Origin of the sequence: Pseudomonas abieticivorans (genome assembly GCF_023509015.1) — a bacterium.
GTDB classification, from domain to species: domain Bacteria; phylum Pseudomonadota; class Gammaproteobacteria; order Pseudomonadales; family Pseudomonadaceae; genus Aquipseudomonas; species Aquipseudomonas abieticivorans.
The window spans coordinates 861,723-1,088,411 of the sequence record NZ_CP094975.1 but is presented as its reverse complement, the minus strand read 5'-3'; the positions used below and the strand labels follow the sequence as shown (position 1 = coordinate 1,088,411).

Here is a 226,689-nt window from a genome sequence, read left to right as displayed (position 1 = left end):
CCTACTTGAAGGCCGCGGCAAACGTCATATTTTGATAAGGCAACTCCTTGACCCTTGAACTCCAAGCCCAGGCACTGGCATGCGAGCGCGATGGGCGGATGCTCTTCGAAAACCTCGATGTGCACCTGGCCCCTGGCGACATGCTGCAAATCAGCGGCCCCAACGGCAGTGGCAAGACCAGCCTGTTGCGCCTGCTGGCCAGCCTGATGCGGCCGACCGCAGGCACGGTGCTGCTCAATGGCAAGCCCTTGGGCCAGCAGCAGGGTGAGTTGGCCCGCAGCCTGTTGTGGATCGGCCATGCCGCGGGCATCAAGGACGTCCTCAGCGCCGAAGAAAACCTCGCCTGGCTGTGTGCCCTGCACCAGCCAGCCGGGCGCCAGGCCATCTGGCAGGCGTTGGCGGCCGTGGGCCTGCGCGGTTTCGAGGACGTACCCTGTCACACATTGTCTGCCGGCCAACAGCGTCGCGTGGCCCTGGCTCGGCTTTACTTGAACAGCCCGCCCCTGTGGATCCTAGACGAGCCGTTTACCGCTTTGGACAAGCAGGGCGTGGCGCAGTTGGAGCAGCACTTGGCCGCCCATTGCGAGCAGGGCGGCATGGTGGTGCTCACCACCCACCACACCCTGGGGCTGTTGCCCTCAGGCTATCGTGACCTGGACCTGGGGCAGTACGCCGTATGAGTGGGGTATTTGTCTCGTTGTTGCGCCGTGAAGCGCGCTTGCTGGTGCGCAGGCCTGCTGAGCTTGCCAACCCGCTGGTGTTTTTCGCCATCGTGATTGCTTTGTTTCCGCTGGCCGTGGGCCCGGAAAGCGAGTTGTTGAAAACCCTGTCCCCGGGGCTTGTGTGGGTGGCCGCCTTGCTGGCGGTGCTGTTGTCGCTGGACGGGCTGTTTCGCAGTGACTTCGAAGACGGTTCACTGGAACAATGGGTGCTTTCACCGCACCCGCTGCCCCTGCTGGTATTGGCCAAAGTGTTGGCGCACTGGCTGTTTTCCGGCCTGGCACTGGTGCTGTTGGCGCCCTTGCTGGCGTTGATGCTCGGTCTGCCGGCGGCGTGCCTGCCGGTGTTGCTGGCGTCGCTGCTGTTGGGCACGCCGGTGTTGAGTTTGCTGGGAGCGGTGGGCGCAGCCCTTACGGTAGGTTTGAAACGGGGCGGCCTGTTGCTGGCCCTGTTGATTTTGCCTTTGTACATCCCGGTGTTGATCCTGGGCAGTGGCGCCTTGCAGGCGGCGCTCCAGGGTATGCCGGCGACCGGTTTTCTGCTGTGGTTGGGTAGCCTGACCGCCTTGGCGGTAACCCTGACACCCTTTGCAATAGCCGCTGGCCTGAAGATCAGCGTCGGCGAATAATGAGGTCTGGCCCCATGGGGCCAGCAAAAGACCCAGGATGCACCGTGATGAATAGCAGCGTGATGAGCTGGACGTGGTTTCACAAGTTGGGTTCGCCCAAGTGGTTTTATGGTATCAGCGGGCGCTTGCTGCCCTGGCTGAGTATCGCCGCCGCGTTGTTGATCGGCATTGGCGTGGTCTGGGGCCTGGCGTTTGCGCCGCCGGACTACCAGCAGGGCAACAGCTTTCGCATCATCTATATCCACGTGCCGGCGGCCATGCTGGCGCAGTCCTGCTACGTGATGATCGCGCTGGCCGGCGTGGTAGGGCTGGTGTGGAAGATGAAGATCGCCGATGTGGCCGTGCAGTGCGCCGCGCCCATCGGTGCCTGGATGACCGCCGTGGCGCTGGTCACCGGGGCCATCTGGGGCAAACCGACCTGGGGCAGTTGGTGGGTGTGGGATGCACGCCTGACCTCGATGCTGATCCTGTTGTTCCTGTATTTCGGCCTGATTGCCCTGGGCCAGGCCATCAGCAACCGTGAAAGCGCGGCCAAGGCCTGCGCGGTGCTGGCTATCGTCGGGGTCATCAACATCCCGATCATCAAATACTCGGTGGACTGGTGGAACACCCTGCATCAGGGCAACACGTTCAGCTTTACCTCAAGGCCGCAGATGCCCTCTGAGATGTGGCTGCCGCTGCTGTTCACGGGCCTGGGCTTCTACTGTTTCTTCGGCGCCGTGCTGTTGATGCGCATGCGCCTGGAAGTGCTCAAGCGCGAAGCCCGCAGCAGTTGGGTCAAGGCCCAAGTGCTGAGCGAGTTGGAGGGCAAGGCATGAGTTTCGCTTCATTCGGCGATTTCCTCGCCATGGGCCATCACGCCCTGTACGTGTGGACGGCCTACGGCATCTGCCTGAGCGTGCTGGCGATCAACGTCGCCGTGCCCGTGCTGGCCCGCCGCCGTTACCTGCAAGAAGAGGCGCGTCGTTTGCGCCGGGAGAATGGCAAGTGAATCCGCTGCGCAAGAAACGACTGTTGATCATCCTCGGCCTGCTGGCCGGCGTCGCGGTGGCGGTGGGCCTGGCCCTGAGCGCCCTGCAGCAGAACATCAACCTGTTCTACACCCCTACCCAGATCGCTAATGGCGAGGCCCCCAAGGACACCCGCATCCGTGCCGGCGGCATGGTGGAAAAAGGCTCGCTGGTGCGTTCGGCCGACTCGCTGGACGTGCGCTTCGTGGTCACCGATTTCAACAAGGCCGTGACCATCACCTACCGTGGCATCCTCCCGGACCTGTTCCGCGAAGGGCAGGGCATCGTCGCCCTGGGCAAGATCAACCCCGATGGCGTGGTGGTGGCCGATGAAGTGCTGGCCAAACACGACGAGAAATACATGCCGCCTGAAGTGACCAAGGCGCTCAAAGACAGTGGCCAAGCCGGGGTAAGCCAATGAACGCCGCACTGATGGTTCCTGAACTCGGCCACTTGGCGATGATCCTTGCGCTGTGCTTTGCCCTGGTCCAGGCCAGCGTGCCGCTGCTGGGCGCCTGGCGCGGCGACCGCCTGTGGATGAGCCTGGCGCAGCCGGCCGCCTGGGGCCAGTTCGCCTTTTTGTTGTTTGCCTTTGGCAGCCTGACCTACAGCTTCATGACCGACGACTTTTCTGTCGGCTACGTGGCCAACAACTCCAACAGCGCCTTGCCCTGGTACTACAAGTTCAGCGCGGTGTGGGGTGCCCACGAAGGCTCGCTGCTGCTGTGGGCGCTGATCCTCGGTGGCTGGACCTTCGCCGTGTCGATCTTCTCCCGCCAGTTGCCGCAAGTGATGCTGGCGCGGGTGCTGGCGGTGATGGGCATGATCAGCACCGGCTTCCTGCTGTTCTTGATCCTGACCTCCAACCCCTTCGCGCGGATCTTGCCGCAGGTGCCCAGCAACGGCGCCGACCTCAACCCGTTGCTGCAAGACCCTGGCCTGATCATTCACCCGCCCATGCTATACATGGGCTACGTGGGTTTTTCGGTGGCCTTCGCCTTCGCCATCGCCGCCCTGCTGGGCGGGCGGTTGGACGCGGCCTGGGCGCGCTGGTCGCGGCCGTGGACCATCGTTGCCTGGAGCTTCCTGGGCATCGGCATCACCTTGGGTTCGTGGTGGGCGTACTACGAGCTTGGCTGGGGTGGCTGGTGGTTCTGGGACCCGGTCGAAAACGCCTCGTTCATGCCCTGGCTGGTGGGCACCGCGCTGATCCATTCCTTGGCCGTGACCGAGAAGCGCGGCGTGTTCAAAAGCTGGACGGTGTTGTTGGCCATCGCCGCCTTTTCCCTGAGCCTGCTGGGTACCTTCCTGGTGCGCTCCGGGGTGCTGACGTCGGTGCATGCCTTCGCCTCGGACCCTGCGCGCGGCGTGTTCATCCTGATCTTCTTGCTGTTCGTGGTGGGCGGCTCGCTCACCCTGTTCGCCTTGCGCGCCCCGGTGGTCAAGAGCCACGTGGGCTTTAACCTCTGGTCGCGCGAAACCCTGCTGCTGGGCAACAACCTGGTGCTGGTAGTAGCCGCCTCGATGATCTTGCTCGGCACCCTGTACCCGTTGGCGCTGGATGCCATCAGCGGGGCCAAGCTGTCGGTCGGCCCGCCGTATTTCAACGCACTGTTCGTGCCGTTGATGGGCCTGTTGATGGTGGTGATGGCGGTGGGCGTGCTGGTGCGCTGGAAAGACACCCCGGTGCAATGGCTACGCGGCATGCTCACCCCGGTGCTGATCGGTGCTGTGGTGCTGGCGCCCATCGGCGGGCTGTTGATCGATGATTTCGACTGGCAAGTGCTGACCGTGTTTGCCCTGGCCGCCTGGGTGCTGTTGGCCGGGGTGCGGGATATTTTCGACAAGACTCGCCACAAGGGCCTGGCCAAGGGCGTGCGGGCGCTGACGCGCAGCTACTGGGGCATGCAGGTGGCGCACCTGGGCATTGCCGTGTGTGCCATGGGCGTGGTGCTGTCGAGCAGCAACAGCGCCCAGCGCGACCTGCGCATGGCGCCCGGCGAGGCAATGGACCTGGGCGGTTACCACTTCATTTTCGACGGCGCGCAGCATTACCAGGGGCCGAACTTTACCTCCGATCGCGGCACCATTCGCGTCAGCAAAGACGGCCAGGAAGTGACCGTGCTGCACCCAGAAAAACGCCTGTACACGGTGCAGCAGTCGATGATGACCGAAGCTGGCATCGACGCAGGCTTCACCCGTGACCTGTACGTTGCCCTGGGCGAGCCGCTGGACAACGGTGCGTGGGCAGTGCGCGTGCACATCAAGCCGTTTGTGCGCTGGATCTGGTTCGGCGGCCTGCTCACCGGCCTGGGTGGTTTGTTGGCCGCGCTGGACCGGCGTTATCGGGTCAAGGTACGCGCCAAGGTGCGGGATGTGTTGGGCTTGAGTGGAGCGGGTGCATGAAGCGTTGGATTCTGTTGGTGCCACTGGCGCTGTTTCTGCTGGTGGCGGTATTCCTCTATCGCGGGCTGTACCTGGACCCGTCCGAGTTGCCGTCGGCGATGATCGGCAAGCCGTTCCCGGCCTTCAGCCTGCCCGCCGTGCAGGACGGCAAGCCCATGACCCAGGCCGACCTGATCGGCAAGCCCGCGCTGGTCAACGTGTGGGGCACCTGGTGCATTTCCTGCCGGGTCGAGCACCCGGTGCTGACCCAACTGGCCCAGCAGGGCGTGGTCATCTACGGGGTCAATTACAAGGATGACAACGCCGCCGCCCTGAAATGGCTGCAAGACTTCCACAACCCCTATGCCCTCAACATCAACGACGAGCAGGGCAGCCTGGGCCTGAACCTGGGCGTGTACGGCGCCCCGGAAACCTTCCTCATCGATGCCAAGGGCGTAATCCGCTACAAGCACGTGGGCGTGATCGACCAGACGGTGTGGCGTGAGCAACTGGCCGGGCTGTACCAGGGCCTGGTGGATGAGGCGCGGCCATGAAGCGTTGGTTGAGCGCGGCGTGTTTAAGCCTGAGCCTGGTGGGGGTGGCCCATGCGGCCATCGACACCTATCAGTTCAAGGACGACGCCGAACGGGATCGCTACCGTCAACTGACCCAGGAACTGCGCTGCCCCAAGTGCCAGAACCAGGACATCGCCGACTCTAACGCACCGATTGCCGCCGACCTGCGCCGGGAAATCTTCCGCATGCTGGGCGAGGGCAAGAGCAACCCGCAGATCGTCGACTTCATGGTGGACCGCTACGGTGAGTTCGTGCGCTACAAGCCGGCGCTAAGCGCCCGCACCTGGCTGCTGTGGTTCGGCCCCGGCGCCCTGCTGCTGGGCGGGCTGGTGGTGATCGGCGTGATCGTGCGCCGCCGCAAGGGCCAGGCGGCAGATGCCCCGGCCGACCTTTCTACCGATGAGCGTGCGCGCCTCGCCAACTTGCTGGATAAAGACCGCCCATGATTGAATTCTGGCTCGCTGCGGGGTTGCTGTTGCTGGTTGCCCTGAGCTTTCTGCTGATCCCTGTGCTGCGCGGCCGCCGTGCCCAACAGGAAGAAGACCGTACCGCCTTGAACGTCGCGCTGTATCAGGAGCGCATTGCCGAGTTGCAAGGCCAGGTGGAAGAGGGCGTGTTGAACGCCGCCCAACTGGACACTGGCAAGGCCGAAGCGGCTCGTGAACTGCTGGCCGACACCGAGGGTGCCGACGGTGCCCGGGTTTCGCGGTTGGGCAAACCGTTGCCGATAGTGGCCGCCGTGCTGGTGCCGGTCCTGGCCCTGGGCCTTTACCTGCACTACGGCGCGTTGGACAAGGTGGAGCTGACCACCGAGTTTGCCAAGCCGCCCACTTCCATGGCCGACATGACCCAGCGCCTCGAACGTGCCGTGGCGGCCCAACCGGACTCGGCAGAAGGGTTGTTCTTCCTGGGCCGCACCTACATGTCGCAAAACCGCCCGGCAGACGCTGCGCAGTTGTTCGAGCGCACCGTCAAGCTGGCCGGCCGCCAACCCGAAGTGCTCGGCCAGTGGGCCCAGGCGCTGTATTTTGCCGGCGACAAAAAATGGAGCCCGCAGCTGCAGTCGCTGACCGACGAAGCCTTGCAAGGCGATCCCAAGGAGGTCACCAGCCTGGGCCTGCGCGGCATCGCTGCATTCGAGGGTGAGCGCTATCAGGAAGCGGTGGATTATTGGCAGCGTCTGTTGGCGGTATTGCCGGCCGATGACCCGTCGCGCGCGGCACTTGAAGGCGGCATCAAGCGCGCTGCCGACAAGCTGGTGGCCGGTGGTGGCGCGCTTGCGCAAAAGCCCGCCGCGGCTACGGCGCTGATGAAAGTGCGGGTAGCCCTGGGGGCCGACCTCAAGTCCAAGGTGCAGCCGGGCGATAGCGTGTTCGTGTTCGCCCGCGCCGCCAGCGGCCCACCCATGCCGCTAGCGGTAAAGCGCATGACTGTCGCCGACCTTCCGGCGGACGTGCAGCTGGCCGATGCCGACGCCATGATGCCGCAAATGAAACTGTCCAACTTTCCTGAAGTCCAACTGGTTGCGCGCATCTCCCGTGCCGGCCAGCCGACCAAGGGCGAGTGGATCGGCCGCAGCCAGCCACTGGCCAGCAGCACCACTGCGCAGCAAAACCTGACCATCGACAGCCCGGACTCACAACCATGAAAACCTTGGTACGCCTTTCCCTATTGAGCCTGGTGGTGGCCCTGAGCGCCTGTACCAGCCATCGGCCTGCCGCGCCGTCCGGGCCGACCATCGAGCCACTGCCGGTGCCCGTACCGGCCCCGGTGCCAAGCACCAAGCCCAGCGCCCCGGCCACGCCTGCCGCCAAGCCAATGCCGCGCACCTCTGCCAGCTTCGCGCCGCCGCCGGGCGGTGCAAGCCATTGGGACCCGCGGTTAGGGGTGTACGTGCTGGAAACCCAGGAAGATGTGTATTACCGCCAACGTACCTACTACCGTTGGGACGGCGGCTGGAGCTGGTCGACCAGCCCGAACGGGCCTTGGCAATCTACCGACGGCAACGGCGTGCCGCCGGGGTTGGGGCGTTTGCACGCGCAGTAACCGTGCAGGGCCATTTTCGCGGATCAACCCGTCCCTGTAGGGACGGATTTGCCTGCGATCAAGGCGCCGCCATTCAAGCCCGTTTGCGCATGCGCTCCACATACTGATCGCACCCACGCTCAGCCTCTTCCCGGCTGTCATACGGCCCTTCCTGGGTGCGTTCCCGGGTCACGAAAAAGAACAGCCCGTTCTCGCGGGTTACCCGGTCACTTCGAAAGTGGGTGCTGGGGGCTTGATCTTGCGCGCGTTTGCCGAACATTGCTGCTCTCCAGAATGGATTAATCCTTTTGCCATAAAGGTTAGTCCAGCGCGGAGTTGGAGAGGTTCCGCGCCGATCAATGGCAAAAGGCCTAGCCGTTCTTGCCGACCCCCAGCATGTCCTGCGGCCGAACCCACTTATCGAACTCCTCGTCCGTCAGGTAGCCCAGCGAAAGCGCCGCTTCGCGCAGGGTCGTGCCTTCGCCATAGGCTTTCTTGGCGATTTCGGCCGATTTGTCATAGCCAATGTGTGGGTTGAGCGCCGTCACCAGCATCAAACCCCGTTCCAGGTGATCGGCCATTTGCTGGGGATCTGGCACGAGGCCCGCCACGCAGTGCGCCTGGAAGTTGCTGCAGCCGTCTGCAAGCAAAGTGATTGATTGCAGCAGGTTGTGAATAATCACCGGTTTGTACACGTTCAACTGCAAGTGGCCTTGGCTGGCGGCAAAGCCGATGGTCACGTCGTTGCCCAGTACCTGGCAGGCCAGCATGCTCAATGCTTCGCATTGGGTGGGGTTGACCTTGCCGGGCATGATCGAGCTGCCGGGCTCGTTGGCCGGCAACTTGATTTCGGCCAGGCCTGCACGGGGGCCGGAGCCCAGCAGGCGCAAATCGTTGGCCAGTTTCATCAGGGCCACGGCCAGGGTTTTCAAGGCGCCGGCCAGGGTCACCAGGGGCTCATGGCCAGCCAGGGCGGCAAACTTGTTTGGCGCTGTTATAAACGGAAGGCCGGATAACGCTGCCAGTTCAGCGGCGATCGCCTCGGAAAACCCATGGGGTGCATTCAACCCGGTGCCCACCGCCGTGCCGCCCTGGGCCAGCTCGCACACTGCGGGCAGTGCTGCACGGATGGCCCGCTGGGCATAGTCCAGCTGTGCGACATAGGCCGAGACTTCCTGGCCGAAGGTGATGGGCGTGGCGTCCATCATGTGGGTACGGCCCGTCTTGACCAGGTGCGTGTGGCGCGCCGACAGTTCGGCAAGCCCCGCCGACAATTCGGCGATGGCCGGCAGCAATTTGCTCTGCACGGCCTGCGCGGTGGCAATGCTCATGGCGGTGGGGAAGCAATCATTGGAGCTTTGCGAGCGGTTCACGTGATCGTTGGGGTGCACCGGCGATTTGCCGCCGCGGCCCTTGCCGGCCAATTCGTTGGCGCGCCCGGCGATCACCTCGTTGGCGTTCATGTTGCTTTGGGTGCCACTGCCGGTTTGCCATACCACCAGCGGGAATTGGTCATCCAATTGACCGTGCAGCACTTCGTCGGCGGCCTGTTCGATCAGCCGGGCGATGTCGGCAGGCAGGTCGCCGTTGCGGTCATTGACCCGTGCGGCAGCCTTCTTGATCAGCGCCAGGGCATGCAGCACGGGCAGTGGCATGCGTTCGTTACCGATGGCGAAGTTGATCAGGGAGCGCTGCGTCTGGGCGCCCCAATAGGCCTCTTCAGGAACTTCGACCTGCCCGAGGCTGTCAGTTTCAATACGGCTCATGCTGCTCACACTCCTTTATAAAGGTCCGGTTCCGCAGTTTAGGCCGCGTTTGCGTGCGTGGGTTCAACCGGTTTCATGTGCCGTCCGTAGCCCGGGGTTGAGCGAAATGCGTCCTTGGGCGCAGAATGATCGATTCTGGGGTTTTACCTCGCCTGCAAATTAAGGAAACTCGATGACCCGTCTTCGTGCCCTCTGTACCGCGGTTGCTCTGGTTTGCGCCAGCGGCTCGGTGCTCGCCGATACCGCCAGCCATAACGCCAGTGCCGAAAGCTTCCTGATGATGGCGCACGCCGACAAGCTGGGTACCCCTGTCTACATGCAAGTGCAGCAGATGTTCGCCCAGCGCTTCGAGCAAACCAAGGCGCCTGACTCCAAGCGCGCCCTGCTTGAAACCTACCAGGCCAAGGCCAACGCCGCCCTGGACCAGGCCATTGGCTGGCCGAAGCTCAAGCCGGACATGGTCAAGCTGTACACCGACACCTTCACCGAGCAGGAGCTCAAGGACCTGGTCAAGTTCTACCAGTCGCCACTGGGCAAGAAAGTCCTGGAGAAAATGCCGTCCGTGACCCAGCAATCCGCCCAGATCACCCAGCAAAAGCTGGAAAGCGCGGTGCCTGTGGTCAACAAACTGTTGGCTGACATGACCAACGAGCTGGCGCCGGCCAAACCTGCCGCCACCCCAGCTGCGCCGGCCAAAAAGCCGTAAGCGGAGCCGTTCATGCCCATGCAACAACGTATCGAGGGGGCCCTGGTGGCCCTCGCACCCCAGCATTTGCAAGTGCTTGATGAGAGCCACATGCACAGCCGGGGCCTGGAAACGCACTTCAAGGCCATTCTGGTCAGCGAACAATTCGCCGGCCTCAACAGCGTGAAGCGCCATCAAAAGGTCTACGCCACTCTGGGTGAGCTGATGGGGCAGTTCCATGCCCTGGCGCTGCACACCTACACGCCAGAGGAGTGGGTTAAGGTCGGGGCGGCGCCTGCGTCCCCCACCTGTGCCGGCGGTCATTGACCTGCGGCAACAAAAGGCCTGCGGATTTTGCTAAAATCCCGACGCGCCAGCGGATCACTCCGTTGGCGCGTTTTTTTATGAAGTTTATTTAATCCGGTCCGTCCTTTGCGAGGTCGACCACCTGGAGCGTTTTATCCATGACTCAGAAAATCGTCGTGGCGGCACTGTATAAGTTCGTCACCCTTGAAGATTACGTCGCCCTGCGCGAGCCCCTGTTGCAGGCCATGGTCGACAACGACATCAAAGGCACCCTGTTGATCGCCGAAGAAGGCATCAACGGTACCGTCTCTGGTAGCCGCGAAGGCATCGACGGCTTGCTTGCCTGGCTCAAGAACGATGCGCGCATGGACGACATCGACCACAAAGAGTCCTACTGCGACGAGCAGCCGTTCTATCGGACCAAGGTCAAGCTCAAGAAAGAAATCGTCACCCTCGGCGTGCCCGGCGTAGACCCCAGCCGCAAGGTGGGTACCTACGTCGAGCCCCAGGACTGGAACGCGCTGATCAATGATCCCGAGGTGTTGCTGATCGACACCCGTAACGACTACGAAGTGTCCATCGGCACCTTCCAAGGGGCGATCGACCCCAAGACCACCTCGTTTCGCGAGTTCCCGGATTACATCAAGGCCAACTTCAACCCGGCCGTGCACAAAAAGGTCGCGATGTTCTGCACCGGCGGCATCCGTTGCGAAAAAGCCAGCAGCTACATGCTCAGCGAAGGCTACGGCGAGGTATTCCACCTCAAGGGTGGCATTCTCAAGTACCTGGAAGAAGTGCCGCAGGAGCAAAGCAAGTGGCAGGGCGACTGCTTCGTGTTCGACAACCGCGTCACCGTGCGCCATGACCTGAGCGAAGGCGATTACGATCAATGCCACGCTTGCCGCACGCCCATCAGCGTCCAGGACCGCCAATCCGAGCATTACGTGGCCGGCATCAGCTGCCCGCATTGCTGGGACAGCCTGAGCGAGAAAACCCGCAAGAGCGCCATCGACCGCCAAAAACAAATTGAATTGGCCAAGGCACGCAACCAACCGCACCCCATAGGCCATAATTACCGCAAAGCTGCCGAGGTCTAAGCCATGCCCAATGCCGCCCGCCTGATCTACGTGATGGACCCGATGTGCTCCTGGTGCTGGGGGTTTGCACCAGTGGCCAAGGCCTTGATCGAGCAGGCGCGCGCGGCAGGCGTGCAAACCCACTGGGTAGTGGGCGGTTTGCGCACCGGCAGCGGTGCGGCATTGGACCCCACCAAGCGCAGCTACATCCTGGAACACTGGCAGGCGGTCACCGAGGCCACCGGCCAGCCGTTCACGCTGCAAGGGGCTTTGCCCGATGGTTTTGTCTATGACACCGAGCCCGCTTGCCGGGCCGTGGTCGCCGCCCGGGCGCTCGACCCGAGCGCCGTTGGGGCGTTGGTCGAATTGATCCAGAAAGCGTTCTATACCCAAGGCCGCGACGTGACCCAGGTACCGACGCTGGCGGAACTGGCCGAAGCCGCCGGCATCCCCCGTATCGAATTCGCGCAAGCGTTCCACAGCGCTGACGTGGAGCAAGCCACCGCGGCTGATTTCAGTTGGGTGCAGGACCTGGGCATCGCCGGGTTCCCAACGCTGCTTGCCGAGCGCAACGGCCAATTGGCGCTGTTGACCAACGGCTACCAGCCCCTCGACGCGCTGGCCCCCTTGCTGCATCGCTGGCTCGAGCGGGCGGCCCATGCTTGATTTACCCGGCCCCACGGACCTTCAACTGCGCCCGGAGCCGGTACAGCCAGACCGCTTGAGTTGGGCGCACATTCGGCAACTGGCCCTGCGGCACCGCAAATCCCTGTGGGTCGCCAACGGCGTGGCGCTGCTGGCCACCCTGTGCAGCGTGCCGATCCCGTTGCTGCTGCCCTTGCTGGTCGACGAAGTGCTGCTGGGCCATGGCGACACCGCGCTCAAGTTCATGAACCACGTGCTGCCGCCGGGTGCCCAAGTGGCCGCCGGTTACATCGGCCTGATGCTGCTGGTGACCTTCGTCCTGCGCTGCGGTGCGTTGCTGTTCAACGTGGTGCAGGCGCGGCTGTTTGCCGGGCTGGCCAAAGACATCGTCTATCGCCTGCGTATCCGCCTGATCGAGCGGCTCAAGCGCATCTCCCTGAGTGAGTACGAAAGCCTGGGCAGCGGCACCGTGACCACGCATTTGGTCACCGACCTGGACACCCTGGACAAGTTCGTCGGGGAAACCCTGAGCAAGTTCCTGGTGGCCGTGCTGACCCTGGTTGGCACCGCCAGCATTCTGATGTGGATGCATTGGAAGCTGGCATTGCTGATCTTGCTGTTCAACCCTTTGGTGATCTTTGCGACCGTGCAGTTGGGCAAGCGGGTCAAGCACCTCAAAAAGCTGGAAAACGATAGCACCTCACGCTTTACCCAGGCCTTGACCGAAACCCTGGAGGCCATCCAGGAAGTGCGCGCCAGCAATCGCCAGGGCTTTTTTCTCGGGCGTCTGGGCCTGCGTGCCCGCGAGGTGCGCGACTATGCCGTGGCCTCGCAGTGGAAGAGCGATGCCAGCGGGCGTGCCAGTGGCTTGCTGTTTCAATTTGGCATCGACATCTTCCGCGCCGCAGCGATGCTGACCGTGCTGTTCTCCGGCCTGTCCATCGGCCAGATGCTCGCGGTGTTCAGCTACCTGTGGTTCATGATCGGCCCGGTTGAGCAACTGCTCAACCTGCAGTACGCCTATTACGCTGCAGGCGGGGCGTTGACCCGGCTCAATGAACTGCTGGCCCGGGCCGACGAGCCGCAATACCCGGGTGGGGTGGACCCATTCAAGAATCGCGATACCGTGGGCATCCAGGTGCACGACTTGAGTTTCGGCTATGGCGAGGAGCGTGTGCTCGACCAGTTGAACCTGTCCATCGCCCCGGGTGAAAAGGTTGCCATCGTCGGTGCCAGTGGCGGCGGCAAAAGCACCCTGGTGCAACTGTTGTTGGGGCTGTACACCGCCGAGCAGGGCAGCATCCGATTCGGTGGCTCCACCCAACAGGAAATCGGCCTGGACACCTTGCGTGAAAACGTCGCGGTGGTGCTGCAGCACCCGTCGCTGTTCAACGACACCGTGCGCGCCAACCTGTCCATGGGCCGCGAGCGCAGCGACCAGGCCTGCTGGGATGCCTTGGCCATCGCCCAGCTCGACGCCACCATCCGCGCCTTGCCCCAGGGCCTGGACAGCGTGGTCGGGCGCTCGGGCGTAAGGCTATCGGGCGGGCAGCGCCAGCGCCTGGCGATTGCCCGCATGGTGTTGGCCGAGCCCAAGGTGGTGATCCTCGACGAGGCCACTTCGGCGCTCGACGCGGCCACCGAATACAATTTGCATCAAGCGCTTGCGCGTTTTCTGCAGGGGCGAACTACGCTGATCATTGCCCATCGCCTGTCTGCGGTTAAGCAGGCCGATCGGGTGTTGGTGTTCGACGGTGGGCGCATTGCAGAAGACGGGGATCATCAACAACTGATCGCCGACGGGGGCCTTTACGCCAGGCTCTATGGTCATTTGCAGCAGATTTGAATCAACTCTAGCTATCCATTTGGATAGGCCTGTAAAGTGCGGCGCTGAATAAAAAGTCATGCCTGTAAACGGGCACCCTTTGTACTTCTCGAAATTAGCCTAGTCTGTGCTGATGCGAGCAGGTTTTTACGCGGGTGGTTGTCTGGCGCTGCTGATGCAAGGGACCTCATGAAGCAAAATCGGACTCTCGAAACGCCACGGTTATTGGGCATCGTCTGGCCTTTCATCGCCGTCGTCCTGTTCCAGGCATTGCTGGGGTGCATCAGCCTTTATGCCCTGTCGGCCGTGCGTGGTTACGTGGCCGGCGAAAGCCTGTGGTCCAAGGGCCAGAAAGACGCCATTTACTACCTCAGCCAGTACGCCGACAGCCGCGACGAGCGCGCCTTCAAAAAATACATTGAGGTGATCGCCGTGCCGCAAGGCGGGCATGACCTGCGCATTGCCCTGGACCAGCCCGAGCCAGATCTGGTCGCCGCGCGCAAAGGCCTGTTGCAGGGTGGCAACCACCCCGACGACGTCAACAGCATCATCTGGCTGTACCTTAATTTTCGCCACTTCAGTTACCTGGAGCGGGCCATCGAGCGCTGGACGGTCGGTGACGGCTACCTGGTGCAACTCGACTCGGTCGCCCAGCAAATGCATCAAGGCATTTCCAGTGGCAAGGCCAACGCCGAAGACATCGAACGCTGGAAAGCGCAGATCCAGGCGATCAACGACGGTGTCACGCCCGCTGCCAAAGCGTTCAGCGACTCGTTGGGCGAGGGCTCGCGTTTCCTGTTGCGCCTGTTGGTATCGATCAACCTGGGCACCGCACTACTGCTGATCGCCTTGGCACTGTGGCTGACGGCGCGGCTGTTGTCGCAGCGGCATGCGTTCGCCACCGCCCTGCAGGTGGAAAAAGAACGCGCCCAGGTCACCCTGGCGTCGATCGGCGATGGGGTCATTACCACCGACGTCGACGGTGCCATCGCCTACATGAACCCGGCCGCCGAACAGCTCACCCACTGGAATGCCCAGCAGGCCAATGGCTTGCCGCTGGCGGCGTTGTTCAACCTGCTGGATGAAAACGCCGAGAAAGACAGCTTTACCCTGATCGAGCACATCCTGGGCGGTGAGCTCAAGGGCGGCAGCGAGCATGCCAAGCTGATCCAGCGCCTGGACGGCAGCACCGTGTCGGTCACCCTGGTGGGGGCGCCGATCTTCACCGATGGCAAGATCAGCGGCACGGTGCTGGTATTGCACGACATGACCCAAGAGCGCCAGTACATTGCCAACCTGTCCTGGCAGGCCACACATGACGCCTTGACGGGCCTGGCCAACCGTCGCGAGTTCGAATACCGCCTGGAGCTGACCCTGGCCAGCCTGGCCCGGCAACAGGGCCGCCACTCGCTGATGTTCCTGGACCTGGACCAGTTCAAACTGGTCAACGATACCTGCGGGCATGCCGCCGGGGACGAGTTGCTGCGGCATATTTGCACCTTGCTGCAGTCCGGCCTGCGCGAGGGCGACACCCTGGCGCGGCTGGGTGGCGACGAATTTGGCATCCTGCTGGAGAACTGCCCGCCCGAGGTCGCAGAGAAAATCGCCGAAACCCTGCGCCAGACCGTGCAGAACCTGCATTTCGTGTGGAAGGGGCGGCCCTTCGTCACCACCATCAGTATTGGCCTGGTACACATCACCCAGGCCCCGACCACCCTGGAATCGTCACTGCGTGCAGCCGACATGGCCTGCTACATGGCCAAGGAAAAAGGCCGTAACCGCGTGCAGGTGTACCACGCCGACGACACCGAACTGTCCATGCGCTTCGGCGAAATGGCCTGGGTGCAGCGTTTGCACATGGCACTGGAGGAAAACCGCTTTTGCTTGTACGCCCAGGAAATCGCCGCGCTGGGCCGCAGCGATAACCAGGGTGGGCACATCGAGATCCTGCTGCGCCTGCACGATGAAAGCGGCCGGGTGATCCTGCCGGAAAGCTTCATTCCGGCGGCCGAGCGCTACGGCTTGATGACCGCGCTGGACCGCTGGGTGGTGCATAACGTTTTCAAGGTCATCCAACAGTGCATGAACGAAGCCCCCAAGGGGCCACTGGCCATGTGCGCGATCAACTTGTCGGGCATCAGCATCGGCGACGACGAGTTCCTTGGTTACCTGCGCGAGCAGTTCCAGCGCTTTGCCATCGCGCCGCAGTTGATCTGCTTCGAGATCACCGAGACCGCGGCAATTTCCAACCTGGGCAGCGCCATCCGTTTTATCAACGAGCTGAAGAGTTTGGGCTGCAAGTTTTCTTTGGACGACTTCTGCGCCGGTATGTCCTCGTTCGCCTACCTCAAGCACTTGCCGGTGGACTACTTGAAGATCGACGGCAGTTTCGTCAAGGACATGCTCGACGACCCGGTCAACCGCGCCATGGTCGAGGTGATCAACCACATCGGCCATGTGATGGGTAAGCAAACTATCGCCGAATTCGTCGAAACGCCGCTGATCGAGCAGGCTTTGTTGGAAATCGGAGTGGATTACGCACAGGGATATCTGATAGAACGTCCACAGGTGTTCACCTGTGACAGCCTGCAACGTCGCGAAGGTCGCTCACGCCCATTGCTGTTCAAGGCGCCTGGCACCTTTCGTTAAGGGTGCAGGCTTGACTATCACTAATAACAAGGAGTCAGGCAGTGATCGAGGCGTTTACCCGGACCGGTCCGCTCATGGAGCCGACGAGCTACCCAGGCTGGGCCCAGCAATTGCTTCGCGACTGCAGCGAAAGCAAGCGTCGAGTGGTGGAGCATGAGCTGTACCGCAACCTGCGCGATGGCAGCCTGAGCCCCAAAACCATGCGCCAGTACCTGGTGGGTGGTTGGCCGGTGGTGGAGCAGTTTGCCCTGTACATGGCGCAAAACCTGACCAAGACCCGGTTTGCTCGCCACCCAGGCGAAGACATGGCCCGGCGCTGGCTGATGCGTAATATTCGCGTGGAGCTCAACCATGCCGATTATTGGGTGCACTGGTGCAATGCCCACGGCGTGAGCCTGGACGACTTGCAGGCGCAGGATGTGCCGGCAGAGTTGCAGGCCTTGAGCCATTGGTGCTGGCAAACCAGTTCCGCCGACCCGTTGATCATTGCCGTGGCGGCCACCAACTACGCCATCGAAGGCGCCACCGGCGAGTGGTCGGCGTTGGTCTGCTCCACCGGCAAGTATGCCGAGGCGTTCCCGGAAGAGGGGCGCAAGCGGGCGATGAAGTGGTTGCGCATGCATGCCCAGTACGATGATGCGCACCCTTGGGAGGCGCTGGAAATCATCTGCACCCTGGCCGGCAACTCGCCGACCCTGGCCTTGCAGGCCGAACTGCGCCGGGCCATTTGCAAGAGCTACGACTACATGTTCCTGTTTCTGGAGCGCTGCATGGAGCTGGAGCAGGGCCTGCGCAGCAACAGCCGCCCGCGCGCAGTGGTCGCGGCGGCGGCAGCTTCGCAACACTGAGTTACTGGGCGTTGAACGCCTGGCCGTTGATGCCGGTGCTGTCCGGCCCCATCAGGTACAGGTACACCGGCATGATCGCTTCGGGCAGCGGGTTGGTTTCCGGTGCCTCGGCCGGGTAGGCCTGGGCACGCATGCTGGTGCGGGTAGCGCCCGGGTTGATGCTGTTGGCGCGCACCGGGGCCACGCCGTCCAGTTCGTCGGCCAAGGTTTGCATCAGGCCTTCGGTGGCGAACTTCGACACCCCATAGGCACCCCAGTAGGCCCGGCCCTTGCGCCCGACGCTGCTGGAGGTGAACACCACCGACCCGTCCTGGGACAATTTGAGCAGCGGCAGCAGCGTGCTGGTGAGCATGAACATCGCGTTGACGTTGATGTGCATCACGCGCATGAAGTGCTCGCCGGAAAGTTGCTCCAGCGGCGTGCGCGGGCCAATGATCGAGGCGTTGTGCAGCAGGCCGTCGATGCGCCCGAACTCGTTTTCCAGCATGGCCGCCAGTTCATCGTACTGGTGGGGCAGGGCGGTTTCCAGGTTGAACGGAATCACCGCCGGCTGTGGGTGCCCGGCCGCTTCGATCTGGTCATAGACTTCGGTCAGGTTGGCTTCGGTCTTGCCCAGCAGCAATACCGTGGCGCCATGGGCGGCAAAGGTTTTTGCCGCGGCGGCACCGATGCCACGCCCGGCACCAGTGACCAGGATGACCCGGCCGGCGAGCAGGTCGGGGCGAGCGGTGTAGTCGAACATGTTCAGGCCTCGTGGAATTGAGGTGGATTTATTCACGAACCAAGCGCTGCAAAACTATCAGCTCAACACCCGCACAGCGCCGAATCCAGCACCTTGCGCAAATCCAGCGGCTGATCCACCACCACGTCGGCGCCCCAGTTGTTGGGGTTGTCCTCTGGGTGGATATACCCGTAGCGCACCGCCGCCGTGCGGGTGCCCGCGTCGCGGCCCGACTCGATGTCGCGCAGGTCATCGCCCACGAACAGCACGCTGGCCGGGTCCAGGTCGAGCATCTTGCACGCCAGGATCAACGGTTCGGGGTCGGGCTTGCTGTTTTTCACGTGGTCGGGGCAAATCAGCAGCGCCGAGCGCTCGGCCAGGCCCAGTTGCTGCATGATCGGCTCGGCGAAGCGCAGTGGCTTGTTGGTCACCACGCCCCACACCAGGTTGGCCTTCTCGATGTCGTCCAGCAACTCGGCCATGCCCTCGTACAACTTGCTGTGTACCGCGCAGTTGTCCTGGTAGCGGTCCAGGAACTCCAGGCGCAATTCCTCGAACCCAGGCGCTTGGGCAGGCATGGCAAAGGTGGCCGAGACCATCGCCTTGGCGCCCCCGGAGATGACGTCGCGAATCAGTTGCTCATCGATCGCCGGCAGCCCGCGTTCGGCGAGCATGGCCTGGCAGATGGCGACGAAGTCCGGCGCCGTGTCGAGCAGGGTGCCGTCCATGTCGAAAAGAACTGCTCTCAAGCGCATGCTTATTCCTCGCGAAGGGTCTGGATCATGTAGTTGACGTCTACATCGCTGCCCAATTTATAGTGCTTGGTCAGCGGGTTGTAGGTCAGCCCGATGATGTCCTTGACCTGCAGGCCGGCCGAACGGCTCCAGGCGCCCAATTCGGAGGGACGGATGAATTTCTTGAAGTCGTGGGTACCGCGCGGCATCAGCTTGAGGATGTACTCGGCACCGATGATCGCGAACAGGTACGACTTGGGGTTGCGGTTGATGGTGGAGAAGAACACCTGGCCGCCTGGCTTGACCATGCGGTAGCAAGCACGAATGACCGAGGAAGGGTCGGGCACGTGCTCGAGCATTTCCAGGCAGGTGATCACGTCGAACTGCTCGGGCATTTCTTCGGCCAGGGCCTCGGCGGTGATCTGCCGGTACTCGACCTGCACGCCAGATTCCAGTTGGTGCAGTTGGGCGACGGCCAGCGGCGCCTCGCCCATGTCGATCCCGGTCACCGTGGCGCCGCGCTGGGCCATTGCTTCACTGAGGATGCCGCCGCCGCAGCCCACGTCCAGCACCTTTTTGCCGGCGAGCTTGGCGCGCTCATCGATCCAGTTGACGCGCAACGGGTTGATGTCGTGCAGGGGTTTGAACTCGCTCTCGCGGTCCCACCAGCGGTGGGCCAGGGCTTCGAATTTAGCGATTTCAGCGTGGTCGACGTTGCTCATGGGGTGTCCTCTAAGCTTTGCAAATCGGGGTTCTGGCCGGCTGGATGGGCATTGGACCCCCAGCCGGATGGATTATTCGTTCGTGCCGCCAATGCGCTGGCCCCAGGCTTGGGCTCGGGCGATCAGGTCGGCTTCGTTCATGCGGGTCAGGGTGCGGTTGTCGAGCAACTGCTTGCCGGCCACCCACACGTGCTGCACGCAGTCGCGGCCGGTGGCGTAGATCAATTGCGACACCGGGTCGTAGATCGGTTGCTGGGCAAGGCCGGACAGGTCGAAGGCGGTGATGTCGGCCGCCTTGCCCAGTTCCAGTGAGCCGACACAGGCTTCCAGGCCCAGCGCCCGGGCGCCGTTCAAGGTGGCCATGCGCAGGGCGCGATGGGCATCCAGGGCGGTGGCGGAACCGGCCACGGCCTTGGCCAGCAAGGCTGCGGTGCGGGTTTCGCCCAGCAAGTCCAGGTCGTTGTTGCTGGCGGCGCCATCGGTACCCACGGCGACGTTGACCCCGGCCTGCCACAGGCGCTCGACTGGGCAAAAACCACTGGCCAGCTTCAGGTTGGACTCGGGGCAGTGCACCACGCTGGTGTTGGTTTCCACCAGCAACGCCAGGTCGTCGTCGCTGATCTGGGTCATGTGCACGGCCTGGAACCGCGGGCCCAGCAAGCCCAAGCGCGCCAGGCGTTGCAGCGGCCGCTCGGCGGTCTGTTCGACGGCTTGTTGCACCTCGAAGGCGGTTTCGTGCACGTGCATGTGGATGGCCGCATCCAGTTCGTCGGCCAACACGCGGATTTTTTCCAGGTTCTCGTCGCCCACGGTATAAGGGGCGTGCGGGCCGAAGGCGATGGCAATGCGCGGGTGGTGGCGCAAGTCGTTGTACAGCTCAACGCCCTTGTGCAGCGCTTCGTCGGCGTCGCGGGCGCCAGGGATCGGGAAGTCCAGTACCGGCACGGTGATTTGTGCGCGCATGCCGCTTTCGTGCACGCGCTCGGCGGCCGCGTCGGGGTAGAAGTACATGTCCGAGAAACAGGTGATGCCGCCCTTGAGCTGTTCGGCAATGGCCAGGTCCGTGCCGTCGCGCACGAACGCCTCGGTCACCCAGCGCGCTTCGGCCGGCCAGATATGGTTTTCCAGCCAGGTCATCAGCGGCAGATCGTCGGCCAGGCCGCGGAACAGGGTCATCGCGGCATGGCCGTGGGCGTTGATTAGGCCGGGGCTGAGCAAGACGCCTGGCAATTCGCGCACCTCGGTGCACTCAAGGCGCAAGGCAGCCTCGCGTGGGCCGATATAGGCGATGATGCCGTCACGGATGCCCAGCGCGTGCTCCTTGAGTATCACCCCGGCCGGTTCGACAGGCACCAGCCAGGTCGGCAGGAGCAAAAGGTCGAGAGGCGCGGCGCGGTTGGGCATGGCTGGTATCCGGTGCTTTTGAACGGTGATGGCGAAGTATACCCGAGCGTCTTGGCCGGGGGCTCGCTATAATCGACCGCTTTTGATACAGAGTTTGGGGAAGGGCATGCGCGATCGACTGCTGGCGGCGGAAAAAGTAAAAGCCATTGATTGGCGTGATGGCGCCCTGTACCTGCTCGATCAGCGCGCTCTGCCTTTTGAAGAAACCTGGCTGGCCTATACCGATGCCGCTGGCGTGGCACAAGCGATCAAACAGATGGTGGTGCGCGGTGCGCCGGCCATCGGTATCAGCGCGGCCTATGGTTTGGTGTTGGCCGCGCGCAAACGTTTCGCAGCCGGCGGTGACTGGAAGGCGGCGCTGGAGGCCGACTTCAGCGTACTGGCCGGCTCGCGCCCCACGGCCGTCAACCTGTTCTGGGCCTTGAACCGCCTGCGCGAACGCCTGGACCGCCTCAAGCCAGCCGATGACGCGTTGGCAGCCTTGGAGGCAGAAGCCATCGCCATCCATGAAAGCGATCGCGAAGCCAACCTGACCATGGCGCAATTGGGCGTGGACCTGATTCGCAAGCACCAGGGCAACGTGCAGGCCCTGCTGACCCACTGCAACACCGGTGCCTTGGCCACCGGCGGCTTCGGCACGGCGCTGGGGGTGATTCGTGGCGCCTGGCTCGAAGGCATGGTCGAGCGTGTTTACGCCGACGAAACCCGCCCTTGGCTGCAGGGCTCGCGCCTGACGGCCTGGGAGTTGGCCAACGAAGGCATTCCAGTCACCGTCAACGCAGACTCGGCCGCCGCGCACCTGATGAAGACCAAGGGCATCACCTGGGTCATCGTCGGCGCCGACCGCATCACCGCCAACGGCGATGTGGCCAACAAAATCGGCACTTATCAATTGGCCGTCACCGCCATGCACCATGGCGTGCGCTTCATGGTCGTGGCGCCCAGCTCCACCATCGACATGAGCCTGGCCAGCGGCGAAGAGATCCCGATCGAAGAGCGCGACGGCAGTGAATTGCTGGAAATCGGCGGCAAGCGGGTAGGGGCGGATGTTGAGGCCTTCAACCCAGTGTTCGACGTGACCCCTGCCGACCTGATCGATGCGATCGTGACCGAAAAAGGCATCGTGGAGCGCCCCGATACCGCCAAAATGGCATTGTTGATGTGCCGCAAGCGGTTGCACTAACTGTAGGAGCGGATTCACCCGCGAAAAACCCACCGCGCAGGCTCAGGCGTAGCTCGCTCCCTGGAAGTCGACTGTTGTTATTAGATTGGCTCTGACTGTAGCTACCCCAATATCAATAGTTCACTTACCGTCGTCGCTCAATCCTACGGAGTGATGCCCATGCCTGATGCAGCCAATCTCTATCTGTTCGTTGGCGCCGCCATACTCCTGTTGATCGTCCCGGGCCCGAACATGGCTTTTGTGACGAGCCATGCGTTGGCCCATGGTCGACGTGCGGGCTTCGCTGCCGCTCTTGGGATTTCCTTTTCTGACGTGCTAATGACCGCTTTGGTCAGCGCAGGTATTGGCGCAATGGTAATGAGCTGGGCACCAGCATTTGAACTACTGCGCTTAGCCGGGGCGTTTTATCTCATATGGATCGCCTGGCAAGCTTTAAAAACGCCAGCGGTGCCTCAAAACACTCAACCTCAGTTGGCTTCCCTGTGGAAGATCTTCGCTCAAGCCACCCTCAACAGCCTATTGAATCCTAAGGCTCTTTTATTCTTTATGGTATTCCTGCCTCAATTCGTCAGCGCAACAAATGGCGATGTTAGCCTCCAATTAATGTTCCTTGGAACGCTGCTCGCGGTGATCGCGCTCATCTTCCATACCGTACTTGGGATGTGTGCCGGCCAGCTAAGAGGGAAACTGGGCAGCGGCGGGATCTCCACGCGTCTGGGAACTTATGGTTTTGCTGCAGTGATGGCAGCGCTAGCAGCACGCTTGTTGTTTCTTGACCGCCCGCTTTGAAGTAGTGCAGGACTCGGTGCTTGCTTCGCGGATAAATCCGCTCCTACATATGCCTATATTGTCACCTGCACCCTCCTGTAGGAGCGGATTCATCCGCGAAAAACCCACCGCGCAGGGTCAGGCATACCTCAGTGCTTGCTTCGCGGATAAATCCGCTCCTACTTATCCGTATATTGTCACCTGCACCCTCCTGTAGGAGCGGATTCATCTGCGAAAAACCCACCGCGCAGGCTCAGGCATACCTCAGTGCTTGCTTCGCGGATAAATCCGCTCCTACTTATCCGTATATTGTCACCTGCACCCTCCTGTAGGAGCGGATTCATCCGCGAAAAACCCACCGCGCAGGGTCAGGCATACCTCAGTGCTTGCTTCGCGGATAAATCCGCTCCTACTTATCCGTATATTGTCACCTGCACCCTCCTGTAGGAGCGGATTCATCTGCGAAAAACCCACCGCGCAGGGTCAGGCATACCTCAGTGCTTGCTTCGCGGATAAATCCGCTCCTACTTATCCGTATATTGTCACCTGCACCCTCCTGTAGGAGCGGATTCATCCGCGAAAAACCCACCGCGCAGGGTCAGGCATACCTCAGTGCTTGCTTCGCGGATAAATCCGCTCCTACTTATCCCTATATTGTCACCTGCACCCTCCTGTAGGAGCGCATTCATCCGCGAAAAACCACCGCGCAGGGTCAGGCATACCTCGGTGTTTGCTTCGCGGATAAATCCGCTCCTACTTATCCCTATATTGTCACCTGCACCCTCCTGTAGGAGCGGATTCATCCGCGAAAAACCACCGCGCAGGGTCAGGCATACCTCGGTGCTTGCTTCGCGGATAAATCCGCTCCTACTTATCCCTATATTGTCACCTGCACCCCTCCTGTAGGAGCGGATTCATCCGCGAAAAACCCACCGCGCAAGCTCAGGCATACCTCGGTGCTTGCTTCGCGGATAAATCCGCTCCTACTTATCCCTATATTGTCACCTGCACCCCTCCTGTAGGAGCGGATTCATCCGCGAAAAACCCACCGCGCAGGCTCAGGCATACCTCAGTGCTTGCTTCGCGGATAAATCCGCTGCTACAGCCATTTGGCGTCCCATAAGGGGTAATCCCCGATGTGTTTTACCAGCCCGGCACGCAATGGGTTGGCGATGATGTATCTCGCGGCAACTTTAATGTCGTCTTCCTTTCGCAAGGCCCGATCATGGTATCCCTTTTGCCACAATGGTCCGCTGCGGCCCAGGTGGCGGTTGATGCTGTGGCTGGAGTGCGCCTTGATCCGTCGCAGCAAATCGCCCAGGGTGCCTGCCCGCAACTGCACCAGCCAATGCAGGTGGTCTGGCATGATCACCCAGGCATTCGATTCGGCGATGCCGTCGTCGTGTTCGAGCTTTAGCGCCTCGATTAGCCCTCTGGCGGTTTGCCAGTCCCTGAAAATCGCTTCTCGGTGCTGAATTACCGTGGTCACCAGGTGAATGCGGCCATGCTCGGAAAAGCGCCCTTGGCGCAGATTTTTCGCAGTGTATAGAGGCATTCCATTGTCTCCAGTGAGTGGAGGTTGGAATTTATACCTCTCGGGCCGCCTGCAGCGTGACGATGGGTTTCAGTGTGTGTAATTGCCGATTTTTCGCCAAAACCCCCTCAAAGCCCCCACAAGCGCGATCATCCGTCGATTAATGGTTTTGCCAGGCTTTCAGGGGATAGGTCCCTGACGGCGATTGTGGTAATATCCGGCGGTTTCCAGGGTCGCTCGTTGGGGCGGCCTCAATTGCGCAGATCCGTGGTTTAACTCGTTGATTTGTCGTATGTCGCTGCATGGCAAACCGCCTGCGGCGCCGAGCTTCGTTCGTCCCATATGGATGTGACGGGGTTTCACCAGAAAAAGGAATCAGGCTTCTCATGGGCGAACTGGCCAAAGAAATCCTCCCGGTCAATATCGAAGACGAGCTGAAACAGTCCTACCTTGACTACGCGATGAGCGTGATCGTCGGGCGGGCACTGCCGGATGCGCGTGATGGCTTGAAGCCCGTGCATCGCCGTGTTCTGTTCGCAATGAGCGAACTGGGTAACGACTGGAACAAACCGTACAAGAAATCCGCTCGTGTGGTCGGTGACGTGATCGGTAAGTATCACCCGCACGGTGATACCGCGGTGTACGACACCATCGTACGTATGGCCCAGCCTTTCTCGCTGCGCTACCTGCTGGTCGACGGCCAGGGCAACTTCGGTTCGGTGGACGGCGACAACGCCGCGGCCATGCGATACACCGAAGTGCGCATGACCAAGCTGGCCCACGAACTGCTGGCCGACCTGCATAAAGAAACGGTCGACTGGGTGCCCAACTACGACGGCACCGAGCTGATCCCGGCGGTCATGCCCACCCGTATCCCCAACTTGCTGGTCAACGGCTCCAGCGGCATCGCCGTGGGCATGGCCACCAACATTCCGCCGCACAACCTGGGTGAAGTCATCGACGGTTGCCTGGCGCTGATCGACAACGCCGACATCACCATCGATGAGCTGATGCAGTTCATCCCCGGCCCCGACTTCCCGACTGCCGCGATCATCAACGGCCGCGCCGGTATCGTCGAGGCCTACCGCACCGGTCGCGGTCGCATCTACATGCGCGCCCGCTCCACGGTCGAAGACATCGACAAGGTCGGCGGCCGCCAGCAGATCGTGGTCACCGAGCTTCCGTACCAACTGAACAAAGCCCGCTTGATCGAGAAGATCGCGGAGCTGGTCAAAGAGAAGAAGCTGGAAGGCATCACCGAGCTGCGCGACGAGTCCGACAAGGACGGCATGCGCATCGTGATCGAGCTGCGCCGTGGCGAAGTGCCAGAGGTGATCCTCAACAACCTCTACGCCCAGACCCAGATGCAGGCCGTGTTCGGCATCAACGTCGTGGCCCTGATCGACGGCCGCCCACGCATCCTTAACCTCAAGGACCTGCTGGAAGCCTTCGTTCGCCACCGTCGCGAAGTGGTTACCCGCCGTACCGTGTTCGAACTGCGCAAGGCCCGCGAGCGCGGCCACATCCTTGAAGGCCAGGCGGTCGCCCTGTCCAACATCGACCCGGTCATCGCCCTGATCAAGGCTTCGCCAACCCCGTCCGAAGCCCGCGAAGCACTGATCAACATGCCGTGGGAATCCAGCGCCGTGGTGGCGATGGTCGAGCGCGCCGGTGCCGACTCGTGCCGTCCGGAAACCCTGGACCCACAATACGGCCTGCGTGACGGCAAGTACTTCCTGTCGCCGGAACAGGCCCAGGCCATCCTTGAGCTGCGCCTGCACCGCCTGACCGGCCTTGAGCACGAGAAGCTACTGGCCGAGTACCAGGAGATCCTCAACCAGATCGGCGAACTGATCCGCATCCTCAGCAGCGCCGAGCGCCTGATGGAAGTGATCCGCGAAGAGCTGGAACTGATCCGCGCCGAATACGGCGACGTGCGCCGCACCGAGATCCTCGATGCGCGCCTGGACCTGACCCTGGGTGACATGATCCCGGAAGAAGAGCGCGTGGTGACCATCTCCCACGGCGGCTACGCCAAGACCCAGCCGTTGGCTGCCTACCAGGCCCAGCGCCGTGGCGGCAAGGGCAAGTCGGCGACCGGCGTGAAGGACGAGGACTACATCGCCCACTTGCTGGTTGCTAACAGCCACACCACGCTGCTGCTGTTCTCCAGCAAAGGCAAGGTGTACTGGCTCAAGACCTACGAGATCCCGGAAGCCTCGCGTGCCGCCCGTGGTCGCCCGCTGGTCAACCTGCTGCCGCTGGACGATGGCGAGTACATCACCACCATGCTGCCGGTCGAGGAATACACCGAAGGCCACTTCATCTTCATGGCTACCGCCAACGGCACCGTGAAGAAGACCCCGCTGGAATCCTTCAGCCGTCAACGCAGCGTGGGCCTGATCGCCCTTGAGCTGGACGAAGGCGACGTGCTGATCTCGGCCGCCATCACCGATGGCGAGCGCGAAGTGATGCTGTTCTCCGACGGTGGCAAGGTCACGCGCTTCAAGGAATCCGACGTGCGTGCCATGGGCCGTACCGCCCGCGGTGTGCGCGGCATGCGCCTGCCAGAAGGGCAAAAGCTGATTTCCATGCTGATCCCGGAAGAAGGCAGCCAGATCCTCACGGCTTCCGCCCGTGGTTATGGCAAGCGCACCGCCATCAGCGAGTTCCCCGAGTACAAGCGTGGCGGCCAAGGCGTGATCGCCATGGTCAGCAACGACCGCAACGGCCGCCTGGTCGGCGCGGTGCAGGTGCTGGACGGCGAAGAGATCATGTTGATCTCCGATCAGGGCACCCTGGTGCGTACCCGCGTGGGCGAAGTGTCAAGCCTGGGCCGTAACACCCAGGGCGTGACCCTGATCAAGCTGGCCAGCGACGAGACGCTGGTGGGCCTGGAGCGGGTGCAAGAGCCGTCCGAAGTCGAAGGCGAGGAATTGCTGGAAGGCGAAGAGGGTGAGCAAAGCGTTGACGCGGTAGAGGTCGATGGCGATGGCGATGTGGCAGGCGAAGACGAATTGCCGCAGGAGTGATTCAGTAATATTGCGGTGATTGTTTCGCGGATAAATCCGCTCCTACAGGGGCGGATTTGTCCGCGAACACGTACTACCAACACAGAATTCAAGCAGAGCGAGAGTGGATGTGAGCAACCGAGCCTTTAACTTCTGCGCAGGTCCTGCTGCGCTTCCTGAAGCTGTTCTGCAGCGCGCCCAGGCCGAGATGTTGAACTGGCGTGGCAAAGGCCTCTCCGTCATGGAGATGAGCCATCGCAGCGACGACTACATGGCCATTGCCGAAAAGGCCGAGCAAGACCTGCGCGACCTGATGTCGGTGCCGTCCAACTACAAGATCCTCTTCCTGCAAGGCGGCGCCAGCCAGCAGTTTGCCGAGATCCCGCTCAACCTGTTGCCAGAAAACGGCACCGCCGACTATATCGAAACCGGTATCTGGTCGAAGAAGGCCATCGAGGAAGCGCGTCGCTACGGCAGCATCAACGTGGCTGCCAGCGCTAAGCCCTACGACTACCTGGCCATCCCAGGTCAGAACGAGTGGAAGCTGACCGAAGGCGCCGCCTACGTTCACTACGCCTCCAACGAAACCATCGGCGGCCTGGAATTTGACTGGGTACCGCAGACCGGTGACGTTCCGTTGGTGGTCGACATGTCCTCCGACATCCTCTCGCGCCCGTGCGACGTGTCGCAGTTCGGCATGATCTACGCCGGTGCCCAGAAGAACATCGGCCCGAGCGGCCTGGTGGTGGTGATCATCCGCGAAGACCTGCTGGGCCGCGCTCGCAGCAGTTGCCCGACCATGCTCGACTACAAGGTGGCGGCCGACAACGGCTCGATGTACAACACCCCGGCCACCTACTCCTGGTACCTCTCGGGCCTGGTGTTCGAGTGGCTCAAGGAGCAGGGCGGCGTCCAGGCCATGGAAATCCGCAACCGCGCGAAAAAAGACCGTTTGTACGGTTTTATCGACGCCAGCGACTTCTACACCAACCCGATCGCGCACAACGCCCGTTCGTGGATGAACATACCGTTCCGCCTGGCCGACGAGCGCCTGGACAAGGCCTTCCTGGCCGGTGCCGACGCCCGTGGCCTGCTCAACCTCAAAGGCCACCGTTCAGTGGGCGGCATGCGTGCCTCCATCTACAACGCCCTGGGGCTGGACGCGGTTGAAGCGCTGGTGGCCTACATGGCCGAATTCGAGAAGGAAAACGCCTGATGTCCGACCAGGAACTCAAGGCCCTGCGGGTCCGTATCGACGCCCTCGACGAGAAAATCCTCGAGCTGATCAGTGATCGAGCCCGCTGCGCCGAAGAAGTGGCGCGCGTGAAGATGGCATCCCTGGCCGAAGGCGAGGTGCCGGTGTTCTACCGGCCCGAGCGTGAAGCCCAGGTGCTCAAGCGCGTCATGGAGCGCAACAAGGGGCCTTTGAGTAACGAAGAGATGGCGCGGTTGTTCCGCGAAGTCATGTCTTCGTGCCTGGCGCTGGAAAACCCGCTGAAAGTCGCTTACCTGGGCCCTGAAGGCACCTTCACCCAGGCGGCGGCCATGAAGCACTTCGGCCATGCCGTGATCAGCAAGCCGATGGCGGCCATCGACGAAGTGTTTCGTGAAGTGGTGGCAGGGGCGGTGAACTTTGGCGTGGTCCCGGTGGAGAACTCCACCGAGGGCGCGGTCAACCACACCCTGGACAGCTTCCTGGAACACGACATGGTTATCTGCGGCGAAGTCGAGCTGCGTATTCACCATCACTTGCTGATCGGTGAAAACACCAAGACCGACAGCATCACCCGCATCTACTCTCACGCCCAGTCCCTGGCCCAGTGCCGCAAGTGGCTGGACGCGCACTACCCGAACGTGGAACGCATCGCGGTCTCCAGCAACGCCGAAGCCGCCAAGCGCGTGAAGGGCGAGTGGAACTCGGCCGCCATTGCCGGCGACATGGCTGCCAGCCTGTACGACCTGCAGCGCCTGGCCGAAAAGATCGAGGACCGCCCGGACAACTCCACGCGCTTCTTGATCATCGGCAGCCAGGAAGTGCCGCCCACCGGCGACGACAAGACCTCGGTCATCGTCTCCATGAGCAACCGCCCGGGCGCCCTGCACGAGCTGTTGGTGCCGTTCCACGACAATGGCATTGACCTGACCCGTATCGAGACGCGTCCGTCGCGCAGCGGCAAATGGACCTACGTGTTCTTCATCGATTTCGTCGGCCACCACCGCGACCCGCTGGTCAAGGGCGTGCTCGAGAAAATCAGCCAGGAAGCCGTCGCGCTGAAAGTGCTGGGCTCTTACCCCAAAGCGGTGCTTTAAGCTGTGGTTGATGTCATGTCTACGCAATCTGCAGGCCCTATGATCGGCCGTCTCGTGGTAATCGGCCTGGGCCTGATCGGCGGTTCATTCGCCAAGGGTGTACGCGAAAGCGGGCTGTGCCGCGAAGTGGTGGGGATGGACCTGGACCCTCAGTCGCGGCTGCTGGCCGTTGAATTGGGCGTGGTCGATCGCTGTGAGGAAGACCTCGCCCTGGCCTGCCAGGGGGCGGACGTGATCCAGCTGGCCGTGCCGATCCTGGCCATGGAAAGGCTGCTGGGCAAGCTGGCTGCACTCGATTTGGGCACGGCCATTCTCACTGACGTCGGCAGCGCCAAAGGAAACGTAGTGCGCGCGGCACGCCAGGTGTTTGGCAATAATCTTGCACGCTTTGTGCCTGGGCACCCGATTGCCGGGTCCGAGCAAAGCGGGGTCGAGGCCTCTAACGCCGAGTTGTTCCGTCGACACAAAGTCATCCTCACGCCATTGCCGGAAACCGAGCCATCTGCCCTGCAGGTCGTCGATACCCTGTGGCGGGCGCTGGGGGCAGACGTCGAGCACATGCAGATCCAGCGGCATGACGAAGTGCTGGCAGCCACCAGCCATCTGCCGCACCTGCTGGCGTTTGGCCTGGTCGATTCGTTGGCCAAGCGCAACGAAAACCTGGACATCTTCCGCTATGCCGCGGGAGGTTTCCGAGACTTTACCCGGATCGCCGGCAGCGACCCGGTGATGTGGCACGACATCTTCCTGGCCAATCGCGAGGCGGTGTTGCGCACGCTGGATACGTTCCGCAGCGACCTGGACGCCTTGCGCGATGCAGTCGATGCGGGGGATGGCCACCAATTGCTGGGTGTATTCACCCGTGCGCGGGTGGCGCGCGAACATTTTGGCAAGATCCTGGCCCGCCGGGCCTATGTGGAGAAGATGAGCACGAACGACCTGGTTTTCCTGGGCCAACCCGGAGGCAGCCTTAAAGGCCGCGTTCGCGTGCCCGGTGACAAGTCGATTTCCCATCGTTCGATCATGCTTGGCGCCCTGGCCGACGGCACCACCGAAGTGGACGGCTTCCTGGAAGGTGAAGATGCCCTGGCCACCCTGCAGGCATTCCGCGACATGGGCGTGGTCATCGAGGGCCCGCATCACGGCCGCGTGACCATCCATGGCGTCGGCCTGCACGGCTTGAAAGCGCCGCCGGGGCCGATCTACCTGGGTAACTCCGGTACGTCGATGCGCCTGCTGGCAGGGTTGTTGGCCGCACAAACGTTTGACAGCGTACTCACCGGCGATGCCTCGCTGTCCAAGCGCCCGATGAATCGCGTGGCCAACCCGCTGCGCGACATGGGCGCGGTCATCGAAACCGCTGCCGACGGTCGGCCACCGCTGACCATCCGTGGCGGCCAAGCGCTCAAAGGCTTCAACTACACCCTGCCCATGGCCAGCGCCCAGGTCAAATCCTGCCTGCTGCTGGCCGGCTTGTATGCCCAAGGCCGCACCAGCGTCACCGAGCCTGCGCCCACCCGTGACCATACCGAGCGCATGTTGCGTGGGTTCGGCTACCCGGTGAGCGTCACTGGCCCGAGCGCGTCGGTCGAGTCCGGGCACACCTTGCATGCCACCCGAATCGAAGTGCCGGGGGATATCTCCTCGGCGGCCTTCTTCCTGGTGGCGGCCTCGATCGCCGAAGGCTCGGACCTGGTGCTCGAACACGTGGGCATCAACCCGACGCGCACCGGGGTGATCGATATCCTGCGCCTGATGGGCGCTGACATCACCCTGGTCAACCCGCGCGAAGTAGGGGGCGAACCGGTTGCCGATCTGCACGTGCGGGCTGCGGCCCTCAAGGGCATCGACATGCCGTTGGCGCTTGTGCCGCTGGCCATCGACGAATTCCCTGTACTATTCGTCGCTGCGGCCTGCGCGCAAGGCCGTACTATTTTGCGCGGGGCGCAAGAATTGCGGGTCAAGGAATCGGACCGTATCCAGGTCATGGCCGACGGCCTGCTGGCACTGGGTGTGAAATGCGAACCAACGGCAGACGGCATCGTCATCGATGGCGGGCCGATCGCTGGCGGTGAAGTCCATGGCCACGGCGATCACCGTATTGCCATGGCCTTCAGCGTGGCGGCTCTGCGGGCCAGTGCGCCGATTCGCATCCATGACTGCGCCAATGTCGCCACCTCCTTCCCGAACTTCCTGGCCTTGTGCGGCCAGGTCGGGATTCGCGTATCTGAAGAGGGCAAGTCGTGAATGTTGCGCCAGTAATAACTATTGATGGGCCAAGCGGTTCGGGCAAAGGCACCATCGCCGGGATCCTGGCCAAGCAGTTGGGCTGGAACCTGCTGGACTCCGGCGCCCTTTATCGGCTGCTGGCGTTCAATGCCGGCAACCACGGTGTAGACCTGACCAACGAAGAGCTGCTCAAGCAGCTTGCCGCTCATCTGGATGTGCAGTTTATCGCGGCGACCGACGGTCATCCGCAGCGCATCATTCTTGAGGGCGACGACGTCAGCACCGCCATCCGCAACGAGCGGGTCGGTGCCGGCGCTTCGCAGGTTGCCGCGCTGCCTGCGGTGCGCGAGGCCCTGCTGCAGCGCCAGCGCGCGTTCCAAGAGCAGCCGGGCCTGGTGGCCGATGGGCGTGACATGGGTACCGTGGTGTTCCCAGCCGCCCCGCTGAAAATATTCCTCACCGCCAGCGCCGAGGAGCGTGCCCGTCGCCGTTACTTGCAGTTGAAGGCCGCCGGCGATGATGTTAGTCTGTCGAGTCTGCTAGATGAGATACGTGCGCGTGATGAACGCGACACCCAGCGAGCGGTAGCCCCGCTCAAGCCGGCGGCTGACGCCATACAGCTGGATTCCACGGAATTGTCCATCGAGCAGGTGTTGCAACGCATCATGAGCGAGATCGCACTCCGCGATATCGCCGGGTGACCAAGGAGCGCGCAGGGGACCAGTCATAGTCCTGCCTGCTTCTTTTAATTGAACGAACCCGCATTGTCTGGAGTGCGGCTGATGGGCGTTTACTTCGCCCTAATCTACAGGAATTAAAATGAGCGAAAGCTTTGCGGAACTCTTTGAAGAAAGCCTGAAAACCCTCAACCTTCAACCAGGTGCGATCATCACCGGTATCGTTGTCGATATCGACGGTGACTGGGTTACTGTCCACGCCGGTCTGAAGTCCGAGGGCGTCATCCCGCTCGAGCAGTTCTACAACGAAGCTGGCGAACTGACCATCAAGGTCGGTGACGAAGTTCACGTTGCGCTGGACGCGGTCGAAGACGGCTTTGGCGAAACCAAGCTGTCCCGTGAAAAAGCCAAGCGCGCTGAGTGCTGGATTGTTCTGGAAGCTGCTTTCGCCGCTGAGGAAGTGGTCAAGGGCGTTATCAACGGTAAGGTTAAAGGCGGCTTCACTGTCGACGTTAACGGCATCCGTGCGTTCCTGCCTGGTTCCCTGGTTGATGTCCGCCCAGTGCGCGACACCACCCACCTGGAAGGTAAAGAGCTCGAATTCAAGGTCATCAAGCTGGACCAGAAGCGCAACAACGTTGTCGTTTCCCGTCGCAGCGTCCTGGAAGCCGAGAACTCGGCCGAGCGCGAAGCTCTGCTGGAATCCCTGCAGGAAGGTCAGCAAGTCAAAGGTATCGTCAAAAACCTCACCGATTACGGCGCATTCGTCGATCTGGGTGGCGTCGATGGCCTGCTGCACATCACCGACATGGCTTGGAAGCGTATCAAGCACCCATCGGAAATCGTCAACGTTGGCGACGAGATCGATGTCAAGGTTCTGAAATACGATCGCGAGCGCAACCGTGTTTCCCTGGGCCTGAAGCAACTGGGCGAAGACCCATGGGTTGCTATCAAGGCACGTTACCCAGAAAGCACCCGCGTAATGGCGCGTGTAACCAACCTGACCGACTACGGCTGCTTCGCAGAGCTGGAAGAAGGCGTGGAAGGCCTGGTACACGTTTCCGAAATGGACTGGACCAACAAAAACATCCACCCTTCGAAAGTCGTACAAGTCGGCGACGAAGTGGAAGTTATGGTTCTGGACATCGACGAAGAGCGTCGTCGTATCTCCCTGGGCATCAAGCAGTGCAAATCTAACCCATGGGAAGATTTCTCTGGCCAGTTCAACAAGGGCGATAAAATCTCCGGCACCATCAAGTCGATCACAGATTTCGGTATCTTCATTGGTCTGGACGGCGGCATCGACGGCCTGGTTCACCTGTCCGACATCTCCTGGAACGAAGTGGGCGAAGAAGCCGTACGTCGTTTCAAGAAGGGCGACGAGCTGGACACCGTTATCCTGTCCGTAGATCCAGAGCGCGAGCGCATTTCCCTGGGCATCAAGCAACTGGAAAGCGATCCGTTCTCTGAGTACGTGATGGTCAACGACAAAGGCGCTATCGTTCGCGGTATCGTTAAAGAAGTTGATGCCAAGGGCGCAATCATCACCCTGGCCGATGACATCGAAGCTACTCTGAAAGCCTCCGAAATCAGCCGTGACCGCGTTGAAGACGCGCGCAACGTTCTGAAAGAAGGCGAAGAAGTAGAAGCCAAGATCATCAGCGTTGACCGCAAGTCGCGCGTGATCCAGCTGTCCGTCAAGTCGAAAGACGTTGAAGACGAAAAAGAAGCAATCCAAAGCCTGCGCGACAAGCCAGCTGCTTCGGACATCGCTGCAGGCCCAACCACTCTGGGTGACCTGCTGCGTGCTCAAATGGAAAAGCAGAACTAAGTTCTGATTGACCATTAGAAAAAGGGCGACTTCGGTCGCCCTTTTTCATGCCCGCAATAAATGTAGGAGCGGATTCATCCGCGAAAAGCCCCCCCCTACCTACCTGATATCCCGCAATCTTCCCCCGCCTTCGGCGTGCCCAACCCCTTCGCGCCTCCCCTGCAATCAAGTCGTCATCTCCCCCTATCACCCTTGCATGCATCCGACCCTCACGTAAGGTGCGAATTTTGCAGGAATATTTCTCTGTAATGGCGGTCTACACTCCAAGGGCAAAGCCATCCAAGGCCACGCTCCGACGATGGACCACTGAAAACCACCGCCAAGGCAGGATATGAAAGGGATCTGGATAGTGATCGCCACCGTCATCCTCAGCGGATGCGCAGCGACTGTCTCGAAACACACCATACGAGGCGTGCAAAACCTGCACATCAATTGCTCAGGCCTGACGTCATCGTGGGGCAAATGCTATGAAAAGGCGCAGCAGAAATGCGGCGCTGCCGGTTACAACGTCGTCACCCAGTCATCGAAGTACAAAGACACCGAAACCGATCAGTACCCGTTCGGCTTCAACCCGGCGGGCTTCTCCAGCCGCAGTCTGATCGTCATCTGCAAGTGATATCCAAGAGGCGAGGGCAGTGCGCCACCAGGATGTGTGTCGGCCTGGTTCGAGCATTTACAAGAAGTCAATACATAGGCTGTTCAAATGGCTCCGGTCGTGCTAAAACCATTGAAGCAGATGTCTAGCTTCTTGATAAAGAAGGGAAAAATATGACGAAGTCGGAACTGATCGAACGTATTGTCACCCATCAAGGGCTGCTTTCATCCAAGGATGTGGAGCTGGCCATTAAGACCATGCTCGAGCAGATGTCCCAGTGCCTGGCCACTGGCGACCGCATCGAAATCCGCGGCTTCGGCAGCTTCTCGCTGCACTACCGCGCCCCCCGCGTGGGCCGCAACCCCAAGACCGGTCAATCGGTCAGCCTGGACGGCAAGTTCGTACCACACTTCAAGCCAGGCAAAGAACTGCGCGACCGAGTGAACGAAGACGAAGAGGGTGAAGTCCACGCTTAAGTGGATTGATGAAAGGAGAGGCGCGTGCGTAATTTCAAAAAGCTGCTGCTGGTGTTGATAGTACTGGCGGTCGTGGCGGTAGCGTTGCTGTTCGTGCTGGAAAACCAGCAGGGCGTGGCGTTGGTGTTCCTGGGCTGGGCGGGGCCGCAGTTGCCGGTGTCGGTGCTGGTGCTGGGGGCGCTGCTGGTGGGGTTGGCGGTGGGGCCGGTGTTGGGGGCGATTGTGGTGGCGCGTCGGCCTAGGTTAAAAGTCAGCAAGGCGGCGTAGCCGCTCAAATTTCAATTCTCGGCGCCGGCGCAATGTCGGCGTGCCGAAGCGTATGCGAAACATTTCCTTGCGGTTCCAACCGTCGCAAAACTCCCTGAATCGAAGCCGTCAGAATGTTCAGTGTGCATAATGCTGCATCTTGCTTCGTAGGCTGTTCACCTCTGCAGACGTCTAAATGCCTTCTGCAAAATGTGTCTGGGATGTTCATTCGAGTGCCCACTTATTAACAATAGTGCTTCTTTGATATCATTGGAGGTCATTGTTCTTGATTCTGCTCCGGCATTTGGCCTTGGCCGTCGTTGCTGCGCAAGCCTCGGTCAATGTTCTCTGATATTCTTGCAGCCCTGCCAGCGTTGGCTTGGAGCCATCAAACGACGGTAAAGCAGCGCCTAAAATTTCGTTCAGTCGGGAACGGTCTTAGGCCGTGCACTTGCTGAAAAAAACTGACTGTAGCCAGCTCTGACTTAGCATTCTTGAGTGGCGGTAAAGGATCCAAGATATGGAATTGATCCCGGTAATTCTCTCCGGTGGCGTGGGTAGCCGCTTGTGGCCAGTGTCTCGTGAGGCTCACCCAAAGCCTTTCATGGCATTGCCTGACGGGCAGAATCTGATTCAGAAAACCTTCCTGCGTGCGGCGAAGCTTGAAGGCGTGGTTGAAGTGTTGACCGTCACCAATCGCGAGCTTCTGTTCAAGACCGAAGACGAATACCGCGCTATCAACTCGAACGGCCTGGCTCAGGGTTATATCCTCGAGCCGTTCGGCCGTAACACGGCCGCAGCAGTAGCGGCCGCCGCACTGCAACTCAAGGCGGTGCATGGCCCCGACGCGCACATGTTGGTGCTGGCCGCCGATCACCTGATTCAGGACGAAGCTGCCTTCGCCAGTGCCGTTGCCAAAGCGGTAAACCTGGCGGCCAAGGGCTGGCTGGTCACATTCGGTATTCAGCCGCAGTATCCTGAGACTGGCTTCGGTTACATCGAGGCCGCCAAAGGTGAAACGCTGGAAGGTGGCTTACAGGTCGAGCGTTTTGTAGAAAAGCCTGATTTGAAAACAGCCGAGTCGTACGTTGCCGCCGGCAATTACTTCTGGAACTCGGGCATGTTCTGCTTCCGTGTCGGTACCGTAATCGACGAGTTGGAGAAGCACGCCCCGGATGTCGTCGCAGCAGTAGCCCAAACGTTGGAGCAATCACGTCGCACAACCGCTGCCGGCTACAGCTGCCTGGCACTGGACGCCGACACCTTTGCCAACGTACCGGACATCTCGATCGACTATGCATTGATGGAGCGCTCCGACAAGGTTGCGACCATTCCATGCGACATCGGTTGGAGCGATATCGGCTCTTGGAACGCCGTCAGCGACCTAACGGCGCCGGATGACTTGGGTAACCGTTTCGAAGGCGAAGTGTTTGCTCATGGTTCACGCAACAACTACGTCAACAGCGAAGGCCGTCTGACTGCTTTGGTTGGCGTAGAAGACCTGCTGGTGATCGATACACCCGACGCCGTGCTAATCGCGCACAAAGATCACGCCCAGGATGTGAAACACATCGTCGGCCAATTGAAGGCTAAGGGGCATCACCTGCACCTGCTGCACCGTACGGTGCACCGCCCCTGGGGCACCTACACTACCCTGGAAAACGGCGAGCGCTTCAAGATCAAGCGCATCGTGGTCAAGCCTGGTGCCTCGCTTTCGCTGCAAATGCACCACCATCGCAGCGAACACTGGATAGTTGTCAGTGGTATGGCCGTGGTCGTCAACGACACTCAGGAACTGATGCTTAACACCAACGAATCCACTTTCATTCGGGCAGGTCACAAACACCGCCTGAAGAACCCGGGTGTGATTGATTTGGTACTGATCGAAGTGCAGAGCGGCGATTACTTGGGCGAAGACGATATTGTTCGCTTCGAAGATAATTACGGCCGCGTCGACAAGTAACCACACTGAAACCGTTGCGAGCCCCATACCCTGGGACTTGCGCGCCATAGGCTTCGCACCTTGGCGGTCCATTTTTGGCATTGCCGCCCACGGGCGGCATTGCACATTCAGTGAGTGAGTAGAATGTACCCTCCCATCGTTACGCAATGCTTCAAGGCCTATGACATTCGTGGTCAGGTCCCTGAGCAACTCAACGAAGACATTGCCTACCGCATCGGTAGGTCGCTGGTCGCCGAACTACAGGGCAAGTCCTTCGTGGTAGGTCAAGACATGCGCCTGGAAAGCCCGCCGCTGGCTACAGCACTGATGCGCGGCATCACTGATGCCGGCGCCAACGTCATTGATATCGGCTTGTGTGGTACTGAAGAAGTCTACTTCGCCACAAGCCACTACAAGGTCGATGGCGGCGTCATGATCACCGCCAGCCACAATCCGAAGGGTTACAACGGCATGAAGCTGGTCAAGGCCGAGTCGCGCCCGATCAGTGGCGACACGGGCCTGGACGCCATCCGGCTGCGCGTCGAACAGGGCAGCCTGGGCGACGAAGCGCTCAGTAAAGGTGAGGTACGGCAAGCTTTCGACAAGACGGCCTACATCGATCACCTGCTAACTTATGTCGACGTCGCGGCGCTCAAGCCTCTGAAAATCCTTGCCGACCCTGGCAATGGTGCTGCCGGTCCGGTGCTCAAGTTGCTCGCCGCGCGTCTACCGCTGCAGTGGGTACTCATCAACGAAGAGCCGGACGGTCACTTCCCTAACGGCGTACCCAATCCGCTGCTGCCGGAGAACCGTGAACTGACCCGTCAGGCACTACTAGCCAACGGCTGCGACATGGGCCTGGCGTGGGATGGTGACTTCGACCGCTGTTTCTTCTTCGACGCAGAAGGCCGCTTCATCGAGGGTTACTACTTGGTGGGCCTGCTGGCCGAGATGCTGCTCAAACAACACCCCGGCAGCAAGATCATCCACGATCCACGCCTGACCTGGAACACCATCGAGCAGGTCGAGCAGGCTGGCGGTATCGCCGTGCAAAGCAAGACCGGGCACGCGTTCATCAAAGAGCGTATGCGCCAGGAAGACGCGGTGTATGGTGGCGAGATGAGTGCGCACCACTATTTTCGGGATTTTGCGTACTGCGACAGCGGAATGATTCCGTGGTTGTTAGTAGCGGCGTTGATGTCCGAAACTGGCAAGACACTTGCGCAGTTGGTTGATGAGCGGATTGACGCCTACCCATGTACCGGCGAAATCAATTATCGGGTCGCGGATGTTCGCGCGACCCTGAATAAAATTCGCGCTCATTTCGAACCGCGCGCGCTAGATGTTGATGAGACAGATGGCGTCAGCATGGCGTTCCATACCTGGCGCTTCAACGTCAGGGGCTCCAATACCGAGCCATTGCTGAGGCTGAATATCGAGGCCCGTGGCGCTTCGGAGCAATTGAATCGCCTGCTGTTTGACGTCGAGTCCTTGATAGAGGTTGCCCCATGATGCCTGCGGCCATCCAGGCGCTATGGAACTATCGTGGTTTTATCCTAGGTAGCGTCAAGCGCGAGTTCCAGGCCAAGTATACCAACTCGATGCTTGGTATTTCGTGGGCGGTCATTCAGCCGTTGGCGATGATCACCGTGTACACGGTGATATTTTCGCAAATCATGCGTGCCAAGTTGCCGGGTGTGGAAAGCGTTTTTGGCTACAGCATCTATCTGTGCGCGGGCATTCTCACGTGGGGCTTTTTCGCCGAAATCGTGGGTCGTGCACAAAATATTTTTATCGAAAATGCAACACTGTTGAAAAAGCTCAGTTTTCCACGACTGTGCTTGCCGGTTACGTTGGTATTGAATGCAAGCCTGAACTTTTTGATCATTTTCTCGCTGTTTGTGGTGTTCATGCTGGTTACCGGGCAGTTTCCAGGCATTACCTTCCTAGCGATTTTTCCGGTGCTTGCCATCCAGGTGCTGTTTGCCATTGGCCTGGGTATTTCACTGGGAGTGCTCAACGTTTTTTTTCGCGACATCGGCCAGCTGTTTGGTGTGGTATTGCAATTCTGGTTCTGGCTGACGCCTATCGTTTATCCGGCCAATATCCTGCCGGCACAATTGCAACCCTTCATGCAGCTCAATCCCATGGCGTCAGTGATTGGTGCCTACCACCAGATCCTTGTGCACAAGCAGTATCCCGATTGGCTCTCACTGTGGCCAACGGCTTTATTGAGCTTGTGCCTATGTTTGTGGGGGCTCCATTTGTTCAAGAAACACTCCGGCGAACTGGTGGATGAGCTCTGATGGGTAGCATAAGTGTTCGCAATCTGGGCAAGGCCTACAAGCAGTATCCGAGCCGTTGGTCACGCCTGGTGGAGTGGTTGGTACCGTTCAGTGGCGTCCGGCATCGCCTCAAATGGGTGCTGAATGATCTCAGCTTCGAGATCAAGCCAGGCGAAGCAATGGGTATTATCGGCATGAACGGGGCGGGTAAAAGTACCCTGCTGAAAATGATCACCGGTACCACTCAGCCCACTCGTGGCTCCGTTGAAATCAAGGGGCGCGTGGCTGCGCTGCTGGAGTTGGGAATGGGTTTTCACCCAGACTTCACGGGGCGTCAGAACGCGGTCATGGCAGGGCAACTACTGGGCTACAGTGTCCAGGAAATTGATCAGCTGATGCCTCAAATCATCGAATTCGCGGAAATCGGAAGTGCCATCGACCAGCCCGTCCGCATGTATTCAAGCGGCATGCAAATGCGCCTGGCGTTTAGCGTGGCAACTGCCAACCGACCTGATGTGTTGATCGTCGACGAAGCGCTTTCGGTGGGCGATGCCTACTTCCAGCACAAGAGCTTTGAGCGCATTCGCAAACTGCGAGAGGAGGGTACCACCCTGCTCATTGTCTCTCATGACAAGGCAGCCATTCAGTCCATTTGCGATCGCGCTATCTTGCTGAACGAAGGTAACATCGCCATCGAGGGTAACCCCGAGACGGTCATGGATTTCTACAACGCCATGTTGGCCGAGCGCGACAGCGGGTTGGTCAAGCAGACCGTGACATCGGAAGGGAAGGTTCAGTCCCTGTCTGGCTCAGGTGAGGCCACGGTAGAAAGAATCGAATTGCTCGATGAAGAAGGCGCCGCGGTCGAAACCATCAACGTGGGCCAGCGTGTGGCGTTGCGGATCACAGTGCGCGCAATTGAAGACCTGTCCCAACTGGTATTGGGCTACATGATCAAAGATCGGCTTGGTCAGGAAGTGTTCGGTACCAATACATTCCATTTGGCTCACTCGGTGGAACAGGTCACTGCGGGATCAACTCTGGTTTTCAATTTTGCCTTCTCCGCCAACTTGGGCGTAGGCACCTACTCGGTTGCGACAGGTTTGCACGAGTCCGATACACACTTGAGTAAAAACTATGAGTGGCGGGATCTCGCGTTGATTTTCAATATTGTCAACTTGGATAAAAGTGGTTTTGTGGGCGTTTCATGGATGCCGCCAAGCCTGGAGCTTCATCGATGAACAAAGGTTTTTATCGGGCTTTCGAAGATAAACTTCGCGGTTCGCGGCAACTGATCAAGGCGCGTCTTGAGGCGTATTTACCATTTCTTGGTGTGGTCAAGGAGCTCTACTTAAACCCTCAAGTAGTCGACTTGGGTTGTGGTCGCGGGGAATGGCTTGAACTTCTGGGTGAAAACGGCTTTGCCGCGCGCGGCGTGGACCTTGATGATGAAATGTTACAGGCTTGCCGGGACATCGGTCTGAACGTAACGACTGGTGATGCGCTGAGCTATCTGAAGTCGATGCCTGACGATAGCGTTGTTGTAGTCTCTGCTTTTCATCTGGTTGAACACATACCTTTTAACACGCTCCAGGACTTGGTGATCGAAGCGCTTCGTGTGCTCAAACCGGGTGGTTTATTGATTCTCGAGACGCCAAACCCGGAAAATCTCGTGGTAGGCACTGCGAATTTCTATCTTGACCCTACGCATATCTGCCCTATTCCACCAGCATTGCTATCGTTCGTACCTGAGTATTACGGGTTTGACCGGGTGCAGACCGTGCGTCTGCAAGAGGCTGCAGAGTTGGTCAACAACCCAGACGTCAGTTTACTGGACGTGTTGCAAGGTGTCAGTCCTGACTACTCGGTAGTTGCCCAAAAGTGTGCCCACGCCGATATCATGGCCCTCACCAGTCCACCGTTCAGCCGTGATTACGGGCTGACCCTGCATAACTTGGCGAGTGTCTACGATCGTAAGCAACAAGCGCGCATAGATGAGGTGAAAAGCGAACTGGCCTCAATCTATGAAAGCCGCTCATGGAGGTTTTCCGCCCCGGTACGCTGGTTTGACAGCAAAATTGCAGCGCTTCGTACGTTGGACCTGAAGGCAGCTTTCATGTCATTGATGTGGGCGCTGTTTGGCCCAGTGCTGCGTTTAACCAGGAACGTACTCAAAGTTGTGGTCAGGGCTTGCCCGCCCTTGCGTTGGCTTGCCAGAAAGCTAATGGCGCGCGTTCCCCTGGTGCTGCGCATTATTCGGCGTATCGAAAAAAGTGGGATAAGTTACGCAGAGTTTAATCCAAGCCGTGATACCCCAGAAATGTTCATTGATGTCACGCACGTATTCACCGAGGATCTGCGAACAGGCATTCAACGGGTTGTACGGTCGATCTCCGCTGAAATTGATCGGGAATTTATCCCTGGTATCAAAGTCGAGCCTATCTATCTGACGGATGCCGGAGGCTATTGGCACTACCGGTATGTAAACGGTTTCGCTGATGATTATGAAATTGTCGTGCCGAAAAAAGATGATATCTTCCTCGGGCTAGACCTCAATGCGCGGGTTATCGGCGCCGTTCAAACTGGTATGTTTCAGGATTGGAAGCGTCGTGGAGCCAAGGTGTCATTTGTTATTTACGATATTTTGCCCATCGAACACCCGGAATGGTGGCCGGGTGAAGTGGGTATGCATCACGAACAATGGCTTCGTGCCGTGATGAGTGTCTCCGACAGCTTGCTGTGTATTTCCAAGGCTGTCAGTAACTCTGTTCAAGCATGGGCCGTGCGTGCCGGATACGATGCCGGCAAGATACCGGTCATGAAGTTTTTCCATTTAGGCGCGGATGTTGAAAACTCGCTACCTTCTATCGGTATTCCCGAAAATGGCGAGGCAGTGCTGGGTCTTTTGAAAAGCGCACCGAGCTTCCTCATGGTAGGTACTGTCGAGCCGCGCAAAGGCTACGCGCTGACCTTGTCGGCCTTTGAGTTGTTGTGGGCGCAAGGTGCTGATATCAAGTTCGTTATCGTTGGCAAAGAGGGTTGGCTGGTCGAAGAGTTAGCTCAGCGCATGCGGAATCACCCGGAGTTGGGTAGCAAGCTATTCTGGTTGGAAGGCGCGAGTGATGAGTACTTGGACAAAATCTACGACGCTGCGACCTGCCTGATCGCTGCTTCCGAAGGCGAAGGTTTTGGTCTGCCATTGATCGAGGCGGCGCAGCACAAGCTTCCTATTATTGCACGTGATATTCCGGTGTTTCGTGAGGTTGCGGGCGAGCACTGTCATTACTTTTCCAGCGCGACGAGCCAAGGTCTGGCCAATACATTGAGCCTCTGGCTGGACCTTTACGCACGTACTGAACACCCGACTTCGACGCAAATGCCGTGGCTCACATGGAAGGAAAGTGCCGAGCAGTTGAAAAACATCCTGGCGACTCAGCGGATTACCAATACCCAAGCACAGGCAAGCTGACGGCAAGCTCAAGGAAAAAAAGCTGGCGGCACCGTGGGTGGGCCAGCTTCTAGTGTGCTCAAACCGACCCTTGTGGTCGGTTTTTTATTTATCCCGGAAGGAGAGGTGCTTATGCCCCAGATAACTTGTAAACACAGGGACGACCACGCCTACCGCATGTGAGATTTCCTTAGTGAGGAAGGTGACATTCAGCGCCGGCAGCAGGTAATAGGCCATGCCTAGGCTGATGAAGTATGTTTGCACTACGGCGACCAAGTTCACCAGCACAAAGAACAGGACCGAGTGCTTCAGCGGCTGGGTATTCTCTTTGAAGACAAATGTCTTGGCCAGAAAAAAGGCAGTGACCATACCGGTAAGGTAGGCCAATATTACCGCCGTGGAAAAGCTGGTCCACTGGTTGTAAAGGATCCGCGAGAAAAAGTTGACAGCCGCTGCTGTGCCGCCCGTCACTAGGAATTTTACAAACTGCTTGTTCATGAACATCTTGGTCAAGAGGCCGCATCCTTCGCCAGTTTCCGGCCGTAATCGATACTTTCAGAGATGCCGCGGTCTTCAGGGTAGTAGTAGGAAGTGTCCGCTACCCAAAGGCCTTTTACCGGTAGTTTAGCGTCTGGAATCGTCTCCAAGAATTTGGGGCCACAAATCGGCTGTGCATAACGATAGCGGCTTGCGCGAATGTCAAGGAAATCTTCATCATCGAGTGAGGGGTTAATTTTCTTGAGGTATGTCTTGACCTTGCTGATGAAGTTTTCATCAGGCTCTTGAAACTTTGCATGCTCACCCGGCATGTAGAACGGCACGTAGACAATGTGCTCATCCAGTGGGCGAAGATTTGTATATTCCACCAGCCCAGGGATGTCCATCTCAGTGTCGTTGGTATTCAGCCAGAAATTCTCAGTCACGGCTTTTTTCAACTTGGCGATCACGCAAACTACCGCAATATTCTTGATGTTTTTAAATTTATTGAGGATGTCTGCTGGCAAGTCCGGGATGATGACTGGAATGTACGGCAACGGTATGGTGCTGATTACTTTGTCGAAACTTTCCAGCTCACCATTACGGATGACGCCTTTGACCTGGCCGGCCTCGATGACCACTTTGGATATTCTGCTCGAAAGCCTGATCTCGCCGCCGGCTTGCTTGATAGCGTTGGACATACCGTCGAGCAGTGTTGTGGACCCACCCTCCAGATAGCCCAGTTTCTCTTTGAAAAGGCTATAGCGCGAGCGGCCTATCCGGCGAATTCGGCTCCAGATCCAGGCGGCCGAAAGGTTGTCTTTGAAGTCGTAGAACTTGAAGTCGAACAGCCGACGCCACAGCACCTCGTAGGCTTCTGCGCCGACCCAGCGTCTGATCCAGCTGACGGCCTCGACATCATCCAGCGGCTTCCAGTCATTGCGCTTGGTGCATAGGAAAGCATGTAGGCCGTACCGGAATTTAGCTACCAAGCTCAGCCCACGGAATTTTAACAAAGCTATCGGGTTGCCCCAGGCCTGCAGTTCATTGCGGTACCAGTAGCCCATCTTTGTCTCGACCCAGCGCATTTGGTCGTCGATGCCTAACTCTTTCAGCATCTGAAGGAACGCATGGTCCGAAATGCAGTGGAAATGGTAATAGCGTTCAATGGTCAACCCGGAGAAGTCGAAACCCGCGGTCATGCCGCCGACACGGTCATCGGCCTCAAAAATGACCGGGTGCTTACCATCTTTGGCCAGTTGGTAGGCCACCGCCAAACCCATCGGGCCCGCCCCCAGAACCGCAACGCGCTCGCCCATGCTTAAAACTCCAAAATATATTTGCTGTACATTGGGTCGTTGAATGTTTCATTCAACGCGTTTGAAAACGAAGTGCAAGGTACATTGAACAAGCTTGGCCAGTCGATCACTTCGAATTCATCCTTGGCGCTCAGCGCTTGGAGCTGCTGGGTGGTGAAGGGTGGATTCTTATCAAACAGTGACCAGGTCCAGATCAGGGCGTAAAAAAGACCATAAGGAATTTTCATGATGACAGTAGTGGCGTGAGTAGCTTTCTTGATTTCACGAATTATATCGATGTAATCGACTTTCTCATGCCCGGAGATATTGTAGATCTTGTTTTCTACGTCGTTTTCGATACAACTGATAATGATGTTGCAGAAATCTCCGACGTAGAGCGGCTGGCGCATATATTTGCCATTTCCCGGAATAGGGAATATTGGGACTTTTTTCATGAAGCGCGACAGCCACCCAAGGTGCTTTCTGTCAAACCAGCCAAACATTAAGGTCGGTCGAAGTATGGGGCATTTTACGCCGCTGGCCAGTACCATCTGTTCTTGTTCGATTTTTGAGCGCGTATAAAAATCGTCCGCCACCGACTCGACAACTGAAGAACTGATATGAACAGTCTTGGCGATACCATAGTGCTTGATCAGTTCGAGGATGTTACGAGTGGAATCCACGTTGTTTTCAACGAATTCCTGGTACTCCAGTCCGCCGATCTGTGCCTGGAGCATGACAACGACATCGGCGTTTTCGAAATGACGGGCCCAATCCCCCGGTGTAGCCAGGTTCGCAAAGTAAGCCTCAATGCCAGGGTAGGCCTGACGTAATACTTCGAGGTTTTTCTTGTGTTTGTCGATGACGACGATGTTGGTATAGCCTTTGGCCTTCAATCGGGCAACCAGATTTTGCCCCACTAGGCCGGCACCTCCTGGCAGTACAATTTTTGACGACTTGTTCATTATCATTCAGCTCCTACTTGCATGCCGTACAACGCCACACCCAGTTTTCTTTGGTCATCCGATTGCCCGAGTTCCTTTGGGGAGATCGGATTTTTGATGTTAATTTTCAAATAGATCATTTTGTGCGCACCCGCATTAACCTCGAAGGTCAACTTTTTCCGCGCTGTGCTTCTGTCAAACGCTTGGGTGGCCAACACGCGGTCGTCTTGGGTTATCTCGATGTGTTGATTGTGTTTAGAACTGGGAATAAAAGCTGCCAAGTCGAGGGTGACGGAGCCTGAGAAACCTTCTGGAACAGGGATGCTGAGCGTCGCAAGTTTTCCCATCGACCAGACGAAGTCTTGCTCTGCCAATGACCAGCCATAGTCAAGAATGTAGCGATTAAACAGGTCTTGATGCCCGTTGATGGATTGGAAACCCATTCCCGCGACGACAGGGGGTACCATTTTTATAAATAAAAGGCGAGGGGTCGTGACCGCAATTTGTGTCTCCCCATGCGCCGCTGGCGTATTGCTAGTCACAAAGAATCGACTGTTGTTCTCTACTTCGTCAGGCGTACACATGGCATCACGGGTAAACGAGATGTGCCAGTTTTTCTTGATACAGAAAAGCGACGTGCCATGCCTGACGCCGTACATTTCTATGCCCAGGATATCTGACCAGACAGTGCCCCAGGCCTTTCCGTTATCAAGGTCAAGTACCATGCGCTTCGGATAGTTAAAGTCACTCAGGGCCTTATAGGATTCCGCAATGTTGGGTTGATTATAGATATTCGTGTAGCTGGGTGGTTTGCTGATGTTGTAGTAGGTGACAGTAACGCAGGCGACGATGGCTGCAATCGAAACAACCCGTTTAGTTGCCGAGCTCAGCCAGCCACTACAGAAAAAGAAAAGGACGGCTGCTGTCAGTGCGGGCACTGAATAGTAGAAAAAGCCAATGTAGATCTGATCGAGCATGTCCACGCCGTATTTTGCATAGAACAAAAAGGCGCAGGTGGCTGCAATGAACGTCAGGCTGATCGCTCGGATCCAATGGTATTTGGCATGGGGCAATCGAGTGTTGGCGAAAATTAACGCTGCCACGCCGAACAGGGCAGGGAGTATCCCGCCCCAGTAGACCAGGGTGTAGCTCAAGGCCTGTCGCATAGTGTTCGGTACATGCCCGCCGCTGAATGTGGCGTAGGCCACGATAGGCCCTGGAAAGTGGATCATTGTCTCAATGACAAGGGGAACGAAGAACAGCGCGAGGGTCGCGACGCTGAGCCCGATTGGCTTGATATTGCGAACAACGTAGTCCTTACTGGTGATGACACTCTCCCGATCGCTTTTATAAAAGGCGATTCGATTGAATATCAGCGTCAGAACAAGCGTGATACCCAGAACCGCAACAAACGAAACGTGGCCATTGATGAGGAAGCCGGAGGACAGCGCCAATGACTGCAGTGAGTCCGTGCGCCCGTTGAATAGAGTTGAGATCGAAATGATCATAACGGTAAATGGCAGCATATACAGATTGGGAAACCACATTCCGGTCAGGAAAGGGGAGTCGCAAAAGGTAATTACGGCAAGAAAGACAGCAGTAATCAATGCTGCGTCAGTCAGTGCGCCCGTCAGCCTGCTCAACAGCTTGAGCATGAGGGTAATCCAGAAAGCAGAATACAGGGCAACGGCCAGTAACTGGCCGGAAAACGGCGAAGAAGTAAGCTTTAGAGTGTCGAAGAACAGAAACTCGCCAAATGCCATGACGTAGAGGATCGCCGGCCCCGGGTGGTTGAAGCCCACGCGCGAGTAGTTGCCTACGAAGAGTGAAAAAGACTTGGCTTTTTGGATCAGCAGGCTGTTGGCGGCGAAGTCGCTGACTTCAAGGTTCTGAATGCTGATGACAGGCCAATTGGAAATCGCCAGTACGGCAGCAATGATCAGGAACAACAAAACAAACCAGCCGCTGCTGATAGGCTTGTTGCTAGAAAGTGGCGTGGTACTCAAGGTGAAGGCCTCAATCGGAAAGACGGAAAAAGGAATTCGTTAAAGGCTCAGGCGTTTGAACACGAAATCCGGCACGCTTTTAATGATCAGCATGATCAAGCGCCAGAAGGAGGGGGCGTATACCACGGCTTTACGGCGCTCAATACCACGAAGTATCAGGGCTGCGACGGTCTCCGGCTTGGCGACGAGTGGGCCAGGCAAAGGCAGGCCTTTAGTCATCGGGGTGTCAACAAAGCCAGGTTTGATATCGACAACGTGTACACCCACTTTGAACATGCGTACCCGCAGGCCCTGGCAGAACGTTGAAACAGCTGACTTGGCCGTCCCGTACAGGTAGTTGGACTGACGCCCGCGATCACCGGCGACCGAGGAAATAACGGCGATTGTGCCGCAGCGCTGGTGTTCGAAATGATTGCTGAAGTGGGTCAGCAACGAAATGACCGATGTGCCGTTGGCGGAAAACTCGGCTAATGCAGTCTCTACATTCTGTTCGCAAGCATTCTGGTCGGGGAGCGTTCCGTGGGCGACTAGCAACACATCAATTTGCTTCAGTGTGTCTGCGGCTGATTGTAGCAGCGCTGCGTGACGGCTGTAATCGGTGACGTCCAGAACATGATAGTGGACATTCTTTGCGCCGCGGCCCAGGAGATCGGAACCCGTCTGATGCAACTTCTCCTCATTACGCCCCACGAGATAAAACTCCGAGCCCTGAGTTGCCCAGAGGCGGGCGCAGGCCGCTGCAATGGCAGAAGTGGCGCCGATGATCACGATACGTTTCATTGAGTTACTCGTTTCCAGAATAGGGAATTTAAATGGGGCGCGCGCAAGGCTTCCAACTGCTCCCAGTTTGGGAAGAATGCCTGGAAGTCTGAAGCCGTCATATGAGCATCCTTGGCGGGATAGAGCCGGCCGCCGGCCTCTCGAACAATGTGGTCCAGTTTTGGAAAGAGCTGGTTAACTACGGCTCCTTTTTGGGCAAAGTCGAGTGCCAAGGAAATGCCGGGCATTGGAAAAGACAGCAGGCCGGGCGAGACGATATCACCGCAACGTTTCAAGACGGCGAGAAAGGAGCCCTCGCCCGACTGAGAGATGCACTTTAGAATTTCGTGCATAGCCGCAGGAGCTACTGCTTCCGGGATAACGCACTGATATTGCTGGAAGCCTTTGCGGCCGTAGATTCGGTTCCAGTTGGTCAACGAATCCAAGGGGTAGAAAAAGGGTTCGTAGCGGGTACGCCCACGGGCAAGAGCCTTTGGGTGTTTGTGCCAATAAAGTGTGTTGAATGCGCGCAAAGAAAGATTGTTGATCAGTGAAAACGGTGGCGTCACCGGCACATTGGTCTTTTTGGCGATGTCCAAAGTTCTATCGCCATATTCGGCGTGGTCACCGACAAAAAAAACGCCACGACCGATCTGGTCGCCCTTGGCCAAACAGTCGATCCATGCAACGCTGTATTCGTGTTGCCTGTCGAGTTCATTAGATAGCAAAAAGAACTCGTTCAGGCAATTGAATCGAACCGTCTTGGTGTTGATCTGTGCAGACTGGATAGGTGTGAGCTGGATTTCAGCCCAAGTGATGATGCCCGTTAGCCCCAGTCCGCCGATCGTCGCGTTGTAAAGCAATTCATTTTCTACAGGTGAGCAAATTATGAGTTCGTCGGCACTGCGCATTAGGCCAAAGCGCAGGGTATGGCGGCCGAACGTACCTTTTACGTGGTGGTTCTTGCCGTGGACATCGTTCGCTATTGCGCCACCTATCGTCACGAACTGGGTGCCTGGTGTTACAGTGAGGAACCAGCCCTGAGGGACGATGATTTGCAGGATTTCATTCAAGGTGATGCCGGCTTCAACCTTAAGCCTACCGCTAAGGGAATCAAAACTGATAACTCTATCCAGCCCGCGCATGTACAGTACATTTCCGCTCGCTGCCAGGCAGCTATCACCGTAGCTTCGGCCATTTCCATAAGCCAGCGTCGTTTCATGTCGAGCAACGATCTCATTGCTGGCGGCGTTGATGTCGGTGCGCCAGTGAGGACAATGGCCCACCTGTGGTGCATTGGGTACTCGCCCCCATGACTTGAGTTTATCCATCAGGCTGCAATCCAAAAAACAAGACAGAACAGCGCGCCGACAATAAGGCTAGTTCTGTCCTTTATTGCAAAGACAACGGGGTCTTCGTGCATTTCTCCGCGATGGGTGAGCACCCAGATCCGTGTAATCCAGAACAGCAAAAGCGGGCACGCCATCCAGATGATCTGGGGGTGCTGATACAGTTCGACTGTGACATTATCGTGAATATAAAGTGCCAGCACCATCACCGACAGGTAGCCCGCCGCAGCGCCCAACGACGAAATCATTTCCAGATCATCAGGATAATAACCACGGCCGCGTGTTTTTTCTTTGTGCCCTTTCTTGCGTGCATCGCGCAGTTCGGCGTAGCGCTTGACGAGTGCAAGGCTTAAAAACATGAACATTGAGAATGCGAGCATCCAAAAGGTAAGCGTCAGGGCCAGGGCTGTGGCACCCGCAATGATTCGCATGGTGTAGAGAAGTGCTAGCGCAATGACGTCTACAGCCATCTTTCGCTTCAGGGAAAATGAGTAGGCGAGGGTTAGCGCATAATAGGCGAGTAGTGCACCTACAAACGCCGGTGAGAGCAGCAGGAATGCCCCACCGAATGCAATGATCAAAAGAACTGGAAAGACCAATATACCTGCCAGGAGACCCAACCGGCCCGCCGCGAAAGGACGGTTTCTTTTGGTCTTGTGGTGCCGATCGTCGGCAAGGTCCAGCAGGTCGTTGAGCAAATATACGCTGGAGGCACAAATGCCAAATAACACGAAGGCGATGCCCGCTTTGACAAGTAGAGAGATATCGCCGATTTTATGCGCTGCCAACAAGGGGACGAAAATTAGCAGATTTTTCATCCATTGGTGCAGGCGTAATGCTTTGAGCCAATCTCTGACCGGCGCACGGGGCGTATTGATCACCAAGGCTGTTTTCTGCAGCTTGCTAGCACGCCTTTCAACCCCGCGATCAGGGTCGACAATGTAGGCGTGGCGGGCAGATTCCCAGACAATCAGGTCATCACTGGAATTACCCAGATAGTCGTAACCTTCCTTCCCGTACAGTGTCACCAGGAGGTCGCGTTTGCGATGACCGCTGAGATTGGTCTTGGCGTCGCTGGCCAGCACCTCGTCGAATAGCTCCAGATGGTCGGCAATTCTTTGTGCAATGCTGTGGTGTGTGGCGGTCGCCAATATAATATGGCGGCCAGCCAGCTTTTCCAATTTTAGTAAGTCCAGAACGGCGGTGTTATAAGGCAGTAGGGAAACATCGATCTCGGTCGACTGGGCCAATTTCTCTTTAAGAGTGCATTTGCCTTGCATCACCCATAAAAACGGTTTGAGGCAGCTCAGGGGGTGGGACCGAACAAACGCCATGCCGGTCTCCAGCAGCATATCCGATGAGAGTAAAGATCCGTCGAGATCTACGACGAGCGGAGGGGTATTCAAAACAAATGCTTCCCTGAAAGCTGAATACAGTCATATCAGCGCGTGGATACTCAAAGGCCTATAAGCGTGGTTGAACTAGGAACTTGCCCAGATCGACACGAGGCTTTCATTTGGCCGCAAAACTATCATATTTGAGCAAAAATTTCCCAGCCAGAGGCGGCATTGCTGGCATTTTGCTTTCCTACGTGGGGGGGCGCTGAAAGGACGCGGGGCCTAAACGCTATTTATTTGCATTAGTGGGTCTGCATTGGGACGAGTGTATCGTCTTTTGCGAGGTTCGCCCTCTGTCGTCCGACCTGCGATAAGTAGGTGAATTATTGTCGGAGTTTGTCGTCTGCGCGCGAGGTTGCCTGTATGATCAGGGCTTTGACTTACGCTGCTTTGCTCTGGCGCTAATGCGGGGGTGGTCAAATTTTTTTAAATTGGCATGGATGGAGTTTAGAGGATCCGCATGAAAGCAATCGTAACTGGCATCACTGGACAAGACGGCGCCTACCTGGCGGAGTTGCTGCTGGAGAAGGGGTACACCGTTTACGGCACCTACCGCCGTACCAGTTCTGTCAATTTCTGGCGTATCGAAGAACTGGGCATCCAGTCCAACCCTAACCTACATCTGGTCGAGTACGACCTGACCGACCTGTCGGCCAGCATCCGCTTGTTGCAAACCACCGAAGCCACTGAGGTCTACAACCTCGCGGCCCAGAGTTTCGTGGGTGTCTCTTTCGAGCAACCGCTGACCACCGCCGAGATTACTGGTCTGGGCGCGGTCAATCTGCTGGAAGCGATCCGTATCGTTAATCCCAAAGCTCGCTTCTATCAAGCATCGACTTCGGAAATGTTCGGTAAGGTCCAGGCTATTCCCCAGGTTGAAAGCACGCCTTTCTACCCGCGCAGCCCCTACGGCGTAGCCAAGCTCTACGCGCACTGGATGACCATCAACTACCGTGAAAGCTACGGTATTTTTGCGACCAGCGGCATACTGTTCAACCATGAATCGCCGCTGCGCGGTCGTGAGTTCGTGACCCGTAAAATCACCGACTCCGTTGCAAAAATCAAACTGGGACTGCTGGAAAGCATGGAACTGGGCAACCTGGACGCCAAGCGCGATTGGGGGTTCGCCAAGGAATACGTGGAAGGTATGTGGCGCATGCTGCAGGCCGATGAGCCGGACACCTTCGTGTTGGCTACCAACCGTACTGAAACTGTTCGTGACTTTGTCTCGATGGCATTCAAGGCGGTCGGCATCCAAATTTCCTGGGCAGGCGAAGCGGAAGCAGAGCAGGGTACAGACGTTGCTACCGGCAAAGTGCTGGTCAGCATCAACCCTAAATTCTACCGCCCTACGGAAGTCGAGTTGTTGATCGGCGACCCTGCCAAGGCCAAGAAGGTGCTGGGCTGGGAGCCGAAGACCAACCTGGAAGAACTGTGCCGCATGATGGTCGAAGCTGACCTGCGCCGTAATGAAAAAGGATTTTCGTTCTGATGACTATTGCTGGTAAACGCGCACTGATCACGGGTATTCATGGCTTCACCGGCCGCTATATGGCCGCCGAGTTGCAAGCCAACGGTTACGAAGTCATCGGGGTGGGCAGTCAACCTTCCGATGACGCAGACTATCACCAGGTCGACCTGGCTGATGGTCCCGGGCTTCGCGCTTTGCTGGCAACGGTTCAACCTGACGTGGTGGTGCACCTCGCAGCCTTGGCATTTGTCGGGCATGGCGCTGCGGACGCGTTCTACCAGGTCAACTTGATTGGCACGCGTAACCTGCTGGAAGCTGTTGCAGTCTGCGGCAAGCAACTCGATTGCGTGCTCCTCGCGAGCAGTGCCAATGTTTACGGCAATGTCTCCGAAGGGCTGCTCAGCGAATCGACGCCAGCGGCGCCGGCGAACGACTATGCCGTGAGCAAGCTGGCCATGGAATACATGGCCAATTTGTGGCGTGACAAGTTGCCACTCGTTATCACGCGTCCCTTCAACTACACCGGCGTTGGGCAGGCAGACAACTTCCTTTTGCCCAAGATCGTTTCTCACTTTCGCCGCAAAGCAGAAAAGATTGAACTCGGTAACCTGGATGTGTGGCGTGATTTCAGCGACGTGCGCGCTTTGGTCAAGGCCTATCGTGGCTTGATCGAGGCCAAGCCGGTTGGGGAAATCGTAAATGTTAGCTCAGGCAAGACCCACTCGCTGCGCGAAGTAATTGCGATGTGCACGGCCATCACAGGCCATCAGATCCAGGTTGAAGTGAACCCCGCTTTTGTACGTGCCAACGAGGTGAAAACCTTGTGCGGCGACAATGCAAAGTTGCGTTCCTTGGTCACTGGTTGGCAAACGCCGTCATTGGAAGAGACCCTGAGCTGGATGCTGGCTGAATAATGAAGTTAGTCCTTTCTGTCGAGCCAGTCCGCTTTCCGCTGACTGGCATCGGTCGCTATACCTATGAGCTGGCGCTACGCCTGCAACAGAATCCGGAAATTACCAATCTGCAGTTTTTTGCCGGCCGGAGGTTTTTGCCTGCGCTTCCCACGGCTTCCGAAGCGTCAGGAAGCGGTTATGGGTTGAAGCGTGTGGTTCAAAAGAATTTTCTGGCAGTCGAGGCCTATCGACTGCTGATGCCAATGCTGCGCAAACGCGCGTTGAAGGGGCACGGGGATTTTATCTACCACAGCCCCAACTATTATCTGCCGCCTTTTGCAGGGCGTAGTGTGGCGACGTTTCATGATTTGTCGCCTTTCACCTGGGCTCATTGCCATGCGCCTCAGCTCGCGCGCTACCTGCAAAAGGAACTGAAAACCACGTTGGTTCGGGCGGATGCCTTGATCACCGATTCCGAATACACACGCCGTGAGCTGGCCGAGTACTTTGGTTGGCCTATCGATCGCATTCATACCGTGCCGTTGGCCAGTTCGCCGGACTTTCATCCGCGCAACCCTGATGAGCTGCGCTCAACGCTTGCGCGTCACGGGTTGGAACCGGGTGGCTATAGCCTGTTTGTAGGCACTATCGAGCCACGCAAGAACATCGATACCTTGCTTGATGCCTACAGCCGCCTGCCGATGGAGGTGCGGACCCGTTGGCCATTGATCCTGACCGGCTACCATGGCTGGCGTAACGACGCCATCCACGCCCGGCTCGAAACCGCGCGTCGTGAAGGCTGGGCACGTTACTTGGGCTTTGTGCCTAGTGAAGAGTTGCCGCTGTTGTTTGCTGGTGCTCGCTTGTTTGCCTTTCCTTCACTTTACGAGGGTTTCGGTTTGCCTGTGCTTGAGGCCATGAGTTCCGGTGTGCCGGTGGTGTGCTCCAATAGCTCGTCGCTGCCGGAAGTCGCTGGTAACGCGGCGTTGATGTGCGAACCCATGGATGTCGATACGCTCACGGTCCATTTGCAACAAGGCCTTGAAGACGAGGTTTGGCGTACCCGGGCGATCGAGCAAGGGCTGTTGCACGCAGCTGGGTTTTCCTGGGAGCGCTGCGCACAGCAAACCCTGCAGGTATACAAGAGGGTGCAAGGCTGATGAGTAAAGTCCTGCACTTTTTCAAAACCTATTATCCGGAAACCATGGGCGGTATCGAGCAGGTCATCTTCCAGATTGCCGAAGGCTGTGCCAGCCATGGTTTCGAGTCTGAAGTGCTGTACCTCAGTGATCGGGGCGCCGCACGTAACGAGCGGGTGGGTCACCATGTCACTCATCGCTCTAAACTTGACCTGCATGTCGCCTCGACGGGCTTGTCGTTGTCGGCATTCAAGGATTTTGCCGAGCTTGCCCAACAGGCCGATATCATTCATTACCATTTCCCTTGGCCTTACATGGACCTGGTGCACTTTGCCAGCCGGCTACGCAAGCCGACCGTGGTGAGTTATCACTCCGACATCGTCAAACAAAAGTTCTTGCTCAAGCTGTACCAGCCGTTGATGAATCGCTTTCTTTCAAGTGTCGATTGCATCGTGGCCTCCTCGCCCAACTATGCGCAGAGTAGCCCGGTGCTGACACGCTTCGAAGACAAGGTGCGGATCATCCCTTACGGGTTGGACCGAGCGACCTACCCCACGCCATCGCCAGCCAAGCTTGAGCACTGGCGTGCTCTATTGGGCGAGCGGTTCTTTCTGTTCGTCGGCGCGCTGCGTTATTACAAGGGCCTGGACTACCTGTTGGCGGCAGCCAAGACCACTCAACTGCCGGTAGTCATTCTCGGTGGCGGCCATCTAGAGGCCGAGTTGAAGGCGCAGGCCGCTCAATTGGGCCTCACTAATGTCCATTTTCTGGGTGGCTTGCCAGACGACGACAAGGCTGCTTTGTTGCAGTTGTGCTATGCGTTCGTATTCCCGTCACATCTGCGTTCGGAGTCGTTCGGTATTTCGCTGCTGGAAGGCGCGATGTATGGGAAACCTATGATTTCCTGTGAGATGGGATCGGGGACTACTTTCATCAATATTGCCGATGAGACGGGGTTGGTCGTGCCGCCACGGGATGCCGGGGCGTTGGCACTGGCGATGGTGACTCTATGGGAAAACCCCGAGTTGTCATCGAGTATGGGGCGCAGGGCTGTACAGCGTTACGAAGAAGTATTCTCCGCGACTATGATGGCTGAAAGCTATTCCACGTTATATCGATTGTTGTCTAAGCGATAGGGGGCGGTGATTGTTGGGCGTACTATCGGCCATTACGCGCTGCGTGTATGGCGGTTCTATTTTGAAGGTTCGATTCCTTTCAATGATCGTTGTAATGCCGTTTTTGTCAGAAATGAATCGAATTTGATGCAAGGTGTGTGGAGGCTGGTTTTCAGCTTCGATTGTCGCATGTCGACATTTTTTATTTGTATGCTGTACTCGTTTGAAAGGCTGGTATGCTTTCCGGTAGCGAGTACGTTTACAGGACATTGGTTTGTAATTTATGAAGCTGATAATACAAGTACCTTGTTACAATGAAGCAGAAACGCTTTCCATTACGCTGAGTGCACTACCGAAGGCAGTGCCGGGCTTCACATCGGTTGAGTGGTTGATAATCGATGATGGCAGCCGCGACGAAACCGTAGCCGTTGCCCTGACCCATGGGGCGAAAGTTGTTCGTCACACGGGCAACAAAGGTTTAGCACGCGCGTTCATGACGGGGCTTGACGAGTGCTTGCGGTTAGGCGCCGATGTCATTGTCAATACCGATGCAGACAACCAGTACCATGCTGATGACATTCCGCTTTTGACCGCTCCGATTCTAGAGCACCGTGCCGAGATTGTGGTCGGAGCCCGCCCCATATCGACCATTGAGCATTTCTCACCTGCCAAAAAGGCATTGCAAAAACTTGGAAGTTGGGTGGTGCGTGCGGCCAGTAAAACGGATATTCCCGATGCGCCTAGTGGCTTCAGGGCCATGAGCCGAGCGGCGGCGCAGCGCCTGATGGTTTTTAATGACTATACCTATACATTGGAAACAATCATTCAGGCCGGTCAGAAAAACATGGCTATCATGTCGGTGCCTATTCGCGTCAATGAGGACCTGAGACCATCGCGGTTGGTAAAGAGTATTCCCTCCTATATACGTCGCAGTATTGTGACCATTGTCCGTATCTTTATCATTTATCGCCCGGTCAGTTTTTTTGGGACGATAGGAGGTGTGTTGTTCGGTTCTGGTTTCCTGATAGGACTTCGTTTCTTGTGGGGTTATTTGAATGGCCAAGGTGATGGGCATGTTCAATCCTTGATATTGGCGTCTGTATTATTAGGTATCGGATTCCAGACTTTGCTAGTTGCACTGATGGCTGACCTGCTGTCGGCCAATAGAAAGTTGCTTGAGGATATCCGATTCAAGACAGCCTCTCAGAATGACCGTAAACGGGCGGCCGCTGAGGACCGCGAGTCGGACGAGGACACTACATGTGAACATTAAAATTTCAGGCGGTGAGCAGGAAGACGGTATCGTCGTTGGGAATACTTACGACAAGTACGGCGCTCGGAACCCCATCGTAAAGTGGATCATGAATGGCTTCGAGTCGGCGCTCTCCGAGTTGGTCTCTCAGGCATCTCCTTCCTCTATCCATGAGGTGGGGTGTGGCGAGGGCTATTGGGTGCTGCAATGGACAGACAAGGGGTTGTCGGCAAGAGGCTGTGATTTTTCCAGCCAAGTGATTGAGATGGCGCGGGAGAATTCGGCTCAGCGAGGGCTTTCGGATACTTTGTTCGAAGTACGCAGTGTCTATGATTTGCAAGCCCCGCGAGATTGCGCAGAATTGATCGTATGTTGCGAAGTGCTGGAGCATCTCGAAGACCCGGAACTCGCGCTTGCAGCACTGCAGCGTGTCGTGACGAAAAATCTGATCATTAGCGTGCCACGCGAACCGCTCTGGTGCGCCCTTAACCTTGCGCGTGGGAAATACGTATTCAGCGGCGGTAATACCCCCGGCCATATTCAGCACTGGTCGAAGGCTGCTTTTGTCCGATTGGTTTCAAAGTACTTTGATGTCCAGGTCGTCAAGTCGCCGTTACCATGGACAATGCTGCTTTGTCGTTTGAAACCATGAAGCCAGGTGGCTCGTTGAAGCGATTGCTGCATTGGGTGGGCAGTGGGTTGGCGTTGGTCGGCATCGCTTTTGTCGCATTCAGGTTGCACACCTATTGGGGTGAGCTAAATCCGGCAAGTATCTCTGCTGGCACTTGGGTGCTGATAGTCGTTCTCATCGCATGCTACGCTTTTGCGAATATCTTGCTCGGTAGCGCCTGGTTTCAATTGATTCATAGTTCGGGCGCTGGGCTCGGTCGTTGGCAGGCGGTGCGAATCTACGGCATTTCCCAACTGGCGAAATACCTGCCAGGGAACATTTTCCACCTTGCCGGTCGACAGGCACTGGGGTTGGCCGCAGGTGTGAGCGGGGCTGTGCTAGCTAGATCGACTTTGGCTGAGCTTTTACTCATAGCGGTTTCTGGCGCTATTTTCGCCACGCTGGCCCTTCCCTTGGTGGCACCACAATTGCCCTTTCTTGCAGGGGCAACACTCTGGATGATTCTAGTCTGCGGCGTCGCAACGGTTCTGCGGCGTTTGCGAAACCGTGATGTTGCCAATGCGTTTCTGATGCAAACGCTTTTTCTGATGCTCTCGGGCGCTTTGTTTGTTGCCTTATTGGCCGCAATTTCAAGTCAACCTATTGCAGGTGGGCAATGGATGGTGCAGATCGGTGGCGCTTACGTTGTTGCCTGGCTAGGGGGATTTGTCACTCCCGGTGCGCCAGCAGGGTTAGGGGTTCGCGAACTGATTCTTCTTTTTCTTTTTAAGGGCAACATCCCCGAAGCGGACCTGTTGCTGGCGACTCTATTGGGGCGCTTGGTGACAGTAGCGGGTGATGTGCTTTTCTTTTTGGCGTCGCTAGGCATACGCGAAAAATATCGAGGATCCGATAATGAATAATGCAAAAAGATGGTCCGCTTTCGAGGTGCTGTTGGCGATTGCAATTATTGCTTTCCTGCTTGTGGTGCATGGGGCTATTCCATTTTATACCGTGCCGACACTGGGGCAGGCTGTCTGGTTGAGCGGTTTTTCGCAGTCACTCGCTAATGGTCCGGTTCTTGACCTTCATGCGCATAATTTCGGGCTGCCAAAACCTGCGTCCATTGCGTTCGGGCTTTCCGGGGCACTACCCGCCAGTCTGCTGATACGGCTCGGGCTGCAAGCTGCCGACGCTTACACAATGGTTGTCGCATTCTGGTTGCTGGTCGCCTTTGCTTCGGCCTACAAGATCAGTCGGGCATTAGGGGCTACCAAGCTATCGGCTCTGGTGGGTGGCGCAGTATGGCTCAGCATGCCCATGCTTTGGGCCCATGCGGGCTACAGCATGTTGTCCATGGGTATGGCCTTGATGTCTTTTTATTTTCTTGGGGCAGTCAGGCTTTTCCTGCTTGATCCACGGGCACATTCGCTGTCAGTGTCCAGCACTGTTTTTTATTGTGCAGCTGCCGTTATTTCGATCTTTATGGACGGCTACACCTTCATCATGTTCGCCATGGGTGCGAGCGCGCTCCTCGTTTTTTCTTTTATTCTGCGGCCCGACGTCCGTTTGCTGTTGTTGAAAGTCGCCTTGCCGGTTCATGTGTGTAGCATGGCCTTGGCCTACCTGTTATTCACCCTCTACATCGGGCGTTCGAATTTTGCGCCTCAGTCATTGGATTTTTTCAGAGGGTGGGGGCTGGATCTTTCTTTCTTGGTTGTGCCCACGACCGGTATTCTTTGGCTTCCGGATCTACTAGGGTTTAGCGTCAGCCGTAGCGATGCCGTTTATTTCGGCGATTACTCGGTCTGGAGCACTACATTTGCACTCCCGTTACTGATTGCAGGGCTGTTGTCCTGCTGGCTTGTGCGACGCGATTGCAAGTTAGCGTGGGGCATACTTCTGATCACGTTGCTTGCCTATTACATGGCGTTGGGCCCTTCGGTAAAGATCAACTCGACCAAGCCTGTCGCTTGGCAGCAAGCGGAATCAACCCAGAACACTCCAATAATGGCCGCATCCTACGCCGTGATGCCCACGGGTAACGCGTGGCTTTCTGATAAGCTCCCTGGTTTCAATGTCATGAGGGCTTCTTATCGCTGGGCTGTTTTGGGCGTCTTTGGTCTTTGGTTATTGGTAATGATGGCTGTGGCTAGAAAGGAGCAGTCTCACCGCGCTTTTTGCATGTTGCTCATGCTGGTCATCGTGATTTTCAACCTGCCCAATGTCGTTCAGAAATGGCACAGCGGCAAAGATCGCAGAGTACTCTTCGAGCAAATTGATGACGCTTTGATTCCCGAGGTTGCTCAGCACGTGAAGCCGGGAGAGCGAGTCGCGTTTGTACCCTGGGGGAATGATTTCATTGCGGGTTATCTAGCTGCTAAGGCGAAGTTTTATACTTTGAACATAGGTGGTGATAAAAACCTGGCGGCCGCTCAGGAAAGATGGCCTTCGGTGATGCTAGCCCTTGGGGGCAACCTGGGCGTCAGCAGCATACCCGGCATCATAAACATGCTGTCGTCGAACGAGGCTGACACCGTTGTCCTGCCTTATTTCAACATGCTGTGGGCACCTCATCTTTGGCCCTGCATGGACGAGACGTCTGCCAGTTTGACGCCAAACCAGGTGGCCAGGTATAGCAATATCCCCGGGTTTACTTGCCCATCCCAGCACAGGCGTGAACTGGCAGATGTAATCAGTGCCTTGAGCAGAAACCCGTATCTGGAGGTCAATGAAACTGATCTGTTCGCGACAGTTCGGTTGCGCGAGCAGTACCGCAGCCCCGAGGGTAAAGCGAAAATTATTGCCTTGGGGCTGGAGGGTGTCAGCTACCCCCTGATTTTTGGCAAGAGTGCCCGCGCCCCATTGGTGTTGACCGACGGTTGGTATCCAGTGGAGCCGCAGCTTGTATGGTCCCGTGCCCGTGCGAAGTTGACCTTGCCGACGGAGGGGCACTGCGCTGTTGCGTCGTGTGTTGCCGTTTTGAAGTTTAATGTATTTGGTGCAAGCCCGACTCGGCCCTTGAATATCGAAATAAAGAGCTCCGAGGATGGCAAGCTCTGGCAACAATCGCTCAGTTTGACAGCAAGCGAAGGCCACGAGGTTCGGATCCCTATTTCAACTACGTTAGCCGTCCAGACGATTGAGTTCGAGGTATTAAATGCAACGTCCCCCCATGCGCTGGTGGGGGCGCTTGATGGGCGGACTCTGGGGCTCGCGCTGCAGCAGATAGACGTTTTACCCGAGTAGCGGGAAGCTCCAACAATCGGAAAGGGGCGCGCCGCCCCTCTTCCGCATAATTCACAGACGCTACGATAACTTCGAGTTACTGTGTAGCCACTGTTTAGTTATCACGGATTTTTTAATGTCTTCCAGGTCCATTTTGCTAACCGGTGCGTCCGGCTTTTTAGGTTCTGTGCTTCTACGTCGACTTTCTACTTTGGAAGGCAACTCGGTCGTCGCAGCGTACAGAAGTGGGAAAGATGAGGGGGATTGTGCATCTGGTGTGTTGTCCCTAGGACCGATTGATGGAAATACCGATTGGTCTGATGCTTGGGCGCGCCCGGTCAATCTGGTGATACATGCGGCAGCTCGGGTGCATGTAATGTCCGAGAGCGAAGGCGACCCCCTCGCGGCGTTCAGGAAAGTCAATGTTGACGGCACGCTCAACCTTGCTCGGCAGGCTGCGAATGCAGGTGTGAAGCGATTCATCTTCATAAGTTCGATCAAGGTCAATGGCGAAAGTACGCCATTGGGCAAGCCTTACACCGCCGACGATACGCCTGCCCCACTCGATCCTTATGGCATTTCGAAACATGAAGCTGAGCAGGGACTGCTCGCACTGGCTGTCGCGACTGGCATGGAGGTTGTGATAATACGTCCGGTGCTGATCTATGGGCCGGGCGTCAAGGCCAACATGCGCAGCATGATGTGGTGGCTTTGCCGGGGCGTGCCACTTCCGCTGGGCGCGATAGATAACCGTCGTAGCCTAGTCGCTGTCGACAACCTGGTAGATCTGATCTTGACCTGCCTTGAGCACCCTGCCGCGGCCAATCAGGTATTTCTGGCGGGTGATGGCGAAGATGTGTCTACCACAGGCTTACTGCGTCGTATGGGGGCATCCCTTGGTCACCCGGCGCGTCTGCTGAAAGTGCCCAGTGGGTTGTTGCAGCAGGTAGCTGGTTGGGCTGGCAAGGAGGCGGTTGCCCAGCGCTTGCTTGGCACTTTACAAGTGGACATTGAGAAAAATCGGCGCTTGTTGGGCTGGTCTCCTCCTGTGACTCTCAATCAGGGTTTGCTGTCTACCGCTCGACACTTTCTGGAATCTGACCAAACATGAGTTTTTGGTGGTTACTCCCGGCAGCAAGCGTTGCCTCATTCACTCTGACTGCGTTACTCCGTCAATACGCCTTGACGCGCAGTTTGATGGATATCCCCAATGCTCGCAGCTCACACTCGGTTCCTACCCCCCGAGGGGGGGGCGTGGCAATTGTGGTGGTGTTTCTCCTGGTGCTCGGAGCGCTATTCGCTCAGGGGCTGGTTGCTGCCCCCGTGTTTTACGCCTTGATCGGTGCGGGTGCAGGGGTAGCGGTAACCGGCTTTATGGATGACCACGGCCACATTGCAGCGCGCTGGCGCCTGGCTGGGCACTTCTGTGCAGCCGCTTGGGCGGTTTATTGGTTGCAAGGGTTGCCAGTGCTTGACTTGTTTGGTTTGAGCGTGCCCTTGGGTTGGTCAGGCAGCCTCCTTGCGGTGGTGTATCTGGTATGGATGCTCAACCTTTACAATTTCATGGATGGCATCGATGGTATTGCCAGTATCGAGGCTGTCTGTGCCTGCGTGGGGGCGAGTTTGCTATACGCTTGGGACGGCCAGATGGGATTGATGGGGTTGCCAATGCTACTAGCTGCGGCGGTAGGGGGCTTTCTGCTATGGAATTTTCCACCGGCGCGGATTTTCATGGGAGATGCGGGCAGTGGTTTCCTGGGCATCATACTGGGCGCTTTCTCATTGCAAGCTGCCCATATTGATTCCAGATGGTTCTGGGTATGGGTCATATTGCTGGGCGTGTTCGTCGTGGATGCAACGTTCACGTTGCTCCGCCGTCTTACCCGTGGTGATAAGGTTTATGAGGCGCACCGTAGCCATGCCTATCAGTATGCTACCCGCCAGTACGGACGGCACCTTCCAGTCACCCTGGCAGTCTTGTCGATCAATGTTTTCTGGCTTTTCCCATTAGCGTTCTGTGTGATCCATTTTGGTATGGATGGTGCATTGGTTACTGTGGCGGCCTATGTCCCTTTGCTGTTTGTGGCCTTGAGATATCATGCCGGCGAGCTGGAAACGCGGGAAAGCGGCGCGTAGTACGTTATAAATTTAAGTTCATCTGGCGTGCATTCCGTACAATATCGCCGATAGTGGATAGGGACAGGACCATTCGGTTGAGGTTTATGGATAAGTTACGTGCTCTTTTGTTGGGATTGCCAAGGCGCAAAAAGCGGCTGATTCAGGTTGTCACAGACATTTTCCTGGTCTGGGGAGCACTATGGCTTGCCTTCATGGTCCGCCTGGGCATTGAGGACATGTACAACCCTTTCCGGGTCCACTTCTGGCTGTTCATGTGTGCCCCAGTGGTTGCCATTCCACTGTTCATTCGCTTTGGCATGTATCGCGCGGTAATGCGCTACTTCGGCAACGATGCGCTGGTCGCCATCGTCAAGGCCGTCAGCCTTTCCGCCCTAATCCTTGCCGTACTCGTGTACTGGTACAGCAACCACGAAGCGGTGGTTCCTCGCTCCATCGTGTTCAACTACTGGTGGCTGAGCTTGGTCATTGTAGGCGGCCTGCGCTTGTTGATGCGCCAATACTTCATGGGCAACTGGCTGAGCGGCGCCCACAGCACGCCCTTCAGCAACCGCGATGATGGCTTGACCAAGGTAGCGATCTACGGTGCAGGTGTGGCGGGCAATCAGTTGGTCGCGGCCCTGCGCATGGGTCGTGCTATGCGCCCGGTCGCCTTTATCGATGACGACAGCAGCATCGCCGAGCGGGTGATTTCCGGCCTGCAAGTGTTCAAGCCCAAGCATATCCAGCAGATGATCGATATGACGGGGGCGCAGGAGATCCTCTTAGCTCTGCCCTCGACGACTCGCGGGCGTCGTCGGGAGATCCTTGGTTTCCTGGAAGGTTTCCCCTTGCACGTCCGAAGCGTGCCCAACTTCACCGACCTGGCCAACGGCCGGGTAAAGGTTGATGACATTCAAGAGGTTGATATCGCCGACCTGTTAGGCCGTGACGCGGTACCGGCGCAAGATGACCTACTAGAGCATTGCATCACCGGTAAGGCTGTCATGGTAACGGGAGCTGGCGGTTCGATTGGTTCTGAATTGTGTCGGCAAATCCTGTTGTTGAAACCGACCACCCTGGTGCTGTTCGAGCACAGCGAGTTCAATCTCTACAGCATTCTTTGCGAGTTGGAGCAACGCATTGCCCGCGAGTCGCTTCAGGTCCGCCTACTGCCGATATTGGGCAGTGTGCGGCATGCGGAAAAGCTTCTGGACGTAATGCGCACCTGGAGCATTAGCACCGTCTACCACGCCGCAGCCTACAAGCATGTGCCGATGGTCGAGCACAACATTGCCGAAGGGGTGTTGAACAATGTTGTCGGCACCTTGAATACGGCGCAGGCGGCGTTACAGGCGGGCGTTGCCAATTTTGTGCTGATTTCTACCGATAAGGCTGTGCGACCCACAAATGTGATGGGGAGTACCAAGCGTCTGGCTGAGTTGATCCTGCAAGCGCTGAGTCGCGAGTTGGCGCCGGTGCTGTTCGGCGACCCGGCCAATGTGGCGCGCGTCAACAAGACACGCTTCACCATGGTGCGTTTTGGCAACGTGCTGGGCTCATCGGGCTCGGTGATTCCTCTGTTTCACAAGCAGATCAAGTCTGGCGGCCCGCTCACCGTTACACACCCCAAGATCACTCGTTACTTCATGACCATCCCCGAAGCGGCGCAGTTAGTCATTCAGGCAGGTTCCATGGGGCAGGGTGGGGATGTGTTCGTGCTCGACATGGGCGAACCAGTAAAAATCGCCGAACTGGCCGAGAAGATGATTCACCTTTCAGGGCTGAGCATCCGTTCCGATAAGAACCCGCAAGGTGATATTTCCATCGAGTTCACGGGCTTGCGGCCGGGCGAAAAGCTCTATGAAGAATTGCTGATTGGCGACAACGTGGCCATGACACGTCACCCGATGATCATGAGCGCTCGCGAAGATCATTTGCACTGGGACGCATTGAAAGAAAAACTCGCCGAACTGCTCTCTGCCGTGAATAGCGACGACTATGCCCGCGTACGCCTACTGCTGCGTGACACCGTGAGCGGCTACACCCCGGACGGTGAGATCGTCGACTGGATCTATCTGCAGCAACGTTTAGAGCCATAGTTGGAAACACTTCCCACCTGTTTCTCTCATGGACAGAGGCCGGGCATCAGCTAAGTTAAGAAGGCGGCCTTGGAATGCCGCCTTCGAACCCACTGATGTCATGGAGCGTCTCCTATGCGTAAGCTGTCTGTTGCATCCATCCTGTTTGCTCTCTTGAGCAGCTTTTCCCTCGCCGTCACCGCTGCCCCTGCCCCCAGCGCTGGCGCAGCGCCTTCAACCCTGCAAGCGAGCAGTTCAGCCAAGGTCAACCTTAACTCCGCTGATGCCGAAACCCTCCAGCGCGAATTGTCGGGCATCGGCTTGGGTAAGGCGCAGGCAATCGTGGCGCACCGCGAGGCCAATGGGGCGTTTGCCACGGTGGATGAATTGCTGGAAGTGAAGGGGATCGGTAAGTCGTTGCTGGACAAGAATCGTGAGCGGTTGACGATCAACTGATTGCAGCCATCGCGTGTCTCGAGGCCGGTCCTGTACCGGCCTTTTCTCTAAAAGACCCTAGATGCTTTCCTCTGCGTTCAGCCGACATTAGATGAGCGGGCACACGGAAATCGCAGGTTCTAGCTTGAAGCGGTGTCGATATTGATGTTGGCGTAATAGTAATCATTGCCAATGTTGCTGATGGCGGTATAACCACAGTTTCTGAACAGCGCGTCCATATTCTCTGTGGTCTGCGGGTACGACTCAATTTGAATTAGGCATTTGTTGTTGGCCAGTAATTGGGTCATCCCCTGCAGCACCATCATTTCATGACCTTCAACATCGATCTTGATGGCTAATTTTTTGTCGCTTAGTGGAAACAATGCGTCCAGTTGACGTGTTTCGACCTTCACTTCAATGAATTTTTGGTCGTCCAGTCGGTTGGCATTGGTAGCCTTGATGCGTGAGCGTCCGGTGCTGTTGCCCACGTTTTGTAGAAACGCGGTGGTACCGTTTTCGTTGCTCAGCGCATAACCATGCACGTCTACCTTACCGTTAAGCTGGTTCAGCAGGACGTTGGCATGCAGCTGGTTTTTGTTGGCCAGCATGGGTTCGAACGCATGCACCTGCTTGATGGCCTGTAGTTTGGCCATTTTGATGGTGTACAGGCCGATATTGGCGCCGATGTCGAAAAACTGTTCGGCACCGAAGGCTTCGGCCAAGCTCGAAAAACGGTCAAGTTGCTCGCGCTCGTAGCTCCCATCAATGATGATTTTTCGATCGATATGGTTAACGTAGTTGACCAGAAACGCGCCATCCTGACGGTGTACGACGCGGAAGCGATCGCGCTTGAAACCTCGATAAAACAGCTTTTTGATACGTTTAATCACGAGTGGTCCGTCATCATTTCCCAAAAAATGCCAGGCACTTCATCCGTGTACGCATCAATGTCTGGCTTGACACATATCATTATCAAGCACTGGATCCAGTTTGTCGATGGCACAAGGCCAGTCATTCATTCGTCTATCTGCTCAATAGCCACAACCGTTTGACAATTTAAATGATGGTCGTAATATATCGACAATTAGATGTCGCCCATCATTCAACTAAAACCCCATCCGGAGCACCCGCCATGAGCACTTCCACCCCCAAAGGCACCGCACTGATCACTGGCGCCTCAACCGGCATCGGCGCCATTTACGCGGATCGCCTGGCCGCTCGCGGCCATGACCTGCTACTGGTCGCCCGCGACCTGCAACGCTTGGAGGCGCTGGCTGAAAAGCTGCGCGCAGAGCATAAGGTGCAGGTTGAAGTACTCAAGGCCGACCTCACGCAAAAATCACAAGTGCAAGCCCTGGAGCAGCGCCTGCGCAGCGACACCGCGATCACCGCGTTGGTGAACAATGCAGGCGTGGCCATCAACGGTAACTTGGCGGATACCGATATGGAGGGTTATGAAACCCTGGCCCAGCTGAACATCATCACCCTGACACGCCTGGCATCGGCGGCGGCGCAGAACTTTTCGGCCCAGGGCCGCGGCGCCATCATCAACATCGCCTCGGTGGTGGCATTGATTCCCGAGCGGTTTAACGCGGTGTACAGCGCGAGCAAGGCCTATGTGTTAAGCCTGACCCAGTCGTTGAATGCCGAGGTGGGTAGCAAGGGTGTGCGCGTGCAGGCGGTGTTGCCGGGTGTGACGCGTACCGAGATCTGGGAGCGCTCTGGGGTTGGCTTGCAGAATATTCCTGCCGAGATGGTGATGGAGGCCGGGGATATGGTGGATGCGGCGCTGGCGGGGTTTGACCAGGGTGAAGTGATTAGCATCCCGTCGCTGCCGGAGGTGGGACAGTGGGAGGCGTTCGTCGCGGCGCGGCATGTGATGGGGCCTAATTTGTCGCTGAGTACGGCGGCCAAGCGCTACCTATAAACGCTCATCGTTTGGATGGAAGAGGTTTTATGACTGATCGCAGAATCGTGGTAACTGGCCTGGGCGTGGTTTCGCCCCTCGGTACTGGCGTAGACGTGGTGTGGCAGCGCCTGCTGGCCGGCCAATCGGGGCTGCGCGAGCTGGCGCCTGAGGTCGTCGCCGACTTGCCTGCCCGAGTCGGCGGTGTAGTGCCCACCCTTGAGGAGGACGCCGAGGCAGGCTTTGACCCCAATACAGCGGCCGCGCCTAAAGAGCAAAAGAAGATGGACCGCTTCATCTTGTTCGCCCTGGAGGCGGCGCGCCAGGCATTGCTGCAGGCGGGCTGGGCGCCGCAGGATGAAGCCCTGCGCGAGCGCACGGCAACCATCATCGGCTCCGGTATCGGCGGCTTCGGCACTATTGCCGAGGCCGTGCGTACCACCGACACCAAGGGGCCCAAACGCCTGTCGCCGTTTACCATCCCGGCGTTTCTGGTGAACCTGGCTGCTGGGCATATCTCGATTCAGCATGGTTTCAAGGGCCCGCTGGGTGCGCCGGTAACTGCGTGTGCGGCAGGTGTGCAGGCCATTGGCGATGCGGCGCGGATGATTCGCGCGGGTGAGGTGGATATTGCCGTGTGCGGTGGTGCGGAAGCGGCAATCGACCGAGTGAGCCTGGGTGGTTTTGCTGCAGCGCGGGCGTTGTCCGGTGGTTTCAATGACACGCCGTCGCGGGCGTCGCGGCCGTTCGACAAGGCGCGTGACGGCTTTGTGATGGGGGAGGGCGCGGGCATTCTGGTGATCGAGTCCCTGGAGCATGCCTTGGCCCGGGGTGCCACGCCCATCGCTGAACTGGTGGGGTATGGCACCAGTGCCGATGCCTATCACCTGACCGCGGGCCCCGAAGATGGCAGCGGCGCGCGGCGGGCAATGGCGTTGGCCCTGAAGCAGGCAGGTATTGCCCCTGCGCAAGTTCAACACCTTAACGCACACGCGACTTCCACCCCGGTGGGCGACAAGGGCGAATTGGCGGCGATCAAAGCGTTGTTTGGTACGGGGGCGCAATTGGCGGTCACTTCGACCAAGTCGGCCACCGGGCACCTGCTGGGCGCCGCAGGTGGGTTGGAAGCGATCTTCACGGTGTTGGCCCTGCGCGATCAGGTGGCGCCGGCCACGCTGAACTTGGAAACCCCTGACGAGGACGCGGCGGGTGTGGATATCGTCCACGGTGCGCCACGGCCTATGGCGATGGAGTATGCCTTGTCCAATGGTTTCGGTTTTGGCGGGGTGAATGCCAGCGCATTGTTCAAACGCTGGACAGGGATCTGATCATTTATTGATCATAAGCCTGCAGGCCACGGCCCACGTGGCCTGCAGCACTCTCTCCCAAGCTTATCCACAGGCTGGTCCACGCCATTTGTGCACAAGCTGTTGAAACTGCTCGTTTTTTGCTCAAAACATCGCGGGCCACAGCCGGCGTGGGTTTGCGCGGTCTTCCCCCAGCTTATCCACAGGCAGGCGCAGGTTTTCGTTGGATAAAAGCGCGTGGCGATATTCAGCCTGTCACACAACCCTGTATGGGATTTATCCGCGAAAAACGACATCCTGTAGCAGCGGATTCATCCGCGAAAAACCCACCGCGCACTACCAGGCATGCAGCGGCGTACTGTTCGCGGATAAATCCGCTCCTACAGACGGCCGAAGCGTTAACGCTCGGCTTGGGCCTTCAGGGCTTTGCGTGCCGTGTCCAGGATTTGCTCGGACAAGGCCGTGTCTTCGACGCTGCGCGACAACATCAGCGCGCCCACCAATGTGGATAACATCACCATGCTCTGCTCGTTCGCATCGGGACTGTCGAGCGTGGCGGCGATGCGTTGCAGGCGGTCCTTTACCCCATCGTCAGTGGTTGGGCTGGGTTGGCCGCGCTGGCCCAGTTCGTTGGCCATGGTGGGCAGCGGGCAGCCGCGTTCCGGGCTGTCGCGGTGGGCGGTGCTGAGGTAGGTGTCGATAAAGCTGCACAGGGGCTTTTCCTTGGCGAAGGCTGTGTCGCACACCTGCTTGAGCTCTTCGGTGGCATGGCGCAGGGCGGTTTCCACCAGGTCGTCCTTGGATTTGAAATGCGCGTAGAACCCGCCATGGGTCAGGCCCAGGGCTTTCATCAAGGGTTGCAGGCCGGTCGCGCCAATACCGTCACGGCGAAAGCGCGCACTGGCTTCTTTCACGATGCGTTTGGTAGGTCTGGGCTTTATGATCGGCGGAGTAACGCATGGCAACAGCCTCCCGGCGCGGGCGCATAGAATGTTAAGTGTCATTTTAACACGTTGAGACAATTGATGGGGCGCGAGGGGCGAGGTGAGGTGGGTATAGTTTCGCGGTCGCCGGCAAGGCGACCGGCTTTGACAGGCTGAATACATAGTAGAATCTGTCCATTCGCATAGACGGGCGTCTCGCGCCTGCCTATGTGTAATGGCGGCTGTCGCGGGGCATCTTCGGGTGCGCCGGGTTCTCCTATGTCTCGGTCTGTCAACCCGCGAACAGCTGCCACCCATCCTTGTTTGACAGCGGGGCAGGTGGTTCATTACACATAGGAGATTCACTCAATGGACTACAAAACCCCATCCCCCCGCTACCTCCCGCTGAACACCAACTACACCGCAACCCCCGTGCTGCTGATCGACACCAAAGCGCCCCTCAAGGACCTGCACGCTTGCGCCGACATGCGCTTTCGCTTGGCCACGCGGTTCCTTGATAGCTTGGCGCACATGCGCCTGGGCGATGTTCAGGATCATGACCTCAAGGCCATCGTCAGCCAGGCGTACATGCTGTTGCAGGAAGGCTGTGATGTGAACCAGGTGGTCGAGCAACGCCTGATTCAACCAAACGCTGACTGATCAGAACGCCGTGCCCCGCGTGCAATGCTTTGCGCGCAGGGCCTGCTTGGCATATCTCTACCGCAGGACTCCTGGGCCCTAGCCCTCACCGATCCCGCGCATCCTTGGCATCCGCCTCGGCATTGCGCTCGTGCACCTTTTTCAACTGCTCAGGCGTCAGCTCGACTTTGTTGGCGCTGTCACGCAGCATCATCAGGCCGCCGACCACCGAACCGATGGCCACTATCAGGATCAACCAAGCGTACCAGGGCATGGGGACTACTCCTTGAAGGCCGATGCTCGCCGCCGAAGTGGCGGCGAGAGGGGCGCATACCCCTTGGAGCGCAGGCTGCAAGCGGTGGTTCCATTATAGCCCCAGGCGCCGCTTACAGCCCGGTCAGCATGGCGTCGGCGGGTGCGTTGGCGCGCGAGTGGCCGGTCAGCAAGAAGTACACGAAGCCCACCGCCATAAAGGCCAGGAAGATCAACCCGATCAGCGCGTTGAACCAGGCCATGGCGATCAGGCACACCACTGCCAACACCAAGGCGATCGCGGGCACGATGGGGTAGCCGGGCGCGCGGAAGGTGCGCTCAAGGTTCGGTTCGGTGGCCCGTAGTTTGAACAGGCTGAGCATGCTCATGATGTACATCACGATGGCGCCGAACACGGCCATGGTGATCATCGCGGCGGTGAGGGTCATGCCGCTGAGGTTGATCAGGCCGTCGCTGTAGATGGCGGCGATGCCGATGATGCCGCCGGCGATGATGGCCCGGTGCGGGGTTTGGAAGCGCGACAGCTTGGCAAGGCTTGCTGGCAGGTAGCCGGCGCGGGCCAAGGCGAAGAACTGGCGCGAGTAACCCAGGATGATCCCGTGGAAGCTGGCCACCAGGCCGAACAGGCCGATCCATACCAGCATGTGCAGCCAGCCGGAGTTTTCCCCGACCACGGCTTTCATCGCCTGGGGCAGCGGGTCGTTGATGTTCGACAAGGTGCGCCAGTCGCCCACGCCACCTGCGAACATCATCACGCCCAAGGCCAGCAGCACCAGGGTGATGATGCCGCTGATGTAGGCTTTGGGGATGGTGCGCTTGGGGTCCTTGGCTTCTTCGGCGGCCATGGCTGCGCCCTCGATGGCCAGGAAAAACCAGATGGCGAAGGGAATGGCGGCGAACATGCCGCTGATCGCGCCGACACTGAAGGTACTGTCACCGGCCCAGCCGTTGAGGGCGAAGTTGCTGAAGCTGAAGGCCGGGGCAACCACGCCCATGAACACCAGCAGTTCGATCACCGCGAGGATGCACACCACCAGCTCGAAGGTGGCAGCCAGCTTGACCCCCAGGATATTCAGGATCATGAACACGATGTAGGCGCCGACGGCGGCGTGCTTGGGGTCCAGGGCCGGCCATTGCACGTTGAGGTAGGCGCCGATGGCCAGGGCGATGGCCGGTGGGGCGAAGACGAATTCGATCAGGGTGGCCAAGCCTGCGATCAGCCCGCCTTTCTCACCAAACGCCCGCCGGCTGTAGGCGAAGGGCCCGCCGGCATGGGGGATGGCGGTGGTGAGCTCGGTGAAGCTGAAGATGAAACAGGTGTACATGGTGGCGACCATCAGCGAGGTCAGCAGGAACCCCAGCGTGCCGGCCACGCCCCAGCCATAACTCCAGCCAAAGTATTCGCCGGAAATCACCAGCCCGACGGCAATGCCCCACAAGTGCAAGGTGCCCAAGGTGGGCTTGAGTTGGGTGTTCATGGCGTGCTCCCTGTTGGATTGGTACGTTCGTGCAGGCTTGCAGTGGGCGTGCCATAGTGGGGGAGCGGGTCGTAATGGCGCCCAAACGTCGCGATTGGGCAGGGTTCAGGGGGCATTGGCTGCAAGGCATGCGCAATAGTGGTGCTTGTTGCCCGTGTAGGAGCGGATTCATCCGCGAAAAGGCCATCGCGCTGTATCAGGCATACCGCGGTCGGCTTTTAGCGGATAAATCCGCTCCTGCGGGGTTTATGCAGCAAGGCGAGGGGCGGCGCGCGCGGCCAAAATCCGCTACACTGCGCGCCGATTTCGACTTACCGCCTGAGAGCCCGCCCATGTCCACCTGCCAGTCTCCTATCATCGTCGCCCTGGATTACCCTACCCGTGACGCCGCGTTGAAGTTGGCCGATCAATTGGACCCCAAGCTGTGCCGGGTCAAGGTGGGTAAAGAGCTGTTCACCAGCAGCGCCTCGGGCATTGTTCAAACCTTGAACGACAAGGGTTTCGAAGTGTTCCTGGACTTGAAATTCCACGACATCCCCAACACCACCGCGATGGCCGTGAAAGCAGCGGCTGAAATGGGCGTGTGGATGGTTAACGTGCATTGCTCGGGCGGCCTGCGCATGATGGCGGCCTGCCGTGAAGTGCTGGAACAGCGCACGGGCCCCAAGCCGCTGCTGATCGGCGTGACCGTGCTCACCAGCATGGAGCGTGAAGACCTGGCAGCCATTGGTCTGGATATCGAGCCGCAAGAGCAAGTGCTGCGCCTGGCGGCCTTGGCGCAGAAGGCCGGCCTGGACGGCCTGGTGTGCTCAGCCCTGGAAGCCCAGGCCCTGAAGGCGGCGCACCCCTCGTTGCAACTGGTAACCCCAGGCATTCGCCCAGCGGGCAGCGCCCAGGACGACCAGCGCCGCATCCTGACCCCGCGCCAGGCCCTGGATGCCGGTTCCGACTACCTGGTGATTGGCCGCCCGATCAGCCAGGCAGCAGCCCCGGCCAAGGCGCTGGCCGACGTGGTGGCTGAAATCGCTCGCTAATGTGCCTGTACGGCGGTGTCTGGTTCGCGGATAAATCCGCTCCTACGGGCTTTTGAACCTATTGGGGCGGATTTATCCGCGAAAGCCACACCGCAGAGCATCGGACCCACAGCGTCGCTTTCTTCGCGGATAAATCCGCTCCTACGGGCTTCTGTATCTGTAGGAGCGGATTTATCCGCGAACCTGACACCTCGGTCCTCAATCAAACCTTCAAAATCAACTTCCCGAAGTTCTCGCCACTGAACAGCTTCATCAGCGTTTCCGGAAAAGTCTGCAACCCTTCCACGATATGCTCCTTGCTCTTGACCTGCCCCTTGGCCAACCAACCGGCCATTTCAGCCCCGGCGGATGCAAAGTTGGCGGCATGGTCGATCACCACGAACCCCTCCATGCGCGCGCGGTTGACCAGTAGCGACAGGTAATTGGCCGGGCCCTTGATGGCGGTCTTGTTGTTGTACTGGCTGATGGCACCGCAAATCACCACGCGCGCGCGCAACGCCAGGCGGCTGAGCACGGCGTCGAGGATGTCACCGCCGACGTTGTCGAAGTACACGTCCACGCCTTTCGGGCATTCGCGCTTGAGCCCGGCCACCACGTCTTCATTCTTGTAGTCGATCACCCCGTCGAAGCCCAGTTCATCCATCAGGAACTGGCATTTATCCTTGCCGCCTGCGATACCGACCACGCGGCAGCCTTTGACCTTGGCGATTTGCCCGGCAATGCTGCCCACCGCGCCCGCCGCGCCAGAGATCACCACGGTGTCGCCGGCTTTCGGCGCGCCGGTGTCCAGCAGGGCAAAGTAGGCGGTCATGCCCGTCATGCCCAGCGCGGACAGGTACAGCGGCAGCGGCGCTACCTTGGGGTCTACCTTGTAAAAGCCGCCGGGTTCACCCTGAAAATAGTCCTGCACGCCCAAGGCGCCATTGACGAAATCGCCCTTGGCAAAGCCTGGGTGCCTGGATTCCACCACCTCGCCCACGCCCAACGCACGCATCACTTGGCCCAAGCCGACCGGGGCGATGTAGGACTTGCCCTCGTTCATCCAGCCGCGCATGGCCGGGTCCAGCGACAGGTACTGGTTTTTCACCCGCACTTGGCCCTCGGCCAGGTCCGCCAAGGGTTGTTCCTGGTACGTGAAGTCGTCACGGGTGGCCGCACCGGTAGGGCGCCGGGCCAACAAAAATTGACGATTGGTGGTCATGGCAGTTTCTCGTTTGGGGGATCAAGCCTTTGTTGATAGCCCCGAACGCACAGCCAGGCAAGCGATAACGCCCAGCGGAATACGCCGCAATCACTGTAGTGCATAGCCCGGCAACCGGGGTTTAGATAGTGATCCCTGGCGCTGGCGTTCGCTGGCTAGAATGCGAGTACCAGACCATTCAGAGGGCGGCACCATGGGCATGATTTTCACCGGGCAAGTGGCGCTGGTCACCGGAGCGGCAGCGGGCATCGGCCGGGCCACGGCCCTGGCGTTCGCCGCCGAAGGCTTGAAAGTGCTGGTAGTGGATCTGGACAGTGCCGGCGGCGAAGGCACCGTGGCACAAATCCGCGATGCGGGCGGGCAGGCGCAGTTCCTGCGCTGCAACGTCACCCGTGAGGTCGAGGTGCAGCAGATGGTCGAGCAGGCCGTGGCCACCTACGGGCGCATCGACTATGCCTTCAACAATGCCGGCATCGAGATCGAAGACAGCAAGTTGGCAGAAGGCACCGAAGCACAGTTCGACGCGATCATTGGCGTGAACGTGAAAGGCGTGTGGCTGTGCATGAAGTACCAGTTGCCGGTGATGCTGGCCCAGGGTGGTGGCGCCATCGTCAACACCGCCTCGGTGGCAGGTTTGGGCGCAGCGCCCAAGATGAGCATTTACGCGGCGTCCAAGCACGCGGTCATCGGCCTGACCAAATCGGCGGCCATCGAATACGCGAAAAAGCACATCCGGGTGAACGCGATATGCCCGGCAGTGATCGACACCGACATGTTCCGCCGCGCCTACGAAGCCGACCCGCGCAAGGCCGACTTCGCCGCCGCGATGCACCCGGTCGGGCGCATCGGCACCGTGGCCGAAATCGCCAGCGCGGTGTTGTACCTGTGCAGTGATGGCGCCTCGTTTACCACGGGGCAGGCGTTGGCGGTGGATGGTGGGGCTACGGCGATCTAGGGTTGGCGACCTCAACCTGCCTGAAACCGACACCTACATAGCTTTTTGCCATTATTCCGACGCCAGGATCTTGTGCAGTGCGCCCTCCCGTTGCAATCCTGCGGTTTCGACCGGGTATCGACAGGGGATCACGCGCCATGAAATCGGCCACGAGTGGACGTTTTGCCAACCTGGGGATGGCCAAAAAGTTGGGGCTGGGCTTTGCCTTGGTGCTGTTGCTGACCGTGCTGGTGGCGGTGATCGGGGTGTGGTCGCTGCAGGCCATCAGCCAACGGTTCGATGGGCTCAAGCAGATGTCGGCGCTCAACAGCGAGTTGCTCAAGGTGCGCCTGCAAGAGCAGGGCTATGCCTTGCATGGCGATATCAAGGTGGCCGAGGCGCTGCGCGCCGGTGTCGAGGCCCTGCAAGGGCAGGCCAAGGCGATGGGCATGGGCGAGGTGGACCAGGCCCTGGCGGCGTATCGCAAGGCCTTCGACGAGTTCGTCGACATCTCCCAGGCCAAGGACCTGGCGCTGGACATGGCCAGTTGGTCGGTCACCAGCGTCGCCAATAACCTGGACGTGCTGCAGGCCGGGCTGACCGATGATGGCACCTACACCCTCAAGGATTCCCAGGGTCAGAAGGGCGCCGAATTTATCGCGCAGGCGGGGGAGGTGAGCCAAGTGTCGCGCCTGATGCTGCAGGCCATGGACGTGGCGCGGGTGCGCCTTGACCAGAGCCGCAAGGGGGTGGAGGACGACAGCAACACTGGCAAGATCCAGCAGGCCAGCGATGCCCTGACCCAGGCCCAGGCGTTGCAGACCAAGGTCGAGGACGCCGGCTACCAGACCGTGCTCAACGAGGTGATCGGCCACATCAGCGCCTTCAGCGACAAGCTGGGCGAATACACCGACCTGCTCACCCAGGAAAAAGCCGTGTCGGCGCAGTTGCGTGCCCGCGCCGATGAGGTGGTCAGCCGCGTTGACCAAGCCTACAAGGCCCAGGATGCGGCCATGTACAGCGAGCTTAAAAAGAATGCGCTGCTGATCATTGGTTCATCATTGTTGGCGCTGCTGGTGGGCATCGTCGCCGCCTTGAGCATCACCCGCCTGATCGTCGCGCCGCTGCGCCGGGTCATCTTGCGCGCGCAGCAAATTGCCGCTGGCGATCTGAGCGCGCAATTTGAAGTGGAGCGTCGCGATGAGATCGGCCAATTGCTGGCGGCCATGCAGCAGATGGGCAGTGGCTTGAGCGGCATCGTCAGCGGTTTGCAGGCGGGTATCGAGCAGCTATCCAGTTCGGCCCATTCGCTGTCGGCCGTGACCGAACAAACCAACCTGGAAGTCAGTAACCAGAAGGAAGAAACCGAACAGGTGGCCACGGCCATGAACCAGATGACCGCCACCGTGCACGACGTCGCGCGCAACGCCGAGGAAGCGGCGCTGGCCGCGCAGTCGGCTGACAGCAAGGTCGACAGCGGCCAGCAGGTGGTGCGCCAGAGCATGCAGCGCATCGAGCAACTGGCCAGCGCCGCCGAGTCGGCCAGCCACAGCATCGAACAGCTGAGCAGCGAGATCCAGAGCATCGGCACGGTGGTGGCGGTGATCAAGAGCGTGGCCGAACAAACCAACCTGCTGGCGCTCAACGCCGCCATCGAAGCTGCCCGCGCTGGCGAGCAGGGGCGTGGGTTTGCTGTGGTGGCCGACGAGGTGCGCGCGCTGGCCAAGCGCACCCAACAGTCCACGGCGCAAATCGAACAGTTGGTGAGCACCCTGCGCAGCAGTGCCGACGCCTCGGTGGCGCAGATCCAGGGCAGTAGCGAGTTGGTCAAGCTGGCAGTCAGCGATGCGCTGCAAACCGAAAGTGCGCTGGGTAGCATCGCGACCGCGGTGTCGATGATCCAGCAGATGAACCAACAGATTGCCGCGGCGGCCGAGCAGCAAAGTTCGGTGGCCGAAGAGATCAACCGCAGCGTGACCAGCATCCGCGCCAGTGCCGATCAGTCTGCCGTAGCGATGCAGGGCAACGCCGCGTCGAGTATTGAGTTGGCCCAGTTGGGCAATGAGTTGAAGGGAATGGTGGGGCATTTCCGCTTGTAAACCAGGTGGCCTGTAGGCGCGGCGGTTCGGCTTATCCGCTTAAAAACACCGCGGTGCTTCTGGCATTGCGCGGCGTTCTTTTCGCGGATAAATCCGCTCCTACAGTCTGAATTGCGGTGAGGCTTTCCCAGGCGTCAGCGTTTTCCGTAGTTGAGGATAAGCAGCGTCAACACCCCCGCCACAATCCCCCAAAACGCCGACCCGATCGAAAACAGCGTGAACCCCGACGCCGTGACCATGAACGTCACCAGCGCGGCCTCACGCTCCTTGGGCTCGTTCATGGCCAGGGTCAGCCCGTTGATGATCGAGCCAAACAGTGCCAAGGCCGCGATCGACAGCACCAGCTCCTTGGGCAGCGCGGCAAACAACGCCGCCAACGTGGCGCCGAACACCCCGGCGATGCCGTAGAAAATCCCACACCACACCGCTGCGGTGTAGCGTTTGTTCTTGTCTTCGTGGGCGTGCGGCCCGGTGCAGATCGCCGCGCTGATGGCGGCCAGGTTAATGCCGTGGGAGCCGAACGGTGCCAGCAGCAGCGAGGCAAAACCGGTCACCGAGATCAGCGGCGAGGCGGGTACGGTGTAGCCGTCGGCGCGCAGCACGGCGATGCCGGGCATGTTTTGCGAGGTCATGGCCACCACGAACAGCGGGATGCCGATGCTGATGGTGGCGGCGAACGAGAACGACGGCGTGGTCCATACCGGGGTGGCCACTTCCAGGCTGAAGTGGCTGAAGTCCAGCAGGCCCATGAAGCCGGACAGCGCGGTGCCGATGATCAGGGCGCTGAGCACGGCATAGCGCGGTGACAGGCGCTTGATGATCAGATAGGTGAAAAACATGCCCAGCACCAGCGCGGTACGATGCTGCGCGGCGACGAAAATTTCGCTGCCGATCTTGAACAGAATCCCGGCCAGCAGGGCTGCGGCCAGCGACGAAGGCAGCTTTTTGACCAGCCGCTCGAAGCTCCCGGTCAGCCCGCAGATCAACACCAGCACCGCGCAGGTAACGTACGCGCCAATGGCTTCGGGGTACGCCACATGGCCCAGGCTTGTAATCAGCAAGGCGGCGCCCGGCGTCGACCAGGCCACGGTGATGGGCGTGCGGTAGCGCAGCGACAGGCCGATGCTGCACACCGCCATGCCGATGGACAGCGCCCAGATCCACGAACTGATTTGCGCAGTAGTCAGCCCCGCGGCCTGGCCCGCCTGGAACATCAACACCAGGGAGCTGGTGTAGCCGGTCATCATCGCGATAAAGCCTGCGACCACCGCCGAAGGTGAGGTGTCGGCCAACGGGCGCAGGTGCGCTGGGGAGGCGTCGGTCATGCGGGGCAATCCTTTTGCAAGTAAGGGCGGGGTTTGAAGCCTAAACCCATGCCCGCCGATTGTTGCGGTACAGCGGGGGTTACATTTGGCCATACAGTGAGATCAAGGCGGTCTTCGCGGGTCAACCCATACCCAAGGGATGATAGGCCCCTGTAGGAGCGGATTTATCCGCGAAACAGCCACCTCGCTCTACAAGGTACGCCCAAGCGCCGTATTCACCGCCAACCACCCGTCCACCGCCGCCTCGCCAGCCTCGGCAAACACCCGCTGCAACAACTTGACCTGCTCACGCCGCAGCGCTTGCTCGAACTTGCCGCCCTCAGCCGTCAAAGCCAGTAGCCGCTTACGTTTGTCGGCGTCGGGCACCACGCTGTCCACCAGGTGCATTTCCATCAGTTGGCGCATCGGCGTGTTCAGCGCCTGCTTGCTCACGCCCAGCTTGCCCAGCAGTTCCTTCACGCTCAGGTCGGGGTAGCGCGCGATGAAAAAAACGATGCGCTGGTGCACCCGGCTCAGGCCGCGGCGGGCAAGCATTTCGTCGGCTTTGGCGGTAAAGGCCTGGTAGCCGAAGAAGAACGCTTCCATGGCAGCTTGCTGGGTGATCTGATTTTTAAGGTCAAGCATATTGACGTATCCATGCCCGGCATCGTAATTTCGGTCAACCAGTTTGACGTATTTTCCGACTTCTTCGCCAGCGGTGATCTCAATGGCTTTTTCCGAACGTGTCACGCGCCTCAAAAGTTCTCTGATTCGCGAAATCCTCGCTGCCGCGCAGCGCCCTGAAGTGATGTCGTTCGCCGGCGGCCTGCCTGCCGAGGCCATGCTGCCCAAGGTCGATTGGACAGACATGCCGGTGGCCATGAGCCAATACGGTATGAGCGAAGGCGAACCGGGCTTGCGCGAGATTCTCGCCGCCGAGGCGCGTGCCCTGGGTATCCCGTGCCAGGCCAGCCAAGTGCTGGTGGTCAGTGGCTCGCAGCAAGCCCTGGACCTGGCGGCCAAGCTGTACGTCGACCAAAGGCACCGAGATCATCGTCGAAGGCCCTACCTACCTGGCTGCGCTGCAGATCTTCCAACTGTTCGGTGCCCACTGCCTGAGCGTGCCGTTGACTGCCGAAGGGCCAAACCTTGTGGCCATGCGCGAACGCCTGGAAAAGCACGCGCCGGCCTTTGCCTACCTGATCCCGACCTTCCAGAACCCATCGGGCGTGCGCTACAGCGAAGCGGTGCGTGATGGCGTGGCAGCGCTGATGGATGAGTTCGGCGTGACGCTGATCGAAGACGAACCCTACCGCGAGCTGAACTACGATGGCGGCAAGGCGCAGCCCATCGTCAGCCGCCTCAAGCGCGCCAGTTGGATCTACACCGGCACCGTATCCAAGACCTTGCTGCCGGGCCTGCGCGTGGGTTACCTGATCGCCAGCCCCGATCTGTTCCCGCACCTGTTGCGCCTCAAGCAATCGGCCGACCTGCACACCAACCGCGTGGGCCAGTGGCAGGCCATGCAGTGGCTGGGTACCGAGAAGTTCGCTGCGCACCTGGCCCAACTGCGCGACTTTTACCGCGTGCGCCGTGATGCCATGCAAAGCGCGTTGCTGACACATTTTGCCGACCTGGCCGACTGGCACGTGCCTCAGGGCGGCCTATTCTTCTGGCTCACGCTCAAACAACCGCTGGATACCCGTACACTGCTCGAACCGGCCATGGCGCGCGACGTGGCGTTCATGCCAGGCGAGCCGTTCTTCGCCGAACCGGATGCGAACACTGGGCACCTGCGGCTCAATTTCAGTCACCTGGCGCCAGAGCGCCTGGACGAAGGGCTTGGGCGGCTGGCTGCCGTCGTTCGTCAAGCACAGGCTGCGCAAGCGGCATAGGGGAGGGGTTATGTTGAAGGTGTATGGCGACTACAAGTCGGGCAATTGCTACAAGATCAAATTGATGCTGCACCTATTGGGGCGCGAGTACCAATGGGTGGCGATGGACATCCTGGCGGGCGACACCGAGACCGCGGAATTCCTGGCCAAAAACCCCAATGGCAAGATCCCGGTACTGGAGCTTGAAGACGGCACGTGCCTGTGGGAGTCCAATGCGATTCTCAACTACCTGGCCGATGGCAGCGAGTTCCTGCCCACCGAGCCGCGTTTGCGCACGCAGGTGCTGCAGTGGCAGTTCTTCGAGCAGTACAGCCATGAGCCCTACGTGGCGGTGGCGCGCTTTATCCAGTTCTACCTGAACATGCCGGCCGAACGCATGGGCGAGTACAAGGCGTGCCAGATCCGTGGCAACAAAGCGTTGAGGGTGATGGAAACGCAGTTGCAAGCCACGCCATACCTGGTGGGCGAGCAATATTCGATCGCAGACATCGCGCTGTATGCCTACACCCATGTGGCGCATGAGGGGGGCTTTGACCTCAGCGGGTACCCGGGCATCCAGGCGTGGCTCAAGCGCGTGGCCGCGCACCCGCAGCATGTCACCATGCAGGGGTAAGCCCTGCTCTTGTGGGAGCATGGCTTGCCAGCGATGGCGTCCTCAAGGGCCCCATCGCCGGCAAGCCGTGCTCCCACAAAAATCAGGCGCCACCCGCGGCATGTCACCCCCTGCAGGGGTAAGCCCTGCTCTTGTGGGAGCATGGCTTGCCAGCGATGGCGTCCTCAAGGGCCCCATCGCCGGCAAGCCGTGCTCCCACAAAAATCAGGCACCACCCGCGGTATGTCACCCCCTGCGGGGGTAAGCCCTGCTCTTGTGGGAGCATGGCTTGCCAGCGATGGCGTCCTCAAGGGCCCCATCGCCGGCAAGCCGTGCTCCTACAATAATCAGGCAAACCGCTTGTTCAGATACTCGATGATCACCTTGGACTCATACATCCAGGTGGTTGCACCGTTCTCTTCGATGCGCAGGCATGGCACCTTGATCTTGCCGCCTTCGGCCAGCAGCGTGTCGCGGGCCTGGGGGTTGTTCTTGGCGTCTTGCAGGGCCACCGGCACGTTGAGCTTGTGCAGCGTGCGGCGGGTTTTCACGCAGAACGGGCAGGCGTGAAACTGGTACAGCTGCAAGCCCTTGGCCGCTTCGTTCACCTGGGCCTGGGCCGCTGGGTCACGTTTGAGCTTGGGCCCACGGGTGATCAGGTCGCCGGCGACAATGATCTGGCCCAAGCCTACACGCAGTGCTTTCATCAACATGTCAGTAACCCTTTGATCACTTGATCAGGCTGAGGAATTCGCTGCGGGTGGCAGCGTTTTCGCGGAATTCGCCAAGCATCACCGAGGTGATCATCGAGGAGTTCTGCTTCTCGACGCCGCGCATCATCATGCACATGTGCTTGGCCTCGATCACCACCGCGACGCCCAAGGCGCCGGTAACCTGCTGGACGGCCTCGGCGATCTGGCGGCTGAGGTTTTCCTGGATCTGCAGGCGACGGGCGTACATGTCGACGATACGCGCGACCTTGGACAGGCCCAGCACCTTGCCGCTCGGGATGTAGGCCACGTGGGCCTTGCCGATGAATGGCAGCAGGTGGTGTTCGCACAGCGAATACAGCTCGATGTCCTTGACCAACACCATTTCGCTGTTATCGGAGCTGAAGAGGGCACCGTTGGTGACTTCTTCCAGGGTTTGTTCATAACCGCGGCAAAGGTACTGCATGGCTTTGGCGGCACGTTTGGGCGTGTCGAGCAGGCCTTCGCGGGATACGTCCTCGCCGAGTTTGCCGAGAATCGCGGTGTAGTGCTGTTCCAGGGACATGGATCTAACCTGTAGGATTTTTCGCAAACGCGAAGGGTACGGCGGCTGTGGCGGCTAGGCAAGCTTAAGCTTTACTCGTCGCGCCCCTCGAGCATGGTTCGCTTGAGCATCACGTACACCGCGCCGGCGCCACCGTGGCGGGCCTGGCACGAGGTAAACCCCAGCACCGCGGCATGTTGGCGCAGCCAGGTGTTGACGTGGCTCTTGATCATAGGCCGCTTGCCGTCCAGGCGCACGGCCTTGCCGTGGGTGACGCGCACGCAGCGGATTTCGAATTTGACGGCTTCGGCCAAGAATGCCCAGAGGGTTTCGCGGGCCTTCTCCACGGTCATGCCGTGCAGGTCCAGGCTGCCTTCGAAAGGAATCTGGCCCAGCTTGAGCTTGCGCATCTGGCTTTCCTGCACGCCGTCGCGGGACCAGTGCAGGTCGTCCTCGGGGCCGACATCGATGACGAACTGGTCCGACAGCCCGTCAACCGTGGTGGCATTGCTGCGCACAGTGGCAGCCTGGCGCAGGGTTGCCAGTTGCTTGCGGTCGGCCTTGGGTTTACCTGTGTCGGCGCGGTCATGCTTGATCGGCTTGACGCCATGCATCTGGCTTGCGAACAGGGAAAAATCGTCGTCTTGCATGTCAGCCTCCACTACGGAGGCCTAGTTTACGCGAGTCAATCGTGTTTTTTCATCAAGTGTGGCGCCAGGTTCAGTTCCTGGCTGCGGCGCATGCGCCGGCGGCAGCGTCGCCACAGGGCTACGCCCAGGTACAGCAGCACCAGCCCGAACACCAGCAGCATCGCGGCGCCCGCAGGGCTTGCGTTCAGGTCGCCGAGTGCTGGCGGGTGGCCCAGCAGGCTGGCGGCACCGGCCAGTGTCAGCAGCACGCCAACGGTGGCCATGATGGCTGAAAACAATGCGCCCAACCGTGTACGCCAGTTGCTTGGGCCGCGCTGGCGCAGGCGCCGAGCGTCAAAACCATCGGATAACTTCATTCCGATTTCCTCAGTAGATATCGGCCCTTCGACTCACTCTAGGCCTTGTGGTTCCGGCGGGCGGAACATTTAGCTGGATCGAGTGGCTTTATCGGATGGGTGGCGCGGGTGGGCAAACACGATGGCGCGCATGGGCGCGCCAGGCGGGATCAGATCAGATCGGCGGTTTGGGCGACGCAGGCAAAGTTGTCGGCCATGGTGGCCATGCCCACCTGCTTGACGGTTTCGGCAGGCAGCACACCGCCCTTGTAGGGCAGGTCGCGGGTGGCGCAGGCATCTTCCACCAGGGTAATGCGGTAGCCGTAGTCTTTGGCCGCGCGCGCGGTGGTGCTGATGCTCGAGTGGGTCATGAAGCCGCAGACGATGATGTCGATGGGGCCTTTGTCCTGCAGCGTCTGGTGCAGCGCGGTGTTGTTGAACGCATTGGGCATGTTTTTTTCGATGATGGTTTCATCGCCCTGGGGTTCCAGCCCGGGGATGAACTTGCCGCGCTCGCCTTGCGGGTCGAACAGCCCGCCCACGGTACCCAGGTGGCGCACATGCACGATGGGGCGGTTGGCCGCACGGGCTGCCTTGAGCAACTGGGCGATGTTGGCAACGGCTTCTTCGATACCCGACAGGGCCAGGGGGCCGCTGAGGTATTCGCGCTGGGCGTCGATGATCAGCAGGCTGGCACGGCTGAAATCGGCAGGTGAATAACCCTTGCCATTGAGTTGGAACATGGTCTTTGGAACGGACATCTGGGGCTCCTTTGGATAGGGCTTTTGCGACATTCTCCACTGCTGGGGCGCTTATGTGAAGGATCATTTAAGGCAGCGGGCTGTTAGAATCGCCCGTCGTCTTTTTAGGAGTTTGCCGTGATCACTTCCCGCCTGCGCACCCTGCGCGACCACATTCGTTGGGCTGTCAGCCGTTTCCACGGGGAAGAGCTGTTCTTTGGCCATGGTACCGACAACGCCTGGGACGAAGCCCGGCAGATCGTGCTGGGTGCCGTGCACCTGCCGTGGGAGGTGGCCGACAGCTACCTGGACTGCCGCCTGGAAGAGGACGAAATCGTACATATCCAGTTGCTGCTCAAGCGCCGCATCGAAGACCGCGTGCCGGCCGCCTACCTGCTGGGCGAGGCCTGGTTTTGCGGGATGTCGTTCATCGTCGACGAGCGCGTGCTGATCCCGCGCTCACCGATTGGCGAGCTGATCGAGCAGCGATTCGCCCCCTGGCTTGGCAGCGAACCTGCGCGCATCCTGGACCTGTGCACCGGCTCCGGTTGCATCGGCATCGCCTGCGCCGAAGTGTTCCCCGAGGCGGAAGTGGCCCTGGCCGACCTCTCGTTCGAAGCCCTTGAAGTGGCCAACCAGAACATCGAGCGCCACGGCCTGGACTACCGCGTGTACACGGTGCAGGGTGATGGTTTCGATGGCCTGCCGCAGCAACGTTTTGACTTGATTGTGTCGAACCCGCCCTACGTCGACGCCGAAGACTTTGCCGACATGCCCGACGAATACCAGCACGAACCGGAGCTGGGCCTGGCCTGTGGCGAAGATGGCTTGAACCTGGTGCGGCGCATGCTGGCCGAAGCAGCCGACCACCTGACCGACAAGGGTTTGCTGATTGTCGAGGTGGGCAACAGCCAGGTGCACGTCGAGGCGCTGTACCCGGAGGTGGATTTCGCCTGGCTTGAGTTCCAGAACGGTGGGCACGGCGTGTTCATGTTGACGGCCGAGCAGTGCCGGGTGCATCAGGCGGTGTTTGCCTCGCGGGTTTAGCAAAAGCTTTTTCGCGGATAAGTTGTGCGCGACAGCCCCCCTGTAGGAGCGGATTTATCCGCGAAAAGATCGCCGCGGTTCTACCCGGTAGCGCGGTGTTTTCTTCGCGGATGAATCCGCTCCTACAGTCTGAGTTGCAGTGAGGCGCCTGGTCCCACACCGATCTCGTCCCGAATCCCGCCCTGGCGGGCGCCACGGTTTACCGATGCGTGGCGATCCAGATCAACAACCCCGCCTGAAACACCGCGAACGCCACCAGGCAACTGATGGTGAACCGCAACCCCCCATCCTCGCGCTTGAACTTGGCCACGCGTTCTTCCTGCTGGCGCAGTTTGACTTCCTGCTCCTGCAGGTTGTGGTCGGCCAGTTGCAGCATGGTCGCTGCATCCAGGATTTCCACGGGCTGGATCTTCTCGCCGTTCCAGGTGGCAATCAGGTTGCCGGCGGTCAGTTCCTTGTAGCTGCCTTTCATGTGCTGGGCGTCGGTGTAGCTCACTTCGATGCCGTGGGTTTTCAGCACGTGGTCGCGGCGTAGGCGGGCGTCTTCGCCAAGGGCGTCCTTGGCCGCCAGGGTGCCCCCTTCGATGCGGTAGTGTGACCATTTGCGTTGCAGCCAGATCGCCGCCTGGGCCAGCAGGAAGCGGCCCAGGCCACGATTCAAGGGCTCCATGTGCAGGCCGCTGTCGGGGCTGAAGGTAATCGTCTGGGTGTCATGGTTGGCCCATACATCCAGGTGGTTCTGTTCCTTGCGCACTTTTTGCGCGGGCAACTGGATGTCCAGGCGCAGCAGGCTGAAGTGCGTGCTGTGGCGCTCGGCGCGGCCCAACTGCACGAATCGCAGGGGCCGGGCGCCCGTGGCGCGGTCTACCGGCAACGGCACCAGGCGCAGCATCTTGAACTGCTCGGGGGTGACGTCTGCCCACGGCAAGTCCACCGCAGGTGGCGCGGGCGCGGCGTCTTCGGCCACTTCGGGTGACTCTGGGGTGGTTGTCTGGGTCATCACGGCGATCCTCTTCGCGCAAGCCTGCGGGTATCAAACTGGATACCTGCACCGGCTTATCGGCCGTCTTGGCTGGCGCTGGAGGGGGCGGGGTGGGTTTTTCGCGGATAAATCCGCTTGTACCGGCATACCCATCACTCTGTAGGAGCGGATTCATCCGCGAAAGCCACACCGCAGAACATCAGACACACCGCACCGCTTTCTTCGCGGATAAATCCGCTCCTACATGATCGGTTTAGCCACCCACGGGCGCTGACTCGATGAATTTGACCAAGGTGCGGCCCAATTCATCGGCCAATGGCAGGTTGGGGTTTTGGTAGGACTCCCGCTGCTGCTTGGGGTCTGCGGGCACGATGCGCAGCACGTGGTTCATGCCACCGATGGTCACCAACTGTGCATCCGGCTTGGCCGCTTGCAGGGCCTTGGCGTCCTTGATGCTCACCTGCAGGTCGGTGCTGCCCTGTACGATCAACGCTGGCATCTTCAACTGGGCGAAGGCGGCGGCCGGATCCTGGCGGAACAGCGAGATCAGGTACGGCTGCACGCTGGGGCGGAACGCACTGTCCAACGGCGGCTGCACGTCTGGGTCCAGTTGGCCGGCCTTGAGGCGGTCGATCAGTTGGTCGCCGCGCCGCGCCAGGGGCGGGGGCAATTGTTCGTGCAGTTGCTCGCGCAGCACCTGGTCTACCGGGCGGCCGCTGCCGGCCAGCGAAACCACCGCCGCGGCGCCGGCCGGGTTGGCCGCGAGCGAGGCGATCAAGGCGCCTTCGCTGTGGCCCAGGATCACCAGCGGGCCAAAGCGTGGGTCGGCCTTGAGCTTACGGCCCCAGGCCACGGCGTCGGCCACATAGCCTTCCACGCTCAGGGTGCGCTCGTCGGGTGCCAGGGCCTGGCCGCTGGCCACGCCGCGCTTGTCGTAACGCACGCTGGCAATGTTGTTGCGCGCCAAGAAGATCGCCAGCTTGCGCAGGCTGTCGTTGCGCCCGCCCTCGGGGTTGTTGCCGTCGCGATCGGTGGGGCCGGAGCCGGCGATGATCAGCACCATGGGCACGGGCTTGTCCGAGCGTGGTAACAGCAGCGAGCCGTGCAGCACGCCGGTGCCGGTGTCCAGGTCGATGGGGCGTTGCAACACGACGGGGGCGGCCTGGGCGATGCCGGTCAACAGCAGCAGAACGAGGGAAACAACACGTAACATCATCAGGCCACTAGTGGGTAAGGTGTCGATTGGACTAAAGCAGGCGCATTAGGTTCGCCCCAGGGATGAATAGCGCGCCCGGCCTGAGTATACTGGCGGCCTGATTTGATTTGGCTGAATTCGCGGAGCGTCCTGCATGTCCGGCAATACCTACGGCAAGCTGTTCACTGTCACCACCGCTGGCGAGAGCCATGGTCCGGCGTTGGTCGCCATTGTCGACGGCTGCCCGCCCGGCATCGAGCTGTCTGTGCAAGACCTGCAGCGCGACCTGGACCGGCGCAAGCCCGGCACCAGCCGGCACACTACCCAGCGCCAGGAAGCAGACGAGGTGGAAATCCTCAGCGGCGTATTTGAAGGCCGCACCACCGGGTGCTCCATCGGCCTGCTGATCCGCAACACCGACCAGAAGTCCAAGGACTACTCGGCCATCAAGGACCTGTTCCGGCCGGCCCACGCCGACTACACCTACCACCACAAGTACGGTGAGCGTGATTACCGCGGTGGTGGCCGCAGCTCCGCGCGCGAAACCGCCATGCGCGTGGCCGCCGGTGCCATCGCCAAGAAGTTCCTGGCCAAGCAGGGCATCGTCATCCGTGGCTACATGAGCCAACTGGGCCCCATCGAAATTCCGTTCAAGACCTGGGATTCGGTGGAAGACAACGCTTTTTTCTGCCCTGACCCTGCCAAAGTGCCGGAACTTGAAGCCTACATGGACCAATTGCGCCGTGATCAGGATTCGGTTGGCGCCAAGATCACCGTGGTCGCCGAGGGCGTGATGCCGGGCCTGGGCGAGCCGATCTTCGACCGCCTGGACGCCGAGCTTGCCCACGCGTTGATGAGCATCAACGCGGTGAAGGGCGTTGAGATCGGCGCAGGTTTCGCCTGTGTCGCCCAGCGTGGCACCGAGCACCGTGACGAGATGACCCCGCAGGGCTTTCTGAGCAACAACGCGGGCGGCATCCTGGGCGGCATCTCGTCCGGCCAGCCAATCGTCGCGCACCTGGCGCTCAAGCCGACCTCCAGCATCACCACCCCAGGCCGTTCGATCGACGTGGATGGCAACCCGGTGGACGTGATCACCAAGGGCCGCCATGACCCGTGCGTGGGTATCCGCGCCACACCGATCGCCGAAGCGATGATGGCCATCGTGCTGATGGACCACCTGCTGCGCCATCGCGGCCAAAACGCCGATGTGCGCGTTAACACCCCGGTGCTGGGCCAACTGTAGTGCCTGTGGCTGGCGGCGCGCCAAGCGCCGCACTGCCGGTGCCGTACTGGCGCCTGTCCGGGTTCTACCTGTTTTATTTCGCCCTGCTGGGCGCCACGGCGCCGTTCCTGGCGCTGTACTTCGACCACCTGGGCTTTGCCAGCGCGCGTATTGGCGAGCTGGTGGCCATCCCCATGCTGATGCGCTGCGTGGCCCCCAACCTGTGGGGCTGGCTGGGCGACTATACCGGCCGGCGGCTGGCCATCGTGCGCTTCGGCGCAATCTGCACCCTGGGCTGTTTCTCACTGATCTTCGTGAGCAAGACCTACGCCTGGCTGGCGATGGTGATGGCCTTGCACGCGTTCTTCTGGCACGCGGTGCTCCCGCAGTTCGAAACCATCACCTTGGCGCACCTGCAGGGGCAGGCCTCGCGCTACAGCCAGATCCGCCTGTGGGGTTCCATCGGTTTCATCCTGACGGTGGTGGTGATGGGCCGGCTGTATGAGTGGTGGAGCCTGGATGTGTATCCGTATGCACTGGTGACCATCATGGCCGGTATCGTCGTCAGCAGCTTCTGGGTGCCCAACGCGCAGTTCACCGCGCAGGGCAACCGCCTGGCGGGCGATGGCTTCCTGCACCAACTGACCCGCCCCGGGGTATTGGCTTTCTATGCGTGCGTGGCGCTGATGCAGATCAGCCACGGCCCGTACTACACCTTTTTGACCCTGCACCTGGAACACCTGGGGTATGACAGAGGCCTGATCGGCATGGTCTGGGCGGTGGGCGTGGTGGCCGAAGTGCTGATGTTCATGGCCATGAGCCGCCTGCTGACGCGCTTTTCCGTGCGCCAGGTGCTGGCCGCAAGCTTTCTGCTGGCCGCGCTGCGCTGGTGGTTGCTGGGCAGCTACGCCGAGTACCTGCCGTGGCTGATCGTGGCGCAGGTACTGCATGCCGCCACGTTCGGCAGTTTCCACGCTGCCGCCATCCATTTCGTGCAACGCACCTTTGGTGCCCGCCAGCAAGGCCAGGGCCAAGCGCTTTACGCTGCACTGGCCGGTGTCGGCGGGGCGTTGGGCGCCTTGTATTCAGGCTACAGCTGGAACACTCTGGGCCCCACCTGGACGTTCGCCATCGCCAGCATCGCTGCGCTGGCCGCTGCCATGATTATTGTCACGCGCCTGAAAGAGGACAAGGCATGAGCCTTAACCGTGAACACCTGGCCCGGCAAATCATCGATGCCGGGCGCTTTCTCTACGGCCGTGGCTGGTCGCCGGCCACCAGTAGCAACTACTCGGTGCGCCTGTCGGCCAGCCAGGCCTTGCTCACGGTGTCGGGCAAGCACAAGGGCGAGTTGGGCCCGGATGACGTGCTGGCCACCGACCTTGCCGGCAACAGCCTGGAGCCTGGCAAGAAGCCGTCGGCCGAGACCTTGCTGCACACCCAGCTCTACACGTGGAAGGCGGGCATCGGCGCGGTGTTGCACACCCATTCGGTGAACGCCACGGTGTTGTCGCGCCTGACCACGGCTGGCCACCTGGTGTTTGAAGACTACGAGTTGCAGAAGGCCTTCAGCGGCGTGACCACCCACCAGTCCACGGTATGCGTACCGATTTTCGACAATGACCAGGACATCACTCGCCTGGCGAGCAAGGTGCAGCCCTGGCTGGACGCGCACCCCGAGTGCGTTGGCTACCTGATCCGTGGCCACGGCCTGTACACCTGGGGCACGCAAATGAGCGACGCGCTGCGGCAGATCGAGGCGTTTGAATTTCTGTTTGAATGTGAATTGAAAGAGCGCGCCGTCACCGGTCGCTAATAAGAGGAGTTGCCCCCTGATGAGCAGCCTGAGCGTCTACCACCAGTCCCACCCAGACCTTCCCAACAAGGTACTCACCCACCTTGAAGACATCGCCAGCACCCTGGCCGAGCACGGCGTGCAGTTCGAGCGCTGGCAGGCGTCTGCACCCATCAAGCCCGGCGCCAGCCCGCAGGAGGTGATCGCTGCCTACCAGGTGCAGATCGACCGCTTGATGACCGAGCGTGGCTACCTCACCGTCGACGTGATCAGCCTGGACAGCGACCATCCGCAAAAGGCCGAACTGCGCGCCAAGTTCCTCGATGAGCACCGCCATGGCGAAGACGAAGTGCGTTTTTTCGTCGCCGGGCGCGGCCTGTTCAGCCTGCACATCGGTGAGTACGTGTACGCCGTGTTGTGCGAGAAAAACGACCTGATCTCGGTGCCGGCCGGTACGCCGCACTGGTTCGACATGGGCGAGCACCCACACTTCGTGGCGATCCGCCTGTTCAACAACCCGCAAGGCTGGGTGGCCACGTTCACCGGTGAGCAAATCGCCAGCCTGTTCCCTCGGCTGGAAGACTGAGCCATGGCCATCAAAGCCATCCTCACGGACATCGAAGGCACCACCAGCTCGGTGAGTTTTGTGTTTGACGTGCTGTTCCCGTTTGCCGCCAAGCACCTACCCGCCTACGTGCGTGAGCATGCCGCCGAACCTGCGGTGGCCGAGCAGTTGGCGGCCGTGCGGGCCGAGGCGGGCGAGCCGGGCGCTGATGTGCAGCGGGTGATCGAGATCCTGCAGGGCTGGATGGCCGAAGACCGCAAGGCCACGCCGCTCAAAGCGCTGCAAGGGATGGTGTGGGCCCAGGGTTATCACGCAGGCCAGCTAAAAGGCCACGTGTACCCGGACGCCGTCCAAGCGCTCAAGCGCTGGCACGCCGCGGGGTATCAGCTATTCGTGTACTCGTCGGGTTCGGTTCAGGCGCAAAAGCTGATTTTCGGGTGCTCGGAGGCGGGCGACCTGACGCCGTTGTTCAGCGGTTATTTCGATACGACATCGGGGGGCAAGCGCGAGGCGCAGTCTTACGCCACGATCAGCCAGGCGATAGGCATCGCGCCGGATGAGGTGTTGTTTCTATCGGATGTGGCCGAAGAGTTGGATGCCGCACGGCAGTCAGGTATGCAAACTCGGGGATTGGTGCGCAATGGCGAGGTGTTGCCTGGCCACGAGAGTGTGGCGAGTTTTGCGTTGATCGACGTTTGAATGGTAGTGAACCTTTCGCAGATCAATCCGCTCCTGTAGGAGCGGTTTAATCCGCGAACCACTGACTCATGCCGAGTGGTAGGTAGGCAGGGCAAAGCGGTTCTGGCTTTGCAGCATGTTGATTGCTGGCAATTCGCTCGCCTGGCCCGCCAGGTCACGGCGGATGGCGCTGATCACCCAGGTCAGTTGTTCGGCGGTGTGCAGTTGAGCGTACGAAATAGACCTTCTGATCTGCTTCCCTTCGCTGTCACGCAGGGTCAACAGTACCGCGCCATCTGGACGTGGCTGGGTAGTGACGTCGTAACCGGCAAATACGGAAGCGAATTTTTCTTGAATGAAGTTCATGTCAGCTCCTGGCTCTTTGGTTGGCAAACCTGTGAGTAAGGAGTGCAGCGACTGTGCCAGTTTTGAACTTATTAAAAAATCCTTTAAAAACAGACACTTAAAAATTAACAGGATTTTTTGTTTCGTGCAATTTGCATGAAAGGCCTGGTGGCACACTGCAATTTGCTTGGTCGGGGAGGGGGCAATAGACAGGCAGGGACAGATTTTTTCGTATTCCCTACTGTCTATGACAGCGTAAAGGCAATTAGTTCTCTCGTTCGGCACCATAGTCCCACTCTGTTGACCAGTGGCGTGGGGTGCCGGGACAATGCCGCCTATCAAGCCAGCCAGGAGGTTCCCGTGTCAGATGATCAAACCGCTCGCCAAATGAGCCAGGAAGAAGCCGCCGAATTCGCCGAACAGGTGTTCGACGTGGCCCGCAAAGGCGATGCGCAGATGCTCGGCCGTCTGTTGGAAAAAGGCTTGCCGGTGAACCTGCGCAACCACAAGGGCGATACCTTGCTGATGCTGGCCGCCTATCACGGACACCACGAGGCGGTGAGCGTGTTGTTGGCCCACAAGGCCGATCCGGAAATCCGCAACGACAACAACCAGAGCCCTATCGCAGGCGCCGCCTTCAAGGGCGACCTGGCCATGGTGCAGTTGCTGGTAGCGCAGGGCGCCAGCGTCGAAGGTGCCGGTGGTGATGGGCGTACTGCATTGATGATGGCGGCGATGTTCAACCGCACGGCCATCGTCGATTACCTGATCAGCCAAGGTGCCGACCCGCAGGCGCAGGACGCCAACGGCACCACCGCCCTGGCCGCCGCCAAGACCATGGGCGCCCAAGACACCGCCGCGCAGCTGGAAAAACTGCAGGGCTGATACCCAGGGGGCTCGATAAGGGCTATCCTTTGCGCCCTTTTTTGCTCTGCCACAGGTGCCGCGCCATGAAAACCCAACTGATTGAACTCATCACCAAGATCAGCTCCGGTTGCATGGCGCAGGACGAAATCGAACGCGTCGCCGGCGAAGCGGCCCAAGCCTACGCCGACCCGGGCGTCTTTCTGGCCGCCAACCCGGACATCAACTACGACGACACCTTCCCCATCCCCCTGGGCGAATGGGTCGTGGTCGGCAGCCTGCCAGAAACCGTGTTGTTCCAGGCCGACACCTACCCCGACCTGCTGCAACAGATCACCGACTCCTTCGGCCCTGCCGTCACCTTCAACATCAAACCCAAGCAACTGGCCAAGACCGAGCCGCTCACCGCCCTCAACCGCATCCAGGTGCAACTGGGCAGCATGAGCAAGGAAGATGGCGGTTACGTGCTGGTCAACTTCAGCCAGTTGCTGGATGACGAAATGCAGGCCGTACTGGTATTCGGCAACGACCTGCCGCGCGTGCTGGAATTGTGCGCCGAGCTGAACATCGCCGCGGCACCTTCGTTGGAAGCGTTGAAGGTGGCGGTTCACGTTTAAGCTTACTAGGCCTTTTTTTGCGCCGGCTGCGAAGGCGTTCGCTTCAGGTTTCTAGGGAACCCCCACAAACCCCGGCTATCCTAATGAAGGTACCCTCACTTCAAGGAATGTCTCCATGGGTTCTACCTTCAATGGCCTGGTTGGCCTGATTATCCTGGCGCTCGATATCTGGGCGATCATCAATGTGGTCAAGAGCGGCGCCGAGGTCGGGATGAAGGTGCTGTGGGTGTTGCTGATCCTCTTGCTGCCGGTATTGGGCTTGATCATCTGGGCGATTGCCGGGCCGCGGGGCAATGTACGGCTGTAGTCGGCAGGTGAATGATTACGCGGGTTTTTGTTACTCGATACTACAACGCAGAGGCGCCTGAGGGCGCCTTTGTGTTGTCTTATCCCAAGCTGCAGGCCTTGTGCCTGGCGGCCTGCTATTAATTGCATGGCTTTTTCGCGGATGAATCCGCTCCTACGGTAGGCGGCGATTTGTCCGACAAGGCTACGAAATTTTCACGATGCACCTTCGACAATCCCCCGCCTTGTTGCCGCGCCAGACACAAAGGCTGTGCATCGCGTGCGCAATGGTGCACCATTTGCCGCCTCGAAATACCACAACTCCAATTCCACCTGAATCCAATGGATCTTCTATAGACATGGCTATTCCGGACGCCTTGAGTCAAGAGCGGGCCGCCCAGCGCCCGCAACCGACCGTCAAATCGCACCTTGCCTACATATTGCTCAGCGGCGTGGCCATGATGGTCCTGCTGAGCCTGTTGCGCCTGGCACTGTTGATCTACAACCGCGAGATGATCCTCGATACACCGGCCTCGACCTTCGTCGAGGCGTTCGGCAACGGCTTGCGCTTCGACATCCGCCTGGTGGTGTACGTGCTGATCCCGCTGGTACTGGCGCTGCTCAGTGCACGGGCCATGGCCGCACGTGGCCTGTTCCGCTTCTGGTTGACGCTGACCAGCAGCCTGATCGTGTTCTTCGGTTTCATGGAACTGGACTTTTACCGCGAGTTCCACCAGCGCCTCAACGGCCTGGTGTTCCAGTACGTGAAGGAAGACCCGAAAACCGTACTGAGCATGCTTTGGTACGGCTACCCGGTGGCCCGTTACCTGATCGGCTGGGCCGTTGGCACCTGGCTGCTGAGCCTGGTGTTCAAGGGCATCGACCGCCTGACCCGCCCACGCTATGTCAGCGGCGGTGTCGCGGTCCGTGGCGTGGCGCCGTGGTACGCCCGCATTGGCGTGCTGGTGCTGTGGCGCGCTGATCATCGTAGTGGCGGCGCGTGGCACTCTGCGCCAGGGCCCACCGCTGCGTTGGGGTGATGCCTACACCACCGACTCCAACTTCGCCAACCAGTTGGGCCTCAACGGCATGCTCAGCCTGATTACCGCGGCCAAGGCGCGCATGTCCGACGAACGCGACAATATCTGGAAGTCGACGCTGCCGGTGGCCGAGGCCCAGCAAACCGTGCGCGACATGTTGCTGACCAGCAACGACAAGCTGGTGGATGCCGACATCGCCCCGGTGCGCCGCGACTTCACGCCGCCGCCTGAAAACACCCTGCCGATCAAGAACGTGGTAGTGATCCTGATGGAAAGCTTCGCCGGTCACTCGGTGGGCGCCTTGGGTGCATCCGGCAATATCACGCCGTACTTCGACAAGCTGTCCAAAGAGGGCCTGCTGTTCGACCGCTTCTTCTCCAACGGCACGCACACCCACCAGGGCATGTTCGCCACCATGGGCTGCTTCCCCAACCTGCCAGGGTTCGAATACCTGATGCAAACCCCGGAAGGTGCCCACAAGCTGTCGGGCCTGCCGGAGTTGCTGAGCGCGCGTAACTACGACGACGTGTATGTCTATAACGGCGATTTCGCCTGGGACAACCAGTCTGGCTTCTTCAGCAACCAGGGCATGACCACGTTCATTGGCCGCAACGACTTCGTCAACCCCGTGTTCTCGGACCCGACCTGGGGTGTTTCCGACCAGGACATGTTCGACCGCGGTGCCCAGGAACTTTCCAAGCGCGCCGCCACCGGCAAGCCGTTCTACGCACTGCTGCAAACCCTGTCCAACCACACCCCGTACGCGATCCCGGATCCGCTGCCGGTAGACAAAGTCACCGACAAAGGCTCGCTGAACCAGCACCTGACCGCCATGCGTTACTCGGACTGGGCGCTGGGCCAGTTCTTCGAAAAGGCCAAGAAAGAGCCTTATTACAAGAACACCCTGTTCATCGTGGTGGGTGACCATGGCTTCGGCAACGACCAGCAGATCACCGAGATGGACCTTGGCCGCTTCAACGTGCCGCTGCTGCTGATCGCCCCGGGCATGCAAGAGAAGTTCGGCAACGTGAGCCACACCGTGGGCACCCAGATCGACATCGTGCCCACCATCATGGGCCGCCTGGGCGGTGAAACGCGCAACCAGTGCTGGGGCCGTGACCTGCTGAACCTGCCGGAAGGCGACAAGGGCTTTGGCGTGATCAAGCCTTCGGGCAACGAGCAGACCGTGGCCATCATCACCGGTGACCGCATCCTGGTCGAACCCAAGGAGATGCCGGCACGCATGTTCCGCTTCCAATTGGGCGCCGATCCCAAGGCCGAGCCTATCTCCGACCAGCCGGACGAGGCAGACCTCAAGCGCAAGTTGGAGTCGTTTATCCAGACCGCTACCAAGGCGCTGCTGGATAACACTGCAGGCGTTGTGCAAGGCAAATAGGCCTTGATGTGTCAGCAACATGAAAAAAGGCCCCTCGGGGCCTTTTTTCATGTTCGTGCAGGTACATGTGCTGAACGTTGGGGGGCCGGGCAGGTCAAGAGTAGTGAGGTTAATCTCACACGGCTACAGCTGGGTTTGCTGAGGAGATACTAATGAAAAAGTGGGAAATCGCTTTCGTGGATGAACATGGCGATCTGCTCAAGCTGCTGGTGGAGTCCGAGCAGCGTCCTTCAGATGAAGAGGCTGCCAAACATGTGCGCTCGCACTACCGCCCGGTGCTGGACAAGGCCGACCTCAATGATTTCGAAAACCGTACCGAGCAACCCACGGCCAAGGTGTTGAAGGACATGAATGCCATGGAAGTGCGCTCCGTGACCCCGGTCGACTGATTTTCGCGCCCCTGCCAGGCCCCCCTTGGCACGGGCGTTCCCTTCGCGCTACTCTGCAAGCGAGGCAAACGGTTAAACCGCCGCGCTTCACGTCTTGTCAGCTCCATGCTTGTTTCCGGTAATCATGCATTACGCAATCCATTCGCCGTTAGTCAGTCAGCGGAGGTCCGGGAAGTACTGAAAGTCTATCCATCGTATTGAGGAGGACGGTTCATGAGCACAGCCTATCAAGAAGACATCAGCACTCAAGTGCTGCGCCGCATGAAAGAAGGCGGGTTTGATTTCTCCAGTATTCACCCCATCGAGTTCTACGCCGTCTTTCCCGACGAAAAGCGTGCGCGCACGGCTGCCGGGAAGTTTCGCGGTGAATCGCTCAATGCCCAGGTCAGTGAGCGGGACGACGGGGCGTGGCACCTTGAGTTAAGCAAGGTGATGCACGCAACCTATGGTGGCATTGGCGAGTTCGAGCTGGATTTCGAGGCGGTGGTCGCCCCCTTGGGCGGAGAAATCGAAGGCTGGGGTGTAAAACATGAAGTGCGCAGGCCCCAGGCTTAGGGTTTCAGCGTTACAAGAAACGGTCGACCCCAGGGTTGGCCGTTTTTATTTCCAGCATCAACGCCCCTCGTCCAAGCGCCAGGCAAAAAAAGGTTCTTCGCGGAATTCTGGGAAATAGGCACATCATATCCTGCCCGTGCCCGTGCCCGTGCCCGTGCTCTCTGGCCGCTGGCTCTGCTCTTGATCTGCTCTTGATCTGCTTGGCTTTTGATCTTGATTGTATGCCCCATTAAGCGCCCGGGCCGACTGGAGGCGTCGATCAAGCGGCCGGAGGCGTAGCCGCCGGAGACGGAGCCGGAGGAGCTTCTATTCCGGGCCGTCGTCCGCTTGAGCGATGCCGGAGGGAGGGGACCCGTAGCGCAGCGTAGGGCCCAAGCAGGGGCAAGCCTTTTTTGCTTACTTTTTGTGGCGTTTGACAAAAAGTGAGCCGGCGTAAGGCCGGAAAGGTGAAGTGGCCGCGCCCTTGGTAATGGATATGTACATGATTTTTGAAGCATGCTCCGAGGACGGTGGGCATATCCATTGGTTAGGGTGATGCCGAATCACCTTTCCGCCCTTACGGCGTCTTACTTTTTGTCAAACGCCACAAAAAGTAAGCAAAAAAGGCTTGCCCCTGCTTGGGCCCTCCGCTGCGCTGCGGGTCCCCTCCTTACGGCGTCGCTCAAGGGGCAGACGGCACCGGCTATAGAAGCTTGCCGGCTGCCGTCTCCCTCGGCTGCGCCTCGGGCCCTGCGGGCCGCCCCTTGATCGACGCCTCCAGTCGGCCCGGGCGCTTTACGGGGCATACCATCAAGATCAAAAGCAGATCAAGATCAAGATCAAGATCAAGATCAAGTGGCCTCCCCCTAGATAATGGATATGCTCGCAATTCTCAGAAGCAGGATTCCGATGCCTTGCACATATCCATTGGTTAGGGTGATGCCGAATCACCTTTCCGGCCTTACGCCGGCTCACTTTTGGTCAAACGCCACAAAAAGTAAGCAAAAAAAAGCCACCTCGAGCAAGGTGGCGGAAAGGGAATCTGGTTGCCGTAAGAGCTTTCTCACTGGCTTGTAAGAATTATTAACGAAGTAGGCCAGCCAGTGAAATCAACTCTGTCTATGCTGGTCATAGCATTAACCCTGCTTCGCAATGGAGCACGGTGCATTGTGGTGCACTGTCAAGCGCACGGGAATGGTGCGGGTAATTTGTTTTTTTTATTCAAGTGATTGAATTTTAAGCGTTTATGCCGATGGCACGGGCCTTGCGATGGTCTTGGTGTCCGGGTGACAAGGAGTACGGCATGATCCGCACCTATTATGATGAGATGTACGATGCCGGCGGTATTGTCCGCCCGCATTATCGGGAGTTCGCCCGCTGGCTTGCCGAGACGCCCGAAGAGCTCCTGGCCCAGCGGCGGCGTGAGGCCGACCTGTTGTTTCATCGTGCCGGCATCACCTTCACGCTCTATGGCGATGAGCAGGGCACCGAGCGCCTGATCCCTTTCGATACCATCCCGCGCAGCATCCCGGCCAGTGAGTGGCGCGTGGTGGAACGTGGGTGTATCCAGCGGGTAAAAGCACTGAACATGTTCCTGGCCGACCTGTACCACGGCCAGCGCATCATCAAGGCCGGGATCATCCCCGCCGAGCAGGTACTGGCCAACGAGCAGTACCAGTTGGCCATGCAGGGGCTCAACCTGCACCGTGACATCTACTCGCACATCTCCGGGGTTGACCTGGTGCGCGACGGCGATGGCACCTACTACGTGCTCGAAGACAACCTGCGCACCCCCAGCGGCGTGAGCTACATGCTCGAAGACCGCAAGATGATGATGCGCCTGTTCCCCGAGCTGTTCGCCGCCCAGCGCATCGCCCCCATCGACCATTACCCCAGCCTGTTGCTCGACACCCTGAAAAGCTCCAGCCCCATCGATAACCCAAGCGTGGTAGTGCTGACCCCGGGTCGTTTCAACAGCGCCTTTTTCGAACACGCCTTCCTGGCGCGCGAGATGGGCGTGGAGTTGGTGGAAGGGGCCGACTTGTTTGTGCGCGACGACAAGGTGTTCATGCGCACCACCGACGGCCCCAAAGCCGTGGACGTGATCTACCGGCGCCTGGACGACGCGTTCCTGGACCCGCTGGCCTTCAACCCCGATTCGATGTTGGGGGTGCCGGGCCTGCTGGCCGCCTACCGCTCTGGCAATGTGATCCTGGCCAACGCCATCGGCACCGGGGTGGCGGACGACAAGTCGGTGTACCCGTATGTCACCGAGATGATCCGCTTTTACCTCGACGAAGAACCCATCCTCAAGAACGTGCCTACCTGGCAATGCCGCAAGCCTGAAGAATTGTCCCACGTGCTGGCCAACCTGCCAGACCTGGTGGTCAAGGAAACCCAGGGTTCCGGTGGCTACGGCATGTTGGTGGGCCCGGCCGCGAGCGCCGCTGAAATCGAGAATTTCCGCGCACGCCTCAAGGCCCGTCCCAACGCCTACATCGCCCAGCCGACCCTGTGCCTGTCGACGTGCCCGACCTTTGTTGAAAACGGCATTGCGCCGCGGCACATCGACCTGCGCCCGTTTGTGCTGGCCGGGCGTGAAACCCGCGTGGTGCCGGGCGGTCTGACCCGTGTCGCGCTGCGGGAAGGCTCGCTGGTGGTCAACTCATCCCAGGGCGGCGGTACCAAGGACACTTGGGTGGTCGAGGATTAAGGATGCCTGCCAATGTTAAGTAGAACTGCCTCTGACCTGTATTGGATGTCGCGTTACCTGGAGCGGGCGGAAAACCTCGCCCGCATGCTCGATGTCAGCTATTCGTTGAGCCTGATGCCCCAGGATGGTCGCGGTGACGGCCTGCATGAAGTGGCCATGCCACTGCTGATCACCGGCACCCTGGAGGACTACCTGGAGCGCCACGGCCAATTGCACGCCGAACGCTTGCTGCACTTCTTTGCGCTGGACGCGGCCAACCCGGCCAGTATCTACAGCTGCCTGGGCGCGGCGCGGGCCAGTGCCCATGCCGTGCGCGGGCGCATCACCGCCGACATGTGGGAAAACATCAACGCCACCTGGCTGGAGATCCGCGGGATTGCCGAGCAGGGCCTGGGCCGCTATGGCATGAGCCGCTTCTGCGAGTGGATCAAGGAGCGTTCGCACCTGTTTCGCGGGGCCACCTACGGCACCATCATGCGCAACGATGCGTTCCGTTTCATCCGCCTGGGCACCTTCATCGAGCGCGCCGACAACACCTTGCGCCTGCTCGACGCGCGCTACGAAATGTTTGGCGACGCCGCCGAGAACATGGACGACAGCTCGGCGCGCGGGTACTACCAATGGAGCGCCTTGCTGCGCGCGTTGTCGTCCTTTGAGGCGTATACCGAAATCTATCGCGACGCACCCTCGGCTCGTTTCGTGGCCGAAATGTTGCTGTTGCGTGCCGATGTGCCGCGCTCGCTGCGCGCCTGTACCGAAGAGATCGATCAGATCCTCGCGAGCCTGCCGGGGGCCAACGGCCGCCCGGCCCAGCGTCTGGCCGCCGAACTGGATGCGCGACTGCGCTACACCGGTATCGGCGAGATCCTCGACGAAGGGCTGCACGCCTGGCTGACCGAATGTATCCCGCTGGTGCGCCAGTTGGGCAACGCTATCCACAGCTCTTACCTGGAGGCTGTATGAGACTTTCCATTAGTCACGAGACCGCCTATCAATACGAAGACGAGGTGCGCGCCAGCATTCAGTACTTGCGCCTGACGCCCCATGACAGCGACCGCCAGCACGTGCTGAGTTGGCAACTGGACCTGCCCACCTCGATCAAGGCGCAGATCGATCCGTTCGGTAATATCTTCCACGTATTGACCCTGGATCGCCCCCATGACCGCATCGTCATCGGCGCCCGTGGCCAGGTCGAGATCGACGAGAAGACCGAATCCGAGCACGAATCGCAATCGGCTTACCCGTTCCTGCGTTTCACCCGCCTGACCGAAGCCGACGAGGCCCTGCGCGCCTTTGCCGCCAAGGAGTGCAGCAAGCGCCGCGACCGGAGCGGGCTGATCGACCTGATGGGCGCGCTGAATCAGCACATGACTTACACGCCGGGCGCTACCGAAGTCGACACCACGGCCGCCACGGCGTTTGCCGGGCGCGCCGGCGTGTGCCAGGACCACACCCATGCGTTTCTGGCCTGCGCGCGCAGCCTGGGCATCCCGGCGCGCTATGTGTCGGGTTACCTGTTTACCGAAAGCAGCGAACACCTGGCCAGCCACGCCTGGGCCGAGGCCTGGCTGGATGACGCCTGGTACAGCTTTGACGTGACCAACCAATTGGCGCGCCCGGAGCGCCACTTGAAATTGGCCGTAGGCCTGGACTACCTGGACGCTTGCCCGGTGCGCGGCATGCGCCGTGGCGGTGGGTTCGAGCAGATGCATGCCAAAGTGGTGGTCACGCCTGCGCCTTTGATTCGGGTACAGCAGCAGTAACGGCCAGGGTAACGGCGGGGCTGTCACTGGCCTGCCTTGCGCCCCGCCATGTGCTGCAAGTAGCCCACCAGCAACGCCAGCTCTTCATCTGGCAACACCTGCGCGCTGAACCCCGGCATCTTCGCCTGCGGCCAGCGCCGCATGGCTTGCGGGTCACGAATGTAACGCTGCAGAAAACCTTGCGAAAAATACTCGGTCGGGCTGAAGGGGATATTCAGGTCCGGGCCAAACTGTGCGTCGCCCTGACCGTTGAGGCGGTGGCACGCCAGGCAGTTTTTCTGGAATAGCGCGAAGCCCCGGTTGACCGGGTCATCGGCGGCCAAGGCCGGGTCAGGCCGCATGGCCGGGAAGCGTTCGGCCACGCTGGCCAGTTGGCGCAGGCTGGCGATTTGGAAGGGCCACTGCTCGGGGCCGATATGGCCGGCGGCAGGCTCGCTCCAAATAAGGTAAAACGGCCCTGCCGACGGTTTGCCGGGGGCCAGTGGCGGCCAGGGGTGGGCGGGATCTTCCACGGCCAGCCAGGCGCGGGTCTTGCCGGTGGCCAGCAGCGGGGCTGCCGGCAGTTCCGCAGCAAACCCGTCCAGCGCCACGGCCTGCACATGGTCCTGGGCCGTCAGGCCAGGCAGCAGCGCAGCCACGGGCACCACCCGGTAGGTCATGCCGCGTTTATAGGCCACGTCGTCCGGGATGTGCAGCGTGCGCGCCTGCGGGTGCCGGAGCAATTCGGCGCTCTGCCAGGTGCGCGACTGGGTGCCCAGCGCAACCGTCAGGCTGGCGGCAAGGGCCTGGCCTGCCAGCAGCCAGCCGATCAGCAGTAGAAAGAGTCGGATTGGCATAGGCGAAACAGCGCCGCGTTGAGTTCGGTGTAATTGCCGCCATTGACGATATTCATGTAGCCGCGTTGCGCCAAGGTGCGTTCGGCCGACAGGGCATGTTCGTTGGTGTCGCTGTAGATGACCACGGTGCGGTTTTTGTCTTCCACCACGCGCCCTAACTGATAGGCCAGGCCGCGAGTGTCGATTTCCGAGGACATCTTGCGAATCGTCATGTCCACTTGCAGTGAATTGTGGATGTTGCCTGCGGCGAAATCCGAGTCGTTACGCAGGTCGAGTATCAATACGCCGTTGCCGATCTCATCCACCGCATGATCAATGTCGACCACGGCGTGAGCCGCAGTGCACGTCAGCAGGGCGGACAGTGCCGGCAGGACAATCCATTTGCGCATAAACCAATCTCCATCGGGCCAGAGGGAAGATTGGCACACAAGTGCCCAGGCCGGTAGTTGACCGACATTAAAAGTTGATTGCGCTGCTCAACCGAACAGGCGGCTGAGGTTGGGAAGTATCAGGAGCAAGGTGGTTGCGAAAACGATCAGACCTGCCTGGCGAAGCTTGTTGTGTTTGAACATGGCGAGCTGCCTTCTTGTTGTTCTTCCTGAATGCCGACTGCTGGGCTGTGATAGCGCCTGGCCGAGACGTGCACTGTTGCCATTCGAGACGCCGTCGGATCGGAAAATTCCGCTTCGGCCGCGTCCATGACTAACAGTAGGGCCCGCGCGGGCCGTGGCTTAGAACGGTTTTATCTGTATTTAGAGTGAAATTTGATTATTTTGAGATATAGCCCATGGCTATCCCTGAATCAGCACGCAGGCTAGACGCGTCGCGTTGGCCGACTGGTGAATCCTTTCACGTATGACCATTCGTCCGACTGCGCCGAATGGTTGTGACTTGCACGCTACACACCGTCGTACTTGCCATGTGTGAATGATCAAGGCACGCTTCGCCGCTCATTCTCGCCTTTATTCGTGTCGGGTACTTTTATGTCGTTACGCATTTGCATCCTGGAAACCGATGTCCTGCGCCCAGAGCTGGTCGAGCAGTATCAGGGCTACGGCCGGATGTTCGAACAGTTGTTCGCGCGTCAGCCCATTGCGGCCGAGTTTTCCGTATACAACGTGATGAACGGCCAATACCCCCCCGATGATCTGCAGTTTGACGCCTACCTGGTCACGGGCAGCAAGGCCGATTCGTTCGGCAACGACCCGTGGATTCAAACCCTGAAGGCCTTCTTGCTGGATCGTTACCAGCGTGGCGACAAGCTGTTGGGCGTGTGTTTTGGCCATCAGTTGTTGGCGCTGCTGTTGGGCGGCAAGGCCGAGCGTGCGACCCAGGGTTGGGGCGTGGGCGTGCACGACTACCAGGTGCCGGGCCGTGCGCCCTGGATGAGCCCTGAAGTCCAGGAGCTGTCACTGCTGATCAGCCATCAGGACCAGGTCACCGCGTTGCCCGAAAACGCCACGGTGATCGCCAGCAGCCCGTTTTGCCAGTTTGCCGCGTTCCATATCGGCGACCAGGTCCTGTGTTTCCAGGGCCACCCGGAGTTCATGCACGATTATTCCCGCGCGCTGCTCGACCTGCGCCAGCAAAGCCTGGGGCCGGTGGTGTATGACGCAGCCATCGACAGCCTGGGGCGTGAGCACCATGGCACCACGGTGGCGGAGTGGATGATGCGGTTCGTGGCGCACAATCGGTAAATCGTTGGCACTTGGCTCGCGGAAAAATCCGCTTCTACACGGCGTCTGAATTCGCGGATAAATCCGCTCCTACAGAGACGGCGGCGTGCTTTTCGCGGATAAATCCGCTCCTACGGGGTATTCGCGTGCCTCTGTAGGAGCGGATTTATCCGCGAAAGGCCGCACCGCCGATCTACAACCACCCCGACCGCTTGAAGCTCCAATACAACGCCCCGCACCCCACTCCGATCGCCCCCAGCACGGCAAAGTAGCCGTAATGCCAGCTCAACTCCGGCATGTTCTGGAAGTTCATCCCATAGATCCCTGCCACCGCCGTGGGGAACGCCAGGATCGCTGCCCAGGCGGCAAACTTGCGCTGCACGATGCTTTGCCGTGACGACTCCAGCAACAGGCCGATCTCGATGGTTTGCGAGGCGATGTCGCTCATGGTGCCCAGGTCTTCCATCTGCCGGTTGACGTGGATTTGCACGTCACGGAAGTAGGGGCGCATGTTCTTGTCGATGAACGGGAAGTCCAGGCGCTGCAGCTCTTCGCTGATTTCCACCATGGGCGCCACGTAGCGGCGCATGCGCAACAGGTCACGGCGCAGGCAGTGCAGGCGCTGGATGTGTCTTCTTCGTGCAAGGCGCCGCCCAGCACGTTGCGCTCCAGCGCCTCGATCTCGGCGTGGATGGATTCGCTGACCGGCTGGTAGTTCTCCGTGACGAAGTCCAACAGGGCGTACAGCACGAAGTCTTCGCCATGGTCCAACAGCAGCGGGCGCGCCTCGCAGCGCTGGCGCACCAGGGCATAGGAGGCCGAGTGGCCGTTGCGGGCGGTGATGATGTAGCCGTTGCCGGCAAAGATATGGGTTTCGATGAACTCCAGCTTGCCGTCCTGGCGTACCGGCGAATAGGTGACGATGAACAGCGCGTCGCCGAAGGTTTCAAGCTTGGGCCGGCTGTGCTTCTCCAGGGCGTCTTCGATGGCCAGTTCATGCAGGCCGAACTGGCGCTGCAGGTTGGCCAGCTCTTCGGCGTTGGGTTGTTCCAGGCCGATCCACACGAAATGATCAGCCTTGCGGGCCCATTGCGCCCCTTCGTCGAGGCTGATGTTGGTGACTTTCTTTCCGGCGCTGTAGACGGCTGCAGCAACGACTCGACCCATGGTTATTCGCTTCTTGATCTGAGGGCAGTAAAAGCAGGCACTAAATGACAACAGCCTAGCTTGTCCTGCCTGATCAGAGTGGGCAAGGTGTTTGGCAGTTCACGCCACTTGCACGTCGCGCTCCATGGCGTCGATGCACTGTTGCATCTGTTGTTGGCACTGTTGGATCAATTGGGGGATGTCGGCAGCGCTCAGCCCCGTGGTCGGGATCGGTGCAAGCGAACGAATGCTGATCTTGCCGCTGCGCAAGCTGCCCAGGCGCAGGCGCCGGGCGTAGCGGCTGACGCACACCGGTACGATCGGAACGCCGGCGTCAATGGCCATCTGGAACGCCCCGCGCTTGAACGGCATCAGCTCACTGCCTGAATTGCGGGTGCCTTCGGGGAACACCCAGATCGAGGTGTTTTCCTGGGTCAGGGTGCGGGTGGTGGTTTGCAGGGCCTTGCGCGCTTTCGCCGAGTTGCCGCGATCGATCAACACGTTGCCGCCCAGCCAGAACAACTGGCCGAAGAAGGGCACCCACTTGAGGCTCTTTTTGCCGATGCACACCGTGCGCGGCGGCACCACCTTGCCCAGCACGAACAGGTCATAGTTGGACTGGTGGTTGGCCACGATCACGCAACCCGGTGGCTGGTCGAACAGTGGGCCGACCTCAGTCTTCAAGTCCAGCCCCAGGATCTTCACGGCCGGGTGGCCATAGAGGCGGGCGAACAGGCGGCTGTTGTCCGGGTTGAACGGGCGACACAGGCCAATCAGCAGGCCCAGCGCGCCCACCACGATAAAGTGCAGGCCCATCAGAAACATGCGAACAATAAAAAGCATCCCGCGACTCACTTGGCAAAAAGTCGCGGGAGTGTACGGTCGTGCACTGTGTTCGGCAATTGGGTGAAATCTGTTGTCACTCAATAGCTTGGCGATGGGGCCGCTGCTCCTACAGGGAGCGGGGCGTTACGCCAGGTGTTGCTGATCCAGATCGATCGCCCGGTCCAGTGCTTCCAGCAGCGCCCTGCGTACCTTGAGCTTGGTGTTCCTGTGCGCGGTCATGTTGATTTTTTTCAACTGTTGGGCAGCGGCCAGGGCGGTTTCGCGCAATTGTTCAGGCTCGACCACTTTATCCAGGAAGCCGGCGTCTGCCGCGCTTTGCGGGATGAACATCTCGCCATTGATCACCGAGCGCTGGAACGCCGCGCGGCCCAGGCGATCGCGGGCCAACTCGATGCCGGCGTGGTGCATGGTCATGCCGATCTGCACTTCATTCAGGCCAATGCTGTATGGCCCGGCCACGCCGATGCGGTAATCGGCCGACAGCAGCAGGAAGGCGCCCTTGGCCACTGCATGCCCGGGGCAAGCGACGATGATCGGGAAGGGGTGCGACAGCAGGCGGCGGGCCAGGGTGGAACCACTGGCAACCAGGCTGACCGCCTGTTGAGGGCCGGCGGTCATCACCTTGAGGTCGTAACCGCCCGACAAAATGCCCGGCTGGCCAGTTATGATCACGATGGCCCGGTCCTGCTCGGCCCGGTCGAGCGCGGCATTGAAGGCGACGATCACGTCCGGCGAAATGGCGTTGACCTTGCCGTTGTGCAACGTCAGGGTGGCGATGCCATCGTCGAGTTGGTAGTCGATCAGCTCACTCATTGCGCAGTTCCTTATAATGGTTTGGGGCAAACGTTACTCAGCACCATCGTCCCAGTAAAGCGCCGTGACTGACTGCCCGGTCATGCCAGGCTTAAGCGCATGAAAAATATTGAAAAAAACCTTTGCCATCGTCGAGGGTTTCGACTACATTAGCGCGCCTCGACAGACGGAACATGTTTGACGAGATACGGTGAAGTGTCCGAGTGGCTTAAGGAGCACGCCTGGAAAGTGTGTATACAAGAAATTGTATCGAGAGTTCGAATCTCTCCTTCACCGCCATATTCGATACGCTAAAGACCCCTGGAAACCTCGTGTTCCCAGGGGTTTTTTGTATGCGCAAGAAAAAGCCCCTGGCCGAACCTTCAGTTCGACCAGGGGCTGGCAAAGCGCCCAGCGATCACAGGCAATCGCGTGCCGCAGTCTCCAGCGCGCTTCGGGTAAACGGCGAGGCCAGCGGCGCACGCTGGTACAGCGATACTTTGCTGCCCGTCGTGGTCTTGGAAATTTCCAGGATTTCGTCGGCGTTGATCTTGCTCTCAACCACCACGCGGTAGTGGTTCTGGCTACCGGACTTGGTGGTCGAAGGGTGCTCCTTCAGCCATTTGGGGTACACGCACTCGGCGTACGCTTGCGGTGCCTTGCTGGTGCTCAGGGTCACGTTCGGGGTGTTGGGTGCAGAAATACAACCGGCCAATGACATCGCTGCCAGGCCGCAAACAAGTAACAATCGCATCGGGCTCTTCCTTAAACGCTGTAAGGCACTATTTATCGCGAGGGGGCTACATCAGGTGCCCCCATTATATCGACTGATGCCCTGCAAGGTTGACTGAAGAGTTGATAGTTTATATCGATGCTTTCAATGACTTGCGCTCGGTTGCGCGATCTTTTCCGGCTGCTTGGCCGGGGCGCGGCGGACCAGCGGCCAGAACAGCTCTTCCTGCCAGCTGGCGGTGCGCAGGTTTTCGATGCCATAGGTGGCTGGCCAGCGGCGGGTGATGTGCGCGGTGCCGAACAGTACGTCCCAGAAAAACAGCAGGTTGCCGAAGTTGCCCTTGTAATGGGTGATGCCGTCGTCGGCGTTCAAACCGTGATGGGCGGCGTGGGTGCTGGGGGTGGAGATGATGCGCTCCACCAGCCACATCAGCGGGCGCAAGGCTTTTATGCGGTATAGGTGGCGGTCCCAGGCCACGCTGCTGTGGGCCGAGAAAATCACCAGCATCTTCAATATCAGGTAGCCGTAGTACACCGGGCCCAGGCCCATGTAGATCAGGGCACCGGAAAACCACAGCGCGGGCATCAACAAGTAATAGAAGCTGTTGTTGCGGTACACGATGCGGATGCTCATGTACGGCGCGGAATGGTGGGCGCGGTGCAGGGCATACAAGAACGGTACCTTGTGGGTCAGGCGGTGCCACCAGTACTGGGTCATGTCGTCGAACACCAGCAGCAGGCCGAAGCCGGCCAGCCAGGGCAGGTCGGCCAGGCAATTTTTCAGGTGTGGCGCGAGGTGCTCAAGCAGGGTGGCGCTGAGCAACATCACCAGCGGGAAGGTGATGCCCAGCAACACACTGGAACCGACGATTTCGATCCAGGTGTCACGGCGCTGGGCGGTGGGCTGGCGAAAGCAGGCGCAGGCCAGTTCCAGCAGGATGAATGCCAGGAATATTCCGGCGATGATCAATGTGGGGTTGCTGGCGAGTGCTGTTGTTGTTTTCATAGCCATCTCTGTTCGGGCCCCGCAGGGCGGCACGAACCATTAGAAGTCATGGCGTGGCAGGGCTCTATGCGCGAAATGGACAGAATCACCCCCCAAGCGGCCAATGCACGCTCGCCGCGGGTGCACCGTGGTCGGCTGGGCCATGTGCTGGAGCGCTACCTGGACAGCCTGCAACTGCCCGGCCGCGAAGACTACAGCGTGCTGGCGCTGGAGCGGTTGTGGCGGGACGCGGCGCGGCATGACCCGGCCATTGGCCTGAACCTGTATGCCCGTTTCACTGCGCAGGATGTACACGTGCTGGCCCACGCAAGCCTGTACTGCGCCAACATCGAACAGGCCTTGCGCAACTGGGCGCGCTACGCCCCCTTGGCTTCGGACATGGACCGCCTCACGCTGCTGGAGGACCCGCACGGCGCGGGCATCGAACTGCACATCGATGCCCCGGCCAGCCTGACGCGCTATGTGGTGGAACATTATTTCGTGATGGCCTTGACCCAGTTTCGCCGCGCCACCGGCATTACCGTGCAGCCGAGCCGCAGCTGTTTTGCCCATGCCCAACCGGCTTACTCGGCGCAGTACCGGCCCTGGTTTGGCGAGCAGGTGGCGTACGGTGGCGGGCACAACCGTATGTATTTCGATGCGGGCACCTTGAGCTTGCCATTGCTCACCCGCCACAGCGGCATGCTGGAGGTGATCAACCAGGAATTGGACCGGCGCCTGGCACGCCTGCACACCCTGAGTGGCTGGGGCGGCAAGGTGGCGGCCGGCATCTGGCAAAGCTTTGCCCAAGGCCGCTTGCCCACGCTGGAGGACCAGGCGGCGGCCTTGCATCAAAGCCCGCGCACCTTGCGGCGCCGGTTGGAAGAAGAAGGCCAGACGTTTCGCCAACTGCTGGACCAGGTGCGTGGCCAGCAGGAGCAAGCGCTTGAGTTGCAGGGTGAGAGTAGCGCGGCAATCGCCGAGCAACTGGGCTACAGCGACGTGGCGGCTTATCTGCACGCGCGCAAGCGCTGGCGGGGGATGGCCTGAGCGTTATTGATCACAAAGCGCTCAGGCCTGCTGCATCCGGTCGTTCAATTTGTTGAAGGTGCGGCTGTCGGCCACCGCGGTCAATTTGCGCCCGTCCTTGAAGGTGGCGACAAAGGTCACTTCTTCTTCCTTGCCGCCCAGCCACAGCCCGGCCACCAGGCCCACGGGGCCTAGCACCAGGGCGCCGGCCACGCCCCAACCCAGGGCGCCGCCCAGGCTGCGGCTGGTTTCGTGGTTGGCCACGGTAATGTGCTTGATCCGGTTGACCGGGATCTTCTCGCCCGGGGAGGGGCTTTCAATGGTCTTGAGGGTAAGCGATCCATCGCGGTAGTCGCCGTCACACTGCAAGAAATCACCGGCTTTTATTGTGAGCTTCATGGTGGGATTTCCGAGGAAGGGATTAAAAGTCCAACACTCTGAATAGCTCATAACGCCGGCAAGTCAATGATGGCCGCGACCGCCAGTAGTGTGTCAGGCGCTGGCCGGATGAACGGCCTTGCGCGCCAAACGCCGTTTGGCCACCGCCCACGTCAACAGGGCGAGCAGGCTGATGGCGCTGCCGGCGGTCACGATGCCAGTCCAGCCATAGGGTTGGTACAACTGCGCGGCCAGCGTGGAGCCCAATGCGCCGCCAATGAAATAGCACGTCATGTAGCCGGCGTTCAGGCGGTTGCGCGCATCGGGGCGCAATGCGTAGATCGCGTTCTGGTTGCTGACGTGCACCAGTTGCACGGCCAGGTCCAGCACCAGCACGCCCAGCAGCAAAGCGGCCAGTGATTGGCCGGCAAACGCCAGCGGCAGCCAGGTCGCCAGCAACGCAATCAGGCCCAGGGTGGTGGCGATTTCGCCCTGGCCTTTGTCGGCCAGGCGCCCGGCGGCACTGGCAGCCAGGGCGCCGACTGCCCCGGCCAGGCCGAACAGGCCGATCACGCCGTCGGTGTAGCCATAGGGTGGGGCGGCCAGCAGGAAGGCCAGCGGAGTCCAGAACAAGCCGAACAGGCAGAAGCTCAACAAGCCCAGGAAGGCGCGCACGCGCAGTACCGGCTCCTCGACGAACAGGCGCAAGACCGAGCCCAGCAATGCCGGGTAGCGAAGGCCTGCGTGCACCCGCCGGGGTGGCAACGCACGGGCCAGGCACAGTGCGCAGATCACCAGTAGGGCAGCCGCTAGCAGGTAGATGGCCCGCCAGTCCCCCGCAGAAGACGCCAACCCTGCCGCCGTGCGCGCCAGCAGGATGCCCAGCAGCAGGCCGCTCATCAAGGTGCCCACCACCCGGCCACGGGTTTGCGCGCTGGCCAGGCCAGCAGCCATCGGCACCAGCACTTGGGCCACCACCGAGAATAGCCCGGTCATGGCCGTGCCCAGCAACAGCATGGGCAGGTTGACGGCAAATGCGCTGAGCACCAGGCCGGTGGCGCTGAGCAACGTCATGCTGACCACCAGCCGACGTTGTTCGAACAGATCGCCCAACGGCACCAGCAAAAACAGCCCGGCGCCGTAGCTCAGTTGTGCGGTGATGACGATGCTGCCGGCCACGGCGGTGCTCAGGCCGAACTGCCCGGCCAAGGTGTGCAGTAACGGTTGGGCGTAGTAATTACTGGCCACGGCCAGGCCGGTGGCAATGGCCATCAGCAGGATCAGCGCACGGCTCAAGGGTTTGTCGCTCATGGCGGTCTCGATGCAGTTGAAGTTAAAACGATTGTCGGCAATGCTGAGCCATGACACCAATGTATTGTTTTCATGTGATCGATCTTGAAACGAGATAGCGCAATGAACCTCAAACAGCTCGAATATGCCTTGGCCGTGGCCGAGGAGGGCAGCTTCACCCGCGCCGCCGAACGCTGCCACACCGTGCAGTCGGCGCTTAGCCACCAGGTCGCTCGCCTGGAGGCCAACCTGGGCACGGCGTTGTTTGAGCGAACCTCGCGGCGGGTCAACCTGACACCGGCAGGCGAAGCCTTTGTCCGCAGCGCGCGCACGGCGCTGGAGGCCACGAGGCGCATAGCCGACGAAGTGGCCGCTGCCTGCGGCGAGGTGCGGGGCAGCCTGGCCATCGGCATGATTTCGTCGCTCACCGAACTGGACCTGGTGCAGGTGCTGGCCGACTTTCATCACCAATACCCGCACGTGGCCATCCGCTTGAGCGTGGGCAACAGCGAGTGGTTGATTGACCAGGTGCGTGGCCGGCGCATGGACTTGGCGTTTATCGGTGTGTGGCCAGGCGAAGTGATCACCGGCGTGGCCCACCGGCTGCTGGCCGAAGAGGAGTTGGTGGCGGTGTTGCCGCCCGATCACCCGTTGGCAAGCCTGGCACGCGTGCCGCTGGCGGAGCTTGAGCACCAGCCGCTGGTCGACTTTGCGGCCGGCAGCGGGGCCCGGCGCCAGACCGACGAGGCATTTGCCGCCCTGCGCCTGCAACATAACGTGCAATTTGAAGTCAGCGACGTGCGCCTGGTGGAGCGCTTCGTGCAGCAACGGCTGGCCGTGGGCTTGGTGCCGGCCCCCATCGCGGCAGGCTTTGCCGGGGTGGTGGCGGTACCGGTGTGCGATGCGCCGGTGCGGCGCCTGTATGCCATTTGGTCGAACACGCCGACCCCAGCGGCCACCGCCTTGGTGGCCTTGCTGGAACAGACCCTGGCTCAGGCGCCAAAGCCGCCGTCGATGGTCAGGCTGGCGCCGGTGATATAAGCCGCCTCGGGGCCTGCCAGGTAGGCGACGAAGCTGGCGATTTCTTCGACGTGGCCGTAGCGTCCCACTGCCATGTAGCCCATCAGGCTCTCGGCGAAGTCGCTGTCGGCCGGGTTCATTTCGGTGTCCACCGGGCCCGGCTGCACGTTGTTGATGGTAATGCCTTTGGGGCCCAAATCACGCGCCAGGCCCTTGACCAGGCCTACCAGCGCCGACTTGCTCATGGCATACACGCCACCGCCTGCGAAGGGCATGCGGTCGGCATTGGTGCTGCCGATGTTGATGATGCGCCCACCTTCCTTCATGTGCCGGGCTGCTGCCTGGGTCGCCACGAACACGCTGCGCACGTTGATGGCCAGGGTACGGTCGAAGTCTTCCAGGCTGAAATCTTCCAGTGGGCCGACGGCCAGTACGCCAGCGTTGTTGACCAGGATGTCCAGGCCACCAAAGGTGCTAACCGTGTCGTCAACCGCCTTTTGGATGGCTTGGGCGTTGGCGCTGTCGGCGTGGATGGCCAGGGCCTTGCCACCGCTGGCGGTGATGCTGTCACGCAGTTCGTGGGCGCGCGCTTCGGAGCTGACGTAGGTGAAGGCCACGGTGGCGCCTTCGCCAGCCAGGCGTTTGACGATGGCGGCGCCGATGCCGCGCGAACCCCCTTGTACCAATACCACTTTGCCATTGAACGTTTGAGTCGACATGAGTGTGCTCCAGGGTGCCGTGGCAGGAGTGCCAGCGGTTGATGGAGCCTAGTATCGATGGTGGATTACGCACCGGGTAGACCGTAAGTGCGTTAGTCTGAGTAAACCAAAAGTTTATAGTGTGGCCCATGGAATCGTTCAGCAGCATCGAATGCTTTGTGCGCAGCGCCGAGGTCGGCAGCTTTGCCGAGGCTGCCCGGCGCTTGAGTTTGACCCCGGCTGCGGTAGGCAAAAGCGTGGCAAAGCTGGAAGCGCGAATGGGCGTGCGGCTGTTTTTACGCAGCACCCGGCGCCTGGCCCTGACCGAAGCCGGCCAGCGCTTCCTGGAAGAGGTGGGGGCCAGCTTCAGCATCATCCAGAACGCCATCGCCAACCTTGCCAGTGCCGAGGGCCAGCCGGCGGGCACCTTGAAAGTCAGCGTAGGCACGGTGTTCGGCCGTCTTTACCTGGTGCCGCTACTCGGTGAATTCCTGAGCCGTTACCCCGCCATCACCCCGGACTGGCACTTCGACAATCGCCAGGTCGACCTGATTGGCCAGGGCTTCGATGCGGCCATCGGCGGTGGCTTCGACCTGCCCCTGGGCGTGGTCGCGCGCAAGCTGGCGGTGGCCCATCGGGTGTTGGTGGCGGCGCCTGAATACCTGGCCGCGCGGCCGGCCATCAGCCACCCCGACGACCTGCACGCCGCCGACGGCATCCTGATCCGCTCGCCGCAAACCGGCAGGGTGCGCCGTTGGCCGCTGACCCACCGGGTGCAGGGGCACAGCGCGCTGAACATCAAGGTGCGCATGACCCTCAGCGACTCGGAGGCGGCCTGTGCCGCGGCCGAACAGGGCCTGGGCATCGCTTTGGTGAGCATGCCGTTCGCCTTGGGCTATTTGCGCCGGGGCAGCCTGGTGCGGGTGTTACCGGATTGGTACGTGGATGACGGCAGCATTTCCCTGTACTACGCCGAGCACAAATTGCTCCCGGGCAAGACGCGGGTATTTATCGACTACGTGATCGAGCAGTTCGCGGCACGGGGCTGGGGGCGGGCGTTCAGCGCGGTGTGATGGGCGCGCGGCTCAACACACCTGCACCACCTCATGCACCTGCCGAACCCCAGCCACAACGATCGTTACCTCGTCACCCACCACTTTGCCGAGCAAGCCCTGGCCCAGCGGCGAGCGCGGGGTGATCACCGTTACCAGGCGGTGGGCCTGGGCGATGGTCAGCCCAGCCGCTTCCGGGCCCAGGAACAGCTCGCGCACTTCGCCATTTTCCGACGCCAGGCTGACCAGCGCGCCTACCTGAATGCCCCGTGATTCGTCGTAGTCGCGCAGGCTCAGGTTTTCAAACAACACCAGTGACTGACGGATCTCCTCCATGCGCCGAGCCTGACCGGTCGCCAGGTAGGAAGCCTCCAGGCCCAGGGTGTCGTACTTGTTTTCGGCGACGTTTTCTTCATGGGTCGCGGTTTCGTAAGCGGTCTGGGCCGCGCGGGTGATCACCGCCAGGTCCTGTGCCAGGCGTTCGACGATGCGCGATAACAGCTGGGTTTTATCCATGTCAGTTACAGAACTTGAGCACATTGGCGCGGCTTTTCTCGCTGGGGGCGGTCTGGTCCTGCTGCAGCCAGAACTGGCATTTGGGGCTGGCCAGGGCGCGGCCGTCGCTACGGGCCTGATCGTCGGCCTGTTGCTGTTCCTGTTTGCGTAAGGTGTCTTTGTATTGCTGGAACATCTGGGTTTCACCTTCGGGCGGCAAGGGCGGCGGCGCGGGTACCGAGGCCGAGGGGGCTGCATGGGTCAGTGGCAGCGGGGTGTCGACGCCCAGTTTGAACAGTAGCCAGCCGGTCAGCAAAATGGCCATGACGCCCAGCCAGAGGCCGGCCGCGATGCAGCCCACCAGTTGCAGCGGTTTCAAGGTCACGTGCAGCATACGTGGGCGGGTACGGTAGGGCATGGCGGCCTCCTGGCAGGCATGGGCTGGGCTGTAAGGCAATTGTCGCACGTGGGCGCGATTGATTTAAGGTCGATGCCCTTCTGTCGCGGGGCATTTATGCGGACAATGGCGCTATTTGCGCACAGGCTGAGTCATGCAAACCCCGATCACTACCACCTGGGATGTGTTTTGCAGCGTGGTCGACAACTTTGGCGACATCGGCGTGACCTGGCGCCTGGCGCGGCAATTGGTGGCCGAGCACGATGTAGCGGTGCGCTTGTGGGTGGATGACCTGGCGGCCTTCGTGCGGCTCTGCCCCACGGCCGATGCCAACGCCGGGCAGCAATGGCAGGCGGGGGTGCAGGTGTGCCGCTGGTCGGCCGATTGGCAACCCACCACAGTGGCCGACGTGGTAATCGGCGCGTTTGCCTGCAAGCTGCCGCCCGACTACGTTCAGGCCATGAGCCAGCGGGCGACGCCGTCGCTGTGGTTGAACCTGGATTACCTCAGTGCCGAGGACTGGGTCGAGGGCTGCCACGCCTTGCCCTCGCCACAGGGCAAAGGCTTGCAGAAGTTTTTCTTTTTTCCGGGCTTCACCGCGAAAACCGGCGGGTTGTTGCGCACCCGGGGCTTGATCGAGGCGCGCCGGGCTTTCCAGCAAGACCCGCAGGCACGTCAGGCGTTTCTGAAAAACCTGCAGGTCAACCCGCAAGCGGGGGCGCGCCTCGTGTCATTGTTTGCGTACGAAAACCCGGGCCTGGGCGATTGGTTGCAGGTGATGGCCGGTGACAGTCGCCCCACGCATTTACTGGTGCCCCAGGGGCGCGTGCTGGGTGATGTGGAGCGTTGGCTGGGTGTGGCGGCCATGCCGGTGGGGGCGGTCGAGGTGCGCGGGCAGCTCACGGTGCAGATTATGCCGTTCGTCGCACAGGACGATTACGACCGCCTGTTGTGGAGCTGCGAGTTCAATGCGGTGCGCGGCGAAGACTCCTTCGTGCGTGCGCAATGGGCGGGGGCGCCGCTGTTGTGGCACATCTACGAACAGGAGGAATACGCCCACTGGGAAAAGCTCGAAGCGTTCCTGGCGCGGTATATCGTCGGTTTGTCGCCCGCAGCTGCCCAGGCACTGACCAACTTATGGCGCGCCTGGAACCAAGGGCAGGCCGCGGGCCAGAGCTGGCGCGGGGTGCTGGAGCACTGGCCAGAGCTGGCGTTGCATGCCGAAGGCTGGTGCGATCAATTGGCCGCTCAGCCTGATCTTGCCGCAGCGCTGGTGCAGTTTTACCGAAATTGGATATGATACGCGGCCTAGAAATTTGTAAATCCATCCAAATTCGGATAATCGTAATGAAAACTGGTAAAGAACTGAAACCCGGTACCGTGATCCGTCTGGAAAACGACCCATGGCTGGTTCAGAAAGCTGAATTCACCAAATCGGGCCGTAACAGCGCGATCATGAAGACCAAGCTGAAAAACCTGCTGACCGGCTACAAGACTGAAATCGTCTACAGCGCCGATGACAAGCTGGACGACGTGATCCTGGACCGTAAAGAAGCCACCCTGTCGTTCATCAGCGGTGACACTTACACGTTCATGGATACCACTGACTACACCATGTACGAGCTGAACGCCGAAGACATCGAATCGGTTCTGCCTTTCGTTGAAGAAGGCATGACCGACGTCTGCGAAGCCGTGTTCTTCGACGAGCGCCTGGTTTCGGTAGAGCTGCCGACCACCATCGTGCGTCAGATCGACTACACCGAAGGTTCCGCTCGCGGCGACACTTCGGGCAAGGTCATGAAGCCTGCCAAACTGAAGAACGGTACCGAGCTGAGCGTGGCCGATTTCATCGAAATCGGTGACATGATCGAGATCGACACCCGTGAAGGTGGTTCGTACAAAGGCCGCGCCAAGTAATATTGGCCCTGCTTGCGAACGCAAAAAGCCCGACCATGAGTCGGGCTTTTTTGTGCGCGCTTGGTTATCCAGGCGCAGCGGTCAGACGCTGACGTGCAGGCGTACGTCCACGTTGCCACGGGTCGCGTTCGAATACGGGCACACCTGGTGCGCCGCGTCCACCAACGCCTGGGCGTCAGCCTGTTCCAGCCCCGGCAGGCTGATGCGCAAATCGATGTCCAGGCCAAACCCACCCGGGATCTGCCCGATGCCGACTTCAGCGGTGATCGAGGCGTCGTCCGGGATCTTGCGCTTGCTTTGCCCTGCCACGAACTTCAGCGCGCCAATGAAGCACGCCGAGTAGCCCGCCGCGAACAGTTGCTCAGGGTTTGTTGCAGCGCCGCCAGCGCCACCGAGTTCTTTGGGGGTGGCCAGCTTGACGTCCAGGATATTGTCGCTGGAGATGGCGCGGCCGTCACGGCCACCGGTTGCGGTTGCTTTTGCGATGTAGAGCGCTTGCATGGTGACACCTCGAAATGCGGATCAATGTATTGCGCTAATGTTTTGCGCGCTAAGTAAGTACGCTTTAAAATTAGCGCGATAATAGTTTGCGTGCAAGATAAATTTTCAAGGCAGTCGATAAACGGTCGGTGCCCCCCATGAGCGGATTTATCCGCGAAGGTCGCGCCCAGCTCTTGCAGACGAACAACCTGGCGACCTTTTCGCGGGTAAATCTGCTCCTAATGGCCGTCCGACAAATTACCGCGCAGTTTCAGCAAGTCCTGCTGCAACGCTTGCAATTGCGCCACGCTCTGCCCGCTGGCGCTCAGAATGCACTGCGGGATGCCCTTGGCCTGCTCGCGCAGTTCTCGGCCCTTGTCGGTCAGTTCCACGATCACCACGCGCTCGTCTTCACGGCTACGGGTGCGGCTAAGCAAGCCTTCGGCCTCCAGACGCTTGAGCAGGGGGGTCAGGGAGCCGGGGTCGGTGAGCAAGCGGGCGCTGATTTCGCCCACGGTCATGCCGTCTTTTTCCCACAGCACCAGCATGGTCAGGTACTGCGGGTAAGTCAGGCCCAGCGCTTGCAGCAGCGGCTTGTACACCTTGGTCATCAGCAGGGAGGTGGAATAAAGGGCAAAGCACACCTGGCTGTCGAGCAGCAGATCATCGCAGTGGCCTTCGGCAGAGGCGGAAGTCGGGCGGTCGGCGTTCATGCTGATCCTTGATTCTGTGGTGCGAGCGAATTTTGCATCGCGTTATTTAATGCGCCAGCTTATCGTTGTTCAATTGTACGACTCTTGGTGGTTCGAGCGCTAAAGGCGTGTGAGAGTTCGGTCGATCTTTGCGCTAGCATGCGCCGTTATTAGCCGTGGGAATGTGTACATGATCGAGTGGGTGCTGTTTGCGCTGCTGGGGGCAGGGCTGGGTACTGTCGGTGGGCTGTTCGGCATTGGTGGTGGCCTGATCGCGATCCCGGCCTTGAGCGTGTTGTTTAACCTGGACCAGCAACTGGCCCAAGGCACCTCCCTGGTGATGGTGGTGCCCAATGTACTGCTGGCACTGTGGCGCTATCACCAGCGCAACCGTATCGAGGCTCGCCATGCCGTGCCGCTGGCGATGGCAGGTTTCGTTTGCGCCTGGCTGGGCTCACTGTGGGCGGTGGGCCTGGATGCGCAGAAGATGCGCCTGGGTTTCGTCGCCTTCCTAGTGGTACTGGCCGGTTGGAGCCTGCTGCTGACTTATCTGCGTTCGCGCCCGCCCAGTGCACAGATGCGTTACCGCTGGCCTTGGCTGGGCGTGTTGGGGGGTGTTTCCGGGCTGCTGGGCGGGGTATTCGGGGTGGGCGGCGCGGTGGTGGCCACACCCGTGCTGACGGGCGTGTTCGGTACCACCCAAGTGGTGGCCCAGGGCTTGGCGCTGGCGCTGGCCGTACCCAGCACCGGGGTCACCCTGGTGACCTACGCCGTGCACCACCACGTGGACTGGAACATGGGCATACCCCTGGCCATCGGTGGTTTGTTGAGTATTGGTTGGGGGGTGAAAGTGGCGCACGCCTTGCCGGAAAAACACTTGCGTGCGCTGTTCAGCGGGTTTCTGGTGCTGTGCGCAGCGATCCTCGCCTTTAAAGTTTAAAACCCTCGGCAATGTGCTCGGCCAGGCATTCGGTCATGGACGACTGGGTGGTGGCGTTGCGCAACAGCATCACGCTGGCCATGGGCAGCTGCGGCAGGCCTTCGGCTTCGCCCAGTATGCGCATGTCCGAGGTGATCAGGCTTTGCAGTTGCGCCGTCACTGCCAGCCCGGCACTGACCACCGCCATGATCGCCGCCAGGCTTGGGCTGCTGTAGGCCACCCGGTAGGGCTTTTGTTGGGCATCCAGGGCATTGCAGGCCCAGATCCGGCAGAAGCAATCGGTGTTGAACATCGCCAGCGGCACCGGGTTCTGCTCGTGGGGGTTAAACCCCACCGCCTGCGCCCACACGAAGCGCTCGTGGCGCAGCATCTGGCCGATTTCGCTGCCAGGCTCGCGGGTCACGATGGTCAGGTCCAGATCCTTGCGCTGCATCAACTGCTTGGAGCTTTCGCAGTGCACCTCCACTTGCACCAGTGGGTAGGCCTGGGCGAAGCGCGAGAGGATGCCGGGCAGAAAACGCATGGCGTAATCGTCCGGGGTGCCGATGCGCACCGTGCCGACCATGTGTGGCTCACGCAAGGTACTGAACACTTCCCCATGCAACTTGAGGATGCGCCGCGCGTAGCCCAGCAGGATCTGGCCCTCGGCGGTCAGGCGCACCTGGCGCCCATCGCGCTCGAACAACTGGCGCTGCAGCACGTCCTCTTCCAGGCGTTTCATTTGCATGCTCACCGCCGACTGCGTGCGGTTGACCGCTTCGCCAGCCTTGGTGAAACCGCCTTCGTCGGCGATCGCGACAAAGGTGCGCAGGATCTCCGAGTCGATGCTTTGATACTGGGACATTCATCAATCTCCGAGATGTGAGCCATAAGAAACATTCGTTGGATTGATCTTAGCCCCGGCGCGAGACTTGAGCCATCCCCAACAGGAGGGCAATGCGATGAAAGGTCAAAAAGGTTACGTACTGCTTCACAAGGGCTCGGCTTTGCGCTTTTCGTTGCGCGGCTTGATCCACACCCTCCAACGCTGGCGGCAACTGGCCTGGGAGCGAAACGAACTGGCACAGATGAGCGACGACGCACTCAAGGACATCGGCATGAGCCGCGCCGACGTTACCCGCGAAACCGAGCGGCCGTTCTGGGACGATCCGATGAAGAAATGACAATCCCCAGGGTACCCCTGCTACTGTTAGGGCATGTTCACAAGGAGTGATGCATGCCCAGCCCCTTATCCCTGACCTTGGAGCAAGCTCGTCGGCTGAGCCTGGCAGCCCAAGGTTTTGCTCAACGCCTGCCGGGCGCGGCCATCACCGGCCGGCAATTGAGCCAACGGGTCGAGCGCCTGGGCGTGGTGCAGATCGATTCGGTCAACGCCTTGGTGCGCTCCCACTACCTCCCGTTGTTCTCGCGCCTGGGCGAGTACCCCCGTGACACGTTCGATCAGCTGGCCTGGGGCAACAAGCGCCAGCGCCGGCTGTTCGAGTACTGGGGGCACGAGGCGTCCCTGCTGCCCCTGCAGCTCTACCCGCTGATGGCGTGGCGCATGGCGCGGGCGGCACGCGGCAAAGGCATTTACAAGGAACTTGCGCGGTTTGGCCACGAACAGCAGGCCACCGTCGAACGGGTGTTCGCCGCCGTGGTGGAGCAGGGCGCCTTGGGGGCTGGCAGCCTGTCTACTCGCCAGGAGCGCGCGGGACCCTGGTGGGACTGGAGTGCGGAAAAGCACGCGTTGGAATGGCTGTTTGCCGCAGGCCGCGTGACGGTGGCCGGGCGCCGGGGGTTCGAGCGCCTGTACGACTTGCCCGAGCGCGTGCTGCCGGCCGCTGTGCTGGCGCAACCGGTACCGGACGAGGCCCAGGCCCAGCGCGGCTTGCTGCTGCATGCGGCCTCGGCCTTGGGCGTGGCCACCGAAAAGGACCTGCGTGACTACTTTCGTTTGGCGCCCGGCGACAGCCAGCAGCGCCTGCGCGAGCTGGTCGAAGACCGTCAATTGCAGGTGTGCCAGGTGCAGGGTTGGCGCCAGCCCGCCTATTGTCCGCGCCAGGTCCGGGTGCCGCGCAAGGTCGAGGTCAGCGCCTTGTTGTCACCCTTCGACTCGCTGGTGTGGGAGCGCGAGCGGACCGAGCGGCTGTTTGATTTTCGCTACCGGCTGGAGATCTACACCCCGGCGCACAAGCGCGTGTACGGCTACTACGTGCTGCCTTTCTTGCACAACGAACGCATCGTCGCCCGCGTCGACCTGCGTGCCGAACGGGCCCGGGGATGCCTGGCGGTGCATGCCGTGCACGAGGAAAGTGCCGGCCTCGATGAGGCTGCCATGTACGCCCTGGCCGAGCACCTGGAGAGCATGGCGCGCTGGCTGGGCCTTGAGCGTGTGCAGCTCAATTGCCCAAGGCCTGCGGCAGAGCGGTTACGCTCGCTGTTGGCAGCGGCCTGAGGCGTTTATTTTATTTGCGACGGCCTCTGGTGCAACACCGGGGCGAGCCGTTAATGTGCTGCAAAGAATAAAGCAGCAAGGGGGGCGCACATGAAGGTCATCTGGGGGCTGGGCAAAGGCTTGACCGTACTGTTCTGGTGGGTGGTTTTGCTGAACCTGCTGATGCCCATGCCGCACCCCTTCCACCTGTTGCTCAACCTGGCCGGTGCCCTGTTGTTATTCGTGCATGCTGTGGAAGTGCTGTTGTTTCATCGCAGCCTTCGCGGGCGCAGCCATCCGTGGTTCGATCGCCTGCTCATTCTTCTGGTGGGCATTTTTCATGTGCACACCATCCCCCCTCGTTCGATCCGAGAAATCGACAATGCGTAGTTTGTGTCTGCTCGCCGCACTTTTCACCCCCCTGGCCATGGCCGACAGCTTGAGCGTGGAGGCCCACTCGCTGATGCGCCTGCCCGGCAAGGACGGCGTGGTTCAGCTGGACCGCCTGGACGTGGCGGATTACGCCACTTTGCTGATCCCGGCCAACCTCACCGAATTGAAGGTGGGCGAGCTGCGCCTGGGTCATGAGGCGCGCATCGCCATCGTGCCGGCGGACCACCCGTTGCGGGTTCAGGCCAAGGTCGCAAGCTTCGCCGAAGGTAGCCAGATACTCGCCCGTGGTGCCCCCGGCACCTATGAGAAAGCAGCGTTGCCGGGGCGCGATCTGGACGTGCAATTGCAAACCTTGCAGGCCCCCAGCCTGACCATCGATGCCCGTGGCGGCACGGGTGCCCCAGGCTACTTCGGCCTGGACGGCGCTAATGGCAAGAAGGGCGGTTGCCTCTGGGGCCAAGCCAGCCGAGGCGCCGACGGCCTCAATGGCGGCAATGGTCACGACGGTGCCGCAGGCGCCCGCGTGCACCTGCAAGTACCGCGCAGCTTCCCGGCCGAGGCCATCAAGGTGCAAGTCCAGGGCGGTAGTGGCGGCGCTGCGGGCACGGCCGGTAAACCGGGTGCCGGCGGCGCCTCCAACGGTTGCCTGGTGTACAGCACCGACAAGGGCCGTGCCGGGCACCCGGGCGAGCCAGGCCAGCCGGGCGTGGCAGGTGAGGCCGGGGCGGTGACGGTGCAGCGGATGTGAGTGTGGGGTGGCGTGCGCGCTGGGCTAGGCTTGAAATTCAAGTGATGCTGAGACCGGCCGCCCGCGCGGCCTATTCGCAAGCAAGCTTGCTCCCACATTTGTTGCATCGCAGCGCATTCTGAAAGAGAGGCGTTGCTTGCCTGGTTCATGCTCTGACAGCAGGCAACCCTGCCCCATAGGCTAATGTGGGAGCAAGCTTGTTGAAACGCAGCGCATTCTGAAAGAGAGGCGGTGCTTGCCTGGTTCATGCTCTGACAGCAGGCAACCCTGCTCCACAGGCTAATGTGGGAGCAAGCTTGCTTGCGAATAGGCTGGCCTGGCTTCAAAACATCGGCCGCCAAGCCGCAATTCCCACCACCGCCAACCCCAACAACAGATTCACCCCCACCAACCGGCGGATGCCACCCAGCGCCGCAGCGCCCGCCGGCCAGTCCTGGGCCTGGATGGCCGAGCGCAGCACTGGCAGTTGCAGCGCCTGGATGCGCAAAAACAACGCCAGCATCACCACATACAGCCCCATCATGGCCTGCACATAGCGCGGTGCGGTCTCGAAACCGCGAAAATGCAGCTGCAGCAAGCCGACGCCACTGATCGGAAGAATCAGCACGGCGGCCCAGACCCAGACAAAAAAGCGTGGGAAAACTTCCCCCCACAGGGTCAGCCGAGCGGGGCCTTGCAGGGCTGCAACCGCCGCTGGGCGCAGGATCATCCAGGCGAAGAACATGCCGCCTACCCAGATCAAGGCCGCCAGTACATGCAAGGTGTAGAGGGGGGCAAACGCGGTCATGTGGATCTCCGTTCAGCACGCAGGGATTTAGCGGGGTATGATAGCGGCCCTATTTGAAACACTGAAAATTTATCCAGGCTTTTTACGCCCAAGACCCATGATCAGTAACGAACTCAAATCCACGATCCAGGGCGCCTATACGCGCTTCCTCGAAGCCAAGAGCCTCAAGCCCCGCTATGGCCAGCGCCTGATGATCGCCGAAATCGCCAAGGTCCTCGGCGACATTGCCTGCGACGACGAAGGTCGGCGCAGCGGTGACCCCGCCGTGGTCGCGGTCGAGGCCGGCACCGGTACCGGCAAGACGGTCGCCTACAGCATGGCCGCGATCCCGGTTGCCAAGGCCGCGGGCAAGCGCCTGGTCATCGCCACGGCCACCGTCGCTTTGCAGGAGCAGATCGTCTACAAGGACCTGCCCGACCTGATGCGCAACAGCGGGCTGAACTTCAGCTTCTCCCTGGCCAAGGGCCGGGGCCGTTACCTGTGCCTGTCCAAGCTGGACGTGCTGTTGCAGGAAGGCCATGCACAAACCGCCACTGCCCAGTTGTTCGAAGAAGAGGGCTTCAAGATCGAGGTGGATGAGGCCAGCCAGAAGCTGTTCACCAGCATGATCGAGAAGCTGGCCGGCAACAAATGGGACGGGGACCGCGACAGCTGGCCTACCGCCCTGGAAGACCACCACTGGGGCCGGGTGACCACCGACCACAGCCAGTGCACCAACCGCCATTGCCCCAACTTCCAGCAGTGCGCCTTCTACAAGGCCCGCGAAGGCATGGGCAAGGTCGACGTGATCGTTACCAACCACGACATGGTGCTGGCCGACCTGGCCCTGGGCGGCGGCGCGGTATTGCCCGACCCGCGCGACACCATCTACGTGTTCGACGAAGGTCACCACCTGCCTGACAAGGCCATCGGCCATTTCGCCCATTACACGCGCCTGCGCTCCACGGCCGAGTGGCTGGAGCAAACGGCCAAGAACCTGACCAAGCTGCTCGCCCAGCACCCGCTGCCGGGCGACCTGGGCAAGCTGATCGAGCAAGTGCCGGAATTGGCCCGCGAGATCAAGACGCAGCAGCAGTTCATGTTCAGCGCCTGTGAGCAGCTCGCCGACTTCAAGACCGGCGAAGACATGGAAGGCCGCGAGCGGCCGCGTCATCGCTTCGTCGGTGGCGTGGTGCCCGAGCACATGCGCGAGATGGGCACCGAGTTGAAGAAGGGCTTTTCGCGCCTGACCGACGTGTTCACCCGCCTCACCGAACTGCTCAAGGAAGGCATGGATGGCGAGGTCAACATCGGCATCGCCAGCCACCAGGCCGAAGAATGGTACCCCCTGTTCGGCAGCCTGCTGATGCGTGCCCAGGGCAACTGGGAGCTGTGGACCGCCTTTACCGCCGAAGACCCGGAAGACAGCCCGCCCATGGCGCGTTGGCTGACCCTGGCCGAAAGCGGCGCGATGTTCGACATCGAGGTCAATGCCAGCCCCATCCTGGCGGCCGAAATGCTGCGACGCAACCTGTGGAACGTCGCCCACGGCGCCCTGGTGACCTCGGCCACCTTGACCGCCCTGGGCAAGTTCGATCGCTTCCGCATGCGTGCGGGTTTGCCCAAGGCGGCCATCACCGCCGTGGTACCGAGCCCCTTCCACCACGCCGATGCCGGGGTGTTGCGGGTGCCCGACCTGCGGGCCGACCCGCGGGATGCGCCAGCGCACACGGCGGCGATCATTCGCGACCTGCCGGAGTTGGTCGAAGGCTCGCGCGGCACCCTGGTGCTATTCAGCTCGCGCAAGCAGATGCAGGACGTGTTCGACGGCCTGGACCGCGACTGGCGCAAGCAGGTGTTTATCCAAGGCAACCTGTCCAAGCAGGAAACCCTGAACAAGCACAAGGCGCGGGTCGACGGGGGGGATTCCAGCGTGCTGTTCGGCCTGGCCAGCTTTGCCGAAGGTGTGGATTTGCCCGGTGCCTATTGCGAGCATGTGGTCATCGCCAAGATCCCCTTCGCCGTGCCAGACGACCCCGTCGAAGCGGCACTGGCCGAATGGATCGAGGCACGGGGTGGCAATCCGTTCATGGAAATCGCCGTGCCCGATGCCTCGCTCAAGCTGATCCAGGCCTGTGGCCGCCTGCTGCGCACCGAGCAAGACCGCGGCACCATCACCTTGCTGGACCGTCGCGTGGTCACGCAGCGTTACGGCAAGGCTATCCTCAATGCGCTGCCGCCGTTCCGCCGCGAAATTTCTTGATGCCTGGGGGCGAGATTCGCCCCTTTTCGCTGTCTATTCACTCACTGAGGCCGACACCGGCCATCAAGGAGAGCCTTTACCCCATGATTCGCCGTTCGTTGCCCGTTGCCTTTGCCCTGATGTTCGCCAGCCCCTTGATGGCGGCTCCCGGAACCCAGCAGACGCTGTTCAATTTCGTTCGCCCAGCCGATGTGGTGCAAGTCACCACCGCGGACACCAGCCTGCCGCAGTCCAATGCAGAGCAAACGGCCGAAGGCGAGGTATTGCGCCGGGTAACGTTCAACCCTGCCGTCGCGCCAAGCCTGACCCTCAAGCCGCAGTCGGGCGCCTGGGACTGGTCGGCGGACAGCGCCATGACCCTGCGCGTGCAAAGCGCCCAGGACTGGGCCATGACGCTGTACGTGAAAATCCAGAGCAACGACGGTAAAACCCTGACGAGCCGCGTCGACTTGCCGGCCGGGCCTGCGCAAACCCTGGTAGTGCCACTGCAAGCGTTCACGCCGCTGAGCCAAGGCATGCGCGCAGGGCCACCGATGCCTTGGGTGCACGACGGCTTGCGCACGTTGCTGGCCACCACCGAAGGTGAGCTGAGCACAAGCCAAGTGGTTTCTGTAACGCTGTCGATGGATAAACCCAGCGCGCCGCAGAACATCCTGCTGGAGCGCTTTGGCGTGGTGGAGGGCGATGTGCTGCAAAAGGCTGCCTACACTGGCATCGTCGACGGCTACGGCCAGTTCACCCGCAGCCGGTGGCCCGAGAAAATCACCAGTGACGAGCAACTGAAGGCGTCCGCCGCCCGCGAGCAACAAGTGCTCAAGGGGTGGTTGGCCGAGCGCGCCAAGCAGCCACTGGACAAGTTCGGTGGCCTCATGGCGGGCCCCGAATTCAAGGCCAGCGGTTTCTTCCGCACCGAAAAACGCCAAGGGCGTTGGTACCTGGTCACGCCCGAGGGCCATCCGTTCTACTCGCTGGGCATCAATACCGTGGTCCCCGACAGCGGTAAATCCTACGTGGCTGGGCGTGAGTTCATGTTCACGGGCCTGCCGCAAAACTCGCCGTACTTCGGTGAAAGCGATAACCGCGACGGCAACGGCTCGTCACGCGGGCGGGGTTACAACAGCGGCCGTTGGTTCGACTTCTATGGCGCCAACCTGCAGCGCACCTACGCCAAGCCCTGTGACAGCGACCCGTGCACCCCGCAACCCTTCGATGAAGGCCGCTGGCAGGCGCACACCCTTGATCGCTTGCAGGCCTGGGGCTTCAATACCCTGGGCAACTGGAGCGCGCCATCCCTGGAAGACAACAATCGCGTGCCCTATACCTTGCCGCTGTCGATCGTCGGCGATTACGCCAGCATCAGCACCGGCATGGACTGGTGGGGCCGCATGCCCGACCCGTTCGACCCACGCTTTGCCATGGCCACCGAGCGCGCCGTGGCCATCGCCGCCCGCGATCATCGCGACGACCCTTGGCTGATCGGCTACTTCGCCGACAATGAACTGGCCTGGGCCGGCCCTGGCACCGATCCGAAAGCGCGTTATGCATTAGCTTACGGTACGCTACGGCAGACCACCGACGTGCCGGCCAAACGCGCCTTCCTCAAGCAGTTGCGCGACAAGTATCGCAACCAGCAGGGCCTGTCCAAGGCCTGGGGCATCGACCTGCCGGCTTGGGAGCTGATGGAAGACCCAGGCTTCGAGGCGCCGCTGCCGAACCCCGAGCATCCGGAAATCGAGAACGACCTGAAGTATTTCCAGCGGGTATTCGCCGACACCTACTTCAAGACCATTTCCGATTCGCTGAAGTGGCATGCGCCCAACCAGTTGCTGCTGGGCGGCCGCTATGCCATCAGCAGCCCGGAAGCGGTGCAGTCCTGCGCGCAGTTCTGTGACGTGCTGAGCTTTAATTTCTACACGCCCAAGCCGCAGGATGGCTACGACTTCGCCCAGCTCAAGGCGCTGGACAAGCCCGTGTTGATTTCGGAATTCACCTTTGGCTCCCGCGACCGCGGGCCGTTCTGGCCGGGGCCGATGGAAGTCGCCAAGGAAGAAGACCGCGGTGCTGCCTATGCCACCTTCCTCAAGGCTGCCATGGCGGAACCGTCGATTGTTGGCGTGCATTGGTTCCAGTACCTGGACGAGCCGGTTACCGGGCGCCTGCTGGATGGCGAGAACGGGCACTTCGGCCTTGTTGGGATCACCGATGTGCCGTACCAGGGCTTCATCAATGCGGTGCGCAAAAGCAACCTGGATGCGCAGGAGCAATTGGGCAAGGCGGCCAAGGCAGTGCCGGTAGCGGGTGAAGGCGGCAAAGGGGGTGAACATGCCGGCAAGGGTGACGCCGGCCACGGCGAGGGTAAGGGCGAGGGTAAAGGCGGGGCGCACTAGGGCCGATTCGGGCGCAGCCTTCGGGGTATTCCTGATGGGACGCGGTGTTCTTTTCGCGGATGAATCCGCTCCTACGGGGGGGGCGGCATCGGCCTGTAGGATTCATCCGCGGAGCACCTGCCCAGAAACCCGAAGTAACCATAAAGATACCCACCACCGGAGCATGCATCTGTTCCCAAAACCCCCAAGGGCTGGAACAATGCCCCCCACTTTGTATTAAGCGTGTGCAGGGAGTCATCGGGTGCAGATTCAAGGTCATTACGAACTGAAATTCGAAGCCGTGCGGGAAGCCTTCGCCGAGCTGTTCAACGACCCTCAAGAGCGCGGCGCGGCGCTGTGCATACAGATCGGCGGTGAAACCGTCATCGACCTGTGGGGCGGTACGTCCGACAAGGACGGCACCGAGGCCTGGCACAGCGACACCATCGCCAACCTGTTTTCCTGCACCAAGACCTTCACCGCCGTAGCCGCGCTGCAATTGGTCGGCGAGGGCAAGCTGGCCCTGGATGTGCCGGTGGCCCGCTACTGGCCGGAATTTGCCGCAGCCGGCAAACAAACCATCACCTTGCGCCAACTGCTCAGCCACCGTGCCGGGTTACCCGCATTGCGCGAACTGTTGGCGCCAGAGGCCCTGTACGACTGGCAAACCATGGTTGATGCCCTGGCCGCCGAAGCCCCTTGGTGGGAGCCCGGCACTGCCCATGGCTACGCCGCGATCACCTATGGTTGGCTGGTGGGCGAGTTGTTGCGCCGCGCCGACGGCCGTGGCCCGGGCGAGTCCATCGTGGCGCGCACGGCGCGCCCCTTGGGCCTGGATTTCCATGTGGGCCTGGCAGACGAAGAGTTTTACCGTGTGGCGCATATCGCCCGGGGCAAGGGTAACGTGGGCGATGCTGCGGCCCAGCGCCTTGTGCAAGTGACCATGCGCGAACCTACCGCCATGACCTCACGAGCGTTCACTAACCCGCCGTCGGTACTCACCAGTACCAACAAGCCGGAATGGCGCCGCATGCAGCAGCCGGCCGCCAATGGCCATGGTAACGCCCGCAGCCTGGCCGGTTTTTACAGTGGCCTGCTGGACGGTACCCTGCTGGACTCCGAACTCCTCAACGAAATGACCCGTGAACACAGCGTGGGCATGGACAAGACCCTGCTCACCGAAACCCGTTTTGGCTTGGGCTGCATGCTCGACCAGCCGCAATTACCCAACGCCACTTTTGGCCTGGGTGCGTGCGCCTTTGGTCACCCGGGTGCGGGCGGCTCGGTGGGTTTTGCCGACCCGGAACATGACGTGGCCTTCGGTTTCGTCACCAATACCCTGGGCCCCTACGTGCTGATGGACCCCCGCGCGCAAAAACTGGTGCGCGTGCTGGCTAGTTGCCTTTAGTAGTCGACCGACGGGCTGCTGGAACCAGATCGATTGATCTACTATCCAATCAACGATTTAAACCGGCTTCTTAAGCTGATTTGTATTCATCTATTTTGTGGAAAGCTCATGTCTTACAAAAAATCCATCGCGTTGTCGGTCTGCCTGGCTGTTACCGGCTGCGCACACACTCCACAGAATTCCACGACGGACAGCGGCTTTCGCTGGTGGCCGTTTGGCGCTGACCAGGTCGCTGACAAGGGCGTAGAGCAAGCCATCAACGAAAGCGTGGCCAAGGCCGATGCCAAGCCTGCTCCGGCACCGGCCGCAGTGGCCCCGGTCGCCCAGGCCGACAGCGGCAGCCACTGGTGGTGGCCGTTTGGCGGCGACAAAAAGGCTGATGCCGTGAAGGCCGTGCCGACCGTCGACCCGAAGGAAACCCAGGCCTGGCTCGATGCCTATGAACCTAAAGTACGGGCAGCCGTGGTGGACAGCCAGTTCACCGTCGAGCGTCGCGAAAACGTGCTGGTGATCATTGCCCCGGTCGACACCAGCTTCAACCCAAAGCGCCCGGAAATGCTCCTGCCGATCAGCCTGGGCCCGATTACCAATGTGGCCAAGGCGATTGAAACAGACCCCAAGACGGCCGTTCTGGTCCTGGGCCATGGCGACACCAGCGGTGCCAGCGATACCAACCTGAAAATCAGCCAGCAGCGTGCCCAATCGGTTGCGGCTATCTTCCGCCTCAGCGGCCTGGAACGTAACCGCCTGTCGCTGCGCGGCATGGGTTCGGTCATGCCTCGCGCTGCCAATGACAGCCTGCAGGGCCGTGCCCTGAACCGCCGTGTCGAAATTATGCTGACCCCGCAGAACACCATGCTCGCGCTGTTGGCCAAGTACAATTCGCCAACGCCACCGGCGGCCGCGTTGGTAGCGGTCCAGGACGTGAAACCGGCGCCAGCGCCTGCCCCGGTTAAAAAAGCCGTGCCGGCGAAGAAGAAAGTCGCTCCAGCCAAGCCTGCGGCCAAGAAAAAAGTGACCCCGGCCAAGGCCGCGGTGAAAAAGCCAGCCCCAGCCAAGAAAGACGCCGTGGCCCAGGCTTCCGGCAACTGACCTGCAAGGAAATAGCGCAATGACTCAGGCCCTGGCCGATATGCGCCGCGACTACACCCGGGACGGCTTGACCGAGGCCAATGCGCCCGGCGAGCCGTTCGCGCTGTTTCGCCAATGGTTCGAAGACGCCGTCAAGACCGAGCAGCCGCCGGTCGAGGCCAACGCCATGACCCTAGCCACCGTGGACGCCCAAGGGCGCCCGCATTGCCGTGTGCTGCTGCTCAAGGGCCTGGATGATCAGGGTTTCACCTTTTTCACCAACTACGACAGCGCCAAGGGCCAGCAGCTGGCGGCCAGCCCGTTCGCTGCGATGACTTTTTTCTGGCCGACCCTGGAGCGCCAGGTGCGCATCGAGGGACGGGCAGTCAAGGTCACGCCGCAAGAGTCCGACGCCTACTACCAGGTGCGGCCACTGGGCAGCCGCCTGGGCGCGTGGGCGTCGCCGCAAAGCCGGGTGATTGCCGATCGCGCGCAATTGGAGGGCTTGCTCAAGGCCACCGAGCAGCGCTTCAGCGACACACAGCCCGATTGCCCGCAGCACTGGGGCGGTTATCGCCTGGTGCCCGAGCGAATCGAGTTCTGGCAAGGCCGGGCGAGCCGGCTGCATGATCGGCTCAATTACCGCTTGGATGATCACTCGTGGGTGCGCGAACGGCTGGCGCCGTAAACGCGGGATAGGCGATCTTTTTGACCTTCGCTGGCTCTGTGTTGTCCAGACGATGTAGCATGTGGCCTATCCATTGACGCCCGTCGTAGCACGCTTTGCCTCAGTCTTGAGCAGGCTGTACGCCAGCTGAATGGAAGCAAATTATTACAGCCGGTGTCGTGACAGTGTCCGAACCCCGGCGTTTAATGGGCATAAATGTCCCACGGAGTTTTCAAATGCGTAAGTCCGCTCTGCTCGTTGCCTGTTTCACTACGATGTCGCTGCTGTTGGGCGGCTGTATGTCGAACCTCACTGGCGACTCCTACTCCCGTGACGAAGCTCGCCGCGTGCAAACCGTGCGCATGGGCACCATCGAATCCCTGCGCCCGGTTAAAATCGAAGGCTCCAAAACTCCGATCGGCGCAGGCGCCGGTGCAGTGGTCGGCGGCGTCGCCGGCAGCGCCATCGGTGGCGGTCGCGGTAGCATCATCACCGCTGTGATCGGTGCGGTAGCGGGTGGCTTGCTGGGCTCGGCCACCGAAGAAGGCTTGACCCGCACCCAGGGCGTGGAAATCACCGTTCGTGAAGACGACGGTAGCATGCGCGCCTACGTGCAGCAGGTTCAGGAAAACGAGATCTTCCGAGTGGGCGAGCGCGTTCGCATCATGACGGTCGACGGCACCAGCCGCGTATCGCACTGATCTGCTGAGCTGAAAAACAAAACCCCGGTCTGTTGACCGGGGTTTTTTTTCGTTTCCAGAATGCCGGGGGGCAGTGGCTGATAGTGGCCCATCTACCTTGGCCAGGCCATTCAGCTAACCTTGTTTCGACTCGCCCACGCCATCACCGCGTACCCTAGCACCGCCGCCAACACCGACCCGGTCAAAATCCCCATGCGGTCTTCACCGGCGTACTCGCTGGCACCCGGCACATACGCCAGGGAGCCGACAAACAGGCTCATGGTGAACCCAATGCCGCACAGGATCGCCACGCCAAGCACCTGTCGCCAGTTGGCGCCGTAGGGCAGGCTGGCCAGGCCGAGCTTGATGGCCAGCCAGGTCAGGCCGAATACCCCGACGGTCTTGCCCACCAGCAGCCCCAGGGCGATACCCATGGGCACGTGGTGGGTGAAGCTTTCCAGGGTGATGCCCGTCAGTGAAACGCCGGCATTGGCAAAGGCGAACAGCGGCAGGATGCCGTAGGCCACCCAAGGGTGCAGGGCATGTTCCAAAGCCTTGGCAGGGGAGCTTTCGGCGTTGCGGGTGCGCAGCGGGATGCAGAAGGCCAGGGTCACGCCGGCCAAGGTGGCATGCACGCCACTCTTGAGTACGCACACCCAGAGGATCAAGCCAATGATCATGTAAGGCCCTAGCTTGACCACGCCCAGGCGGTTCATAGCGATCAGCGCTGCCACGCAGGCCGCCGCCAAACCCAGTGACAGGTTAGACAACGTACCCGAGTAGAACAGCGCGATCACCACGATGGCCCCCAGGTCATCGATGATGGCCAGGGTCATCAGGAACAACTTCAGCGAAACCGGCACGCGCTTGCCCAGCAGGGCCAGCACGCCCAGGGCGAAGGCAATGTCGGTGGCCATCGGGATGGCCCAGCCATCCATTGCGCTGGGGTGGTCTTTGTTCAGCGCCCAGAATACCAGCGCCGGCACGACCATACCGCCCACCGCGGCGATACCCGGCAGCACGATTTGCGAGGGCCGCGACAGTTGCCCCTCCAACACTTCGCGCTTGACCTCCAGGCCAATCAGCAAGAAAAACATCGCCATCAGGCCGTCGTTGATCCACAGCAGCAAGGGCTTGGCGATTTGCACCGCGCCAATCTGCGCCACCACGGGTACATCGAGAAAACTGCCGTACAGCCAGGACAAAGGCGAATTATTGATGATGAGCGCCAGCGCCGCGGCAGCGATCAACAGCAGTCCACTGGCGGCTTCCAGCTGAAAAAAACGATTCAAAGTATTACGCAGAGGCAAGGTCGCTCTCCATCCTGAAGTTCGAAGGCACACACCCTAACCCTTAACTCTGGTTGTTAAAACAAAAGTTATATTCTTATTTGTTATAAGCGAAAGGGATGGAGCTTGCAGGATAGAGAGGCTAGCAGAGCGGGCTGAAATTGCTGTCGGAATGGGGAGTTTGGGCTGTAGGAAATATCCGAAATTACCGATGTTTTTTCGCTGACGAATCCGCTCCAGTAGGAGCGGAGTCATCCGCGAAGGTCGCGCCGCAATTTGCTGACGTACCGCGGCGTGTTCTTCGCGGATAAATCCGCGCCTACCGGGGCACTGTGCGAATCAAGCGCTGCCGATTATCAGTCGTTCAAACCCAACATGCTTCGCGCCACCGCTTCAGCGATGCGGATGCCGTCCACGCCCGCCGACAGAATGCCACCGGCGTAACCGGCGCCTTCCCCCGCCGGGAACAGGCCCTTGACGTTCAGGCTCTGGTATTCGCCGTTACGGGTGATGCGCAGCGGCGAGGAGGTGCGGGTTTCGATGCCGGTCAGCACGGCGTCGTGCTGGGCGAAGCCGCGGATCTGCTTGTCGAAGGCCGGCAAGGCTTCGCGGATGGCTTCGATGGCAAAGTCCGGCAGGGCCAGGGCCAGGTCGCCCAGGGAGATACCCGGCTTGTAGGACGGCTCCACGGTGCCGATCTCGGTGGACGGCTTGCCCTTGATGAAGTCGCCCACCAACTGCGCCGGCGCCTCGTAGTTGCTGCCACCGAGCAGGTAGGCTTTGGACTCCAGCGCTTCCTGCAGTTCGATACCCGCCAGCGGGCCACCCGGGTAGTCGACATCCGGAGTGATGCCGACCACGATACCGGAGTTGGCATTACGCTCGTTGCGCGAGTATTGGCTCATGCCGTTGGTAACGACGCGGCCAGGTTCGGAGGTGGCCGCCACCACGGTGCCGCCCGGGCACATGCAGAAGCTGTATACCGAGCGGCCGTTCTTGGCGTGATGCACCAGTTTGTAGTCGGCAGCGCCTAGCTTTGGGTGGCCGGCGTACTTGCCCAAACGCGCCTGGTCGATCAGGCCTTGTGGGTGTTCGATGCGAAAGCCGATGGAAAATGGCTTGGCTTCCATGAACACGCCACGGGCGTGCAGCATGCGGAAGGTGTCGCGGGCGCTGTGGCCCAAGGCCAATACCACGTGGCGCGACTCGATGCGTTCACCGTTCTCCAGCACTACGCCTTGCAGTTGCTCGCCGTCGATCAGCAGGTCGGTAACCTTCTGCTGGAAGCGAATCTCGCCGCCCAGGGCTTCGATTTCCTTGCGCATGGTTTCGACCATGCCGGTCAGGCGGAAGGTGCCGATGTGCGGCTTGCTGACGTAGAGGATTTCTTGCGGCGCGCCAGCCTTGACGAACTCGTGCAGCACCTTGCGGCCGTGGTGGTGCGGGTCTTTGATCTGGCTGTACAGCTTGCCATCGGAGAAGGTCCCGGCACCGCCTTCGCCAAATTGCACGTTGGACTCAGGATTCAGTACGTTCTTGCGCCACAGGCCCCACGTGTCCTTGGTGCGCTGGCGCACTTCGGTACCGCGCTCCAACACGATCGGCTTGAAGCCCATCTGCGCCAGCAACAGGCCGGCGAAAATGCCGCACGGGCCGAAGCCGACCACCACCGGGCGTTCGCCCAGGCCTTCAGGGGCATGGCCGACGGTCTTGTAGCTGACATCCGGCGCCACGCCGACATTACGGTCCTGGGCGAGCCGGCTCAATACACTGGCTTCGTCCGCCACCGTCACGTCGATGGTGTAGATGAAGTCCAGTTGGGAATTCTTTTTGCGCGCATCGTAGCTGCGCTTGAACAGGGTGAAATCCAGCAGGTGCTCGTCGGCGATGCCCAGGCGCTGCACGATGGCGGGCCGCAGGTCTTCTTCAGCGTGATCGAGGGGGAGCTTAAGTTCGGTGATTCGTAACATGACAGGGTCCAATATCCGGGCCACAGGGGCGCCCCGGCAGCTTTGCACTAACCGGCAATTATAAACCGCCCAGGGCCTGCGCCGTCAGGTTTAAAACGCCCGACGGCAGACAAACAGTGCGTCAGTCGGTATGGGCGCCGCCGAAATAGGCACAACCCTGCTGCACTTGGCCGTTCACCCGAAGCTCTGCGCTCAGGGATTCAACGCTGCCGCGACGTGGGTCGACGCAGCGTTGCGGGGCGACCCACAATTCGACTTTCTGGCCGTTGGCCTCGGTGCTCAGGCTGAAGCGGCCATCGGGCAATTGCTCTTCGACGTAGGGCACGGCGAACGGCGGCTGGCCTTCGCGGTTCAGTTCCAAGCCCTTGCCGCTGGCCTTCAGGTCCCATTTTTCGCCGCTGGCGTGAACGGTCATCAACTTGAAGTTGGGGTCGTTGCAGGCATTGGCCCCGCGCTGCAGGCGGTAAATCTTGCTCAGGTCCAACTGGCCTTCGCTGGTGGCGGTCTTGTTGGCGCTGAAGCTGCCGCGTAGGTCGGCGTACACCTGGCCGGATTTGTCCGCCAGGCTGGCGGCTTCCTGCAACACGCTGGTGTTGCCCACGTCCTTGACCACGAAGCGCCGTTGCTCGCCGCAGGCGCGGAACAACAATTGCCCGCTGTCGCCCACCAGCACGCCTTGCATGCGGCTTTGGCCGTCTGAGTCCGGGGTGCTCGATTGCAGGGTCAGAATGTTGCAGCCGGCAAACAGCGGCAGCAGGGCGACGAACAGAAGGGAACGGGCAGCGCGCATCGAAGGGTCTCCTAACAGATGCGCGCCACGGTATCACATGGGCATGAAAATCGTGTCAGTAGCCAACCCGATACGTTTGCCCGGTGTGCCGGCCCTCGACGCTTTTTGCATAAGCCAGCGCCACGTCGCCACCCGGCACAGGCTTGAAGCCACGGAAATACGGTGCATAACCTTCCATGGCCTCGACCAGCACGGTAGGGCTCACCACGTTCACCCGCAAGCCGCGTGGCAACTCGATCGCCGCCGAACGCACGAAAGCGTTCAGCGCGCCGTTCACCAGGCCTGCCGAAGCGCCCAGGCGGATCGGTTCGTCGCTGATGATCCCGGAGGTGAAGGTGAACGAGCCGCCATCGTTGATGAACTCACGGCCAATCAGCAGCAGGTTGACCTGGCCCATCAACTTGTCTTGCAGGCCCAGGCTGAAATCCTGCTCGGACATTTCTTCAAGGGGCGCGAACTTCACGTTGCCGGCCGCACAGATCAGCGCATCGAACGGCCCGGTCTGTTCGAACAGCTGGCGGATCGAGGCGCTGTCGCTGATGTCGACCCGATAGTCGCCACTGCTACGCCCGACGCTGATGATTTCGTGGCGCTGGGACAGTTCGGTGGCCACCGCCGAGCCAATGGTGCCTTGTGCGCCGATCAGGATGATTTTCATGGGATGCCCTCGGTCTTCGTGAGTGAGCCCTCAGTGTAGGGATTTGTTTGGGGGTGATAATCTAGCTAATCGGCAACCTTTGGTTTTCCTGTGGAAACAATCGATGAGCGAATTGGACGATCTGGCAGCCTTCGCGGTGTTGATGGAGGCGGGCAGCTTTACCCGTGGCGCTGAGCAGTTGGGTTGGAGCAAAGGGCAGTTGTCCAAGCGCATCAGCCAGCTGGAGGCCACCCATGCGGTGCAGTTGCTGCACCGCACTACCCGGCGCCTGAGCCTTACGGCCGCAGGCGCCGCCTTGTTGCCCCAGGCCCAGGCCTTGCTGACGCAAATGGAACGGGCCCGTCAGACCTTGGCGGCGCTTAAGGATGACATTGCAGGCCCGGTGCGCATGAGCGTGCCGGTATCGCTGGGGGAAACCTTTTTTGAAGGCTTGCTGGCGTTCGGTCGCCAATACCCCCACGTGCAAATCGAGATGGAGTTGAGCAACGGCTACCGTGATCTGGCGCGCGAGGGCTTCGACCTGGCGATTCGCTCGGCGCTGAACATCAACGATCGCCTGGTGGCGCGGCCCTTGCTGAACATGCGCGAACTGACCTGCGCCAGCCCCGCCTACCTGGCGCAACACCCGGCACCGGTGGGGCCGCAGGACTTGGCCGGGCACCAATGCCTGCTCAACAGCCATTACAGCGGCCGCGAAGAATGGCTGTATCACCAGCAGCATGAGTTGATACGGGTCAGGGTGGCGGGGCCGTTTGCCAGCAATCATTACAGCCTGCTCAAGAATGCAGCGCTGCTGGGCGCCGGGGTGGCGCGCTTGCCTTCGTACATGTTGCATGCCGAATTGGCGGACGGGCGCTTGCGCTGGTTATTGCGTGATTACCAGACGCGAAGCACACCGATGTTCCTGGTGCACCCGTACCAGGGCGGGCTGCCAAGGCGGATCCAGGTGGTGGTGGATTATCTGGTGGGGTGGTTTGCACGCAGCAATGAGGTGCTGGAGCGGGTTTGACGGGCAGAGGGTTCGCGGCTCAATCCGCACCTACACTTGTAGGAGAGGATTGAGCCGCGAAAGGGACGTGATCAACCCCCCAGGTAAGCCTCGCGCACCTTAGGATCGGTCAATAGCGCCTCCCCAGTGCCTTGCATCACCACCCGACCGTTTTCCAACACATACGCACGGTCGGCGATTTTCAGCGCCTGGTTGGCGTTCTGCTCCACCAGGAACACGGTCACGCCGTCGCGGCGCAACTGTTCGATGATGTCGAAGATCTGCTGGATGATGATCGGTGCCAGGCCCAACGAGGGTTCGTCGAGTAGCAGCAGCTTGGGCTTGCTCATCAGCGCACGGCCGATGGCGAGCATCTGCTGTTCGCCACCCGACATGGTGCCACCACGCTGGCTGAAGCGTTCCTTGAGGCGCGGAAACAACTGCAGCACCTTGTCCATCTGTTCCTGGTAGTCACCCTTGTCGGTGAAGAACCCGCCCATGGCCAGGTTCTCCTCGACGGTCAGGCGGGCGAACACCCGGCGCCCCTCAGGTACCACGGCGATGCTCTTGCGCATGATCTGCGCCGAGTCCAGGCCCACTAGCTCTTCGCCCATGTAGCGCACGCTGCCCGAATGGGCTTGCGGTGAACCGCACAGGGTCATCAACAGGGTCGACTTGCCTGCGCCGTTGGCGCCGATCAGGGTGACGATCTCGCCTTGGCGTACTTCCACGTTGACGCTGTGCAGCGCCTGGATCTTGCCGTAGAACGTGGAAACGTTTTCGAACTGCAGCATTTACGCTTCCCCCAGGTAGGCTTTGATCACTTCAGGGTTGTCGCGGATCTGTTCCGGGGTGCCATCGGCCAACGGCGTGCCCTGGTTGATCACCACGATGTGGTCCGAGATGCTCATCACCAGTTTCATGTCGTGCTCGATCAGCAACACCGTGACGTTGTGCTCTTCACGCAGGGTGCCGATCAGGGCTTTCAGGTCGTCGGTTTCGCGCGGGTTCAAACCGGCCGCCGGCTCGTCGAGCATGAGGATCCGCGGGCGGGTCATCATGCAGCGGGCGATTTCCAGGCGCCGCTGCTGGCCATAAGCCAAGGTGCCGGCCGGGCGGTTGGCGAATTCCTTGAGGTTGACCTTGTCCAGCCAGTACTCGGCAAACTCCATGGCCTCCTTCTCGCTTTTGCGAAACGCCGGGGTCTTGAACAGCCCCGCCAGGAAGTTGGTGTTCAGGTGCCGGTGCTGGGCGATCAGCAAGTTTTCCACGGCGGTCATGTCTTTGAACAACCGCACGTTCTGGAAGGTGCGCACCACGCCTTTGCGGGCGATCTGATGGCCGGCCAGGCCCTGGATCGGCTGGCCGTCCAGCAGGATGCTCCCGCCGGTGGGCTTGTAGAAGCCGGTCAGGCAGTTGAACACGGTGGTCTTGCCAGCGCCGTTGGGGCCGATCAGCGCCACGACCTGTTTTTCTTGCACGGTCAAGGCCACGCCGTTCACGGCCAGCAGGCCGCCAAAGCGCATGCTCAGGCCAGATACTTCAAGAATGTTCTTGGTCATTTTCGCAGCTCCATATGCGGCCGTTGCATAGGAAGCAGGCCTTGCGGACGCCAGATCATCATCAGCACCATCATGGCGCCGAACATCAACATGCGGTATTCGCTGAATTCACGCATCATTTCCGGCAGCAGGATCATCACGATCGCGGCCAGGATCACGCCCAGCTGCGAGCCCATGCCACCCAGCACGACGATGGCGAGGATGATCGCCGATTCGATGAAGGTGAATGACTCCGGTGTCACCAGCCCTTGGCGCGCGGCGAAGAAGCTGCCGGCGAAACCGGCGAAGCTGGCGCCCAGGGTGAAGGCCGAGAGTTTGATGATGGTGGGGTTCAAGCCCAGCGCGCGGCAGGCGATCTCGTCTTCACGCAGCGCTTCCCAGGCACGCCCGATGGGCATGCGCAGCAGGCGGCCGATCACGAACAGCGCCACCAGGGCCAGCATCAATGCGACCAGGTACAGGAAGATCACCTTGCCAACCGGGTTGTAGGCCATGCCGAAGAACTCGTAGAAGGTCTTCGCGCCATCGGCGGCGGTGCGGTCGAAGCTCAGGCCGAACAGCGACGGCTTGGGGATGTTGCTGATGCCGTTGGGGCCGCCGGTCAGGTCAGTGAGGTTGCGCAGGAACAGGCGGATGATCTCGCCAAAGCCCAGGGTCACGATCGCCAGGTAGTCGCCGCGTAAACGCAGCACCGGGAAGCCCAGCAAAAAGCCGAACGTGGCGGCCATCAAGCCGGCAATCGGCAGGCAGATCCAGAAGCTCAGGCCGTAGTAATGCGACAGCAGCGCGTAGCTGTAGGCGCCCACCGCGTAGAAGCCCACGTAGCCCAGGTCAAGCAGGCCAGCCAAGCCCACCACGATGTTCAGGCCCAGGCCCAGCATCACGTAGATCAGGATCAGCGTGGCGATGTCGACCGCGCCGCGCGAGCCGTAGAACGGCCAGATGAACGCGACCACGATCAACCCCAGGATGATCCAGCGCTGGGTCTTGGGCAGGGTCAGGAAGTTGCTGGCGCTGGCCGGCATGCTCGGCAGGCGCGGCGAGGCTTTCCAGGCAGCGCTGATCTGCTGGTTGAACAGCACCCGCAGGAACATCAGCACCGAGCACAGGGCGATGGTGATCAGCGTGGCGTCGCTGGTCTGATGCACTTCCAGGTTGATGCCGACGATGCTCAGCTTCAAGCCCAGCACCGGAAAGGCCACGGCCCAGACGAGCAGGGCGCTGAAGAATGCCGATTTGATATTTCTAGTCATACTTTTTCAACCTCCGGGCGGCCCAGAATGCCGGTCGGCCGGAACAACAACACCAGAACCAATAGCCCGAATGCCACCACGTCCTTGTATTGGTCGCCGAACACATCGGCGCCAAAGGCTTCGGCCACGCCCAGCACCAGGCCACCGAGCATCGCGCCCGGGATACTGCCGATGCCGCCCAATACCGCCGCGGTGAAGGCTTTCAGGCCCACCAGGAAACCGGCGTTGGGGTTGATCACGCCGTACTGCATGCTCAGCAACACCGCGGCGATGGCCGCCAGCGCCGCGCCGATCACGAACGTCAGGGCGATGATGTTGTTGGTGTTGATGCCCAGCAGGTTGGCCATCTTCATGTCTTCGGCGCAGGCGCGGCAGGCGCGGCCCAGGCGAGAGCGGGAGATGAACATCGTCAGGCCGAACATGGCGATCAGGGTGACCACGAACACCACGATCTGCATGTAGGAAATCAGCACTTCCTGTGCCCCGCCTGGCCCGAAGCTGAGGTTGCCGGGGATCAGGTTGGGGATGGATTTGTCCTTGGAGTCTTGCGCCAGCAGAACGGTGTTCTGCAGGAAAATCGACATGCCGATGGCGGAGATCAGCGGGATCAAGCGGTTGCTGCCGCGCAAGGGGCGGTAGGCGATCCGTTCGATGCTGTAGCCATAGGCACTGGTGACGACGATGCTGGCCAGAAAGGCTGCGGTCATCAACAGCGGTACGTTGTCCAGGCCAAGCATGGCCAGGCCCGCGATGGCGATGAACGCCACGTACGAACCGATCATGTACACCTCGCCGTGGGCGAAGTTGATCATTCCAATGATGCCGTAAACCATTGTGTAGCCAATGGCGATCAAGGCATACGTGCTGCCAACGGTCAGGCCGTTAACCAGCTGTTGGAAGAAGTGATAGATGTCAGGCATTACTGCGCGCTCCTAAAAACCTGATACGCATTTCACTGGTGGAGTCATTTTCCCGCTCACGCACCTTGGGGCCAGCCCGAGAGGTGTGGAGTTTTTTGCCAGCGAACCGCTGGTGACGGTTTTAGAGATTTCTAGGTGAGCCAGCCTCCGGATCGCGGATTCAGGCCCCTTACTCGTAAAACAAAGCCCACTGCGCAAGCAGTGGGCTTTTTGTAGGGCTAAGCGGCGTTACTGAGGCGAAGCTTCAGTTTTTGGCTTGCCGAAGTGCCACTCGTAAACCACGAACTTGAACGCTTTCAGGTCGCCTTTCTCGTCGAAGCTCAGGTCGCCGGTCGGGGTCTTGAAGGTACCGGCGTGGATGGCAGCAGCCACTTTGGCCGGGTCTTCGCTCTTGGCGGCGGCGATACCACCGGCAATCACTTCAACGGCGGAGTAGGACGGGAACACGAACGGGCCGCTTGGGTCTTCCTTCTTGGCTTTGAACGCGTCAGCCAGGGCAACGTTGGCCGGGTCCTGGTCGAAGGATTTGGGCAGGGTTACCAGCAGGCCTTCGGAGGCCTCCTTGGCGATTTGCGAGATGGAGTCGTTACCCACGCCCTCTGGGCCCATGAACTTGGCTTTCAGGCCTTTTTCCTGGGCTTGGCGCAGGATCAGGCCCAGCTCAGGGTGGTAGCCGCCGTAGTAGACGAAGTCGACATTGGCTTGTTTGAGTTTGGCGATCAGCGAAGAGAAGTCCTTGTCGCCGGCATTGATGCCTTCGAACACGGCCACTTTCACGTTCTTGGCTTCCAGGGTCTTCTTGACTGCGGTGGCGATGCCTTCGCCGTACTGCTGCTTGTCGTGGATCACGGCAACGATTTTAGGCTTCACGTGGTCGGCAATGTAGTTGCCGGCCGCCGGGCCCTGGGCGCTGTCCAGGCCGATGGTGCGGAACACCATTTTGTAGCCACGGGCGGTGATCTCCGGGCTGGTGGCAGCCGGGGTGATCATGATCACGCCTTCGTCTTCGTAGATGTCCGACGCTGGCTGGGTGGAGCTGGAGCACAGGTGGCCGACCACGAATTTAACGCCGTCGTTGACCACTTTGTTGGCCACGGCAACCGCTTGCTTTGGATCGCAGGCGTCGTCGTATTCGACGGCTTCAAGCTTCTTGCCATCAACGCCGCCCTTGGCGTTGATCTGCTCGATGGCCATCCGCGCGCCGCTGAACTGCATGTCGCCGTACTGAGCAACCGGGCCGGTTTTAGGGCCCGCGATACCGATCTTGATGGTATCGGCTGCGAACGAATGGCTGGCAACCCCCGCCAGTACCAATGCGGCAAACAGCTTGGAAATCTGCTTAGTCATAATGCTCCACTCATCTGTTGTATTTTTTATAGTCTTGCGGCGAAAGCTGCAGGACCGGGTCATTTCGAAACAGGTGCCCATGTGTATCCATGGCTGCCTGCGCGAACGAAGTAACACCCCGATCGGCCCCCGGTAACTGTACCGGTACAGTGTAGAGCGCCGCTTGATCGCTTGAAAAGCTGGCGCCGGAGGGCAAATCACAGGAGTGTCGCTTTATTGAAAGAAAGTTACAGAATAACGGCGGGTCAAACCTGTGTTGAAGGTTGTCATCCTTGGCTTTTCGGCACTTATCTATCAATCACTTATTTGAAACCGGGTTTTTCCAGAAAAATTCAGGCGTTATCATGGTGCCGACTATTTTTCTGGTGATACCCATGACTGATCAACCTAGCACTCTCTATGCCAAGCTGCTCGGCGAAACCGCGGTAATCGGATGGCAGGATCTGCAACCGTTTTTTGCCCGGGGTGCCCTGTTGTGGGTCGACCCTGCGCTGGATTTGATCGCGGCGGCAGAGGGTATTTCACTGGACGACACTGCCCAGGTGGCGCAATGGCTGGACGCAGGTTTGCTCGCCAAGGTGTCTGAAACGCAGGCGCTGGATTTTTTTGAGCGTGGCCCCGAGCTATGGGCGGTCGTGATATCGCCTTGGGTGGTGATCCAGGAGAGGGCGGGTCAATAAGGCATCGCTCTATTTTGGTGCGACTACAAGGGCTGCCTTTTCGGGCGGCCTTTTTTGATTACATTGGCGTGATTTTTCTGAATGGCGCGATGTACATTTCTCGGTTGATTGCGGGAGGTTTCCATATGAATGTGTGAAACTTCTGACATGGCCTTTCACATTGGTCACCCATATAAAAACAGCAAGCCTGTGCCCATGGAGAACTGCATGACTTCAATACTTCCCTCATTGGGTTTTGCCGGCATCGGCCTGATGGGCCTGCCCATGTGTCGACGACTGCTGGCGGCCGGTTACCCATTGACCGTGTGGAACCGCAACCCGGACAAATGCGCCCAATTGCAGGCCGCCGGCGCGCGCCTGGCCGAGAGCCCCGCGCAATTGGCCGAGGCCTGCGAGGTGGTGGTGTTGTGCCTGGCCGACACGGGCGTGGTGCGCGAGGTGGTGTTCGGCGCGCACGGCATCGCCCAAGGCGGCCAGCCCGGCGGTTTGCTGATCGATTGCTCCAGTGTCGAAGCCGGCGCCACCCGCCAGATGGCTGCGCAACTGGCCGCCGACTGTGGCATGCGCTGGGTCGATGCGCCGGTGTCGGGTGGCGTAGGCGGGGCTGAAGCGGGCACATTGGCGATCATGGCCGGCGGCAGCGTTGCGGATGTGCAGCGCGCCGAGCCGATCCTGTTGGCGCTGGGCCAACGCGTGACGCACATGGGCGCGGTGGGCGCGGGGCAAGTAACCAAGACCTGCAACCAGATGATCGTGGCCTGCAACGCCTTGGTGATTGCTGAAGTGGTAGCGCTGGCCGAACGATCGGGGGTGGATGCCGGGCGTATTGCACAGGCCCTGGCCGGCGGTTTTGCCGATTCCAAACCGTTGCAGTTTTTGGCCCCTCAGATGGCCGCGAGCCAGTTCGAGCCGGTCAAATGGCACGTGCGCACGTTGCTCAAGGACTTGGACGGGGCGGTCAAGCTGGCCCATCAGGCGGGCTCGGCGACGCCGATCAGCGCACTGGCCGCGCAATTGATGCGCCAGCATGGTAGCCAGGGCTATCTGCAAAAAGATCCTGCGACACTGGTTCATTTGTATCGCGAAAAGGCATGACTGCACCGCCGCCCACGTGGCGCCGATCGCGCAACTGGTCCAGTACCATGCGCAGGTCTTGCAACGGCACCGGGCGGCTGAGCAGGTAGCCTTGCACATAGTCGCAACCATAGCGCGAGAGAAACTCGTACTGTTGCATCGTCTCCACGCCTTCGGTCACTACTTGCAAGTGCAGGGTGTGGGCCATGACGATGATTGCCTGGACGATTTCCATGTCTTGGGTCGAGCGGGGGATGTCCTGGATGAACGACCGGTCGATCTTCAGGGTGTCCAAGGGCAGGCGCTTGAGGTAGGCCAGGGATGAGTAGCCGGTGCCGAAGTCGTCGATCGACAGTGACACACCCAGGGCGCGGATCTTTTTCAGCAGGGTGATGGTGGCGTTGATGTTGCCCATCAGCGCGTTTTCGGTGACCTCCAGTTCCAACCGGTGTGGCGAGACGCCTGCGTCGGCCAGGGCCTGGGCGACTTCATCGGCCAGTTCGTCACGGCCCAGGTTCAGGGCCGAGCAGTTCACGGTGATCTTCAGTTGTTCGCAGCCGTTATGGGACAATCGGCTCAGGTCATGGCAGGCACGGCGCATGACCCAGCCATCCAGTTCGGCGATCAGCCCGTTGGCCTCGGCAATGCTGATGAAGCGGTCCGGGGTCAGCAGGCCGTGCTCTGGATGGCGCCAGCGTACCAGCGCTTCAAGCTTGGCCACCTGACCCGAGCGCAAGTCGTAGATGGGTTGGTAAAACAGCTCCAGGCCTATGTCGTCGCGCAGGGCGTTGCGCAACTCTTCTTCCAGTTGCAGCTCCAGGGTGGCGCGGGTTTTCAGGTTGGAGCTGAAAAAATGCAGGCTGTTGCGCCCGGCGCCCTTGGATTGATAAAGGGCAAGGTCGGCGTGCTTGAGCAGCTCCTCGCAGGTATTGCCGTCGTCGGGGAACACGCTGATGCCGATGCTGGTGCTCATCACCATGCGCCGGCCGGCCAGGTCGATGGGTTCTTTCATTTTTTGCATGATGCGCAAGGCCAATTGCCGCGCCTCTTCGCGATTGTTCAGGCTGATCAGGATGCAGAATTCGTCGCCGCCAAACCGCGCGACCACGTCTTCGTGGCTGCGGGTGGCGCCCTTGATGTGCCCGGCGATGACCTTGAGCAGTTCGTCGCCAGCGTCGTGGCCGAGGCTGTCGTTGATGCGCTTGAAGTGGTCGATGTCCAGGAACATCACCGCCAGCATGCCGTTGCTCAGGGTTTGCTGGGTGAGCTTTTCACCAAACAGCTGATTGAAGCCGCGGCGGTTGATCAGGTTGGTCAGCGCATCGTAATGGGCCACTTGTTGCAGCGACATGCGCGCCTGGTCGAGCTGGCTGAGCAGGGCGTTGACCCGGCGCAGGTCGTGCTCCTTGCCTTGCAGCTTTTTGTCGGCCAGCGCCGCGCTGAGGCAACTGGCAATGATCAGCAAAGTGATCAAGGCCACGGTCAAGCCCAGTTGCAGGCTGTTATCGGTGGTCGCGCCGTGCAACGGGCTGCCTGCGGGCACCGCGAGCACCAAGGCCCACATGCCGATGAAGTGGGTGCTGACGATACCCGCGCCCATCAACAGGCTGGCGCTGTACTTGAGCAATTGGTGGAACATGCCGCTGCCCTTGCGAAAGTAGCGGGCCAGTGCAATGACCGCCGAACTGGCAACGATGGCAACGGCCACCGACAAGGCAAACAACCTGGGGTTGTAATAGCTGACAGCGCTGGACTGCAGGGCCGCCATGCCGACGTAATGCATGGCGGCGATGCCACTGCCGATGCCAATGGACGCCTTGCTGAACGACCACACTGACAAGTTGGGACGGCCCAGGGTGTTCATCATCAACAGGCCGGCGATCAGGGCGATGAACAGCGAGACCACGGTGATCGGCAGTTCGAAATGCACTTCAAGCGGTGTTTCGAAAGCCAGCATGCTGATGAAGTGCATGGCCCAGATGCCCACGGCCAGGCAACCGGCTCCGATCAGCCGCCAGTGGCGTTGGGATTTGGGTTGTTCGACGTGGCTGATGCGTTCGGCCATGTCCAGCGTGGCGAAGCTGCCGGCGCAGGCGACGCAGTAAGCCAGCAGAACCAGAAACGGATTATGGGTGCAGTCGAGCACAATTTGCCCGCTGCTTGGAAGCTCTCCAAGAAAACGCAAACCCAGCCAATCCATAGCGCGCCCCGATAGTGAGTCCTCCTGCACCGCTGTCGGAGACGGCGGCAAGTTGGATTCAGTATAGGAGGGGCCCAAAACCTAATGGCAATGTGCTGCCAATCATTTCGTAATCGACCTCATAGCGAAAAGTGATAAATGCTTCAGCGTTTCTGTTCGATTGGAGGATATCAGCGTAGCTGATGGAGGCAGACAATCGGGCAACGGGCTCCTAGATTGAAAAGCGGTCACCCTAATTACAATAAGAGCGTACCCGATGCCCAACTCCACACAGGCGCCGAATGCCTGGCGCATATTGCTGCTGTTGTTCCTGGCCAACCTGTTCAACTTCTACGACCGCACCATCCCGGCCATCATCATTGAACCGCTGCGCATGGAGTGGCACCTCAGTGACTTGCAACTGGGCGTGGTCGGTACCGCGTTCACCTTGGTGTATGCGATGGCCGGCATTCCGTTGGGGCGCATGGCTGACAACGGCTCGCGGCGCAAGATGATGGGCTGGGGCCTGACGGCGTGGAGCGCGCTGACGGCGGTGAATGGGCTGGTGGGTAGCTTCTGGACGTTCTTGCTGGTACGCATGGGCATCGGCATCGGCGAGGCCAGCTATGCACCTGCGGCCAACTCGCTGATCGGTGATCTGTTCCCGGCCAACAAGCGCGGTCGGGCCATGGGCATCTTCATGCTGGGCCTGCCCCTGGGGCTGGTGATGGCGTTCTTCACCACCGGTTACATCGTGCAGGCGTTTGGCAGTTGGCGCGCACCGTTCTTTATTGCCGCCGTGCCGGGCCTGTTGCTGGCGATCCTGATGTTCCGTATCCGTGAGCCCAAACGCGGTGCGGCAGAAGCGGTGCAGGTAAGCCAGGCGCCGATTGATCGGCCGATTCGTCGACTGTTGCACATCCCGACTTTCTGCTGGCTGACCCTGGCAGGCCTGGCCTTCAACTTTGCCACCTACGCCTGCAACTCGTTCATGGTGCCGCTGTTGCAACGCTATTTCCAGTTGCCTTTGCACCACGCCGCGGCCACCACCGGGCTGATCGTGGGGATCACTGGGCTGGTGGGGCTAACCCTGGGCGGCTGGCTGACCGACAAGGTGCATCAGCGCCGTGCCAACGGCCGGCTGTTGCTGGCGATGGGCTGCATGTTCGTTGCCACTTTTGCCACCGGCTACGCGCTGATGGCCGGGCGCATCGACATCAGCCTGTTTGTCGGGGTGTTCGCCTTTGGCTGGTTGTTGACCTACAGCTTCTACACCTGTGCCTACACGGCGATCCTGGATGTGGTGCAGCCACGCATGCGCGCCACGGCCATGGCGATCTATTTCGCCGGCTTGTATTTGCTCGGGGGTGGCCTGGGCCCGGTGGTCGCGGGCTTGCTGTCGGACCACTTTGCCAATGCGGCGATGCTGGCGGCCAATGCCACGCAGATGAGTGAAGTGTTCAAGGCCGAGGGGCTGCATGACGCGCTGTTGCTGATACCGGTGGCGTTGTTGCTGACCATGGGCTTTTTGGGCATGGCGGCGCGCACCTATAGCAAGGATGCCCAGCGCATGCGTGAGTCGATCGTGCTGGATGTGCCAGCGGTGGGGGCGGTGCCCGCTTAGGTAGCGTGGTTGCCCCCGCCCCAGCCCTCATCCTTTGGGAGAGGGCTGGGGCGGGGGCGACTCGGTGCTAGCCCGCTACCAGCACCCGAATCGCTTCCAGGCGCAGCGCGGCTTTTTCAAACATCGCCAGGCCCTGTTCACGCTGCTTGCGCAACGCGTCCAGTTCGCTGTCGCGCACGGTCGGGTTGACCGCTTGCAGGGCGGTCAGGCGCGCCAGTTCTTCGTCGGTCTCTGCCGCCAGGCGGCGCTTGGCTTCGGCCACGCGCTCCTCATGGCGCGGCAGCACCTTGGTTTCGCCGGCATTGATACGCGGCGCGAGCACGTCGCGTTGAGCCTGGATGAACTTGTTGGCACTGGCCTTGGGCACGCTTTCGAGCTGGTCATTGAGGGTTTCGAAGCTGACCCGCGACGACAGGTCGTTGCCGTTGGTGTCCAGCAGGCAGCGCAACGCCGCCGGTGGCAGGTAGCGGCCCAGTTGCAACGAGCGCGGGGCCACCACTTCACTCACGTACAGCAGCTCAAGCAACACGGTGCCGGGTTTGAGCGCCTTGTTCTTGATCAGCGCCACGGCGGTGTTGCCCATGGAACCGGACAGCACCAGGTCCATGCCGCCCTGCACCATCGGGTGTTCCCAGGTGATGAACTGCATGTCTTCGCGAGACAGCGCCTGGTGGCGGTCGTAGGTGATGGTCACGCCTTCGTCGTCGCCCAGCGGGAAACTGGCGTCGAGCATCTTCTCGCTCGGCTTGAGGATCAGCGCGTTCTCGGAATGGTCTTCGCTGTCGATGCCGAAGGCGTCGAACAGGGTTTCCATGTAGATCGGCAGGGCGAACTGGTCGTCCTGCTCTTCGATGGCCTCGACTAGCGCCTTGCCTTCGCCTTCGCCGCCGGAATTGAGCTCCAGCAAGCGGTCGCGGCCGCTGTGCAGGTCAGCTTCCAGGGTTTCGCGCTCGGCGCGGGCCTCGTCCACCAGGGTTTGCCACTCGCCGTCGTCGCCGCTTTCCAGCAGCGGCAGCAGGCGTGGGCCAAACTGATGCTGCAGGGCGTTGCCGGTCGGGCAGGTGTTGAGGAACGCATTCAACGCCTGGTGGTACCACTGGAACAGGCGCTCTTGCGGGCTGTTCTGCAGGTACGGTACGTGCAGTTCGATGATGTGCTTCTGGCCGATACGGTCCAGGCGGCCGATGCGCTGTTCCAGCAGGTCGGGGTGTGACGGCAGGTCGAACAGCACCAGGTGGTGCGAGAACTGGAAGTTACGACCTTCACTGCCGATTTCCGAACAGATCAGTACCTGGGCGCCAAATTCTTCGTCGGCAAAGTACGCCGCCGCGCGGTCGCGCTCCAGGATGCTCATGCCTTCGTGGAACACCGTGGCCGGGATGCCGGAGCGCACGCGCAGGGCGTCTTCCAGGTCCATGGCGGTTTCTGCGTGGGCGCAGATGACCAGCACCTTGGTGCGCTTGAGCATCTTCAGCGTGTCGATCAGCCACTCAACGCGCGGGTCGAAACGCCACCAGCGTTCTTCTTCGCTGGTGTCGCCCTGAGCCTGGAAGCTGACTTCCGGGTACAGTTCGGCGTGGTCGCCCAGCGGCAACTCCATGTATTGGTCGGGGCACGGCAGCGGGTAGGGGTGCAGCTTGCGCTCCGGGAACCCTTGCACGGCGGCGCGGGTGTTACGGAACAGCACGCGGCCGGTGCCGTGGCGGTCCAGCAACTCGCGGATCAGCCGCGCGCTGGCTTGAGTGTCGCCATCGTTGACGGCGGCCAGCAGGGCTTCGCCTTCGGCACCCAGGAAACCGTGGATGGTGGCGTGGGCCTTGGGCGACAGGCGGCCCTGGTCCAGCAGCTCCTGCACGGCTTCGGCCACCGGGCGGTAGTTCTCGCTCTCGGCGCGAAAGGCCTGCAGGTCGTGGAAACGGTTGGGGTCCAGCAGGCGCAGGCGCGCGAAGTGGCTGTCCTGGCCCAGTTGCTCGGGGGTCGCGGTCAGCAGCAGCACGCCGGGGATCACTTCGGCCAGTTGCTCCACCAGCGAGTACTGCGGGCTGGCCTTTTCTTCGTGCCACACCAGGTGGTGCGCCTCGTCGACCACCAGCAGGTCCCAGCCGGCGGCGAACAATGCGTCCTGTGCTTTTTCGTCGTAGGTCAGCCACTCCAGCGAAACCAGCGCCAGTTGCGCGTCTTCGAAGGGGTTGCTGGCGTCGCTTTCGATAAAGCGTTCGGCGTCGAACAGCGAGACTTCAAGGTTGAAGCGCCGGCGCATTTCCACCAGCCACTGGTGCTGCAGGTTTTCCGGTACCAGGATCAGCACGCGGCTGGCGCGGCCGGTCAGCAGTTGGCGGTGGATCACCAAGCCGGCCTCGATGGTTTTACCCAGGCCCACTTCGTCGGCCAGCAGTACGCGTGGGGCGATCCGGTCGGCGACTTCACGGGCGATGTGCAACTGGTGCGCGATGGGTTGGGCGCGCACGCCACCCAGGCCCCACAGGGTGGACTGCAACTGCCTGCTGGTGTGTTCCAGGGTGTTGTAACGCAGCGAGAACCAGGCCAGCGGGTCGATCTGGCCGGCGAACAAACGGTCGCTGGCCAGGCGGAACTGGATGAAGTTCGACAGTTGCGTCTCAGGCAGGGTGCACGCCTGGTTCTGAGCGTTCAGGCCGTGGTAAACCAGCAGGCCGTCAACGTCCTCGACTTGCTGGACGGTGAGCTTCCAGCCTTCGAAATGGGTGATCTGGTCGCCCGGCGAAAACCGTACGCGGGTCAACGGTGCGTTGCGCAGGGCGTATTGGCGGGTTTCGCCCGTGGCCGGATAGAGCACGGTCAGCAAGCGGCCGTCCTGTGCCAGAACGGTGCCCAGGCCTAGCTCGGCTTCGCTGTCACTGATCCAGCGTTGCCCCGGTTGATACTGCTGCGCCATGCTGCCTGACTCCCGCCTTGAAAAAGCCGACTATGTTAACGGATTGGGCGCGCAGGGCCAAAGACTCTCGTCACCCAGATACATAATAGTAGGAGCGGATTTATCCGCGAAGAAAGCGGCACGGTGTGTCTGACGCTCTGCAGTATGGCTTTCGCGGATGAATCCGCTCCTACGGGGTGATGGGTATGCCAGTAGGAGCGGATTTATCCGCGAAGAAAGCGGCGCGGTGTGTCTGATGCTCTGCGGTGCGGCTTTCGCGGATGTCCGCTCCTGCGGGGTGATGGGTATGCCGGTAGGAGCGGATTTATCCGCGAAACGATCGCCGCGTTGAATCAGGCACAGCACGGCACACATTCGCGGTGAACGCGCGCCTGCAAGGCCCCGGGCACTTTGTTTATGTGACGTGGTCGATACATTTGCCACCGGGCGTTCAAGTCGCCCCCAACGCAGCCGACAGACTGGCGACAGGAGACCTACCCCATGCTGCCGCCGATCCTCCCTTTAAGTGCAGTGCCCGTGACCTCCCAGCTCGACCCCGTGCGCCCGCGCCCGGACATCCCGCCGGTGGCGCCCGCGCAGCCGACGCAAAGCGACAACGACATCGACCTGCGCCAGCGTGACCGGGAACAGGCTGCCCAGTTGCTGCGCGAAGAGCACGAGCGCCAGTCGCGCAAGCGCCGCGACCGCGAAGAGGCCGACAACGACCCCGAGCATCACCAGCCGGTGCCAGGCCATGAGCTCAACGCCGACAACACCGTGCCCGTCGCGCCGCTGATCGACGACGAACCGCGCCAAGGCCTGTGGGTTGATATCCAAGTGTGACCGAGGCTGGCCTTGCGACGCGCCAGGCGGCATGATGCAAACTTGCACAGCCCAAGACGTAGCGACCATGAGCCAAGACGACAAGCTGATCGATTTCTCCGCCGAACGCGCCAAGCGCATCCATGACCTTAACGATAAGCGCCTGAACGAAGTGCGCCAGGCGTTCGAGCAGGCCATGCCGCTGGGCAAAGGCAAGAAAAAGGGCAAAGGCAAACCCAAGAAGCGCTGATTGCGTTTTTTTACCCTCCTTCCAGGCCCTGTCTCGGGCCTTATTGACCTCGGTCAATGTTTCCCCGACTTACTCGCGTTACCTTGGCTCCATTGCAGAGCACACAGGGGAGGCGGTCATGTTTCTCGACACGGTAGTCATCGCGGGCGTCATCACCGTTTTCCTGATGTTGATGTTTTTCGCCGGTATCGGTTGGTTTATCTGGAAAGACTCGCAGCGGCGCAAGCCACGCTGAGGGCTTTGGGGAAAAGAGCACGCAAGGCATTTTGGGCGACTTCGGTCGCCTTTTTTTTGCTTAAAATTAACCGTTATTGAATAGCGCGCGATCGTTCATCCATCTGTCTGAATAAAATTTCCTACAGCGCCTTTAAATTTATCGGAAGTTTCCTTCGCTGGTATAGGAAGTAGGGAGATATTCAGGTTCGATTGTTACCCCTAATTTACACCTTGAAATGACGGGGGTGTGGACGATGGTGGATGACGATGCTAGATCAAACGAAGAGGCCGGAGTTGTCGATACGGGTATTGTTTGCCTGGTACTGCTAGCGCGGTTTCATAATATTGCGGCATCAGCCGATCAAATAGCCCATCACTATGGGCAACAGGGGCAGCTGCTCGGCCTTGCGCAACTAATACTGGCGGCCAGGTCGCTGGGTTTGAAAGCCCGCTCAGCCAAATGCGCCCTCCACCGCTTGGGCAAAACACCGCTGCCTGCCATTGCTTCACGGCCTGGCGGTGGGTTTTTCGTCATAGGTCGCGTGGACGACGGCCAAGTCCTTATTCATGACCCCCTCGCCAACCGCCAAGAGATATTGACCCTCGCGCAGTTGGAGCAGGCCTGGGACGGTGAACTACTACTTCTACAGTCTGAGTCTTCTTTGGGCGGCGAGCTGTCGCGGTTTGACTTTACCTGGTTTATCCCGGCTATCGTGAAGTACCGCAAGTTGCTGGCTGAAATCTTGCTGGTCTCGTTTGTACTGCAGATATTCGCATTGTTGACGCCACTGTTCTTCCAAGTGGTGATGGACAAGGTGTTGGTGCATCGCGGCCTGACGACCCTGGATGTGGTGGCTGCCGGTTTGCTGGTCATTTTGCTGTTTGAATCGGTGTTGAGCGGGCTGCGTACCTATATCTTCGCGCATACGGCCAGCCGTATAGATGTGGAATTGGGTGCCCGGCTATTCTCGCACTTGGTGACCCTGCCCCTGGCTTATTTCCAGGCACGAAGGGTGGGGGATTGCGTCGCCAGAGTCAGGGAGCTGGAAAATATCCGCAGCTTTCTGACCGGCAACAGTATCACTGTGGTGCTGGATGTCCTGTTCTGCGTGGTGTTCATCGCGGTCATGTGCCTGTACAGCGGTTGGCTGACGTTGTTGGTGGTGCTCTCACTACCGCTGTATTTTCTGATTTCGTTTTTAGTGACGCCGGTATTGCGAGCGCGCTTGAACGAGAGCTTCAACCGGGGCGCCGAAAACCAGGCGTTTCTGGTCGAGACCGTGAATGGTATCGACACGTTGAAAGCGATGGCCGTCGAGCCGCACATCATCCGTACCTGGAACAACCAGTTGGCCGCCTATGTCGCGGCCACGTTCCGCACGCAGAACCTGTCGGCCATGGCCAACGAATGCGTCGGCCTGGTTGGCAAGCTGGTCACGGTCGCCACCTTGTGGCTGGGGGCGCGCCTGGTCATCGAAGGGGCGCTGACGGTCGGGCAATTGATCGCCTTCAACATGCTGGCCGGGCGGGTTTCCCAACCCATCATGCGCCTGGCGCAATTGTGGACGCACTTTCAGCAAACCGGTGTTTCAGTGCAGCGGTTGGGGGACATCCTCAATACCCGCACGGAGGCAGCCCAAGCTGATCGAAGCCCATTGCCGCTGCTTGCCGGGCAAGTTGAATTCGATCAGGTCAGGTTTCGCTACCGAGCCGACGGCAGCGAGGTGTTGCGCGGCGTCAGCCTGAAGATCCATGCCGGTGAATTCATTGGGGTCGTCGGCCGCTCAGGCTCCGGAAAAAGCACGCTGACGCGGTTGATCCAGCGCCTCTATGCCCCCGAGCAGGGTCGCGTATTGGTGGACGGGACAGACCTTGCGCTTGCCGATGTCTCGTCGCTGCGCCGTCAGATCGGTGTGGTGCTGCAAGACAACGTGCTGTTCCAGCGCAGTGTTCGCCAGAACATCGCCTTGAGTGACCCCGGTACGTCGCTGGAACTGATCATGTTGGCGGCGAAAATGGCCGGGGCTCATGAGTTCATCCTCGAACTGCCCCAAGGCTACGACACCTTGGTTGGGGAGCACGGCGCCTCGCTGTCGGGTGGGCAACGCCAGCGCATCGCCATCGCCCGGGCGCTGATGGGTAACCCTCGCATCCTGATCTTCGATGAGGCGACCAGCGCCCTGGACTATGAGTCCGAACGGATCGTGCAGCACAACATGCAAGGGATTTGCCGGGGGCGCACTGTCATCGTCATCGCCCACCGGTTGTCGGCGGTCCGTGAGGCGGACCGGATCGTGGTCATGGACCGTGGCCAGATCGTCGAGCAAGGGCCGCATGCCCAGTTGGTCCACATCGAGGGTGGCCACTACGCGCAGTTACACCGCTTGCAACGTGGGGACTCGCAATGATCGCCGCGCAAACGCTCGAATTGTTACGGCGTTATCAAGCGGCGTGGCGCGTGGCCTGGCAACGCCGCAAGGCGCTGGATACGCCTGAGCGCTTGCGCCACGAAGTGCAGTTCCTGCCCGCTGCACTGGCCTTGCAGGAGCAACCTGTTCACCCCGCGCCGCGTTACACCGTGTGGGGGTTAATGAGCTTTGCGGCGGTCGGGTTGCTGTGGGCCTGCATTGGCGAGGTCGATGTGGTGGCGACCGCCCGCGGCAAGGTGGTGCCCAGTGGCAAGTCCAAGCTCATACAGCCTAACGAAGTGGCGGTGGTCAAAGCCATTCATGTTCAGGACGGTCAGGCAGTCAAGGCTGGCGACCTGCTGGTCGAGCTGCACTCGCACATCACTGCAGCCGAAGTGTCGCGCCTGCGCAGCCAATTGCTCGCCGCTCAGGTGGATAGCGCCCGCGCGAAAGCGCTGCTGGAGGCCATCGAAACCGATGCCCCGCCACGGATATCGGCCCAACTCAACGCCAGCGAGCGCGACGGCGCGCAGCGCTGGCTCGATGGCCAATACACGGAGTACCGCAGTGCGCTGGACCAAGTGGCGGCAGAGATCGATAAGAACACCGCCGAAGTTCGTTCGGCGCGCGCCAGCGTGGCGTCACTGCGCCTGACGCTGCCCATCGCCCGGCAATTGGCTGCAGATTACAAAATACTGCTGGAAAAAGCCTTTGTCGCCAAACACGCCTACCTCGAAAAAGAGCAGGCCAGGCTGGGCCAAGAGCGTGAACTGACCACTCAAGAGTTGCGCGTACAAGAACTGCAAGCCATCAAGAAAGCCGCAGGGCATCGCTACCAAAGCGTTAAAGCGCAAACCCGCAAGGCCATGCTCGACCTGCACAACGATGCCGATCAGAAAGCCGCCTCCCTTGCCCAGGAACTGCTCAAGGCCGAGCAACGCCACCGTCTGCGAAAACTCAGCGCACCGGTCGACGGCACCGTGCAACAACTGGCCATCCATACCCCAGGCGGCGTGGTCACGCCAGCCCAATCGTTAATGGTCATTGTTCCGCGTGACCAGCCTTTGGAAGTCGAAGTGTTGCTGGAGAACAAGGACATCGGCTTCGTGCGCGCGGGGCAGCCTGTGGAGGTCAAAGTCGAGACCTTCACTTTCACCAAGTACGGGGTGATAGCGGCCACTGTCACCAGCGTTTCAAACGATGCGATTGAAGATGAGCGCCTGGGCCTGGTGTATAGCGCGCGGTTGAAGTTGGGCGAAAGTCACATTCGCGTGGGTTCACGGGATTTGCCGTTATCACCGGGCATGGCGGTCAGGGCGGAAATTATTACCGATCGGCGCACGGTGATCAGTTATTTCCTGAGCCCGTTGAAGGCTTATGTGGATGAGGGTTTAAGGGAAAGGTAGGAGCCACTATGCAGCCTGTTATTGATTTTATCGCATTCGCCGCTCGATGGTTGGTGTGCCTGTTAATGCTGCTGATCGCATTTCATGGCACTGAAGTCATGGACCTGATTGCCAAATGGTATTTCGGCCGCTACACGCCGCAAGAGCGCGTCGAACTGGAACGTCAAGGGAAGTTGAGGCCCATTCCCACCACCGTGTGCGGGCGCTTGGGTGGGCATGTATTTGAAGTTGACTTGAACTACATGCAGTCCTGGGTGGAGTACGAAGGCAAACGTGCCTGGGAAAAAGACTTCGGTGACAACAAAACCGGCTGTGACGCCAACGTTGTGTCCCTGCCGTTGGTGATGTCCTGGCCAGGCCTGCAACCTGAAGGGGAGGGTGCCTACTTGAGCCATGTGACGGATGATCGATTGAGTGTGGTGTTGGAACCCTATTACAAGGCGGGGCAAGATCTGAGTTATCTGCGAGACCTGTATCAAGGGCCAAAGGCAAGCCATGTGCGAGGCAAGTTGGCATTTGATTCAACATTGGGGTTGCACACCGTCGCCATTGCAAACCTGTTGTTTAAAAAAGAGACCGATGCCTTGTACTGGTCCGAAGACCAAGGCCAAGTGAACTTTGTGATGCGTTGCCTCGGCAGCACGTGGGAGGGACCGTATTTTCTGTGCGAGGCCTTCTATGTAATTGAGCACTTGGAAACCTTTGTCCGTTTGAAGTTTTTGCCTTCCAACGTTTCAGCCTGGCAGGCGATCAAGCGACAGTCCGAAGCGTTCGTGTATGCAAACCTGAAAAAAATTCCGGCGCGCTTTGATACGGACCCGCCGCTGACTTCCCTGCCAGGAGGTTGACGGATGAGCTGGTTGACGATTCGAGTGGTGTGGTTTGTGGGGGTGTGGTCATTTTGGCTGTTCGTTACCTTAATGACGTTCCATGGAGTGCGGGCGTTTTCAGGATTCATGAGTTTGGCTACCGACTACCACAGCGCTAAAGAAAGGACCGAACTCGAAGTGATCGGTCGATTGAAGTCGTTGAATAAATCATTGTGTGGGAAGCTCGGCGGGCAGGTGGTTGAGTTGAGCCGTCGTTATATTTATATGTGGGCGGATTTTGAAGGGAAAAGTTGGTTGGAGCCGGGAGCGATCCATAATAAGACCGGCTGTGATGCTAATTTACTTAATTTGCCGTTGATCGCGTCATGGCCGGGGTTCAGGCCGTCGACAACGGATCCGCATAGTTTTAAAAAGGGGGAGCGGCTCGAATTTACTTTTCGTCCTGATGATGGTCCGCATTTGAATATGCAATACCTGATGGATCGTTATTACGAGAATACACGTGAAGCGGGTCTCGATATTCAGGTGAATGAACATCCGCTAGGGTTGAAGGTTTCGCAGCTAAAGAGCTTTGGTTCTCAGATAGACAGTGTTTATTGGTGGGATGGTAGTGGCACGGTTGAATTTGTTGTTGTGTGCAAATCTTGGCCGAATTTCCCCTCGGAATGTCAAGCCAAATACGTTGTTGTCGAGCTGGGGGTTTCTGTAACGCTCGATTTACGATTAACCCAACTGCATGATTGGTTGTCGCTGTGGCAACGCTCGAAAAGGCACTTGGCTGTTCATATAAAGACACAAGGAGTCAATGATGAAAGTTGACATTGAGCAAGCGGCAGCCCGAAGCATTTGCGCAGGCGAACGTGCAAAAAATCCCTGCGTGTTTTGATACGACTCCGCTGGAAACTGCGCCAGGAGGTTGAACAATGGGTTGGTTGACGATTCGAGTGGTGTGGTTTGTGGTGGTGTGGTCATTTTGGCTGTTCGTTAACTTAATGACGTTCCATGGAGTGCGGGCGTTTTCAGGATTCATGAGTTTGGTCACCGACTACCACAGCGCTAAAGAAAGGGCCGAACTCGAAGTGATTGGTCGATTGAAGCCGTTGAGTAAATCATTGTGTGGGAAGCTCAGCGGGCAGGTGATTGAGTTAAGCCGAAGTTACATTCACATGTGGGCGGATTTTGAGGGAAAAAGTTGGTTGGAACCGGGAGCGATACATAATAAGACCGGCTGTGATGCTAATTTGATTCATTTGCCGTTGATGGCGTCGTGGCCGGGGTTCAGGCCGTCGACGACGGATCCGCATAGCTTTAAAGAAGGTGAGTGGTTTAGATTTACTTTTGATCCTTATGAAGGATCGTATGTGAATATGCAATACCTGATGGACAGTTATTACGAGAAAACACGTGAGGCGAATCTACCGATTAACGTGAGTCAGCATCCACTAGGGTTGAGTTTTTCACGGCTAAAGCTTTTTAGCTCTGATGTAGACAGTGTTTACTGGTGGGGGGAAGACGGTGCGATTGAGTGGGTGGTCGCGTGCAAGTCGTGGCCGGATTTCCCCACGAAGTGTCAGGCCAAGTAGATTGTTGTCGAGCTAGGAGTAATGGTAACGCTACGTTTTCCAATAACCCAACTGCATGATTGGTTGTCGCTGTGGCAACGCTCGAAAAGGCACTTGGCTGTTCATATAAAGACACAAGGAGTCAATGATGAAATTTGACATCGAGCAAGCGGCAGCCCGAAGCATTTGCGCAGGCGAACCTGCAAAAAATCCCTGCGTGTTTTGATACGACTCCGCTGGAAACTGCGCCAGGAGGTTGAACAATGGGTTGGTTGACGATTCGAGTGGTGTGGTTTGTGGTGGTGTGGTCATTTTGGCTGTTCGTTACCTTAATGACGTTCCATGGAGTGCGGGCGTTTTCAGGATTCATGAGTTTGGCTACCGACTACCACAGCGCTAAAGAAAGGGCCGAACTCGAAGTGATCGGTCGATTGAAGCCGTTGAGTAAATCATTGTGTGGGAAACTCAGCGGGCATGTGGTTGAGTTGAGTCGTCAATACATCGACATGTGGGCGGATTTTGAGGGTAAAAGCTGGTTGGAGCCCGGGGCGATTAATAATAAAACCGGCTGTAATGCCAACTTGGTCAATTTGCCTCTGATGGTGTCGTGGCCGGGGTTCAGGCCGTCGACAACGGATCCGCATAGTTTTAAAGAGTGGGAAGTGTTCGAGTTTAGTTTTAGGCCTTATAGTGGTCCGCATTTGAATATGCAATACCGGATAGACAGTTATTATGAGAAAACACGTGAGGCGGGCCTTGCAGTTAACGTGACTCAACATCCACTAGGGTTGATGTATTCACGGTTAAAGCTCTTCAGTTCTGAGATGGACAGCGTTTATTGGTGGGAGGAGGGCGGCGCGGTTGAATGGGTTGTGGCGTGCAAGTCGTTGATGTACCTCCCTGCGAAGTGCCAGGCCCAGTACATTGTTGTTGAGTTGGGGGTATTTGTAACACTGTATTTTCCATTAACGCAATTGCATGATTGGTTGTCTCATTGGCAGCGTTCAAAGAGGTACCTGGCTGTTCATATAAAAACACAAGGAGTCAATGATGAAGATTGATATAGGGCAAGCTGATCTGGATCATGCGAGGGTGTTACTGACCACCCAAGGACTTGATGTTATGTATACCTATATGGCTGAGAAGGGGTTCAAGTACGCGAACTTGGCCAACGGCGTGGCAAGGGGAGACTCCCTTTCGGGCAAGGCGGCGATCAAGTTCATGCAGCAGGCCGGCAATGAAGTAGGGCGACCTATTGATGAAGCCAAAACGAACTTGATTAGATTCGAGATGGCTGATCAGTACCTTGAAGCGTTAAGTTTGGTAAAAAACAATGATGGTCGTATTGTCCGAGAGTTGAATTATAAAGAAATCGCGGACTTCCACGCACTCGCATTTTCAACTCATGGCTACGAACCCGATACCTGGACCTTGGATGCGATCCTGAAGGTCTTGTCGAAAGAAAAAAGGCAACCCTACATGGACCAAGTACTCGACTCGGCAGGCAACCAGTTCGAAGAAGCGGCCATCGCTGTCAGCTCACAAAAAATCATTTACGAAGCACTCAGCAGCGACAACCCCGAGCACCGCCAAGCGGCGCAAACCTGGAACAATCGCATCTGGTCCGCCCCCACGGTATTGACCATGCTGGACCACATCAGCGCCCAGTTCCCGGTCCCAGAGGAAACCCTCATCCCCGCACTGAGCCCCGACAAGGTGCCCCTGGATTTCATCAACATCGGGATCGAACCCAACCCGCAGCCGCAGCAGCGTATCCAGAACGAAAGCGCTGCACAGCAGGATGTGTCCAACGGTTTTGTCGTCAACACCCCCAGTTACCAGATCGCGTTCACCGACGGCACCCTGGACAAGACGGACTTTGCTTCCGCTCAAATAGGCAGCCTGGCCACGGGCGGGCTGCGGCCCGGCGAAATTCAGTTGGACCCCAATGCCAGGCCTTCGCAGCACTTGGCTGAACACTACCGAGCAGCCCAGGCGGACTTCTTCGGTGTCAGCAATGCCATTGTGCTCAATGGCTTGGCAGCGCAAACCACCCACAATGTCTTCGTAGACCCACTGCTGCTGGATTTGACCGGCCAGGGCATCCAGTTGGCACCTATCAGCGACGGCGTGCTGTTTGACGTGGACCACAGTGGCACCCTGAAACGCACGGGGTGGGCCGACCGTACTACCGGCATGTTGGTGCTGGACGATGGCAGTGGCCAGGTCATCGGTGTGCATCAAATGTTTTCCGAGTACTACGGCGGGCAGGCGGGCAAGGACGGCCAACCGGGTGAACGGCCATTCAAGGATGGCTTTGAGGCGTTGAACAGCGTCGACGGTAACGCGGACCGAATGATTACGGCGGCAGACCCGGTCTGGGCACAGCTGCGGGTCTGGGTGGATGCTTCCCACGATGGCCAGTCGGTGGCGGGTGAGCTGAAGACCCTGGATGAATGGGGCATCACGCAGATCCAAGTGTCGGCAACGCCGGTCCAAAGTGATGTGCGCCAAGGCAACACCGTGCAGGCACGTGGCAGTTTTGTCATCAATGGCGAAACACGAGAAGCCTTGGCGGTGAGTTTTCTGGCCGATACCGTCAGCAGTCTGGTCACCCACGAAGCCGGCGCGGTACGCGTCGTGTCCCGTGCCGGGGACGTGTCGACCACGGCCTATGCCAGCCTCGTCGATGCGGGGCAAACCCTGGATGCCCAACAGCTGGGCGTGGGTAGCGTTTACGGGGGTAAGGGCAATGACCGCTTGCAGGCCGCTCAAGGGGGGAGTTGGCTGGTAGGGGGGGAGGGCAGTAATACCTATGTAGGCGGGGCGGGCGATGATGTGTTCGTTATCAGCGCGACTGACAACCCTGACGACATTCAAGGTAACGGCGGTCGCGACACAGCACTCATCGTCGGTGACAAGGGCATGGTGCTCAATCTGGCCAAGGCCGGCTTGACCATCGCCCAAGGCGGCCAAGGTGTCGACTGGTTGATTGCCGGGGGTAAGCGCAGTGCTTTTTTGAAGGGTGGGGCAGCGGGCGCCGTCTTGATTGGCGGGGGCGGCAGGGACGTGCTCAGTGGCGGCAGCGGGCCAAACACCATCATCGGTGGTCATGGCATGTCCGTCATCTATGCAGGCCCCATGGGTGACAAGATCCAGGCATCGGCCCAAGGCAGCATCATTTACGCGGGCAAAGGCAATGATTTCATTTTGGGCAAAGAAGGCAATGATGTCATAGAGGTGGGGCAGGGCAACGCCACCATCGATGGCGGGGGCGGTGTCAACAGCGTGACGTTGCACGGTTCTTATGGCGAGTACTCGATAACGGCTGGCGCCGGTGAGTTCCGTGTTGCAGACAACGTGCAGGGGCGAGATGGCACGGTCACGCTTCGTAATGTTCAGCAACTTAACTTCCAGGATATTTCTTCGGTGGTATTGGGCTCGGCCAACAGCTTGCCGGTGTCCGATGCGGTTTATTCCGACATCGAGAGTAGGCCGATTGAACGCAACCGGGTTGCGATCATCAGCGCCTCGGCGTTGTTGGCCAACGACCTGGCGATGGCCAGCCAGGGGCCTTTGCGCATCGCTGCGGTGGGTGATGCGGTGGGCGGAAGCGTTGCAATCGATCCGAATGGCAATGTGCTTTTTACCCCCGTCGCAGAGCTGCAATCGGCCATGGGTTTCAAGTATGAGGTGGTCGACAGCCAGGGGACGCCGGCGTTGTCGGTGGTTGACCTCGACAGCGGCAAGACTGCGATCCTGCGCGCGAATGTCACATTGCACGATGCCCAGAGCCCCAAAGACCCGTTCGCCGGCCAGCAATGGTACCTAGGCGACATCAACGTCTTCCCCGTGTGGCAGGACTACACCGGCAAAGGGGTGCGCATCGCGCAGTTCGAGCCCGGTGGCGAGTTTTCCGTGGCGCCGGAGATCTTCGATATCAACCACCCGGACCTTGCCGGGAATGTCGACCAGGCCTGGCTGCGCGCCGAGCAGCAGGCAGGCTCGCTGCCAGCCTTGCGCTCCAATCATGCGACGCAAGTAGCGGGGGTGATGGTCGCCGCACGCAATGAAACCGGCGGCGTGGGCATTGCCCATGGCGCGACCCTGGCCGGTCATCACTTGGGTAGCCGCGGGATGGACCTCGTCAACCTGGGCAAAATGGTCAGCTACGACATCGCCAATAACAGTTGGGGCTTTACCCGCGACTTTGCCGTGAGCAACCTTCAAGAGGGGCGAATCAACACGGCCAGTGCCTTGGTCGCCAACGCCCAATATGCTGCCAGCAATGGGCGCGGTGGCCTCGGGACGGTGATCGTGGCCTCCGGTGGCAACAGCCGTGCAAAGGGCGGCAGTGCGCAAGGTTCGTTCACCAGCAACAATCGCTTCACCGTGGAGGTGGCCGCCATCAATGCCCAGTCGGACCTGTCGACATTGCAGGTGGATGTCGCGCCGTTCTCAAACCCCGGCACCAGCCTGCTGGTAGCGGCGCCCGGCAGCAACGTACTGTCGACCAGCCGCAAGATCGAAACCGAGCGGGGGTCTATCTTCGGCAGTGATTATTCCGCCACGCAGGGCACCAGTTTCGCTGCGCCAATTGTCAGCGGGGTGATTGCATTGATGCTGGAGGCGAACCCGAACCTTGGCTACCGGGACGTGCAACAGATCTTGGCGCTGTCCGCCCGCCGGGTGGACGGTCAAGCCATTAGCTGGAGCGACAACGGTACCCGCCACTGGAATGGCGGCGCGATGCACAAGAGCGACGATTACGGTTTCGGCAAGGTGGATGCGCGGGCGGCAGTGCGCATGGCCGAGGGTTGGATGAAACAGAGTACGGCGGCCAACGAGGCGGTGCTGTCCTCACCGGCTCTTGCCATCGGGCAGACATTGCAGCCGGGGCAAACACTCAGCAGCCGGCACAGCCTGCCGGCCGGTATCCATGTAGAGCACGTGGAAGTCGACTTCGATGCAGACTTGGGCAAGCTGGGTGATCTTAACCTCACGCTGGTTTCACCTACGGGCACCTCCAGTACCTTGTTGAACCGCCACGGCCAGGGTGGCACCCCAAGCGATGCGCAGCGCCATGGCCCGTTCAAGTATTCGTTCATGACCACCCACCATTGGGGTGAGGCGTCTGCCGGCGAGTGGACATTGAACGTGACGAACGCCGAAACAGGTGCCCCCTTAACGGTCAATACATGGGCTGCGCGGCTTTATGGTGAAAACGACGCAGTGACGCAACACGTATTGACCGACGAGTTCAGCACGCTCGCGGCAGCCGACCCCGGCCGGCTGAACATTGGCGCAGGTGATGGCGTCAGTGTATTCAATGCGGCTGCCGTTTCCGGCGCTGTGGAGGTCAACCTTGAGCAAGGTACTGCGACCCTGAGTGGAGCTGCGCTCACCCTGGCCAATCCCACGAGGTTGCAGGCCGTTATCACCGGCGACGGCGACGACTCGCTCACCGCCGGCCCTGCCAATACGCTGCTCAACGGTGGGCGGGGCAGCAACACCCTTACCGGCGGTGCGGGCACGGATGTGTTCGTGATTGCGCAGCGTGCGGGGGGCAGCGACAGGCTGATCAATTTCTCCCCGGTACACAACGAAACCATCAACCTGGTGGGTTTCGAAGGGCTGGCGTTCAGCGCGCTGAAGATGAGCGATACGGGCGAAGGCGTCTCGGTAGCGCTGGGGGCAGGGCAAAGCTTGAGTGTAAGCGGGTTGAAAACGGCCGACTTGAACGAAGGCCATTTCAAATTTCAGAACTATTTTAGCGGGCCCCAGGCGTCGTTCTATAGCGAGCAAGGCACCCGCGAGCCTGCGCTTGTCGAGCCTGCCAGGGTGGTCATGAGTGGTGGGGCCGGCGGTATCAGCATTACCAGCGAGGGTGGGCAATTCGTCGCGGCCTTGACGGGTGTGATTTACAGCCGGCCAAGCATCGATGCATATGCTTATGTGGTGGCTCGCCAGCAGGGTGTGGCGCACTACAAGAATGCACTACGAGGGTTTCGCCAAGGGGTGGACAAGATCGACGTCAGCCAGACGGGGGCGAGGGGCCTTGGCGATCTGGTGCTGACGGATGTGAAACGTGCCACCATCAATGGGTTGTCGTTGATTCATGGCCTTGAGCTCAGTACCCAGCCTGCCGATGGCGCCACCGGCGTGACGCTAGCTTTCCTGGACGCGGTGGGGCGTACGCAACTGGGCGAAGCGGATTTCATTTTTGCGCCGCAGGAGTCTGGGCCTGCGTTGTTCAACAGCTTGCTGGATGCACCTGAACAGCCTGCTCTCGCTTCGTTCACACAACCGCAGATGGCGTCGTCGGTGGACAGCTTTATTCAGTCCATGGCGACGTTCGCACCCCAAACCTCAACCCTCTCGCCTGTGTTCGCGGCCGAGGGGCAAGTGACTCCGTTCCAATTGGCTGCAAATGCCGCCTGATGTTTCTGGGCCTGGTCGGTCATCTGGTTCGCTGGAGCGCGTCACGAACCAGATGACGGCAAGCAAAGGTGCTGTTAGTATAAGATAGTTAGCTAGCTATTTATATGCCTAACCATTCCCCGTCTATCGTTACTATACCCCCTCATAAGGCCCCCGCCGTGCGCACCACTTTCCAGGCCCTGTTCGCGCCCAACCTTGCCGCCGTGCAGTTTGCCATCAAGACCCTGCTCGGTGCCGGCCTGGCGTTGTGGTTGGCCATGCGCTGGGGGTTGGAGCAGCCTTCCTGGGCCTTGATGACGGCGTTCATCGTTGCGCAGCCGCTGTCGGGCATGGTGGTGCAGAAGGGCCTGGCGCGGCTGTTTGGCACGTTGGTGGGCACGATCATGTCGGTGGTGTTCATGGGCCTGGCCGCGCAGGCACCGTGGTTGTTTCTGCTCAGCCTGGCCTTGTGGCTGGCGCTGTGCACGGCGGTGTCGACGCAGTTGCGCAGCGCATTTTCCTATTCGTTCGTGCTGGCCGGCTACACGGTGGCGATCATCGCGTTGCCCGCGCTGAGCCACCCATTGACGATCTTCGACCAGGCGGTGGCGCGCTCCACCGAGATCAGCCTGGGGATTATTTGCGCCACGCTGTCCAGCGCCTTGCTCTGGCCCTCGCGGGTGGAAAAGCAACTGGCGCTGCAGGCCCGACAAGCCTATGACAGTGGCCTGCAGGCGGCGCAGGCCACCTTGGCCGGCGACGAAAGTGCGCGCAAGGGGCTATTGGAGATACTGGCTCGCCTGGTGGCGGTGGATGCGCAGCGTGAGCATGCCTGGTTCGAGGGGCCCTTGGGGCGTGGCCGGGCACTGGCGATTCGCGGGCTGATCCAGCAGTTGCTGGTGCTGTTGCGTATTGCCCGCTCGGTGCGGCGCCAGTGGCGGCAACTGGATGACCACGAGGCGCAGGTGTTGGCCCCTTGGCTGGAACAGGTGCGCGCGGCGTTGCAGGCGCCCGCTCAAGCAACGTTGTTGTTGCTGCGCCAGCAAGTGTGGGACGCCGCCAATGATGAGCGGCACAGTTCGGCGCAGCACTACTGCCTGGCGCGCATGACCCTGTTGCTTGACACCGCCATGGCCTGTGACCTGGCGCTCAATGGCGTGGAGCAGGGGCGCCCACCCAAGGTATTGCCCGATACCCTGGCGGTGCAGCGCGACTACACCTCGGCGCTGCTGTTCGGTTCGCGCAGTGCCCTGGCATTTTTGGCCATGGCCTGTTTCTGGCTGGCCACGGCCTGGCCGGCCGCGTCCGGCGGGATGCTGTTGACGTGCGTGGTGTGCGGCTTGTTCGCCAGCCGCGAGAATGGCGCGCAGATCGGCATGGCGTTCTTGCGCGGGATAGCGTTGGCCGTGCCGACGGCCTTGCTGGTGGGGCAAATCATCCTGCCGCAGTGGAGCAGTTTCGCCATGCTGTGCATGGCCATGGGCGTGCCGTTGTTCTTTGGCGCGCTGGGCATGGCCAACCCTAAGATCGGCCCCACGGCGACTTCTTTTTGCCTGCACTTCATCGTGCTGGTGTCGGTCAGCAACCACATGAGCTTCAGTGTCGCCAGTTTTCTCAACAATGCCATGGCCATCGTCATGGGCGTGGGCGCGGCGGTGCTGGCGTTCAAATTGTTGGTGTTTCGCTACCCCATCTGGCAAAGCCGGCGCCTGCGCGCGGCCACCCAGCAGGATCTGGTGCGCCTGACCCACCGTGAACTGCGCGGCGCCGAAACCTGGTTTGGCGGGCGCATGGCCGACCGCCTGTTGCAACTGGCGCGCATGCACGCCGGCCTCGACCACACCGAGCGCGAGCACATGGACGGCGACCTGCATGGTTTGGACATGGGCGACGAACTGCTGCACCTGCGCAATTGCCTGGCCATCGCCGGCCAGCCGCTCAAGGGCAGTGACCAGGCCTACCTGGATGCGCTTCAAGCGTTGCTCACCCAAGGCCCGCAGGCCGGTCGTGGCGATGCCCTGCAAGCACCCACCGAACGTTTCATGCAGGTGCTGGAGCAACAACCGCCCAACGATGCGCTGCGCCTGGCCAAGGGCGCGGTGCTGCAATTGCTGAACAGCTGGCGCCGCTGGTGCCGCCGGCAGGAGGAAATTCATGGGGCTGCGTGAGTGGTCAGTGGGCGGGGTGCTGCTCAGCCCGTTCTTGTTGTACGTATTGCTGGCGCTGGCGTTGACAGGCGGGTTGCGTTTATTGCTGCGCCTGACCCCGCTCAGCCGCTGGATCTGGCACGAAGCGCTGTTCGATTTCGCGCTGTTCATTTGCATCCTGACGCTGGTGACCAGCGTGCTCGGACCCTTGTAAGGAGTGGATCATGCGTACATCGGTACGAATCGCGGTAACCCTGGCCCTGGTGATTGTCGCGCTGTTTGCCGGCTGGCACCTGTGGCAGTACTACATGCTGTCGCCCTGGACCCGTGATGCGCGGATCCGTGCCGACGTCACCACCGTGGCACCCGACGTGTCGGGGTGGGTGCGTGAGCTCAAGGTGCAGGACAACCAGCCGGTGAAGGCCGGCGACCTGTTGCTGTCCATTGACCGCGACCGCTTCCAGGCCGCCCTGGAGAAAGCCCAGGCGGTGGTCTACACCCGCCAGCAACAGCTCAACCAAGCCGAGCAGGAAGCCGCGCGCCGGGCCAGCCTGGGTACCCAGGCCATCAGCGCCGAACTGCGCGAAAACGCCCAGATCGCCGCCGGCATTGCCCGTGGCCAGTTGCGCGAGGCCCAGGCCGACGTCACCGTGGCGGCGCTCAACCTGGCGCGCAGCGAAGTGCATGCGCCGCGCAGCGGGCACATCACCAACCTGCGCCTGGCGGCAGGCAACTACGTGAACGCCGGGCAGGCGGTGATGGCCTTGATCGATGATTCGACCTTTTATGTGCAAGCGTATTTCGAAGAAACCAAGCTGCCCCGGGTCAAAGTCGGCGACCCAGTGAAGGTGTGGCTGATGAGCGCCGACGAGCCGATGCAGGGCCACGTGGAAAGCATCAGCCGCGGCATCACCGACGCCAACACCAACCCCGACTCACAGTTGCTGGCCCAGGTAGAGCCGACGTTTAACTGGGTACGCCTGGCGCAGCGGATACCGGTGCGGATCAAGATCGACCAGGTGCCGGAGGGTGTGACGTTAAGCGCGGGGATGACCGCCAGCGTGCAGGTGCAGCACCCCTGACTGGCGGTGGCCTTTTCGCGCAGAATTAAAAATCAGCCAATGCTGATCGGTGGCAAGGTCGGCAACGTTACGGTCTGCTGCTTGCGCGGCGCCAGGATCTCGGCCTCGCCGTCCACCACCAGCTCATCGCGCTGGTTGAACACGCGGGTGGCGATGCGCACGCGAAACTTGGGCATTTTCTCGAGGATTTCCAGGCGTACGGTCAGGGTATCGCCGATTTTCACCGGCTTTTGAAAGCTCATCTGCTGGCCGATGTAGATGGTGCCCGGCCCAGGCAGCTCGCAAGCTACCGCCGCGCTGATCAGGGCGCCGCTGAACATGCCGTGGGCAATGCGTTCCTTGAACATGGTGGCGGCGGCGAACTCGGCGTCCAAGTGCACCGGGTTGTGGTCACCGGACATGGCGGCGAACAGTTGGATGTCGCGCTCTTCGACGGTCTTGCTGTAGCTGGCGGTCTGGCCGACTTCGAGGGCCTCGTAAGGGGTGTTGGTAACCTGGGTCATGGCTAAGCAATCCTTGGTGACAAAAAAGGGTGATTCATTGATGGCCGCAGGCCGCTACTCCGTTCGGGCCGGGCGACTGAGGGTCAACACCTGGTCGAGCCAGGCCAACAGATCGCCCGTCACCTGCTCGCGATTGCTTTCGTTGAGCACTTCGTGGCGGGCCTGCGGGTAGATATTCACTTGCAGATGGCGGCTGCCGGCTTGGCGCAGCGCATCGGCCAGATCATTCAGACGCTTGCCATCACTCACCGGATCACATTCACCGCCCATGATCAGCAGCGGCAGGTTGGGATCGATCTGCGCGAGGTTGGTCGCTTTGCTGATCTGTTGCAAGCCTTGCAGCAAATCCAGCCACAATTGGTTGCTGCAGCGAAAGCCGCACAGTGGGTCGGCTATGTAGCGGTCAACTTCGACCGGGTCGCGGCTCAGCCAGTCGAAAGGCGTGCGGTTGGGCTTGAACGCCTTGTTGAAGGCGCCAAACGACAGCCATTCGATCAGCGCGCTGCGCCCGTTGGCACCCTGGCGCCAGTATTCCAGGCGGGCGATGGCGCGGGCCGCGCGGTACAAGGCCACGGGCTGGAAGTTGGAGCCGCTGAGGATCGCCCCCTGCAGGCTGGCGCTGTGGTGCAACAGGTAAGCCTGGGCAATGTAGCTGCCCATGCTGTGGCCCAGCAAAAACAGCGGCGCGCCGGGGTGTTGCAGGCGGATGTGCTGGCTGAGCAGGCCCAGGTCGTCGACCACTTTGCTCCAGCCGTCCTGGCGGGCAAACAGGCCTTGGCTGCCACCTTGGGCGGTGCGCCCGTGGCCGCGTTGGTCATGGGCGTAGAGGGCGTAGCCGGCCGCCGCCAGGGCTTGGCCCAGGCGCTCATAGCGCCCGGCATGCTCGGCCATGCCATGGGCCAGGAGCACCACCGCTTGCGGCGCGCCGACCGGCAGCCAGCGGTATACATAGAGTTGGGCTGCGTCGCTGGCCGGCAGCCAGAAAGTCTCGGGGTTCATGGCGATTCCTTGCGCACGTGAAACGAAGTCTGGTGATTGTATCGCGCCTTGCCGAATCCAGCCTGAAGCAGGGAATAGATTCACGATGTTAATGAGACGCCCGTACCGGTTTGCCAGCCCCCGCATAACTGCTAACGTCGAGAAAGCACCGCCGGCTCTGAACCGCGGCGGCAAGGAACGGCCCTGGCTAGAGGACAATAATAAATGCACGCTGATTTCTGGAATGACAAGCGCCCTGCGGGCGTCCCTTCGCAGGTGGACCTGGGGGCCTACAAATCGATCGTCGAGGTGTTCGAACGTTCCTGCAAGAAATTCGCCGACCGCCCGGCCTTCAGCAGCATGGGCGTGACCCTGACCTACGCTGAGCTGGAGCGCCGTTCGGCGGCCTTCGCTGCCTACTTGCAGCAGCACACCGACCTCAAGCCGGGCGATCGCATCGCCGTGCAACTGCCCAACGTGCTGCATTATCCGATTGCCGTGTTCGGCGCCTTGCGCGCCGGGCTCACCGTGGTCAACACCAACCCGTTGTACACCCCGCGCGAAATGCGCCACCAGTTCAAGGACTCTGGCGCCCGTGCGTTGGTGTACCTGAACCTGTTTGGCAAGAAGGTCGAGGAGGTGCTGCCCGATACCGAGTTGCAGTACTTGATCGAAGCGAAGATGGGCGATTTGATGCCCACCGCCAAGGGCTGGCTGGTGAACACGATGGTCGCCAAGGTGAAAAAGCTCGTGCCGATCTACTCGCTGCCCCAGGCCATTGGCTTCAAGTCAGCCTTGCGCCTGGGCCAGGGCCAGGCCGTGCGGCCTTCGCAGGCCACGCTGGATGACATCGCCGTGCTGCAATACACCGGCGGCACCACGGGCCTGGCCAAGGGCGCGATGCTCACCCACGGCAACCTGGTGGCGAACATGCAGCAAGTGCTGTGCTGTTTCGAGCAACTGGGCCCCGATGGGCGCAAACTGATGCAGGAAGGCCAGGAGGTGATGATCGCGCCGCTGCCGCTTTATCATATCTATGCCTTCACGGCGAACTGCATGGGCATGATGGTCACCGGCAACCACAACGTGCTGATCAGCAACCCCCGCGACCTGAACGCCTTCGTCAAAGAGCTGAAAAAGTGGCACTTCACCGGGCTGCTGGGCCTGAACACCCTGTTCGTGGCGCTGATGGAGCACCCCGAGTTCAAGGACCTGGATTTTTCCGGCCTCAAGGTCACCAACTCCGGTGGCACGGCGCTCGTCAAGGCAGTGGCTGAGCGCTGGCATGCCATGACCGGCTGCCACATCGTCGAAGGCTACGGCCTGACCGAAACCTCGCCGGTGGCCAGCACCAACCCCTACGGCGAACTGGCCCGCCTGGGTACCGTGGGCATTCCCGTGGTGGGCACGGCGATGAAAGTGATCGACGACCAGGGCAACGAAATGCCCTTTGGCGAGCGCGGCGAGTTGTGCATCAAGGGCCCGCAGGTCATGAAAGGCTACTGGCAGCACCCCCAGGCCACGGCCGAGGCGCTGGACGCCGAGGGCTGGTTCAAGACCGGCGATATCGCGGTGATCGATCCGGACGGCTACGTGCGCATCGTCGATCGCAAGAAGGACATGATCATTGTCTCGGGCTTCAACGTGTACCCCAACGAGATCGAGGACGTGGTGATGGCCCACCCCAAGGTTGCCAACTGCGCGGCCATCGGCATCCCCGACGAGCGCTCGGGCGAGGCGGTGAAGCTGTTCGTGGTGCCGCGCGAGAGCGGGGTCAGCCTGGAGGAGCTCAAGGCCTACTGCAAAGAGAATTTCACCGGCTACAAGGTGCCCAAGCAAATCGTGCTTCGCGACTCGCTGCCGATGACGGCGGTGGGGAAGATCTTGCGGCGTGAGTTGCGCGATATCGCCTGAACACCGGGTTTCGATCTGCCTGCATAAAAAACGCCGCGATGCCTCTGGCCATTCGCGGCGTTTTTTTTTTGCGGAAAAATCCGTCCCAGCGCAAGCTTTCGAATATTTACTCTAAATGTGACCAAATATGATCAATAGGTCATTATTGTGACTGTTCGGGCCGATTTGGCTCTAGTCGACCTCTGGCAAAGCTGCTACTCTCGGCGCGCTTTTGATCGTTTCGGGCAGCGATACCTGGCGAAACAATTCAATAATAACCGCATCGAATGCGCTGAAGAATTCGCTGTAGCTGGAGGAGTGGGCTTCCATGATCGAAAATTTCTGGAAGGATAAGTACCCGGCTGGAATTGCTGCGGATATCAATCCTGACGAATACCCGAATATCCAGGCGGTGCTGAAGCAATCGTGCCAGCGCTTCGCCGACAAGCCGGCGTTCAGCAACCTGGGCAAGACGCTCACCTACGGTGAACTCTTTGAGCTGTCCGGTGCGTTCGCAGCTTACCTGCAGCAGCATACCGATTTGCAACCCGGTGATCGAATCGCCGTGCAGTTGCCCAATCTGTTGCAATACCCCATCGCCGTGTTCGGTGCGATCCGCGCCGGGCTGATCGTGGTCAACACCAACCCGTTGTACACCGCCCGCGAAATGGAGCACCAGTTCAACGACTCCGGTGCCAAGGCGTTGGTGTGCCTGGCGAACATGGCGCACCTGGCGCAAACCGTGACGCCCAAGACCTGTGTCAAGCATGTGATCATCACCGAAGTGGCCGACCTGTTGCCGCCGCTCAAGCGCCTGGTGATCAACAGCGTGGTCAAGTACGTGAAGAAGATGGTGCCGGCGTATCACCTGCCCAATGCCATCCGCTTCAATGACATCCTGGCCAAGGGGCGTGGCCAACCCGTGGTCGAAGCCAACCCGGCAAGCGGCGACGTGGCCGTGTTGCAGTACACCGGCGGCACCACCGGCGTTGCCAAGGGCGCGATGCTCACCCACCGCAACCTGATCGCCAACATGCTGCAGTGCAAGGCGCTGATGGGCTCCAACCTCAACGAAGGCTGCGAGATCCTGATCACGCCGCTGCCGCTGTACCACATCTACGCCTTTACCTTTCATTGCATGGCAATGATGCTGATCGGCAACCACAACATCCTGATCAGCAACCCGCGCGACCAGTCGGCGATGGTCAAGGAACTGTCCAAGTGGAAGTTCAGCGGCTTCGTTGGCCTGAATACCTTGTTCGTGGCACTGTGCAACAACGAGCAATTCCGCCAGTTGGATTTCTCGGCCTTGAAGGTCACCCTGTCCGGTGGCATGGCGCTGCAACTGGCGGCCGCCGAACGCTGGAAAGCGGTGACCGGTTGCGCCATTTGCGAAGGCTACGGCATGACCGAAACCAGCCCGGTGGCCACGGTGAACCCGATCCAGAACATCCAGGTCGGTACCATCGGCATTCCGGTGCCGTCCACGCTGTGCAAGGTGACCGATGACGAAGGCCGTGAACTGGGCTTGGGCGAAGTCGGTGAGCTGTGCGTCAAGGGCCCGCAGGTGATGAAGGGCTACTGGCAGCGCCAGGAAGCCACCGACGAGATGCTCGACGCCGAAGGCTGGCTGAAGACCGGCGACATCGCGGTGATCCAAGCCGACGGCTACATGCGCATCGTCGACCGCAAAAAGGACATGATCCTGGTGTCCGGTTTCAACGTGTACCCCAACGAGCTGGAAGACGTGCTGGTGACCCTGCCGGGCGTGCTGCAATGCGCAGCGATTGGCGTGCCGGACGACAAGTCGGGCGAGGCGATCAAGATCTTCATCGTGGCCAAGCCCGGGGTCACCCTGACCAAGGAGCAGGTGATGGAGCACATGCGCGCCAACGTCACCGGCTACAAGGTGCCGCGCTCGGTGGAGTTCCGCGACGCGCTGCCGACCACCAACGTGGGCAAGATCTTGCGCCGCGAGTTGCGTGACGAAGAGTTGAAGAAGCTAGGCTTGAAGAAGATCGCCTGACGGCAGCCGCAAGCTTCAAGCCTTGAGCTGCAAGTGAGTACGACGCCAGACTCTCTTGCAGCTTATGGCTTGCAGCTATCTAAGCTTCTCCAGCAGCCCGTAATACCACATCCCCACCGCCAGCATCGGGTTGCCAAACACATCGCCCATCGGCACCTTGATGTGGCTGCAGCCGGCAAAGGTATCGAAACTCTCCAGCGTGCCCGTCAGGGCCTCGGCCATGATCTGGCCCATGATGTGGCTGGTGGCGATGCCATGCCCCGAATAGCCCTGGCAGTACCAGACGTTGTCCGACAGCTTGCCCAGTTGCGGGATGCGGTTGACCACGATGCCCATGGCGCAACTCCACTGGAAGTCGATGTTGACGCCCTTGAGCCGCGGGAACGTGCGCTCGATGCAGGGCAGCAACTCGCCGGCGATGTCCCGTGAGTCCTTGCCGCTGTAGTTGGCGCCGCCGCCGAACAGCAGGCGCCCATCGGCGGTCATTCGGTAGTAGTCCAACACGAAGCGGCAGTCGTACACCGCCAGGTCCTGGGGGTTGAGTTCGCGCGCCAGGTCGCCCAGCGGTGCGGTGGTGACGATGCCGCCCATGGCCGGGAAGATCTTGCCCTTGAGCTGCTTGGGTTCGAGCTTGTGGTACACGTCGCCAGCCAGCATCACCTGCTTGGCGTCGATCCGGCCCAAGGCTGTGACCACCGCCGGGCGGGCGCCGTGGACGATTTCCAGCACCTCGGTGTTCTCGTAGATCAGTGCGCCCAGGCTTGCCGCCGCACGGGCCTCGCCCAGGCACAGGTTGAGCGGGTGCAGGTGCAGGTTGCGGGTGTTTTTCAGCGCGCCCAGGTACAGCGGGCTGTCCAGGTGCTGGCGCATGTCGGCCTGGTCGAGCAGGGTGACTTGGTCGCCCATGCCACGGCGCACGGCTTCGTCGTGGGCGGCGCGCAGCTCGGTCATGTGTGCAGGCTTCATGGCGGCGTGCAGGTGACCCTGCTTCAGGTCGCAGGCAATGTTGTATTTGGCCACGCGGTTTTCGATGATCTGGTGGCCGCGCCAGCGCAGGTGCCAGATAAAATCGTCCACTTCATCGCCCAGGCGCTTGCGCATCTGCCCGCGCATGGCCTCGTCGCCCGACAGGCTGCCAGTGACCTGGCCGCCGTTGCGCCCGCTGGCGCCCCAGCCGATCTTGTTGGCTTCGACAATGGCGACTTTCAGGCCGCGTTCGGCCAGTTCCACCGCCGTGGCCACGCCGGTGAAGCCACCGCCGATGATCACCACGTCGACGCTGACCTGGCCTTGCAGGGTGGGGTAGTCACTTTCCTGGTTGAGGGTGGCGGTGTAATAGGAATTAGAGCGTGGGTTCATTATGGGTATCCGAAATGTTGGGCGGTGTTGGCTTCACGGATGCTCCTAGAGGCGACGGGGGCCTGTAGGAGCATCCGCGAACAGGGCAACGCGGTCTCACGCCTGTGTGAGATACCAGCGCCAATCCTGCTCCCCCACCTCGCTCATGAACTGCCGATACTCTTCGCGCTTGACCGCCAGGTACACGCGCATGAAACCTTCGCCAAGCGCCTCGCGGGCCCAGGTTGACTGCTCCAGTGCCTTGAGCGAGGTCAGCCAATCGGTGGGCAGCAAGGTCGTGGCCTGGGCGTAGCCGTTGCCTTGCACCGGCTCGCCCGGGTCGATGGCGTTGCGGATGCCGTGATGAATTGCCGCCAATATCGCGGCTGCCGCAAGGTAGGGGTTGGCATCGGCGCCGCAGATACGGTGCTCGATGTGCCGGGTGTTGGCCGGCCCGCCGGGCACGCGCAGGCTCACGGTGCGGTTGTCCACGCCCCAGGTCGGCGCCAGCGGGGCATAGCTGTTGGCCTGGAAGCGCCGGTAGGAGTTGGCGTTGGGGCAAAACAGCAGCAGGCTGTCGAGCAGGTGCGCGAGCATGCCGCCTACCGATTGGCGCAGCAACGGGGTGCCGGCCTTGTCTTCGCTGGCGTACAGGTTGCGCCCCTGGCCATCGGCCAGGCTGACGTGCATGTGCATGCCGGTGCCGGCCAAGTGGTCAAATGGCTTGGCCATGAAACAGGCCTGCATGCCGTGCTGGTGCGCCACGCCTTTGACCAGGCGTTTGTAGCGCACGGCCTGGTCCATGGCCAACAGCGCATCCCCATGCTCCAGGGTGATTTCCACCTGGCCTGGGGCGTACTCGGAAATCGCCGTGCGCGCCGGAATGCCCTGGGCCTTGCAGGCAGCATACAGGTCGGCCAAAAACGGCTCGATCTGCTCCAGTTCGCGCAAGCCGTACACCTGGGTAGCGCGTGGGCGCTGGCCATCGCTGTCCAGGGCCGGTTGCGGGTGGCCGTTGGCGTCGCGCTGCTGGTCCAGCAAGTAAAACTCCAGCTCGCAGGCCATCACCGGGTGATAACCGTCGATTTTCAGCGCCTCGATCACCTGTACCAGCACGTGGCGCGGGTCGGCGACGGTGGCCGGCAGGCCTTCTTGCGGGTGCATGCTGACTTGCACGGCAGCGGTGGGGATCAGCCGCCAGGGCATGCGGGTCAGGCTGCCCGCCAAGGGGTAGGCGCGGCAGTCAATGTCGCCCACATCCCACACCAGTCCTGAATTTTCCACGTCGTCACCTTGCAGGGTCAGGCCGAGGATGGTGCTGGGCAGGGGCCGGCCACTTTCGTACACGGCCAGCAGTTCATCGCGGTGCAGCAACTTGCCGCGCGGCACGCCGTTGGCGTCGAGGATAAACAGCTCGAACATCTCGATATCGGGGTTGGCCGCCAAAAAATCCTGGGCCTGTTGCAAAGGGGCAAATGTCATGAGGCTCTCGCAGGCGCCTTGTGGGGCGCACGGTTTGAATGAAATAGAGGTTTCAGTCAGGCAGCGAGCAGGGCGTCCGGCGGGCGGGCGTGGCGGCAGTGCCACAGGGCCCAGAAGGCCAGGATGAGATTGATGGCGGGAGCAAGCGCGGGTGGCATCATGGTGACGGATGGTTGCACGGCGCTTTGGTTGATTAAATTGGCATTGCTGTATGTTTACATCGCTAACCGCTAAACAATCTCCCGGTGGTGTGGGAGCCTGGCTTTGCCAGCGATGATGCCCTCAAGTACGCCATCGCTGGCAAGCCATGCTCCCACAAGGGCGGCGCCCACAGGTTTATGCGACAATTGCCGCCATAAATTTTGCCGTGTAGCCATTGCGTACCTGATGACCGACCAGACTCCCGCTATCGACCAACTGCTCAAGAACCTCGACCAGGCGATGATCAGCGAGCGCCACCGCTTGCGCCGCCAATTGCACGACCTGCGCAAGAAACCCGACGAGGCCAGGCTGGCGCAGTGGGCGGCCAAGGTGCAGGCCTCGTTCGACCAGGTGGCGGCGCGGCGGGCCAGCGTGCCGGTGATTCGCTACGACGACAGCCTGCCGATCGCGGCCAAGCGCGACGAGATCAAGAAGATCCTCGCCGAGCACCAAGTGTTGATCATCGCCGGCGAAACCGGATCGGGCAAAACCACCCAGTTGCCCAAGATCTGCCTGGAACTGGGGCGTGGCCAGCATGGCCAGATCGCCCACACCCAGCCACGGCGGATCGCGGCGCGCAGCGTGGCCACGCGGGTGGCCGAGGAATTGGGCACGCCCCTGGGCGCGCTGGTCGGCTACCAGGTGCGGTTTGAGGACCAGAGCGACGCCAACACCCTGGTCAAGCTGATGACCGACGGCATTTTGCTGGCCGAAACCCAGCACGACCGCTTTCTGGAACGCTACGACACCATCATCGTCGATGAAGCCCACGAACGCAGCCTGAACATCGACTTCTTGCTGGGCTACCTGAAAACCCTGCTGCCACGGCGTCCGGACCTGAAGGTGATCATCACCTCGGCCACCATCGACCTGGAGCGCTTTTCCAAGCACTTCAACGATGCGCCGATCATCGAGGTGTCGGGCCGCACCTACCCGGTCGATACCTGGTACCGCCCGCTCACCAGCGAGCAGGACGAGGAGGGCAATGCCGTCGAGGAAGACCTGAGCGTCGACCAGGCGATCATCGCCACCCTGGATGAAATCGCCGTGTTCGAACGCAGCGAAGGCAAGCGCCCGGGCGACGTGCTGGTGTTTTTGCCGGGCGAGCGGGAGATCCGCGACGCCGCCGAGATGCTGCGCAAGGCCCAGCTCAGGCACACCGAGATTTTGCCGCTGTACGCTCGCCTGTCACCGGCCGAGCAGCAAAAGATCTTCCAGAGCCACCCTGGCCGCCGCGTGGTATTGGCCACCAACGTTGCCGAAACCTCGCTCACCGTGCCGGGCATCCGTTACGTGATCGACAGCGGCACCGCGCGCATCAGCCGCTACAGCTACCGCGCCAAGGTGCAGCGCCTGCCCATCGAGGCGGTGTCCCAGGCCAGCGCCAACCAGCGCAAGGGCCGTTGTGGCCGGGTTGAACCTGGTATCTGCATCCGCTTGTACAGTGAAGAAGATTTCAACGGCCGGCCGGAATTCACCGACCCAGAGATCCTGCGCACCAACCTTGCGGCCGTTATTTTGCAGATGCTGCACCTGCGCCTGGGCGAGATCGACCAGTTCCCGTTTATCGAGCCGCCGGATGGCAAGGCCATTACCGACGGCTTCAACCTGCTGCAGGAGCTGTCGGCGGTCAACCGCGAAAACCAGCTCACGCCGTTGGGCCGCCAGTTGGCGCGCCTGCCGGTGGACCCGCGCATGGGCCGTATGCTGCTTGAGGCCGCCACGCAAGGCAGCCTGCAAGAAGTGCTGATCGTCGCCAGTGCGCTGTCGGTGCAGGATGTGCGCGAGCGCCCGCCCGAGCGCCAGCAGGCCGCCGACCAGGCCCACGCCCAGTGGAAGGACGCCGATTCGGACTTCGCCGCGCTGGTCAACCTGTGGCGTGGCTTTGAAGAGCAGCGCCAGGCCCTGACCGCCAGCCCGCTGCGCAACTGGTGCCGCAAAAACTTCCTCAACTACCTGCGCCTGCGCGAGTGGCGCGACGCCCACCGGCAGTTGAGCCTGATCTGCCGCGACCTGCAGTTGACGGTCAACAAGGAGCCGGCCGACTTTCCCAAGTTCCACAAGGCGATCCTTTCCGGCCTGTTGAGCCAGATCGGCCAGAAAACCGAAGAGGGCGACTACCTGGGCGCACGGCAACGGCGCTTCTGGATTCACCCCTCGTCCGGCATCGGCAAGAAGCGCCCACAGTGGCTGATGACCGCTGAACTGATGGAGACCACCAAGCTGTACGCGCGCATGGTGGCCAAGATCGACGCCGACTGGATCGAGCCACTGGCCGGGCACCTGATCAAGAAAAACCACTTCGAACCGCACTGGGAGAAGAAGCGCGGCCAGGTGGTGGCGTTCGAGCAGATCACCCTGTTCGGCTTGATCGTGGTGGGTCGCCGCCCGGTGCATTACGGGCCGATCGACCCGGTGGTGTCGCGCGAGATGTTTATCCGCGAAGGCCTGGTGCGCGGTGAGATCCAGTCGCGGGCCAAGTGCCTTACGGCCAATCGGCAGTTGCTCGAACAGCTCGACGAACTGGAAGCCAAGGCCCGCCGACGCGACATCCTGGCCGACGAAGAAACCCTGTACGCCTACTACGAAGCGCGCCTGCCGGCCGAGATCCACCAGACGGCCACCTTCGACAGCTGGTACAAGAGCGAGAGCCAGAAGAACGCGCAACTGTTGATCATGCGCGAAGAGGACGTGCTGGCCCGCGAAGCCAGCGAAGTGACCGCCGCGCAGTACCCCGACACCCTGCGCCTGGGCGACCTTACGCTTGCGCTGAGCTACCACTTCGAGCCTAACCACCCGCGCGATGGCGTGACCTTGCGGGTACCGGCGCCGTTGTTGCCGTCGTTGCCCAACGAACGCCTGGAGTGGCTGGTGCCGGGGCTGATCGAGGCCAAGTGCATTGCCCTGGTGCGCAACCTGCCCAAGGTCATCCGCAAGAACTTCGTGCCGGTGCCGGACTTCATCAAGGCGGCCCTGCAACGCATCACCTTTGGCGAAGGCTCGCTGCCTCAGGCGCTGGGCCGTGAACTGTTGCGCATGACCGGTGCACGGGTCAGCGACGAAGCCTGGCAAGAGGCCGAGCAGCAGGTCGACAGCCATTTGCGCATGAACATCGAAGTGCTCGACGGCCAGGGCAAGTTCCTTGGCGAGGGCCGCGACCTGGCCGAGCTGACAGCGCGCTTTGCCCAAGCCAGCCAGGCCGCTTTGGCAGCACCGCAGTCGGCGAAAAGCCAGCAACCGGTAGAGGCCAAGGTGTTTGCCGCGGTGGCCCAGAAGGCTCAGCAGAACATCGCCGGGCTGTCGATGACGGTCTACCCGGCGTTGGTGGAAGACAACGGCACGGTCAAGGAAGGGCGCTTCTCGACCGCCGCCGAGGCCCAATTCCAGCACCGCCGTGCCCTGCAGCGCCTGTTGTTGCAACAATTGGCGGAACCGGCCAAGTTCCTGCGCGGCAAGTTGCCGGGCCTGACCGAACTGGGGTTGATGTACCGCGAGCTGGGCCGGGTCGACGCGTTGGTGGAAGACATCCTGTTGGCCAGCCTGGACAGCTGCATCCTGGAAGGCGAAGCGAGCCTGCCCCGCGATGGCGCAGGCCTGCTGTCCCTGGCCGAGCGCAAGCGCGGTGCCTGGGCCGAGCACGCCGAACGCCTGGCGCGCCAGACCCTGGATATCCTCAAGCTATGGCACGGCCTGCAAAAGCGCTTCAAGGGCAAGATCGACCTGGCCCAGGCCGTGGCGCTCAACGACATCAAGCAACAGCTGGGCAACCTGGTGTACCCAGGCTTCGTGCGCCAAACCCCGGCACTGTGGTTCAAGGAGTTACCGCGCTACCTCAAGGCCATCGAACTGCGCCTGGAAAAACTCGCAAGCCAGGTGCAGAAAGACCGTGTGTGGAGCCAGGAGTTGGCCGGCTTGTGGGCGCAGTACCAGGCTCGCGCCAGCAAGCATGGCCAAGAAGGCAAGCGCGACCCGGAGCTGGAACTGTACCGCTGGTTGATCGAGGAGTACCGGGTATCGCTGTTCGCCCAGCAGTTGGGCACCAAGCTGCCGATTTCCGACAAGCGCCTGGGCAAGCAGTGGAGCCAGGTGGAAGGCTGATCGGTGGTTGGGGTAAAAGGGGCGAAACCCCGGTAAATATGGCACACTTCGCCGATAAATAACCCGTGACCCGGGGGCTGCCTGCCCCCTTTGGCCGGGTAGCTTTGTATGCAATATGGTACGAATGTGCCATGTCGCAGTGCAGTCATGCGGCCGCCGCCCACGTAGCGGCCCCAAATAATAGAGAGGAGCGACCGTGCATAACGTCGTGATCAGCGGCACGGGCCTGTATACCCCGGCCAACAGCATCTCCAACGAAGAGCTGGTGCAGTCCTATAACACCTGGGCCCAGCAGTTCAACGCCGAGAACGCCGAGGCCATCGAGCGCGGCGAGCTCCAGGCTGCAACCGAATCCAGCGCCGCCTTCATCGAAAAAGCCTCGGGCATCAAGAGCCGTTTCGTCATGGACAAGGCCGGCATCCTCGACCCGCAGCGCATGAAGCCGCGCCTGCCGGAGCGCAGCAACGACGAGCCGTCGATCCTTTGCGAGATGGCCGTGGCCGCTGCCAAGCAGGCGCTGGAGCGTGCCGGCAAAACCGCCGCCGACATCGACGCGGTGATCGTCGCCTGCTCCAACCTACCGCGTGCCTACCCGGCCCTGGCGGTCGAAGTGCAGCAGGCGCTGGGCATCCAGGGTTTTGGGTTTGACATGAACGTGGCGTGCTCCTCGGCCACTTTCGGCATCCAGACCGCGTGCAACAGCGTGCAACTGGGCCAGGCCCGCGCGGTGTTGGTGGTGGACCCGGAGATTTGCACCGGCCATTTGAACTTCCGTGATCGCGACAGCCATTTCATTTTCGGTGACGCCTGCACCGCGGTTGTGGTCGAGCGTGCAGACCTGGCCACCTCCAAACACCAGTTCGATGTGGTCAGCACCAAACTGCTGACGCAGTTTTCCAACAACATCCGCAACAACTTTGGCTTCCTCAACCGCGCCGCCGAAGAGGGCATTGGCCAACCCGACAAACTGTTCGTGCAGGAAGGCCGCAAGGTGTTCCGCGAAGTGTGCCCGATGGTGGCCGAACTGATTGGCGCGCACTTGGCCGAAAACGACATCCAGGTCAGTGACGTGAAGCGCTTCTGGCTGCACCAGGCCAACCTGAGCATGAACCACCTGATCGTCAGGAAGCTGCTGGGCCGTGAAGCCAGCGTGCAGGAGGCGCCGGTGATCCTGGACACCTACGCCAACACCAGTTCGGCAGGCTCGGTGATTGCCTTCCACACCTACCAGGACGACCTGCCCAAAGGTGCGCTGGGCGTGCTCAGCTCCTTTGGCGCAGGGTATTCGATCGGCAGTGTGATTTTGCGTAAGCGTTAAGTGAATAAGCCCTGGCTGGCTGGCCAGGGCGCGCCACCTCAACCCAGCAAGTGGGTTTGTTTCCAGAAAGTTCCTTTGTAACTAAATCTTAATGTTTCAGCAGCGGCGCTGAAATATCCGCTCTTCAAGATCGCCTCCCAACAAAGCCCGTCACCCCGGCATGGACGCAGGGGGCGCGCGGCCAAAAAAACATTAAAAGTAGTACCCAGAGGAGCGAATCATGAAAAAGTCCACTTTGGCCTTGGCGATGGCCACGGGGGTTTTGGCTCAATCTGCAATGGCAGAGGGCTTCATTGAAGACAGCAAGGCCACGCTGAAGCTGCGCAACTTTTACATCAACAACGACAACCGCGACTCGGCCACCGCCAAGAACGCCAACTACCAGTCCGAGTGGGGCCAGGGCTTTCAGTTGGACTTCCAGTCCGGCTACACCGCCGGCACCGTGGGCTTTGGCGTAGACGCCATTGGCCTTCTGGGCATCAAGCTTGACTCCGGTGCAGGCCGCCACGGCAACCCGACCGGCCTGCTGGACGGTGGCAACGTGTTCCCAAGCGATGGTGACCACGCCGCCGACGACTTTGCCAGCCTGGGCCTGACCGCCAAGGCGAAGATCTCCAAGACCGAGCTGAAACTGGGCACCTTGCTGCCCAAGCTGCCGGTGATCATGTACAACGACAGCCGTCTGGTGCCGCAAACCTTCCAGGGTGGCCAGGTCACCTCCAACGAGATCAAAGACCTGAGCCTGATCGCCGGCCAGATCGAGAAGGTCAAGGACCGTAACTCCAGCAACAACGAAGACTTGTCCATTGGCGGTGCCAACGGCAGCGGCAACAGCAACATCGGCGGGCGCAGCAACAAGTTCTACTATGCCGGTGGCGACTACAAGATCACCAAGGACCTGCTGTTCCAGTACTACTACGGCAACCTGGATGACTTCTACAAACAGAACTTCCTGGGCCTGGTGCACAACTGGTCCATCGGCCCGGGTGTGTTGAAGTCCGACTTTCGTTACTTCAACAGCAAGGACGATGGCAAGAACAGCAACGATCCGCTGTACTACAGCTCGGGCAACTACCTGGGCCAGGCCAGCGGCAAGGGCAAGGTCGACAACAACCTGTACAGCGCCTTGTTCCTGTACACCGTGGCCGGCCACACCTTTGGTGGTGGCTACCAGGTGAGCAACGGCGACAGCGACTTCCCGTGGTTGAACCAGGGCAACGGTTCGTCGAACTACACCATCACCGACGCCCAGATCCAGAAGTTCGGCCGTGCCGGCGAGAAAACCTGGCAGGCCCGCTACGCCTATGACTTCGCTGCCATCGGCTTCCCTGGCGCGACCGCCGGTATCACCTACCTGAGCGGCAGCAACATCGACACCGTGGCCACCAACGGCACCGTGGCCGGCAACAACCGCAACGAGTGGGAACGCGACATCACCCTGGCCTACGTGGTACCCGAAGGCACCCTCAAGGGCCTGGGCGTAACCTGGAAAAACGGCATGTGGCGCGACAACATCCCGGGCCAGCGCGACCAGGACGAAAACCGTCTGATCCTGAGCTACTCGATCCCACTGTTGTAAGCATGACCGCGTCATCCTTTGACCCCATCCGTTAAAGCATTCGCCCCGCCTCGTGCGGGGCTTTTTTTTTGTGGCATGCTAGCGCTCTGTAAAGAGGTCTATCACATGCCGCTACACGTGCTTCATAGCCTGGACTCCATCGATGCGGCGCAGTGGGATGCCCTGGTGCCCAGCGCGCAACCCTTTTTGCGTCACGGCTTTCTCAGCGCCCTGGAGGCCAGCGCCAGCCTGGGCAAGCATTCCGGCTGGCGGCCCGAGCACTTGGTGCACCGGGAGGACGGCCGCATCGTCGCGGCCATGCCCAGCTACCGCAAATGGCATTCCTATGGCGAATACGTGTTCGACCACGCCTGGGCCGATGCCTGCCGCCGCGCGGGTATCGAGTACTACCCCAAACTGCTGACCGCCGTACCGTTCAGCCCGGTCAGTGGCCCAAGGCTGTTGGCGCGTGAGCCCGGTGATGGGCTTGAACTGCTGCGCAGCCTGCCGGGTTACCTGGAGGTGGAGCAGTTATCCAGCGCCCACATCAACTTCACCGACGCCTCGCTCGATGCCATGCTCGCCCAAGAGCCCGGCTGGCTTGAGCGCCTGGGCTGCCAGTACCACTGGCATAACCGCGGTTACCGGGACTTCCAGGATTTTCTCGACACCTTGAGCTCGCGCAAACGCAAGCAGATGCGCAAAGAGCGCGAGCAGGTGGCGGGGCAGGGCATCGAGTTTGAGTGGCAGCAGGGCGCGCAACTGCGCGAAGCCGATTGGGACTTCGTTTACGCCTGTTACGCCAACACTTACGCGGTACGGCGCCAGGCGCCTTACCTGACGCGCGAGTTCTTCAGCCTGCTGGCCGAGCGCATGCCCGAGGCGATTCGCGTGGTGTTTGCGCGCCAGGCCGGGCGGCCGGTGGCCATGGCCTTCAGCCTGGTCGGCGGCGACAGCTTCTATGGGCGCTACTGGGGCTGCCTGGCAGAGTTCGACCGGCTGCACTTCGAGACCTGCTTCTACCAGGGCATGGACTACGCCATCGCCCATGGCCTGCAACGCTTTGACGCCGGCGCCCAGGGTGAGCACAAGCTGATCCGGGGCTTTGAGCCGGTGATCACGCGGTCGTGGCATTACCTGACCCACCCGGGCCTGAAGAACGCCGTGAGCGACTTCCTGGCCGAGGAACGGGCGGGGGTGATGGCCTACGCCGAAGAGGCCCGGGCGGCGTTGCCCTACAAAATGGCCGAGTGACGGCCCTTGTGGGCACACGGCTTGCCGGCGATGGCGATCCAGGGGGCAGCCATCGCCGGCAAGCCGTGCACCCACAAGGTTCAGTCGATGCCGACGAAACCGCCGGTCTGGTGGTGCCACAGGCGCGCATACAGCCCTTGGTGCGCCAGCAACTCGTGGTGGCTGCCCAACTCGACGATGCGGCCTTTTTCCAGCACCACCAGGCGGTCCATCTTGGCGATGGTCGACAGGCGGTGGGCGATGGCGATCACGGTCTTGCCCTTCATCAGGGTTTCCAGGCTTTCCTGAATCGCCGCTTCCACTTCCGAGTCCAGTGCAGACGTGGCTTCATCCATGATCAGGATGGGCGCGTTCTTGAGCAGCACCCGGGCGATGGCGATGCGCTGGCGTTGGCCACCCGACAGCTTGACCCCGCGCTCGCCGACATGGGCTTCCAGGCCCATGCGGCCCTGGGCGTCGCTCAGCAATGGAATGAACTCGTCGGCACGCGCCTTGCGGATCGCTTCCCACAATGCCGTGTCGCTGGCGCCGGGGCGGCCGTACAAGAGGTTTTCGCGGATCGAGCGGTGCAGCAGCGAGGTGTCCTGGGTGATCATGCCAATCTGTTCGCGCAGGCTTTCCTGGGCCACTTGGGCGATGTCCTGGCCGTCGATCAGGATGCGCCCGCCTTGCAGGTCGTACAGGCGCAGCAGCAGGTTGACCAGGGTGGACTTGCCCGCGCCGGACGGGCCGATCAGGCCGATCTTCTCGCCGGGGCGAATGTCCAGGGTCAGGCTGTCGATGATCTTGCTGCCCTTGCCGTAGTGAAAGTCGACGTTGTCGAACTTCACGTTGCCACGGTCTACCTTCAGGCGCGGCGCGCCCTTGGGGTCGGTCACGGCCACCGGCTGGGCGATGGTTTCCAGGCCGTCCTGGACCATGCCGATGTTTTCGAAGATGCCGTTGACCACCCACATGATCCAGCCCGACATGTTGACGATGCGGATCACCAGGCCCGTGGCCAGGGCGATGGCGCCCACGCTGATCAGCGATTGCGTCCACAGCCACAGGGCCAGCCCCGTGGTGCCGACGATCAGCAGGCCGTTGAGGCTGGTGATGACCACGTCCATGCTGGTGATCACCCGGGCCGCCAGCTGGCTTTTTTCGGTCTGTTCGGTGATGGCCTCGCGGGCGTATTGCTGTTCCATGTTGGTGTGGGCAAACAGCTTGAGGGTGGCGATGTTGGTGTAACCGTCGACGATGCGCCCCATCAGTTTGGAGCCGGCGTCGGAGGACACCACCGCGCGCGCTTTCACCCTTGGCACAAAGTAAGACAGCGCCAGGGCGTAGCCGAGGATCCAGGTGATCAGCGGGATCATCAGGCGCCAGTCGGCTTCGGCGAATAAAATCAACGAGCTGATCGCATAGATCAGCACATGCCAGAGCGCGTCCACCGCTTGCACGGCCGAGTCGCGCAGGGCGTTGCCGGTTTGCATGATGCGCTGGGCGATGCGCCCGGCGAAGTCGCTCTGGAAGAAATTCAGGCTCTGTTTGAGCACGTAGCTGTGGTTTTGCCAGCGGATCATGCTGGTCATGCCTGGGCTGATGGTCTGATGCACCAGCAGGTCATGCAGGCCCACGAAGATCGGCCGCAACACCAACGCCACCACGGCCATCCAGGTGAGTTCGCCGGCATGCTCGCTGAAAAAGTGAACGTTGGGCGTGCCCTGGGCCAGGTCGATGATACGGCTCAGGTAGCTGAACAGCGCCACTTCGATCAGCGCGCCCACCAGCCCCACCACCAGCAGGGCGGCGAAGCTGGGCCAGACCTGGCGCAGGTAGTACACGTAAAACGGCAGGACCGTGGTCGGCGGCGCCTCGCTGGGCGCCTCGCGGAAGATATCGATCAGTTTCTCGAAACGACGGTACAACATGGGGGCGAGCTCTCCTGTTCGATGTGACCGGTCCTGGCCGGTTGGGCATCCCTGCACCGGGTGGGGATCAGTCGATGCGTTTGGCCGACTTGATCAGCACCGGGTCGACGGGCACGTTCTGCATGCCTTGTTTGGTGGCGGTTGGCGAGTTGACGATCTGGTCGACCACGTCCATGCCGCTGACCACCTTGGCGAACACGGCGTAGCCGAAGTCACGGCTGCCATGGTCCAGGAAGGCGTTGTCGTTGACGTTGATGAAGAACTGGCTGGTGGCCGAGTTGACGTCCGAGGTGCGCGCCATCGACAGGGTGCCGCGCACGTTTTTCAAGCCATTGTCAGCTTCGTTCTTGATCGGGTCGCGGGTTTGTTTCTCGACCATCTGCGCGTTGAAGCCGCCGCCCTGCACCATGAAGCCCGGGATTACCCGGTGGAAAATGGTGTTGGTGTAGAAACCGCTGTCCACGTAGGCCAGGAAGTTCTGGGTGCTGATCGGTGCCTTGACGTTGTCGAGTTCGATTTCGACTTTACCGAAGCTGGTGTCCAGCAACACGTGGGGGTGTTGGGCGTCAGCGGCCATCAGTTGGCTGGCAAACAGCACGGAGCAGGCGGCGAGGGCGATTTTTTTCAGCATGGAATCAGTGATCCTTGGTGGTGGTTTCGACTGCGGCCAAAAACTGCTGCAGCGTCTGATTGAAGTGTTGCGGTTGATCCAGGGGCGTAGCGTGCCGGGAATCGGCGATCACCGCCAGCCGCGCGTTCGGGATGAGGGTGACGTAGTGTTCTTTCACGGCGACCGGGGTGTAGTCGTGGTCGGCGCTGATGATCAAGGTGGGGCAGGTGATGCGCCCCAGGCGCTCGGTTACTCCCCAATTGACGATGGCGTCGAAACTGGCCTTGTAGGCGCGCTTGTCGTTTTTCGCCCAGCGCTCGGCCACCTTGCGCCGCAGGTCAGCCTGCTCGGGTTTGGGAAACAGGTTCTTGCCCAAGGCCTGGCCGATGGCCTGCATGCTGACCAGTTGCATCAGGCTCCAGCGCTTGAACCACATCAGGTAGTCGGCCGGTTTGCGCAGCTTGACCTCGGGGGTGCTGTTGACGATGCACAGGCTCTTGAGCATTGCCGGCTGGTCGACCGCCAGCTGGAAGCCAATCATACCGCCCATCGACAGGCCCACGTAATGCACCGGGCCCAGGCGCAAGTGCTCGATCAGCGCGACGGTGTCGGCGCCAAAGCCTGCGATGCTGTAGCGCTCGCGCGGTTTGTCGGAGCGGCCGTGGCCACGGATGTCCATGACGATCACCCGATAGTGCTGCGCCAGTACCGGAATCTGTTCCTCCCAGTCCAGGCAACCGGAGCCCAGGCCATGCATCAACAGCAAGGGCTGGCCCTGGCCGTATTCCTCGTAGTGCAGCGAGCAACCTTCGTGTTCGAAAAAGGCCATGGGCGACAGTCCTGTCAGGCTTGTTGGGGGGCGGCGAACGGGGCATCCAGGGGCGCGGTGTCGAAGGTGCGCAGCAGTTCGACGAGGATCTGCGTGGCCGGCCCCAGGGGCTTGTCCTTGTTGGAGTAGAGGAAGAACACCGGGTGGCGGTTGCCGCCCTGGTCCAGCGGCAATGGCTTGAGGGTGCCCTCGCGCAGCTCGCGCTCGATCAGGTGGCGCGGCAACCAGGCAAAGCCCAGGCCATTGCCGACGAAGGTGGCGGCGGTGGCCAAACTGCCGACCGTCCAGCGTTGTTCGGCGCCCAGCCAGCCCACGTCACGCGGCTTTTCACGGCCCGAGTCGCGGATCACCACTTGCAGTTGGCTTTCCAGGTCCTGGAAATTCAATTCGCGCGCCAGGCGATGCAGGGCGTGCAGCGGGTGCGCCACGCAGACGAATTCCACCGCGCTCATTTCCGTGCCCAGGTAACCGGGAATGCTGTAGCTGCTGATGGCCAAGTCCGCGATGCCGTCGTGCAGCACCTCCTCGACCCCCGACAGCACTTCTTCACGCAGCCGCACCCGGCAGCCGCGGCTCTGCGGCATGAACGCCGTGAGTGCGCGCACCAGGCGGGCATTGGGGTAGGCGGCATCGACTACCAGCCGCACCTCGGCTTCCCAGCCCTGCTCCATGTGGTGGGCCAGGTCTTCCAGTTGGCTGGCGTTCTTGACCAATTGCCGGGAGCGGCGCAGCAGCACGCCACCGGCTTCGGTCAGCACGGCCTTGCGCCCGTCGATGCGCAGCAAAGGCACGCCGAGTTGGTCTTGCATGCGCGCCACGGTGTAGCTCACCGAGGACTGCGAACGGTGCAACGCCTCGGCCGCCTGGGCAAAGCCACCATGGTCGACCACCGCTTGCAGTGTGCGCCACTGATCAAGGGTCACGCGGGGCGCTTTCATCTACCGCTCCTGTTGTCCTAAGCTGGCGGTCCAATAAGGAGATCGCCGAATGAAAAGATGCTGTGCGTTATTGCTTGCGGCGTTGCCGCTGTGTGCCTTTGCCTATCCGATCGATGTGCAGAAAAACATGGATGGCGGCGCAAACGTGGCTTACACAACCTATGACACCGATTACGACATGGGTTCGATCAACCTGCGTAACGACGGTGAAACCGCCGTGGAGTGCACCGTGCGCTTCCAGAACGGCCCGGAAGCCCCCCGCACCCGGCGAGTGACGGTCCCGGCGCGGGCGAGCGCAGACGTTAATGCCAAATTCACCCGCAGCATCATCAAGTTGCGCATCGGCTTGAGTTGCAAACCCAGCGCTTGATGCGGTGTTCTCAGGTTAGTGCATTGGCTTTACAAATCAACTTAATTGATAGGTTGAACCGATAATTTCGGCTTTTTTATCAATGTGTGTCGTTCTAGGCTGGCCTCCATTGAATGCCTATCGATGGAGGCCACAGCCGATGTCCCGTGTACTGATCATTGAAAGCAGCGCCCGCCAGCAGGGCTCTATTTCGCGCCAGTTGACCGAGCAGTTCGTCAGCCAATGGCAGGGCGCCCACCCCCTGGATGAATTGACCGTACGCGACCTGGCCAGCGATCCGGTGCCGCACCTGGACGCCGATTTGTTGGGTGGCTGGATGAAGCCCGAAGCACAACGCAGCCATGGCGAACTCGACGCGCTGCACCGCTCAAACGAGTTGACCGATGAACTGCTCGCCAGCGACGTGTTGGTGCTGGCCGCGCCCATGTACAACTTTGCTATCCCCAGCACCTTGAAAGCCTGGCTGGACCATGTGCTGCGCGCAGGGGTCACCTTCAAATACACCGACACCGGGCCCCAAGGCCTGCTGACCGACAAGCGCGCCATCGTGCTGACCGCCCGCGGCGGCATCTACGCCGGCAGCGCCAGCGACCACCAGGAACCGTACCTGCGCCAGGTGCTGGCGTTCATCGGCATTCACGACGTGGAGTTCATCCATGCCGAGGGCTTGAACCTGGGTGGCGACTTTTTCGAAAAGGGCTTGAACCAGGCCAAGGCGCGTTTGGCGCAGGTTGTCTGAGCGCTAAATTCATCGTTCCCGTAGGCGCGGATTTATCCGCGAAATATTCACCGCGATCCTCCAGTTGACGGCTCGGTGATTACTTCGCGGATAAATCCGCTCCTACAGGTGTGTCGTGGATTTGCCGATTACGAGCAGACCCGCTAAGGTCCCACGCCTTCAAGCAAGGGGCACCCATGGGCTATCTACTCATCGTTACATTGATCCAGGCATTTTCCTTCAACCTGATCGGCGTCTACCTGGCCGGTCACGTCGACAGCTACTTCGCCGTACTCGCGCGGGTGTTGATCGCGGGGCTGGTGTTTATCCCGTTGACCCGCTGGCGCCAGGTCGAGCCAGGCTTCCTGCGCTCGATGCTGTTGATCGGCGCCCTGCAGTTCGGCGTCACCTACGTGTGCCTGTACCTGAGCTTCCGGGTGCTGACTGTACCGGAGGTGCTGCTGTTCACCATCCTGACCCCGGTCCACGTGACCCTGATCGAAGACGCCCTTAACCGCCGCTTCAACCCTTGGGCATTGCTGGCGGCGCTGGTGGCCGTGGCGGGCGCGGCAGTGATCCGCTTCGACCGGATCAACCCGGACTTCTTCATGGGCTTTTTGCTCTTGCAACTGGCCAACTTCACTTACGCCGCAGGGCAGGTGCTGTACAAGCACCTGATGCAGCGCTACCCCACGAACGAGCCGCAATACCGTCGCTTTGGCTACTTCTACGTGGGCGCCTTGCTGGTCGCCTTGCCGGCCTTCCTGGCGTTTGGCAACCCACAGCACCTGCCCGACGCGCCGCTGCAATGGGGCGTGCTGGTGTTTTTGGGGTTGTGTGCCACGGCGCTGGGCATGTACTGGTGGAACAAGGGTGCCAGCCTGGTTTCAGGCGGTACCCTGGCGGTGATGAACAACCTGCACGTGCCGGTGGGGCTGGTGCTCAACCTGGTGATCTGGAATCACAGCGAGCCACTGGGCCGTTTGGCCCTGGGCGGCGCCGTGATTGTGGCGTCGCTGTGGATCAGCCGGCGTGGACGCCCGTGAGCCCGGCCCGCTTTCACTGACAGCACCATTATGCATTTGCTGTCACGGTTTCAATCGGGAGGTGACAAAGGGGGTGTGCCTAGCGTTGGGAGAGATGCACTGCGTCCCATCAACCCTGCCCGCATATCCGCCCCGCTGGGCTGCTGATACAGGCTCAAGCCAAACTCCGGCAACACCGCCAGCAGGTAATCGAAGATGTCGCCCTGGATACGTTCGTATTCGGCCCACGCCGTGGTGTTGGTGAAGCAGTAGATCTCTAGCGGCACGCCCTGGGCGCCGGTTTCCAGTTGGCGGACCATGCAGGTCATATTGGTCTGGATGTCCGGGTGGCTTTTCAGGTAGGCCAGGGCGTAGGCGCGGAAGGTGCCCAGGTTGGTCATGCGCCGGCGGTTGGCCGACAGTTGCGCCACTTCGCCTTGGGCGGCGTTCCAGTTTTTAAGCTCGGCCTGCTTGCGGCCCACGTAGTCGGTCAGCAGGCGGATCTGGCTCAGGTGCGCCTCTTCGTCGGCATCCAGGAAGCGGATGCCGCTGGCGTCGATGTTCAGCGCGCGCTTGATGCGCCTTCCGCCGGATTGCTGCATGCCGCGCCAGTTCTTGAACGACTCGGACATCAAGCGCCAGGTGGGGATGCTGACGATGGTTTTGTCGAAGTTCTGCACCTTGATGGTGTTCAGGGTGATGTCCACCACGTCGCCATCGGCGCCCACCTGGGGCATTTCGATCCAGTCGCCCACGCGCAGCATGTCGTTGCTGGTGAGCTGCACGCCGGCCACGAACGACAGCAGGGTGTCTTTGTACACCAACAAAATCACCGCCGACATGGCGCCCAGCCCAGACAAAAGCAACAGCGGCGAACGGTCGATCAGGGTGGCGACGATGATGATGGCGCCGAAGATGAACAGGATCATCTTGGCCAGTTGCACGTAGCCCTTGATCGAACGGGTGCGGGCGTATTCGGTGCGTGCGTAGATGTCCAGCAGGGCGTTGAGCAGGGCGCTCAGGGCCAGCACTTCGAAGAGGATGGTAACGGCCAGTGCCAGGTTGCCGATGAAGTGCGCGGTGGTGCTGTTGAGCGCCGGCACCAGGTTCAGGCCAAACTGCACCACCAGCGAGGGGGTCATCTCGGCCAGGCGGTTGAACACCTTGTTGTGGCGAAAGTCGTTGACCCAGTGCAGCGCCGGTTGGCGGCCCAGCAGCTTGCTGACGTGCAGCAGGGCGAAGCGCATCACCCGGCCCAGCACCAGGGCGATGACCAGCAGCAGGGTCAGGCCCAGGCCTGCGTTAAGTACCGGATGCTGGTCCAGCGCGCCCCACAGGTCCTGTACCTGTAACCACAAATGTTGAATATCCATGCGGAAAAACCGCCCTCCAGTGAATGAGTAGCCGCCAATTAGAGCGCATCAGTGCGCCAAAGCGCGAATTTCTAGGTAACAAGACGTAAAGAAATTCGGCTAATGGCGCGTAAACCGTTACGCTATGCAGTTGAATTTATGTACTTCGCCGAGGTAACACCCGTGTTTTCCCAATTCGCCTTGCATGAACGCCTGCTCAAAGCCGTGGCCGAGCTGAAATTTGTCGAGCCAACGCCCGTGCAGGTCGCTGCCATTCCATTGGCTGTGCAAGGTCGGGACCTGCGGGTCACCGCTCAGACCGGCAGCGGCAAGACCGCCGCCTTCGTGCTGCCAATCCTCAATCGCCTGATCGGCCCGGCCAAGGTGCGCGTCAGCATCCGCGCCATCATCCTGCTGCCGACCCGTGAACTGGCCCAGCAAACCTTGAAGGAAGTGGAGCGTTTCGCGCAATTCACCTTCATCAAGTCTGGCCTGATCACCGGCGGCGAAGACTTCAAGGTGCAGGCCGCCATGCTGCGCAAGGTGCCGGACATCCTGATCGGTACCCCGGGCCGCCTGCTGGAGCAACTGAACGCCGGCAACCTGGACCTGGGCGACGTTGAAGTGATGGTGCTCGACGAAGCCGACCGCATGCTCGACATGGGCTTTGCCGAAGACGTGCAGCGCCTGTGCGACGAGTGCAAGCATCGCCAGCAAACCCTGCTGTTCTCCGCCACCACCGGCGGCGCCGGCCTGCGCGACATGATCGGCAAGGTGCTGACCAACCCCGAACACCTGCTGATCAACAACGTCAGCCAGTTGGCCGAAGGCACCAAGCAGCAGATCGTCACCGCTGACCACAACGTGCACAAAGAGCAGATCCTCAACTGGCTGCTGGCCAACGAGACTTACCAGAAGGCGATCATCTTCACCAACACCCGCGCCATGGCGGACCGTATCTATGGCCGCCTGGTGGCTCAGGAATACAAGGCGTTCGTGCTGCACGGCGACAAGGACCAGAAGGACCGCAAGCTGGCCATCGACCGCTTGAAGCAAGGCGGCGTGAAGATCCTGGTGGCCACCGATGTGGCGGCCCGCGGCCTGGACGTCGACGGCCTGGACCTGGTGGTGAACTTCGACATGCCGCGCAGCGGCGACGACTACGTGCACCGCATCGGCCGCACCGGCCGTGCTGGCAACCAGGGCCTGGCGATCTCGCTGATCTGCCACGGCGACTGGAACTTGATGTCGAGCATCGAGCGCTACCTGAAGCAGACCTTCGAGCGCCGCGTGATCAAGGAAGTCAAAGGCACCTACGGCGGGCCGAAAAAGGTCAAGGCCTCTGGCAAGGCCGTGGGCGTGAAGAAGAAAAAAACCGACGTGAAGAAGGGCGACAAGAAAACCGCCGCCAAGACCACGCCCAAGCGCAAGACGGTCAACAAGCCCAAGTCCGATGCCCTGGTGAGCGGTGACGGCATGGCGCCGCTCAAGCGCCGCAAGCCAGCCCCGGCCGCCGAGTAACCCTGGGCCCGTAGGCGCGGATTTATCCGCGCCTACAACAGGTGTTTTACCCCTTCGCTTTTTGCCCCGCCTCATCCAGCTCCTGCAACCGTTTGTCGATCAACTGACATTTGTCCGGCAAATCCTTGCTCGCCGTCTGCAAGTCCATCCCCTGCAATTGATCATTGATCTCCTTGGCCTTCTTGGGGTTTTGCTGGGTCAGCTTGGCCACTTCCTGGGCCAATTGTTCGCGCTTGGCCGTGGCTTCTTCCGGGGTGCAGGCAAACGCGGGCAGGGCCATCAACAGGGCGGCCGCAGCCGTGATACTGATCAGGGTTCTCATGGGTTACCTCTGGCGGGCGTATTGTTATCCGGTTGAGCCTGACGCCGCGGCAAAAGTTCAGCGCTGAACGGCTGGCGGCGGCGCCGGTCACAACTGGGTAAGCCCTTTCACTGCTGTGTTGGAGGTTGAATCAGGATGACTAAGTATAACTGGGACTTGATGGAGCGCTTGCTTCACGAAGTGCAGAACGGCGCCGGGAAAAGCTTCACGCCGCGGCCCTACGCCGAGCAGCATGCTGCCGAGGTAGCCGCCCGGGGCGAAGCGCCCGGCGATCTGGACCACCTCAAGGCGGTGGCCGGTGAGTATGAAAAGCTGCTACTCAAACATGACTATATCGAGCCAAGGACCTCAGAGGAGGGCGGCACGGGGTCCAACTACGTGCTGACCGCGCGTGGTTCAAGTTTGTTGAGCCTGCTGGACAGCAGCATCCCTGGCAACGATCACCCGCGCACGGTGCTCGACGAACAAGAAGGCGACCCATTGGAGCCTGCGGTGTTCGATGAGCTGGCGTCCAAGGCGCAAATCGCCTGACACGCACCATAGGGGGTGCTGCTAGCCATGCCTGCACCCCTTTCGGGCGCTTACGCGCCTGAAAATTCCCATGAATACGCGATCTATCGTTTTGGCACGCATTCTGCCTTATCCATCGTATACAAAACTGCTAGCGCTCTACCCTGGAGCCCGGCATTGATGGAGACGAGCGATGACCGAGCCAATGCCCAAGGGCTATAGCCCCCGCCTGTACAACGAGGATTTGGGGCCACTGGAGCAAAAGTGGACCTGGTACAACATTTTCGCGTTCTGGATGAGCGACGTGCACAGCGTCGGCGGCTATGTGTTCGCCGCCAGCCTATTCGCGCTTGGCCTGGCCAGTTGGCAGGTGTTGATCGCTTTGCTGCTGGGTATTTGCATCGTGCAGTTCGTCGCCAACCTGGTGGCCAAGCCCAGCCAGCAGGCGGCAGTGCCTTACCCGGTTATCTGCCGCATGGCCTTTGGGGTTTTCGGCGCGAACATCCCGGCGATCATTCGCGGCCTGATCGCCGTGGCCTGGTACGGCATTCAAACTTACTTGGCGTCCAGCGCACTGATCATCGTGGTGCTGCGCTTTTTCCCCTCGATGGAAGTCTACGCTCACACCCAGTTTGCCGGCCTGTCGTACCTGGGCTGGTTCGGCTTCTTGACCTTGTGGGTGTTGCAAGCCGCAGTGTTCTGGGCCGGCATGGATTCGATCCGGCGCTTTATCGATTGGGCGGGGCCGGTGGTCTACGCGGTGATGTTCGCCTTGGCCGGCTGGATTGTGTACAAGGCCGGTTGGAGCAACATCAGCTTCACCCTGTCTGAAAAGTCGCTGTCAGGTTGGGAAGCGTTTACGCAGGTCGTGGTTGCTACTGCCCTGGTGGTGTCGTACTTTTCGGGCCCTACCTTGAACTTCGGTGACTTCAGCCGCTATTGCCGCAGCATGAAGGACGTGCGGCGTGGCAACTTCTGGGGCCTGCCGGTCAACTTCCTGGCGTTCTCTCTGGTGACCGTGGTGATTGTGTCCGGCACGCTGCCGGTGTTTGGCGAAATGCTCCACGACCCGATCGCCACCGTGGCGCGCATCGACAACAACGTCGCCGTATTGTTGGGCGCCTTCGCCTTCGTCACCGCGACCATCGGCATCAATATCGTCGCCAACTTCGTTTCGCCAGCCTTCGACTTCGCCAACGTGGCACCCAGCAAGATCAGCTGGCGGGCCGGCGGCATGATCGCCGCCGTGGCGTCGATCTTCATTACCCCGTGGAACCTGTTCAACAACCCGCAGGTGATCCACTACACCCTGGACATCCTGGCCGCGTTCATTGGCCCGCTGTTTGGCATCCTGATCGCCGATTTCTACCTGGTGAAAAAGCAACGCATCGACGTCGATGCCCTGTTCGACGACAGCCCTAGCGGGCGCTACTTCTACACCAATGGCGTGAACCGCACCGCGGTGAAGGCGCTGATCCCGGTCACGCTGATCGGCGTAGCCATCGCGTTCGTCCCTTTCCTGCTGCCACTGGCCAATTTCGCCTGGTTCACCGGTTGCCTGCTGGGTGGCGGCCTTTACTACCTGCTGGCACGCCGCGAGCGCTCTACGGCGGGCGCCTTGGGCAGTTTCGAGGCCGTTTGAGGGCGTTGCACCGAAATGAATGGAAATGAACCAAATCGGCTTTTTGCCAAATATGCGACTAAAAGCCGCAGTTAGGGGCATGCATAGCAGGGCGGTTGGGACTATGATCGTATTGAAGCGACGGAAAACTAACCCGTCGTTCAGGTTTACCCTAAGGGGGGCACTATGAACCGCAACCTGTACAACTGGCTCCACGATCTGGGTGTTGCCTTGGGTCTGATCCCGCCGCCGCTGCAACCGATCCCGATTCCAGCGGATGAGCAAGATCGCCGGCGCCAACCGCGTCGTTGAATGCACGTTGGCAAATGGCCTGGGCGATTGCTCGGGCCATCGTTTATCGCTTTGCCAACTGTTCGATAAAGCGACACACATCCTCAACCGTCAACGCGTGGTCAGCCAACTGATCCTCATCACGCGTGCGCGCGGTTAATTCAAATTGGTCCTGCAGCCGGAAGATCAGCTCCAGGATGTCCTCACGGTCCAGGCCCAACGATTGCAGGGTCGCCCGATCATCGAAGTTGTCGAAGCCCACCTGGCGGGCAATGGCTGCGCGCACGCTGTGTGCAACGTTCACCACCGGGCCCGTGCTCAAGTCTCGGTGCGTTCGAGGCGGGTCTTTTCCATGATCACTTGGCTGAGTTCGCGGATGGTGCGCACATGGGGCAGCACGCAGCGTGGGTTCAATTCGATATCGAAGGTGTGTTCAAGGGTGCTGAACAAGGCATCGATGTCCAGGCGGCAGGCATTGGGCGCCTGCTGGGAAATTTGCTGCTGAATCGAACTGTGGATATGCAGTTGGATGTCGGTACTGTTCATGGCGACCTCGGCAGTTCAGGCCACAAGGCGGCCCCGAAAATGTCCTAGGCAATTCGTTTGCACTGGTTGTCAGATGAATCTGATCAACGGGTCCCTGCGTTGATAGCCGTCGCGCAGCCAGTACGCGACGACTATCAATAGCTTAGGCCAGTTTTGCGGCAGGCAGGGGGTTACGTGACAAAAGGCTGACGATCACGAAGCTGGCCAAGCCCACGGCCAGGCTGTAGTAGATCGGCGTATTGGCGTCCAGGCCGTCCTTGAGCATGAACCCCAAGGCGGTGACAAAGCCCAGGGTCATGCTGGTGATGGCGCCGGCGGTGGTGGCGCGTTTCCAGAAGATGGCCCCCATCAACGGGATCAGCATGCCACCCACCAGCAGGTTGTAAGCCAGGGTGAGCGCGCTGATCACATCGCTGACCACCAGTGCGATGCACAGCACCACCAGGCCTGTGATGGCGGTGAACAGGCGGTTGATGCCCAGGCTCGATTGCTTGCCGCCACGCAGTTTTGGCAGCAGGTCTTCGGTGAGTACCGTGGATGCCGCCAACAGGCCGGCGCTGGCGGTGGACATCATGGCGGCCAATGCGGCGGCAATCACCAGGCCGCGAATGCCGTCGGGCAGGGTCACTTTGACGATGGCGGCAAAGGCATTGTTGACGTTATCAAGGTCGGGCAGCAGCACGTGGGCAGCCATGCCGATCAGGGCGCAGGCCAGGCCGTAGAAAATGCAGTAGATGCCCGCCGTGGTGCCGGCGTATTTCGCCACCTTGTCACTCTTGGCGGTGAATACCCGTTGCCAGATGTCCTGGCCGATCAGGATGCCGAAGAAGTAGATCAGGAAGTAGGTGATGATGGTGTCCCAACCGATGGCGGTGAAGCTGAAGCTACTGGCTGGCAGCTTGGCCACCAACTGGTCCCAGCCGCCCACGCGGTACAGGCAGATCGGCAGCAGAATGAACATCAGACCGACGGTTTTGATCACGAACTGGACGATATCGGTCAGGGTCAGCGACCACATGCCACCGATGGTCGAGTACACCACCACCACGCCGCCGCCCAGCATGATCGATAGCCAGAAGGGCAGGTTGAACAGCACTTGCAGCACGGTGCCGATGGCCAGGATGGAGGTCACGCCGATCATCAGTGCGTAGGCCAGCATGATCACCGCACTGGCCTGGCGGGCCATGGGGTTGTAGCGCTTTTCCAGCACCTGGGTCACGGTGAAAATCTTCAGCTTGAGCAGCGGCTTGGCCAGGAACAGGTTCAGCGCGACGATGCCCAGGCCCAGGGCCGCGCACAGCCAGAAACCGGAAATACCATGCACGTAGCCCAGGCGCACGGTGCCCACGGTGGATGCGCCGCCCAGTACCGTGGCCGCCATGGTGCCCATGTACAGCGAAGGGCCCAGGTTGCGACCGGCCACCAGGTAGTCTTCATGGGTCTTGGCCTTGCGCATGCCGTACCAGCCGAGCATGAGCATGCCGGCCGCGTAAAGCGCGACGACGAAAATATCTAAAGCCATGGGGAATTCTCCAAGCGTGTTTCTTATAGGTTTTAGAGACTGCGGCGCCTGCTACGTGGATGAATTGGCGCCTACGGGGATTTGCCGTAGGCGCGGACTCATCCGCGAAAAGCACCGGCGCATATCAGGCAGCTGCAGCCAGGGGCACCGCGCTACCGCGTTGTTGCTTCGGGCCGTAGACCGCGGCCGTTTCCGGGAACAGCTTGAGCAGCACGATGTACACCACGGCCGCCAGGCCCAGGGTCACCGGCAGGCTGATGTCGATGCCACCGGCCAGGTTGCCCAGGGGGCCGACGAACTGCCCCGGCAGGTTGACGAAGCACAGGCCCACCAGCGCGCTGGGGATCCAGGCACCCAGGCCACGGAAATTCCAGCCATGGCTGAACCAGTAGCGCCCGCCGGTTTCGCCGCGGGTGAACACTTGCAGGTCATCCGGGCAGTACCAGCCACGGCGCACCAGCAGGCCGATCAGCATGATCACCATCCACGGGGTGGTGCAAGTGATGATCAGCACCACGAAAGTCGACACGCTTTGCACCAGGTTGAAGGCAAACCGGCCAATGAAGATAAAGGCGATGGACATCACCCCGATCAGCAAGGTGGCCTGTACCCGCGACAGCAGGCGCGGGAACACGCTGGACATGTCCAGCCCCGTGCCATACAGCGCCGTGGTGCCGGTGGACATGCCGCCGATCACCGCCAACAGGCACACCGGCAGGAAGAACCAGCTTGGCGCCACGGCCAGCAGGCCGCCCACGTAGTTGTTGTTGGCGATGTAGTCGGGGGCATGGGCGGCGACGATGGTCGCGGTCACCAGGCCGAACAACGCTGGCAGCAAGGTGGCCAACTGGGCCAGGATCACCGCGCCGAGGATGCGCCCCTTGGGCGTGTTGCGCGGGATGTAGCGCGACCAGTCACCCAGGAATGCACCGAACGAGATCGGGTTGCTCATGGCCACTAGCGAGGCGCCGATGAACGCGGCCCAGAAACCGGCTTGGCCTTGGCTGACGGTGCCGGCGAACTGGCTGTCGAACTGCCCGGAAAACGCGAAGAAACCCAGCACGAACAGAATGCTGGCGGTCCAGACGGCGATTTTGTTAACCCACAGCATGAAGCGAAAGCCATAGATGCACACGGCCAATACCAGCACCGCGAACAGGCCGTAGGTCAGGCCCAGGCTGAGGTCGGTTTCCGGCAAGCCGACCAGGCGCTTGGCGCCGCCGACCAGCGCGTCCCCCGAGCTCCATACCGACAGCGAGAAAAACGCGATGGCGGTCAGCAGCGACAGAAAGGAGCCGACGATGCGCCCGTGCACACCAAAGTGCGCGCCTGAGGATACGGCATTGTTGGTGCCATTGATCGGGCCGAACAAGCCCATGGGCGCGAGAATGATTGCACCGACCAGGGTGCCCAGCAGGATTGCCACCAGCCCGGCCTGGAACGACAGGCCGAACAGCACCGGGAAACTGCCCAGCACCGCGGTGGAAAAGGTGTTGGCGCCGCCAAAGATCAGGCGGAACAGGTCAAGCGGCTTGGCGGTTCTTTCATGATCGGGAATCTGCTCCACCCCGTTCGTTTCTATCTGGCTAATGCTTTGTGCACTGTTGTTGTTATTCATGATCTGCTCCGATCATTGCATCGTGCCCCAACGCCGGGGGCACTTCGCGGGCTTTTTGGGGGGCAGTTATTGGGGTGTCGCAGACAAATGTTCGTGGCAGGCCAGCCAACGGCCTTGTTGTTCTTTACGGAAAACGATGGTTTCCCGTTCCTGGCTAAAGCACAGCTCCCCTTGCATGCGCAGCTCTGTGGCCACGTCGTGGATAAAAATCGCCACGTCGCCCTGCAGGCTGACAAATGCATTGCTTGAGGTGCACGAAAGCACCTCGAAGCCATCCTCGCGCCGCGAGCTGTCCCACAACGCCTGATAGGCGTCGCGGCTGAGCAACGGCTGCGCCAGGGTGTAAAACACAAAGCTGGCATCGGCGCTGAACGCGCCGAAATAGGCCTCACGATCGTTTTTGGCGAACGCTGCAACCAACTCGGCGGCAGCGTCCAATACGTGTTGTTGATCGCTCATGGTCATGTCCTCAGCGGTGGGCCACGCCGGGCAGTACGCAGAGCATTTCGTACAGCAGGTTGGCGCCCAGCAGCGAGGTGTTGCCGGTGGTGTCGTAAGGCGGCGAGACTTCTACCAGATCGCAACCGATCAGGTCCAGGCCTTGGCAGCCGCGCACGATTTCGATCGCCTGGATGGTGGTCAGGCCGCCGATTTCCGGGGTGCCGGTGCCGGGCGCCCAGGCCGGGTCGATACCGTCGATGTCGAAGCTCAGGTACACCGGGCCGTCACCGACCTGGGCACGCACTTCCTCCATCAGTGGGCCCAGTGATTTGTGCCAGCACTCTTCGGCCTGCACCACGCGGAAACCCTGCTTGCGGCTCCAGTTGAAGTCTTCGGCGGTGTAGCCCTGGGCACGCAGGCCGATCTGCACCACGCGGTTGCAGTCCAGCAGGCCTTCTTCCACGGCGCGGCGGAAGGTGGTGCCGTGGGCGATTTTCTCGCCGAACATGTGGTCGTTGACGTCGGCATGCGCGTCGATGTGCACCAGGCCCACTTTGCCGTGCTTCTTGTGAATAGCCCGCAGGATCGGCAGGGTCACGGTGTGGTCGCCACCCAGGGTCAGGGGGATCACGTCGTGTTCGAGGATTTCGTCGTAGGCCTGCTCGATGATGCGCACGGCGTCGAGCAGGTTGAAGGTGTTGATCGCCACGTCACCGATGTCGGCCACCGCCAGCGAGTCGAACGGGGCGGCGCCAGTGGCCATGTTGTAGGGGCGGATCATCACCGATTCGGCGCGGATCTCACGGGGGCCGAAGCGGGTGCCGGAGCGCAGCGAGGTGCCGATGTCCAGCGGGATACCGATGAAGGCAGCGTCAAGGCCTGCTGCGGTTTGCAGGTGGGGCAGGCGCATCATGGTGGCGATGCCGCCGAAACGCGGCATTTCGTTACCGCCCAGTGGTTGGTGAAGAATCTTGTCCACGGGTTTACCTCATCATTTTTGAATTTTTTAGACGTTGGGGCGGAGTCTGCAAAATGTAGTGAGGTGGAAGAATCGCTACCGAGAAATACTTAGTTCAGATTTTTCTGAACTAATGGCGCTAAACTAATTTGAATGCGTGGGGGCAACGGTTGCTTGTGGCGGCGTTCTCAAGGGCGCCATCGCAAGCAAGCGTTGCTCTCACAGTGTTCGTCCTCCCCATTTGTGTGACCCTATGGCCAACGCACTCCCCGACCTGAAACTGCTGCGCATATTCGTCAGCATCGTCCGCCACCAGGGCTTCGCCAATGCCCAGCAGGAACTCAACCTGTCGACCTCGGCGATCAGCACCTACATGAGCCAGCTTGAGGCCGCCCTGGGCATCGTGCTGTGCCACCGTGGCCGTGGCGGGTTCAGCCTGACCAGCAAGGGCGAGCTGTTCCATCAGGAAACCCTGCGCCTGATGGCCGAAATGGAAGGTTTCGAGCAGTACGCCGCCGCGCTCAAGGGCGAGTTGCGCGGCACCTTGAACCTGGGGGTCATCGACTCCACCGTCAGCGACCGCGCCTTGCCGTTCGCCGAGGCCATCGGCGCCTACACCCAGGAACACCCGGCCGTGCACCTGCACCTGTCGGTGTCCAGCCCCTATGAGTTGCAACAGGGGGTGCAGGACAACCGCCTGGACCTGGCCATCGGCGCGTTTTCCACGCGCATGAGCGGCCTGGTGTACCAGCCGCTGTACCGCGAGCAGCATTGGCTGTATTGCAGCAACCGCCACCCGCTGTATGCCGAGCGGCGCATCCCCGAGCAGGTGATCACCCAACAGCGCATGGTCGGGCGCGGCTACTGGAGCCAGGCGGAGCTGGCCCGCCACGGTTTCAAGCACAGTGCCGCGACCGTGGAGAGCATGGAGGCGCAGTTGATATTGGTGCTGTCGGGCGCCTACATCGGCTACCTGCCCGAGCATTACGCTCAGCCCTGGGCCGACAAGGGCGACTTGCGCGTGCTGTCACCGGCCACCTTCGGTTACCAGGCGCCGTTCTCGATGATCACCCGTCGGGGGCGCAGCCGCGAGCCGCTGATCCAGACCTTTCGCGACCTGCTCAAGGCGCAGCTCAACCCGTTGTGATGCCGTGCGGCGTTCGTTCAGCCCCCCTGTGGCCGAGCGCTTCAACCGCTGACCAAGCGTCTTGTAGGCGTGGGATTTAGCCGCGAAAAGAGCGCCGTAATGCATCAATAGAAACCGCGTTTTATTATTCGCGGGTGAATCCGCGCCTACAGGGCAGGCCCATGCCGGGGTATCATGGCGGGCCAGGAGACCGTCACCATGCCACGCCCCAGTTGCCCGCGCTGCCTGCGCCCACAAGCACATTGCCTCTGCCCCCTGATCCCGCACCTGCCCAGCCGCACTCGCGTGCTCGTGTTGCAGCACCCCAGCGAAGTCGACCACGCCCTCAACACTGCCCGCCTGGCGGCACTGGGCCTGCGCAATGCCGAGTTGGTGGTGGGCGAAACCTTCGAAAACCTTGAAGTGTTGCTCAACCGGCCAGGCCATCGCGCCTGCCTGTTGTTCCCAGGCGAGGGGGCGCAGGTGCTCGGCGCCTATGCACCGGCGCAAGAACCGATGTTACTGGTGGTCCCCGACGGCACCTGGCGCAAGGCTAAGAAGATGCTGCACCTCAATCCGCTGCTCGCGGCATTGCCCCGCGTCACCCTGGACGGCGCCGCACCTTCGCGTTACCGGCTGCGCAAGGCACCGGGGCCTGAGGCACTGTCAACGATCGAGGCGATTACCCAGGCGCTGGAAGTACTGGAGGCGCCGGCAAACTACCAGCCGCTGCTCAAGCCCTTCGATGCACTGATAGAAGGGCAGATAGCGGCGATGGGTGAGCAGGTTTACCGGCGCAATCATCACACCCAATGATGAATCGGCCACCCAGCCTTCTCGGCATGCTCACGCAGCACCGGGTCCGGGTTCACCACCTGCGGGTGATCAACCTTGAGCAGTAGCGGCAGGTCATTGCGTGAGTCGGAGTAGAAGGTCGCGCCTTCCAGGTTCTCTTCCTCGGCATCCAGCCATTCCAGCAAGCGGGTGATCTTGCCTTCGCGGTAGGTGAGGGTGCCCACGGTCTGGCCGCTGTACACGCCATGCTGCACGTCCAGGTCGATGGCCAGGATTTCGTCCACGCCCAGGCGCTCGGCGATCGGGCCGACCAGGTGGGTCCCGGAGGCGGAAATGATCAGGATGCGGTCGCCGGCCTTGCGGTGTTGGGCGATGGTCTTGGTGGCGTCACTGAAAATGATCGGCTCGATAAAGTCCTCCACCCACGGGCCCACCAGGTGCTCGACCTCCTCGGGCGTGCGGCCGATCATCGGCTCAAGGCTGAAGGCCATGTAGTCTTCCATGGCCAGTTTGCCTTGGCTGTAGGCGTCCATCAGCTCATTGTTGCGGCGCATGAAGTCCTCGGGGTCTACCCAGCCCAGGCGGCCCATCTGTTCGCTCCACAGGGTGGCGCAGTCGCCATGGATCAGGGTTTCATCCAGGTCGAAAATCGCTAAAGCCATCTCGCAATTGCTCCTTGAAAAGTCTGTTCAGGCTACCGCACAAAGCGCCTCGGGATCGATGGAAAGCGACACGCGTTGACCATTGGCATGCAGGTCGCTGGCCGAACGGTTGAGCACGTCCACCACCAATTCCACGCCGCGGGCCTCGATGCGGTAGCGAATCACGTTGCCCAGCAGGCTGTGGCTGCGGATTTCACCTTCCAGCTCGCCGGTCAGGCTCAGGGAAATCGATTCCGGGCGGATGGCCAGGCGCGAATCGATTGGCCGTTGCAGCAGGCGGCTGGCGCTGCTGGCGTCGAGCAGGTTGTAGTTGCCGATGAAGCCTGCGGCAAAGGCGTCGATGGGCGCGGTGTACAGGCTTTGGGCGTCGCCGCTCTGGACGATCTTGCCTTGGTTCATCAAGAAAATCCGGTCGCTCATGGTCAGGGCTTCTTCCTGGTCATGGGTAACGAAGATGGTGGTCAGGCCCAGTTCCTGCTGGATGGCGCGGATCTGTTCGCGCAGGTGCTTGCGGATGCGCGCATCGAGTGCCGACAACGGCTCGTCCAGCAATAACAGGCGCGGGCGAGTGACCAGCGAGCGGGCCAAGGCCACGCGTTGGCACTGGCCGCCCGACATTTGGTGCGGGTAGCGTTTGGCAAAGTCCTTGAGCTCTACCAGTGCCAGCACTTCGGCCACCCGTTGCAGGCTTTGCTCCTTGGGCACCTTGTGCATGCGCAGGCCGAACGCCACGTTCTGCTCCACGGTCATGTTGGGGAACAGCGCATAGCTTTGGAACACCATGCCGATGTCGCGCTTTTGCGGGGTCAGCGGCACCAGGTCGTGGCCATCGAGGATGATCTTGCCGCTGTTGACCGGGGTCAGCCCAGCGATGCAACGCAGCAGCGTGGACTTGCCGCAACCGGAGGGGCCGAGCAGGGTGACAAACTCGCCACGGGCGATGGTGAAGTTGATGTCGCTGAACACCGGGGTGTCGGCGTAGTGCTTTTGCAGGTTTTCGACGCTGACGAAACTCATCTCAGTCTTTGTCCTTGTTCAAGCGATTGGCGGCCCAGGTCAGCACCAGCACGAAGAGGAAATAGGAAATCACCAGGGCGCTGTTGAAGTGGCCGCTGCTGTTGCGCATGTTGTTGAGGTAAACCTGCAGGGTTTCATAACGGGTGCCCACCAGCAGGTTGGCAAACACGAACTCGCCGAACAAAAACGAGAATGACAGCAGCAAGGCCACCATCAGGCCTTTGCGCAGGTTGGGCAACACCACCAGGATCGCCGCCTGGAAGGTGCTGGCGCCCAGCAGTTGGGCGGCGTCCATCAGGTCGCGCAGGTTGATCGCCTGCAGGTTGTTGGTGATGGCCCGGTACATGAAGGGCAGCGCCACGGTGAAGTAGCAACCGATCAGTATCCACGGCGTGCCCACCATCGCCAGCGGGCCAGACCCGTACAACTGCAACAGGCCCACCGAGGACACCACCGGCGGCACCGCGAAGGGCAGCAGGATCAGGATGTTCATCAACCCGTCCAGCTTGGGGAAGTGGTAATGCACCACGAACAGCAGCGGCAGGATCAACACCACCGACAGCACCAATGCACCCACGCACACGATCAAGGACTGACCGAAGGCATGCAAAAAGCGCGCATCGCTCCACAGGTCCAGGTACCACTTGAAGGTCAGGCCGCTGGGCAAGATAGTCGCCGACCAACTGGTGGCCAGGGAGTAGAGCAGGGTGCCCGCCAAGGGCAGCAGCAAAATGATGAACAGCAGGTAAACCACCACGCGGTGGTATAGGCCGCCGGGTCCGGCTTCAGCGCGCGACATGGTAGCTCCTTCGCAGCAGCCATTGATGGATGAGGGTGACCAGGGTCATCAGGCCCACCAGGATCATCGCCAGGGCGCTGGCAAGGTTAGGGTCCAGGCTGATGTCGCCCGCCACCATCGCGGCAATGCGGATGGGCAGCACGTTGAAGTTGCCGGTGGTCAGCGCGTACACCGTGGCGTAGGCGCCCAGGGCATTGGCCAGCAGGATCACGAAGGTGCCCAACAGCGCGGGGGTCAACACCGGCAGGCCGATGTGCCGCCAGTAATCCCAGGCGCTCGCGCCCAGCAGGGCCGATGATTCGCGCCAGTCTTCGCGCAAGGCGTCGAAGGCCGGGAACAGCAGCAGCACGCCCAGGGGGATCTGGAAATAGGTGTAGAGGATGATCAGGCCGGTTTTGGAGTACAGGTTGAAATCGCTGATCAGGCCGCTTTGCTTGAGCATCATCGTCAGGCTGCCGTTGAAGCCCAGCAGGATGATGAAGGCAAACGCCAGGGGCACGCCGGCGAAGTTGCTGGTCATGTTGGCGAAGGCGGTGACGAAGTCGCGTAGTTTGGAGTCCACCCGGCGCAACGAATAGCTGCCCAGGATGGCGATGAGGATGCCAAACACACTGGACCAGAAACTGATCTCCAGGCTGAACTGAATGGCTTGCAGGTAAAACTTGGAAGTGAACGCCTTGACGAAGTTGGCCAGGCTCCAGCCGTCGTCGGTTTGCAGGCTGTGGATGGCGACCCAGGCCAGCGGGGCGATCTGGAAGGCGATGAAGAAGACGGCGAAGGGCACCAGGCACAACAGGGCCAGCCATTTGCCGCGGGTCAGGTTGTTCACGTGAGCAGCTCCCGGCAGGCCGGCTTGTCGTGGGCCACGCCCAGCAAGTGGCAGATCGTGCCGCACAGGTCCGTCTGTTTGGGTTGGGCATTGGGGTCAAGGCTGAAGGCGCTGCCCAGCACGAACAAGGGCACTTCGCGCTCTTCGGGCAGCAGGCCATTGTGCGAGCGGTCGTTGTTCATGCCGTGGTCGGCGGTTACCAGCACCTGGTAGCCGGCGTCCAGCCACCCTTGCAGGTAGTCGGCCAAAATCACGTCGGCGCCGCGGGCGCTGTTGCGGTATTGCGAACTGTCCAGGCCGTGCTTGTGGCCCGCGTCGTCGATGTTCATCGGGTGGATCAGCAAGAAATCCGGGTGGTGGCGCAAGCGCAGGTCTTCGCCATCAGCGAACAAGTGTGAGTCGGGGTAGTGATCTGACCAGTAGAAATGGCCGTGCTGGATCGGTTGGTGCGGCGCAGCGGTGTGGCGGTCGCGGGCGGCGTCGAAGGGCGAGCGGTTATACAGTTCGCTGACCCAGTGGTAAGCCGCGGCGGCCGTGACCAGGCCGGCTTCGCTGGCGTAGTGGAACACGCTGCGCTGGTTGGACAGGCGCGATACGTTGTTGTGCACGATGCCGCTGTCGATAGGCGCAACGCCGGTCAGGATGCACTCATAAAGCGGTCGCGACAGCGCCGGCAGTTCGCATTCAAGTTTGTACAGCGCGGCCTTGCCGGCACCGACATAGGCCTGCAAATGGCCCATGGCGTGCTCGGCGACCTGATAGCTCAGGCCGTCGAGTAGTACCAGGATGGTTTTGTGGGACATGAGGCGGTCCTTCCGGGAAAGGGTGGGGCCTTTTCGCGGATCAACCCGCTCCTACAGCTGTAGGAGCGGATTGATCCGCGAACCAGGCACACCGATCAATTCATCTCGATGATCACTTGCTCGTTCCACTGCTGCGGCAGGGCCTTGGAGCTCTTTTCCCAGGCATCAGGGTTGCTGATCGGCTTCACGCTTTTGTACTGCTCGGCCGGCAGCAGCTTGGCCGCCACGTCGGCCGGCAGCTTGACGTGGTCTGCACGGATCGGCCGCGCATAGCCGCGGGCCAGGTTGATCTGGCCTTCGTCGCTCAGGATGTACTCGCGCGCCAACTTGGCAGCGTTCGGGTGCTTGGCGTATTTGTTGATGATGGTGGTGTAGCCGGAAATCACCGAACCGTCAGAGGGGATCAACACGGTGAAGCGCTTGGGGTCGATCTGGTCGCGGTAGCTCAGGCCGTTGAAGTCCCACACCACGCCCACTTCGATCTCGCCCTTCTCCAGGGTCTGGATGGTCGGGTTGGCCAGCGACAGGCGCTTTTGCTGGGCAAGTTTGGTGAACAGTTCCAGGCCGGGGGCCAGGTTGCTTTCGTCGCCACCACGGGCGATGGCGGCGGCCAGCACGCCGTTGGCGGCTTGCGCGGCGGTGCTCACGTCACCGATGGCGACTTTGTACTTGCCGCTCTCCAGGTCTTTCCAGCTCTTGGGGGCGTCTTCATCCTTGACCAGTTGCTTGTTGATGATGAAAGCGATGGAGCCGGTGTAGGCGAGCATCCAGTGGCCGTCCTTGTCCTTGGCCCAGTCCGGGATCTGGCTCCAGGTGCTCGGTTTGTAGGGCTGGGTCACGCCTTTTTTCTCGGCGATGGGGCCGAAGGCTGCGCCCACGTCGCCGATGTCGGCGCTGGCGTTGTCTTTCTCGGCGTCGAACTTGGCCACTTCCTGGGCCGAGCTCATGTCGGTGTCCATGTGCTTGAGGCCGTATTTGGTCAACAGGTCTGCCCAGGTGCCCTTCCAGTTGGCCCAGGCGTCGGGCATGCCCACGCTGTTGACTTCGCCTTCAGCCTTGGCGGCGGCTTCCAGGGTTTTCAGGTCGGTGTCTGCTGCCATTGCCGTCATGCTGAGGGCGATGCTGGTACCTAACAGTGATGCCAGGAAAAGCTTTTTCATCCGAAGCTCCTTGGGTCGCGTGGGAGACGCATTTTTATCGAGGGCGTTGCCGGCCTGTTGGTCTAGATCAGCAAACCTCGCGCCAATCTAGGCCAGCCCCATGACAATTTGATGTACGTGGCTCTGGCGCGGGCCTTGCAGAGCCCCATTCGGCTGCCCTGAGCGATAAGCGTAGACCAGTTTCAAGTGGCTGATCTGCAAGGGCTTGAGGCCCGTGGGCGATGGCCGTGTGGCGGCCCTGTCATGGCGTGGTCATTTAAATTGCCTACCCTTGTAACCACCCAGGGCGCTGCACGAAAAAGCAGCCCGTGCCTCGTTATGAGGCTGGACTAGACCAGAAAGGATTATTTTGATGCGCGACAGTGCACCTCGAGCCGTCACGGCCATCAGCCAGGCACTGCAGGAACAGATTGAGCACGGTTTGCTGGCGGCCGGCTGCAAACTGCCGGCCGAGCGCAAACTGAGCGAGGTGTTCGACACCACGCGCATCACCGTGCGCGAGGCGTTGGTGCAACTGGAGGCCCGCGGGCTGATCTACCGCGAAGAGCGCCGTGGCTGGTTTATCTCACCGCCGCGCCTGACCTACGACCTGATGAAGCGCAGCCACTTCCATGCCATGGTCCGCGACCAGGGCCGCGAGCCGTCCACGCAACTGCTCACGGCCCGTTTGCAGCCGGCGCCTGCGGCCGTGTGCGCCAGCTTGCAGTTGCCGCCGCTGTCCAGCGTGATCCAGTTGTGCCGCACCCGGCGCATCGATCAGCGCCTGGTGCTGTACGTGGAGCATTACCTCAACCCGCAGTACTTTCCCGGCATATTGGATTTGGATTTAAGCACGCCGCTGACCGAGATCTACGCACGCCAATACGGCATTGAATATGGCCGCGTGCGCTTCGAGATGGCGCCCACCGCGCTGCACGCTGAAGCCGCGGCAGCGTTGAAGGTGTCGGTGGGCAGCCCGGGCTTGAAGATCACCCGGGTCAATTACGACCAGCAGGGGCGCCTGATCGATTGTGACCTGGAGCACTGGCGCCATGATGCGATCGCCGTGAGTGCCGATGTGGGCGGCAGTGCCGGTTAGGCCGGCGGTGTGCTGTTGGCGGATGAATCCGCGCCTGCAGGGGGGGCGGAGCTGGTGACGACTTGCACGCTCAGGCGCGGGGTAGCCAAGTCCAGGCCGGCTTCGTCCAACTGGCGCTTGAGCGCCAGGTTGAAGGCCCGCGACACTTCCCATTGCTTGATGGGGGCGGTCTTGAAACGGGCGCGCAGGATCGCGGTGCCGGACTCAAAGCTTTCCACGCCCTGGATCTCCAGCGGCGACCAGATGTTGCGCCGTTGCAGCGGGTCGGTGCGCATTTTCTGGCCGACGTCGCGCATCAACTTGATCGCGCTGTCGATGTCCATGCTCTGGGGGATGGCGACGCGGAAGATCGCATAGCCGAATTCGCGCGAGTAGTTCTTGATGCTCTTGATTTCGCTGAACGGGATGGTGTGCACGATGCCGTCGATGTCGCGCAGGCGCACGGTGCGGATGGTCAGGCCTTCGACCGTGCCCAGGTGGCCGCCCACGTCGACGTAGTCGTCGATGGCCAGCGAGTCTTCGATGATGATGAACAGCCCGGTGATCAGGTCCGCGACCAGTGACTGGGCACCGAAACCGATGGCCAGGCCGATCACGCCGGCACCGGCCAGCAGGGGCGTGACGTTCATGCCCATGTTGGCCAGGGCGACGATGGCGGCGATGATGAAGATCGCCACGAACAGCACGTTGCGAATCAGCGGCAGCATGGTTTGCGCGCGGGCGTTGGCCAGGCCTTTGCGCGAATGGGTGAGGGTGTGATGCACCGCTGTGTCGGCCAGGATCCAGATCAGCCAAGCGAGCAGCAGCGTGCCGGCCAGGCCAAACAGCTTGACGCTGATGTCATGGCCATCGCCTTCGGTAAAGCGGATCAACGACATGTCCCACACCCGCAGGCCCAGTTCGATAAAGGCCAGCCAGATCACCAAGTGCACCAGGGTGTAGGCGAAATTCTTCAGGCGCTCGGAGTACAGCGCGTGGCGCTTGATGCCTTTTTTCGGCCGCAGCGCGTGGCGCCGTACCAGGCCATTGCAGACCATGCACAGCACCACCAGCACGGTGCACACCAGTGACTGGCGCAGGGCCGTGCTGGAGTCACCGGCGGAGACGAAGGTGGCGAACAGCGAGATGCCCACCAGCACCAACGCCGGCAGGTACCAAAAGGTGCCGAGGATCTCGACCGTGTCGCTCAGGGCCCGGCGGGTCAGGCGCCGCGACAGTGGCTGGTTGCGGATCAGGTGGGCAATGGGCCGGCGGAACCGCAGGATGAACAGCCCGGTGGACAACGCCGCCAGCACATTGGCCAGGGTAGCGGCGGTGTGCGATAGATACACGCCCAGGTTGGCGACCATGCGCGGGTCGCTCAGGGCCTCGCCGAAAGCGGCGAAGCTGCCGATCAACCATAACGGGCGGAAGGCCTGGCGACGCAGGATGTACAGCGCGCGATGGCGATGCGGTCCGTCGAGCAGTGAGAAGGCCACCACGCAGACGGCCGAGAAACAGGTGCCGACTACCAGCGCATAGGCCAGCACCATGGCCAGGTCCTTGCCCAGGGACGAGGGCAGGGCATAACCCACGTACACCGTGATGACCAGCGCCACCAGCCACGGCCCTAGCTTGCGCAGGGCAAAACGCAGCAGGTCGAGGGTGCGTGGGTGTTGCGGTAGCTCTTCGCTCAGGCCAAAGCGCACGCGCACCTTGTGGCTGACCCAGATCAAGCCGTAGGCCAGCAGGCTCCACACCAGGATGATCAGCACGAAGGCGAAGATGATCGGCGGCCACTCGTTCACTGGCAAGGCCAGGTCAACCAGCTCTTGCTGGGCCTTGTCCAGCTCATCGCCCCAACGGTTGAACGGGCTGTCGTTGCCCGAGAACTGCTGCTCCAGATGGTGCAGGGTAGTGCCGATCAAGCCGAGCACGCCTTGCTCCTCGGCCGGCTGGGCTTTTTTGGTGGTATCGCGCAGGCGTTTCAGGTCGGCCAGCAGCTTGGTACGTTGTTGATCGTTTTCCAGTGACTGGATCACCTGGTCCAAGGACTGGCCCAGGGGCTCGGTGGGCGCGGGCTGGGCTTTCTGCGAGCCTGCCAGCAGGCTCGGCAACCCGGCCGCCTGGGCACCGGGTGTGAGTGCCAGCAGGCAGAACAGCAACAGCAACGGCAGGGCAAGCAGACGGGTAAAGGCAGGCACGCGGCGATAGACCTTGAAAGGGGCAGTCGCAGGAGTGTACTTCAACGCGAGGGCAATGTTTATGAGAGCTTGAGCAGGATCTGATAGAGCACCAGGCCCAGCAGGCTAAGCATGCCGACCCACAGGGTAAACACGCCAAGGTCGCGTTCGCGGAAGTTGAAGCCTACGGTCAACAACGCCAGGCTGGCCATGACCTGCAGGAGCATGGAGTAAAAGCTGTCCATGGGGTGCGCGTCCTTTTGCTTGGGTAGTATTCCAAGTTTAGAACAGCGCTGACCGGTTCGCGGATGAATCCGCTCCTACGGGATGGTCGTGCTCTTGTAGGAGCGGATTCATCCGCGAAGCAAACGCCGCGGTGCACCTGGCTAACCGTGGTGATCTTTTCGCGGATGAATCCGCTCCTACAGCCCGGTCACGCGGCCATCAAGGCATTTCGACGCTGCGGTAGAACGCGTCGAGGACTTTCACAAGGTGCCCCAGGTCTTGGCTGCCGCACAGCTCGCGGATCGAATGCATGGCGAACGTCGGCAAACCGATGTCCACGGTGCGCACGCCCAGGTGGCTGGCGGTGATCGGGCCGATGGTGCTGCCGCAGCCCATGTCGCTGCGCACCACGAAGCTTTGCACCGGCACTTCCTCGGCCATGCACAGGTGGCGGAAGAAGCCAGCGGTTTCGCTGTTGGTGGCGTAGCGCTGGTTGCTGTTGACCTTGATCACCGGGCCGGCGTTGAGCTTGGGGCCGTGGTTGGCGTCGTGCTTGTCGGCGTAGTTGGGGTGTACGCCGTGGGCGTTGTCGGCCGACACCAGCAGGGAGCGCTGGATGGTGCGCACGAAATCGTCACCTTCCGGCAGCACGCGGCGCAGGGTTTGCTCCAGCATCGGGCCGTCGGCGCCGCAGGCCGAACAGGAGCCGACCTCTTCATGGTCGTTGGCGACGAACAGGCAGGTTTCGTCGCTGTCGGCGTTGAGCAGCGCTTGCAGGGCGGCGTAGCACGACAGCAGGTTGTCCAGGCGCGCGCCGGCGATGAACTCGCCGTGCAGGCCCACCACCGCTGCGCTTTGGGTGTCGTAGAAACTCAACTCGTAGTCCAGCACCACGTCGGCGTTCAGGCCGTGCTCGCGGGCCAGTTGCTCGGTGAGCAGGGCGCGGAAGTCGACGCGCTCGTCACCGGCAACCTGGGCCAGGATCGGCGGCAGTTCGGTCTGGGCATTGATCGCCCAGCCCTGGTTGGCCTCGCGATTGAGGTGGATGGCCAGGTTGGGGATGACCGCGATCGGCAGCTTGAAGTCGATCAGTTGGCTCTCGACCTTGCCGTCACGGCGGAAGGTCACGCGGCCGGCAAGGGACAGGTCGCGGTCGAACCAGGGCGCCAACAAGGCGCCGCCGTAGACTTCCACGCCCAATTGCCAGAAGCCTTGGCGCTGAAGCTCAGGCTGGGGCTTGACCCGCAGGCAAGGGCTGTCGGTGTGGGCGCCGACCATGCGGATGCCGCCGATCAATGGCGAGTGCTTGCCCAGTTTAAAGGCGATGATGGAGGAGTCGTTACGGGTGAGGTAATAACGCCCGCCTGCCACCGTGGCCCAGCTGTCACGTTCGTCGAGGCGCTGGTAACCGGCAGCCTCCAGGCGTTGTGCCAGGGCGGCAGTGGCGTGGAATGGGGTGGGGGAGGCCTTGAGGAAATCGATCAGGCCCTGGTTCAAAGCTTCGCGCATAAGTGGCTCCAGACAGCAGTGGCGCGAGTTTACCGTATTTTTGTGTCGCCTGTTTCCCAGGCACGCCTGGTCCTACAACGCCATTGTGGGACCAGGCGTGCCTGGGCAGCAGTCACCGCAAAATCAAAACGGCGCCGGGCACTCGAAGCGCAACCGCTGCCCGGTAACCGGGTGGGTAAAACCCAGCATGCTGGCGTGCAGGCACAGCCGCGGGTAGGCCGCCAGGGCCTCGGGGTGGGCGTACAGGCCGTCGCCCAGCAGCGGGTGGCCGATGCTCAGCATGTGCACGCGCAACTGGTGCGAGCGGCCGGTGATGGGCGTCAGCTCCACGCGGCAGTGGTTGCCATTGCGTTCCAGGATGCGCCAGAAGGTCAGGGCGTGTTTGCCCTGTTCATGGTCCACCACGTGGCGCGGCTTGGTCGGCGGATCGTAGCGCAGCGGCAGGTCGATGCTGCCACTGTCCAACTCCGGCTGGCCCCAGCACAGAGCGGTGTAGGCTTTTTCGGTTTCGCGGTCATGAAACTGACGGGACAGTTCGCGATGGCTGTCGGCATCGCGGGCCAGCAAAATGATCCCCGAGGTTTCCCAGTCCAGGCGGTGCACGATGCGCGCCTCGGGGTAGCCGTTTTCCTGCAGGCGGGTGATCAGGCAGTCCTTGTTGTCATCGGCGCGCCCCGGCACGGACAACAGCAGGGTCGGCTTGTCGATCACCAGTACGGCGGCGTCCTGGTGAATGATGCGGATGTTCGACAACGGCATTGAAGTGCTTCTCGTGAAAACGCCAACGGCGGCTCACCGGCGCCCGAATGATCAGGAGCCCGTGAGCCGCCGCGGCACTACCGCAATCGATTAACGATCGGGCAGGGTGATATTGAGTTCCAGAATCGAACAGCTGCCCTGGTTTTCCAGAGCGACCTGCACATCATCGGAGCCAATGTTGACGTACTTGCGGATGACCTCGACCAACTCTTTCTGCAAGGCCGGCAAGTAGTCCGGGGTGCTGCGTTGGCCACGCTCGTGCGCCACGATGATCTGCAGACGCTCTTTCGCCACCGACGCGGTATTGACCTTTTTGGTACGAAAGAAGTCAAAAATGCTCATCAGTTGCCTCCAAAGAGCCGCTCAAAGAATCCTTTCTTTTGCATGGCGAGGAAACGGTGTTCCACGCTTTTGCCCAGCAGGCGATCGACGGCGTCGCTGTAGGCCTGGCCTGCGTCGCTCTGGTCGTCCAGGATCACCGGCACGCCCTGGTTGGATGCCTTGAGCACCGCTTGGGATTCCGGGATCACGCCCAGCAGGGTCACCGAGAGGATTTCCTTGACGTCTTCCACGCCCAGCATCTCGCCCTTGCTCACGCGCTCGGGGTTGTAGCGGGTCAGCAGCAAGTGTTCCTTGATCGGGTCTTCGTTGCGTTCGGCGCGGCGCGATTTACTGGCCAACAGGCCCAGCATGCGGTCCGAGTCACGTACCGAAGACACTTCGGGGTTGGTCACCACGATGGCTTCGTCGGCAAAATACATGGCCAGGTGGGCGCCGGTCTCGATGCCTGCGGGCGAATCGCAAACCACGAATTCGAAGGTTTCCTTGAGTTCCATCAGGACCTTCTCCACGCCTTCCTTGGTCAGCGCGTCCTTGTCACGGGTTTGGCTGGCGGCCAACACGTACAGGTTTTCCAGGCGCTTGTCCTTGATCAGGGCTTGCTGCAGGTTGGCTTCGCCGTTGACCACGTTGACGAAGTCGTACACCACGCGGCGTTCGCAGCCCATGATCAGGTCGAGGTTACGCAGGCCGACGTCGAAGTCGACGATGACTGTCTTGTGGCCGCGCAGGGCCAGACCGGTACCGATAGCGGCGCTGGTGGTGGTCTTACCCACACCACCCTTGCCGGATGTAACCACGAGAATCTTGGACAAGGTGTTTGACCCCTAGTGAAAAAGGATTGCTAGTCCCTGAAAAAAAGCATGACTTGTAAACAACTGCAGTCGGCTACGGCCCAACTAAAGGCCAAACGCCACCAAGTTTAAAAGTTGCGTGGAAAATGGCGGCAGTATCCGTTAAAGACGGGTGATGTTCAACACATCACCAGACAAGCTGACTTGAACCGAGGCGCCCCACAGCGGATCGCGGCGCAGGTCTTCCGAGACCTTGTACTGGCCGGCGATGGACAGCAGCTCGGCGCCCATCTGCTGGCAGAAAATTCGCGCGCGGGTGTCGCCCTTGATGCCCGCCAACGCGCGCCCCCGCATGGGACCATAGACATGGATGTTGCCATCGGCCAGAAGTTCCGCACCGGAACTGACCGTGGCCAATACCACCAGGTCGCCACCCGGCGCATACACCTGCATGCCGCTGCGCACGGGCGTGGTGATGATTTTGGTCGGCTTGACCAACGGTTCCGGGGGTTTTTCCGGCACCTTGGGTGGCTCGGGCTCCAGTGGCCGTTCACGCGCACCCGACGGTGGCAGCACCGGCAGGTCGATGGCGATGGCCGCAGCGATGTCCTCGATGCGGCTGGCGCGGATGGCCAGGGTGCGCAAGCCGTGCTGGCGGCACACGCGCATCAAGCCGGGCAGGTCGACGGCGCCCTGGTTGGCCGGCAGCTTGTCCAGGGCCAGTACCAGCGGCGTGTTGCTGAAAAAATTCGGCGCCTGGGCCACCTTGGCTGCCAACTGGCGATCCAGGCCTTCCAGGTTGTTATGGGCCAGCTCCAGCACGGTAATGGCGAGCATGCTGCCCTTGAGCTGGAACACGTTTTCCGGGTCTTGCGGTTCATTCTGGCTCATGATCGGCAAAGAGCGCCTTGTAACGAAAAGTGCCGAGACTTATAACGAGAACGCCGACGAGTCGCAAGCCGGCTGAACCGATGTAGAATGCGCGGCCTTGTTGTCTGTCCGGAATCTGTAATGGATCGCCCGCGTTTCAAACGTTCTTTTCTGCACCCGCGTTTCTGGCCACTGCTGCTGGGGCTGGGGTTGCTGTGGCTGGTGGTCCAGCTGCCATACCGCGTGCTGCTGGTGATCGGCCGGCTGCTGGGCCTGGGCATGTACCAGGTGGCCGGCGAGCGGCGGATGATCGCCGAGCGCAATCTGGAGTTGTGTTTCCCCCAATTACCACTCGTCGAAAGGCGCCGTTTGCTCAAGGAAAATTTCGCCTCCACCGGCATCGCTTTCTTTGAAATGGCCATGAGTTGGTGGTGGCCAAAGGCCCGCCTGGCGCGCCTTGCGCACATCGAAGGGCTGGAGCACCTGCAGGCCGCGCAACGTGATGGCCAGGGGGCCATCTTGATGGCTTTCCACTTCACCACTCTGGAAATCGGCGCCGCCTTGCTGGGCCAGCGCCATACCATCGATGGCATGTACCGCGAGCACGACAACCCGCTGTTCGATTTCGTCCAGCGCCAGGGGCGCGAGCGGCATAACCTCGACTCCCTGGCGGTGGAACGCGAAGACGTGCGCGGCATGCTCAAGCTGTTGCGCAAGGGGCGGGCGATTTGGTACGCGCCAGATCAGGACTATGGCGCCAAGCAAAGCGTGTTCGTGCCGCTGTTCGGCATCGAGGCGGCCACGGTCACGGCCACCAGCAAGTTCGCCGCCCTGGGCAAGGCGCGGGTGATTCCGTTCACCCAGCAACGCCTGGCCGACGGCAGCGGCTATCGTTTGGTGATCCACCCGCCGTTGGAAGACTTTCCGGGCGAAAACGAGGCGGCCGATTGCCTGCGCATCAACCAACGGGTTGAGGCGGCCATCCGCGAATGCCCCTCGCAATACCTGTGGACCCACCGCCGGTTCAAGTCGCGCCCCCCCGGCGCGCCGCGGCTGTACCCCAAGAAGCGACGTAAATAAGCAGGCCAGGAGGCCTATGAACGCACCGGTAACCGGGCTGATCCTTTCTGGCGGCGGCGCCCGTGCCGCCTATCAAGTTGGCGTGCTGGCCGGCATTGCCGACCTGTTGCCAGCGGGTGCGGCCAACCCGTTCCCGGTGATCGTCGGCACCTCGGCCGGGGCCATCAATGCCGTGACCCTGGCCAGCGGCGCGATGCACTTTGGCGACGCCATCCACCGCCTGACGGCCTTCTGGCAAGCGTTCCAAAGCCACCGTGTGCTGCGCAGCGACTGGCCCGGGGTAATCCGCCAGGCCAGTCGCTTCGTCGGCCACAGCCTGCTCGGGCTGGGCCGGCACCTGCCGGTGGCGCTGCTCGACAGCTCGCCGTTGCGCGAACTGCTGGACACCCACCTGGACCTGCGTGGCATCGATCAGGCCCTCGCCCAGCAGCACTTGCGCGCCGTCGCGGTGACCGCGTTCGGTTACGAGTCCAGCCAGGCGGTCACCTTCTACCAGGGTGCGGGCGCGATCCAGCCCTGGCTGCGCCACCGACGGGTGGGCGTGCCGGCGGCGCTCACCGTGGAGCACTTATTGGCCAGTTCGGCGATCCCCTTGCTGTTTGCGCCGGTACGCATCGGCGCGGAGTATTTCGGTGACGGTGCGGTGCGCCAATCGGCGCCCATCAGCCCGGCGTTGCACCTGGGTGCGAACCGGGTGCTGGTGGTGGGGGTGAGCGGCAACCCGCGCGGGCCGGGGGCGCCTGATTCCAGCGAGCGAGTGTTCAGTGGCCAGCAACCGAGCCTGGCGCAGATCGGCGGGCACATGCTCAACAGCACCTTCATCGACAGCCTGGAAGACGACATCGAATTGCTGCAACGGCTTAATCAGCTCAGCCAATTGCTGCCCGAACAGTCGCCGGCCCATGGCCTGGGTTTGTCGCCGGTGGAGGTGCTGGTAATCGCGCCCAGCCAGCCCCTGGATGAAATCGCCTCGCGCCACCGCCGCGAGCTGCCCGCCGCCTTACGCCTGTTTTTACGCGGGCCGGGGGCGACCAAGACCAGCGGGGCGGGGGTGCTGAGTTATTTGTTGTTCGAGGCGGGGTATTGCAGCGAGTTGATCGAACTGGGGCGGCGCGATGCCATGGCCAAGCAGGCCGAACTGCGCCGGTTCCTGGGGGTGGCCCCTCCCCTGTAGGAGCGGATTTATCCGCGAAAAGATCGCTGCGGTGTCTCTGGTCGTGCGCGGTGCGACCTTCGCGGATAAATCCGCTCCTACAGATTGATTGCGATCCCCCTGTGGGAGCGGATTCATCCGCGAAAGCAACGCCGCGTTTTAACAGAATGACCGCGGCGGCCCATTCGCGGATAAATCCGCTCCTACGGGGGGTGGGGACCGCCAGAGCCTCTCGCGCAGAGGTTACTCGGCGATCTGCAGCTTGCGCGCCTCGGTGTACACGTAGCGGACCTTTTCATACTCGAACGGCGAGTTCATCTGCCCGTAGCGGAAGCTGGTCTGGTAGCGTTTATCGACGAAACGCAACGCCCAGATTTCCGGGTGGCGGCTGCTTTCCTGGGACACGTTCAGGAAGTTGATCTGGCTTTCCGCGCCGTAGTCGAACAGCAACCCGCCAGCATCGCGCAGGTTCGAAGGGCCAAGGAACGGCAACACCAGGTAGGCGCCACTTGGCACGCCGTAGAAGCCCAAGGTCTGGCCGAAGTCTTCGCTCTGGCGTTGCAGGCCCATCATGGTAGCCGGGTCCCAGAGGCCGGCAATGCCCACGGTGGTGTTGAGCAGCAAGCGCCCGGTGATGTCCAGCGAGCGCTTGCCCTTGAGCTGCAGCAAGCTGTTCAACAGGTTAGGCACGTCGCCCAGGTTGTTGAAGAAGTTGCTGACCCCGGTGCGCAAAAAGCTCGGCGTGATGTAGCGGTAGCCATTGACCACCGGCAAGAACACCCACTCATCGAACCGGTAGTTGAAGTGGTAGATGCGCCGGTTCATGTTTTCCAGCGGGTCGTACACGGCCAGCGCGGTCAGGGTCGAGCGCTCAAACTCGCGCTGGTCAAGCCCGGGGTTGAACTTCAATTGCTTGAGCGGCTCGGTGAAGCCGTCCGGGTCTACCTTGGTGGCCGGGGTGTCGTCCGCGTGGGCAACGCCGGCGCAGAGCAGGGCTGCGAGTAGAAGGTAGTGTTTAGCCACGGAAGAACTCCAGCATGGCGTCGGTGTTGACGCGGTAGTTGAGGTTGCCGCAATGGCCACCGTGTGGGTAAACGGTCAAGCGCTCGCCAAAGGTCTTGCGCAGGAAGCCCAGGTCGCCGGGGCCCAGGATCACGTCGTCGGCGTTGTGCATCACGGCGATCTTCGGATTGTCGTGCAGGTAGTCCTTGAGCGCGTACAGGCTCACCTGGTCCACCAGTTGCAACAGGCTGCTGCCGTCGGTGCGGGCGCGCCACATCGGGATCACCTGGTCGGTCAGGTAGCAGTCAAAGTCGCACTGCAGCGCGCGCTTGAGGAACGGCGTGAGGCTGGTGCCTTCGGTGATCGGGAACTTGGGTGGGGTGATCAGGCCGCGGCGGTTGATCAAGTCCGAGGTAAAGGCGATGTCGGCGGAACTGAAGCGGAACGAGGTACCGATCAGCATGGCCATCTGTTCGTTGGACAGGTGCTGGCGCGACTGCTGGAAGTCATACAGCAATGCGTCGTTGAGGTCGATGTAGCCTTTTTGCTGGAAGTAGCGGGTCAGCTTGGCCAGTACCAGTTCATAGAACGTGGTGCTGTTGTTGATGCCCTTGACCTGGGTCTGGACCAGCTTGTCCAGGTTACTGATGGAGGTGTAAAGGTTGACCGGCGGATTGATCAGCAGCACTTTCTTGAAGTTGAAGCTGCGCCGGGTTTCGTCCAGGTGGCTGACGAAGGCCGCATCCAGGGCGCCCAGGCTGTAGCCGGTCAGGTAGAAATCGGTGACCGCAAGCTTGGGGTGCTGGGCGCGTACGGCCTGCATGACCCGGTACAGGTCCTCGGCGTCTTCCTTGCTCACGCCCGGGGTGGCAAAGCGCGACGCGGCGCTCATGAAGTCGAAGCTGGTGGGCGACGACAGTTGCACCACGTTATAGCCGGCCTTGTAGTAGAGCTTTTTCAAAAACTCGTTGAAGGTACTGGTATAGGGCGCGCCGGTACCGGCGATGATGAAGATCAACGGCGCGGGGTGGTCCTGCTTGGCCAGGCGATAGCGCAGCTTTTTCACGGCCCAAAAGTTATCGGGCAGGGTGAATTCACGCTCCGGACGCAGGTTCAGGGTGTAATCGGACTGGTCAATATCCTGGTCGTCCGGCAGGTCCGGGCGCAGTTCGGGCGGGGTCGTGGCAATCGTCGCCTCGAACGGATTGGTCAGTGGGTAGCCGTAGCTGGCGGCGTCAATATCCTTCGCCAGCGCGGACGCACTCAAAATGAGGCCACCCAGCACGGCAGCGAAGCGCAAAATTCGGAGCATGGCTTTAGCCCTAAAAGGAAAAGTCTGATTTGAGGTACGCAGGCTCTGACCACCACGCTGGTGGCAAGTTGCCAAGTCAACGAGTTTTTAGTGCATCAAATGCGTTACGCGCAAACGATACACCGCCCCCCATCCTGAAAGTAGACGAGTTGTGCTGTTTTGCCTTGCATACCTTATGGGGCAGATTATGCTGGGCGCCGTTTTCGCCTATTGGAGCTGTTCATGTCGCGCCGCACATCACTGGTTTTGCTGTTGGTTTTGCTGGCCCTGTCCTTGTTGGCCAGCTATAGCCTGCGCTACGGGCTGATGGAGGACGCCAAATGGGTGGGGCTGTGCAGCGACGAGGCCAGCCGCTGGGAATGCCAGCTGCGTTCGGGGTTGGGCTGGCTGATCCATTTTCGCTACATCGCCTTTGCCGCGTTGACCAGTTCGGTGGTCGCTTTTTTCGTGCGCGGTTGCTTTGGCTGGTGGTTGGCGGCACTGGCACTGGTGATCGGCGTGCCGGCGCTGGTCCTGTACAGCGCAAGCCTGGGGGTGTTCGCGGTGGTGATCGCAGGCTTGCGTCTGGTCCGGTAGGCGCGGATTTATCCGCGAAGCGGTGTTCTGCGATCCGTGCGGATGGCCCGCCACAGCGCCAGCACCATCATCAGGCTCACCAGTGCCCAGCCCCAGGCCTGCTGGTTTTGCAGGCCTTCGCGCAGCAGTTGCAAGGGGATGCCGAAGCCCACGATCGCGGCCAGCAGTGTCACTTCGGCGCGGCGTACCGGCACCGGGCGCAGCAGGTACACCAGCGCCGGCAGTACCAGGGAGGCGCTGGGGAAGCTGCGGTAGCGCGGGTCGAACACCAGGCCCAGCATCATCACCGCCGCAGCGAAACCTGCGGCGCTCAGCCACCAGCTGCCGCGTTGCTCCAGCCACGCTGACAGGCGCTGGCGCCAACCGCCGCTGGCGCTCAGGCGCAGCGCCGCATGGGCCAGCACGATCAGGTTCAGCCCCACCAACAGCGCCGCCCAGATCCATTCCTCGGCAAACCGGCTATTGATGCGCGCCATCTCGCCCCACACGCCAATGCTGCCAGCGCCCAGGGCCGCCAGCAGCGGCAGGGTCAGCGCGGCGCGGCGCCCCTGCACACGGCCGGCCAGGGCCAGGGTTAGCAAGAAGATCACTGCGCCCACCGCCAGCCATTGCGGCCAGTAGGGCAGGTTGGATACCGGGCCTTCGAGCACGCCCTTGTCCTGGCGGTCGGCATCGAACAGCCCCCAATAACCGCCCACCGCGCCTTCGCTGGCACGCTTCCATGGCTGGTCGAACGCTTCGATCAAGTTGTAATGCCAGCCATTGTGTTCGGCCTGGGCAACGAAACTGCGGATGAACCGCGCTTCATTGACGCGGCTCGGCAGTGCGGTTTCGCGCTGGCGGCCTTCGCTGGGCCAGCCGGTTTCGCCGATCACGATTTCCTTGGGCGCAAAGCGCTGGGCAAAGGCTTCGCGTACGTCGCGCACATGGGTCAGCGCATCGTCGATGTCCAGCGGTTGGTCTTCCCAGTAGGGCAGCAGGTGGATGGTGATGAAGTCCACCTCAGGTGCCACTTCAGGGTACTGCAGCCAGAACTCCCAGACATCGGCGTAGGTCACCGGTTGTTTGACCGACTGCTTGACCCGGTGGATCAGCGTGGCCAGTTGCTTGCCGGTGACCTCTTTGCGCAACAGGGTTTCATTGCCGACGATCACTGAGGTCACCACGTCGGCGTTGGCGTTGGCCGAGGCGATCAGCGCGTCGACTTCCTTGGCGGTGTCCACCGGGTTGCCGTTGACCCAGGCGCCGAGCATCACTTTCAGGCCGTATTTACGCGCCAGCGCGGGCACGTCTTCCAGGCCTGTCATGGAATAAGTGCGAATGCACTGGAAGCGCGTGGCCAGTAATTTCAGATCGGCGTCGATGCGCGCCGGGCGAATGGTGAACGGCTGGTCGAACGGCGACTGGTCTTTGTCAAACGGCGTGTAGGACGCGCACTGCAGCTTGTGCGATGCGCTCGCCGCATCCGGCAGCACCACCGGCTTGCCCAGGTCGTACCACACCCCGCTCAAGGCCAGCAGGCCAATCACGCAGGCGAACAGATAAGGCAGAACGGGGAAGCGGGCAGTCGAAGGCATGATCATTTCGTCATGGAACAAAGGCCGGCATCTTACCTGCATTTGCCTGCCCCTTGAGCCTTGCCATGCAAAGTTCGGGCGGATTTCATGCGTGGCGGTTGCTGATTGCGCCTGCTGGCGTAGTGATGTCGTTTATCGCGGGGTGAAGGTCGCTGGCAGAGCAGGACCCCCCGCCGCCGGAGCCGATGATCAACCTGCACCTGCGTGCATTCAAGGCGCCGTGCACCAATAAAACACGTGACGATGCTCGACAGTCGTCGAGCGCAGCCTTTTGGGGAAGTAGGATGACTATGCGAAAGATCCTGGGAGCGGGCGCCGCTCTGGTACTTGCAATCAGTTCCACCCTGGCCAGCGCCGCAAGCAAGCCTGAATTGAGCATCGGCTACGTCGATGGCTGGTCCGATAGCGTGGCCACCACGAACGTCGCGGCCGAAGTGATCCGCCAGAAACTCGGTTACGACGTCAAGTTGCAAGCGGTCGCCACCGGGATCATGTGGCAGGGCGTGGCCACCGGCAAACTGGACGCCATGCTCTCGGCCTGGCTGCCGGTAACCCACGGCGAATACTGGGCCAAGAACAAGGACAAGGTGGTCGACTTCGGGCCTAACTTCAAGGACGCCAAAATTGGCCTGATCGTACCCGAGTACGTCAAGGCCAAGAGCATTGAAGACCTCAAGACCGATACCAGTTTCAATAACAAAATTGTCGGCATCGACGCAGGTTCAGGCGTGATGCTCAAGACTGACCAGGCGATCAAGGATTACGGCCTGAGCAATTACAAACTGCAGGCCAGTTCCGGCGCCGGGATGATCGCCGAGTTGACCCGCGCCGAAGGCAAGAACGAATCGATCGCGGTCACCGGTTGGGTACCGCACTGGATGTTTGCCAAGTGGAAGTTGCGCTTCCTGGATGACCCTAAAGGCGTTTACGGTGCTGCTGAAACCGTCAACAGCATCGGCAGCCTGGGCCTTGAGAAAAAGGCGCCGGAAGTGGCCACCTTCCTCAAAAAGTTTCAGTGGAACTCCAAGGATGAGATTGGCGAGGTCATGCTGGCAATTCAAGATGGCGCCAAGCCTGAAGCCGCCGCCAAGGATTGGGTAGCCAAACACCCGGATCGCGTTGCGCAATGGACCGCTAAATAACCATCAGCTAACCCCCCGCCCTGTAGGAGCGGATTTATCCGCGAAAAATACGCCGCCGTGTCGCTGACACACCGCGGCGTATTTTTCGCGGATAAATCCGCTCCTACAGCGTAATAGCGGGCCTGAAATTTATATAGGTGGCTAAGCAACTATCAAAACTGGCGTTTCCGTCATGTCGATCTAATACTAAGGTCGTCTGGAACGGGTTTTTCCTCGGCATAAAGTGGAATACGTTCCACCCCCTCTGTGCTGCTAGGACAAAAATAATGAACGACAGCATTTACCTCACGATTCAAAACAGCCCGCGTTTCAAGGAGCTGGTGCAAAAAAGGGAAAAGTTCGCCTGGATACTCTCGGCGATCATGCTTGGGCTCTATGCAGCCTTTATCTTGTTGATCGCCTACGGACCGCATGTTCTCGGTGCCAAACTCAGCCCGGAGTCTTCCATCACCTGGGGTATTCCGATCGGTGTTGGCCTGATTCTCTCGGCTTTCGTGTTGACGGCCATTTATGTACGCCGCGCCAACGGAGAGTTCGATGACCTGAACAACGCGATCCTCAAGGAGGCACAGCAATGATCCGGCGCCTATTGGCAACTCTTGGCCTGGCGGCCTTCGCACCGGCGTTGTTCGCCGCCGACGCGATCACCGGCGCCGTTCAGAAACAACCCCTCAATATCCCGGCCATCATCATGTTCGTGGTGTTTGTCGGTGCCACCTTGTGCATCACTTACTGGGCGTCCAAGCGCAACAAATCGGCCGCCGACTACTACGCGGCGGGCGGGCGCATCACCGGCTTTCAAAATGGCCTGGCGATTGCCGGCGACTACATGTCGGCTGCGTCTTTCCTGGGTATTTCCGCCCTTGTATTCACCTCCGGCTACGACGGCCTGATCTACTCGATCGGCTTCCTGGTAGGCTGGCCGATCATTCTGTTCCTGATCGCCGAGCGCTTGCGCAACCTGGGCAAGTACACGTTTGCCGACGTTGCCTCCTACCGCCTCAAGCAGACCGAGATCCGTACCCTGTCGGCCTGCGGTTCGCTGGTGGTGGTGGCCTTCTACCTGATCGCGCAAATGGTCGGCGCTGGCAAGCTGATCCAGCTGCTGTTCGGCCTGGACTACCACGTGGCCGTGGTGCTGGTCGGTATCCTGATGTGCCTGTACGTACTGTTCGGCGGCATGCTGGCAACCACTTGGGTGCAGATCATCAAGGCCGTGCTGCTGCTTTCCGGCGCTTCTTTCATGGCCTTCATGGTGATGAAACACGTCAACTTCGACTTCAACACGCTGTTTTCCGAGGCCATCAAGGTTCACCCCAAAGGTGAGGCGATCATGAGCCCGGGCGGTTTGGTCAAAGACCCGATCTCGGCATTCTCCCTGGGCCTGGCGCTGATGTTCGGTACCGCTGGCCTGCCGCATATCCTGATGCGCTTCTTCACCGTGAGCGACGCCAAGGAAGCGCGTAAAAGCGTGTTGTACGCCACCGGCTTCATCGGCTACTTCTACATCCTGACCTTCATCATCGGCTTCGGCGCGATCTTGCTGGTCAGCACCAACCCGGCGTTCAAGGATGCCGCGGGCGCCTTGCTGGGCGGTAACAACATGGCGGCGGTGCACTTGGCCGACGCGGTGGGTGGCAGTATCTTCCTGGGCTTCATTTCGGCCGTGGCCTTTGCCACCATCCTCGCGGTAGTGGCCGGCTTGACCCTGGCCGGTGCCTCGGCGGTGTCCCATGACCTGTACGCCAGCGTGATCCGCAAGGGCCGCGTGGTCGAGAAAGACGAGATCCGC

The 226,689-nt window shown here is 60.7% G+C and carries 209 protein-coding genes, 1 tRNA gene and 5 pseudogenes (1 of these 215 cut by a window edge); 126 read left to right on the top strand and 89 right to left on the bottom strand.

Features of this window, described 5'->3' with window-relative positions; genetic code table 11:
- Window positions 1-47 precede the first annotated feature (47 nt).
- The 10 genes from ccmA to L9B60_RS04730 are packed head-to-tail and all read left to right on the top strand — an operon-like array spanning window position 48 to window position 7,364.
- Window positions 48-680: a cytochrome c biogenesis heme-transporting ATPase CcmA gene (gene ccmA / locus L9B60_RS04775; RefSeq protein ID WP_283780563.1), complete on the top strand. Its 633-nt coding sequence runs from the start codon at window positions 48-50 to the stop codon at window positions 678-680.
- Window positions 677-1,348, top strand: a complete 672-nt coding sequence (ccmB, locus tag L9B60_RS04770; protein WP_249676841.1) for a heme exporter protein CcmB — start codon at window positions 677-679, stop codon at window positions 1,346-1,348. The genes ccmA and ccmB overlap by 4 nt, the downstream gene beginning before the upstream one ends.
- 59 nt (window positions 1,349-1,407) lie before the next feature.
- On the top strand, window positions 1,408-2,166 hold the full coding sequence (locus tag L9B60_RS04765) for a heme ABC transporter permease (RefSeq protein ID WP_249679657.1): 759 nt from the start codon (window positions 1,408-1,410) through the stop codon (window positions 2,164-2,166).
- A complete protein-coding gene (gene ccmD, locus L9B60_RS04760) occupies window positions 2,163-2,339 on the top strand; it encodes a heme exporter protein CcmD (RefSeq protein WP_249676839.1) in 177 nt (58 codons plus the stop codon). The genes L9B60_RS04765 and ccmD overlap by 4 nt, the downstream gene beginning before the upstream one ends.
- The gene (gene ccmE, locus L9B60_RS04755) at window positions 2,336-2,779 is read left to right on the top strand and encodes a cytochrome c maturation protein CcmE (RefSeq protein WP_249676837.1); all 444 of its coding nucleotides are present in this window, start codon (window positions 2,336-2,338) and stop codon (window positions 2,777-2,779) included. Before ccmD ends, ccmE begins: the two co-directional genes overlap by 4 nt.
- Window positions 2,780-2,790: 11 nt before the next feature.
- A complete protein-coding gene (locus L9B60_RS04750) occupies window positions 2,791-4,764 on the top strand; it encodes a heme lyase CcmF/NrfE family subunit (protein ID WP_249679656.1) in 1,974 nt (657 codons plus the stop codon).
- Window positions 4,761-5,297, top strand: a complete 537-nt coding sequence (locus tag L9B60_RS04745) for a DsbE family thiol:disulfide interchange protein (RefSeq protein WP_249676834.1) — start codon at window positions 4,761-4,763, stop codon at window positions 5,295-5,297. Before L9B60_RS04750 ends, L9B60_RS04745 begins: the two co-directional genes overlap by 4 nt.
- A complete protein-coding gene (locus L9B60_RS04740) occupies window positions 5,294-5,764 on the top strand; it encodes a cytochrome c-type biogenesis protein (RefSeq protein ID WP_249676832.1) in 471 nt (156 codons plus the stop codon). Before L9B60_RS04745 ends, L9B60_RS04740 begins: the two co-directional genes overlap by 4 nt.
- Window positions 5,761-6,966, top strand: coding sequence for a c-type cytochrome biogenesis protein CcmI (gene ccmI / locus L9B60_RS04735; protein WP_249676829.1), 1,206 nt, complete (start codon window positions 5,761-5,763; stop codon window positions 6,964-6,966). The genes L9B60_RS04740 and ccmI overlap by 4 nt, the downstream gene beginning before the upstream one ends.
- Complete coding sequence (locus L9B60_RS04730; protein WP_249676827.1) at window positions 6,963-7,364, top strand: hypothetical protein; 402 nt, start codon at window positions 6,963-6,965, stop codon at window positions 7,362-7,364. The genes ccmI and L9B60_RS04730 overlap by 4 nt, the downstream gene beginning before the upstream one ends.
- 73 nt (window positions 7,365-7,437) lie before the next feature.
- On the opposite strand, the gene L9B60_RS04725 is transcribed toward L9B60_RS04730, so the two are convergent.
- Both L9B60_RS04725 and L9B60_RS04720 read right to left on the bottom strand, forming a co-directional pair.
- A complete protein-coding gene (locus L9B60_RS04725; RefSeq protein ID WP_249676826.1) occupies window positions 7,438-7,623 on the bottom strand; it encodes a DUF6316 family protein in 186 nt (61 codons plus the stop codon).
- Window positions 7,624-7,714: 91 nt separating this feature from the next.
- Entirely contained in the window at window positions 7,715-9,109 is a 1,395-nt protein-coding gene (locus L9B60_RS04720) for a class II fumarate hydratase (protein WP_249676823.1), read from the bottom strand.
- Window positions 9,110-9,281: 172 nt separating this feature from the next.
- On the opposite strand from L9B60_RS04720, the gene L9B60_RS04715 reads away from it, so the two are divergent.
- From L9B60_RS04715 to L9B60_RS04685, 7 genes are all read left to right on the top strand, one after another.
- Window positions 9,282-9,815: a DUF2059 domain-containing protein gene (locus L9B60_RS04715; protein ID WP_249676822.1), complete on the top strand. Its 534-nt coding sequence runs from the start codon at window positions 9,282-9,284 to the stop codon at window positions 9,813-9,815.
- Between the two features lie 12 nt (window positions 9,816-9,827).
- Complete coding sequence (locus L9B60_RS04710; RefSeq protein ID WP_249676819.1) at window positions 9,828-10,121, top strand: BolA family protein; 294 nt, start codon at window positions 9,828-9,830, stop codon at window positions 10,119-10,121.
- Window positions 10,122-10,258: 137 nt separating this feature from the next.
- Window positions 10,259-11,197 carry an oxygen-dependent tRNA uridine(34) hydroxylase TrhO gene (gene trhO, locus L9B60_RS04705; protein ID WP_249676817.1) on the top strand — a complete coding sequence of 313 codons (939 nt, stop codon included), beginning with the start codon at window positions 10,259-10,261 and terminating at the stop codon, window positions 11,195-11,197.
- Between the two features lie 3 nt (window positions 11,198-11,200).
- Window positions 11,201-11,842: a DsbA family protein gene (locus L9B60_RS04700; RefSeq protein WP_249676816.1), complete on the top strand. Its 642-nt coding sequence runs from the start codon at window positions 11,201-11,203 to the stop codon at window positions 11,840-11,842.
- A complete protein-coding gene (locus tag L9B60_RS04695) occupies window positions 11,835-13,667 on the top strand; it encodes an ABC transporter ATP-binding protein (protein WP_249676813.1) in 1,833 nt (610 codons plus the stop codon). Before L9B60_RS04700 ends, L9B60_RS04695 begins: the two co-directional genes overlap by 8 nt.
- Before the next feature lie 168 nt (window positions 13,668-13,835).
- Window positions 13,836-16,295 carry an EAL domain-containing protein gene (locus L9B60_RS04690; protein WP_249676812.1) on the top strand — a complete coding sequence of 820 codons (2,460 nt, stop codon included), beginning with the start codon at window positions 13,836-13,838 and terminating at the stop codon, window positions 16,293-16,295.
- 41 nt (window positions 16,296-16,336) lie between these two features.
- Window positions 16,337-17,143, top strand: a complete 807-nt coding sequence (locus tag L9B60_RS04685) for an iron-containing redox enzyme family protein (protein WP_249676810.1) — start codon at window positions 16,337-16,339, stop codon at window positions 17,141-17,143.
- Window position 17,144: 1 nt separating this feature from the next.
- Here the strand turns inward: L9B60_RS04685 and L9B60_RS04680 are convergent, their stop codons facing one another.
- The 4 genes from L9B60_RS04680 to L9B60_RS04665 all read right to left on the bottom strand — a co-directional run bounded on the left by L9B60_RS04680 (window position 17,145) and on the right by L9B60_RS04665 (window position 20,724).
- The gene (locus tag L9B60_RS04680) at window positions 17,145-17,885 is read right to left on the bottom strand and encodes a YciK family oxidoreductase (protein WP_249676808.1); all 741 of its coding nucleotides are present in this window, start codon (window positions 17,883-17,885) and stop codon (window positions 17,145-17,147) included.
- Between the two features lie 62 nt (window positions 17,886-17,947).
- Window positions 17,948-18,619, bottom strand: coding sequence for an N-acetylmuramic acid 6-phosphate phosphatase MupP (gene mupP, locus L9B60_RS04675; RefSeq protein ID WP_249676806.1), 672 nt, complete (start codon window positions 18,617-18,619; stop codon window positions 17,948-17,950).
- A 2-nt stretch (window positions 18,620-18,621) separates the two neighbouring features.
- The gene (gene ubiG, locus L9B60_RS04670) at window positions 18,622-19,320 is read right to left on the bottom strand and encodes a bifunctional 2-polyprenyl-6-hydroxyphenol methylase/3-demethylubiquinol 3-O-methyltransferase UbiG (RefSeq protein ID WP_249676804.1); all 699 of its coding nucleotides are present in this window, start codon (window positions 19,318-19,320) and stop codon (window positions 18,622-18,624) included.
- A gap of 72 nt (window positions 19,321-19,392) precedes the next feature.
- Window positions 19,393-20,724 (bottom strand): TRZ/ATZ family hydrolase, encoded by a 1,332-nt coding sequence (locus L9B60_RS04665; protein ID WP_249676802.1) that lies wholly within the window; start codon window positions 20,722-20,724, stop codon window positions 19,393-19,395.
- A 106-nt stretch (window positions 20,725-20,830) separates the two neighbouring features.
- Between L9B60_RS04665 and mtnA the strand changes: the two genes are divergently transcribed.
- Both mtnA and L9B60_RS04655 read left to right on the top strand, forming a co-directional pair.
- The gene (mtnA, locus tag L9B60_RS04660) at window positions 20,831-21,907 is read left to right on the top strand and encodes an S-methyl-5-thioribose-1-phosphate isomerase (protein WP_249676800.1); all 1,077 of its coding nucleotides are present in this window, start codon (window positions 20,831-20,833) and stop codon (window positions 21,905-21,907) included.
- 159 nt (window positions 21,908-22,066) lie between these two features.
- Complete coding sequence (locus L9B60_RS04655; protein ID WP_249676799.1) at window positions 22,067-22,696, top strand: LysE family translocator; 630 nt, start codon at window positions 22,067-22,069, stop codon at window positions 22,694-22,696.
- A 1,078-nt stretch (window positions 22,697-23,774) separates the two neighbouring features.
- On the opposite strand, the gene L9B60_RS04650 is transcribed toward L9B60_RS04655, so the two are convergent.
- Window positions 23,775-24,230, bottom strand: a complete 456-nt coding sequence (locus L9B60_RS04650; protein WP_249676797.1) for an REP-associated tyrosine transposase — start codon at window positions 24,228-24,230, stop codon at window positions 23,775-23,777.
- A gap of 365 nt (window positions 24,231-24,595) precedes the next feature.
- On the opposite strand from L9B60_RS04650, the gene gyrA reads away from it, so the two are divergent.
- The 14 genes from gyrA to L9B60_RS04580 all read left to right on the top strand — a co-directional run bounded on the left by gyrA (window position 24,596) and on the right by L9B60_RS04580 (window position 43,280).
- Entirely contained in the window at window positions 24,596-27,241 is a 2,646-nt protein-coding gene (gene gyrA / locus L9B60_RS04645; protein ID WP_249676795.1) for a DNA gyrase subunit A, read from the top strand.
- Window positions 27,242-27,350: 109 nt separating this feature from the next.
- Window positions 27,351-28,436 carry a 3-phosphoserine/phosphohydroxythreonine transaminase gene (serC, locus tag L9B60_RS04640; protein ID WP_249676792.1) on the top strand — a complete coding sequence of 362 codons (1,086 nt, stop codon included), beginning with the start codon at window positions 27,351-27,353 and terminating at the stop codon, window positions 28,434-28,436.
- Window positions 28,436-29,530: a prephenate dehydratase gene (gene pheA / locus L9B60_RS04635; RefSeq protein WP_249676789.1), complete on the top strand. Its 1,095-nt coding sequence runs from the start codon at window positions 28,436-28,438 to the stop codon at window positions 29,528-29,530. Before serC ends, pheA begins: the two co-directional genes overlap by 1 nt.
- 39 nt (window positions 29,531-29,569) lie before the next feature.
- A complete protein-coding gene (locus tag L9B60_RS04630) occupies window positions 29,570-31,777 on the top strand; it encodes a bifunctional prephenate dehydrogenase/3-phosphoshikimate 1-carboxyvinyltransferase (protein WP_249676788.1) in 2,208 nt (735 codons plus the stop codon).
- Complete coding sequence (cmk, locus tag L9B60_RS04625) at window positions 31,774-32,460, top strand: (d)CMP kinase (protein ID WP_249676785.1); 687 nt, start codon at window positions 31,774-31,776, stop codon at window positions 32,458-32,460. Before L9B60_RS04630 ends, cmk begins: the two co-directional genes overlap by 4 nt.
- A 118-nt stretch (window positions 32,461-32,578) precedes the next feature.
- Entirely contained in the window at window positions 32,579-34,267 is a 1,689-nt protein-coding gene (gene rpsA, locus L9B60_RS04620) for a 30S ribosomal protein S1 (protein ID WP_249676782.1), read from the top strand.
- 331 nt (window positions 34,268-34,598) lie between these two features.
- Window positions 34,599-34,883 carry a hypothetical protein gene (locus L9B60_RS04615; protein ID WP_249676780.1) on the top strand — a complete coding sequence of 95 codons (285 nt, stop codon included), beginning with the start codon at window positions 34,599-34,601 and terminating at the stop codon, window positions 34,881-34,883.
- Between the two features lie 152 nt (window positions 34,884-35,035).
- A complete protein-coding gene (gene ihfB / locus L9B60_RS04610; protein WP_249676777.1) occupies window positions 35,036-35,338 on the top strand; it encodes an integration host factor subunit beta in 303 nt (100 codons plus the stop codon).
- Between the two features lie 24 nt (window positions 35,339-35,362).
- Window positions 35,363-35,605, top strand: coding sequence for a DUF1049 domain-containing protein (locus L9B60_RS04605; RefSeq protein ID WP_249676774.1), 243 nt, complete (start codon window positions 35,363-35,365; stop codon window positions 35,603-35,605).
- A gap of 499 nt (window positions 35,606-36,104) precedes the next feature.
- On the top strand, window positions 36,105-37,547 hold the full coding sequence (locus L9B60_RS04600; RefSeq protein ID WP_249676772.1) for a mannose-1-phosphate guanylyltransferase/mannose-6-phosphate isomerase: 1,443 nt from the start codon (window positions 36,105-36,107) through the stop codon (window positions 37,545-37,547).
- A gap of 123 nt (window positions 37,548-37,670) precedes the next feature.
- A complete protein-coding gene (locus tag L9B60_RS04595) occupies window positions 37,671-39,038 on the top strand; it encodes a phosphohexomutase domain-containing protein (RefSeq protein ID WP_249676769.1) in 1,368 nt (455 codons plus the stop codon).
- Window positions 39,035-39,832, top strand: coding sequence for an ABC transporter permease (locus L9B60_RS04590; protein ID WP_249676766.1), 798 nt, complete (start codon window positions 39,035-39,037; stop codon window positions 39,830-39,832). The genes L9B60_RS04595 and L9B60_RS04590 overlap by 4 nt, the downstream gene beginning before the upstream one ends.
- Window positions 39,832-41,052 (top strand): ABC transporter ATP-binding protein, encoded by a 1,221-nt coding sequence (locus L9B60_RS04585; RefSeq protein WP_249676764.1) that lies wholly within the window; start codon window positions 39,832-39,834, stop codon window positions 41,050-41,052. The genes L9B60_RS04590 and L9B60_RS04585 overlap by 1 nt, the downstream gene beginning before the upstream one ends.
- The gene (locus L9B60_RS04580; RefSeq protein ID WP_249676762.1) at window positions 41,049-43,280 is read left to right on the top strand and encodes a glycosyltransferase; all 2,232 of its coding nucleotides are present in this window, start codon (window positions 41,049-41,051) and stop codon (window positions 43,278-43,280) included. Before L9B60_RS04585 ends, L9B60_RS04580 begins: the two co-directional genes overlap by 4 nt.
- A gap of 84 nt (window positions 43,281-43,364) precedes the next feature.
- On the opposite strand, the gene L9B60_RS04575 is transcribed toward L9B60_RS04580, so the two are convergent.
- From L9B60_RS04575 to L9B60_RS04545, 7 genes are read right to left on the bottom strand one after another with little or no spacing between them, the layout of a single operon-like run.
- On the bottom strand, window positions 43,365-43,763 hold the full coding sequence (locus tag L9B60_RS04575) for a GtrA family protein (RefSeq protein ID WP_249679655.1): 399 nt from the start codon (window positions 43,761-43,763) through the stop codon (window positions 43,365-43,367).
- Window positions 43,764-43,768: 5 nt separating this feature from the next.
- Window positions 43,769-45,055 carry an NAD(P)/FAD-dependent oxidoreductase gene (locus L9B60_RS04570; RefSeq protein ID WP_249676760.1) on the bottom strand — a complete coding sequence of 429 codons (1,287 nt, stop codon included), beginning with the start codon at window positions 45,053-45,055 and terminating at the stop codon, window positions 43,769-43,771.
- Window positions 45,056-45,057: 2 nt separating this feature from the next.
- Window positions 45,058-45,999, bottom strand: a complete 942-nt coding sequence (locus L9B60_RS04565) for an NAD-dependent epimerase/dehydratase family protein (RefSeq protein ID WP_249676758.1) — start codon at window positions 45,997-45,999, stop codon at window positions 45,058-45,060.
- A gap of 2 nt (window positions 46,000-46,001) precedes the next feature.
- Window positions 46,002-47,984 (bottom strand): hypothetical protein, encoded by a 1,983-nt coding sequence (locus tag L9B60_RS04560; RefSeq protein ID WP_249676756.1) that lies wholly within the window; start codon window positions 47,982-47,984, stop codon window positions 46,002-46,004.
- Window positions 47,985-48,023: 39 nt separating this feature from the next.
- A complete protein-coding gene (locus L9B60_RS04555; RefSeq protein WP_249676753.1) occupies window positions 48,024-48,764 on the bottom strand; it encodes an SDR family oxidoreductase in 741 nt (246 codons plus the stop codon).
- Window positions 48,761-50,074, bottom strand: coding sequence for an FAD-binding oxidoreductase (locus L9B60_RS04550; RefSeq protein WP_249676751.1), 1,314 nt, complete (start codon window positions 50,072-50,074; stop codon window positions 48,761-48,763). The genes L9B60_RS04555 and L9B60_RS04550 overlap by 4 nt, the downstream gene beginning before the upstream one ends.
- A complete protein-coding gene (locus tag L9B60_RS04545; protein ID WP_249679654.1) occupies window positions 50,074-51,444 on the bottom strand; it encodes a UbiA family prenyltransferase in 1,371 nt (456 codons plus the stop codon). The genes L9B60_RS04550 and L9B60_RS04545 overlap by 1 nt, the downstream gene beginning before the upstream one ends.
- Window positions 51,445-51,949: 505 nt before the next feature.
- On the opposite strand from L9B60_RS04545, the gene gmd reads away from it, so the two are divergent.
- The 12 genes from gmd to L9B60_RS04485 all read left to right on the top strand — a co-directional run bounded on the left by gmd (window position 51,950) and on the right by L9B60_RS04485 (window position 65,849).
- Window positions 51,950-52,981: a GDP-mannose 4,6-dehydratase gene (gene gmd, locus L9B60_RS04540; protein ID WP_249676750.1), complete on the top strand. Its 1,032-nt coding sequence runs from the start codon at window positions 51,950-51,952 to the stop codon at window positions 52,979-52,981.
- Complete coding sequence (locus L9B60_RS04535; RefSeq protein WP_249676746.1) at window positions 52,981-53,874, top strand: GDP-mannose 4,6-dehydratase; 894 nt, start codon at window positions 52,981-52,983, stop codon at window positions 53,872-53,874. The genes gmd and L9B60_RS04535 overlap by 1 nt, the downstream gene beginning before the upstream one ends.
- The gene (locus L9B60_RS04530) at window positions 53,874-55,013 is read left to right on the top strand and encodes a glycosyltransferase family 4 protein (RefSeq protein ID WP_249676743.1); all 1,140 of its coding nucleotides are present in this window, start codon (window positions 53,874-53,876) and stop codon (window positions 55,011-55,013) included. Before L9B60_RS04535 ends, L9B60_RS04530 begins: the two co-directional genes overlap by 1 nt.
- Window positions 55,013-56,128: a glycosyltransferase family 4 protein gene (locus L9B60_RS04525; protein ID WP_249676741.1), complete on the top strand. Its 1,116-nt coding sequence runs from the start codon at window positions 55,013-55,015 to the stop codon at window positions 56,126-56,128. Before L9B60_RS04530 ends, L9B60_RS04525 begins: the two co-directional genes overlap by 1 nt.
- A gap of 262 nt (window positions 56,129-56,390) precedes the next feature.
- The gene (locus tag L9B60_RS04520) at window positions 56,391-57,380 is read left to right on the top strand and encodes a glycosyltransferase family 2 protein (RefSeq protein ID WP_249676738.1); all 990 of its coding nucleotides are present in this window, start codon (window positions 56,391-56,393) and stop codon (window positions 57,378-57,380) included.
- On the top strand, window positions 57,370-58,011 hold the full coding sequence (locus L9B60_RS04515; protein ID WP_249676735.1) for a class I SAM-dependent methyltransferase: 642 nt from the start codon (window positions 57,370-57,372) through the stop codon (window positions 58,009-58,011). Before L9B60_RS04520 ends, L9B60_RS04515 begins: the two co-directional genes overlap by 11 nt.
- Window positions 57,978-58,892 (top strand): hypothetical protein, encoded by a 915-nt coding sequence (locus L9B60_RS04510; protein WP_249676732.1) that lies wholly within the window; start codon window positions 57,978-57,980, stop codon window positions 58,890-58,892. Before L9B60_RS04515 ends, L9B60_RS04510 begins: the two co-directional genes overlap by 34 nt.
- Window positions 58,885-61,218 (top strand): hypothetical protein, encoded by a 2,334-nt coding sequence (locus tag L9B60_RS04505; protein WP_249676729.1) that lies wholly within the window; start codon window positions 58,885-58,887, stop codon window positions 61,216-61,218. Before L9B60_RS04510 ends, L9B60_RS04505 begins: the two co-directional genes overlap by 8 nt.
- Before the next feature lie 115 nt (window positions 61,219-61,333).
- On the top strand, window positions 61,334-62,308 hold the full coding sequence (locus L9B60_RS04500; protein ID WP_249676727.1) for a UDP-glucose 4-epimerase family protein: 975 nt from the start codon (window positions 61,334-61,336) through the stop codon (window positions 62,306-62,308).
- Window positions 62,305-63,333: an MraY family glycosyltransferase gene (locus L9B60_RS04495; protein ID WP_249676725.1), complete on the top strand. Its 1,029-nt coding sequence runs from the start codon at window positions 62,305-62,307 to the stop codon at window positions 63,331-63,333. Before L9B60_RS04500 ends, L9B60_RS04495 begins: the two co-directional genes overlap by 4 nt.
- Window positions 63,334-63,419: 86 nt before the next feature.
- Window positions 63,420-65,414 (top strand): polysaccharide biosynthesis protein, encoded by a 1,995-nt coding sequence (locus L9B60_RS04490; protein WP_249676724.1) that lies wholly within the window; start codon window positions 63,420-63,422, stop codon window positions 65,412-65,414.
- A 114-nt stretch (window positions 65,415-65,528) separates the two neighbouring features.
- Window positions 65,529-65,849, top strand: coding sequence for a ComEA family DNA-binding protein (locus tag L9B60_RS04485; protein WP_249676722.1), 321 nt, complete (start codon window positions 65,529-65,531; stop codon window positions 65,847-65,849).
- Window positions 65,850-65,968: 119 nt separating this feature from the next.
- On the opposite strand, the gene L9B60_RS04480 is transcribed toward L9B60_RS04485, so the two are convergent.
- On the bottom strand, window positions 65,969-66,718 hold the full coding sequence (locus tag L9B60_RS04480) for an FkbM family methyltransferase (RefSeq protein WP_249676720.1): 750 nt from the start codon (window positions 66,716-66,718) through the stop codon (window positions 65,969-65,971).
- A gap of 242 nt (window positions 66,719-66,960) precedes the next feature.
- Between L9B60_RS04480 and L9B60_RS04475 the strand changes: the two genes are divergently transcribed.
- Together L9B60_RS04475 and fabF are read left to right on the top strand one after the other, a co-directional pair.
- Complete coding sequence (locus L9B60_RS04475) at window positions 66,961-67,755, top strand: SDR family NAD(P)-dependent oxidoreductase (RefSeq protein ID WP_249676718.1); 795 nt, start codon at window positions 66,961-66,963, stop codon at window positions 67,753-67,755.
- Between the two features lie 29 nt (window positions 67,756-67,784).
- Window positions 67,785-69,062, top strand: coding sequence for a beta-ketoacyl-ACP synthase II (gene fabF, locus L9B60_RS04470; RefSeq protein ID WP_249676716.1), 1,278 nt, complete (start codon window positions 67,785-67,787; stop codon window positions 69,060-69,062).
- Window positions 69,063-69,439: 377 nt separating this feature from the next.
- On the opposite strand, the pseudogene L9B60_RS04465 reads toward fabF, so the two are convergent.
- A pseudogene (locus tag L9B60_RS04465) lies at window positions 69,440-70,001 on the bottom strand (TetR/AcrR family transcriptional regulator).
- Between the two features lie 332 nt (window positions 70,002-70,333).
- Between L9B60_RS04465 and L9B60_RS04460 the strand changes: the two are divergent.
- On the top strand, window positions 70,334-70,624 hold the full coding sequence (locus tag L9B60_RS04460) for a hypothetical protein (RefSeq protein WP_249676714.1): 291 nt from the start codon (window positions 70,334-70,336) through the stop codon (window positions 70,622-70,624).
- 85 nt (window positions 70,625-70,709) lie between these two features.
- On the opposite strand, the gene L9B60_RS04455 is transcribed toward L9B60_RS04460, so the two are convergent.
- Both L9B60_RS04455 and eat read right to left on the bottom strand, forming a co-directional pair.
- The gene (locus L9B60_RS04455) at window positions 70,710-70,877 is read right to left on the bottom strand and encodes a DUF2897 family protein (RefSeq protein ID WP_249676711.1); all 168 of its coding nucleotides are present in this window, start codon (window positions 70,875-70,877) and stop codon (window positions 70,710-70,712) included.
- Between the two features lie 112 nt (window positions 70,878-70,989).
- Entirely contained in the window at window positions 70,990-72,354 is a 1,365-nt protein-coding gene (gene eat / locus L9B60_RS04450) for an ethanolamine permease (protein WP_249676709.1), read from the bottom strand.
- 332 nt (window positions 72,355-72,686) lie between these two features.
- Between eat and pyrF the strand changes: the two genes are divergently transcribed.
- Window positions 72,687-73,388 carry an orotidine-5'-phosphate decarboxylase gene (gene pyrF / locus L9B60_RS04445; RefSeq protein WP_249676706.1) on the top strand — a complete coding sequence of 234 codons (702 nt, stop codon included), beginning with the start codon at window positions 72,687-72,689 and terminating at the stop codon, window positions 73,386-73,388.
- Window positions 73,389-73,590: 202 nt separating this feature from the next.
- Here pyrF and L9B60_RS04440 read toward each other — a convergent pair whose 3' ends face one another.
- On the bottom strand, window positions 73,591-74,589 hold the full coding sequence (locus L9B60_RS04440; RefSeq protein ID WP_249676703.1) for an NADP-dependent oxidoreductase: 999 nt from the start codon (window positions 74,587-74,589) through the stop codon (window positions 73,591-73,593).
- 193 nt (window positions 74,590-74,782) lie between these two features.
- On the opposite strand from L9B60_RS04440, the gene L9B60_RS04435 reads away from it, so the two are divergent.
- The 3 genes and pseudogenes from L9B60_RS04435 to L9B60_RS30635 all read left to right on the top strand — a co-directional run bounded on the left by L9B60_RS04435 (window position 74,783) and on the right by L9B60_RS30635 (window position 77,622).
- A complete protein-coding gene (locus L9B60_RS04435; protein WP_249676700.1) occupies window positions 74,783-75,544 on the top strand; it encodes an SDR family oxidoreductase in 762 nt (253 codons plus the stop codon).
- Between the two features lie 137 nt (window positions 75,545-75,681).
- Window positions 75,682-76,761, top strand: a pseudogene (locus tag L9B60_RS30640) (HAMP domain-containing protein); the annotation flags it as partial.
- Window positions 76,750-77,622 carry a methyl-accepting chemotaxis protein gene (locus L9B60_RS30635; RefSeq protein ID WP_438866126.1) on the top strand — a complete coding sequence of 291 codons (873 nt, stop codon included), beginning with the start codon at window positions 76,750-76,752 and terminating at the stop codon, window positions 77,620-77,622. The pseudogene L9B60_RS30640 and the gene L9B60_RS30635, both read left to right, overlap by 12 nt.
- Window positions 77,623-77,756: 134 nt before the next feature.
- On the opposite strand, the gene L9B60_RS04425 is transcribed toward L9B60_RS30635, so the two are convergent.
- Window positions 77,757-78,947: a benzoate/H(+) symporter BenE family transporter gene (locus L9B60_RS04425; protein WP_249676695.1), complete on the bottom strand. Its 1,191-nt coding sequence runs from the start codon at window positions 78,945-78,947 to the stop codon at window positions 77,757-77,759.
- A 189-nt stretch (window positions 78,948-79,136) separates the two neighbouring features.
- A complete protein-coding gene (locus L9B60_RS04420) occupies window positions 79,137-79,571 on the bottom strand; it encodes a MarR family winged helix-turn-helix transcriptional regulator (RefSeq protein WP_249676694.1) in 435 nt (144 codons plus the stop codon).
- 82 nt (window positions 79,572-79,653) lie between these two features.
- On the opposite strand from L9B60_RS04420, the pseudogene L9B60_RS04415 reads away from it, so the two are divergent.
- Together L9B60_RS04415 and L9B60_RS04410 are read left to right on the top strand one after the other, a co-directional pair.
- Window positions 79,654-80,821: pseudogene (locus tag L9B60_RS04415) on the top strand (aminotransferase-like domain-containing protein).
- A 10-nt stretch (window positions 80,822-80,831) separates the two neighbouring features.
- The gene (locus tag L9B60_RS04410; protein WP_249676692.1) at window positions 80,832-81,434 is read left to right on the top strand and encodes a glutathione S-transferase family protein; all 603 of its coding nucleotides are present in this window, start codon (window positions 80,832-80,834) and stop codon (window positions 81,432-81,434) included.
- Window positions 81,435-81,760: 326 nt separating this feature from the next.
- Here the strand turns inward: L9B60_RS04410 and L9B60_RS04405 are convergent, their stop codons facing one another.
- The 5 genes from L9B60_RS04405 to L9B60_RS04385 all read right to left on the bottom strand — a co-directional run bounded on the left by L9B60_RS04405 (window position 81,761) and on the right by L9B60_RS04385 (window position 84,413).
- A complete protein-coding gene (locus L9B60_RS04405; protein ID WP_249676690.1) occupies window positions 81,761-82,126 on the bottom strand; it encodes a glutathione S-transferase N-terminal domain-containing protein in 366 nt (121 codons plus the stop codon).
- Between the two features lie 16 nt (window positions 82,127-82,142).
- The gene (folE, locus tag L9B60_RS04400; RefSeq protein WP_249676689.1) at window positions 82,143-82,688 is read right to left on the bottom strand and encodes a GTP cyclohydrolase I FolE; all 546 of its coding nucleotides are present in this window, start codon (window positions 82,686-82,688) and stop codon (window positions 82,143-82,145) included.
- 71 nt (window positions 82,689-82,759) lie between these two features.
- Window positions 82,760-83,317: a Smr/MutS family protein gene (locus L9B60_RS04395; RefSeq protein WP_249676687.1), complete on the bottom strand. Its 558-nt coding sequence runs from the start codon at window positions 83,315-83,317 to the stop codon at window positions 82,760-82,762.
- Window positions 83,318-83,352: 35 nt separating this feature from the next.
- Entirely contained in the window at window positions 83,353-83,673 is a 321-nt protein-coding gene (locus L9B60_RS04390) for a hypothetical protein (protein WP_249676685.1), read from the bottom strand.
- Between the two features lie 149 nt (window positions 83,674-83,822).
- Window positions 83,823-84,413 (bottom strand): cysteine hydrolase family protein, encoded by a 591-nt coding sequence (locus L9B60_RS04385; protein ID WP_249676683.1) that lies wholly within the window; start codon window positions 84,411-84,413, stop codon window positions 83,823-83,825.
- 117 nt (window positions 84,414-84,530) lie between these two features.
- Here L9B60_RS04385 and prmB point away from each other — a divergent pair, with 117 nt between their 5' ends.
- Window positions 84,531-85,439, top strand: coding sequence for a 50S ribosomal protein L3 N(5)-glutamine methyltransferase (gene prmB, locus L9B60_RS04380; RefSeq protein WP_249676681.1), 909 nt, complete (start codon window positions 84,531-84,533; stop codon window positions 85,437-85,439).
- Window positions 85,440-85,638: 199 nt separating this feature from the next.
- On the opposite strand, the gene L9B60_RS04375 is transcribed toward prmB, so the two are convergent.
- Both L9B60_RS04375 and L9B60_RS04370 read right to left on the bottom strand, forming a co-directional pair.
- Window positions 85,639-86,439, bottom strand: coding sequence for a hypothetical protein (locus L9B60_RS04375; protein ID WP_249676678.1), 801 nt, complete (start codon window positions 86,437-86,439; stop codon window positions 85,639-85,641).
- Window positions 86,440-86,674: 235 nt separating this feature from the next.
- Window positions 86,675-87,637 carry an alpha/beta hydrolase gene (locus L9B60_RS04370; protein ID WP_249676675.1) on the bottom strand — a complete coding sequence of 321 codons (963 nt, stop codon included), beginning with the start codon at window positions 87,635-87,637 and terminating at the stop codon, window positions 86,675-86,677.
- 133 nt (window positions 87,638-87,770) lie between these two features.
- Between L9B60_RS04370 and aroC the strand changes: the two genes are divergently transcribed.
- From aroC to mtnC, 5 genes are read left to right on the top strand one after another with little or no spacing between them, the layout of a single operon-like run.
- Complete coding sequence (gene aroC / locus L9B60_RS04365; protein WP_249676674.1) at window positions 87,771-88,862, top strand: chorismate synthase; 1,092 nt, start codon at window positions 87,771-87,773, stop codon at window positions 88,860-88,862.
- Window positions 88,863-88,894: 32 nt separating this feature from the next.
- Entirely contained in the window at window positions 88,895-90,040 is a 1,146-nt protein-coding gene (locus tag L9B60_RS04360) for an MFS transporter (protein ID WP_249679653.1), read from the top strand.
- Entirely contained in the window at window positions 90,037-90,657 is a 621-nt protein-coding gene (locus tag L9B60_RS04355; protein ID WP_249676672.1) for a methylthioribulose 1-phosphate dehydratase, read from the top strand. The genes L9B60_RS04360 and L9B60_RS04355 overlap by 4 nt, the downstream gene beginning before the upstream one ends.
- A 19-nt stretch (window positions 90,658-90,676) precedes the next feature.
- Window positions 90,677-91,222 carry a 1,2-dihydroxy-3-keto-5-methylthiopentene dioxygenase gene (locus L9B60_RS04350; protein ID WP_249676667.1) on the top strand — a complete coding sequence of 182 codons (546 nt, stop codon included), beginning with the start codon at window positions 90,677-90,679 and terminating at the stop codon, window positions 91,220-91,222.
- 3 nt (window positions 91,223-91,225) lie between these two features.
- Window positions 91,226-91,900 carry an acireductone synthase gene (gene mtnC, locus L9B60_RS04345; RefSeq protein WP_249676664.1) on the top strand — a complete coding sequence of 225 codons (675 nt, stop codon included), beginning with the start codon at window positions 91,226-91,228 and terminating at the stop codon, window positions 91,898-91,900.
- 66 nt (window positions 91,901-91,966) lie between these two features.
- Here the strand turns inward: mtnC and L9B60_RS04340 are convergent, their stop codons facing one another.
- On the bottom strand, window positions 91,967-92,245 hold the full coding sequence (locus L9B60_RS04340) for a DUF3509 domain-containing protein (RefSeq protein ID WP_249676661.1): 279 nt from the start codon (window positions 92,243-92,245) through the stop codon (window positions 91,967-91,969).
- Window positions 92,246-92,611: 366 nt separating this feature from the next.
- Between L9B60_RS04340 and L9B60_RS04335 the strand changes: the two genes are divergently transcribed.
- The 9 genes and pseudogenes from L9B60_RS04335 to L9B60_RS04295 all read left to right on the top strand — a co-directional run bounded on the left by L9B60_RS04335 (window position 92,612) and on the right by L9B60_RS04295 (window position 101,825).
- Window positions 92,612-93,109, top strand: a complete 498-nt coding sequence (locus L9B60_RS04335; RefSeq protein ID WP_438866125.1) for an ankyrin repeat domain-containing protein — start codon at window positions 92,612-92,614, stop codon at window positions 93,107-93,109.
- A gap of 65 nt (window positions 93,110-93,174) precedes the next feature.
- Complete coding sequence (locus L9B60_RS04330) at window positions 93,175-93,705, top strand: hypothetical protein (protein ID WP_249676654.1); 531 nt, start codon at window positions 93,175-93,177, stop codon at window positions 93,703-93,705.
- 115 nt (window positions 93,706-93,820) lie between these two features.
- Window positions 93,821-94,012 carry a PLDc N-terminal domain-containing protein gene (locus tag L9B60_RS04325; protein WP_249676652.1) on the top strand — a complete coding sequence of 64 codons (192 nt, stop codon included), beginning with the start codon at window positions 93,821-93,823 and terminating at the stop codon, window positions 94,010-94,012.
- Between the two features lie 337 nt (window positions 94,013-94,349).
- Window positions 94,350-96,426: pseudogene (locus tag L9B60_RS04320) on the top strand (LTA synthase family protein).
- Between the two features lie 152 nt (window positions 96,427-96,578).
- Window positions 96,579-96,815 carry a hypothetical protein gene (locus L9B60_RS04315; RefSeq protein ID WP_249676650.1) on the top strand — a complete coding sequence of 79 codons (237 nt, stop codon included), beginning with the start codon at window positions 96,579-96,581 and terminating at the stop codon, window positions 96,813-96,815.
- 213 nt (window positions 96,816-97,028) lie between these two features.
- Window positions 97,029-97,370 (top strand): ribonuclease E inhibitor RraB, encoded by a 342-nt coding sequence (locus L9B60_RS04310; RefSeq protein WP_249676648.1) that lies wholly within the window; start codon window positions 97,029-97,031, stop codon window positions 97,368-97,370.
- Window positions 97,371-98,652: 1,282 nt separating this feature from the next.
- On the top strand, window positions 98,653-100,062 hold the full coding sequence (locus L9B60_RS04305) for a circularly permuted type 2 ATP-grasp protein (protein ID WP_249676646.1): 1,410 nt from the start codon (window positions 98,653-98,655) through the stop codon (window positions 100,060-100,062).
- A gap of 12 nt (window positions 100,063-100,074) precedes the next feature.
- Complete coding sequence (locus L9B60_RS04300) at window positions 100,075-101,025, top strand: alpha-E domain-containing protein (protein WP_249676644.1); 951 nt, start codon at window positions 100,075-100,077, stop codon at window positions 101,023-101,025.
- Complete coding sequence (locus L9B60_RS04295) at window positions 101,022-101,825, top strand: transglutaminase family protein (RefSeq protein ID WP_249676642.1); 804 nt, start codon at window positions 101,022-101,024, stop codon at window positions 101,823-101,825. Before L9B60_RS04300 ends, L9B60_RS04295 begins: the two co-directional genes overlap by 4 nt.
- Window positions 101,826-101,848: 23 nt before the next feature.
- Here L9B60_RS04295 and L9B60_RS04290 read toward each other — a convergent pair whose 3' ends face one another.
- Both L9B60_RS04290 and L9B60_RS04285 read right to left on the bottom strand, forming a co-directional pair.
- Window positions 101,849-102,661, bottom strand: coding sequence for a cytochrome c (locus L9B60_RS04290; RefSeq protein ID WP_249676639.1), 813 nt, complete (start codon window positions 102,659-102,661; stop codon window positions 101,849-101,851).
- The gene (locus L9B60_RS04285) at window positions 102,634-103,050 is read right to left on the bottom strand and encodes a rhodanese-like domain-containing protein (protein ID WP_249676636.1); all 417 of its coding nucleotides are present in this window, start codon (window positions 103,048-103,050) and stop codon (window positions 102,634-102,636) included. The genes L9B60_RS04290 and L9B60_RS04285 overlap by 28 nt, the downstream gene beginning before the upstream one ends.
- Window positions 103,051-103,644: 594 nt before the next feature.
- On the opposite strand from L9B60_RS04285, the gene L9B60_RS04280 reads away from it, so the two are divergent.
- Window positions 103,645-104,358 carry an amidotransferase gene (locus tag L9B60_RS04280; protein ID WP_249676633.1) on the top strand — a complete coding sequence of 238 codons (714 nt, stop codon included), beginning with the start codon at window positions 103,645-103,647 and terminating at the stop codon, window positions 104,356-104,358.
- Between the two features lie 172 nt (window positions 104,359-104,530).
- Here L9B60_RS04280 and L9B60_RS04275 read toward each other — a convergent pair.
- From L9B60_RS04275 to L9B60_RS04265, 3 genes and pseudogenes are all read right to left on the bottom strand, one after another.
- Window positions 104,531-105,504 (bottom strand): annotated as a pseudogene (locus tag L9B60_RS04275) (magnesium and cobalt transport protein CorA).
- A gap of 99 nt (window positions 105,505-105,603) precedes the next feature.
- A complete protein-coding gene (locus tag L9B60_RS04270; protein WP_249676631.1) occupies window positions 105,604-106,326 on the bottom strand; it encodes a lysophospholipid acyltransferase family protein in 723 nt (240 codons plus the stop codon).
- Between the two features lie 126 nt (window positions 106,327-106,452).
- Window positions 106,453-107,142, bottom strand: a complete 690-nt coding sequence (locus tag L9B60_RS04265) for a crotonase/enoyl-CoA hydratase family protein (protein WP_249676629.1) — start codon at window positions 107,140-107,142, stop codon at window positions 106,453-106,455.
- Between the two features lie 189 nt (window positions 107,143-107,331).
- Here L9B60_RS04265 and L9B60_RS04260 point away from each other — a divergent pair.
- Window positions 107,332-107,421: transfer RNA gene (locus L9B60_RS04260), tRNA-Ser, on the top strand.
- Window positions 107,422-107,539: 118 nt separating this feature from the next.
- Here L9B60_RS04260 and L9B60_RS04255 read toward each other — a convergent pair.
- Both L9B60_RS04255 and L9B60_RS04250 read right to left on the bottom strand, forming a co-directional pair.
- Window positions 107,540-107,875, bottom strand: coding sequence for a hypothetical protein (locus L9B60_RS04255; protein ID WP_249676627.1), 336 nt, complete (start codon window positions 107,873-107,875; stop codon window positions 107,540-107,542).
- Between the two features lie 123 nt (window positions 107,876-107,998).
- On the bottom strand, window positions 107,999-108,859 hold the full coding sequence (locus L9B60_RS04250) for a sterol desaturase family protein (RefSeq protein ID WP_249676624.1): 861 nt from the start codon (window positions 108,857-108,859) through the stop codon (window positions 107,999-108,001).
- A gap of 66 nt (window positions 108,860-108,925) precedes the next feature.
- On the opposite strand from L9B60_RS04250, the gene L9B60_RS04245 reads away from it, so the two are divergent.
- The gene (locus L9B60_RS04245) at window positions 108,926-109,888 is read left to right on the top strand and encodes an AraC family transcriptional regulator ligand-binding domain-containing protein (protein ID WP_249676622.1); all 963 of its coding nucleotides are present in this window, start codon (window positions 108,926-108,928) and stop codon (window positions 109,886-109,888) included.
- Window positions 109,889-109,909: 21 nt separating this feature from the next.
- Here L9B60_RS04245 and L9B60_RS04240 read toward each other — a convergent pair whose 3' ends face one another.
- Window positions 109,910-110,266, bottom strand: coding sequence for a hypothetical protein (locus L9B60_RS04240; protein ID WP_249676620.1), 357 nt, complete (start codon window positions 110,264-110,266; stop codon window positions 109,910-109,912).
- Between the two features lie 93 nt (window positions 110,267-110,359).
- Window positions 110,360-111,556 (bottom strand): MFS transporter, encoded by a 1,197-nt coding sequence (locus L9B60_RS04235; protein ID WP_249676619.1) that lies wholly within the window; start codon window positions 111,554-111,556, stop codon window positions 110,360-110,362.
- 102 nt (window positions 111,557-111,658) lie between these two features.
- Here L9B60_RS04235 and L9B60_RS04230 point away from each other — a divergent pair, with 102 nt between their 5' ends.
- The gene (locus L9B60_RS04230) at window positions 111,659-112,576 is read left to right on the top strand and encodes a LysR family transcriptional regulator (protein ID WP_249676617.1); all 918 of its coding nucleotides are present in this window, start codon (window positions 111,659-111,661) and stop codon (window positions 112,574-112,576) included.
- On the opposite strand, the gene L9B60_RS04225 is transcribed toward L9B60_RS04230, so the two are convergent.
- The gene (locus tag L9B60_RS04225; RefSeq protein ID WP_249676616.1) at window positions 112,528-113,274 is read right to left on the bottom strand and encodes a 3-oxoacyl-ACP reductase family protein; all 747 of its coding nucleotides are present in this window, start codon (window positions 113,272-113,274) and stop codon (window positions 112,528-112,530) included. The two genes, L9B60_RS04230 and L9B60_RS04225, sit on opposite strands and share 49 nt — an antisense overlap.
- 128 nt (window positions 113,275-113,402) lie before the next feature.
- Here L9B60_RS04225 and L9B60_RS04220 point away from each other — a divergent pair, with 128 nt between their 5' ends.
- Window positions 113,403-114,326: a LysR family transcriptional regulator gene (locus tag L9B60_RS04220; RefSeq protein WP_249676615.1), complete on the top strand. Its 924-nt coding sequence runs from the start codon at window positions 113,403-113,405 to the stop codon at window positions 114,324-114,326.
- A 12-nt stretch (window positions 114,327-114,338) separates the two neighbouring features.
- Here the strand turns inward: L9B60_RS04220 and L9B60_RS04215 are convergent, their stop codons facing one another.
- Both L9B60_RS04215 and L9B60_RS04210 read right to left on the bottom strand, forming a co-directional pair.
- Window positions 114,339-114,821: a GreA/GreB family elongation factor gene (locus L9B60_RS04215; RefSeq protein ID WP_249676613.1), complete on the bottom strand. Its 483-nt coding sequence runs from the start codon at window positions 114,819-114,821 to the stop codon at window positions 114,339-114,341.
- A gap of 1 nt (window position 114,822) precedes the next feature.
- On the bottom strand, window positions 114,823-115,218 hold the full coding sequence (locus L9B60_RS04210) for a hypothetical protein (RefSeq protein WP_249676612.1): 396 nt from the start codon (window positions 115,216-115,218) through the stop codon (window positions 114,823-114,825).
- A 133-nt stretch (window positions 115,219-115,351) separates the two neighbouring features.
- On the opposite strand from L9B60_RS04210, the gene earP reads away from it, so the two are divergent.
- Both earP and L9B60_RS04200 read left to right on the top strand, forming a co-directional pair.
- A complete protein-coding gene (earP, locus tag L9B60_RS04205; RefSeq protein WP_438866063.1) occupies window positions 115,352-116,497 on the top strand; it encodes an elongation factor P maturation arginine rhamnosyltransferase EarP in 1,146 nt (381 codons plus the stop codon).
- Window positions 116,498-116,544: 47 nt separating this feature from the next.
- Window positions 116,545-117,114, top strand: coding sequence for an elongation factor P (locus L9B60_RS04200; RefSeq protein ID WP_249676610.1), 570 nt, complete (start codon window positions 116,545-116,547; stop codon window positions 117,112-117,114).
- A gap of 81 nt (window positions 117,115-117,195) precedes the next feature.
- Here L9B60_RS04200 and L9B60_RS04195 read toward each other — a convergent pair whose 3' ends face one another.
- Window positions 117,196-117,615, bottom strand: a complete 420-nt coding sequence (locus L9B60_RS04195; protein ID WP_249676609.1) for an organic hydroperoxide resistance protein — start codon at window positions 117,613-117,615, stop codon at window positions 117,196-117,198.
- A 218-nt stretch (window positions 117,616-117,833) separates the two neighbouring features.
- Window positions 117,834-118,307 (bottom strand): MarR family winged helix-turn-helix transcriptional regulator, encoded by a 474-nt coding sequence (locus L9B60_RS04190; protein WP_249676607.1) that lies wholly within the window; start codon window positions 118,305-118,307, stop codon window positions 117,834-117,836.
- 169 nt (window positions 118,308-118,476) lie between these two features.
- Between L9B60_RS04190 and L9B60_RS04185 the strand changes: the two genes are divergently transcribed.
- Window positions 118,477-119,226 (top strand): sulfite exporter TauE/SafE family protein, encoded by a 750-nt coding sequence (locus L9B60_RS04185; RefSeq protein ID WP_249676606.1) that lies wholly within the window; start codon window positions 118,477-118,479, stop codon window positions 119,224-119,226.
- On the opposite strand, the gene L9B60_RS04180 is transcribed toward L9B60_RS04185, so the two are convergent.
- A complete protein-coding gene (locus L9B60_RS04180; protein WP_249676604.1) occupies window positions 119,216-120,070 on the bottom strand; it encodes a LysR substrate-binding domain-containing protein in 855 nt (284 codons plus the stop codon). The two genes, L9B60_RS04185 and L9B60_RS04180, sit on opposite strands and share 11 nt — an antisense overlap.
- Before the next feature lie 97 nt (window positions 120,071-120,167).
- Between L9B60_RS04180 and L9B60_RS04175 the strand changes: the two genes are divergently transcribed.
- From L9B60_RS04175 to L9B60_RS04160, 4 genes are all read left to right on the top strand, one after another.
- Entirely contained in the window at window positions 120,168-120,389 is a 222-nt protein-coding gene (locus L9B60_RS04175; RefSeq protein ID WP_249676602.1) for a DUF1127 domain-containing protein, read from the top strand.
- A 53-nt stretch (window positions 120,390-120,442) separates the two neighbouring features.
- The gene (locus tag L9B60_RS04170) at window positions 120,443-121,663 is read left to right on the top strand and encodes a winged helix-turn-helix domain-containing protein (protein ID WP_249676600.1); all 1,221 of its coding nucleotides are present in this window, start codon (window positions 120,443-120,445) and stop codon (window positions 121,661-121,663) included.
- 90 nt (window positions 121,664-121,753) lie between these two features.
- The gene (locus tag L9B60_RS04165) at window positions 121,754-122,032 is read left to right on the top strand and encodes a DUF1145 domain-containing protein (RefSeq protein WP_249676599.1); all 279 of its coding nucleotides are present in this window, start codon (window positions 121,754-121,756) and stop codon (window positions 122,030-122,032) included.
- Complete coding sequence (locus L9B60_RS04160) at window positions 122,025-122,783, top strand: collagen-like protein (RefSeq protein ID WP_249676597.1); 759 nt, start codon at window positions 122,025-122,027, stop codon at window positions 122,781-122,783. Before L9B60_RS04165 ends, L9B60_RS04160 begins: the two co-directional genes overlap by 8 nt.
- Window positions 122,784-123,105: 322 nt before the next feature.
- On the opposite strand, the gene L9B60_RS04155 is transcribed toward L9B60_RS04160, so the two are convergent.
- On the bottom strand, window positions 123,106-123,570 hold the full coding sequence (locus tag L9B60_RS04155; protein ID WP_249676595.1) for a CopD family protein: 465 nt from the start codon (window positions 123,568-123,570) through the stop codon (window positions 123,106-123,108).
- 97 nt (window positions 123,571-123,667) lie between these two features.
- Between L9B60_RS04155 and dinG the strand changes: the two genes are divergently transcribed.
- The 6 genes from dinG (at window position 123,668) to L9B60_RS04125 (ending at window position 132,025) form a co-directional block, all read left to right on the top strand.
- Window positions 123,668-125,812: an ATP-dependent DNA helicase DinG gene (gene dinG / locus L9B60_RS04150; protein WP_249676593.1), complete on the top strand. Its 2,145-nt coding sequence runs from the start codon at window positions 123,668-123,670 to the stop codon at window positions 125,810-125,812.
- 83 nt (window positions 125,813-125,895) lie between these two features.
- On the top strand, window positions 125,896-128,199 hold the full coding sequence (locus L9B60_RS04145) for a beta-agarase (RefSeq protein ID WP_249676590.1): 2,304 nt from the start codon (window positions 125,896-125,898) through the stop codon (window positions 128,197-128,199).
- 241 nt (window positions 128,200-128,440) lie between these two features.
- Window positions 128,441-129,586, top strand: coding sequence for a serine hydrolase domain-containing protein (locus tag L9B60_RS04140; RefSeq protein ID WP_249676586.1), 1,146 nt, complete (start codon window positions 128,441-128,443; stop codon window positions 129,584-129,586).
- A 108-nt stretch (window positions 129,587-129,694) separates the two neighbouring features.
- Window positions 129,695-130,678 (top strand): OmpA family protein, encoded by a 984-nt coding sequence (locus L9B60_RS04135; RefSeq protein WP_249676584.1) that lies wholly within the window; start codon window positions 129,695-129,697, stop codon window positions 130,676-130,678.
- A gap of 19 nt (window positions 130,679-130,697) precedes the next feature.
- The gene (gene pdxH, locus L9B60_RS04130) at window positions 130,698-131,345 is read left to right on the top strand and encodes a pyridoxamine 5'-phosphate oxidase (protein WP_249676583.1); all 648 of its coding nucleotides are present in this window, start codon (window positions 130,698-130,700) and stop codon (window positions 131,343-131,345) included.
- A gap of 215 nt (window positions 131,346-131,560) precedes the next feature.
- Window positions 131,561-132,025 (top strand): outer membrane lipoprotein, encoded by a 465-nt coding sequence (locus L9B60_RS04125; RefSeq protein WP_249676580.1) that lies wholly within the window; start codon window positions 131,561-131,563, stop codon window positions 132,023-132,025.
- 110 nt (window positions 132,026-132,135) lie between these two features.
- On the opposite strand, the gene nhaA is transcribed toward L9B60_RS04125, so the two are convergent.
- The 4 genes from nhaA to L9B60_RS04105 form a co-directional block, all read right to left on the bottom strand.
- The gene (gene nhaA, locus L9B60_RS04120) at window positions 132,136-133,314 is read right to left on the bottom strand and encodes a Na+/H+ antiporter NhaA (RefSeq protein WP_249676577.1); all 1,179 of its coding nucleotides are present in this window, start codon (window positions 133,312-133,314) and stop codon (window positions 132,136-132,138) included.
- A 335-nt stretch (window positions 133,315-133,649) separates the two neighbouring features.
- Window positions 133,650-135,263, bottom strand: coding sequence for an NAD(P)/FAD-dependent oxidoreductase (locus L9B60_RS04115; RefSeq protein WP_249676574.1), 1,614 nt, complete (start codon window positions 135,261-135,263; stop codon window positions 133,650-133,652).
- 121 nt (window positions 135,264-135,384) lie between these two features.
- Entirely contained in the window at window positions 135,385-136,053 is a 669-nt protein-coding gene (locus L9B60_RS04110) for a hypothetical protein (RefSeq protein ID WP_249676571.1), read from the bottom strand.
- Between the two features lie 55 nt (window positions 136,054-136,108).
- Entirely contained in the window at window positions 136,109-136,711 is a 603-nt protein-coding gene (locus L9B60_RS04105; RefSeq protein ID WP_249676568.1) for a short chain dehydrogenase, read from the bottom strand.
- A gap of 103 nt (window positions 136,712-136,814) precedes the next feature.
- Between L9B60_RS04105 and L9B60_RS04100 the strand changes: the two genes are divergently transcribed.
- A complete protein-coding gene (locus tag L9B60_RS04100) occupies window positions 136,815-137,720 on the top strand; it encodes a LysR family transcriptional regulator (RefSeq protein WP_249676565.1) in 906 nt (301 codons plus the stop codon).
- Between the two features lie 71 nt (window positions 137,721-137,791).
- On the opposite strand, the gene L9B60_RS04095 is transcribed toward L9B60_RS04100, so the two are convergent.
- From L9B60_RS04095 to L9B60_RS04075, 5 genes are all read right to left on the bottom strand, one after another.
- Window positions 137,792-138,493 (bottom strand): ABC transporter ATP-binding protein, encoded by a 702-nt coding sequence (locus L9B60_RS04095; RefSeq protein ID WP_249676563.1) that lies wholly within the window; start codon window positions 138,491-138,493, stop codon window positions 137,792-137,794.
- A complete protein-coding gene (gene livG / locus L9B60_RS04090; protein WP_249676560.1) occupies window positions 138,494-139,261 on the bottom strand; it encodes a high-affinity branched-chain amino acid ABC transporter ATP-binding protein LivG in 768 nt (255 codons plus the stop codon).
- The gene (locus tag L9B60_RS04085) at window positions 139,258-140,514 is read right to left on the bottom strand and encodes a high-affinity branched-chain amino acid ABC transporter permease LivM (protein ID WP_249676555.1); all 1,257 of its coding nucleotides are present in this window, start codon (window positions 140,512-140,514) and stop codon (window positions 139,258-139,260) included. The genes livG and L9B60_RS04085 overlap by 4 nt, the downstream gene beginning before the upstream one ends.
- Window positions 140,511-141,434 carry a high-affinity branched-chain amino acid ABC transporter permease LivH gene (livH, locus tag L9B60_RS04080; protein ID WP_249676551.1) on the bottom strand — a complete coding sequence of 308 codons (924 nt, stop codon included), beginning with the start codon at window positions 141,432-141,434 and terminating at the stop codon, window positions 140,511-140,513. Before livH ends, L9B60_RS04085 begins: the two co-directional genes overlap by 4 nt.
- Window positions 141,435-141,662: 228 nt before the next feature.
- Window positions 141,663-142,781, bottom strand: a complete 1,119-nt coding sequence (locus L9B60_RS04075) for a branched-chain amino acid ABC transporter substrate-binding protein (RefSeq protein WP_249676548.1) — start codon at window positions 142,779-142,781, stop codon at window positions 141,663-141,665.
- A 374-nt stretch (window positions 142,782-143,155) separates the two neighbouring features.
- Between L9B60_RS04075 and L9B60_RS04070 the strand changes: the two genes are divergently transcribed.
- Together L9B60_RS04070 and L9B60_RS04065 are read left to right on the top strand one after the other, a co-directional pair.
- The gene (locus tag L9B60_RS04070) at window positions 143,156-143,461 is read left to right on the top strand and encodes a DUF2288 domain-containing protein (RefSeq protein ID WP_438866124.1); all 306 of its coding nucleotides are present in this window, start codon (window positions 143,156-143,158) and stop codon (window positions 143,459-143,461) included.
- 207 nt (window positions 143,462-143,668) lie between these two features.
- Window positions 143,669-144,556 (top strand): NAD(P)-dependent oxidoreductase, encoded by an 888-nt coding sequence (locus tag L9B60_RS04065; protein WP_249676544.1) that lies wholly within the window; start codon window positions 143,669-143,671, stop codon window positions 144,554-144,556.
- Here L9B60_RS04065 and L9B60_RS04060 read toward each other — a convergent pair.
- On the bottom strand, window positions 144,456-146,735 hold the full coding sequence (locus L9B60_RS04060; protein ID WP_249676541.1) for a putative bifunctional diguanylate cyclase/phosphodiesterase: 2,280 nt from the start codon (window positions 146,733-146,735) through the stop codon (window positions 144,456-144,458). The genes L9B60_RS04065 and L9B60_RS04060 overlap by 101 nt on opposite strands.
- A 256-nt stretch (window positions 146,736-146,991) precedes the next feature.
- On the opposite strand from L9B60_RS04060, the gene L9B60_RS04055 reads away from it, so the two are divergent.
- The gene (locus L9B60_RS04055; protein ID WP_249676538.1) at window positions 146,992-148,338 is read left to right on the top strand and encodes a spinster family MFS transporter; all 1,347 of its coding nucleotides are present in this window, start codon (window positions 146,992-146,994) and stop codon (window positions 148,336-148,338) included.
- Between the two features lie 67 nt (window positions 148,339-148,405).
- On the opposite strand, the gene rapA is transcribed toward L9B60_RS04055, so the two are convergent.
- Window positions 148,406-151,252: an RNA polymerase-associated protein RapA gene (rapA, locus tag L9B60_RS04050; RefSeq protein WP_249676537.1), complete on the bottom strand. Its 2,847-nt coding sequence runs from the start codon at window positions 151,250-151,252 to the stop codon at window positions 148,406-148,408.
- Window positions 151,253-151,732: 480 nt separating this feature from the next.
- On the opposite strand from rapA, the gene L9B60_RS04045 reads away from it, so the two are divergent.
- The 13 genes from L9B60_RS04045 (at window position 151,733) to L9B60_RS03990 (ending at window position 168,374) form a co-directional block, all read left to right on the top strand.
- Entirely contained in the window at window positions 151,733-152,074 is a 342-nt protein-coding gene (locus L9B60_RS04045) for an aspartate-semialdehyde dehydrogenase (protein WP_249676535.1), read from the top strand.
- Between the two features lie 67 nt (window positions 152,075-152,141).
- A complete protein-coding gene (locus L9B60_RS04040) occupies window positions 152,142-152,303 on the top strand; it encodes a hypothetical protein (protein WP_249676533.1) in 162 nt (53 codons plus the stop codon).
- Window positions 152,304-152,421: 118 nt separating this feature from the next.
- Window positions 152,422-152,538, top strand: a complete 117-nt coding sequence (ccoM, locus tag L9B60_RS30450) for a cytochrome c oxidase subunit CcoM (RefSeq protein WP_283780562.1) — start codon at window positions 152,422-152,424, stop codon at window positions 152,536-152,538.
- 235 nt (window positions 152,539-152,773) lie between these two features.
- Window positions 152,774-154,927 carry a type I secretion system permease/ATPase gene (locus L9B60_RS04035; protein ID WP_249676531.1) on the top strand — a complete coding sequence of 718 codons (2,154 nt, stop codon included), beginning with the start codon at window positions 152,774-152,776 and terminating at the stop codon, window positions 154,925-154,927.
- Entirely contained in the window at window positions 154,924-156,333 is a 1,410-nt protein-coding gene (locus L9B60_RS04030) for an HlyD family type I secretion periplasmic adaptor subunit (RefSeq protein WP_249676529.1), read from the top strand. Before L9B60_RS04035 ends, L9B60_RS04030 begins: the two co-directional genes overlap by 4 nt.
- A gap of 8 nt (window positions 156,334-156,341) precedes the next feature.
- Entirely contained in the window at window positions 156,342-157,181 is an 840-nt protein-coding gene (locus L9B60_RS04025; protein WP_249676528.1) for a hypothetical protein, read from the top strand.
- Window positions 157,182-157,184: 3 nt separating this feature from the next.
- Entirely contained in the window at window positions 157,185-157,982 is a 798-nt protein-coding gene (locus L9B60_RS04020; protein ID WP_249676526.1) for a hypothetical protein, read from the top strand.
- A gap of 104 nt (window positions 157,983-158,086) precedes the next feature.
- Entirely contained in the window at window positions 158,087-158,746 is a 660-nt protein-coding gene (locus tag L9B60_RS04015) for a hypothetical protein (RefSeq protein ID WP_249676524.1), read from the top strand.
- Window positions 158,747-158,988: 242 nt separating this feature from the next.
- Window positions 158,989-159,786, top strand: a complete 798-nt coding sequence (locus L9B60_RS04010; RefSeq protein WP_249676523.1) for a hypothetical protein — start codon at window positions 158,989-158,991, stop codon at window positions 159,784-159,786.
- A complete protein-coding gene (locus tag L9B60_RS04005; RefSeq protein ID WP_249676520.1) occupies window positions 159,776-165,166 on the top strand; it encodes an SPM autocatalytic domain-containing protein in 5,391 nt (1,796 codons plus the stop codon). The genes L9B60_RS04010 and L9B60_RS04005 overlap by 11 nt, the downstream gene beginning before the upstream one ends.
- Before the next feature lie 158 nt (window positions 165,167-165,324).
- Window positions 165,325-167,313, top strand: coding sequence for an FUSC family protein (locus L9B60_RS04000; RefSeq protein ID WP_249676518.1), 1,989 nt, complete (start codon window positions 165,325-165,327; stop codon window positions 167,311-167,313).
- Window positions 167,300-167,506, top strand: a complete 207-nt coding sequence (locus tag L9B60_RS03995; protein WP_249676516.1) for a DUF1656 domain-containing protein — start codon at window positions 167,300-167,302, stop codon at window positions 167,504-167,506. Before L9B60_RS04000 ends, L9B60_RS03995 begins: the two co-directional genes overlap by 14 nt.
- A 10-nt stretch (window positions 167,507-167,516) precedes the next feature.
- Window positions 167,517-168,374, top strand: a complete 858-nt coding sequence (locus L9B60_RS03990; protein ID WP_249676515.1) for an efflux RND transporter periplasmic adaptor subunit — start codon at window positions 167,517-167,519, stop codon at window positions 168,372-168,374.
- Window positions 168,375-168,406: 32 nt separating this feature from the next.
- Here L9B60_RS03990 and L9B60_RS03985 read toward each other — a convergent pair whose 3' ends face one another.
- Both L9B60_RS03985 and L9B60_RS03980 read right to left on the bottom strand, forming a co-directional pair.
- Complete coding sequence (locus L9B60_RS03985) at window positions 168,407-168,877, bottom strand: MaoC family dehydratase (protein WP_249676512.1); 471 nt, start codon at window positions 168,875-168,877, stop codon at window positions 168,407-168,409.
- 54 nt (window positions 168,878-168,931) lie between these two features.
- Window positions 168,932-169,876, bottom strand: a complete 945-nt coding sequence (locus L9B60_RS03980; protein ID WP_249676511.1) for an alpha/beta hydrolase — start codon at window positions 169,874-169,876, stop codon at window positions 168,932-168,934.
- A 204-nt stretch (window positions 169,877-170,080) separates the two neighbouring features.
- On the opposite strand from L9B60_RS03980, the gene fadD2 reads away from it, so the two are divergent.
- Window positions 170,081-171,769 carry a long-chain-fatty-acid--CoA ligase FadD2 gene (gene fadD2, locus L9B60_RS03975; protein ID WP_249676508.1) on the top strand — a complete coding sequence of 563 codons (1,689 nt, stop codon included), beginning with the start codon at window positions 170,081-170,083 and terminating at the stop codon, window positions 171,767-171,769.
- Between the two features lie 171 nt (window positions 171,770-171,940).
- Here the strand turns inward: fadD2 and L9B60_RS03970 are convergent, their stop codons facing one another.
- A complete protein-coding gene (locus L9B60_RS03970) occupies window positions 171,941-172,078 on the bottom strand; it encodes a hypothetical protein (protein WP_249676506.1) in 138 nt (45 codons plus the stop codon).
- Here L9B60_RS03970 and fadD1 point away from each other — a divergent pair.
- Entirely contained in the window at window positions 172,077-173,774 is a 1,698-nt protein-coding gene (gene fadD1, locus L9B60_RS03965; RefSeq protein ID WP_249676503.1) for a long-chain-fatty-acid--CoA ligase FadD1, read from the top strand. The genes L9B60_RS03970 and fadD1 overlap by 2 nt on opposite strands.
- 75 nt (window positions 173,775-173,849) lie before the next feature.
- Here fadD1 and L9B60_RS03960 read toward each other — a convergent pair whose 3' ends face one another.
- Entirely contained in the window at window positions 173,850-175,133 is a 1,284-nt protein-coding gene (locus L9B60_RS03960) for an NAD(P)/FAD-dependent oxidoreductase (protein WP_249676501.1), read from the bottom strand.
- 96 nt (window positions 175,134-175,229) lie between these two features.
- Window positions 175,230-176,594, bottom strand: a complete 1,365-nt coding sequence (locus tag L9B60_RS03955; RefSeq protein WP_249676499.1) for a glutamine synthetase family protein — start codon at window positions 176,592-176,594, stop codon at window positions 175,230-175,232.
- 387 nt (window positions 176,595-176,981) lie between these two features.
- Between L9B60_RS03955 and hrpA the strand changes: the two genes are divergently transcribed.
- The 4 genes from hrpA (at window position 176,982) to L9B60_RS03935 (ending at window position 185,023) form a co-directional block, all read left to right on the top strand.
- Window positions 176,982-180,893 (top strand): ATP-dependent RNA helicase HrpA, encoded by a 3,912-nt coding sequence (hrpA, locus tag L9B60_RS03950; protein ID WP_249676497.1) that lies wholly within the window; start codon window positions 176,982-176,984, stop codon window positions 180,891-180,893.
- A gap of 196 nt (window positions 180,894-181,089) precedes the next feature.
- A complete protein-coding gene (locus L9B60_RS03945) occupies window positions 181,090-182,211 on the top strand; it encodes a beta-ketoacyl-ACP synthase III (protein WP_249676495.1) in 1,122 nt (373 codons plus the stop codon).
- Between the two features lie 220 nt (window positions 182,212-182,431).
- Complete coding sequence (locus L9B60_RS03940) at window positions 182,432-183,790, top strand: OprD family porin (RefSeq protein ID WP_249676492.1); 1,359 nt, start codon at window positions 182,432-182,434, stop codon at window positions 183,788-183,790.
- Between the two features lie 105 nt (window positions 183,791-183,895).
- Window positions 183,896-185,023: a GNAT family N-acetyltransferase gene (locus tag L9B60_RS03935; protein WP_249676490.1), complete on the top strand. Its 1,128-nt coding sequence runs from the start codon at window positions 183,896-183,898 to the stop codon at window positions 185,021-185,023.
- Window positions 185,024-185,103: 80 nt separating this feature from the next.
- On the opposite strand, the gene L9B60_RS03930 is transcribed toward L9B60_RS03935, so the two are convergent.
- The 4 genes from L9B60_RS03930 to L9B60_RS03915 form a co-directional block, all read right to left on the bottom strand.
- Window positions 185,104-186,936 (bottom strand): ABC transporter ATP-binding protein, encoded by a 1,833-nt coding sequence (locus L9B60_RS03930; protein ID WP_249676488.1) that lies wholly within the window; start codon window positions 186,934-186,936, stop codon window positions 185,104-185,106.
- 67 nt (window positions 186,937-187,003) lie between these two features.
- The gene (locus L9B60_RS03925; protein WP_249676486.1) at window positions 187,004-187,567 is read right to left on the bottom strand and encodes a peptidylprolyl isomerase; all 564 of its coding nucleotides are present in this window, start codon (window positions 187,565-187,567) and stop codon (window positions 187,004-187,006) included.
- A 4-nt stretch (window positions 187,568-187,571) separates the two neighbouring features.
- A complete protein-coding gene (locus tag L9B60_RS03920; protein ID WP_249676484.1) occupies window positions 187,572-188,375 on the bottom strand; it encodes an alpha/beta fold hydrolase in 804 nt (267 codons plus the stop codon).
- A 14-nt stretch (window positions 188,376-188,389) separates the two neighbouring features.
- A complete protein-coding gene (locus tag L9B60_RS03915) occupies window positions 188,390-189,313 on the bottom strand; it encodes a PA3225 family LysR-type transcriptional regulator (protein WP_249676481.1) in 924 nt (307 codons plus the stop codon).
- A 49-nt stretch (window positions 189,314-189,362) separates the two neighbouring features.
- Here L9B60_RS03915 and L9B60_RS03910 point away from each other — a divergent pair, with 49 nt between their 5' ends.
- The 3 genes from L9B60_RS03910 to L9B60_RS03900 all read left to right on the top strand — a co-directional run bounded on the left by L9B60_RS03910 (window position 189,363) and on the right by L9B60_RS03900 (window position 191,447).
- Window positions 189,363-189,683 (top strand): 3-phosphoglycerate kinase, encoded by a 321-nt coding sequence (locus L9B60_RS03910; protein ID WP_249676479.1) that lies wholly within the window; start codon window positions 189,363-189,365, stop codon window positions 189,681-189,683.
- Between the two features lie 139 nt (window positions 189,684-189,822).
- The gene (locus L9B60_RS03905; protein WP_249676476.1) at window positions 189,823-190,422 is read left to right on the top strand and encodes an FMN-dependent NADH-azoreductase; all 600 of its coding nucleotides are present in this window, start codon (window positions 189,823-189,825) and stop codon (window positions 190,420-190,422) included.
- 176 nt (window positions 190,423-190,598) lie between these two features.
- On the top strand, window positions 190,599-191,447 hold the full coding sequence (locus tag L9B60_RS03900; RefSeq protein WP_249676473.1) for a carboxylate/amino acid/amine transporter: 849 nt from the start codon (window positions 190,599-190,601) through the stop codon (window positions 191,445-191,447).
- Between the two features lie 50 nt (window positions 191,448-191,497).
- Here L9B60_RS03900 and L9B60_RS03895 read toward each other — a convergent pair whose 3' ends face one another.
- Window positions 191,498-192,799: a mechanosensitive ion channel family protein gene (locus L9B60_RS03895; protein ID WP_249676471.1), complete on the bottom strand. Its 1,302-nt coding sequence runs from the start codon at window positions 192,797-192,799 to the stop codon at window positions 191,498-191,500.
- 162 nt (window positions 192,800-192,961) lie between these two features.
- On the opposite strand from L9B60_RS03895, the gene L9B60_RS03890 reads away from it, so the two are divergent.
- Complete coding sequence (locus L9B60_RS03890) at window positions 192,962-194,299, top strand: DEAD/DEAH box helicase (RefSeq protein WP_249676469.1); 1,338 nt, start codon at window positions 192,962-192,964, stop codon at window positions 194,297-194,299.
- A 46-nt stretch (window positions 194,300-194,345) separates the two neighbouring features.
- Here the strand turns inward: L9B60_RS03890 and L9B60_RS03885 are convergent, their stop codons facing one another.
- The gene (locus L9B60_RS03885; RefSeq protein WP_249676468.1) at window positions 194,346-194,621 is read right to left on the bottom strand and encodes a hypothetical protein; all 276 of its coding nucleotides are present in this window, start codon (window positions 194,619-194,621) and stop codon (window positions 194,346-194,348) included.
- Between the two features lie 135 nt (window positions 194,622-194,756).
- Between L9B60_RS03885 and L9B60_RS03880 the strand changes: the two genes are divergently transcribed.
- From L9B60_RS03880 to L9B60_RS30445, 3 genes are all read left to right on the top strand, one after another.
- Window positions 194,757-195,152, top strand: a complete 396-nt coding sequence (locus L9B60_RS03880; protein ID WP_249676466.1) for a transcriptional regulator — start codon at window positions 194,757-194,759, stop codon at window positions 195,150-195,152.
- Between the two features lie 172 nt (window positions 195,153-195,324).
- A complete protein-coding gene (locus L9B60_RS03875) occupies window positions 195,325-196,773 on the top strand; it encodes an NCS1 family nucleobase:cation symporter-1 (RefSeq protein WP_249676465.1) in 1,449 nt (482 codons plus the stop codon).
- Between the two features lie 165 nt (window positions 196,774-196,938).
- The gene (locus L9B60_RS30445) at window positions 196,939-197,064 is read left to right on the top strand and encodes a PA1414 family protein (RefSeq protein ID WP_283780559.1); all 126 of its coding nucleotides are present in this window, start codon (window positions 196,939-196,941) and stop codon (window positions 197,062-197,064) included.
- Between the two features lie 43 nt (window positions 197,065-197,107).
- On the opposite strand, the gene L9B60_RS03870 is transcribed toward L9B60_RS30445, so the two are convergent.
- From L9B60_RS03870 to speB, 6 genes are all read right to left on the bottom strand, one after another.
- Complete coding sequence (locus L9B60_RS03870) at window positions 197,108-197,347, bottom strand: acyl carrier protein (protein WP_249676463.1); 240 nt, start codon at window positions 197,345-197,347, stop codon at window positions 197,108-197,110.
- Window positions 197,348-197,361: 14 nt separating this feature from the next.
- A complete protein-coding gene (locus L9B60_RS03865) occupies window positions 197,362-197,589 on the bottom strand; it encodes a hypothetical protein (protein WP_249676461.1) in 228 nt (75 codons plus the stop codon).
- Window positions 197,590-197,731: 142 nt separating this feature from the next.
- The gene (locus L9B60_RS03860) at window positions 197,732-199,111 is read right to left on the bottom strand and encodes a sodium:solute symporter family protein (RefSeq protein WP_249676460.1); all 1,380 of its coding nucleotides are present in this window, start codon (window positions 199,109-199,111) and stop codon (window positions 197,732-197,734) included.
- A 124-nt stretch (window positions 199,112-199,235) separates the two neighbouring features.
- The gene (locus L9B60_RS03855; protein ID WP_249676457.1) at window positions 199,236-200,729 is read right to left on the bottom strand and encodes a purine-cytosine permease family protein; all 1,494 of its coding nucleotides are present in this window, start codon (window positions 200,727-200,729) and stop codon (window positions 199,236-199,238) included.
- Between the two features lie 66 nt (window positions 200,730-200,795).
- Entirely contained in the window at window positions 200,796-201,188 is a 393-nt protein-coding gene (locus tag L9B60_RS03850) for a YybH family protein (protein WP_249676456.1), read from the bottom strand.
- 10 nt (window positions 201,189-201,198) lie between these two features.
- Window positions 201,199-202,149, bottom strand: coding sequence for an agmatinase (gene speB, locus L9B60_RS03845; protein WP_249676453.1), 951 nt, complete (start codon window positions 202,147-202,149; stop codon window positions 201,199-201,201).
- A 232-nt stretch (window positions 202,150-202,381) separates the two neighbouring features.
- Here speB and L9B60_RS03840 point away from each other — a divergent pair, with 232 nt between their 5' ends.
- Window positions 202,382-203,275 (top strand): LysR family transcriptional regulator, encoded by an 894-nt coding sequence (locus L9B60_RS03840; protein ID WP_249676449.1) that lies wholly within the window; start codon window positions 202,382-202,384, stop codon window positions 203,273-203,275.
- Between the two features lie 198 nt (window positions 203,276-203,473).
- Window positions 203,474-204,070, top strand: a complete 597-nt coding sequence (locus L9B60_RS03835; RefSeq protein ID WP_249676445.1) for a tRNA-uridine aminocarboxypropyltransferase — start codon at window positions 203,474-203,476, stop codon at window positions 204,068-204,070.
- Here the strand turns inward: L9B60_RS03835 and L9B60_RS03830 are convergent.
- From L9B60_RS03830 to L9B60_RS03805, 6 genes are all read right to left on the bottom strand, one after another.
- A complete protein-coding gene (locus L9B60_RS03830) occupies window positions 204,058-204,711 on the bottom strand; it encodes an HAD family hydrolase (protein WP_249676442.1) in 654 nt (217 codons plus the stop codon). The two genes, L9B60_RS03835 and L9B60_RS03830, sit on opposite strands and share 13 nt — an antisense overlap.
- Window positions 204,712-204,738: 27 nt before the next feature.
- Window positions 204,739-205,728 (bottom strand): ABC transporter ATP-binding protein, encoded by a 990-nt coding sequence (locus tag L9B60_RS03825; RefSeq protein ID WP_249676439.1) that lies wholly within the window; start codon window positions 205,726-205,728, stop codon window positions 204,739-204,741.
- 1 nt (window position 205,729) lies between these two features.
- On the bottom strand, window positions 205,730-206,527 hold the full coding sequence (locus L9B60_RS03820; RefSeq protein ID WP_249676435.1) for an ABC transporter permease: 798 nt from the start codon (window positions 206,525-206,527) through the stop codon (window positions 205,730-205,732).
- Complete coding sequence (locus L9B60_RS03815; RefSeq protein WP_438866123.1) at window positions 206,514-207,347, bottom strand: ABC transporter permease; 834 nt, start codon at window positions 207,345-207,347, stop codon at window positions 206,514-206,516. Before L9B60_RS03815 ends, L9B60_RS03820 begins: the two co-directional genes overlap by 14 nt.
- 5 nt (window positions 207,348-207,352) lie before the next feature.
- Window positions 207,353-208,159: an alkaline phosphatase family protein gene (locus L9B60_RS03810; protein WP_249676431.1), complete on the bottom strand. Its 807-nt coding sequence runs from the start codon at window positions 208,157-208,159 to the stop codon at window positions 207,353-207,355.
- A gap of 95 nt (window positions 208,160-208,254) precedes the next feature.
- A complete protein-coding gene (locus L9B60_RS03805; RefSeq protein ID WP_249676428.1) occupies window positions 208,255-209,319 on the bottom strand; it encodes an ABC transporter substrate-binding protein in 1,065 nt (354 codons plus the stop codon).
- A 352-nt stretch (window positions 209,320-209,671) separates the two neighbouring features.
- On the opposite strand from L9B60_RS03805, the gene L9B60_RS03800 reads away from it, so the two are divergent.
- On the top strand, window positions 209,672-210,397 hold the full coding sequence (locus tag L9B60_RS03800) for a UTRA domain-containing protein (protein ID WP_249676425.1): 726 nt from the start codon (window positions 209,672-209,674) through the stop codon (window positions 210,395-210,397).
- On the opposite strand, the gene L9B60_RS03795 is transcribed toward L9B60_RS03800, so the two are convergent.
- The 7 genes from L9B60_RS03795 to minC form a co-directional block, all read right to left on the bottom strand.
- On the bottom strand, window positions 210,394-212,580 hold the full coding sequence (locus tag L9B60_RS03795) for a mechanosensitive ion channel family protein (protein WP_249676421.1): 2,187 nt from the start codon (window positions 212,578-212,580) through the stop codon (window positions 210,394-210,396). The genes L9B60_RS03800 and L9B60_RS03795 overlap by 4 nt on opposite strands.
- 59 nt (window positions 212,581-212,639) lie before the next feature.
- A complete protein-coding gene (locus tag L9B60_RS03790; RefSeq protein ID WP_249676418.1) occupies window positions 212,640-212,804 on the bottom strand; it encodes a hypothetical protein in 165 nt (54 codons plus the stop codon).
- A gap of 199 nt (window positions 212,805-213,003) precedes the next feature.
- Window positions 213,004-214,293: a M18 family aminopeptidase gene (locus L9B60_RS03785; protein ID WP_249676415.1), complete on the bottom strand. Its 1,290-nt coding sequence runs from the start codon at window positions 214,291-214,293 to the stop codon at window positions 213,004-213,006.
- Window positions 214,294-214,416: 123 nt separating this feature from the next.
- The gene (locus L9B60_RS03780) at window positions 214,417-215,052 is read right to left on the bottom strand and encodes an RluA family pseudouridine synthase (RefSeq protein ID WP_249676413.1); all 636 of its coding nucleotides are present in this window, start codon (window positions 215,050-215,052) and stop codon (window positions 214,417-214,419) included.
- A 90-nt stretch (window positions 215,053-215,142) separates the two neighbouring features.
- On the bottom strand, window positions 215,143-215,394 hold the full coding sequence (minE, locus tag L9B60_RS03775; RefSeq protein WP_249676410.1) for a cell division topological specificity factor MinE: 252 nt from the start codon (window positions 215,392-215,394) through the stop codon (window positions 215,143-215,145).
- The gene (gene minD, locus L9B60_RS03770; protein WP_249676407.1) at window positions 215,394-216,206 is read right to left on the bottom strand and encodes a septum site-determining protein MinD; all 813 of its coding nucleotides are present in this window, start codon (window positions 216,204-216,206) and stop codon (window positions 215,394-215,396) included. Before minD ends, minE begins: the two co-directional genes overlap by 1 nt.
- A 141-nt stretch (window positions 216,207-216,347) precedes the next feature.
- Entirely contained in the window at window positions 216,348-217,076 is a 729-nt protein-coding gene (gene minC, locus L9B60_RS03765; RefSeq protein ID WP_249676404.1) for a septum site-determining protein MinC, read from the bottom strand.
- Window positions 217,077-217,196: 120 nt separating this feature from the next.
- Between minC and L9B60_RS03760 the strand changes: the two genes are divergently transcribed.
- Together L9B60_RS03760 and L9B60_RS03755 are read left to right on the top strand one after the other, a co-directional pair.
- Window positions 217,197-218,135 (top strand): lipid A biosynthesis lauroyl acyltransferase, encoded by a 939-nt coding sequence (locus L9B60_RS03760; RefSeq protein WP_249676401.1) that lies wholly within the window; start codon window positions 217,197-217,199, stop codon window positions 218,133-218,135.
- A 16-nt stretch (window positions 218,136-218,151) separates the two neighbouring features.
- Window positions 218,152-219,309, top strand: a complete 1,158-nt coding sequence (locus L9B60_RS03755) for a patatin-like phospholipase family protein (protein ID WP_249676399.1) — start codon at window positions 218,152-218,154, stop codon at window positions 219,307-219,309.
- A gap of 222 nt (window positions 219,310-219,531) precedes the next feature.
- Here L9B60_RS03755 and L9B60_RS03750 read toward each other — a convergent pair whose 3' ends face one another.
- Window positions 219,532-220,281, bottom strand: coding sequence for an MlaA family lipoprotein (locus L9B60_RS03750; RefSeq protein WP_438866122.1), 750 nt, complete (start codon window positions 220,279-220,281; stop codon window positions 219,532-219,534).
- 22 nt (window positions 220,282-220,303) lie between these two features.
- Window positions 220,304-221,602, bottom strand: coding sequence for an alpha/beta fold hydrolase family protein (locus tag L9B60_RS03745; RefSeq protein WP_249676393.1), 1,299 nt, complete (start codon window positions 221,600-221,602; stop codon window positions 220,304-220,306).
- A 222-nt stretch (window positions 221,603-221,824) separates the two neighbouring features.
- On the opposite strand from L9B60_RS03745, the gene L9B60_RS03740 reads away from it, so the two are divergent.
- Window positions 221,825-222,178: a hypothetical protein gene (locus L9B60_RS03740; protein WP_249676392.1), complete on the top strand. Its 354-nt coding sequence runs from the start codon at window positions 221,825-221,827 to the stop codon at window positions 222,176-222,178.
- A gap of 8 nt (window positions 222,179-222,186) precedes the next feature.
- Here L9B60_RS03740 and L9B60_RS03735 read toward each other — a convergent pair whose 3' ends face one another.
- Window positions 222,187-223,755, bottom strand: a complete 1,569-nt coding sequence (locus L9B60_RS03735; RefSeq protein ID WP_249676390.1) for a glycoside hydrolase family 17 protein — start codon at window positions 223,753-223,755, stop codon at window positions 222,187-222,189.
- Between the two features lie 284 nt (window positions 223,756-224,039).
- Here L9B60_RS03735 and L9B60_RS03730 point away from each other — a divergent pair, with 284 nt between their 5' ends.
- From L9B60_RS03730 to L9B60_RS03720, 3 genes are all read left to right on the top strand, one after another.
- A complete protein-coding gene (locus tag L9B60_RS03730; RefSeq protein ID WP_249676388.1) occupies window positions 224,040-224,897 on the top strand; it encodes a glycine betaine ABC transporter substrate-binding protein in 858 nt (285 codons plus the stop codon).
- Between the two features lie 266 nt (window positions 224,898-225,163).
- Complete coding sequence (locus L9B60_RS03725; RefSeq protein ID WP_249676387.1) at window positions 225,164-225,475, top strand: DUF485 domain-containing protein; 312 nt, start codon at window positions 225,164-225,166, stop codon at window positions 225,473-225,475.
- Window positions 225,472-226,689: the 5' portion of a cation acetate symporter gene (locus L9B60_RS03720; RefSeq protein ID WP_249676385.1), read on the top strand. The gene runs 441 nt beyond the window's last position; the window shows 1,218 of its 1,659 coding nt (coding positions 1-1,218); its start codon is at window positions 225,472-225,474; its stop codon lies beyond the right edge, outside the window. The genes L9B60_RS03725 and L9B60_RS03720 overlap by 4 nt, the downstream gene beginning before the upstream one ends.

Bases quoted from the DNA above. Each gene is read 5' to 3' on its own strand.
- ccmB (WP_249676841.1), top strand. From the start codon at position 677: ATGAGTGGGGTATTTGTCTCGTTGTTGCGCCGTGAAGCGCGCTTGCTG.
- ccmD (WP_249676839.1), top strand. From the start codon at position 2,163: ATGAGTTTCGCTTCATTCGGCGATTTCCTCGCCATGGGCCATCACGCC.
- L9B60_RS04750 (WP_249679656.1), top strand. From the start codon at position 2,791: ATGGTTCCTGAACTCGGCCACTTGGCGATGATCCTTGCGCTGTGCTTT.
- L9B60_RS04745 (WP_249676834.1), top strand. From the start codon at position 4,761: ATGAAGCGTTGGATTCTGTTGGTGCCACTGGCGCTGTTTCTGCTGGTG.
- L9B60_RS04740 (WP_249676832.1), top strand. From the start codon at position 5,294: ATGAAGCGTTGGTTGAGCGCGGCGTGTTTAAGCCTGAGCCTGGTGGGG.
- ccmI (WP_249676829.1), top strand. From the start codon at position 5,761: ATGATTGAATTCTGGCTCGCTGCGGGGTTGCTGTTGCTGGTTGCCCTG.
- L9B60_RS04730 (WP_249676827.1), top strand. From the start codon at position 6,963: ATGAAAACCTTGGTACGCCTTTCCCTATTGAGCCTGGTGGTGGCCCTG.
- L9B60_RS04725 (WP_249676826.1), bottom strand. From the start codon at position 7,623: ATGTTCGGCAAACGCGCGCAAGATCAAGCCCCCAGCACCCACTTTCGA.
- L9B60_RS04720 (WP_249676823.1), bottom strand. From the start codon at position 9,109: ATGAGCCGTATTGAAACTGACAGCCTCGGGCAGGTCGAAGTTCCTGAA.
- L9B60_RS04715 (WP_249676822.1), top strand. From the start codon at position 9,282: ATGACCCGTCTTCGTGCCCTCTGTACCGCGGTTGCTCTGGTTTGCGCC.
- L9B60_RS04710 (WP_249676819.1), top strand. From the start codon at position 9,828: ATGCCCATGCAACAACGTATCGAGGGGGCCCTGGTGGCCCTCGCACCC.
- trhO (WP_249676817.1), top strand. From the start codon at position 10,259: ATGACTCAGAAAATCGTCGTGGCGGCACTGTATAAGTTCGTCACCCTT.
- L9B60_RS04700 (WP_249676816.1), top strand. From the start codon at position 11,201: ATGCCCAATGCCGCCCGCCTGATCTACGTGATGGACCCGATGTGCTCC.
- L9B60_RS04695 (WP_249676813.1), top strand. From the start codon at position 11,835: ATGCTTGATTTACCCGGCCCCACGGACCTTCAACTGCGCCCGGAGCCG.
- L9B60_RS04690 (WP_249676812.1), top strand. From the start codon at position 13,836: ATGAAGCAAAATCGGACTCTCGAAACGCCACGGTTATTGGGCATCGTC.
- L9B60_RS04680 (WP_249676808.1), bottom strand. From the start codon at position 17,885: ATGTTCGACTACACCGCTCGCCCCGACCTGCTCGCCGGCCGGGTCATC.
- mupP (WP_249676806.1), bottom strand. From the start codon at position 18,619: ATGCGCTTGAGAGCAGTTCTTTTCGACATGGACGGCACCCTGCTCGAC.
- ubiG (WP_249676804.1), bottom strand. From the start codon at position 19,320: ATGAGCAACGTCGACCACGCTGAAATCGCTAAATTCGAAGCCCTGGCC.
- L9B60_RS04665 (WP_249676802.1), bottom strand. From the start codon at position 20,724: ATGCCCAACCGCGCCGCGCCTCTCGACCTTTTGCTCCTGCCGACCTGG.
- mtnA (WP_249676800.1), top strand. From the start codon at position 20,831: ATGCGCGATCGACTGCTGGCGGCGGAAAAAGTAAAAGCCATTGATTGG.
- L9B60_RS04655 (WP_249676799.1), top strand. From the start codon at position 22,067: ATGCCTGATGCAGCCAATCTCTATCTGTTCGTTGGCGCCGCCATACTC.
- L9B60_RS04650 (WP_249676797.1), bottom strand. From the start codon at position 24,230: ATGCCTCTATACACTGCGAAAAATCTGCGCCAAGGGCGCTTTTCCGAG.
- gyrA (WP_249676795.1), top strand. From the start codon at position 24,596: ATGGGCGAACTGGCCAAAGAAATCCTCCCGGTCAATATCGAAGACGAG.
- pheA (WP_249676789.1), top strand. From the start codon at position 28,436: ATGTCCGACCAGGAACTCAAGGCCCTGCGGGTCCGTATCGACGCCCTC.
- L9B60_RS04630 (WP_249676788.1), top strand. From the start codon at position 29,570: ATGATCGGCCGTCTCGTGGTAATCGGCCTGGGCCTGATCGGCGGTTCA.
- rpsA (WP_249676782.1), top strand. From the start codon at position 32,579: ATGAGCGAAAGCTTTGCGGAACTCTTTGAAGAAAGCCTGAAAACCCTC.
- L9B60_RS04615 (WP_249676780.1), top strand. From the start codon at position 34,599: ATGAAAGGGATCTGGATAGTGATCGCCACCGTCATCCTCAGCGGATGC.
- ihfB (WP_249676777.1), top strand. From the start codon at position 35,036: ATGACGAAGTCGGAACTGATCGAACGTATTGTCACCCATCAAGGGCTG.
- L9B60_RS04600 (WP_249676772.1), top strand. From the start codon at position 36,105: ATGGAATTGATCCCGGTAATTCTCTCCGGTGGCGTGGGTAGCCGCTTG.
- L9B60_RS04595 (WP_249676769.1), top strand. From the start codon at position 37,671: ATGTACCCTCCCATCGTTACGCAATGCTTCAAGGCCTATGACATTCGT.
- L9B60_RS04590 (WP_249676766.1), top strand. From the start codon at position 39,035: ATGATGCCTGCGGCCATCCAGGCGCTATGGAACTATCGTGGTTTTATC.
- L9B60_RS04585 (WP_249676764.1), top strand. From the start codon at position 39,832: ATGGGTAGCATAAGTGTTCGCAATCTGGGCAAGGCCTACAAGCAGTAT.
- L9B60_RS04580 (WP_249676762.1), top strand. From the start codon at position 41,049: ATGAACAAAGGTTTTTATCGGGCTTTCGAAGATAAACTTCGCGGTTCG.
- L9B60_RS04575 (WP_249679655.1), bottom strand. From the start codon at position 43,763: ATGTTCATGAACAAGCAGTTTGTAAAATTCCTAGTGACGGGCGGCACA.
- L9B60_RS04570 (WP_249676760.1), bottom strand. From the start codon at position 45,055: ATGGGCGAGCGCGTTGCGGTTCTGGGGGCGGGCCCGATGGGTTTGGCG.
- L9B60_RS04565 (WP_249676758.1), bottom strand. From the start codon at position 45,999: ATGAACAAGTCGTCAAAAATTGTACTGCCAGGAGGTGCCGGCCTAGTG.
- L9B60_RS04555 (WP_249676753.1), bottom strand. From the start codon at position 48,764: ATGAAACGTATCGTGATCATCGGCGCCACTTCTGCCATTGCAGCGGCC.
- L9B60_RS04550 (WP_249676751.1), bottom strand. From the start codon at position 50,074: ATGGATAAACTCAAGTCATGGGGGCGAGTACCCAATGCACCACAGGTG.
- L9B60_RS04545 (WP_249679654.1), bottom strand. From the start codon at position 51,444: ATGCTGCTGGAGACCGGCATGGCGTTTGTTCGGTCCCACCCCCTGAGC.
- gmd (WP_249676750.1), top strand. From the start codon at position 51,950: ATGAAAGCAATCGTAACTGGCATCACTGGACAAGACGGCGCCTACCTG.
- L9B60_RS04535 (WP_249676746.1), top strand. From the start codon at position 52,981: ATGACTATTGCTGGTAAACGCGCACTGATCACGGGTATTCATGGCTTC.
- L9B60_RS04530 (WP_249676743.1), top strand. From the start codon at position 53,874: ATGAAGTTAGTCCTTTCTGTCGAGCCAGTCCGCTTTCCGCTGACTGGC.
- L9B60_RS04525 (WP_249676741.1), top strand. From the start codon at position 55,013: ATGAGTAAAGTCCTGCACTTTTTCAAAACCTATTATCCGGAAACCATG.
- L9B60_RS04520 (WP_249676738.1), top strand. From the start codon at position 56,391: ATGAAGCTGATAATACAAGTACCTTGTTACAATGAAGCAGAAACGCTT.
- L9B60_RS04510 (WP_249676732.1), top strand. From the start codon at position 57,978: ATGGACAATGCTGCTTTGTCGTTTGAAACCATGAAGCCAGGTGGCTCG.
- L9B60_RS04505 (WP_249676729.1), top strand. From the start codon at position 58,885: ATGAATAATGCAAAAAGATGGTCCGCTTTCGAGGTGCTGTTGGCGATT.
- L9B60_RS04500 (WP_249676727.1), top strand. From the start codon at position 61,334: ATGTCTTCCAGGTCCATTTTGCTAACCGGTGCGTCCGGCTTTTTAGGT.
- L9B60_RS04495 (WP_249676725.1), top strand. From the start codon at position 62,305: ATGAGTTTTTGGTGGTTACTCCCGGCAGCAAGCGTTGCCTCATTCACT.
- L9B60_RS04490 (WP_249676724.1), top strand. From the start codon at position 63,420: ATGGATAAGTTACGTGCTCTTTTGTTGGGATTGCCAAGGCGCAAAAAG.
- L9B60_RS04485 (WP_249676722.1), top strand. From the start codon at position 65,529: ATGCGTAAGCTGTCTGTTGCATCCATCCTGTTTGCTCTCTTGAGCAGC.
- L9B60_RS04475 (WP_249676718.1), top strand. From the start codon at position 66,961: ATGAGCACTTCCACCCCCAAAGGCACCGCACTGATCACTGGCGCCTCA.
- fabF (WP_249676716.1), top strand. From the start codon at position 67,785: ATGACTGATCGCAGAATCGTGGTAACTGGCCTGGGCGTGGTTTCGCCC.
- L9B60_RS04460 (WP_249676714.1), top strand. From the start codon at position 70,334: ATGGACTACAAAACCCCATCCCCCCGCTACCTCCCGCTGAACACCAAC.
- L9B60_RS04455 (WP_249676711.1), bottom strand. From the start codon at position 70,877: ATGCCCTGGTACGCTTGGTTGATCCTGATAGTGGCCATCGGTTCGGTG.
- eat (WP_249676709.1), bottom strand. From the start codon at position 72,354: ATGAACACCCAACTCAAGCCCACCTTGGGCACCTTGCACTTGTGGGGC.
- pyrF (WP_249676706.1), top strand. From the start codon at position 72,687: ATGTCCACCTGCCAGTCTCCTATCATCGTCGCCCTGGATTACCCTACC.
- L9B60_RS04440 (WP_249676703.1), bottom strand. From the start codon at position 74,589: ATGACCACCAATCGTCAATTTTTGTTGGCCCGGCGCCCTACCGGTGCG.
- L9B60_RS04435 (WP_249676700.1), top strand. From the start codon at position 74,783: ATGGGCATGATTTTCACCGGGCAAGTGGCGCTGGTCACCGGAGCGGCA.
- L9B60_RS30635 (WP_438866126.1), top strand. From the start codon at position 76,750: ATGCAGCAGATGGGCAGTGGCTTGAGCGGCATCGTCAGCGGTTTGCAG.
- L9B60_RS04425 (WP_249676695.1), bottom strand. From the start codon at position 78,947: ATGACCGACGCCTCCCCAGCGCACCTGCGCCCGTTGGCCGACACCTCA.
- L9B60_RS04420 (WP_249676694.1), bottom strand. From the start codon at position 79,571: ATGCTTGACCTTAAAAATCAGATCACCCAGCAAGCTGCCATGGAAGCG.
- L9B60_RS04410 (WP_249676692.1), top strand. From the start codon at position 80,832: ATGTTGAAGGTGTATGGCGACTACAAGTCGGGCAATTGCTACAAGATC.
- L9B60_RS04405 (WP_249676690.1), bottom strand. From the start codon at position 82,126: ATGTTGATGAAAGCACTGCGTGTAGGCTTGGGCCAGATCATTGTCGCC.
- folE (WP_249676689.1), bottom strand. From the start codon at position 82,688: ATGTCCCTGGAACAGCACTACACCGCGATTCTCGGCAAACTCGGCGAG.
- L9B60_RS04395 (WP_249676687.1), bottom strand. From the start codon at position 83,317: ATGCAAGACGACGATTTTTCCCTGTTCGCAAGCCAGATGCATGGCGTC.
- L9B60_RS04390 (WP_249676685.1), bottom strand. From the start codon at position 83,673: ATGAAGTTATCCGATGGTTTTGACGCTCGGCGCCTGCGCCAGCGCGGC.
- L9B60_RS04385 (WP_249676683.1), bottom strand. From the start codon at position 84,413: ATGTCCGTTCCAAAGACCATGTTCCAACTCAATGGCAAGGGTTATTCA.
- L9B60_RS04375 (WP_249676678.1), bottom strand. From the start codon at position 86,439: ATGACCCAGACAACCACCCCAGAGTCACCCGAAGTGGCCGAAGACGCC.
- L9B60_RS04370 (WP_249676675.1), bottom strand. From the start codon at position 87,637: ATGATGTTACGTGTTGTTTCCCTCGTTCTGCTGCTGTTGACCGGCATC.
- aroC (WP_249676674.1), top strand. From the start codon at position 87,771: ATGTCCGGCAATACCTACGGCAAGCTGTTCACTGTCACCACCGCTGGC.
- L9B60_RS04355 (WP_249676672.1), top strand. From the start codon at position 90,037: ATGAGCCTTAACCGTGAACACCTGGCCCGGCAAATCATCGATGCCGGG.
- L9B60_RS04350 (WP_249676667.1), top strand. From the start codon at position 90,677: ATGAGCAGCCTGAGCGTCTACCACCAGTCCCACCCAGACCTTCCCAAC.
- mtnC (WP_249676664.1), top strand. From the start codon at position 91,226: ATGGCCATCAAAGCCATCCTCACGGACATCGAAGGCACCACCAGCTCG.
- L9B60_RS04340 (WP_249676661.1), bottom strand. From the start codon at position 92,245: ATGAACTTCATTCAAGAAAAATTCGCTTCCGTATTTGCCGGTTACGAC.
- L9B60_RS04335 (WP_438866125.1), top strand. From the start codon at position 92,612: ATGAGCCAGGAAGAAGCCGCCGAATTCGCCGAACAGGTGTTCGACGTG.
- L9B60_RS04330 (WP_249676654.1), top strand. From the start codon at position 93,175: ATGAAAACCCAACTGATTGAACTCATCACCAAGATCAGCTCCGGTTGC.
- L9B60_RS04325 (WP_249676652.1), top strand. From the start codon at position 93,821: ATGGGTTCTACCTTCAATGGCCTGGTTGGCCTGATTATCCTGGCGCTC.
- L9B60_RS04315 (WP_249676650.1), top strand. From the start codon at position 96,579: ATGAAAAAGTGGGAAATCGCTTTCGTGGATGAACATGGCGATCTGCTC.
- L9B60_RS04310 (WP_249676648.1), top strand. From the start codon at position 97,029: ATGAGCACAGCCTATCAAGAAGACATCAGCACTCAAGTGCTGCGCCGC.
- L9B60_RS04305 (WP_249676646.1), top strand. From the start codon at position 98,653: ATGATCCGCACCTATTATGATGAGATGTACGATGCCGGCGGTATTGTC.
- L9B60_RS04300 (WP_249676644.1), top strand. From the start codon at position 100,075: ATGTTAAGTAGAACTGCCTCTGACCTGTATTGGATGTCGCGTTACCTG.
- L9B60_RS04295 (WP_249676642.1), top strand. From the start codon at position 101,022: ATGAGACTTTCCATTAGTCACGAGACCGCCTATCAATACGAAGACGAG.
- L9B60_RS04290 (WP_249676639.1), bottom strand. From the start codon at position 102,661: ATGCCAATCCGACTCTTTCTACTGCTGATCGGCTGGCTGCTGGCAGGC.
- L9B60_RS04285 (WP_249676636.1), bottom strand. From the start codon at position 103,050: ATGCGCAAATGGATTGTCCTGCCGGCACTGTCCGCCCTGCTGACGTGC.
- L9B60_RS04280 (WP_249676633.1), top strand. From the start codon at position 103,645: ATGTCGTTACGCATTTGCATCCTGGAAACCGATGTCCTGCGCCCAGAG.
- L9B60_RS04270 (WP_249676631.1), bottom strand. From the start codon at position 106,326: ATGCTTTTTATTGTTCGCATGTTTCTGATGGGCCTGCACTTTATCGTG.
- L9B60_RS04265 (WP_249676629.1), bottom strand. From the start codon at position 107,142: ATGAGTGAGCTGATCGACTACCAACTCGACGATGGCATCGCCACCCTG.
- L9B60_RS04255 (WP_249676627.1), bottom strand. From the start codon at position 107,875: ATGCGATTGTTACTTGTTTGCGGCCTGGCAGCGATGTCATTGGCCGGT.
- L9B60_RS04250 (WP_249676624.1), bottom strand. From the start codon at position 108,859: ATGAAAACAACAACAGCACTCGCCAGCAACCCCACATTGATCATCGCC.
- L9B60_RS04245 (WP_249676622.1), top strand. From the start codon at position 108,926: ATGCGCGAAATGGACAGAATCACCCCCCAAGCGGCCAATGCACGCTCG.
- L9B60_RS04240 (WP_249676620.1), bottom strand. From the start codon at position 110,266: ATGAAGCTCACAATAAAAGCCGGTGATTTCTTGCAGTGTGACGGCGAC.
- L9B60_RS04235 (WP_249676619.1), bottom strand. From the start codon at position 111,556: ATGAGCGACAAACCCTTGAGCCGTGCGCTGATCCTGCTGATGGCCATT.
- L9B60_RS04230 (WP_249676617.1), top strand. From the start codon at position 111,659: ATGAACCTCAAACAGCTCGAATATGCCTTGGCCGTGGCCGAGGAGGGC.
- L9B60_RS04225 (WP_249676616.1), bottom strand. From the start codon at position 113,274: ATGTCGACTCAAACGTTCAATGGCAAAGTGGTATTGGTACAAGGGGGT.
- L9B60_RS04220 (WP_249676615.1), top strand. From the start codon at position 113,403: ATGGAATCGTTCAGCAGCATCGAATGCTTTGTGCGCAGCGCCGAGGTC.
- L9B60_RS04215 (WP_249676613.1), bottom strand. From the start codon at position 114,821: ATGGATAAAACCCAGCTGTTATCGCGCATCGTCGAACGCCTGGCACAG.
- L9B60_RS04210 (WP_249676612.1), bottom strand. From the start codon at position 115,218: ATGCCCTACCGTACCCGCCCACGTATGCTGCACGTGACCTTGAAACCG.
- earP (WP_438866063.1), top strand. From the start codon at position 115,352: ATGCAAACCCCGATCACTACCACCTGGGATGTGTTTTGCAGCGTGGTC.
- L9B60_RS04200 (WP_249676610.1), top strand. From the start codon at position 116,545: ATGAAAACTGGTAAAGAACTGAAACCCGGTACCGTGATCCGTCTGGAA.
- L9B60_RS04195 (WP_249676609.1), bottom strand. From the start codon at position 117,615: ATGCAAGCGCTCTACATCGCAAAAGCAACCGCAACCGGTGGCCGTGAC.
- L9B60_RS04190 (WP_249676607.1), bottom strand. From the start codon at position 118,307: ATGAACGCCGACCGCCCGACTTCCGCCTCTGCCGAAGGCCACTGCGAT.
- L9B60_RS04185 (WP_249676606.1), top strand. From the start codon at position 118,477: ATGATCGAGTGGGTGCTGTTTGCGCTGCTGGGGGCAGGGCTGGGTACT.
- L9B60_RS04180 (WP_249676604.1), bottom strand. From the start codon at position 120,070: ATGTCCCAGTATCAAAGCATCGACTCGGAGATCCTGCGCACCTTTGTC.
- L9B60_RS04175 (WP_249676602.1), top strand. From the start codon at position 120,168: ATGAAAGGTCAAAAAGGTTACGTACTGCTTCACAAGGGCTCGGCTTTG.
- L9B60_RS04170 (WP_249676600.1), top strand. From the start codon at position 120,443: ATGCCCAGCCCCTTATCCCTGACCTTGGAGCAAGCTCGTCGGCTGAGC.
- L9B60_RS04165 (WP_249676599.1), top strand. From the start codon at position 121,754: ATGAAGGTCATCTGGGGGCTGGGCAAAGGCTTGACCGTACTGTTCTGG.
- L9B60_RS04160 (WP_249676597.1), top strand. From the start codon at position 122,025: ATGCGTAGTTTGTGTCTGCTCGCCGCACTTTTCACCCCCCTGGCCATG.
- L9B60_RS04155 (WP_249676595.1), bottom strand. From the start codon at position 123,570: ATGACCGCGTTTGCCCCCCTCTACACCTTGCATGTACTGGCGGCCTTG.
- dinG (WP_249676593.1), top strand. From the start codon at position 123,668: ATGATCAGTAACGAACTCAAATCCACGATCCAGGGCGCCTATACGCGC.
- L9B60_RS04145 (WP_249676590.1), top strand. From the start codon at position 125,896: ATGATTCGCCGTTCGTTGCCCGTTGCCTTTGCCCTGATGTTCGCCAGC.
- L9B60_RS04135 (WP_249676584.1), top strand. From the start codon at position 129,695: ATGTCTTACAAAAAATCCATCGCGTTGTCGGTCTGCCTGGCTGTTACC.
- pdxH (WP_249676583.1), top strand. From the start codon at position 130,698: ATGACTCAGGCCCTGGCCGATATGCGCCGCGACTACACCCGGGACGGC.
- L9B60_RS04125 (WP_249676580.1), top strand. From the start codon at position 131,561: ATGCGTAAGTCCGCTCTGCTCGTTGCCTGTTTCACTACGATGTCGCTG.
- L9B60_RS04115 (WP_249676574.1), bottom strand. From the start codon at position 135,263: ATGTTACGAATCACCGAACTTAAGCTCCCCCTCGATCACGCTGAAGAA.
- L9B60_RS04110 (WP_249676571.1), bottom strand. From the start codon at position 136,053: ATGCGCGCTGCCCGTTCCCTTCTGTTCGTCGCCCTGCTGCCGCTGTTT.
- L9B60_RS04105 (WP_249676568.1), bottom strand. From the start codon at position 136,711: ATGAAAATCATCCTGATCGGCGCACAAGGCACCATTGGCTCGGCGGTG.
- L9B60_RS04100 (WP_249676565.1), top strand. From the start codon at position 136,815: ATGAGCGAATTGGACGATCTGGCAGCCTTCGCGGTGTTGATGGAGGCG.
- L9B60_RS04095 (WP_249676563.1), bottom strand. From the start codon at position 138,493: ATGCTGCAGTTCGAAAACGTTTCCACGTTCTACGGCAAGATCCAGGCG.
- livG (WP_249676560.1), bottom strand. From the start codon at position 139,261: ATGACCAAGAACATTCTTGAAGTATCTGGCCTGAGCATGCGCTTTGGC.
- L9B60_RS04085 (WP_249676555.1), bottom strand. From the start codon at position 140,514: ATGACTAGAAATATCAAATCGGCATTCTTCAGCGCCCTGCTCGTCTGG.
- livH (WP_249676551.1), bottom strand. From the start codon at position 141,434: ATGCCTGACATCTATCACTTCTTCCAACAGCTGGTTAACGGCCTGACC.
- L9B60_RS04075 (WP_249676548.1), bottom strand. From the start codon at position 142,781: ATGACTAAGCAGATTTCCAAGCTGTTTGCCGCATTGGTACTGGCGGGG.
- L9B60_RS04070 (WP_438866124.1), top strand. From the start codon at position 143,156: ATGACTGATCAACCTAGCACTCTCTATGCCAAGCTGCTCGGCGAAACC.
- L9B60_RS04065 (WP_249676544.1), top strand. From the start codon at position 143,669: ATGACTTCAATACTTCCCTCATTGGGTTTTGCCGGCATCGGCCTGATG.
- L9B60_RS04060 (WP_249676541.1), bottom strand. From the start codon at position 146,735: ATGGATTGGCTGGGTTTGCGTTTTCTTGGAGAGCTTCCAAGCAGCGGG.
- L9B60_RS04055 (WP_249676538.1), top strand. From the start codon at position 146,992: ATGCCCAACTCCACACAGGCGCCGAATGCCTGGCGCATATTGCTGCTG.
- rapA (WP_249676537.1), bottom strand. From the start codon at position 151,252: ATGGCGCAGCAGTATCAACCGGGGCAACGCTGGATCAGTGACAGCGAA.
- L9B60_RS04045 (WP_249676535.1), top strand. From the start codon at position 151,733: ATGCTGCCGCCGATCCTCCCTTTAAGTGCAGTGCCCGTGACCTCCCAG.
- L9B60_RS04040 (WP_249676533.1), top strand. From the start codon at position 152,142: ATGAGCCAAGACGACAAGCTGATCGATTTCTCCGCCGAACGCGCCAAG.
- ccoM (WP_283780562.1), top strand. From the start codon at position 152,422: ATGTTTCTCGACACGGTAGTCATCGCGGGCGTCATCACCGTTTTCCTG.
- L9B60_RS04035 (WP_249676531.1), top strand. From the start codon at position 152,774: ATGGTGGATGACGATGCTAGATCAAACGAAGAGGCCGGAGTTGTCGAT.
- L9B60_RS04030 (WP_249676529.1), top strand. From the start codon at position 154,924: ATGATCGCCGCGCAAACGCTCGAATTGTTACGGCGTTATCAAGCGGCG.
- L9B60_RS04025 (WP_249676528.1), top strand. From the start codon at position 156,342: ATGCAGCCTGTTATTGATTTTATCGCATTCGCCGCTCGATGGTTGGTG.
- L9B60_RS04020 (WP_249676526.1), top strand. From the start codon at position 157,185: ATGAGCTGGTTGACGATTCGAGTGGTGTGGTTTGTGGGGGTGTGGTCA.
- L9B60_RS04015 (WP_249676524.1), top strand. From the start codon at position 158,087: ATGGGTTGGTTGACGATTCGAGTGGTGTGGTTTGTGGTGGTGTGGTCA.
- L9B60_RS04010 (WP_249676523.1), top strand. From the start codon at position 158,989: ATGGGTTGGTTGACGATTCGAGTGGTGTGGTTTGTGGTGGTGTGGTCA.
- L9B60_RS04005 (WP_249676520.1), top strand. From the start codon at position 159,776: ATGAAGATTGATATAGGGCAAGCTGATCTGGATCATGCGAGGGTGTTA.
- L9B60_RS03995 (WP_249676516.1), top strand. From the start codon at position 167,300: ATGGGGCTGCGTGAGTGGTCAGTGGGCGGGGTGCTGCTCAGCCCGTTC.
- L9B60_RS03990 (WP_249676515.1), top strand. From the start codon at position 167,517: ATGCGTACATCGGTACGAATCGCGGTAACCCTGGCCCTGGTGATTGTC.
- L9B60_RS03985 (WP_249676512.1), bottom strand. From the start codon at position 168,877: ATGACCCAGGTTACCAACACCCCTTACGAGGCCCTCGAAGTCGGCCAG.
- L9B60_RS03980 (WP_249676511.1), bottom strand. From the start codon at position 169,876: ATGAACCCCGAGACTTTCTGGCTGCCGGCCAGCGACGCAGCCCAACTC.
- fadD2 (WP_249676508.1), top strand. From the start codon at position 170,081: ATGCACGCTGATTTCTGGAATGACAAGCGCCCTGCGGGCGTCCCTTCG.
- fadD1 (WP_249676503.1), top strand. From the start codon at position 172,077: ATGATCGAAAATTTCTGGAAGGATAAGTACCCGGCTGGAATTGCTGCG.
- L9B60_RS03970 (WP_249676506.1), bottom strand. From the start codon at position 172,078: ATGGAAGCCCACTCCTCCAGCTACAGCGAATTCTTCAGCGCATTCGAT.
- L9B60_RS03960 (WP_249676501.1), bottom strand. From the start codon at position 175,133: ATGAACCCACGCTCTAATTCCTATTACACCGCCACCCTCAACCAGGAA.
- L9B60_RS03955 (WP_249676499.1), bottom strand. From the start codon at position 176,594: ATGACATTTGCCCCTTTGCAACAGGCCCAGGATTTTTTGGCGGCCAAC.
- hrpA (WP_249676497.1), top strand. From the start codon at position 176,982: ATGACCGACCAGACTCCCGCTATCGACCAACTGCTCAAGAACCTCGAC.
- L9B60_RS03940 (WP_249676492.1), top strand. From the start codon at position 182,432: ATGAAAAAGTCCACTTTGGCCTTGGCGATGGCCACGGGGGTTTTGGCT.
- L9B60_RS03935 (WP_249676490.1), top strand. From the start codon at position 183,896: ATGCCGCTACACGTGCTTCATAGCCTGGACTCCATCGATGCGGCGCAG.
- L9B60_RS03930 (WP_249676488.1), bottom strand. From the start codon at position 186,936: ATGTTGTACCGTCGTTTCGAGAAACTGATCGATATCTTCCGCGAGGCG.
- L9B60_RS03925 (WP_249676486.1), bottom strand. From the start codon at position 187,567: ATGCTGAAAAAAATCGCCCTCGCCGCCTGCTCCGTGCTGTTTGCCAGC.
- L9B60_RS03920 (WP_249676484.1), bottom strand. From the start codon at position 188,375: ATGGCCTTTTTCGAACACGAAGGTTGCTCGCTGCACTACGAGGAATAC.
- L9B60_RS03915 (WP_249676481.1), bottom strand. From the start codon at position 189,313: ATGAAAGCGCCCCGCGTGACCCTTGATCAGTGGCGCACACTGCAAGCG.
- L9B60_RS03910 (WP_249676479.1), top strand. From the start codon at position 189,363: ATGAAAAGATGCTGTGCGTTATTGCTTGCGGCGTTGCCGCTGTGTGCC.
- L9B60_RS03905 (WP_249676476.1), top strand. From the start codon at position 189,823: ATGTCCCGTGTACTGATCATTGAAAGCAGCGCCCGCCAGCAGGGCTCT.
- L9B60_RS03900 (WP_249676473.1), top strand. From the start codon at position 190,599: ATGGGCTATCTACTCATCGTTACATTGATCCAGGCATTTTCCTTCAAC.
- L9B60_RS03895 (WP_249676471.1), bottom strand. From the start codon at position 192,799: ATGGATATTCAACATTTGTGGTTACAGGTACAGGACCTGTGGGGCGCG.
- L9B60_RS03885 (WP_249676468.1), bottom strand. From the start codon at position 194,621: ATGAGAACCCTGATCAGTATCACGGCTGCGGCCGCCCTGTTGATGGCC.
- L9B60_RS03880 (WP_249676466.1), top strand. From the start codon at position 194,757: ATGACTAAGTATAACTGGGACTTGATGGAGCGCTTGCTTCACGAAGTG.
- L9B60_RS03875 (WP_249676465.1), top strand. From the start codon at position 195,325: ATGACCGAGCCAATGCCCAAGGGCTATAGCCCCCGCCTGTACAACGAG.
- L9B60_RS30445 (WP_283780559.1), top strand. From the start codon at position 196,939: ATGAACCGCAACCTGTACAACTGGCTCCACGATCTGGGTGTTGCCTTG.
- L9B60_RS03865 (WP_249676461.1), bottom strand. From the start codon at position 197,589: ATGAACAGTACCGACATCCAACTGCATATCCACAGTTCGATTCAGCAG.
- L9B60_RS03860 (WP_249676460.1), bottom strand. From the start codon at position 199,111: ATGGCTTTAGATATTTTCGTCGTCGCGCTTTACGCGGCCGGCATGCTC.
- L9B60_RS03855 (WP_249676457.1), bottom strand. From the start codon at position 200,729: ATGAATAACAACAACAGTGCACAAAGCATTAGCCAGATAGAAACGAAC.
- L9B60_RS03850 (WP_249676456.1), bottom strand. From the start codon at position 201,188: ATGAGCGATCAACAACACGTATTGGACGCTGCCGCCGAGTTGGTTGCA.
- L9B60_RS03840 (WP_249676449.1), top strand. From the start codon at position 202,382: ATGGCCAACGCACTCCCCGACCTGAAACTGCTGCGCATATTCGTCAGC.
- L9B60_RS03835 (WP_249676445.1), top strand. From the start codon at position 203,474: ATGCCACGCCCCAGTTGCCCGCGCTGCCTGCGCCCACAAGCACATTGC.
- L9B60_RS03830 (WP_249676442.1), bottom strand. From the start codon at position 204,711: ATGGCTTTAGCGATTTTCGACCTGGATGAAACCCTGATCCATGGCGAC.
- L9B60_RS03825 (WP_249676439.1), bottom strand. From the start codon at position 205,728: ATGAGTTTCGTCAGCGTCGAAAACCTGCAAAAGCACTACGCCGACACC.
- L9B60_RS03820 (WP_249676435.1), bottom strand. From the start codon at position 206,527: ATGTCGCGCGCTGAAGCCGGACCCGGCGGCCTATACCACCGCGTGGTG.
- L9B60_RS03810 (WP_249676431.1), bottom strand. From the start codon at position 208,159: ATGTCCCACAAAACCATCCTGGTACTACTCGACGGCCTGAGCTATCAG.
- L9B60_RS03805 (WP_249676428.1), bottom strand. From the start codon at position 209,319: ATGAAAAAGCTTTTCCTGGCATCACTGTTAGGTACCAGCATCGCCCTC.
- L9B60_RS03800 (WP_249676425.1), top strand. From the start codon at position 209,672: ATGCGCGACAGTGCACCTCGAGCCGTCACGGCCATCAGCCAGGCACTG.
- L9B60_RS03790 (WP_249676418.1), bottom strand. From the start codon at position 212,804: ATGGACAGCTTTTACTCCATGCTCCTGCAGGTCATGGCCAGCCTGGCG.
- L9B60_RS03785 (WP_249676415.1), bottom strand. From the start codon at position 214,293: ATGCGCGAAGCTTTGAACCAGGGCCTGATCGATTTCCTCAAGGCCTCC.
- L9B60_RS03780 (WP_249676413.1), bottom strand. From the start codon at position 215,052: ATGCCGTTGTCGAACATCCGCATCATTCACCAGGACGCCGCCGTACTG.
- minE (WP_249676410.1), bottom strand. From the start codon at position 215,394: ATGAGCATTTTTGACTTCTTTCGTACCAAAAAGGTCAATACCGCGTCG.
- minC (WP_249676404.1), bottom strand. From the start codon at position 217,076: ATGAGCCAGAATGAACCGCAAGACCCGGAAAACGTGTTCCAGCTCAAG.
- L9B60_RS03760 (WP_249676401.1), top strand. From the start codon at position 217,197: ATGGATCGCCCGCGTTTCAAACGTTCTTTTCTGCACCCGCGTTTCTGG.
- L9B60_RS03755 (WP_249676399.1), top strand. From the start codon at position 218,152: ATGAACGCACCGGTAACCGGGCTGATCCTTTCTGGCGGCGGCGCCCGT.
- L9B60_RS03745 (WP_249676393.1), bottom strand. From the start codon at position 221,602: ATGCTCCGAATTTTGCGCTTCGCTGCCGTGCTGGGTGGCCTCATTTTG.
- L9B60_RS03740 (WP_249676392.1), top strand. From the start codon at position 221,825: ATGTCGCGCCGCACATCACTGGTTTTGCTGTTGGTTTTGCTGGCCCTG.
- L9B60_RS03735 (WP_249676390.1), bottom strand. From the start codon at position 223,755: ATGCCTTCGACTGCCCGCTTCCCCGTTCTGCCTTATCTGTTCGCCTGC.
- L9B60_RS03730 (WP_249676388.1), top strand. From the start codon at position 224,040: ATGACTATGCGAAAGATCCTGGGAGCGGGCGCCGCTCTGGTACTTGCA.
- L9B60_RS03725 (WP_249676387.1), top strand. From the start codon at position 225,164: ATGAACGACAGCATTTACCTCACGATTCAAAACAGCCCGCGTTTCAAG.